The organism is Pseudomonas frigoris (assembly GCF_047758635.1).
Taxonomy (GTDB): domain Bacteria; phylum Pseudomonadota; class Gammaproteobacteria; order Pseudomonadales; family Pseudomonadaceae; genus Aquipseudomonas; species Aquipseudomonas frigoris.
This window is the reverse complement of record NZ_CP180479.1, coordinates 571225-801910: the sequence shown is the minus strand read 5'-3', so window position 1 is coordinate 801910 and position 230686 is coordinate 571225. Positions and strand designations below refer to the sequence as shown.

Annotated in this window: 182 protein-coding genes, 6 pseudogenes and 1 riboswitch (2 of these 189 running past the window's edge); of the genes and pseudogenes, 77 read left to right on the top strand and 111 right to left on the bottom strand. The window is 59.9% G+C overall.

The annotated features are described in order from the left end of the window. The 7 genes from hflX to ACMXYH_RS03615 all read right to left on the bottom strand — a co-directional run. Positions 1 to 1175, bottom strand: partial view of a ribosome rescue GTPase HflX gene (gene hflX, locus ACMXYH_RS03645; protein WP_033055543.1) — the 5' portion only. The gene continues 127 nt to the left of window position 1, outside the view; the window shows 1175 of its 1302 coding nt (coding positions 1-1175); its start codon is at positions 1173 to 1175; the stop codon falls past the left edge of the window. 12 nt (positions 1176 to 1187) lie between these two features. Further along, complete coding sequence (hfq, locus tag ACMXYH_RS03640) at positions 1188 to 1448, bottom strand: RNA chaperone Hfq (protein ID WP_007902656.1); 261 nt, start codon at positions 1446 to 1448, stop codon at positions 1188 to 1190. A 94-nt stretch (positions 1449 to 1542) separates the two neighbouring features. Then, positions 1543 to 2514, bottom strand: coding sequence for a tRNA (adenosine(37)-N6)-dimethylallyltransferase MiaA (gene miaA, locus ACMXYH_RS03635; protein WP_415766330.1), 972 nt, complete (start codon positions 2512 to 2514; stop codon positions 1543 to 1545). Further along, on the bottom strand, positions 2514 to 4424 hold the full coding sequence (mutL, locus tag ACMXYH_RS03630; protein WP_149630038.1) for a DNA mismatch repair endonuclease MutL: 1911 nt from the start codon (positions 4422 to 4424) through the stop codon (positions 2514 to 2516). Before mutL ends, miaA begins: the two co-directional genes overlap by 1 nt. After that, complete coding sequence (locus ACMXYH_RS03625; protein WP_129438979.1) at positions 4421 to 5848, bottom strand: N-acetylmuramoyl-L-alanine amidase; 1428 nt, start codon at positions 5846 to 5848, stop codon at positions 4421 to 4423. The genes mutL and ACMXYH_RS03625 overlap by 4 nt, the downstream gene beginning before the upstream one ends. Further along, positions 5849 to 6319: a tRNA (adenosine(37)-N6)-threonylcarbamoyltransferase complex ATPase subunit type 1 TsaE gene (tsaE, locus tag ACMXYH_RS03620; RefSeq protein WP_129438981.1), complete on the bottom strand. Its 471-nt coding sequence runs from the start codon at positions 6317 to 6319 to the stop codon at positions 5849 to 5851. It lies immediately after the preceding gene. After that, a complete protein-coding gene (locus ACMXYH_RS03615) occupies positions 6307 to 7806 on the bottom strand; it encodes an NAD(P)H-hydrate dehydratase (protein WP_415766329.1) in 1500 nt (499 codons plus the stop codon). Before ACMXYH_RS03615 ends, tsaE begins: the two co-directional genes overlap by 13 nt. 63 nt (positions 7807 to 7869) lie before the next feature. On the opposite strand from ACMXYH_RS03615, the gene queG reads away from it, so the two are divergent. Beyond that, entirely contained in the window at positions 7870 to 8934 is a 1065-nt protein-coding gene (gene queG, locus ACMXYH_RS03610; RefSeq protein ID WP_415766328.1) for a tRNA epoxyqueuosine(34) reductase QueG, read from the top strand. A gap of 112 nt (positions 8935 to 9046) precedes the next feature. Here queG and ACMXYH_RS03605 read toward each other — a convergent pair whose 3' ends face one another. Together ACMXYH_RS03605 and orn are read right to left on the bottom strand one after the other, a co-directional pair. After that, a complete protein-coding gene (locus tag ACMXYH_RS03605; protein WP_129438987.1) occupies positions 9047 to 9658 on the bottom strand; it encodes a trimeric intracellular cation channel family protein in 612 nt (203 codons plus the stop codon). 195 nt (positions 9659 to 9853) lie between these two features. Beyond that, a complete protein-coding gene (gene orn, locus ACMXYH_RS03600; protein WP_008035288.1) occupies positions 9854 to 10396 on the bottom strand; it encodes an oligoribonuclease in 543 nt (180 codons plus the stop codon). 107 nt (positions 10397 to 10503) lie between these two features. Between orn and rsgA the strand changes: the two genes are divergently transcribed. Beyond that, on the top strand, positions 10504 to 11535 hold the full coding sequence (gene rsgA, locus ACMXYH_RS03595; protein ID WP_415766327.1) for a small ribosomal subunit biogenesis GTPase RsgA: 1032 nt from the start codon (positions 10504 to 10506) through the stop codon (positions 11533 to 11535). 479 nt (positions 11536 to 12014) lie between these two features. On the opposite strand, the gene motB is transcribed toward rsgA, so the two are convergent. Both motB and motA read right to left on the bottom strand, forming a co-directional pair. After that, complete coding sequence (gene motB, locus ACMXYH_RS03590; RefSeq protein WP_415766326.1) at positions 12015 to 13043, bottom strand: flagellar motor protein MotB; 1029 nt, start codon at positions 13041 to 13043, stop codon at positions 12015 to 12017. Between the two features lie 3 nt (positions 13044 to 13046). Continuing rightward, on the bottom strand, positions 13047 to 13898 hold the full coding sequence (gene motA / locus ACMXYH_RS03585; RefSeq protein ID WP_415766325.1) for a flagellar motor stator protein MotA: 852 nt from the start codon (positions 13896 to 13898) through the stop codon (positions 13047 to 13049). A gap of 166 nt (positions 13899 to 14064) precedes the next feature. Here motA and ACMXYH_RS03580 point away from each other — a divergent pair, with 166 nt between their 5' ends. The 3 genes from ACMXYH_RS03580 to asd are packed head-to-tail and all read left to right on the top strand — an operon-like array spanning position 14065 to position 17340. Next, on the top strand, positions 14065 to 15603 hold the full coding sequence (locus tag ACMXYH_RS03580; RefSeq protein WP_415766324.1) for an HDOD domain-containing protein: 1539 nt from the start codon (positions 14065 to 14067) through the stop codon (positions 15601 to 15603). A gap of 42 nt (positions 15604 to 15645) precedes the next feature. Further along, positions 15646 to 16461: a rhodanese-like domain-containing protein gene (locus ACMXYH_RS03575; protein ID WP_415766323.1), complete on the top strand. Its 816-nt coding sequence runs from the start codon at positions 15646 to 15648 to the stop codon at positions 16459 to 16461. An 18-nt stretch (positions 16462 to 16479) separates the two neighbouring features. Beyond that, positions 16480 to 17340 (top strand): archaetidylserine decarboxylase, encoded by an 861-nt coding sequence (gene asd / locus ACMXYH_RS03570; protein WP_415766322.1) that lies wholly within the window; start codon positions 16480 to 16482, stop codon positions 17338 to 17340. A gap of 145 nt (positions 17341 to 17485) precedes the next feature. Here asd and ACMXYH_RS03565 read toward each other — a convergent pair whose 3' ends face one another. Then, on the bottom strand, positions 17486 to 17887 hold the full coding sequence (locus ACMXYH_RS03565) for a lectin OAA family protein (RefSeq protein ID WP_042932429.1): 402 nt from the start codon (positions 17885 to 17887) through the stop codon (positions 17486 to 17488). Between the two features lie 199 nt (positions 17888 to 18086). Between ACMXYH_RS03565 and ACMXYH_RS03560 the strand changes: the two genes are divergently transcribed. Beyond that, positions 18087 to 19865 (top strand): molecular chaperone, encoded by a 1779-nt coding sequence (locus ACMXYH_RS03560; protein ID WP_415766321.1) that lies wholly within the window; start codon positions 18087 to 18089, stop codon positions 19863 to 19865. Positions 19866 to 19964: 99 nt separating this feature from the next. Here the strand turns inward: ACMXYH_RS03560 and serB are convergent, their stop codons facing one another. After that, positions 19965 to 21179, bottom strand: a complete 1215-nt coding sequence (gene serB / locus ACMXYH_RS03555; RefSeq protein ID WP_129439012.1) for a phosphoserine phosphatase SerB — start codon at positions 21177 to 21179, stop codon at positions 19965 to 19967. A 135-nt stretch (positions 21180 to 21314) separates the two neighbouring features. Between serB and ACMXYH_RS03550 the strand changes: the two genes are divergently transcribed. After that, positions 21315 to 22847, top strand: a complete 1533-nt coding sequence (locus ACMXYH_RS03550) for an AhpA/YtjB family protein (RefSeq protein WP_129439014.1) — start codon at positions 21315 to 21317, stop codon at positions 22845 to 22847. A 946-nt stretch (positions 22848 to 23793) separates the two neighbouring features. Here the strand turns inward: ACMXYH_RS03550 and ACMXYH_RS03545 are convergent. From ACMXYH_RS03545 to ACMXYH_RS03505, 9 genes are all read right to left on the bottom strand, one after another. Continuing rightward, positions 23794 to 24507, bottom strand: coding sequence for a PqiC family protein (locus ACMXYH_RS03545; protein WP_134419795.1), 714 nt, complete (start codon positions 24505 to 24507; stop codon positions 23794 to 23796). Positions 24508 to 24683: 176 nt separating this feature from the next. Beyond that, a complete protein-coding gene (gene parC / locus ACMXYH_RS03540) occupies positions 24684 to 26951 on the bottom strand; it encodes a DNA topoisomerase IV subunit A (RefSeq protein WP_129439022.1) in 2268 nt (755 codons plus the stop codon). A 7-nt stretch (positions 26952 to 26958) separates the two neighbouring features. Further along, the gene (locus tag ACMXYH_RS03535) at positions 26959 to 27483 is read right to left on the bottom strand and encodes a retropepsin-like aspartic protease family protein (RefSeq protein WP_129439024.1); all 525 of its coding nucleotides are present in this window, start codon (positions 27481 to 27483) and stop codon (positions 26959 to 26961) included. Beyond that, the gene (locus tag ACMXYH_RS03530) at positions 27480 to 28469 is read right to left on the bottom strand and encodes an esterase-like activity of phytase family protein (RefSeq protein ID WP_415766320.1); all 990 of its coding nucleotides are present in this window, start codon (positions 28467 to 28469) and stop codon (positions 27480 to 27482) included. Before ACMXYH_RS03530 ends, ACMXYH_RS03535 begins: the two co-directional genes overlap by 4 nt. Continuing rightward, the gene (gene parE, locus ACMXYH_RS03525; RefSeq protein ID WP_046045699.1) at positions 28469 to 30373 is read right to left on the bottom strand and encodes a DNA topoisomerase IV subunit B; all 1905 of its coding nucleotides are present in this window, start codon (positions 30371 to 30373) and stop codon (positions 28469 to 28471) included. The genes ACMXYH_RS03530 and parE overlap by 1 nt, the downstream gene beginning before the upstream one ends. 55 nt (positions 30374 to 30428) lie before the next feature. Continuing rightward, the gene (locus ACMXYH_RS03520; RefSeq protein ID WP_415766319.1) at positions 30429 to 31037 is read right to left on the bottom strand and encodes a YqiA/YcfP family alpha/beta fold hydrolase; all 609 of its coding nucleotides are present in this window, start codon (positions 31035 to 31037) and stop codon (positions 30429 to 30431) included. 214 nt (positions 31038 to 31251) lie between these two features. Next, positions 31252 to 32067 (bottom strand): 3',5'-cyclic-AMP phosphodiesterase, encoded by an 816-nt coding sequence (gene cpdA, locus ACMXYH_RS03515; RefSeq protein ID WP_415766318.1) that lies wholly within the window; start codon positions 32065 to 32067, stop codon positions 31252 to 31254. 258 nt (positions 32068 to 32325) lie between these two features. Next, complete coding sequence (locus tag ACMXYH_RS03510) at positions 32326 to 32778, bottom strand: DUF1249 domain-containing protein (RefSeq protein WP_008153350.1); 453 nt, start codon at positions 32776 to 32778, stop codon at positions 32326 to 32328. Then, the gene (locus ACMXYH_RS03505; RefSeq protein WP_415766317.1) at positions 32769 to 33386 is read right to left on the bottom strand and encodes an NUDIX domain-containing protein; all 618 of its coding nucleotides are present in this window, start codon (positions 33384 to 33386) and stop codon (positions 32769 to 32771) included. Before ACMXYH_RS03505 ends, ACMXYH_RS03510 begins: the two co-directional genes overlap by 10 nt. A 228-nt stretch (positions 33387 to 33614) precedes the next feature. Between ACMXYH_RS03505 and ACMXYH_RS03500 the strand changes: the two genes are divergently transcribed. Further along, positions 33615 to 34361: an RsiV family protein gene (locus tag ACMXYH_RS03500; protein ID WP_415766316.1), complete on the top strand. Its 747-nt coding sequence runs from the start codon at positions 33615 to 33617 to the stop codon at positions 34359 to 34361. On the opposite strand, the gene cytX is transcribed toward ACMXYH_RS03500, so the two are convergent. Together cytX and thiC are read right to left on the bottom strand one after the other, a co-directional pair. Next, positions 34330 to 35622: a putative hydroxymethylpyrimidine transporter CytX gene (gene cytX / locus ACMXYH_RS03495; RefSeq protein WP_129439036.1), complete on the bottom strand. Its 1293-nt coding sequence runs from the start codon at positions 35620 to 35622 to the stop codon at positions 34330 to 34332. The genes ACMXYH_RS03500 and cytX overlap by 32 nt on opposite strands. Before the next feature lie 160 nt (positions 35623 to 35782). Beyond that, positions 35783 to 37672 carry a phosphomethylpyrimidine synthase ThiC gene (gene thiC / locus ACMXYH_RS03490; RefSeq protein WP_415766315.1) on the bottom strand — a complete coding sequence of 630 codons (1890 nt, stop codon included), beginning with the start codon at positions 37670 to 37672 and terminating at the stop codon, positions 35783 to 35785. Positions 37673 to 37835: 163 nt separating this feature from the next. Continuing rightward, a riboswitch (TPP riboswitch) is annotated at positions 37836 to 37941 on the bottom strand. A gap of 192 nt (positions 37942 to 38133) precedes the next feature. Here thiC and ACMXYH_RS03485 point away from each other — a divergent pair. Continuing rightward, a complete protein-coding gene (locus tag ACMXYH_RS03485; RefSeq protein ID WP_129439038.1) occupies positions 38134 to 39567 on the top strand; it encodes a TolC family outer membrane protein in 1434 nt (477 codons plus the stop codon). 118 nt (positions 39568 to 39685) lie between these two features. Here the strand turns inward: ACMXYH_RS03485 and waaA are convergent, their stop codons facing one another. Beyond that, complete coding sequence (waaA, locus tag ACMXYH_RS03480; protein ID WP_415766314.1) at positions 39686 to 40963, bottom strand: lipid IV(A) 3-deoxy-D-manno-octulosonic acid transferase; 1278 nt, start codon at positions 40961 to 40963, stop codon at positions 39686 to 39688. 11 nt (positions 40964 to 40974) lie between these two features. Then, positions 40975 to 41877, bottom strand: a complete 903-nt coding sequence (locus ACMXYH_RS03475; RefSeq protein WP_134419779.1) for a LysR family transcriptional regulator — start codon at positions 41875 to 41877, stop codon at positions 40975 to 40977. Between the two features lie 103 nt (positions 41878 to 41980). Between ACMXYH_RS03475 and ACMXYH_RS03470 the strand changes: the two genes are divergently transcribed. The 4 genes from ACMXYH_RS03470 (at position 41981) to ACMXYH_RS03455 (ending at position 45501) form a co-directional block, all read left to right on the top strand. After that, on the top strand, positions 41981 to 42313 hold the full coding sequence (locus ACMXYH_RS03470; protein ID WP_008027887.1) for a DMT family transporter: 333 nt from the start codon (positions 41981 to 41983) through the stop codon (positions 42311 to 42313). 202 nt (positions 42314 to 42515) lie between these two features. Next, positions 42516 to 43691, top strand: a complete 1176-nt coding sequence (locus tag ACMXYH_RS03465; protein ID WP_415766313.1) for an NAD(P)/FAD-dependent oxidoreductase — start codon at positions 42516 to 42518, stop codon at positions 43689 to 43691. Then, on the top strand, positions 43688 to 44500 hold the full coding sequence (locus tag ACMXYH_RS03460; protein ID WP_129439046.1) for an aldo/keto reductase: 813 nt from the start codon (positions 43688 to 43690) through the stop codon (positions 44498 to 44500). The genes ACMXYH_RS03465 and ACMXYH_RS03460 overlap by 4 nt, the downstream gene beginning before the upstream one ends. Positions 44501 to 44532: 32 nt before the next feature. Further along, on the top strand, positions 44533 to 45501 hold the full coding sequence (locus ACMXYH_RS03455; RefSeq protein WP_415766312.1) for a metal ABC transporter ATPase: 969 nt from the start codon (positions 44533 to 44535) through the stop codon (positions 45499 to 45501). Between the two features lie 118 nt (positions 45502 to 45619). On the opposite strand, the gene hldE is transcribed toward ACMXYH_RS03455, so the two are convergent. Together hldE and msbA are read right to left on the bottom strand one after the other, a co-directional pair. Next, positions 45620 to 47041, bottom strand: coding sequence for a bifunctional D-glycero-beta-D-manno-heptose-7-phosphate kinase/D-glycero-beta-D-manno-heptose 1-phosphate adenylyltransferase HldE (gene hldE / locus ACMXYH_RS03450; RefSeq protein ID WP_134419769.1), 1422 nt, complete (start codon positions 47039 to 47041; stop codon positions 45620 to 45622). A gap of 246 nt (positions 47042 to 47287) precedes the next feature. Further along, positions 47288 to 49087, bottom strand: a complete 1800-nt coding sequence (gene msbA / locus ACMXYH_RS03445; protein ID WP_415766310.1) for a lipid A export permease/ATP-binding protein MsbA — start codon at positions 49085 to 49087, stop codon at positions 47288 to 47290. A 115-nt stretch (positions 49088 to 49202) separates the two neighbouring features. Between msbA and ACMXYH_RS03440 the strand changes: the two genes are divergently transcribed. After that, entirely contained in the window at positions 49203 to 49844 is a 642-nt protein-coding gene (locus ACMXYH_RS03440; protein WP_415766309.1) for a toluene tolerance protein, read from the top strand. A 42-nt stretch (positions 49845 to 49886) separates the two neighbouring features. Here ACMXYH_RS03440 and ACMXYH_RS03435 read toward each other — a convergent pair whose 3' ends face one another. From ACMXYH_RS03435 to glnE, 16 genes are all read right to left on the bottom strand, one after another. Next, complete coding sequence (locus ACMXYH_RS03435) at positions 49887 to 51035, bottom strand: O-antigen ligase domain-containing protein (RefSeq protein WP_415766308.1); 1149 nt, start codon at positions 51033 to 51035, stop codon at positions 49887 to 49889. Positions 51036 to 51039: 4 nt separating this feature from the next. Next, positions 51040 to 51807 carry a glycosyltransferase family A protein gene (locus tag ACMXYH_RS03430; RefSeq protein ID WP_415766307.1) on the bottom strand — a complete coding sequence of 256 codons (768 nt, stop codon included), beginning with the start codon at positions 51805 to 51807 and terminating at the stop codon, positions 51040 to 51042. Between the two features lie 39 nt (positions 51808 to 51846). Then, positions 51847 to 52803 (bottom strand): glycosyltransferase family protein, encoded by a 957-nt coding sequence (locus tag ACMXYH_RS03425; RefSeq protein WP_415766306.1) that lies wholly within the window; start codon positions 52801 to 52803, stop codon positions 51847 to 51849. Further along, on the bottom strand, positions 52800 to 54230 hold the full coding sequence (locus ACMXYH_RS03420; RefSeq protein WP_415766305.1) for a PIG-L deacetylase family protein: 1431 nt from the start codon (positions 54228 to 54230) through the stop codon (positions 52800 to 52802). Before ACMXYH_RS03420 ends, ACMXYH_RS03425 begins: the two co-directional genes overlap by 4 nt. A gap of 8 nt (positions 54231 to 54238) precedes the next feature. Then, positions 54239 to 55135 (bottom strand): antimicrobial resistance protein Mig-14, encoded by an 897-nt coding sequence (locus tag ACMXYH_RS03415; protein ID WP_046045681.1) that lies wholly within the window; start codon positions 55133 to 55135, stop codon positions 54239 to 54241. Continuing rightward, positions 55135 to 56265, bottom strand: coding sequence for a glycosyltransferase (locus ACMXYH_RS03410; protein ID WP_415766303.1), 1131 nt, complete (start codon positions 56263 to 56265; stop codon positions 55135 to 55137). The genes ACMXYH_RS03415 and ACMXYH_RS03410 overlap by 1 nt, the downstream gene beginning before the upstream one ends. Beyond that, a complete protein-coding gene (locus tag ACMXYH_RS03405; RefSeq protein WP_008146248.1) occupies positions 56249 to 58006 on the bottom strand; it encodes a carbamoyltransferase family protein in 1758 nt (585 codons plus the stop codon). Before ACMXYH_RS03405 ends, ACMXYH_RS03410 begins: the two co-directional genes overlap by 17 nt. Positions 58007 to 58179: 173 nt before the next feature. Continuing rightward, positions 58180 to 58515, bottom strand: coding sequence for a YceK/YidQ family lipoprotein (locus ACMXYH_RS03400; RefSeq protein WP_415767653.1), 336 nt, complete (start codon positions 58513 to 58515; stop codon positions 58180 to 58182). Between the two features lie 241 nt (positions 58516 to 58756). Continuing rightward, complete coding sequence (locus ACMXYH_RS03395; protein WP_415766302.1) at positions 58757 to 60208, bottom strand: lipopolysaccharide kinase InaA family protein; 1452 nt, start codon at positions 60206 to 60208, stop codon at positions 58757 to 58759. Next, complete coding sequence (locus ACMXYH_RS03390; RefSeq protein WP_415766301.1) at positions 60208 to 60960, bottom strand: lipopolysaccharide kinase InaA family protein; 753 nt, start codon at positions 60958 to 60960, stop codon at positions 60208 to 60210. The genes ACMXYH_RS03395 and ACMXYH_RS03390 overlap by 1 nt, the downstream gene beginning before the upstream one ends. Next, positions 60957 to 61691, bottom strand: a complete 735-nt coding sequence (locus ACMXYH_RS03385; protein ID WP_415766300.1) for a lipopolysaccharide kinase InaA family protein — start codon at positions 61689 to 61691, stop codon at positions 60957 to 60959. Before ACMXYH_RS03385 ends, ACMXYH_RS03390 begins: the two co-directional genes overlap by 4 nt. Further along, positions 61691 to 62497 carry a lipopolysaccharide core heptose(I) kinase RfaP gene (gene rfaP, locus ACMXYH_RS03380; RefSeq protein ID WP_415766299.1) on the bottom strand — a complete coding sequence of 269 codons (807 nt, stop codon included), beginning with the start codon at positions 62495 to 62497 and terminating at the stop codon, positions 61691 to 61693. The genes ACMXYH_RS03385 and rfaP overlap by 1 nt, the downstream gene beginning before the upstream one ends. Then, a complete protein-coding gene (locus tag ACMXYH_RS03375) occupies positions 62497 to 63618 on the bottom strand; it encodes a glycosyltransferase family 4 protein (RefSeq protein ID WP_129439083.1) in 1122 nt (373 codons plus the stop codon). The genes rfaP and ACMXYH_RS03375 overlap by 1 nt, the downstream gene beginning before the upstream one ends. After that, a complete protein-coding gene (rfaC, locus tag ACMXYH_RS03370; protein WP_415766298.1) occupies positions 63618 to 64679 on the bottom strand; it encodes a lipopolysaccharide heptosyltransferase RfaC in 1062 nt (353 codons plus the stop codon). Before rfaC ends, ACMXYH_RS03375 begins: the two co-directional genes overlap by 1 nt. Position 64680: 1 nt before the next feature. Next, positions 64681 to 65715: a lipopolysaccharide heptosyltransferase II gene (gene waaF, locus ACMXYH_RS03365; RefSeq protein ID WP_129439087.1), complete on the bottom strand. Its 1035-nt coding sequence runs from the start codon at positions 65713 to 65715 to the stop codon at positions 64681 to 64683. A gap of 292 nt (positions 65716 to 66007) precedes the next feature. Further along, positions 66008 to 68947, bottom strand: coding sequence for a bifunctional [glutamate--ammonia ligase]-adenylyl-L-tyrosine phosphorylase/[glutamate--ammonia-ligase] adenylyltransferase (glnE, locus tag ACMXYH_RS03360; protein ID WP_415766296.1), 2940 nt, complete (start codon positions 68945 to 68947; stop codon positions 66008 to 66010). A 383-nt stretch (positions 68948 to 69330) separates the two neighbouring features. On the opposite strand from glnE, the gene aceE reads away from it, so the two are divergent. The 3 genes and pseudogenes from aceE to ACMXYH_RS03345 form a co-directional block, all read left to right on the top strand. Beyond that, positions 69331 to 71976, top strand: a complete 2646-nt coding sequence (gene aceE / locus ACMXYH_RS03355; RefSeq protein WP_415766295.1) for a pyruvate dehydrogenase (acetyl-transferring), homodimeric type — start codon at positions 69331 to 69333, stop codon at positions 71974 to 71976. Between the two features lie 11 nt (positions 71977 to 71987). Continuing rightward, positions 71988 to 73973, top strand: a complete 1986-nt coding sequence (gene aceF / locus ACMXYH_RS03350) for a dihydrolipoyllysine-residue acetyltransferase (RefSeq protein ID WP_415766294.1) — start codon at positions 71988 to 71990, stop codon at positions 73971 to 73973. 281 nt (positions 73974 to 74254) lie between these two features. Then, positions 74255 to 75532 (top strand): annotated as a pseudogene (locus ACMXYH_RS03345) (alkaline phosphatase D family protein); the annotation flags it as partial. A gap of 95 nt (positions 75533 to 75627) precedes the next feature. On the opposite strand, the gene ACMXYH_RS03340 reads toward ACMXYH_RS03345, so the two are convergent. Genes ACMXYH_RS03340 through tnpB form a run of 3 tightly spaced genes read right to left on the bottom strand, consistent with a single transcriptional unit; the run spans position 75628 to position 77864 of the window. Further along, on the bottom strand, positions 75628 to 75942 hold the full coding sequence (locus ACMXYH_RS03340) for a hypothetical protein (RefSeq protein ID WP_129444071.1): 315 nt from the start codon (positions 75940 to 75942) through the stop codon (positions 75628 to 75630). Further along, a complete protein-coding gene (gene tnpC / locus ACMXYH_RS03335) occupies positions 75939 to 77441 on the bottom strand; it encodes an IS66 family transposase (RefSeq protein WP_415764205.1) in 1503 nt (500 codons plus the stop codon). The genes ACMXYH_RS03340 and tnpC overlap by 4 nt, the downstream gene beginning before the upstream one ends. Before the next feature lie 18 nt (positions 77442 to 77459). Beyond that, a complete protein-coding gene (tnpB, locus tag ACMXYH_RS03330) occupies positions 77460 to 77864 on the bottom strand; it encodes an IS66 family insertion sequence element accessory protein TnpB (protein ID WP_415764206.1) in 405 nt (134 codons plus the stop codon). Positions 77865 to 77891: 27 nt separating this feature from the next. On the opposite strand from tnpB, the gene ACMXYH_RS03325 reads away from it, so the two are divergent. The 3 genes from ACMXYH_RS03325 (at position 77892) to msrA (ending at position 81873) form a co-directional block, all read left to right on the top strand. Then, complete coding sequence (locus ACMXYH_RS03325; RefSeq protein WP_415767778.1) at positions 77892 to 78029, top strand: hypothetical protein; 138 nt, start codon at positions 77892 to 77894, stop codon at positions 78027 to 78029. Between the two features lie 283 nt (positions 78030 to 78312). Beyond that, positions 78313 to 81006, top strand: a complete 2694-nt coding sequence (locus ACMXYH_RS03320; RefSeq protein WP_415766292.1) for a putative bifunctional diguanylate cyclase/phosphodiesterase — start codon at positions 78313 to 78315, stop codon at positions 81004 to 81006. 219 nt (positions 81007 to 81225) lie between these two features. After that, complete coding sequence (msrA, locus tag ACMXYH_RS03315; RefSeq protein WP_150656684.1) at positions 81226 to 81873, top strand: peptide-methionine (S)-S-oxide reductase MsrA; 648 nt, start codon at positions 81226 to 81228, stop codon at positions 81871 to 81873. Positions 81874 to 82023: 150 nt separating this feature from the next. On the opposite strand, the gene ACMXYH_RS03310 is transcribed toward msrA, so the two are convergent. From ACMXYH_RS03310 to putP, 7 genes and pseudogenes are all read right to left on the bottom strand, one after another. Continuing rightward, entirely contained in the window at positions 82024 to 82863 is an 840-nt protein-coding gene (locus ACMXYH_RS03310) for a 23S rRNA (adenine(2030)-N(6))-methyltransferase RlmJ (RefSeq protein ID WP_095127455.1), read from the bottom strand. 279 nt (positions 82864 to 83142) lie between these two features. Continuing rightward, a complete protein-coding gene (locus tag ACMXYH_RS03305) occupies positions 83143 to 83466 on the bottom strand; it encodes a hypothetical protein (protein WP_415766291.1) in 324 nt (107 codons plus the stop codon). Between the two features lie 1176 nt (positions 83467 to 84642). After that, a complete protein-coding gene (locus ACMXYH_RS03300; protein WP_415766290.1) occupies positions 84643 to 85062 on the bottom strand; it encodes a hypothetical protein in 420 nt (139 codons plus the stop codon). Further along, positions 85059 to 89853, bottom strand: a pseudogene (locus ACMXYH_RS03295) (RHS repeat-associated core domain-containing protein). The gene ACMXYH_RS03300 and the pseudogene ACMXYH_RS03295 overlap by 4 nt, the downstream one beginning before the upstream one ends. Further along, on the bottom strand, positions 89853 to 90590 hold the full coding sequence (locus ACMXYH_RS03290; RefSeq protein WP_415766289.1) for a DUF4123 domain-containing protein: 738 nt from the start codon (positions 90588 to 90590) through the stop codon (positions 89853 to 89855). The pseudogene ACMXYH_RS03295 and the gene ACMXYH_RS03290 overlap by 1 nt, the downstream one beginning before the upstream one ends. Further along, positions 90580 to 92598, bottom strand: coding sequence for a type VI secretion system tip protein VgrG (locus ACMXYH_RS03285; protein ID WP_415766288.1), 2019 nt, complete (start codon positions 92596 to 92598; stop codon positions 90580 to 90582). The genes ACMXYH_RS03290 and ACMXYH_RS03285 overlap by 11 nt, the downstream gene beginning before the upstream one ends. A gap of 378 nt (positions 92599 to 92976) precedes the next feature. After that, positions 92977 to 94461, bottom strand: a complete 1485-nt coding sequence (gene putP, locus ACMXYH_RS03280; protein WP_134419725.1) for a sodium/proline symporter PutP — start codon at positions 94459 to 94461, stop codon at positions 92977 to 92979. Positions 94462 to 94925: 464 nt separating this feature from the next. Between putP and putA the strand changes: the two genes are divergently transcribed. Together putA and ACMXYH_RS03270 are read left to right on the top strand one after the other, a co-directional pair. Continuing rightward, entirely contained in the window at positions 94926 to 98879 is a 3954-nt protein-coding gene (gene putA, locus ACMXYH_RS03275; protein WP_415766287.1) for a trifunctional transcriptional regulator/proline dehydrogenase/L-glutamate gamma-semialdehyde dehydrogenase, read from the top strand. Between the two features lie 246 nt (positions 98880 to 99125). Next, positions 99126 to 100928 (top strand): acyl-CoA dehydrogenase, encoded by a 1803-nt coding sequence (locus tag ACMXYH_RS03270; protein ID WP_415766286.1) that lies wholly within the window; start codon positions 99126 to 99128, stop codon positions 100926 to 100928. Positions 100929 to 101060: 132 nt separating this feature from the next. Here the strand turns inward: ACMXYH_RS03270 and ACMXYH_RS03265 are convergent, their stop codons facing one another. The 4 genes and pseudogenes from ACMXYH_RS03265 to ACMXYH_RS03250 all read right to left on the bottom strand — a co-directional run bounded on the left by ACMXYH_RS03265 (position 101061) and on the right by ACMXYH_RS03250 (position 103628). Further along, positions 101061 to 101792: a methyl-accepting chemotaxis protein gene (locus ACMXYH_RS03265; protein WP_415767652.1), complete on the bottom strand. Its 732-nt coding sequence runs from the start codon at positions 101790 to 101792 to the stop codon at positions 101061 to 101063. A gap of 135 nt (positions 101793 to 101927) precedes the next feature. Then, a pseudogene (locus tag ACMXYH_RS03260) lies at positions 101928 to 102953 on the bottom strand (HAMP domain-containing protein); the annotation flags it as partial. 145 nt (positions 102954 to 103098) lie between these two features. Beyond that, positions 103099 to 103401, bottom strand: a complete 303-nt coding sequence (locus tag ACMXYH_RS03255; protein WP_415766285.1) for a cell division protein ZapA — start codon at positions 103399 to 103401, stop codon at positions 103099 to 103101. Beyond that, positions 103398 to 103628, bottom strand: a complete 231-nt coding sequence (locus ACMXYH_RS03250; RefSeq protein WP_415766283.1) for a hypothetical protein — start codon at positions 103626 to 103628, stop codon at positions 103398 to 103400. Before ACMXYH_RS03250 ends, ACMXYH_RS03255 begins: the two co-directional genes overlap by 4 nt. Positions 103629 to 103837: 209 nt before the next feature. Here ACMXYH_RS03250 and ACMXYH_RS03245 point away from each other — a divergent pair. From ACMXYH_RS03245 to selO, 5 genes and pseudogenes are all read left to right on the top strand, one after another. Then, positions 103838 to 104674: pseudogene (locus ACMXYH_RS03245) on the top strand (MCP four helix bundle domain-containing protein); the annotation flags it as partial. Then, positions 104657 to 105529, top strand: a complete 873-nt coding sequence (locus ACMXYH_RS03240; RefSeq protein ID WP_371925560.1) for a methyl-accepting chemotaxis protein — start codon at positions 104657 to 104659, stop codon at positions 105527 to 105529. The pseudogene ACMXYH_RS03245 and the gene ACMXYH_RS03240, both read left to right, overlap by 18 nt. 223 nt (positions 105530 to 105752) lie before the next feature. Next, entirely contained in the window at positions 105753 to 107495 is a 1743-nt protein-coding gene (locus ACMXYH_RS03235; protein ID WP_415766281.1) for a potassium/proton antiporter, read from the top strand. A gap of 34 nt (positions 107496 to 107529) precedes the next feature. Further along, positions 107530 to 110880 carry a mechanosensitive channel MscK gene (mscK, locus tag ACMXYH_RS03230; protein WP_415766280.1) on the top strand — a complete coding sequence of 1117 codons (3351 nt, stop codon included), beginning with the start codon at positions 107530 to 107532 and terminating at the stop codon, positions 110878 to 110880. 48 nt (positions 110881 to 110928) lie between these two features. Further along, positions 110929 to 112392 (top strand): protein adenylyltransferase SelO, encoded by a 1464-nt coding sequence (selO, locus tag ACMXYH_RS03225; RefSeq protein ID WP_415766279.1) that lies wholly within the window; start codon positions 110929 to 110931, stop codon positions 112390 to 112392. Between the two features lie 6 nt (positions 112393 to 112398). Here the strand turns inward: selO and ACMXYH_RS03220 are convergent, their stop codons facing one another. Continuing rightward, positions 112399 to 112800 carry a helix-turn-helix domain-containing protein gene (locus ACMXYH_RS03220; RefSeq protein WP_283182653.1) on the bottom strand — a complete coding sequence of 134 codons (402 nt, stop codon included), beginning with the start codon at positions 112798 to 112800 and terminating at the stop codon, positions 112399 to 112401. Next, positions 112797 to 113093, bottom strand: coding sequence for a type II toxin-antitoxin system HigB family toxin (locus tag ACMXYH_RS03215; protein WP_415766278.1), 297 nt, complete (start codon positions 113091 to 113093; stop codon positions 112797 to 112799). The genes ACMXYH_RS03220 and ACMXYH_RS03215 overlap by 4 nt, the downstream gene beginning before the upstream one ends. Positions 113094 to 113288: 195 nt before the next feature. Here ACMXYH_RS03215 and trxC point away from each other — a divergent pair, with 195 nt between their 5' ends. Next, positions 113289 to 113723: a thioredoxin TrxC gene (gene trxC, locus ACMXYH_RS03210; protein WP_415766277.1), complete on the top strand. Its 435-nt coding sequence runs from the start codon at positions 113289 to 113291 to the stop codon at positions 113721 to 113723. A 143-nt stretch (positions 113724 to 113866) separates the two neighbouring features. Here the strand turns inward: trxC and ACMXYH_RS03205 are convergent, their stop codons facing one another. After that, positions 113867 to 114637, bottom strand: a complete 771-nt coding sequence (locus tag ACMXYH_RS03205; protein WP_134419707.1) for a ParA family protein — start codon at positions 114635 to 114637, stop codon at positions 113867 to 113869. A 354-nt stretch (positions 114638 to 114991) separates the two neighbouring features. Between ACMXYH_RS03205 and ACMXYH_RS03200 the strand changes: the two genes are divergently transcribed. The 20 genes from ACMXYH_RS03200 (at position 114992) to ACMXYH_RS03105 (ending at position 133405) form a co-directional block, all read left to right on the top strand. Then, complete coding sequence (locus ACMXYH_RS03200; RefSeq protein WP_415766276.1) at positions 114992 to 115717, top strand: beta-ketoacyl synthase chain length factor; 726 nt, start codon at positions 114992 to 114994, stop codon at positions 115715 to 115717. Further along, on the top strand, positions 115693 to 116505 hold the full coding sequence (locus ACMXYH_RS03195) for a lysophospholipid acyltransferase family protein (protein ID WP_149631055.1): 813 nt from the start codon (positions 115693 to 115695) through the stop codon (positions 116503 to 116505). Before ACMXYH_RS03200 ends, ACMXYH_RS03195 begins: the two co-directional genes overlap by 25 nt. Further along, the gene (locus ACMXYH_RS03190) at positions 116483 to 116758 is read left to right on the top strand and encodes a phosphopantetheine-binding protein (RefSeq protein ID WP_129439118.1); all 276 of its coding nucleotides are present in this window, start codon (positions 116483 to 116485) and stop codon (positions 116756 to 116758) included. Before ACMXYH_RS03195 ends, ACMXYH_RS03190 begins: the two co-directional genes overlap by 23 nt. A gap of 9 nt (positions 116759 to 116767) precedes the next feature. Beyond that, on the top strand, positions 116768 to 117022 hold the full coding sequence (locus tag ACMXYH_RS03185) for an acyl carrier protein (protein WP_007992314.1): 255 nt from the start codon (positions 116768 to 116770) through the stop codon (positions 117020 to 117022). After that, a complete protein-coding gene (locus tag ACMXYH_RS03180; RefSeq protein ID WP_415766275.1) occupies positions 117019 to 117564 on the top strand; it encodes a hypothetical protein in 546 nt (181 codons plus the stop codon). The genes ACMXYH_RS03185 and ACMXYH_RS03180 overlap by 4 nt, the downstream gene beginning before the upstream one ends. Continuing rightward, the gene (locus tag ACMXYH_RS03175) at positions 117561 to 119240 is read left to right on the top strand and encodes an AMP-binding protein (protein WP_415766274.1); all 1680 of its coding nucleotides are present in this window, start codon (positions 117561 to 117563) and stop codon (positions 119238 to 119240) included. Before ACMXYH_RS03180 ends, ACMXYH_RS03175 begins: the two co-directional genes overlap by 4 nt. Before the next feature lie 163 nt (positions 119241 to 119403). After that, complete coding sequence (locus ACMXYH_RS03170) at positions 119404 to 120138, top strand: glycosyltransferase family 2 protein (protein ID WP_415766273.1); 735 nt, start codon at positions 119404 to 119406, stop codon at positions 120136 to 120138. Then, a complete protein-coding gene (locus tag ACMXYH_RS03165) occupies positions 120135 to 121082 on the top strand; it encodes a glycosyl transferase (protein ID WP_415766271.1) in 948 nt (315 codons plus the stop codon). Before ACMXYH_RS03170 ends, ACMXYH_RS03165 begins: the two co-directional genes overlap by 4 nt. Then, complete coding sequence (locus ACMXYH_RS03160) at positions 121063 to 122607, top strand: HAL/PAL/TAL family ammonia-lyase (RefSeq protein WP_415766270.1); 1545 nt, start codon at positions 121063 to 121065, stop codon at positions 122605 to 122607. Before ACMXYH_RS03165 ends, ACMXYH_RS03160 begins: the two co-directional genes overlap by 20 nt. Further along, positions 122600 to 123025 carry an acyl-CoA thioesterase gene (locus ACMXYH_RS03155; RefSeq protein WP_033055401.1) on the top strand — a complete coding sequence of 142 codons (426 nt, stop codon included), beginning with the start codon at positions 122600 to 122602 and terminating at the stop codon, positions 123023 to 123025. The genes ACMXYH_RS03160 and ACMXYH_RS03155 overlap by 8 nt, the downstream gene beginning before the upstream one ends. After that, entirely contained in the window at positions 123022 to 123762 is a 741-nt protein-coding gene (locus tag ACMXYH_RS03150; protein ID WP_415766268.1) for an outer membrane lipoprotein carrier protein LolA, read from the top strand. Before ACMXYH_RS03155 ends, ACMXYH_RS03150 begins: the two co-directional genes overlap by 4 nt. Continuing rightward, positions 123746 to 126085, top strand: coding sequence for an MMPL family transporter (locus ACMXYH_RS03145; protein ID WP_415766266.1), 2340 nt, complete (start codon positions 123746 to 123748; stop codon positions 126083 to 126085). Before ACMXYH_RS03150 ends, ACMXYH_RS03145 begins: the two co-directional genes overlap by 17 nt. Further along, positions 126085 to 127242, top strand: coding sequence for a sodium:proton antiporter (locus ACMXYH_RS03140; protein WP_415767651.1), 1158 nt, complete (start codon positions 126085 to 126087; stop codon positions 127240 to 127242). Before ACMXYH_RS03145 ends, ACMXYH_RS03140 begins: the two co-directional genes overlap by 1 nt. After that, a complete protein-coding gene (locus ACMXYH_RS03135; RefSeq protein WP_415766265.1) occupies positions 127229 to 128476 on the top strand; it encodes an NAD(P)/FAD-dependent oxidoreductase in 1248 nt (415 codons plus the stop codon). Before ACMXYH_RS03140 ends, ACMXYH_RS03135 begins: the two co-directional genes overlap by 14 nt. Continuing rightward, positions 128473 to 129198, top strand: coding sequence for a class I SAM-dependent methyltransferase (locus ACMXYH_RS03130; protein ID WP_415766264.1), 726 nt, complete (start codon positions 128473 to 128475; stop codon positions 129196 to 129198). Before ACMXYH_RS03135 ends, ACMXYH_RS03130 begins: the two co-directional genes overlap by 4 nt. Then, the gene (locus tag ACMXYH_RS03125) at positions 129198 to 129803 is read left to right on the top strand and encodes a hypothetical protein (RefSeq protein ID WP_415766263.1); all 606 of its coding nucleotides are present in this window, start codon (positions 129198 to 129200) and stop codon (positions 129801 to 129803) included. Before ACMXYH_RS03130 ends, ACMXYH_RS03125 begins: the two co-directional genes overlap by 1 nt. Further along, entirely contained in the window at positions 129800 to 130996 is a 1197-nt protein-coding gene (locus ACMXYH_RS03120; protein WP_415766262.1) for a beta-ketoacyl-[acyl-carrier-protein] synthase family protein, read from the top strand. Before ACMXYH_RS03125 ends, ACMXYH_RS03120 begins: the two co-directional genes overlap by 4 nt. Further along, complete coding sequence (locus tag ACMXYH_RS03115) at positions 130993 to 131454, top strand: hotdog family protein (RefSeq protein ID WP_008149597.1); 462 nt, start codon at positions 130993 to 130995, stop codon at positions 131452 to 131454. The genes ACMXYH_RS03120 and ACMXYH_RS03115 overlap by 4 nt, the downstream gene beginning before the upstream one ends. After that, positions 131451 to 132179 (top strand): 3-oxoacyl-ACP reductase FabG, encoded by a 729-nt coding sequence (gene fabG / locus ACMXYH_RS03110; RefSeq protein WP_415766261.1) that lies wholly within the window; start codon positions 131451 to 131453, stop codon positions 132177 to 132179. Before ACMXYH_RS03115 ends, fabG begins: the two co-directional genes overlap by 4 nt. Further along, positions 132179 to 133405: a beta-ketoacyl-ACP synthase gene (locus tag ACMXYH_RS03105; RefSeq protein WP_134419683.1), complete on the top strand. Its 1227-nt coding sequence runs from the start codon at positions 132179 to 132181 to the stop codon at positions 133403 to 133405. Before fabG ends, ACMXYH_RS03105 begins: the two co-directional genes overlap by 1 nt. 101 nt (positions 133406 to 133506) lie before the next feature. Here ACMXYH_RS03105 and ACMXYH_RS03100 read toward each other — a convergent pair whose 3' ends face one another. Together ACMXYH_RS03100 and ACMXYH_RS03095 are read right to left on the bottom strand one after the other, a co-directional pair. Continuing rightward, positions 133507 to 133773: a DUF6124 family protein gene (locus ACMXYH_RS03100; RefSeq protein ID WP_415766260.1), complete on the bottom strand. Its 267-nt coding sequence runs from the start codon at positions 133771 to 133773 to the stop codon at positions 133507 to 133509. Positions 133774 to 134280: 507 nt separating this feature from the next. Next, a complete protein-coding gene (locus ACMXYH_RS03095) occupies positions 134281 to 135183 on the bottom strand; it encodes a LysR family transcriptional regulator (RefSeq protein ID WP_415766259.1) in 903 nt (300 codons plus the stop codon). Between the two features lie 166 nt (positions 135184 to 135349). Between ACMXYH_RS03095 and ACMXYH_RS03090 the strand changes: the two genes are divergently transcribed. Next, on the top strand, positions 135350 to 136576 hold the full coding sequence (locus tag ACMXYH_RS03090; protein WP_415767650.1) for an MFS transporter: 1227 nt from the start codon (positions 135350 to 135352) through the stop codon (positions 136574 to 136576). Positions 136577 to 136616: 40 nt separating this feature from the next. On the opposite strand, the pseudogene ACMXYH_RS03085 reads toward ACMXYH_RS03090, so the two are convergent. Together ACMXYH_RS03085 and hemE are read right to left on the bottom strand one after the other, a co-directional pair. Continuing rightward, positions 136617 to 137578 (bottom strand): annotated as a pseudogene (locus tag ACMXYH_RS03085) (IS110 family transposase). Positions 137579 to 137894: 316 nt separating this feature from the next. Continuing rightward, on the bottom strand, positions 137895 to 138962 hold the full coding sequence (hemE, locus tag ACMXYH_RS03080; RefSeq protein WP_129439148.1) for a uroporphyrinogen decarboxylase: 1068 nt from the start codon (positions 138960 to 138962) through the stop codon (positions 137895 to 137897). A 258-nt stretch (positions 138963 to 139220) separates the two neighbouring features. Between hemE and ACMXYH_RS03075 the strand changes: the two genes are divergently transcribed. Together ACMXYH_RS03075 and ACMXYH_RS03070 are read left to right on the top strand one after the other, a co-directional pair. Continuing rightward, positions 139221 to 140375 (top strand): efflux RND transporter periplasmic adaptor subunit, encoded by a 1155-nt coding sequence (locus ACMXYH_RS03075; RefSeq protein WP_415766258.1) that lies wholly within the window; start codon positions 139221 to 139223, stop codon positions 140373 to 140375. 15 nt (positions 140376 to 140390) lie between these two features. Next, on the top strand, positions 140391 to 143480 hold the full coding sequence (locus tag ACMXYH_RS03070) for a multidrug efflux RND transporter permease subunit (RefSeq protein ID WP_415766257.1): 3090 nt from the start codon (positions 140391 to 140393) through the stop codon (positions 143478 to 143480). An 82-nt stretch (positions 143481 to 143562) separates the two neighbouring features. On the opposite strand, the gene ACMXYH_RS03065 is transcribed toward ACMXYH_RS03070, so the two are convergent. From ACMXYH_RS03065 to ACMXYH_RS03020, 10 genes are all read right to left on the bottom strand, one after another. After that, the gene (locus ACMXYH_RS03065; protein WP_008149580.1) at positions 143563 to 144981 is read right to left on the bottom strand and encodes an FAD-dependent oxidoreductase; all 1419 of its coding nucleotides are present in this window, start codon (positions 144979 to 144981) and stop codon (positions 143563 to 143565) included. Between the two features lie 33 nt (positions 144982 to 145014). Further along, positions 145015 to 149460: a glutamate synthase large subunit gene (gene gltB / locus ACMXYH_RS03060; protein WP_129439150.1), complete on the bottom strand. Its 4446-nt coding sequence runs from the start codon at positions 149458 to 149460 to the stop codon at positions 145015 to 145017. Between the two features lie 352 nt (positions 149461 to 149812). Continuing rightward, positions 149813 to 151405, bottom strand: a complete 1593-nt coding sequence (locus ACMXYH_RS03055; protein ID WP_415766256.1) for an SPOR domain-containing protein — start codon at positions 151403 to 151405, stop codon at positions 149813 to 149815. Between the two features lie 10 nt (positions 151406 to 151415). Then, complete coding sequence (gene aroB, locus ACMXYH_RS03050) at positions 151416 to 152516, bottom strand: 3-dehydroquinate synthase (RefSeq protein ID WP_123366938.1); 1101 nt, start codon at positions 152514 to 152516, stop codon at positions 151416 to 151418. 151 nt (positions 152517 to 152667) lie between these two features. After that, positions 152668 to 153186, bottom strand: a complete 519-nt coding sequence (aroK, locus tag ACMXYH_RS03045) for a shikimate kinase AroK (protein ID WP_010464421.1) — start codon at positions 153184 to 153186, stop codon at positions 152668 to 152670. Positions 153187 to 153190: 4 nt separating this feature from the next. Then, positions 153191 to 155281 (bottom strand): type IV pilus secretin PilQ, encoded by a 2091-nt coding sequence (gene pilQ, locus ACMXYH_RS03040; RefSeq protein ID WP_415766255.1) that lies wholly within the window; start codon positions 155279 to 155281, stop codon positions 153191 to 153193. Positions 155282 to 155294: 13 nt separating this feature from the next. Continuing rightward, positions 155295 to 155822, bottom strand: a complete 528-nt coding sequence (locus ACMXYH_RS03035) for a pilus assembly protein PilP (protein ID WP_415766254.1) — start codon at positions 155820 to 155822, stop codon at positions 155295 to 155297. After that, positions 155819 to 156442: a type 4a pilus biogenesis protein PilO gene (pilO, locus tag ACMXYH_RS03030; protein WP_415766252.1), complete on the bottom strand. Its 624-nt coding sequence runs from the start codon at positions 156440 to 156442 to the stop codon at positions 155819 to 155821. Before pilO ends, ACMXYH_RS03035 begins: the two co-directional genes overlap by 4 nt. Next, on the bottom strand, positions 156439 to 157005 hold the full coding sequence (locus ACMXYH_RS03025; protein ID WP_134419670.1) for a PilN domain-containing protein: 567 nt from the start codon (positions 157003 to 157005) through the stop codon (positions 156439 to 156441). Before ACMXYH_RS03025 ends, pilO begins: the two co-directional genes overlap by 4 nt. Further along, positions 157005 to 158069 carry a pilus assembly protein PilM gene (locus ACMXYH_RS03020; RefSeq protein ID WP_129439160.1) on the bottom strand — a complete coding sequence of 355 codons (1065 nt, stop codon included), beginning with the start codon at positions 158067 to 158069 and terminating at the stop codon, positions 157005 to 157007. Before ACMXYH_RS03020 ends, ACMXYH_RS03025 begins: the two co-directional genes overlap by 1 nt. Positions 158070 to 158287: 218 nt before the next feature. Between ACMXYH_RS03020 and ACMXYH_RS03015 the strand changes: the two genes are divergently transcribed. Next, positions 158288 to 160729 (top strand): penicillin-binding protein 1A, encoded by a 2442-nt coding sequence (locus tag ACMXYH_RS03015; protein ID WP_415767649.1) that lies wholly within the window; start codon positions 158288 to 158290, stop codon positions 160727 to 160729. Between the two features lie 241 nt (positions 160730 to 160970). Here the strand turns inward: ACMXYH_RS03015 and ACMXYH_RS03010 are convergent, their stop codons facing one another. From ACMXYH_RS03010 to rpmE, 3 genes are all read right to left on the bottom strand, one after another. Beyond that, entirely contained in the window at positions 160971 to 162239 is a 1269-nt protein-coding gene (locus tag ACMXYH_RS03010) for a malic enzyme-like NAD(P)-binding protein (protein WP_033055361.1), read from the bottom strand. A 183-nt stretch (positions 162240 to 162422) separates the two neighbouring features. Continuing rightward, on the bottom strand, positions 162423 to 163223 hold the full coding sequence (locus ACMXYH_RS03005) for a thermonuclease family protein (RefSeq protein WP_415766251.1): 801 nt from the start codon (positions 163221 to 163223) through the stop codon (positions 162423 to 162425). Between the two features lie 14 nt (positions 163224 to 163237). Beyond that, positions 163238 to 163471 carry a 50S ribosomal protein L31 gene (gene rpmE, locus ACMXYH_RS03000; protein ID WP_028621753.1) on the bottom strand — a complete coding sequence of 78 codons (234 nt, stop codon included), beginning with the start codon at positions 163469 to 163471 and terminating at the stop codon, positions 163238 to 163240. A gap of 290 nt (positions 163472 to 163761) precedes the next feature. On the opposite strand from rpmE, the gene ACMXYH_RS02995 reads away from it, so the two are divergent. The 10 genes from ACMXYH_RS02995 to ACMXYH_RS02950 all read left to right on the top strand — a co-directional run bounded on the left by ACMXYH_RS02995 (position 163762) and on the right by ACMXYH_RS02950 (position 176812). After that, positions 163762 to 165981 (top strand): primosomal protein N', encoded by a 2220-nt coding sequence (locus ACMXYH_RS02995; protein WP_134419666.1) that lies wholly within the window; start codon positions 163762 to 163764, stop codon positions 165979 to 165981. A 221-nt stretch (positions 165982 to 166202) separates the two neighbouring features. Next, positions 166203 to 167939: an arginine--tRNA ligase gene (gene argS, locus ACMXYH_RS02990; RefSeq protein ID WP_415766250.1), complete on the top strand. Its 1737-nt coding sequence runs from the start codon at positions 166203 to 166205 to the stop codon at positions 167937 to 167939. Position 167940: 1 nt separating this feature from the next. Beyond that, a complete protein-coding gene (locus ACMXYH_RS02985) occupies positions 167941 to 168648 on the top strand; it encodes an SPOR domain-containing protein (protein ID WP_415766249.1) in 708 nt (235 codons plus the stop codon). 299 nt (positions 168649 to 168947) lie between these two features. Beyond that, positions 168948 to 169478, top strand: coding sequence for an ATP-dependent protease subunit HslV (gene hslV / locus ACMXYH_RS02980; protein ID WP_007899242.1), 531 nt, complete (start codon positions 168948 to 168950; stop codon positions 169476 to 169478). Between the two features lie 55 nt (positions 169479 to 169533). Next, positions 169534 to 170874: an ATP-dependent protease ATPase subunit HslU gene (gene hslU, locus ACMXYH_RS02975; RefSeq protein WP_056741167.1), complete on the top strand. Its 1341-nt coding sequence runs from the start codon at positions 169534 to 169536 to the stop codon at positions 170872 to 170874. 154 nt (positions 170875 to 171028) lie between these two features. Further along, positions 171029 to 171406: a gamma-butyrobetaine hydroxylase-like domain-containing protein gene (locus tag ACMXYH_RS02970; RefSeq protein WP_008149540.1), complete on the top strand. Its 378-nt coding sequence runs from the start codon at positions 171029 to 171031 to the stop codon at positions 171404 to 171406. 257 nt (positions 171407 to 171663) lie between these two features. Then, a complete protein-coding gene (phaC, locus tag ACMXYH_RS02965) occupies positions 171664 to 173343 on the top strand; it encodes a class II poly(R)-hydroxyalkanoic acid synthase (RefSeq protein WP_415766247.1) in 1680 nt (559 codons plus the stop codon). 155 nt (positions 173344 to 173498) lie between these two features. Next, positions 173499 to 174353, top strand: a complete 855-nt coding sequence (gene phaZ / locus ACMXYH_RS02960; protein ID WP_129439177.1) for a poly(3-hydroxyalkanoate) depolymerase — start codon at positions 173499 to 173501, stop codon at positions 174351 to 174353. 128 nt (positions 174354 to 174481) lie between these two features. Beyond that, entirely contained in the window at positions 174482 to 176164 is a 1683-nt protein-coding gene (phaC, locus tag ACMXYH_RS02955; protein WP_129439179.1) for a class II poly(R)-hydroxyalkanoic acid synthase, read from the top strand. 27 nt (positions 176165 to 176191) lie between these two features. After that, positions 176192 to 176812, top strand: coding sequence for a TetR/AcrR family transcriptional regulator (locus ACMXYH_RS02950; protein ID WP_033055348.1), 621 nt, complete (start codon positions 176192 to 176194; stop codon positions 176810 to 176812). Positions 176813 to 176987: 175 nt separating this feature from the next. Here the strand turns inward: ACMXYH_RS02950 and ACMXYH_RS02945 are convergent, their stop codons facing one another. The 3 genes from ACMXYH_RS02945 to ACMXYH_RS02935 form a co-directional block, all read right to left on the bottom strand. Next, complete coding sequence (locus tag ACMXYH_RS02945) at positions 176988 to 177806, bottom strand: phasin family protein (RefSeq protein ID WP_415766246.1); 819 nt, start codon at positions 177804 to 177806, stop codon at positions 176988 to 176990. A 10-nt stretch (positions 177807 to 177816) separates the two neighbouring features. Beyond that, a complete protein-coding gene (locus tag ACMXYH_RS02940) occupies positions 177817 to 178239 on the bottom strand; it encodes a phasin family protein (protein ID WP_415766245.1) in 423 nt (140 codons plus the stop codon). 215 nt (positions 178240 to 178454) lie between these two features. After that, the gene (locus ACMXYH_RS02935; RefSeq protein ID WP_415766244.1) at positions 178455 to 178730 is read right to left on the bottom strand and encodes a polyhydroxyalkanoic acid system family protein; all 276 of its coding nucleotides are present in this window, start codon (positions 178728 to 178730) and stop codon (positions 178455 to 178457) included. 155 nt (positions 178731 to 178885) lie between these two features. On the opposite strand from ACMXYH_RS02935, the gene ubiE reads away from it, so the two are divergent. The 11 genes and pseudogenes from ubiE to ACMXYH_RS02880 all read left to right on the top strand — a co-directional run bounded on the left by ubiE (position 178886) and on the right by ACMXYH_RS02880 (position 187039). After that, the gene (ubiE, locus tag ACMXYH_RS02930; RefSeq protein WP_007948968.1) at positions 178886 to 179656 is read left to right on the top strand and encodes a bifunctional demethylmenaquinone methyltransferase/2-methoxy-6-polyprenyl-1,4-benzoquinol methylase UbiE; all 771 of its coding nucleotides are present in this window, start codon (positions 178886 to 178888) and stop codon (positions 179654 to 179656) included. Further along, the gene (locus tag ACMXYH_RS02925; RefSeq protein WP_129439187.1) at positions 179656 to 180279 is read left to right on the top strand and encodes a ubiquinone biosynthesis accessory factor UbiJ; all 624 of its coding nucleotides are present in this window, start codon (positions 179656 to 179658) and stop codon (positions 180277 to 180279) included. Before ubiE ends, ACMXYH_RS02925 begins: the two co-directional genes overlap by 1 nt. Further along, positions 180276 to 181880: a ubiquinone biosynthesis regulatory protein kinase UbiB gene (ubiB, locus tag ACMXYH_RS02920; RefSeq protein WP_415766243.1), complete on the top strand. Its 1605-nt coding sequence runs from the start codon at positions 180276 to 180278 to the stop codon at positions 181878 to 181880. Before ACMXYH_RS02925 ends, ubiB begins: the two co-directional genes overlap by 4 nt. A gap of 80 nt (positions 181881 to 181960) precedes the next feature. Next, positions 181961 to 182362 (top strand): phosphoribosyl-AMP cyclohydrolase, encoded by a 402-nt coding sequence (gene hisI, locus ACMXYH_RS02915; RefSeq protein WP_134419654.1) that lies wholly within the window; start codon positions 181961 to 181963, stop codon positions 182360 to 182362. After that, the gene (locus tag ACMXYH_RS02910; protein WP_007899279.1) at positions 182355 to 182687 is read left to right on the top strand and encodes a phosphoribosyl-ATP diphosphatase; all 333 of its coding nucleotides are present in this window, start codon (positions 182355 to 182357) and stop codon (positions 182685 to 182687) included. Before hisI ends, ACMXYH_RS02910 begins: the two co-directional genes overlap by 8 nt. 25 nt (positions 182688 to 182712) lie before the next feature. Continuing rightward, positions 182713 to 182991 (top strand): twin-arginine translocase TatA/TatE family subunit, encoded by a 279-nt coding sequence (locus ACMXYH_RS02905; RefSeq protein ID WP_129439192.1) that lies wholly within the window; start codon positions 182713 to 182715, stop codon positions 182989 to 182991. A 10-nt stretch (positions 182992 to 183001) separates the two neighbouring features. Continuing rightward, positions 183002 to 183451, top strand: a complete 450-nt coding sequence (gene tatB / locus ACMXYH_RS02900; protein ID WP_129439194.1) for a Sec-independent protein translocase protein TatB — start codon at positions 183002 to 183004, stop codon at positions 183449 to 183451. Continuing rightward, the gene (tatC, locus tag ACMXYH_RS02895; protein ID WP_129439196.1) at positions 183448 to 184242 is read left to right on the top strand and encodes a twin-arginine translocase subunit TatC; all 795 of its coding nucleotides are present in this window, start codon (positions 183448 to 183450) and stop codon (positions 184240 to 184242) included. The genes tatB and tatC overlap by 4 nt, the downstream gene beginning before the upstream one ends. Beyond that, positions 184239 to 184946 carry a 16S rRNA (uracil(1498)-N(3))-methyltransferase gene (locus ACMXYH_RS02890; RefSeq protein WP_134419652.1) on the top strand — a complete coding sequence of 236 codons (708 nt, stop codon included), beginning with the start codon at positions 184239 to 184241 and terminating at the stop codon, positions 184944 to 184946. The genes tatC and ACMXYH_RS02890 overlap by 4 nt, the downstream gene beginning before the upstream one ends. Before the next feature lie 176 nt (positions 184947 to 185122). After that, positions 185123 to 186181: pseudogene (locus ACMXYH_RS02885) on the top strand (methyl-accepting chemotaxis protein); the annotation flags it as partial. Next, positions 186167 to 187039 carry a methyl-accepting chemotaxis protein gene (locus ACMXYH_RS02880; RefSeq protein WP_415767648.1) on the top strand — a complete coding sequence of 291 codons (873 nt, stop codon included), beginning with the start codon at positions 186167 to 186169 and terminating at the stop codon, positions 187037 to 187039. The pseudogene ACMXYH_RS02885 and the gene ACMXYH_RS02880, both read left to right, overlap by 15 nt. Positions 187040 to 187179: 140 nt before the next feature. Here the strand turns inward: ACMXYH_RS02880 and ACMXYH_RS02875 are convergent, their stop codons facing one another. From ACMXYH_RS02875 to hutC, 21 genes are all read right to left on the bottom strand, one after another. Continuing rightward, positions 187180 to 187914, bottom strand: a complete 735-nt coding sequence (locus tag ACMXYH_RS02875; RefSeq protein ID WP_046045596.1) for an amino acid ABC transporter ATP-binding protein — start codon at positions 187912 to 187914, stop codon at positions 187180 to 187182. Beyond that, the gene (locus ACMXYH_RS02870; RefSeq protein ID WP_415766242.1) at positions 187907 to 188866 is read right to left on the bottom strand and encodes an amino acid ABC transporter permease; all 960 of its coding nucleotides are present in this window, start codon (positions 188864 to 188866) and stop codon (positions 187907 to 187909) included. The genes ACMXYH_RS02875 and ACMXYH_RS02870 overlap by 8 nt, the downstream gene beginning before the upstream one ends. Before the next feature lie 153 nt (positions 188867 to 189019). Next, positions 189020 to 189817 (bottom strand): transporter substrate-binding domain-containing protein, encoded by a 798-nt coding sequence (locus ACMXYH_RS02865; RefSeq protein ID WP_415767647.1) that lies wholly within the window; start codon positions 189815 to 189817, stop codon positions 189020 to 189022. Between the two features lie 287 nt (positions 189818 to 190104). Next, entirely contained in the window at positions 190105 to 192675 is a 2571-nt protein-coding gene (gene mdoH / locus ACMXYH_RS02860) for a glucans biosynthesis glucosyltransferase MdoH (protein WP_415766241.1), read from the bottom strand. After that, on the bottom strand, positions 192668 to 194497 hold the full coding sequence (locus ACMXYH_RS02855) for a glucan biosynthesis protein (protein WP_415766240.1): 1830 nt from the start codon (positions 194495 to 194497) through the stop codon (positions 192668 to 192670). Before ACMXYH_RS02855 ends, mdoH begins: the two co-directional genes overlap by 8 nt. Before the next feature lie 321 nt (positions 194498 to 194818). Continuing rightward, a complete protein-coding gene (dtd, locus tag ACMXYH_RS02850; RefSeq protein WP_008149496.1) occupies positions 194819 to 195256 on the bottom strand; it encodes a D-aminoacyl-tRNA deacylase in 438 nt (145 codons plus the stop codon). Further along, positions 195253 to 196224, bottom strand: a complete 972-nt coding sequence (pip, locus tag ACMXYH_RS02845; protein WP_056741134.1) for a prolyl aminopeptidase — start codon at positions 196222 to 196224, stop codon at positions 195253 to 195255. Before pip ends, dtd begins: the two co-directional genes overlap by 4 nt. A 113-nt stretch (positions 196225 to 196337) precedes the next feature. Then, positions 196338 to 197258, bottom strand: coding sequence for an alpha/beta hydrolase (locus ACMXYH_RS02840; RefSeq protein WP_415766239.1), 921 nt, complete (start codon positions 197256 to 197258; stop codon positions 196338 to 196340). Beyond that, the gene (locus ACMXYH_RS02835; RefSeq protein WP_134419644.1) at positions 197258 to 198205 is read right to left on the bottom strand and encodes a choline ABC transporter substrate-binding protein; all 948 of its coding nucleotides are present in this window, start codon (positions 198203 to 198205) and stop codon (positions 197258 to 197260) included. Before ACMXYH_RS02835 ends, ACMXYH_RS02840 begins: the two co-directional genes overlap by 1 nt. 291 nt (positions 198206 to 198496) lie before the next feature. Further along, positions 198497 to 199300, bottom strand: a complete 804-nt coding sequence (gene hutG / locus ACMXYH_RS02830; RefSeq protein WP_415766238.1) for an N-formylglutamate deformylase — start codon at positions 199298 to 199300, stop codon at positions 198497 to 198499. 10 nt (positions 199301 to 199310) lie between these two features. Further along, the gene (gene hutI, locus ACMXYH_RS02825) at positions 199311 to 200516 is read right to left on the bottom strand and encodes an imidazolonepropionase (RefSeq protein ID WP_415766237.1); all 1206 of its coding nucleotides are present in this window, start codon (positions 200514 to 200516) and stop codon (positions 199311 to 199313) included. Positions 200517 to 200533: 17 nt separating this feature from the next. Next, on the bottom strand, positions 200534 to 201943 hold the full coding sequence (locus tag ACMXYH_RS02820) for an amino acid permease (protein WP_415766236.1): 1410 nt from the start codon (positions 201941 to 201943) through the stop codon (positions 200534 to 200536). 111 nt (positions 201944 to 202054) lie between these two features. Then, the gene (hutH, locus tag ACMXYH_RS02815) at positions 202055 to 203587 is read right to left on the bottom strand and encodes a histidine ammonia-lyase (RefSeq protein ID WP_415766235.1); all 1533 of its coding nucleotides are present in this window, start codon (positions 203585 to 203587) and stop codon (positions 202055 to 202057) included. A gap of 115 nt (positions 203588 to 203702) precedes the next feature. Beyond that, a complete protein-coding gene (gene hutH / locus ACMXYH_RS02810) occupies positions 203703 to 205226 on the bottom strand; it encodes a histidine ammonia-lyase (RefSeq protein WP_415766234.1) in 1524 nt (507 codons plus the stop codon). Between the two features lie 151 nt (positions 205227 to 205377). Next, positions 205378 to 206208 (bottom strand): quaternary amine ABC transporter ATP-binding protein, encoded by an 831-nt coding sequence (locus ACMXYH_RS02805; protein ID WP_008149478.1) that lies wholly within the window; start codon positions 206206 to 206208, stop codon positions 205378 to 205380. Continuing rightward, entirely contained in the window at positions 206205 to 207056 is an 852-nt protein-coding gene (locus ACMXYH_RS02800; RefSeq protein ID WP_129439221.1) for an ABC transporter permease, read from the bottom strand. The genes ACMXYH_RS02805 and ACMXYH_RS02800 overlap by 4 nt, the downstream gene beginning before the upstream one ends. A 70-nt stretch (positions 207057 to 207126) precedes the next feature. Next, on the bottom strand, positions 207127 to 208095 hold the full coding sequence (locus tag ACMXYH_RS02795) for an ABC transporter substrate-binding protein (protein WP_134419630.1): 969 nt from the start codon (positions 208093 to 208095) through the stop codon (positions 207127 to 207129). A 68-nt stretch (positions 208096 to 208163) separates the two neighbouring features. Then, positions 208164 to 209636 carry a purine-cytosine permease family protein gene (locus tag ACMXYH_RS02790; protein WP_415766231.1) on the bottom strand — a complete coding sequence of 491 codons (1473 nt, stop codon included), beginning with the start codon at positions 209634 to 209636 and terminating at the stop codon, positions 208164 to 208166. Between the two features lie 176 nt (positions 209637 to 209812). Further along, the gene (hutU, locus tag ACMXYH_RS02785; RefSeq protein WP_134419626.1) at positions 209813 to 211501 is read right to left on the bottom strand and encodes a urocanate hydratase; all 1689 of its coding nucleotides are present in this window, start codon (positions 211499 to 211501) and stop codon (positions 209813 to 209815) included. A gap of 460 nt (positions 211502 to 211961) precedes the next feature. Continuing rightward, the gene (locus ACMXYH_RS02780; protein WP_415766230.1) at positions 211962 to 212531 is read right to left on the bottom strand and encodes a HutD/Ves family protein; all 570 of its coding nucleotides are present in this window, start codon (positions 212529 to 212531) and stop codon (positions 211962 to 211964) included. Positions 212532 to 212540: 9 nt separating this feature from the next. Further along, complete coding sequence (gene hutC / locus ACMXYH_RS02775) at positions 212541 to 213251, bottom strand: histidine utilization repressor (RefSeq protein WP_177326944.1); 711 nt, start codon at positions 213249 to 213251, stop codon at positions 212541 to 212543. A 146-nt stretch (positions 213252 to 213397) separates the two neighbouring features. On the opposite strand from hutC, the gene ACMXYH_RS02770 reads away from it, so the two are divergent. Further along, positions 213398 to 214762 carry a formimidoylglutamate deiminase gene (locus ACMXYH_RS02770; RefSeq protein WP_415766229.1) on the top strand — a complete coding sequence of 455 codons (1365 nt, stop codon included), beginning with the start codon at positions 213398 to 213400 and terminating at the stop codon, positions 214760 to 214762. 118 nt (positions 214763 to 214880) lie between these two features. On the opposite strand, the gene ACMXYH_RS02765 is transcribed toward ACMXYH_RS02770, so the two are convergent. Further along, positions 214881 to 215450 carry a lipocalin family protein gene (locus ACMXYH_RS02765; RefSeq protein ID WP_415766228.1) on the bottom strand — a complete coding sequence of 190 codons (570 nt, stop codon included), beginning with the start codon at positions 215448 to 215450 and terminating at the stop codon, positions 214881 to 214883. 31 nt (positions 215451 to 215481) lie between these two features. Beyond that, positions 215482 to 215736, bottom strand: coding sequence for a lipoprotein (locus ACMXYH_RS02760; protein ID WP_033055306.1), 255 nt, complete (start codon positions 215734 to 215736; stop codon positions 215482 to 215484). Between the two features lie 30 nt (positions 215737 to 215766). On the opposite strand from ACMXYH_RS02760, the gene ACMXYH_RS02755 reads away from it, so the two are divergent. Then, the gene (locus tag ACMXYH_RS02755) at positions 215767 to 215943 is read left to right on the top strand and encodes a hypothetical protein (RefSeq protein ID WP_165353246.1); all 177 of its coding nucleotides are present in this window, start codon (positions 215767 to 215769) and stop codon (positions 215941 to 215943) included. Between the two features lie 74 nt (positions 215944 to 216017). Further along, positions 216018 to 217910 (top strand): methyl-accepting chemotaxis protein, encoded by a 1893-nt coding sequence (locus ACMXYH_RS02750; RefSeq protein WP_415766227.1) that lies wholly within the window; start codon positions 216018 to 216020, stop codon positions 217908 to 217910. A 117-nt stretch (positions 217911 to 218027) separates the two neighbouring features. Here ACMXYH_RS02750 and ACMXYH_RS02745 read toward each other — a convergent pair whose 3' ends face one another. The 5 genes from ACMXYH_RS02745 to ACMXYH_RS02725 form a co-directional block, all read right to left on the bottom strand. Further along, positions 218028 to 218630, bottom strand: a complete 603-nt coding sequence (locus tag ACMXYH_RS02745) for a DUF924 family protein (protein ID WP_415766226.1) — start codon at positions 218628 to 218630, stop codon at positions 218028 to 218030. 3 nt (positions 218631 to 218633) lie between these two features. Further along, positions 218634 to 219644 (bottom strand): class 1 fructose-bisphosphatase, encoded by a 1011-nt coding sequence (locus ACMXYH_RS02740; RefSeq protein WP_403103363.1) that lies wholly within the window; start codon positions 219642 to 219644, stop codon positions 218634 to 218636. 240 nt (positions 219645 to 219884) lie between these two features. Further along, complete coding sequence (locus ACMXYH_RS02735; RefSeq protein ID WP_415766225.1) at positions 219885 to 221255, bottom strand: DUF3999 domain-containing protein; 1371 nt, start codon at positions 221253 to 221255, stop codon at positions 219885 to 219887. Further along, positions 221252 to 224836, bottom strand: coding sequence for a DUF2339 domain-containing protein (locus tag ACMXYH_RS02730; protein ID WP_415766224.1), 3585 nt, complete (start codon positions 224834 to 224836; stop codon positions 221252 to 221254). Before ACMXYH_RS02730 ends, ACMXYH_RS02735 begins: the two co-directional genes overlap by 4 nt. A 185-nt stretch (positions 224837 to 225021) precedes the next feature. Beyond that, positions 225022 to 227472 carry a glycogen/starch/alpha-glucan phosphorylase gene (locus ACMXYH_RS02725; protein ID WP_415766223.1) on the bottom strand — a complete coding sequence of 817 codons (2451 nt, stop codon included), beginning with the start codon at positions 227470 to 227472 and terminating at the stop codon, positions 225022 to 225024. Between the two features lie 255 nt (positions 227473 to 227727). Between ACMXYH_RS02725 and ACMXYH_RS02720 the strand changes: the two genes are divergently transcribed. After that, on the top strand, positions 227728 to 228171 hold the full coding sequence (locus tag ACMXYH_RS02720) for a YkgJ family cysteine cluster protein (RefSeq protein ID WP_129439247.1): 444 nt from the start codon (positions 227728 to 227730) through the stop codon (positions 228169 to 228171). Positions 228172 to 228377: 206 nt separating this feature from the next. Here the strand turns inward: ACMXYH_RS02720 and typA are convergent, their stop codons facing one another. Continuing rightward, positions 228378 to 230198 (bottom strand): translational GTPase TypA, encoded by a 1821-nt coding sequence (typA, locus tag ACMXYH_RS02715; RefSeq protein ID WP_129439249.1) that lies wholly within the window; start codon positions 230196 to 230198, stop codon positions 228378 to 228380. Positions 230199 to 230337: 139 nt separating this feature from the next. Continuing rightward, on the bottom strand, positions 230338 to 230686 hold the end of the coding sequence (thiI, locus tag ACMXYH_RS02710) for a tRNA uracil 4-sulfurtransferase ThiI (RefSeq protein WP_129439251.1). Its footprint extends 1106 nt past the window's final position; only the last 349 of its 1455 coding nucleotides appear in the window; its start codon lies off the right edge, out of view; its stop codon occupies positions 230338 to 230340.

Genomic DNA, 230686 nt, shown 5'->3' with positions numbered 1-230686 from the left:
TTTTGCACCGCACCGAGCTCGAAAAACTGCGCACGCAGTCGAGCGAATCGTTGCGGCAAGCGCAAGGTACCGATAAACAACTCACTGCCCAGCAACTCGGCAATGGCTTGCTCAAGCAATTCCAGACCACTGCCATCACGCGCCGACAGCCAGACCCGTTGAGGCTTGCCGTTTTCGTCGCGCTGGATTTGTGGCTCAACGCCTTCAAGCAAATCGAGTTTGTTATAGACCTCGAGGATCGGCAAGTCCTGGGCACCGATCTCGCCCAACACCACCATCACCTGCTCGATCTGCAACATGCGATCCGGTTCGGCCGCATCGATCACGTGCAACAACAGGTCGGAGTTGCTCGACTCTTCGAGGGTAGACCGAAATGCTTCGACCAGCTTGTGGGGCAAGTGGCGAATGAAACCCACAGTGTCAGCCAGGACAATCGGCCCCAGGTCGTCCAGTTCCAGACGGCGCAAGGTCGGGTCCAGCGTGGCAAACAACTGGTCAGCCGCGTACACGTCGGATTTCGTCACGTTATTGAAGAGCGTGGATTTACCGGCGTTGGTATACCCCACCAAAGACACGGTAGGGATATCCGCACGCATACGGCCACGTCGCGACTGTTCGCGCTGGCTGCGTACTTTTTCCAACCGGCCTTTGATCTGCCGCAGGCGAACTCGCAGCAAACGGCGGTCGGTTTCCAGTTGGGTTTCACCCGGGCCACGCATGCCGATACCGCCACCTTGACGCTCAAGGTGAGTCCAGCCACGAACCAGCCGGGTGCTCATGTGGTCAAGCTGGGCCAGTTCTACCTGGAGCTTGCCTTCATGGGTACGGGCGCGTTGGGCGAAAATATCGAGAATCAGACCGGTGCGGTCGATCACGCGACACTCGAAAACACGTTCGAGGTTACGTTCCTGACTGGGCGTGAGGATGTGATTGAAGATCACCAGATCTGCCTTTTCGGCATGGACCAGGTCGCGTAGTTCCTCGACCTTGCCGCTACCGATCAGGAATTTGGCGGTTGGCCGATGACGCGGCACGTTAAAAAACGCAACGGTCTCGGCGCCGGCCGAATTAGCCAATTCCTGAAACTCCTGCGGATCTTCGCGCGCCTCAGGGTCCTGTCCATCCAAGTGAACGAGGATCACTCGCTCACCACCACCGTGGCGCTCAAAGAACAAAGGAGACTCCTATCAGGCGTTACCTGGCTCAGCGTCACCTGCTTCGGATTCGGTTGCGCTAGGCAGACGAATTGGACGAACCGGCACCACTGTAGAGATAGCGTGTTTGTAAACCATCTGGCTGACGGTGTTTTTCAGCAGGATAACGAACTGGTCGAAAGACTCGATCGTGCCTTGCAGTTTGATCCCGTTGACCAGGTAGATGGAAACCCCCACTTTCTCTTTACGTAAAGTATTCAAGTAAGGGTCTTGTAGCGAATGCCCTTTTGACATGTGCCGCACTCCTTTAAGGATTCAATATAAAAAATAGGTAAACAAATAGCTTGGGGCCGTCACACCCCCAAGGATAGACGGCAATTGCAAGGACTCAGCTCAATATGGAGATGGTCCCAAGGTATTTCAAGGCGCGCGGCAGATTGTCGCAATCGAGGCTGTCCAACCAGTGTAAATCAGCCCAACTGCGCAGCCAGGTGAACTGGCGCTTTGCCAATTGGCGCGTGGCAATGATTCCACGCTCCTGCATCTCGGCTTGCGTCAGCTTGCCATCCAGGTAGTCCCAGACTTGTCGGTAGCCTACTGCACGTATAGACGGCAACCCGGCATGCAGGTCACTTCGCTTACGCAGGGCTACGACCTCGTCAATGAATCCCTGTTCCAACATATTCGTGAATCTTTGTTTAATTCGCTCGTGCAATACCTGGCGATTTGCCGGGGCAATGGCCAAGTTCGCGACAGTATAGGGCAATTGTTGCAGTCCCGAGGCGGCTGCTTCAGTACTTTGCGCAGATTGTCGCAACCTTAGTGCAGTCATGCTCTGACCGCTGACGCGATAAACTTCCAGTGCTCGACTGAGTCGCTGTGGATCGTTCGGATGAATACGCGCGGCGGATTTCGGATCAATGACCGCCAGTTGATCGTGCAGGGCTTGCCAGCCAAGGCGTGCAGCTTCTTCTTCGATCTGTGCGCGGACGTCCGGATCTGCCGCTGGCATGTCTGCCAGACCTTCAACCAAAGCCTTGTAATAGAGCATTGTGCCGCCCACCAGCAGCGGAATTTTGCCCCGCGCGGTGATCTCGGCCATGGCTTCGAGGGCATCACGACGGAAATCTGCGGCCGAATAGCTCTCTGCCGGGTCGAGAATATCGATCAACCGGTGTGGAAACTCAGTCAGAAGCTCTTTTGAAGGCTTGGCGGTGCCGATATCCATACCACGGTAGACCAGCGCCGAATCGACGCTGATCAGCTCGCAAGGCAAGACTTTGGTGAGTTCGATGGCCAGGTCGGTCTTGCCGGCGGCGGTCGGCCCCATCAGGAAAATCGCAGGAGGGAGCTGGTTCATCAACGACCGCGCAAGAACAGTTTGTCCAGATCGTCCAGGCCCAGTTGGGTCCAGGTCGGTCGGCCATGGTTGCATTGACCGCTGCGTTCGGTGTTTTCCATATCCCGCAGCAGACCGTTCATTTCCGGCAGGGCCAGACGCCGATTCGCACGAATCGCGCCGTGGCAGGCCATGGTGCCGAGCAATTCGTTCAGGTGCGCCTGAATCCGGTCGCTGGTGCCGTATTCCATCAAGTCCGCCAGAACGTCACTGACCAATCGATTGGCTTCAGCTTGCTTGAGCAAGGCCGGGATCTGCCGGATGGCCAGGGATTCCGGGCCCAGACGTTGCAATTCAAAGCCCAGACGCTGGAACCACGCGACGTGTTCTTCGGCGCAATCGGCTTCACGCTGACTGACCGCCAGGGACTCCGGCACCAGCAGCGGCTGACCGCTCAGGCCTTCGCTGGCCATGGCGATTTTCAGGCGTTCGTACATGATCCGCTCGTGAGCGGCATGCATGTCCACCAGCACCAGACCCTGGGCGTTTTCCGAAAGAATGTAGATGCCTTTGAGCTGCGCCAGTGCATAACCCAGCGGCGGAACATCGTCCTGCCCGGCCGGAAGTGCGACAGCATTCGCTTCTGGCAACGGCGCAAAGAACTCCCGGTAGGCAGCCTGAGCTTCAGCCACAGGCACACCCGATTGAGGCCGCGGAGAGTACTGATATTGATAACCGGCACCAGCGCCCGAGCCGGCCGGCGTATTGAACGACGGCTGGGCCTGAGGCTGCTCCAGCAAGGCATTGGCCGCCAGACGCATTTCGCCCTGAGGACCGAACTCGCCAGCATCAATGCCGGTGGGTCGAACGATGGCCGTCGCGACAGGCGCGGCCAGATGGTCTTCCGGCCGCACATCGCCCAAGGCGCGGTGCAGGGTGCCATAGAGGAAATCGTGAACCATGCGCCCGTCACGGAAGCGCACTTCGTGCTTGGTCGGGTGCACGTTGACGTCAACGCCGGCCGGATCGACTTCGAAAAACAGCACGAACGTCGGGTGCCGACCATTGAACAGCACGTCGCGATAGGCCTGGCGCACCGCGTGGGCCACCAGTTTGTCGCGTACCGCTCGGCCATTCACAAAGAAATACTGCAAGTCTGCCTGGCTGCGGTTGAACGTCGGCAAGCCGACCCAGCCCCACAAATGCAAGCCATTGCGCTCGATCTCGATCGGTAGCGCCTGCTCGAGGAAACCCGAACCGCAAATCGCCGCCACACGCCGGGCACGGGCCGCGTCATCATGGGCTTCATGCAGGCTGAGGATGGTTTTGCCGTTGTGGCGCAAATGGAACGCCACGTCGAAGCGCGCCAACGCCAGACGCTTGATCACTTCTTGCAGGTGATCGAATTCGGTTTTTTCGGTTTTGAGAAACTTGCGTCGCGCCGGGGTGTTGAAGAACAGGTCGCGCACTTCCACCGAAGTGCCCACCGGATGGGCCGCCGGCTGCACGCGAGGCGCCATGTCCCGGCCTTCGGTTTCAACCTGCCAGGCCTGATCGGCCTCTTTAGTGCGAGAGGTGAGGGTCAGACGCGCCACGGAGCTGATGGATGCCAGGGCCTCACCGCGAAACCCGAGGCTCATGACCTGCTCGAGGTCTTCCAGATTGCGGATCTTGCTGGTGGCGTGACGCGCCAAAGCCAGCGGCAGGTCATCGGCAGAAATGCCGCTGCCATCGTCGCGCACCCGCAGCAGCTTGACGCCGCCCTGCTCCACATCGACATCGATGCGCTTGGCACCGGAGTCGAGGCTGTTTTCCAGCAGCTCCTTGATCACCGAAGCCGGGCGCTCAACCACCTCACCGGCGGCAATCTGGTTCGCCAGTCGCGGGCTGAGCAGCTCGATGCGAGCCGTGTTGGTCAACACCTGGTTCATTCTTTGGCCGCCAGTTCAGTGCCGGGAATGGTCAGGGTCTGACCGATTTTCAGCTCGTCACTCTGCAAGTTGTTGGCGCTGCGCAGGGTGGCCGGGGACACCTGATAACGCACGGCAATCATCGCCAGCGTTTCGCCCGGGCTTACCCGGTGGTCACGCGGGCCTTGGGCAATCTTGCCGGAATCACGCAGCCAGGCAATGTAAGTGCCCGGTGGCGGGTTCTGTTGGAAGAACTGGCGCACACCGGCGCTGATGGAACGCGCAAGGGCCTGCTGGTGGCTCGCCCCGGACAACTTGGACGCTTCATTGGCATTGGAGATAAAGCCTGTTTCCACCAGGATCGATGGAATGTCCGGCGATTTCAGCACCATGAACCCGGCCTGCTCCACCCGCTGTTTGTGCAACGGCGTGACCCGGCTGATGTTGCTCAAGACCTTTTGGCCAACATCCAGACTCGAAGTCAGGGAAGCGGTCATCGACAGGTCGAGCAACACGCCGGCCAGCATGCGGTCTTTGTCGTCGAGGCTGACGCTGCCAGCACCACCGATCAAGTCGGAACGGTTTTCGCTGTCGGCCAGCCACCGGGCGGTTTCCGAGGTGGCGCCGCGATCGGACAAAGCGAACACCGACGCACCGAAGGCTGCCGCAGACGGCGCGGCGTCGGCATGGATCGAGACGAACAGGTCGGCGCCTTTCTTGCGGGCGATTTCAGTACGGCCACGCAGCGGAATAAAGTAGTCGCCGGTGCGGGTCAGTTCGGCGCGGAAGCCTTTCATGCCGTTGACCTGACGCTGCAGTTCGCGTGCGATGGCCAGTACCACGTCTTTTTCACGCTGACCGCGAGAGCCGGAGGCACCCGGGTCTTCGCCGCCGTGGCCGGCATCGATGACCACAACGATGTCGCGCTTGCCGGCCGGGGCTGGCGGCAGCTTCACCGCGGGCTCCACCGGCGTGACCGGTACCGGGGCTACTGTCGCGACGTTGGTCGGCGCCGGAATTGGCGCGGCGTCGGCGGCGCTATCGAACAAGTCGACCACCAGACGATTGCCGTACTGGGCGTTTGGCGCCAGTGTAAAACTTTTCGGCGTCACGGCTTTTTTCAGGTCGATGACTACCCGCAGATCGGTCGGCGTACGTTGAGCCGAGCGCATGGCGGTGATCGGAGTGTTCGAGCTGTTGACGTTCAGCGGCGCCCCCAGTGACGCGCCATTGATGTCGATGACCAGCCGATCCGGGGCGGTCAGGGTAAAGACACTGTGCTGGACAGGACCGCTCAGGTCGAACACCAGTCGTGTGTTGTCCGGAGCCCGCCACAGGCGAACGCTGTTGACCTTTGTCTCGGCCACAGCGTCGACGGTCACCGCCAAAAACAACAATCCTACGGCAGCTACCATCGCGCGAAAGCGCATACCTAACCCCATCATTTAATTGGTTTCCAATGCCAAAGCGGCACACCACAACTCGCCACGCGAGCCCTGGGACAAAATTTTCAGCGAACGCCCGCCATCTTGCGGGCTAATGGTAATGGTCAGGTCGGGCTTTGGCAAAAAGCCTGCACCCTTTTCGGGCCACTCGATCAGGCACAACGCGTCGTCTTCGAAGTAGTCGCGGATGCCGAGGTACTCCAGCTCCTCAGGGTCGACCAGGCGATAGAGGTCGAAATGGAAGGCCCGGATGTCACCAATCTCGTAGGGTTCGACCAAGGTAAACGTAGGGCTTTTTACCGACCCTTTATGCCCCAGCCCTCTGATGATGCCCCGGGACAGCGTGGTTTTCCCCGCGCCCAGATCTCCCTCGAGAAAAATCAGACCGTGCCCTTCGGTGGTTTGTGCGATGCGTGCGCCAAATGCGGTCATCGCCTCTTCATCAGCCAGGTACAGGGTTACTTCAGACACGGTGCTTGCTCCTCCAACAACTGACGAATGGCTGGAATCAGATCACTGGCCGCCAGCCCACGGCCCGATTTACCTTCTTGCGCGCCGGCATTGGCGTGCAGCCAGACGGCCAGGCAGGCGGCGTCGAACGCCTCCATGCCTTGAGCCAGCAACGCGCCGACCAAACCGGCCAGCACATCACCCAAACCGGCGGTGGCCATGGCCGGATGGCCCTGATGACACAACGCCAGGCGCCCATCGGGGCTGGCGATCAGGCTGCCGGCGCCTTTCAGCACCACGACAGCTGTATATTTTTTGCTCAATTCGTGAGCCGCCGCAGGACGATCGGCCTGCACTTGGGCAGTGCTCATCCCCAACAAGCGCGCCGCTTCGCCCGGATGCGGAGTGATCACACAATCCTTGGGCAAGCTCATGTGCTCTGTGGCCAGCAGATTCAATGCGTCGGCGTCCCAGACTTGCGGCAGCGGCGCGTTGGCAGCCGCCGACAAAAGGCTGCGGCCCCAGGAAGCCTGACCTAAGCCTGGGCCGACCACCAGCACGGAAACCTTTTGCAGCAGTTCCATCAGTTGATTGGCCGACGAAGTGCCCAACACCATGGCTTCGGGGATTCTCGCCAGGGCGGCCGGAACATGCTCACTGCGCGTCGCCACGGACACCATGCCCGCACCGCTACGCAGGGCACTTTGCGCGCTCAGCAGGATGGCGCCGCCAAAGCCGCGATCACCGCCAATCAGCAGGACGTGGCCGAATTTGCCTTTATGGGAAGTTGGAGCCCGGCCCGCCAGACGCGGCAAGGAACTGGCCGTCAGGCGACGTGCGCTGATGGCGACTCCGTCAAACGACTCGGGGGAGGCTTGCAGATCGTTGAACACCAACTCGCCGACCACGTCTGCAGCATCGCCGGTGAACAGACCCAGTTTCAGGCCGATGAATGTCACCGTCAGGTCAGCCCGCACCGCAGCGCCGAGTATTCGGCCGGTATCAGCGCACAACCCCGAAGGGATATCCACCGCCGCAACCGGCAGCCCGCTGCCGTTGATCGCTGCAATGACGCCCGCGTAGGGCTCTCGCACCTCTCCCGTCAGACCGGTGCCGAGCAAGCCATCCAGCACAATACCGCGCAACTCGGACTGTGCACTAAAGGCTTGAACCGCGACGCCCTCAGACACCGCCTCAGCATGGGCCAATGCCGCGTCACCCTGTAAACGCTTGGGATCACCGGCCGCCAGCACCCGCACATGCCAGCCCGCACGTCGGGCCAGCACGGCCACCAGATAACCGTCGCCGGCGTTATTGCCGTGGCCGGCCACGACACTCAATTCATTCGCCGACGGCCAATGACGGACCAGCGCACGCCAGGTCGCCCGCGCCGCGCGCTGCATCAATTCGAAGCCCGGCGTGCCGGCCGCAATCAGGCTCGCATCGAGGGCTCGCACTTGCGCGGCGCTATACAGCGCGTCGGGTAAATCATCTTTAGTGTGCGGCATGCGTCTTCGGGCTCCGATGTCTGGCAGAATTATACGCACCTCAGCTCCGGTTTCTCTCGTCTCATGCCCGCAATTACCACAGACCTGCCCGCCCTCGCCCAATCCATCAAGGACTGGGGCCGCGAGCTGGGCTTTCAGCAAGTTGGCATCAGCGGCCTCGACCTGGCCGAGCATGAGCAGCACCTGGAGCGCTGGCTCGCGGCCGGCTACCACGGCGAAATGGACTACATGGGCGCCCACGGCAGCAAACGCTCACACCCGGAAGAGCTGGTGCCCGGCACGCTTCGGGTCGTTTCCCTACGCATGGACTACCTGCCGGGCGACACCGAAATGGCCAAACGTCTGGCACAACCGGAAAAAGCCTACGTCTCGCGCTATGCCTTGGGCCGCGATTACCACAAATTGATCCGTAAACGCGTGCAACAACTGGCCGATAAAATTCAGGCCGAGATCGGCCCGTTTGGTTTCCGCGCCTTCGTCGACAGCGCGCCGGTACTGGAAAAAGCCATCGCGGAACAGGCCGGTCTTGGCTGGATCGGCAAAAACACCCTGGTCTTGAATCGCAAGGCCGGCAGTTATTTCTTTCTCAGCGAACTGTTCGTCGACCTGCCGCTGCCGGTTGATCCGCCACACAGCACCGAACATTGCGGCCGCTGCACGGCGTGCCTCGACATCTGCCCAACCAACGCCTTCGTTGGCCCTTATGTACTCGACGCCCGACGCTGCATCTCCTACCTGACAATCGAATTGAAAAGTGCGATCCCGGAGGATTTGCGGCCATTGATCGGCAATCGAGTGTTCGGTTGCGATGACTGCCAGATTGTCTGCCCATGGAACCGCTTCGCCCGTCCGTCCGGGGAAAGCGACTTCAAGCCACGGCACAATCTGGACAACGCGGAGTTGGCCGAGCTGTTCATGTGGGACGAGGACAAGTTTCTCAGCAGCACCGGAGGTTCGCCGTTACGCCGAGCGGGTTACGAGCGCTGGCTGCGAAACCTTGCCGTAGGCCTGGGGAACGCGCCATCAAGCATTCCGGTGCTGGAAGCGCTGAAGGCGCGTCGGGACTATCCGTCAGAGCTGGTGCGTGAGCATGTCGAGTGGGCGTTGAAGCAACACGGACTTGTGTAGGAGCTGTCGAGTGAAACGAGGCTGCGATCTTTTGATTTTTGCTTCTTAAAAACCAATTCAAAAGATCGCAGCCTCGTTTCACTCGACAGCTCCTACAAGAGATCCGGTGGTTTCAGGCTTCGTCGTTATAAACGAACTTCGGCATTTCCCAATGAAACCGGATCGCCAGTAACCGCAGCAGGAAGCCACCAAACAAGGTGATCAGAATCGCCTGTTCGCCGGGCAGTTGCAGATAGATGCAGAGCATGTAGCACCACGCCGCAGCGAACGAGACGCTGGCGTAGAGTTCGCGGCGGAAGATCAGCGGGATGTCGTTGCAGAAGATGTCGCGCAGGATGCCGCCGAAAACCCCGGTGATTACACCGCTGACGGATGCTACGAGCATGCCGTGGCCCATTTCCAGCGCGGTCATGCAGCCGATCAGGGTGAATGCCACCAGGCCCACGGCGTCAAGCACCAGAAACAGCGAGCGCAGGTGGCGCATCCAGCGCGCAGCGAACACTGTGAACATCGCTGCCACCGAGGTCAGCACCAGGTATTCCGGGTGTTTGACCCACGTCAGCGGGTAGTGACCGAGTAGCACGTCACGCACCGAACCCCCACCCAAAGCCGTGATGCAGGCAATCAGCACCACGCCAAACCAATCCATCCCGCGACGACCGGCAGACAGGGCACCGGTCATGGCTTCGGCGGTAATGGCGATCAGGTAAAGCATCAGCAACATGGTGGCGGTCCTTGCAAGAAGGCGCGCAGTCTACTCACTTCACTGAGGCCCCAAAAGAGGGCAGCCGTTACGCGCCCCCTGTAGGAGCTGTCGAGTGAAACGAGGCGGCGATCTTTTGATCTTGTTTTAAAAGCAAAATCAAAAGATCGCCGCCTCGTTTCACTCGACAGTTCCTACAGGGACCGGGTTGCCGGATCAGAACTTGATGAAATGCTTGCGGTAGTGCTGCAGCTCGGCGATCGATTCGCGAATGTCGTCCAGGGCCAGGTGAGTGCTGCCCTTTTTGAAGCTGTCGCGCACGTCCGGCGCCCAGCGTGCGGCCAACTCTTTCAGCGTCGAGACGTCGAGGTTGCGGTAGTGGAAGAAGCTTTCCAGGGATTTCATGTGGGTATAAAGGAAGCGACGGTCCTGGCAGATGCTGTTGCCACAGATCGGCGACTTGCCCTTCGGCACCCATTTTTCCAGGAAGGCGATGGTTTCGGCTTCGGCTTCGGCCATGCTGATGCGGCTGTCGCGAACGCGCTGGGTCAGCCCGGAGCCGCCGTGTTGACGGGTGTTCCACTCGTCCATGCCGGCGAGAATTTCGTCGCTGTGGTGGATAGCGATCACCGGACCTTCGGCCAAGGTGTTCAGGTCACTGTCCGTGACGATGGTGGCCATCTCGATGATGACGTCGGTATCAGGGTTCAGACCGGTCATTTCCAGGTCGATCCAGATCAGATTCTGCGGGTTTTGCATGTGTCGGCTCCTAGGCAATGCTGCGCAGTTTAGCCTAGGCCGGTGGCCGGGCGTGCTAAACTCGCGGCCGTTTTACCTAATCGCTGCATTCTTGATACGGAACACCCATGGCCAAACGCCAACTCAATCGTCGTCAAAACTGGCGCATCGAAAAGATTCAAGGCGAACGCGCTGCCCGCGCCGCCAAACGCGAGTCCTCGGCTGTCGAGGCACTTGAGGGTGGCGATCTGGGTCCGGAACAGACGGGCCTGGTGATCGCGCACTTCGGTGTGCAGGTCGAAGTCGAAGCCCTCGATGGCGAGCTGGCTGGCCAGGTATTCCGCTGTCACTTGCGCGCCAACCTACCGGCGCTGGTGACCGGCGATCAGGTGGTCTGGCGTGCCGGCAACCAGGGTATCGGCGTGATCGTGGCGCAACTGCCGCGTAAAACCGAACTCTGCCGTCCGGACAGCCGTGGTCAGCTCAAGCCTGTCGCGGCTAACGTCGACATGATCGTCATCGTCTTCGCGCCGCTGCCCGAGCCTCACGCCAACTTGATCGACCGTTATCTGGTCGCTGCTGAGCACGCGGGGATTCGTCCGCTGCTGTTGCTCAACAAGTTCGACCTGATCGACGAGCAGAACGCCCCGGCGTTGAATGCCTTGCTCGCGGTTTACCGCACGCTGGGTTACCCGGTGCTGGAAGTCTCGGCGCACCACGGCAACGGCATGGAGCAACTGCAAGAACAGCTGGACGGGCGCATCAGCGTGTTCGTCGGCCAGTCCGGCGTCGGCAAATCCTCGTTGGTCAACAGCCTGTTGCCTGAAGTCGAAGCCCGTGTCGGCCCGCTGTCCGAGTTGTCCGGCCAGGGCACTCACACCACCACGACCGCGCGGTTGTTCCACTTCCCCGGTGGCGGTGAGTTGATCGACTCCCCGGGCATCCGCGAATTCGGCCTGGGCCACGTCAGCCGTGCCGATGTCGAGGCCGGTTTCATCGAGTTCAACGACTTGATCGGCACTTGCCGCTTCCGCGACTGCAAGCACGACCGCGAGCCGGGTTGTGCCCTGCTCAAGGCGTTGGAAGATGGGCGTGTGCAGCAGCAACGGATGAATAGCTATCGCTCGATCATTGCGAGTTTGCCGGAGACTAGCTATTAGGTAGTCCTGATCATTTTCGTGGCGCCGCGAAAATGATCGGCAGACAGCAGAGACAAAAAGCCGCGATTATCTCGCGGCTTTTTTTGGCACGCCCCTCGAGAGGCCGAGTGGAGGTTCTGCGCAGTGGGCAACCCGGCATGGATGCCGGGTTAGCCGCCCCCGGCCATGGATGGCCGATGGCGGCGGGCCCACGGAGCAGGACCGGAGCGAGGGCATGCCGAGCCTAGGCGAGGCACCGAACGAAAGGGGTAAAAGCCCTTGGTTACTTGGGGCTCTTCCAAGTGACCCGCTGTAAAAGCGGAACCGCCAGCGGCCGTTACCGCAGAAATGGATATGTACACACCCAAAACTCACGCCAGCCACAAGGCCGCCATCGCAGGCAAGCCAGCTCCCACAGGACCGTGCCCACGCTGAAAATGAAGTGGCGTCCAAACCAGTGCCGCAAAAAAAAGCCGACATCACTGTCGGCTTTTTTGTGGTCACTGCTTGGGTGGCTCACCCGGTTTCGGTGCCGGGTTATCAAAGAGATTCAAACGCTCACGAAGCTCATGTGCCGGCAACGGTTCTTTATCCGCCGGCAACGCATTCGGATCGACTGGCGTGGCGGGCACTTCGCCCGGGCCGCCCTGCCCTTGCGTCGGCTCGGGAGCCGGTTCCGCACCTTGCGAACCTTCGATGGCACGCTGGGCTTTCTTGGTCAGCACAATAATGTCGATACGGCGATTGACCGGATTGAACGGGTGCTCGCGATCGAACAACGCCGACGAGGCATAACCGACGACGCGCGCCACCTGTGCATCCGGATAGCTACCCGCGACCAGCGCACGACGGGCAGCGTTGGCACGGTTGGCCGAAAGCTCCCAGTTACCAAAGTCACCGGTGCCCGTGTACGGCTTGGCATCGGTGTGGCCGCTGATACTGATCTTGTTCGGCACCGCTTTAATGGTGTCGGCCATGGCCAGCAGGATGTCTTCGAAGTACGGCTTCAGACGGGCACTGCCGGAGTCGAACATCGGCCGGTTTTCGGCGTCCACGATCTGGATGCGCAAACCGTCAGGCGTGATTTCGAAACTGATCTGGTCTTTGAATTTCTTCAGCTGCGGGTTCTCTTCGACCTTGGTCTGCAGTTCTTGCAGCAACAGCTCGAGACGTTCCTTCTCGACCTGCTCGGCCATGCCTTCAACCTGCTCGGCGTCGATGGTCACCTTGTCCGGCTGCGGCTGAGATTTCACCTCGGGGTTGAGGGTGTTCTCCGGCGCCAGGGTCGGCGTGCCGCCCAGGTCGATGATGTACGGCGTGCCGCTTTCGGAAAAGCCGACCGGGTCCTTGAAGTAACCGGCGATGGCGATCTTCTGTTCAGGCGTTGCGGTGGACAGCAGCCACAGCACCAGGAAGAACGCCATCATCGCCGTCGCGAAGTCCGCGAAGGCGATTTTCCAGGCGCCCCCGTGATGCCCGCCGGCGATGCGCTTGACGCGCTTGATGATTATCGGCTGGTTATTTTCCATGACTTAGCGACCGCGAACCGCTTGTTCCAGCTCAGCGAAGCTAGGACGGTGCGCCGGGTACAGAACTTTACGACCGAACTCTACCGCCAGCGACGGCGGCATACCGGAAGCCGAAGCGACCAGCGAGGCCTTGATGGCTTCGTAGACGTTCAGTTCTTCCTTGGCATCGTGGGCCAGGGAATGGGCCAGCGGACCGAAGAAACCGTACGCCGCGAGAATACCGAAGAAGGTACCGACCAGGGCCGCACCCACGTGCAGGCCGATGGATTTCTGGTCGCCTTCACCCAAGGAAGCCATGGTCACCACGATACCGAGTACCGCCGCGACGATACCGAAACCGGGCATGGCGTCGGCAATACCGTTCACCGCGAGGGATGGATGCTCGAGGTCTTCCTTGAGGCTGTAGAGTTCCATGTCGAACAGGCCCTCAAGCTCATGGGGAGCCATGTTGCCGGAGGACATAATCCGCAGGTAATCGCAGATGAACGCGGTCATGCGTTCGTCTTTTAATACCGCAGGGTATTTGGCGAAGATCGGGCTCGCGGAGGCATCTTCGATGTCGCCTTCGATGGCCATCATGCCTTCGCGGCGGCTCTTGTTGAGGATCTCGTAGATCAGACCCAGCACTTCCAGATAGAACGTGTGGTTGAAACGCGAACTGAACATGCCCAAGGATTTCTTGAGCACGTGCATGGTCATGTAACCGGGGTTGGCCTGCAGGAATGCACCAAGGGCCGCACCACCAATAATCATCACCTCGAAGGGCTGAATCAGGGCGGCAATTTTGCCGTGGGAGAGCACGTATCCGCCGAGCACGCTCGCGAATACGACGATGATGCCGATTAATTTAGCCATAGGTAGGAGAGCACTTACTGAGTCGGGTTCAAGGTCATATTCGGAAGTTAAAAAATCTCTTCTTCTACTTATCGGCAAAACTGCGCCAGACTATAGCCAGTTCAGGCGAAAAGCCAATTTGGCCCGCTCCGGGCATAGGTAATGCAGACGATGATCGCGTCCAACCATGGCTAACGAAACGAACGTTCCAACTCCAAAACCAACCACTCTCGAAGGCTGGGTCAAGCTTCTCGATGGCGTGCGCCTACCGGTTCCGCAAGCCAGTCATGACCGTGTCTGCAAGGCCATCGCCAACAGTCGCAGCTCCCTGCGCGATATCGCCGAACTGATACAGGACAGCCCCGCGCTGGCGCTGAGCGTGATTCGCGAAGCCAATCGCCACACCCACGGCAGCATGACCGAGCCTGCGGAAAACCTTGAGGTGGCGATCAATCGCCTCGGTTTGAAGCGCACCGAAGAACTGCTCGCCCGCCTGCCCGCCGAACCGCAGTTAGAAATCCCGGTGGCCCTGCGTCAGCTGCAGCTGATCAGCCAGCACGCGACCCAACAGGCCAACGGTTTTTTCGCCAGTCGCCTGGCGCGGCTGTGGCAGGACATCCACTGGGGCAGCCTGCTGTTTCTCTCGCCGCTCTGGCCGATGGCATTGACTCATCCGCAGTTGCTCGAAGAGTGGGAGCTGCGGGTCATCCATAAAGGCGAGTCGGCGCGCACAGTCGAAAAGCAATTGTTCGGCGCTCGCCTGCTGGATATCTGCCTGGCGCTCGTGGACATCTGGCGCCTGCCGATCTGGGTGCAGCAGGGTTATCGGCTGCTGCTCAACGAGCAGCGTGAGCTGGTGAAAGTGCTGCGCATCGCGCGCGACAGCGATCATCCATTACGCCAGCAGAACCGCCTCGATGACGATCCGACCCTGCGCCGCTGGCTCAATCAACCGGCCAATACGGTGCTGCTGGCCAACGGTCTGGCGCTGTCGGCGCAACAGGCCTGGGACAGTCCACACAGTGAGCGCTGGCAGTACCTGACCAGCCTTTACCTGCAAATGCCGATGGACGAAGTGCAGCAGCAGTTGCACCAACAGGCCGCCAACAGCGCCCGCCATCACGCCATGCCAGACCTTTGGCACCCGGCCGTTTCACTGATCTGGCCGTGGGGTATGAACCGCGTTCACGCCGGATTGCTGCCAGCCCCGGCACCGACTGCCGAAGACCTGGCGAAATGGCGCAGACAGTGTGCCGAGTTGCTGGTCGAGCCGAGTCGCTTTACCAATGCCATGCACTTGACCACGTCTGCCCGGGACGCGTTGGTCGCGTGCGGCATGCGTCGGGTGATGATCCTGATGGCCGACCGCACTCACGCCAATCTGCGAGTGCACCAGACGGCCGGGCTGCCAAAAGAAGTGGCCGGTCTGAACTTCGCCGTCAGCCAGAGCACCGTGCTGCAACGCCTGCTCTCGCAGCAGGCCCAGGTACGCCTGACGCCGGCCAACAACGCACAATTTTCCGCCCTGTTACCGGCCAGCCTGCGCTCACAGTTCGGCGGCGAACACCTGCTGTTGCGCTCATTGGTCAATAATGGTCGGGTGATCATGCTTGTGGTGGCGGATCAGGGCGGCGGGCCGTTCTCTGAAATCACCGTGCAAGCCTTCGGAAAAACCGCGCAGTGCATCGAAAAGGCACTGCACAGCTTTAGTCACCGCGGCCAATGACGCTGCTATACAATCCTCCCCTTTGTGTTCTGGAGACCTCACATGTCTGACTTCTCTGGCTTGCCGATGGTCATCGAGCCGAGCGACTTGCTCCCCCGTCTCGACGCCCGCGATCTGATTCTGGTGGACCTGACCAGCAGCGCCCGCTATGCCGAAGGGCATATCCCCGGTGCGCGTTTTGTCGATCCGAAACGCACGCAACTCGGTCACGCGCCTGCGCCGGGACTGATGCCGCCGCAAGCGGCGCTCGAAGCGTTGTTCGGTGAGCTGGGACACAACCCTGATGCGGTCTACGTGGTCTATGACGACGAAGGCGGCGGTTGGGCCGGGCGCTTTATCTGGCTGCTGGATGTCATCGGCCACAGCAAGTACCACTATGTCGACGGCGGCCTGAAGGCCTGGCTGGCAGAAGGCTTGCCCATGTCGATCCAGATCCCGGCAGCGGTCGGCGGCCCGGTTGCGTTGACCTTGCACGACGAACCCACCGCCACCCGCGAGTACCTGCAAAGCCGTCTCGGTGCCGCCGACCTGGCGATCTGGGACGCACGCGGGCCGCTGGAGTACTCCGGCGAGAAAGTCCTGGCGGCCAAGGCCGGGCACATTCCCGGCGCAGTCAATTTCGAATGGACCGCGGGCATGGATCAGGCGCGTAACCTGCGCATCCGCACCGACATGCCGCAGATCCTGGAAAAGCTCGGGATCAGCAAAGACAAAGAAGTGATTACCCACTGCCAGACTCACCATCGTTCTGGCTTCACCTATCTGGTGGCCAAATCCCTCGGTTATCCGCGGGTCAAAGGCTACGCCGGTTCCTGGGGCGAATGGGGCAACCATCCCGACACCCCCGTAGAGATTTAAGGTTTTTAAGGACAGTTAATGAATAAGCGTTTGTTTATCCTCAGCCAATACCTGCTGCCCCATCACCTGCTGTCGCGACTGGCCGGCTGCATTGCCGAATGCCGCGTGCGCTGGTTCAAGAACGCCTTCACCGCCTGGTTCGCCAAGCGTTATCAGGTGGACATGTCGCAGGCACTGGTCGAAGACCTGACGGCCTACGAGCACTTCAATGCGTTCTTCACTCGCGCCTTGAAGGACGGCGCTCGCCCGCTGGACGAGACGCCAGGCGCGATTCTCAGCCCGGCCGACGGCGCGGTCAGCCAACTCGGCCCGATCGAACACGGTCGTGTGTTCCAGGCCAAGGGTCACAGCTTCAGCGTGCTGGAATTGCTGGGCGGCGACGCTGCCAACGCGGCGCCGTTCATGGGCGGTGATTTCGCGACTATTTATCTGTCGCCGAAGGACTACCACCGCGTGCACATGCCGCTGGCCGGCACCCTGCGCGAGATGGTCTACATCCCGGGCCGGATCTTCTCGGTCAACCAGACCACCGCCGAAAACGTTCCGGAGCTGTTTGCCCGCAACGAGCGTGTGGCGTGCATTTTCGACACCGAGCGCGGGCCGATGGCCGTGGTGTTGGTGGGGGCAATGATCGTTGCGTCGATCGAAACCGTTTGGGCTGGATTGGTCACGCCGCCGAAACGCGAGCTGAAAACCTTCCGCTACGACGAAGCTACCCGCGCGCCGATCCATTTGGAGAAAGGTGCAGAACTGGGTCGGTTCAAACTGGGCTCGACCGCTGTCGTGCTGTTCGGACCTGATCAAGTGAAGTGGGCTGAAGAACTGGCGGCCGGTTCGCCGGTACAGATGGGCCAGGGCATGGGCCTGGCAAAAGCCTGATCACTTCAGCTAAGGCACAGAACCTGTGGGAGCGAGCTTGCTCCCACATTGGGTTGTGGTATTCAAATTCTTAATTGACTGGCATTAACCACTGATCCGCCCTTTCGAACGTCTTCGAAGGGGCGGATGCCACTCGGTGGTGCCGTTACTCTATCTGTCCACGGAAGCCGATCGGCCCTTCGTTGGCGTAGGTATTGGTGCCACTGAGGTTTTTCCCTCCATCACTGGAGGTCACGCTCAACGCCACAACGTTCTGATTATCCCGACCTCCGATGACCCATTTGCCACCCGGATGCCAAGGGGCATCGTTGCCGCCCCACTGATTTTCAACGTTGTACTGGTTCTGGCCCGTGCGCTGAGCCTTGAAGCCAATGGGACCTTCACCCGCATACGTCATGGTGCCGGTAAAACTCTTCCCGCCATCGCCCGATTTGATCTCGATCGCGACAACGTTCTGGTTGTCCCGCGCGCCTAGCGTCCAGTCTCCGCCCGGATGCCAGGGTGCCGAACTACCGCCCCATTGATTTGCCACTACATATCTAGACATAAACTTCATCTCCTTGAAGTTACAAAGAGACCTGCCCTGCGTAGGCAGCAGGCCGTACGACTGTGCGTATCCAGTCGCACGACTGTCAGATTAGTAGTACGCCCGGAGGGCACTCGACTGACAGACAAACGGTATAAATCCATAGCTGCTACAGTTAGGTCATTCACTGCCCATTTCCCGGTTGGAGTTTTTCCACGGCATGAATGAGACCAGCCTCCACCTCCTGCTACGCGCCCCGATCCCGACACAGTTGCGCCTGTCGTTCTGTGAAGCCACCCCGCGTGATCTCAAGCGCTGGATCGCCAATCTGCCCAAAGCCAACATCGGCGAAACCGCTCGCCAGCTGTATCAAGGCTTGAGCGAACTCAACCAGCTGCTCACGCCCAGCGACAATCGCCTGCAATTGCTCGAACTGCTGCGGCCCGAGGTGTATTACGTCTGCAAACACCTTGAGCAGCATTTCCTGCATCAGTCGATTGTCCTCGACGAGCGTTCCCGCAAGATCGCCAACCTCTGTCAGGCGCTGCAAAGTCATTTGGCCATTGGTTATAAACAGATCGTCGTGCGCATCACACCGAAGTTCAGCAAGGACCGTGCGCCGCTGCTGAACCAGGCGCTGCAACGGGCGATCCATTGCCTGAACGGGCCGCTGATTCGCGCGACCAAACTCTATTGCCCGGTGCCGGAAGGCCTTTGGCTGGAACTGCATCAGCTCTATCGGATCGCCTGCGCGCACCGTCTCCAGCACACGAGCCTGCGCGATGAGCTGGCCAGCCAGACGCAAAACCTGAGCATCGAACAGACTTACGTGGTTGCCCTGCTGTTGGGCGCCTCACGCTGCAACCAACTGCGCCAGAACCAGATTGCCCGGGTGGCCGAGGTGCTGGAGCCCTGGAGCCAATGGATCAAGCTGCAACCCGACAAACCGGCCACCGGACTGTTCGCCGTCGTGCCAGACCTCGACACCGGACCGCGTTACCGCACCAAGTTCCGGGCCGAGCAGCAAGAGAGCTTATTGGGGATTGATCCACAGCCGTTGGTCGCGGCGATTGAAGCTCATTTGCAAAAAAACGACAGTTCATCGCCACTGCCCGTGCCGGCAGGGTTAAGCCTGGATACGTTGCAACACCTTCATGCCGCCTGGGGCCAGACTGCCGAGCGCAGTTTCCAGCGCACCGTCGGCCAAGGCACATTGACCCTGTGCATAGGCATGAGCGCGCTGCACTTTTATCTGGGCGGGCAACGCTCATTCAGCGACATCCTGAAAAACCACGGAGCCCGGCCTGCACAATTTTCAGTAACGTCAGTGACCGGCCGGGAAAAGGACCAATGGCACCAGGCCTTCGACGCCGCTCCGCAAGGCAATCCAGACGCTCTATTGCCCTACGAAGAGATCGAATACCCGCAGCTTCAGAATGACGACAGCCACGAAGCATCCGACCGCAATCAGCACTTCCCGACCCATGTCCTGTCAGTGGTCAATCACAGCCCCGGCGGTTACTGCCTGGCCTGGCCCGGCGCAGTGCCCGCCGAGTTACAGGCAGGTGAGATGGTCGGTATCGAGGATTCTGCCGGTCAGGGTTGGAGCATCGCGGTGGTGCGCTGGATCCGCCAGGTGCGCGGCGGTGGCACGCAGATGGGCGTCGAGCAGGTAGCGCCCTGCGCCGAGCCTTGCGGCCTGCAATTGGTGCGCACCCGTGATGACCACAGCCAATACCTTCGCGGTCTGTTGCTGCCGCAAATCAGCGCCATCGACGCGCCGGCCACTCTACTCGCACCGCGCCTGCCCTTTCAGGAGGGCAACAAGGTCATGATCAATACCCACGGCGAGGAACGCCGGGTCGGGCTGGAACGGCGGGTGGCGAGCACCAACAGCTTTAATCAGTTCGCCTACCGTCCACTGGAGGTAGCCAAAAACGACAACGCCGCGGTGAGCGGCGCTGAGGAGGATTTTGATTCGTTGTGGAAAACGCTTTAATCGGGGGGCCACAAAGCAAAAGATCGCAGCCTGCGGCAGCTCCTACAGGGAAACGCATATTCCTTTGAGCTGCCGAAGGCTGCGATCTTTTGATCTTTCTTAGAGCTGCCCGTCACGATCCCGGAAGCCCAGCAAATACAGCACACCATCCAGCCCAAGGGTGGAAATCGCCTGTTTCGCCGACTGTTTCACCAGCGGCTTGGCACGGAACGCCACGCCCAACCCGGCAATGGCCAGCATTGGCAAATCGTTGGCGCCGTCGCCGACCGCAATGGTCTGCTCCAGACGCAAACCTTCCTTGTGCGCCAGTTCCTTCAGCAGATCCGCCTTGCGTTGCGCATCGACAATCGGCTCGACCGCAACACCGGTGACCTTGCCGTCGACCACTTCCAGTTCGTTGGCGAACACATAGTCGATACCCAACTTGGTCTGCAATTGCTTGGCGAAGTAGGTAAAGCCGCCCGACAGAATTGCGGTCTTGTAGCCCAGACGCTTGAGTTCGGCGAACAGGGTTTCGGCACCTTCGGTCAGACGCAGGGAGGCGCCGATGGAATCCAGTACGCTGACATCCAGCCCTTTCAACAAGGCCAGGCGTTCCTTGAAACTGGCGCGGAAGTCCAATTCGCCGGCCATCGCCCGCTCGGTGATCGCAGACACCTGATCGCCCACGCCGGCAGCCTTGGCCAGTTCGTCGATGACTTCGGCTTCGATCAGCGTCGAGTCCATGTCGAACACCGCCAGACGGCGGTTACGACGGAACAGCGAATCTTCCTGGAAGGCGATGTCGACGTTCAGCTCTTGCGCGACGCTGAGGAATTCGGCCCGCAGCGCTTGTGGATCAGCCGCTTCGCCACGAACGGAAAACTCGATGCAGCCCTTGCCCTGATCGGCCGGGGTGTCCAGCGGCATGCGCCCGGACAGACGATCGATGTGGTCGATGTTCAAGCCATATTTGGCGGTGATCGAACTCACGGCCTGCAATTGCCCGGCGGTCACTTTGCGAGTCAGCAGGGTCACGATGTGGCGTTTCTTGCCCTGATTGCCGACCCACTGCTGGTAATCCTCTTCGGACACCGGCGTGAAACGCACCTGCTGATCGAGCTTGTAAGCCGTGAACAGGATGTCCTTGAGCACCGACTTGCCTTGCTCGGTGTCAGGAATTTCAACCAGGATGCCGAACGACAACGTGTCGTGGATCACCGCCTGACCAATGTCGAGAATGTTCACACCACCCTGGGCCAGAACGCCGGTAATGGCCGCAGTCAGACCCGGACGGTCGACTCCCGTGATGTTTATCAGGACGATTTCGCGCAAGGCGCACCCCCGCAGGTGGAAAAAAACCGCATTCTACCCACTTTCAGTGACCATCGGGCACCGTGAGCGCTTTGACGGTCTAGGGCCTGTCGCTATACTGCGCGTCAACTTCACGGACAAAAGAGCCGAGCTCAAGTGAACCGGCCCACGCCAGTAAAAACCGATAACTTCTTTCTGCTGATCTTCCGTGCACTGCGCCACCGCCGTGTACCGATTGCATTACGCATCGCCAGCCATAACGTGATCCTGGTCGCTCTGGCCCTGGTGATCTATGCCTGTGTGATGGGTTTGCAGTTCAAGCAGGCCATGCACGAGCAGGCGGATGCCCTGGGCGAAAGCCTGACCACCCAGACTGCCACGTCCGCCACGGAGCTGTTGGTGTCCAACGACATCCTCAGCCTCAACGTGCTGCTCAACAACCTGACCAAAAACAAGCTGGTGGCTCATGCTGCCATCTACAGCGTGGATAACCGCATCCTCGCCGAAGCCGGTCAGCGCCCCAAGCATAGCCTGCTGGGCGAAGCCGAAGGCATGTACCAGAGCAAGATCACTTTCCAGGATGTGACTGCCGGGCAACTGCGCATCAGCCTGGACATGGATCAGTTCCAGCAGCCGATGACCATCAGCCTGCAAAGCATGGGCATTTTGAGCGCGATTCTGCTGGCGCTGTCCCTGGCCTTGAGCCTGCGACTGGGTCGGCACATCTCCACGCCGCTGCTGCAATTGCGTGTGTGGCTGCGCCATATCGACGAATACACCCCGGCCACCGAGCGTCAGGATGAGATCGGCGATCTGGCTCGCCAGCTGCACGCCGACTTCGCGCCAGAGCCGGCTGAACCGGAACCCGCTCCCGAGCCTGAATACGACGAAAGCGACTACGAAGACGCCGACGACAACGAGCCGAGCTTCGAAGTGCGCAACCTGCGGGATCCGAGCTTCGATGAAAGCAAACCTGTGGCCGGCCTCAAGCCTGCGCCGCGGCGCAGTGTCAGCACCGTTGAAGACGACGATGACGATGATGCGTTTGCCGACTTGCGCGATGAATCGGCCGACGTTGCGCCTAAACCGGTAGCAAAACCGGTGATCTCGAATGTGCCACAGCACAGCGCCGTCCTGGCCGTGCAACTGGGCGCCCAGGATCAGCTGCGTCGTCTGCCTCGCACCCGCCTGGAAGAATTGCTGAAACGCTATCGCGATTGCCTTGATCAGGCGGCTTCGCTCTACCAGAGCGAACTGCATACCCTGAACGATGGCAGCACGCTGATGCTGTTCCACACCGAAGACAGCGGCGACGACTACCTGACCAACGCCATCTGCTGCGGTGAGTTGTTGCGGGCTCTGGGCCATCAGTTGCAGATCGAAGTTGCGGACAGCGGCATCACCCTGCAGTTGCAGTTGGGCCTGACGCTGGGTGATGAGCTGTTCGGTCTAAGCCAGATTGACCTGCTGCTGACCGAAACGGCTCAGGATGCGCTGGCGCTGTCGCAACACAGCCGTAACCTGCTGCTGGTGGAGCGCAAGATCGGTGACGACGCGCTGATCCGCCAGCGCGCACGAATCCGACCGATCGCAAGCCCGGAAGGCGCTTGTTGCGTAGAGCGACTGATGGAGCCTTATCCGTCGATGCTTGAGCGGCAACTGGCGCGGATGCATGAGCGTCGGGCGTAAATAGCCCCGCTATGAAAAAGCCCGCAGACGAGTAATCGTCTGCGGGCTTTTTGTTGCCTGTCCCGACGCCTTCGCGAGCAAGCCCGCTCCCACATTTAATCGCATTCCCTCTGAAGGAACTCAATCGAATGTGGGAGCGGGCTTGCTCGCGAAGGGGTCAGGACAGGCAACGGAGATTTCCAACCTGCAGAAACAACAAAGCCCGCACATGGCGCAATGCTGTTCACTTAAGAAAAGTTTGGGATGGGATGGGGTACATATCCATTTCTGCGGTAGCGGCTGCTGGCGGTTTCGCTTTTACAGCGAGTCACTTGGAAATACGGAATGCCGCCCAACCCCAAGTAACCAAGGGCTCTTGCCCCGCCATTCGGTGCCATCGGCCATCCATGGCCGGGGGCGGCTACCTCGGCATCCATGCCGAGGTAGCCCCCTGCGCAACGCCTGCGTTCGGCCTCTGGAAAAGGGGCGGCAGATCTGAAGCCAAAGCAAAGCAACAGCAACGGCAACAGCAAGATCAAAAGATCGCAGCCTCGCTTCGCTCGACAGCTCCTACAGGGAAATGCGTTCACTTGGAGTCAGGCCGGCCGGTAGACCGCCTCGCTTTGGCGTTTGCGGTGCACGCCCCCTCGAGAGGCCGAGTGGAGGTTCTGCGCAGTGGGCAACCCGGCATGGATGCCGGGTTAGCCGCCCCCGGCCATGGATGGCCGATGGCGGCGGGCCCACGGAGCAGGACCGGAGCGCGGGCATGCCGAGCCTAAGCGAGGCACCGAACGAAAGGGGCAAGAGCCCTTGGTTACTTGGGGTTGGGCGGCATTCCGTATTTCCAAGTGACCCGCCGTAAGGGCGGAACCCTAGGCCGCCGTGACCGCAGAAACGGATATGTACCCCAACCTTAAGTGAGCAGCATTACGCACATGGCGGGCTTTGTTCTTGGATCAATCCAGGCTTAGAACCGGAACACTTCCATATCGGTCCGGATCGGCGACGCCATCGGGATCTTCGGCTGTTTCTCTTGCTCGGCTGCCGGTGCCACAGGCTTGGTAGCCGGTTTTTTTGGCGCTTCGGCAATCGGCGGCTGATTAGCCAGCGGCTTGAGGGCCACCGAAAGCTGCTCGGCCAGACGCTGCAGCAATACACCCTGAGCCTGAACCTGAGCCGCCGTGCCACCGGCATGCTGTTCCTGCAGGTGAATGATGCGGTTATCACGAACCTGGCCACGACGGTCGATCAGACGCCATTGCGCATCAAGGATCGCCGGTTGCGCCTCACCCGAGTCCAGGCGAGTAATCGTCAGAAGAACCTGCACATCCGGCGTGAAGCCCACTGTCGCTGGCGCCAGCACCACGCGCTGGCTGTTCAGATGACCGGCGACCTGACGCAGCAGCAACTGATCGATATCCGACGACAGGCTACCCGCCCAACGACCATCAACCGACGCTTGCAGGCTGCCATCCGGCTGTCGCTGCAACAACGTTTCGCGCTGCAGGTAATCAGCGACTGTTACCGGGCCCAGTAATACAGCCATGCCCGCGCTTTGCGCAGGCTGAGCCGGACTTCCGCTGTCCAGCTGATACAGCGACACCGGTTGGTGAACGCTGCAACCCGCCAGGCCAAGAACGCCAGCGAGCATCAAAATAAAAGGAAGGCGCAGAGCAGTCATCGTCCCATCCAGGTGGTTGCCACAAGGCTAACCACAGTGAAAATACTCAATAAATATGAAGAACGCTCGGCCACGCCGGCGCTTGAAAGGCCATATCATCCGTGAATATGCGTTCCGACTCCAGCGGCAAAGCGTCGATCTACGCGTTAAATCGTAGATCGAGCGCTCTAGGACGCTTAATTGAGGTTTTCGACGAGCAGCGCATCTACCCTCTGAAAGCCACGTGGCAATTTGTTACCACGACGTCCACGCTCACCTTTGTAGTGTTCGAGGTCGTCTGCTTTCAGTGACAAGGTACGTTTTCCGGCCTGAAGCACCAACGTGGCACCATCCGGCAATACGGCGATGTCCGTGACATATTCTTCGCGACTGGCGACACGCTCACCGGAGATCCCGATGATCTTGTTGCCTTTGCCCTTACCTAATTGTGGCAGATCGCTGATCTTGAAGATCAGCAGGCGACCTTCGGTGGTCACCGAGGCCAGCCAGTTTTGCTCACGATCAGCCACTGGGCGCGGCAGAATCACCTTGGCGTTGTTCGGCAGGCTCAACAGCGCCTTGCCCGCCTTGTTCTTGGCCTGCAGGTCTTCACCCTTGACCACGAAACCGTAACCGGCGTCGGACGCGATCACGTACAGCGAATCGTCTTCCGGCATCAGCACACATTCAAAGCTCGCCCCTGGTGGCGGCGTCAGACGGCCGGTCAGCGGTTCGCCCTGGCCACGGGCCGACGGCAGCGTGTGCGCGGCCACCGAATAGCTGCGACCGGTGGAATCGATGAACACCGCAAACTGGTTGGAGCGGCCAGGCGCCAAGGCCTTGAAACCATCCCCGGCCTTGTAGGAAAGCCCGGTGGCGTCGATTTCGTGCCCCTTGGCAGAACGAACCCAGCCTTTTTCCGACAGGACGACGGTCACTTTCTCATTCGGCAGCAGATCGTGCTCGGTCAAGGCCTTGGCTTCGGAGCGCTCGACGATTGGCGAGCGGCGGTCGTCGCCGTAGGTTTCGGCATCCTTGATCAGCTCGGTGCGGACCAGTTTTTTCAGCTTGGTTTCGCTGCCCAGCAGGGCTTGCAGCTTGGCCTGTTCCTTGAGCAGTTCATCCTGCTCGGCACGCAGCTTCATTTCTTCCAGTCGCGCCAACTGACGCAAACGGGTGTCGAGGATGTAGTCGGCCTGGATTTCGCTCAGGGCGAAACGCTCGATCAGCGCGGCTTTCGGGTGTTCCTCGGTGCGGATGATGTGAATCACTTCATCCAGGTTGAGGTAGGCAATCAACAAACCGTCCAACAGGTGCAGGCGACGCTCGACCTTGTCGAGGCGGAATTGCAGTCGACGACGCACGGTGTTGACGCGGAACTCAAGCCATTCCACCAGTAGCGCACGCAGATTTTTCAGCTGCGGCTTGCCGTCGAGGCCGATGATGTTGATGTTGACCCGGTAGCTCGACTCCAGCTCGGTGCTGGCGAACAGGTGTGTCATTAACGCATCGTGGTCAAAGTTTTTGCGTGCGCCCGGAATGATCACGATCCGGCACGGGTTTTCGTGGTCGGATTCGTCTCGCAGGTCAGCGATCTGCGGGGCTTTGGACGGTTTGGCCTGCATCATGGCCGCGATCTGCTCCAGCACCTTGGCGCCGGAGACCTGATGCGGCAGCGCGGTGACAATGATGTCGCCGTCTTCGATGTGGTAGACGGCGCGCATGCGCACCGAGCCCTTGCCGGTTTCGTAGATTTTCAGCAGGTCGGCGCGCGGTGTGATGATTTCCGCTTCGGTCGGGTAATCCGGGCCCTGGATGTGTTCGCAGAGCTGTTCGACCGTGGCTTTCGGTTCATCGAGCAAACGCACGCACGCTGTCGCGACTTCGCGCAGGTTGTGCGGCGGCACGTCGGTGGCCATGCCCACGGCGATGCCGGTGGTGCCGTTGAGCAGGATGTTCGGCAAACGCGCCGGCAACACCAGCGGCTCGTCGAGCGTACCGTCGAAGTTCGGCCCCCAGTCCGCGGTGCCCTGGCCCAGTTCGCTGAGCAGCACTTCGGAATAACGCGACAGCCGCGCTTCGGTGTAACGCATCGCGGCGAAAGACTTGGGATCATCCGGCGCACCCCAGTTACCCTGGCCGTCGACCAGCGTGTAGCGGTAGCTGAACGGCTGGGCCATCAGGACCATGGCTTCGTAGCAGGCCGAGTCGCCGTGCGGGTGGAATTTACCGAGCACGTCACCGACGGTACGCGCCGATTTCTTGTGCTTGGAATCGGCGTCCAGCCCCAACTCGCTCATCGCATAGATAATGCGCCGCTGTACCGGTTTCAGGCCGTCGCCGATATGCGGCAAGGCACGGTCCATGATCACGTACATGGAGTAGTTGAGGTAGGCATTTTCGGTGAAGTCAGCCAGTGACCGGCGTTCTACACCGTCCAGGCTGAGATCAAGGGAGTCGCTCATGCGGGCCTCATCGGTTCGTTGTCTGGCGCAGCAGCATGGTGCCACCGCGCTGGGTAAATTCAAGTTTGTTCAGCGCGCTCATTCCGAGCAGCACTTGATGGCCATCCAGGCCTGGCACGACGAGGGCGCGCACATCACGCAGCACAATGTCACCCAGTTGCAGCCGGTCGATGCGGGTTCGGTAACCCTGGGTGCGACCGTTGGCCGTGCTCAGGGTCACCCCGAAGCCTTTTTCCAGCTTTAGCCGTTCGGCCATTTCCGCCGGGATCGACACGTCGGTCGCCCCGGTATCGAGCATGAAATCCACTGGCTGGCCGTTGATCTGGCCGCTGGCGACGAAGTGACCCTGTGTGTTGCTGGCCAGTTTCACTTCGATAAAACCTTCGCCCTGCTCAGAGCTGACGACAGTGTTGGGGTTCTGCTGACGCGCCTCCCACTGACCGAAAAACCGCGTCGCCAGAAACAGCGCCGCGCACCAGGCCAGCACCATAAATACCCGACCGGCGCGTTTTCCCGGCGTTTGCTGGCTCACGGCTTGGCGCTCCAGCCGCCTTCAGGCGCGGCAAAGCGCCAGACGATCGGACGTTCCTCGCCATCGGCGCGGGCATCGTTGTTGTTGTCGGTGCCAATCCACGCGCCTTCGGCGTCAACAATCAATGCTTCGGTCAGGCCGTAAGGATTTGAATAGCGGCGATGCGCCTGCAAGGCTTCATTGGCAAACGACCAGCAGCGCTCGACCTTGGCCGTCACCGAATCACGGCGGCAGATCTGGTAAGCGTTGCGCTCAAGGGTAAACAGCTTGCCGTTGAACAGCGACAGGTCGGCAAAGTCTCGGGACACTGCTTTGGCTCGGGGAAACTGCGCCGGCTGCATTTCTTTCCCGGCTTCGCTCAGCAACACACAGCCACCATCGCAATCCCATACCGTTTGTTTGCGTTTGATCAGCAACAATCCACGACTTTGACGCTCGGCGGCGAGCCACAATTGATCACCCGCCGGATTGATCGCCAAGCCCTCGAACAACGCATTGAAGTGCAGCAGCATGCCGCTGGCCCGGGCTTCGCGAATCAGAATCGGCGAGATCTTCAGCCATGACGATGGCCCAACGGGTGGCACTTGCAGAATCGCAGCATGGGATTCGCTGACGATGTAGCGATTACCGGCGCTGTCGCAGGTGATGCCTTCAAAATCCAGATCCCCGCCACGAACAAACGACGCCACCCAGGTTCGCGAACGCAAGCCCCAGGGCAAACCGCTGTCTGGCACCGGTGGTACGCCGATGCCCACGGTTTCGGCTTGCCATACCTTGTCGCGGGTATCGAGCCGGTAAATCTGATCGTCGTCGCGATCCGACACCGTCCACATATCCTTGCCACACTGGGCCAGCCCGGACAGGTTGCCGCCGCGCATACCGTCAACGGGATGCTCGGACAACAGGCGCAGTTCCGGCACCGGTTCGGCAAACACCGAAACCGAGGTCAGAAGTAACGCACACGCCAGGGCGAAGCCAACCCGCATCAGCCAAGAACCTCGGCCAGGTTGCCTTTGGATTCCAGCCAGGATTTGCGGTCACCGGCGCGTTTCTTCGCCAGCAGCATGTCCATCATTTCCGAGGTCGCTTCGAAATCGTCCAGCGTCAGTTGCACCAGACGCCGAGTGTTCGGGTCCATGGTGGTTTCGCGCAGCTGCGGCGGGTTCATTTCACCCAGACCTTTGAATCGTGTGACCTGCGGCTTGCCGCGTTTCTTCTCGGCCACCAGACGATCGAGGATGCCATCGCGTTCGGCTTCGTCCAGGGCGTAGTAAATCTCTTTACCCAGGTCGATACGGTACAACGGCGGCATCGCGACGTAGACGTGACCGGCATCCACCAACGGGCGGAAATGCTGGACGAACAACGCGCACAGCAACGTGGCGATGTGCAGACCGTCGGAGTCGGCGTCGGCGAGGATGCAGATCTTGCCGTAACGCAACTGAGCGATGTCCGCCGAGCCCGGATCGACACCGATGGCCACGGCGATGTTGTGCACTTCCTGGCTGGCCAGCACTTCGCTGCCGTCGACTTCCCAAGTGTTCAGAATCTTGCCGCGCAACGGCAGGATCGCTTGAAATTCTTTATCCCGCGCCTGCTTGGCCGAACCACCGGCGGAATCACCTTCCACCAGGAACAGCTCGGAACGCATCGGGTCCTGCCCGGCGCAGTCGGCGAGTTTGCCCGGCAGTGCCGGCCCGGCGGTGATGCGTTTGCGCTCGACCTTTTTGCTGGCCTTGAGGCGACGGCCGGCGTTGTTGATCGCCAGTTCCGCCAGCAGCATGCCGGTTTCGGGGTTGGCGTTGAGCCACAGGCTGAACGCGTCCTTGACTACACCGGAAACGAACGCGGCCGCTTCACGGGATGACAGACGCTCTTTGGTCTGGCCGGAGAATTGCGGCTCTTGCATCTTCATCGACAGCACGAAAGCGATGCGTTCCCAGACGTCTTCCGGTGCCAGCTTCACGCCGCGTGGCAGCAGGCTGCGGAATTCGCAGAATTCGCGCATGGCATCGAGCAAGCCCTGACGCAGACCGTTGACGTGGGTACCGCCCTGCGCCGTCGGGATCAGGTTGACGTAGCTTTCCTGCACGCTGTCGCCACCTTCCGGCAACCACAGCAGGGCCCAATCGACCGCTTCTTTGTTACCGGCCAGGCTGCCGCAGAACGGCTCGTCCGGCAGGCGTTCGAATCCGTTGACCGCGTCCACCAGGTAGGAGCGCAGGCCGTCTTCGTAATGCCATTCGACTTTCTCGCCGGTGGCCTTGTCTTCAAAACTGACCAGCAGCCCCGGGCACAGAACGGCCTTGGCCTTGAGCACGTGCTTGAGTCGGCTGATGGAGAATTTCGGCGAATCGAAGTATTTCGGGTCCGGCGCGAAGAATACGCTGGTACCCGTGTTGCGCTTGCCGACGGTACCAATGATTTCCAGCTCGGTTTTCTTGTAACCGTCGGCGAAGGTCATCTGGTATTCGTTGCCGTCACGCTTGACGCGCACCCGGACTTCGTTCGACAAGGCGTTGACCACGGAAATACCCACCCCGTGCAGACCGCCGGAGAACTGGTAGTTCTTGTTGGAAAACTTGCCGCCCGCGTGGAGCTTGGTGAGGATCAGCTCGACGCCCGACACGCCTTCTTCGGCGTGGATATCCACCGGCATGCCGCGGCCGTCATCGCTGACTTCCAGGGAGTGATCGGCGTGCAGGATGACCTGCACCGAGGTCGCGTGCCCAGCCAAGGCTTCGTCGACGCTGTTGTCGATGACTTCCTGGGCGAGGTGGTTCGGCCGACTGGTGTCGGTGTACATGCCGGGGCGTTTGCGCACCGGGTCGAGGCCCGAGAGGACTTCGATGGCGTCTGCGTTATAAGAGCTAGCGCTGGGAGTGGCCATGGGGTCTCGTCGTCCGCCTGTAAAAAGAGTATTCATTGAAAATAGGGGCGAGGACTCACAGTGCAGTGAAATCAATCGCCTGATACAAATCTGCGCCGATGCCGGCAAAACTCAGCATTGCCGGCAATTGCTCGGCAAAACCCTGGAAACTATGGTCGCCGCCGGCCTGGATGCGCAAGGCACAGGCCCGGTAGTACTGCTGGGCGAGGCGATAGTCCAGCGTTTCGTCGCCGGTCTGCAACCACACCTGATACAGCTGCGGGTCCTGGGGCGCCGGCACTTCCAGCTCGGCCAGGGCCGTCACGTGGTCGTGGGTCAACTCCCAGGCCTCATCGGTATACAGGTTTTTCTGCGTCCCCAGATACCCGTCGAACATCCGGTGCGGGCTGACGGCAGGGTTGATCAACAGGGCCTTGAGGCCATGGCGCTCGGCCAAGTGAGTCGCATAGTAGCCGCCGAGTGAGCTGCCGACCAGCAGTGGCCGCCCAAGCTCCTCAATCGCCTTGTTTAGCTGACCGATGGCCTCACGCGGATGGTGATGCAAGGCCGGGACGCGCAACTGATCGCTCAAGCCCAGCCGCTCCATCACATTGATCAACTGACAGGCCTTTTTGGAGGCAGGCGCGCTGTTGAAACCGTGGATATATAGGATCGAACCGGACATTTGAGCTCCCTGTGCGTCGGGTAAAGAGGCGCAGTTTACAGGGAGTCGAGTGGATCGGGGATATCCTCGGAATTCAAGGCGCCTGCACTGACGCCTTCGCGAGCAAGCCCGCTCCCACATTGGATCTCGGGTGCTCACAAATCTTATGTACGCTGCAGATCTCCTGTGGGAGCGGGCTTGCTCGCGAAGGCCGCACTTCGGTCTTTCTGAGTGATCAGTAGCCGTTGGAGCCGTAATCGACCTCAAAGTCGAATCCCGTGACGCGTTCCACGCCGGTTTCCAGCCGGCCATCCGGCAAAAGCCGCAACCAGCGGTACCCAGGGGCTTCGTCACTCACCTTGAAATCATCACTGCCCGGCTCGAACTGAATACACGTCGAAGGCGAGGCAATCAGCCGCACACCCTTGCGAACCTGGTCGATCTCTTGATGCACATGCCCCCACAAAACAGCGCGCACCTGCGGAAACCGATCCAGCACGGCAAACAAAGCGTCTGGATTGCGCAATCCAATGGGCTCCATCCACGCACACCCGATAGACACTGGATGATGATGAAAGCACACCAGATGATGGCGCTCCGGCGCCTCACTCAACGAACGGGCCAGCAACTGTAGCTGCTCATCTTGCAAATACCCCGGCACCGAACCCGGGACGGCCGAATCGAGCAATGTGACGCGCCAGTTACCGACATCCACCACCGGCTCCAGCAACGCGCTCTGCACGGCAGCCTCCGCCATGATCCGCGGCTCATCATGATTACCGGGAATCCAGCGCGCCGGCGCATCGAGCTGTCGCGTCAGGTCGCGAAACTGCTGATAGGACTCCAGCGTCCCGTCCTGAGAAAGATCGCCACTGGCAATAATCAGGTCGATCTGCGGCTGCTGAAGCCGCACCAGCTCGATGACTTTTTGCAGGCTGTCCCGGGTATTCATGCCCAACAACGTCCCGTCCGTCTCGGCAAACAGATGACTGTCGGAAAGTTGCACCAGCAACGCCGAGTCGGCGGTGGTCAAAATGGATACGCTTGGCAAGGCGTTCTCCCAGGGCTGAATCACGGGATGGATGAGTGCCGCAATTATGCTGGGGGACGATCAAAAGGGGAAACCTGTGAACCTGACGCAGTTCACACCTAGCGCCCTATCTCCCAAATATGCTCTTTTTTTGGCGAGTGGTCATTGTCGTCAGGCAAGGCGCCGCGACGACTCATAGCTAGCTATGGGGAGGAGCGGCAACGCAGCATGGCGACAATGAACACCGCCAAAAATGAGCATATTTGGGAGATAGGGCGCTCAACGCACAACGGCGTACTCGTGCCCGCAGGCCAGGCAATGGCTCAGCCATTCGCCCAGAAACATATTCAGCTGGGCCTTTTCGTCCGGCTGATGCATTGAGGCGTTCGGGTAAGGATAGATGCCGCGAAAGCGTCGCGCATGTTCGGCGCTGACGACTTCGGCCATGCACGCGTCGTGATAGACCTGAACTTCCAGTTGCGGCACCGGCAGCCACGGCAGGCTATGTTCCTGGCGCACTTGCAGGGTTGTGGTGTACGGACAGACCTGCAGCACTTCGAGGGCCAGCACGCCGAGCATCTGGTCGCCGTGGGTCACGGCAATGCGCCGAGCCTCAGGCTCGTTGCGCATATCCGGTAGCAGTCGCATCAGGCGCGCGTAGTTGGCCTCGCAGGAGGCTTGCAGCCCCACAAGGTCGACCCGATAGCGATCGCGCAGTTTGTTTACGACCATAACCCCCTCACTTCAGCGCGGTTCAAAGCTAGCCATTGCAAGGCAATGATGCTGGCCGCGTTGGCAATTCGTCCGTCGCGTACGGCCTGCAGGGCATCTTCGAACGCCCAGACCGTGACGCGGATATCTTCTGCTTCTTCCTCCAGCCCATGCAGGCCGCCGACGCCGGCGCTGTCGCAACGCCCCAGGTACAAATGCACGAATTCATTGCTGCCGCCCGGCGATGGAAAGTATTTGGTCATCGGCCAGAGCGCCCCGAACACAAGCCCAGCTTCCTCCTGCCCTTCGCGGTGAGCAACTTCTTCCGGCACTTCTTCCTTGTCGATCAGACCGGCGACCAGTTCGATCAGCCATGGATTGTCAGTCTTGCCCATGGCGCCGACACGGAACTGCTCGATCAACACCACTTCATCGCGCAGCGGATCGTAAGGCAGTACGCACACCGCATCGTGGCGAACAAACACTTCACGATTGATCTCGCGACTCATGCCACCGGCAAACAATTCGTGACGCAAGTGCACACGATCGAGCTTGTAGAAACCCTCGTAGCACTTTTCGCGCCGGACGATATCAACGGCTGTCGGAATGGCGTTGGCAAAATCAGTCATGACAATCCTCTTTACTGCAAATCCGTTACGAGGCTCCTTTTTGTTACTTGCAACCTCGACTTCGCGCCATCCTAACGCGCCCGTGACCTTTGATGCAGCCCCTTTCCAGTCAGCGGGATAGACGGTGAGGGCGAAACCAACTCTAATTAGCTTAGTGGCGAACTGACTGCTTCGTTGAGAGTCGAAGCGGATAACTTTTTGCCTTTCCCTGTTTTATGAAGGACGCCCATGTCGCTTTTTAAAATCGCCTCCGTGGCCGCAATCGCCCTGACCCTGGGCGCCTGCCAGAGTTTGTTCCAACCCAACTACCGGACGCCGCTGGAAACCACCCGCGATGCTTCCGAACAGCTGAAACCGGGTTGCACAACACCTGACTGCCCGCTGGTGAACATCGATACGCTGCGCTTCCCGGCCGAACCGCAGTTGGACGGCATCGTCGAAAAACGCCTGCTGCAAATGACCCGCACTTCGCCCGACGCCCCGGTGGCGCCGACGCTGGCAGCGTATCGCGAGCAATTTTTGAGCAGTGCCGGCCCGCGTAACAGCAGTTACCTGCAAGCCAAGGTACGTGAGCAGCATGACGGCTTGGTGATCGTTGAATTTTCCAGCTACCTGGACACCGGCGGCGCCCATGGCACACCGGGCCGCAGCTTCATCAACTATTCGCGCCAGCAACACAAAGTGCTGACGCTGTCGGACATGTTGGTGCCGGGGCAGGAAGAGGCGTTCTGGAAAGCCGCGCAGGTGGCGCACAACAGTTGGCTGATCAGCACCAAGCTCGACCAGGAGCCAGAGTTCGTGAAGAGCTGGCCCTTCGTCAAAACCCAGAACGTGGCGCTGACGTACGGCGGGGTGATCCTCAAGTACGAAGTGAGCACCATCGCGCCTTACGCGCTGGGTCACGTCGAACTGAAGATCCCTTACCCTCGCCTGAACGGCATTATCAAACCCGAGCTGTTTCCTGGCCGTAACTGAAGGCCCGACCCAGCACGAGTTGCAGCAGCCCTGCCAGAATCAGTGACGGCAGGGTTGCGCCGATGTCCGGATACAGATTAGCCAGCAAATGATAGGTGCTCACCCCGCCCAACCAGGCGAGCAGCGCCGGCCAGCGCAATGCGGCTGACGCCACGCGAGCACCGCGTTTGCGCAGGATGAAGTGATCCACCAGCACCACGCCGAACAGCGGCGCAAACACCGAACCGATCAACAGCAGGAAGTTTTGGTACTGGGCCAATGGCGCCAGACACGCGATCAGTGTGCAGATCACGCCGATGGCCAAGGCCAGATGCTCGACTTTCAAGCGCAACAGAATTCCGCTGGACACCGCCGCCGAGTGAATATCGGCAAAGGCGTTTTCCGACTCATCCAGCAGGATCAGCAGCAGCGGAATCCCCAAACCGGCACCGGCCAATGCCAACAGCAAGGCATTCACTTCACCGCTCGGCGCGAACGCCAGGGTGTAGGCCACGCCGAGGCTCATCAGCCAGAAGTTACCGATAAAGAAGCCCAGCGCCGTACCGCCAAACACGTTTTTCGCACGCTTGCCGAAACGCGAGTAGTCGGCAATCAGTGGCAGCCAGGACAGCGGCATGGCGATGGCAATGTCGAAGCCCACGGCGAACGACATCGAACCGTCACCGGCCTGCGCCCACAACGCCGCCAGATCAGCCTTGGCGAACAGGTTCCAGGTCAGCCAGATGCACGCGGCCAGCAACAGCCAGATGCCCCATTTGCGCAGGATCTGCCGCACAAATGTCAGCGGACCACTGACGGCCAGCAAAGTCGCCAAACCACCAAAGAACACGGTCCACAGCAGCGGATTCGACAGCAGACTGCCTTCGCTGAAGGCACGCGCGCCGAGCAGGCTGGCAGCGTCGCGCATGACGATGATTTCAAACGAGCCCCAACCGATCAGTTGCAGCAGGTTCAGCACCGCCGGCAGGCTCGCACCTTTTGCACCGAGGCTGAGTTTGAGCGCGGTCATCGATGACAGGCCGGTGTCGCTGCCGATCACGCCGACCGCGGCCAGCAGCAGAACGCCGACCAGCGTGCCGAGAAAGATCGCCAGCAACGAACCGGACAGGCCCAGACCTGGTGCGAGCAAAGCGCCGGTCTGCAGGACCATCAGGCCGATGCCGAGGGAGAACCACAGGGAAAACAGATCGCGGCCGCCGAAGACACGTTTGTCTTTGGGCACCGCGATATCAGGGGAATACGTGCTGGGTTGAATGCTCAAGGGTGTTATCTCAGAGGGATAAGTGTGTCATTGAGATACTCGGTGCCTGGTCTGCCGTCTTCGCGAGCAAGCCCGCTCCCACAGGAGGAATGCATTCCAAATGTGGGAGCGGGCTTGCTCGCGAAGACGGCAGCACAGACGCCGTCAATCACAGGTCAGATCAAACCTTCTTGTACAGCTGACTGCCTTCCTGTTTGAACCGCTCGGCCTGGTCCGCCAATCCCTGGGCGACTTCGGCGTCGACGGTTTCGATGCGCTGGTTGGCCGCGTATTCGCGAACTTCCTGAGTGATCTTCATCGAACAGAATTTCGGCCCGCACATGGAGCAGAAGTGCGCGACCTTGGCCGAATCCTTCGGCAGGGTCTCATCGTGATACGAACGAGCCGTATCCGGATCAAGGCCCAGGTTGAACTGGTCTTCCCAACGGAATTCGAAACGCGCCTTGCTCAAGGCATTGTCGCGGATCTGTGCGCCCGGGTGCCCTTTTGCCAGATCGGCGGCATGCGCGGCGATCTTGTAGGTGATGATCCCGGTCTTCACGTCATCCTTGTTCGGCAGGCCCAAGTGTTCCTTCGGCGTCACGTAGCAGAGCATGGCGCAACCGAACCAGCCGATCATCGCCGCACCGATACCCGAGGTGATGTGGTCGTAGCCTGGCGCGATGTCAGTGGTCAGCGGGCCGAGGGTGTAGAACGGCGCCTCGTCGCAGCATTCCAGCTGCTTGTCCATGTTCTCTTTGATCAACTGCATCGGCACGTGGCCCGGACCTTCGATCATGCATTGCACGTCGTGCTTCCAGGCGATCTTGGTCAGCTCGCCGAGGGTTTCCAGCTCACCGAATTGTGCAGCGTCGTTGGCGTCGGCAATCGAGCCCGGACGCAGGCCATCGCCCAGCGAGAAGCTGACGTCGTAGGCCTTCATGATTTCGCAGATGTCTTCGAAATGGGTGTAGAGGAAGTTCTCTTTGTGGTGCGCCAGGCACCACTTGGCCATGATCGAACCGCCACGGGAAACGATACCCGTCACGCGTTTGGCGGTCAGCGGCACGTAGCGCAACAGCACGCCGGCGTGGATGGTGAAGTAATCGACACCCTGCTCGGCCTGTTCGATCAGCGTGTCGCGGAACAGCTCCCAGGTCAGGTCTTCCGCAGCACCGCCGACTTTTTCCAGGGCCTGATAAATCGGCACCGTACCGATCGGCACCGGCGAGTTACGGATGATCCACTCGCGGGTTTCGTGAATGTGTTTGCCGGTGGACAGGTCCATGACCGTGTCCGAACCCCAGCGAATGCCCCAGGTCAGTTTCGCCACTTCTTCTTCGATGGACGAACCCAAGGCGCTGTTGCCGATGTTGCCGTTGATCTTCACCAGGAAGTTACGGCCGATGATCATCGGTTCCAGTTCGGTGTGGTTGATGTTGGCCGGAATGATCGCGCGACCTCGGGCGATCTCTTCACGGACGAATTCGGGGGTGATGATTTTCGGCACGCTGGCGCCGAAGCTGTGACCGGCGTGTTGCTGGTCCAGCAGGCCGGCGGCGCGAGCCACTTCAAGCTTCATGTTTTCGCGGATGGCGACGTATTCCATCTCGGCGGTAATTATGCCTTTGCGGGCGTAGTGCATCTGGCTGACGTTGGCACCGGCCTTGGCCCGGCGCGGGTTGTTCACGTGAGCGAAACGCAGCTTGGTCAGCTCCGCATCGGCGAGGCGTTCCTGGCCGAAGTTGGAACTCAGACCCGGCAGGCGCTCGGTATCGCCACGGGATTCGATCCACGGCGATCGCACATCGGCCAGGCCTTTGCGCACGTCGATGATGACGTTGGGGTTGGTGTACGGGCCCGAGGTGTCATACACAACGACAGGCGCGTTGATCTCACCGCCGAAATCGGTCGGGGTCACATCAAGGCTGATTTCGCGCATCGGCACGAGGATGTCCGGGCGAGAGCCCTGAACATAGATTTTTTGCGAGCGGGTAAACGGCTGAACCGATTGCTGATCGACTTGGGCCGAATCACTCAGGTTCGTAGTGTTTTTTAGTTTTATGGTCATCACGGGCTCTCCAAACACATCCAGGCAGTGGATTTTTGTCGGAGCGAACCTGTAATCGAATGGACGCACGGGCGCTGGGAAAACCAGCAGTGCTGTGCTCAGTGCTCGAGGGGTGTTCGATTGTCGAACAACATCCCGGACGAAGCACAAGAGGACTCGCCGGGTGACGAGAAATCTTGTTCCCTACGCAGGCGCTAACCTGATCAGGTTCAACGGGATCCGAAATTATTCGATCTCAGCCTCACAGCAAGGCACCCCGACAAGAACCCGGCCAGTCTAGACACAACTGGCAAAGAACGCCAACACCGCGGTAAACACCATGATGAATGGCGTAATTACAGGATTGTTGCCGCACGTAGGCGCAACTACACTCGCTACGCCATACCGCACCTTGACGCTGTATGAGCCGCGCCGTAGCCTTGGCGCTCAAATTATCAGCGTAATTTTTTAGGGATGGCCTCATGCTGCGCAAACTCTCACTGGCCCTTGCCGTGTCTTGTGCGTCTAACGGAATGGCCTGGGCAGCAGAAGCGCCCTTATCGACCAAGAACGATCTGGTCAGCGTCTACCAGGAAGCGGTGGACAATAACGCCGACCTTGCTGCCGCCATCGCTCAATATGGCGCCCAGAAAGAAGTCGTGCCCCAGGCCCGCGCCGGGCTGCTGCCCAATCTCTCGGGCGGCGCTGAACTAGCCGCCGTGCGCACCGCGATCGATCAGCCATCGGCGACTGCCAACCGTAACGCTCATTCCTATCAAGCGACCCTGGCTCAACCGCTGTTCCGTGCTGATCGCTGGTTCCAGTTCCAGGCCGCCAAAGACGTTAACGAACAGGCTGCGTTGCAGCTCTCGGCAACCCAGCAAAACCTGATCCTGCAAACTGCCGTCAGCTACTTCGATGTCTTGCGAACCCAGGACAACCTGGCGTCAACCAAGGCCGAAGAAGCCGCGTTCAAACGCCAGCTCGATCAGTCCAACGAACGCTTCGACGTCGGACTCTCGGACAAAACTGATGTGCTGCAATCGCAAGCCAGCTACGACACTGCACGAGCCAACCGAATCGTCGCGCAGCGCCAGGTAGATGATGCGTTCGAAGCCCTGATCACCCTGACCAACCGTCAGTACAACTCGATCTGGGGCATTTCCCATACCTTGCCGATCCTGCCGCCAGCACCGAATGACGCCAAGGCCTGGGTCGATACGGCAGCCAAACAGAACCTCAATCTGCTCGCGAGCAACTACGCCGTCAGCGCCGCCGAAGAAACCCTCAAGCAGCGCAAGGCCGGCCACGCGCCCACCGTGGATGCCGTGGCGAAATACGAGAAGGGTGACAACGATGCCTTGGGCTTCAGCAACCCGAACGCCTTCGGCCAGCCATACAGTGGCAACGTCGAGCAAACGACCGTGGGCCTGCAGCTGAACATCCCGATCTATAGCGGCGGGCTGATCAACTCCCAGGTGCGCCAATCGTATGCACAGCTGGATCAGTCCGAACAGCAACGTGAATCCTTGCGCCGGCAAGTGGTGGAAAGCACCCGCAATCTGCATCGCGCGGTGAACACCGACGTCGAGCAGGTGCAGGCGCGCAAGCAGTCGATCATCTCCAACCAAAGCGCCGTGGAAGCGACCGAAATCGGTTATCAGGTGGGCACACGAAACATCGTCGACGTACTGGATGCGCAGCGTCAGCTGTACACCTCGGTGCGCAACTACAACAACACTCGCTACGACTACATCCTCGACAACCTGCGTTTGAAACAGGCCGCGGGTACCTTGAACCCGGGGGATTTGCAGGACCTGGCGCGTTACCTCAAGGCCGACTACAACCCGGATAAAGACTTCCTGCCGCCGGATCTGGCCAAGGCTGCGGCGGAACAGCTCAAAGCCAGACCGTAAAAAGCGAAAGATCGCAGCCTCGTTTCACTCGACAGCTCCTACAGGATGAATACGAATCCCGTGTAGGAGCTGTCGAGTGAAACGAGGCTGCGATCTTTTTACTCTCAAGCGATGCGGTCTAGCGGTCGATCAACCGCCCCAACCCATCCAGCAACCGCTGCAACGCGCCCTGATTGGTGCGCATCACCTTCAACCCCGCCTCCGCCATCCGCTGCGCATCCCGTGGCAACTCGAACAGCCGCTGCACCGCCAGCGCCAGACCTTCGGCATCCTCCACTTCCTGCAACGTCCCGGCACTGCGCAGTTGCGCGGCGATTTCGAGGAAGTTAAACAGGTGCGGTCCGCTCAACACCGGTTTGGCCAGCGCCGCCGGCTCCAGCAGATTGTGCCCGCCGTTCGGCACCAGACTGCCGCCAACAAAAGCGCTGTCGGCCAAGGCATACAGAAACAGCAACTCACCCATGGTGTCCCCCAGCAGCACCGACGTACCGGCGGTGACGGGTTCGCCAGTGGAACGACGGACCGTGGCGAAACCCTGCTGCCGACACAACTCGAACACCGGGTTGAAACGCTCTGGATGGCGCGGCACCAGAATCAGCAACGCATCGGGATGATTGGCCAGCAATTGACGATGAGCCGCCAGCACCACCTCGTCTTCGCCTTCATGCGTACTGGCCGCGATCCACACCGGGCGCTCCTGCGCCTGCCATTGCGCACGCAACTCGGCGGCACGCTGAAGCAGTGCCGGGTCGATGGTCAGATCAAACTTGATTGAGCCGGTCACTTCCACGGTTTGCGAACGCGCACCCAAATCGCGGAAGCGCTGCGCCTCGGCTTCGGTCTGCACCGCGAACAGGCTCATCTCGGCGAGCATCGGCTGGGTCAGTTTGCCGAAGCGGCCATAGCCCTTGGCAGAACGTTCGGACAGTCGAGCGTTCGCCAGGGCCACGGGAATCCCGCGCTTGGCGCACTGATGGATATGGTTCGGCCAGAGTTCGGTCTCCATGATCACCGCCAGTTTCGGCTGGACCCGATCAAGGAATCGCTTCGCTGCGCAAGGCAAGTCGTAAGGCAAATAGCAGTGCTGGATGCGCGGCTCATTGGCGAACAGCGCCTGAATGCGCTCCGAACCGGTCGGGGTCATGCAGGTCACGGTAATGGGCAACTGTGGATAACGTTGCAGCAAGGCGCGAATCATCGGCGCCGCGGCAATGCTTTCGCCCACCGACACCGCGTGCACCCAGATGCCGCCCGTTTTCATCGCCGGTAACCCGACGGAGAAACGTTCGCCAACGCGTTTGGCGTACGCTGGCGCCTTGCGCGCCCGCAGCCAAAGCCGAATCGCTACCAATGGCAGCCCCAGGTAAAACAGCGCGGTGTAGAGAGTTCTATTCATGGCGGCGGAGTTTATCGGCTTTTTTCACCGATCGTCTGCAAGTGCACGGCAAAACGTTCGGCCAACCAACGAGCTGCCGGACCCAGAGGTTCATCGCGGCGCCAGACCAGCTCCACCACCAGCGCTGGCGGGGTCCATTCGCTGACCAGTTCGACCATCAGATCCTGATACGCCGGGTACTGCACCACGTGGCGCGGCAGCCAGGCCCAACCGAGTCCGCGCACCAGCCATTCAGCCATCACGTAAAAACTGTCGGCCCGCCAGACTTGCGGGCTGGCGGGCTCGCTTCCGGGATAGACGCTGGACTGTGTGGACATCAGCAACTGACGATGCTGCGCCAGTTGCTGACAATCGACCTGAGCCTGTTGCGCCAGTGGGTGGCCGACGCCGCACACCGTGACCATTTCGACGCTGCCCAACACCCGCCGCTCGAGCGCTTCGGGAATCTGGTCGTGATAAAACAACAACCCCAGATCGGCCCGACGCTCCACCAGTTTGCGCGCGACATCCCCTTGGGCGGCGCTGGTCAGCTGCACTTCAAGACTGGGAAATTGTTGAGCCAGGGCCTCGAAGCTTTCGATGATCGGCTGATAGGGCATCGCCTCATCCTGGGCGACACGCAAACGGGCCTCCTGGCCGCGCATCATGGCCAGCGCCCGACCGTTAAGGCGTTCGCATTGGCGCAGCACTTCCCGCGCCTCATCCAGCAATGCGTTACCGGCCTCGGTGAGTTTCGGCTGGCGGCCGCTGCTACGGTCGAACAGGCTGACGCCCAAGTCCTCTTCCAGCAGCGCAATCGAACTGCTGACCGCCGACTGCGCCTTGCGCTGATCCCGCGCTACCGCAGAAAACGAACGCTGCTCCGCTACGCTGACAAACAGCCGTAGCTGCTCCAGATTCCATTGCGTGTTCATGGTTCAACCCATCTCCTGAACAGATAGGTAATGACTTTACCGCATCTGGAGAATCTCTAAAATGCCGACCTCAGAAAGCAACACTTCACACGAGGATGCACCTATGACCGCTTACTACTACCTGGCCATTGCCATCTGCGCCGAAGTGATCGCCACCGTTTCGATGAAAGCGGTCAAAGGTTTCAGCACGCCACTGCCGCTGATTCTGGTGATTGTCGGCTACGGCATTGCCTTCTGGATGCTCACGCTGGTGGTGCGCAGCGTTCCGGTGGGCGTGGCTTACGCGGTGTGGGCCGGTATGGGAATCGTGATGGTCAGCGTCGCGGCGCTGTTTATCTACGGGCAGAAACTGGATGTGCCGGCAATGCTGGGGATGGCGTTGATTGTGCTCGGCGTTGTCGTCATTCAGCTGTTCTCCAAAACCGCCGGCCACTAACACCCGAAACACAATCCCACTGTGGGAGCGGGCTTGCTCGCGAAAGCGGTGTGTCAGGCAACGCTGATGCCGACTGATACGGCCTCTTCGCGAGCAAGCCCGCTCCCACAGTTTTTTTGCATCCAGCCGATTGTTCACCAACAAATCCCCTCTCCGTCGAGTCTGTATACTGCGCCCTCGTCTTGAACACTGAGGTCGCTGCATGCCATCCGTTATTTCCACCGACGTTCTGATTGTCGGCGCTGGTGTCGCCGGCCTCTGGCTGAATGCGCGCCTGCGCCGCCAGGGTTTTTCGACCGTGCTGGTGGAAAGCGCCAGCCTCGGTGGCGGGCAAAGCGTGAAGTCCCAAGGCATCATCCATGGCGGCGCCAAGTACGCATTGCATGGCGCCCTGACCGGTGCCTCGGAAGCCATCGCCGACATGCCTCGCCGCTGGCGCGAAGCCCTGGCCGGTGACGGAGAACTGGACCTGACCGGCGTGCGCCTGCTGTCCGAAGCCCATTACCTCTGGTCCCCCGGCACGCTCGCTGGCAACCTCACCAGTTTCTTCGCTAGCAAAGCGGTGCGCGGCCGTGTCGATCAGGTCAAGGGCGAGCAACTGCCGCCCGCCCTGCAAGACAAGCGCTTCAAGGGCAAGGTCTATCGCCTGGCGGAACTGGTGATCGACGTGCCGAGCCTGATCCAGCGCCTGGCCGATCTGTCGGGTGATGGTTTGCTCGCCGGCCAAAAAATCGAACCGTTGCTGGAAGGTGGCGCTTTGGTCGGCCTCAAAGTCGACAAGCGCGAAATCCGCGCCCAGCGCATAGTCTTGAGCGCCGGTGCCGGTACGACAGCGCTGCTCGAAGCGCTGGGGCTGAGTCAGCCCGCCATGCAACGCCGGCCACTGCACATGATCATCGCCAAAGGTCCGGGTCTCAAACCGCTGTACGCCCACTGCCTGGGCGGCGGCACCAAGCCGCGCATTACCGTGACGACCCATCCGGCCGCCGATGGTCAATGGGTCTGGTATCTGGGCGGTGATATCGCCGAAGCCGAAGGTGTTGCCCGCAACCCCTCCGAGCAAATCGCCACGGCGCAGAAAGAACTCGGCCAGCTGCTGCCATGGATCGACCTGAGCACAGCGCAATGGGCCACTCTTCGAGTGGATCGCGCCGAGCCATTGCAATCGGGACTGACCCGTCCTGACAATGCATTCCTTGCCGAAGAAGGCCGGCTGCTGGTCGGTTGGCCAACCAAACTGGCGCTGGCTCCGGACTTTGCTGATCGCGTCATCGCGTCCTTGCAGCGCGACGGCATCCAGCCAAGCAATTCTGCCCCGCTGCCCGACCTGCCAAAACCGCCGATGGGCATCCCTGCCTGGGAGCAACTGCTGCCATGAGCCAACCCACTTTGCACGATCTGCATCGCCCGCTGGGCAGCACCGGCCTGCTGGTTTCGCCACTGGGCCTGGGCACGGTAAAACTCGGCCGCGACCAAGGCGTGAAATATCCCAACGGTTTTCAGATTCCCGATGACGACGAAGCGCGCATGCTGCTCAAACTCGCGCGCGACATGGGCATCAACCTGATCGACACTGCCCCGGCCTACGGCCGCAGCGAAGAACGCCTCGGTCCATTGCTGCGGGGTCAGCGTCAGGATTGGGTGATCGTCAGCAAGGTCGGCGAAGAGTTTGCCGACGGCCAGTCCCGTCACGACTTCAGCGCCGCTCATACCCGGCTGTCGGTGGAACGTAGTCTGCAACGGCTGGAAACGGACTTCATCGATCTGGTGCTGGTGCACTCCGACGGCAACGACCTGGCGATCCTCAACGACAGCGAAGTCTATGCGACCCTCGCGGCGTTGAAGACTGAAGGCAAGATTCGCGGCTTCGGTTTTTCCGGCAAAACCGTCGAAGGTGGTTTGAAGGCTCTGGAACAAGGTGATTGCGCGATGGTCACCTACAATCTGAACGAGCAGAACGAGAAGCCGGTCATTGACTATGCTGCTGCTCACGGTAAAGCCATTCTGGTCAAAAAAGCCCTCGCCAGCGGTCATGTTTGCCTAAGTCCGGGTGTGGACCCTGTTCGCGCCAGCTTCGAGTTGTTGTTTGAACATCCGGGTGTTGCCAGTGCTATTGTCGGGACCATTAATCCGCTGCACCTCGCCCACAACGTCGCGACCGTTGCCCAGGTCCTACGTAGAAACTGATGCCGCCCATGCGGCCTTAAGCAGGAGCCGACATGCCGCGTACGCTCATAAGAAAGAACCCGAGCAACTTCAAGACCCTGCCGTTATTCGTCGAAGCGACTCCCGAAGGCCTGAGTTATCAAAGCGTCGGGATGCCGCTCAATTTCTCCCAGACGCTGCAACGTCGCCGCCCGGTGACGGTACCCGACACACAGCGGTTTTCGCTTGAGCTGGCCAACCTCGGGGTCTCGGTGCGCCTGACCCTGCATTGGCAGAATCGCGATTACTGGGTGTTGGTGCGTCAACGTCGGCAAGACCGCGGCGACGTGGTGCTCAAACTGATCTCCGGTTACGTGCCCGCCCATGAGCTGAACCTGCCGCTGCACACCGCGATTCAGGAAATTGCCGAAGAGTGCCTGCTGGAAACCCCGGAAGGCTGGCTCGGCGGACGTTTCAACGACACCTGGCTGCCGGCGCCCTACTCATCCGCGCTGCATTATCGCGAAGCCCTGCCGTTTCGCCTGACGCCGCTGTCCGGCTCGGCGCGGCCGGTGCGTTGCGCCAAGATGCAGCTGATCGAACGCCCGCGGGCTTACGTGCATTTGCCGACGGCCTCGCTGCAATTGATCTATGACCTGCGCCTGGACGTGCCCAAGGAGGCCAAATCCCTGAGCCTGTTCCATGTCGACGAACGACTGGAAGGCGATCAACTGGTGGCCCGGCTCGATCGGAAACGTCCTGATTTGTATTTGATGCCGCTGCAGGACGGCCAACCGATGGCCGAGCTCTATACCTTGAAAAAGGATCAGCTGTACCCGGCGAGTACTCGCGGGTTGTACCTGGCAGAGAGTTTTGCCCAGCAGGAAGGCTGGCTGGTGAGGGATGAGCGGATTCGCTGGAAGGATTGGGTGCGGCAGCAGGGCTTGAGCCCGCCGGGGAAGGATTCAGGTTTGGCGCGGTTGCGTGGAAAGGCGAAGCAATTGCTGAAGAGAATCGTACCGCGCAAGAAAGTCAGCTCTTAAAGCAAAAGATCGCAGCCTCCGGCAGCTCCCAGCGGGCGCGTAGGAGCTGCCGAAGGCTGCGATCTTTTGACGTTTCGATAGCAGAGAATCAAAAAAAGATCGCAGGCTTCGCCAGCTCCTACGACTTGCGGATCTTCTCGACAATCGCGGTAGTCGAGCTGTTTTCCACCAGCCCCAGCACTTTCACCGTTCCGCCGTAAGCGGTCACGATGTCCGCGCCGACGACCTGCTCGATTCCGTAGTCCCCGCCCTTGACCAGCACATCGGGCTTGACCTCGCGCAGCAGGTTTTCCGGGGTGCCTTCAGCGAAGCTGATCACCCAATCCACGGCGCCCAGACCTGCCAGTACGGCCATGCGACGGTCGACGCTGTTGATCGGACGGCCCGGCCCTTTCAGGCGGCTGACCGACGCATCGTCGTTGACCGCGACGATCAAGCGATCGCCCTGGGCCCGCGCCTGTTCGAGGTAGGTCACGTGGCCGGCGTGCAAAATGTCGAAGCAGCCGTTGGTGAAGACAATCTTCTCTTTATGCGCACGCGCATCATCGACCGCCAGCAACAGCTGCTCAAGGCCGAGTACACCGCGCTCCGAACCTTCTTCACGCTGAATGGCGCGACGCAGTTCCGGTGCGCTGATGGCTGCCGTACCCAGTTTGCCGACCACGATGCCCGCCGCCAGGTTGGCCAACGCCACCGCGTGAGGCAGTTCTTCGCCAGCGGCAATGGCGGCCGCCAGGGTGGAAATCACCGTGTCGCCAGCACCGGTCACATCGAACACTTCACGAGCACGGGCTGGCAGGTGCAGCGCCGGATGATCCGGACGCAGCAAGGTCATGCCGTGTTCGCCGCGGGTCACCAGCAGCGCGCCGAGGTCGAGATCATGCATCAGCTGCGCGCCCTTGCTCACCAGTTCGTGCTCATCGGCGCAACCGCCGACGATGGTTTCGAACTCGCTGAGGTTCGGGGTGATCAGGCTCGCACCCCGGTAGATCGAGAAATCCTTGCCCTTGGGATCGGCCAGCACCGGAATGCCACGGGCACGTGCCGCCTGGATCAGCACCTGATGGTTTTTCAGCGCGCCTTTGCCGTAATCGGACAGCACCAGCACTTTGATGCCTTCGAGCAACTCGTCGACTTGCTCGCCCAACGCCAACGCGTCGGTGGCGAAAGGTTCTTCGAAGTCGATACGCAGCAGTTGCTGGTGACGGCTCATGACCCGCAGCTTGACGATGGTCGGCTGGTGCGCGATGCGCTGGAACAACGCCCGAACGCCAGCGCCCTTGAGGCTATTGGCCAGGCTGTCGGCAGCTTCATCGTCGCCAGTCACGCCGACCAGCGAGGCCGGTGCGCCGAGGGCGGCAATGTTCAACGCAACGTTGGCGGCACCGCCCGGGCGGTCCTCGATTTGCTCGACCTTGACTACCGGTACCGGCGCCTCAGGGGAAATCCGTGAGGTACCACCATGCCAGTAACGGTCGAGCATGACATCGCCGACCACCAAGACAGGGGCTTGATCGAATCGCGGCATGGACAACTTCATGGAGCAACCCACATACAAAATGAACAGGGGCGCGATATTAACACAGGGTTAGCGTGGGCTTGTGTGACGGCTGCAATGGGATGATTCCGCAGGGCTTTCTGCTCATTTATTGATCAGAAAATCCGACCGCGGTGCGCAGATTTATTCAGGCTTGGTCAAGAAGGGTAAAGGTCTGGATACCAATCACCGGGCGCATTGCACGCCAGGTGTGCAAAAGGGGTGAGCCAGGCTCACCCCTTTTGTGGGTCAGGCGATGTCGCCAACCGGGGCGTCGAGGCCCATCGCATGCAGGCGCGAGTAGTAGCCGTTTTGCGCCAGCAGTTGAGCGTGGGTGCCGCGCTCGACGATTTCGCCATGGTCCATGACCAGGATCAGGTCGGCTTTCTCGATGGTCGACAACCGGTGAGCAATCACCAGCGTGGTGCGACCTTTCATGACCTGATCCAGTGCCGCCTGAATGTGTCGCTCGGACTCGGTGTCGAGCGCCGACGTTGCCTCGTCGAGAATCAGCAACGGTGCGTTCTTCAACAAGGCCCGGGCAATCGCCAGGCGCTGACGCTGGCCACCGGACAGCAACACGCCGTTTTCGCCGACCTGAGTGTCCAGGCCTTGCGGCATCTCCGAGATGAAGTCCATCGCGTAAGCATCCGTCGCGGCCTTTTCGATGTCGGCACGTGGTGCGCCGGCCAGGTCACCGTAAGCAATGTTGTTGGCGATGGTGTCGTTGAACAGGGTCACATGCTGCGTCACCTGCGCCACGTGTCGACGCAGATTGCGCAGACGATAGTCTTCGATTTCCACGTCATCGAGCATGATTTCGCCGGTTTCATGGTGATAGAAACGCGGAATCAGGCTGGCCAGGGTCGACTTGCCGCTACCCGAACGACCGACCAGGGCGATCATTTGCCCCGGTGCCGCCGTGAAGCTGATGTTCTTCAGCACTTCACGCTCGGTCCCTGGATAGGTGAAGCTCAGGTTGCGCACGTCCAGGTGGCCGCTGACACGATCGCGCTCGACGGTACCCTGGTCAATCTCTGGCTCTACGTCCAGTTGCTCGAAAATGCTCTCGGCACCGGCAACGCCTTTCTGGATTGTCGAGCTGACTTCCGACAGCTGCCGAATCGGCTTGGGCAACAGGCCCGCCGCGGTGATGTAGGCCACCAGGTCACCGGCGGTGGCATCGCCGCGCAGGAACAGCACCAGGAACATCAACACCGCCATGGCGGTGTAGATCACCAATTGCAGCATGGGCGTGTAGACCGCACCGGTCTTGGTCATGCGCAGTTGCTTGTCGGTGTTGCCCTGGCTGGCTTCGGCGAAACGACGCTCTTCATAGCTTTCGCCACCGAAGCTGCGCACCACGCGATAGCCCTGGATGGTCTCGGAGGCTACGTGAGTCACGTCGCCCATCGCCACCTGGATTTTCTTGCTCTGCTTGCGGAATTTTTTGCTGGTGCTGCTCACCATGATCGCGATGATGGGCAGGATCGCCAACATCACCAGGGTCAGTTTCCAGTTCATCCACAACAGGTAAGCAAACAGGAACACCACGGTCAGGCCTTCACGAATGACCACTTTGATGGCGTCCGTGGCAGCACCGGTGACCATGGTCACGTTGAAGGTGATGCGCGAAATCAGGTGCCCGGAGTTATGGGTGTCGAAATAACGGTTGGGCAATACCAGCAACTTGTTGAACAGCTCGACACGCAAGTCGTGGACCAGCCCCAACGATACTTTGGCCAGGTAATAGTTGCCGAGGAAAGACCCCAGGCCTTGCCAGGCGGCGATCAGGATGATCAGCAGCGGCACGGCCATCAGCAACTGCAAGTCTTGCAGATAGGGAACAGTCGGGAAGAGCACCGCTTCGGGGTTGCTCAGGCCATCGACGAAATATTTGAGAATCCCTGCGAGCATGGGCTGCGTCGAGGCAAAAATCACAAAGCCGACGATACTGATGGCAAACATGTCCCAGTACGGGCGCACATACGACAGCAGGCGCAGGTAAATCTTCAAGCTCGACGGCGCAGGCGAATCAGGGCTGGTCATGAGAACCCGTTGTATGAGAAAAGAGCCCGCGAGTGTAACACAGGCCATTTTAGTCGCTGAGCTGCGGTAACATGGCCGGCTATCCATGCCTCACGGCGCCCAACCCGGAGTATTGATGCAAGCGCTTGATCACACCCGATATCTCGCCCTGCGCGAGGGAGCACAAGTCCTTGAAGCGGATGGTTCGGGGGACAAGGTTCTGCGGTTGACGGACGGTTCAATACTCAAACTGTTTCGCCGCAAACGCCTGCTGACGTCGGCCGCATGGTACCCGTACGCCAAACGCTTTGCCGACAATTGCGATGCGTTGCGTGAACGGCACATCCCCTGCCCGTCGATTCGTCAGGTTTACCGTATTGCGAGTATCGAACGCGATGCCGTGCACTACGATCCACTGCCGGGCCAGACCCTGCGTCAGCTGCTGGACTTCCAGGGCGATGCCGATCCGTTGCGCGGTCAATTGGGGGTCTTCATGGCCACTTTGCATGAGCGGGGGATTTATTTTCGCTCGGCGCACCTGGGCAACATCGTGCTCACACCCGAACATCAGTTGGGCCTGATCGACATCGCCGACATGCGGGTGTATCGCCGTCCGTTGCGCAAGACTCTGCGGCTGCGCAACTTCAAGCATATGGTGCGTTACCCGCAAGATCGGCAATGGCTGCTCGACGGTCACGGCGAAGTCTTCATGCGCCATTATGGCCAGACCCAGAGCATCTGCTCCCCGGAGGAGCTGAGCGTCGCCCTGCAAAAATGATCTGACTGCCTTCGCCTCCGGGGAGGAGGCGAAGGCCAGGCATTACGCCAGTGCGGGTTGCCGCGCCTTCAGCACGCGAGAGAGGATCATCGCTGCGGGCAGCAGCACCAGTGGCCACAACTCGTCAGGGTTACCAATCAGCAAACTGCCATCGAAGTTCAGCATCACCAGCGCACACGCCAGGTACATACCCCACACATCTCGCAGACGCCAGGCCTGCCAAAGGGATGCAGCCATCAGCGCAACGAACAACACCAGCGCGACCCCGCCGCTGTACAGCCCCAGCGCGACGAAAATGTTGTGCGGATGCTGAATCGGCATCCAGCCATCGAGTACTTGGGCAGTGTGAAAGTTGATGCCGCAGCCCAGTGCCCAGCCGCAGTTGCGCCACTCGCCGACCATGATATGAAAAATCTCGATGCGGTACGAATCACCTCGGTTCCAGAGGGACTGGTACCAGGCTTCGTTGTGCACCACCAGGAACAGCAGGCCTAAAACAATTGCGCAAATTGCCACCGCACCGCCTACCAGCCGCGGCCTGTGGTAAATGCCGTAAAGCACCCACACACCAAACAGGAACACAGCCCCCACAAACGCAGTACGCGTCTGCAGGACAAAGGCCACCGCGAACACCGACAAAACGATGGCCAGGCCTGCTTCGATGTAATTTCGCGCCCTGAGCCAGATTGGCAGCGCCAGCGCCAACGCACAGAACAGCCAAATGCTGGCGTAGATGACGTTATCCAGGCGTGCCGGAAGCAGCCCTACCCGGCCACCGACGGCGTATTCACCGGTTGCCCAACCGTAGAGCGCGCCGCTGAAAATGTACAACGTCAGGATCCAGAACTGAGCGCGAACGAACGCCGCACTGCGGAAGAACTGCGGATCGGTGAAGGCGCCGACCACCATGACGAACATCAGTACATAGAAGACGTGTTTGTAGAACTGCATCTGCCCTGCAATCGTCGCAGGCACCAGAAACCATAGAATGAACGCCAGCCAACCCCACGCCAGCGGCTCCTTGAGCAAGCCCGCACCGCGTTCCTTGATCAGGAAGATCAGGCCCGGCAATACCATCAGGGCGTAGAACAGGTTGTTGGTCCACTTCGACGACCAGCCCACCACAAAGCTCAAAAGAAACAGACAGAGCACCGTTCCGAAATACACCATGGTGTTCTTTCCTGGCTTCATGCCGCTAAATTCCATGTAACACCCAACCTATTGCAAGACCCGAGATAAGAGCGGCAATCAGCTTCAGCCGTTCAAGACGTTTACGCCGTAGTTTGTTCTCCCGCTCCTTGGGAACCACCACATGCTCACCGAAACCGGTGTGCAATACCGCGTCGTTTTCCAGAATCAACGCATAGCGGTTTTCGCCAGCATACCGACGCGACAAGTCTTTTTCCCCGGAAAATGCGGAATACGGTGCATGCGTCAGGTAATCCGCACGACGGCGCAGTCCTGGATTAAAGGAAAAACCTTGCCACTCGGCTTTTTGCGAGCCCAGTACGTAGAAAGGAATGCCATGGCTGACTTTGCGCTCGTTCAGGAACACATAAGGACTGTGAACCATCAGGTCATGATTGAAGCTGCGCAGCCACACCTGCAACGCCTGCGGATCTTCCTCCAGCAGGCATTGGGACTCTTCGATGAACCCTTCGCGGTAGAAGTCCCAGTCGTCTTCACAGTGGAAAATCCACGATGTCTGCACCTGAGCGTAAGCGGCGTCGATGGACCGCAACTGCCCCAGGCGTGGCTTGTTGATGAAGAACTGGGTATGCGCCCTCCAGTGCTCCGGAACACAGGCCTCTACGGCGCTGTCGCCGGAGTCCTCTGTAATGAACACTTTACGGATGGGAGCCGTGTTGTACCGGTCAAATGTCTCGAGGGTACGCTTCAACAGATCGAAGCGACCGCAACTAGTGATTACTACCGAAATGTCGCTAGTTTCGCTGAACAGCATTTATTTGCACCGCACCATTGGTTGTTTAATCGCCCGGCTTCACAGCCCCAGCGACAAGCGTAATTTTTCTTTCCAGCCCAGCGGGACGTGCTCGCGCAGCGGCGCACGCAGGGCCTCGATAATCGCATGCCCGACAGCCCGGAACGTGTAACGCTGCTCTACCAACGCCTGACCGGCCAATGAAATGGTCTCGGTCAGCTGTGGGGACTCGCGCAACACCGCCAGTTTTTCCCTGAGTTCGTCGCGGGTTCGATAGAGCACGATGTTGTGCATATCGACAAACCCCAGCGCGCGATTCTCTGCTTCCCCTTGATCGTAAGCAAACAGCACACAACCACAGGCCATGGCCTCGAAATTCTTGATCATGTATTCGCCCATGCCGACGTCGGCACTCACGAAGTAACGGATCCGGCTCAACGTCTCGCAGTATTCCTCACCCGACTTGGTGCGGGTGATCAGCAGGTTCTCCACTTCGGCCACGGACTCGAGCATGGCCTTGCGTCCGGCATACGCCACGCTGTTGAGACTGCCGACAAAACCCAGCTCGATATCCCGTTCACGCTGGCGGTTTTGCAACAGCGCCTGATCGTAGCCCTTGGGCACGAAATGCGCGTCAAACCCTTCATCACGCAAACGCTGGCTGACCATGAAACCCGAGCTGATCACTCGCGCCCAAGGTAGCTTGCGGTAATGGGCACTGAACTTGCCGGTGTACTTGCACGGGATGTAATTCTGATACGCATCGTGTTCCAGAATAACCAGATTGGGCAGGGTTTGCATGAACCTCACCTGTCTGATTTCTTTTTTGAAGCGCAGAAAAAAAACAATCCGGTCGTAGCGGGTCACATCGACATGCTTGCGAAAGTATCCACGCAAGTCGTCCTGCTCCGCGCTGGTCAGCTCGCGCTTGTCGCAGTCACAGTGCTCGGCAATACCGTCATACAGTCGATCAAGGATCGCTCGCTGCTCTTTCTGCACCAGAAACAGAACTTTCAATTGGTCTCTCTCTTTCCAGACAGCTCTTGGACCCAGAATAATTCGTGGCGTCGCACCGCTTTACGGAAGAACTCGTTTTCGCCGAAAGCCGGCCAGTGTCGGGCCGCCAGACAACGTTGTATCGCTCGGCGAAGTAGACGCTTGAGGGGAAGTCGGTGCTGAAGGTCGTGCATCATGCCCAACGACATAGCCTTGTGCCACTGCTTTTCGGTCGACAGGCAAAGTGCCCAGGGCCGCAACGGCTCATGATTATTGATCTGTGGCGGCAGTGTCACACCGGTCCCCGCATCACCCATTGGCCAGCGATCGTTGTCGTGTAGATGATTGGCGTAATGCAACAAGGTTTCGGGCTGCCAGGCTGTACCGTTCAGTGCCTGCATCACCGCTTGCTGTGAGCATAGATGGTCTGGGTGCGGGTCGAAACGCGGATGTGGCAAAACGATGATCTGAGGCTGGATACGCTCGATCAACTCACTCAGGTCGGCCAGCAGATTGTTCCAGGACGGTATACCATCGACGTCACTGCCCAGGGCCAACGGATTGAACCGTCGAAAATATCGGGTATCGCCAAGCTGTGCCTCACGGGACACCACGGCCTCGGTCGGCGCGCTTTGCATGGCGGACAATTGCAGGCAGAAATACCCCAACTGAATACAGCGCTCCTGAGGTACGCCGCCCCACAGCGGCACGCTGATGCTATCCCAGGCGCGAAGCGAGCCTTTCAACCGGGACGCTTCGACGCCATTGAGCCCCATTTGCTGATAGTGCCCAGCCTCGATTTCACCGGCGGTCAAGGTCACGATCCAGCTTTGACTGGCGCGGCTGTACAAACCGAATGCGGCCAACTCGGCATCGTCGGCGTGGGGCGCGATCACCATCACCCGTTGACGGCTGTAATCCGGATGCTCGAACACCCTGAGCACCGGCTCACCCAACAGTCTGCAGAAACGCCCACGCAGGCGTAACTCACCTTGCGACAGAACCTGCGCCTGACCACTGAGGTTGAGGTAACGCAGGCCGTTCACACCACGCTCGAAGGTTTGTCGGTCCGGGTTATCCCCCCCCGACAACTCGACCACGGGATCGATGAAGCGTCCCAGCCAGGTGCTTTTAATCCGCAGCGCCAACACCAGGGTGGCGTCGTCAACCAGCATGACGCCGTCGTCCAGGCGCAAACGTTCACCGTCAAGGTGAACCTTGGGCTGCTGGGTATACGGTGGAAAGCTGTATTGATAATCGTCTTTGGGCGAATAAAACAGGTGGTCGGCGAACCAGGCCTCGTGGGCAATCCAGCCCAGAACCGCGAGCACCAACGGCAGCCACCAGGTCACCAGCACACCCATGGCAATCAATAGCACCAGCGCGATGAGCAGACCGATGCGTTTGTTGCGCCGATGGCGCTTGAGCAATTGCTGTTTGCGGTTCATGGGCTGACTCATACGGTGAACACCGGCACAGGATTGCACCAGCGATCCTTGTATTCACGATCGGCGCGACCGAAAGAAAAGCGCAACGGTTTGTCCAACGCCCGGGCATGCTCCCAGGCGCTTTGTGTATTGAGAAAGCTCAGCACGCTGCCCGGACTGAATTCGCGGGTTTCGGGATCGACGCCGCCATTGATGTACTCGACGCTGATCCACTGCGGTGTCTCGACACGGTAGACCAGTTGAATCGCTATCGGTGCATCGTTGAGAAAAATCACCGAGCCGATCAGCAAATCACGCAGCAACTCGATGACCTCAGCCATGCGCTCGGCCCCCGTCGCCGGGAAGCCCCAGCGACGCTGGAACAGGTCGCAATAGATCGCCGCCAGTTCACTGCTGGAAAACTCCGCGACCGGCCGGACCACTCCGCCCGCTTCTTCCAGCAATCGCAATTCACGACGCTGGTTGTAGCGAAACTTCTTCGACAGTTCTTCGGGAGTGCGGGCCATCGCCAACTGCTCAGCCTGCAACTTGATACCGGTAAAGCGGCCCTCATTCAGCGCCGACAGGTAGCGTCCACGATGACGCAGCGGCGCTTGTGCATCGGCAGCGGCCGGCAGGATGAACTCGGCATTACCGAGGTCGAACAAGCCTTTTTTACCGCAGCGCTTGAGCACGTCCTTGGACAACGCGAGATCGCGGCCCCAGGTCGGGATCGCGGCTTTGACTTCACCGTTTTGCTCCCAGGCCAGGTAGCGCACAGGAATGTCGGCCAACTGCGCCAGTCGCTCGACCACCATGGGATGAGTGGCGACGCTGCCGCCATAACGTTGCCAGGCATCGGCATATGTCGAGGCGTCGACTACCGCCCAGCCACGTTCGCGCCAGCCTTGAAATCGGTTGAGCATCAGCCCCTCGGCGCCAGTTCGGTAACGTGCGGCAAACGCCAGAAAGCATCGCGCACCGCGCGGTCGGAGAAGCGCTCACGCAAGCGATCGAGCATCAGCTCGGCACACTGGTGACGTTGCTGCTCGTCCATCGCGGCCAGATGTTGCAGCCCTTGAGCCAAGTGTTCGGCATCGCCCAGCGGGAACAAAATACCGACGCCCTCGACCACTTCCTTCGCCCCGCCACACGCCGTGGCGAGCAAGGGCACGCCGGCAGCCATGGCCTCCAGCAGCACCATACCGAACGGTTCGTGATCGGAACTCAGGGCAAACACATCGAAGGCACGGAAATAACGCCGAGCCTCAGGCACCTGACCGAGGAACAGCACGCGGTCGCCGATACCCAACTCACGGGCCAGGGCCTTGAGGTCCTGTTCCAGTCGACCGGCACCGAGAATCACCAATTGACTGCTGGCCGGCAAACCCGGCAACGCCGCAGCAAAACCGTGCAGCAGCGTGGTCTGATCCTTGTCCGGATGCAGCCGTCCGACATTGCCGACAACCCAGGCATCCGGCGCCAGGCCGAGGGTTTCCCTGGCCTCGCGAACTGATACCTGGCTGTCCTGCAAGGTCTGCACATCGATACGGTTATAGAGCGTCTGAATCCGCGCCGCCGGCCACTTCGGCAGGCAATGACGCATGTCGTCACGCACGGCATCGGAAACCCCGAGCAGGCTCAGGCGCTTGCGGAAAATATTCGCGAAGAGTTTGCGCGTACCGCGCTTGTAATCGTCAAACGCGTGATGCACGCCAATCACCGGCAACGAGGTGCCGAGCAAGGCGATATAAATAGGTTTGAAACGGTGAGCGATGCAAAAACTGAAATTGCGCGAGGCGGCGATCTTGCGCAGATCGCTGATGGCGCCCAGCTTCAGGCCACGAATGGCCTTGGAGCTGTATTCCATGAACAGCACTTCATCGGAAGCGCAGCCCGCGGCGACTTCGGCATCGGCAGCCCCGGTCAAAAACACCGTGGTCACTCGATAACCGGTCCTCGCGAACAGGCTGGCGTACTGCCGGGCGCAGTCCAGAAACGGCCCGTCATAGCCGTGACAGAACTGCAGCACATGGCGTTCAGCCGAGCGTGTCATATGCGTCCGCGCCCTCTTTGACCACCAGGATGTCTTCCATGATCAGATACTGTAGATCGGAACCGAAGAACATGTTCAGGGCATCCGTCGGCGAGCAGATCATGGGTTCGCCACGACGGTTGAGCGAGGTGTTCAGCGACACGCCGTTACCGGTCAGCACTTCCAGCGCCTTCATCATGTCGTAGTAGCGCGGGTTGTATTCGCGCTTGAGCACCTGGGCCCGGGACGTGCCGTCTTCATGGACGACTTCCGGCACGCGGGTCTTCCACTCTTCCGCCACTTCAAAGGTGAAGGTCATGAACGGCGCCGGGTGATCGATCTTGATCATCTGCGGTGCAACGGTGTCGAGCATCGACGGGCAGAAAGGCCTCCAGCGCTCGCGGAACTTGATCTGGTGGTTGATGCGGTCAGCCACGCCAGTCGCACTCGGGCAACCAATGATCGAACGACCGCCCAAGGCGCGCGGACCGAATTCCATGCGGCCCTGGAACCAGGCCACCGGGTTGCCATCGACCATGATTTTGGCGATGTTTTCCGGCATGTTCTCAAGCTTGCGCCATACCGGCTTGCTCGGGTGACGGGCGCATGCAGCGAGGACGTCTTCGTTGGTGTACGACGGGCCGAGGTAAACGTGTTCCATCTTCTCGACCGGCACACCACGGGCGTGGGACACATAGGCCGCCGCGCCGACCGCGGTGCCGGCATCGCCGGACGCAGGCTGCACGAACAGTTCTTTAACGTCATCGCGGGCGATGATTTTCTGGTTCAGCTTGACGTTCAACGCACAGCCACCGGCGAAGGCCAGCTTGCCGGTTTCCTTGAGCACGTCACCCAGGTAATGGTCGATCATCTGCAGCGAGATCTTTTCGAACAGCGCTTGCATGCTCGCGGCGTAGTGGATGTACGGCTCGTCGGCGATGTCGCCTTCGCGCTTCGGACCCAGCCACTCGATCAGCTTCGGCGAGAAGTAGAAACCCTTGCCCTTCTCTTTATAACGACGCAGGCCGATGACGTTGGCGTAGTCGGTGTTGATCACCAGCTCGCCGTTCTCGAACGAAGCCAGGCGCGAGAAATCGTATTTGCTGGCATCGCCGTACGGCGCCATGCCCATGACCTTGAACTCACCGTCGAGCATCTCGAAACCGAGGAACTCGGTGATCGCGCCGTACAGGCCGCCGAGGGAGTCCGGATCGAAGAACTCCTTGATCTTGTGGATCTTGCCGTTTTCGCCGTAACCGAAAAAGGTCGTGGCGTACTCACCCTTGCCGTCGATCCCCAGGATCGCGGTTTTCTCTTTGAAACCGGAGCAGTGGTAAGCGCTGGAGGCGTGGGCCAGGTGATGCTCGACCGGTTCGATCTTGATTTTCTTCGGATCGAAACCCAATTGCTCGAGGCACCAGACAATCTTGTTGCGGTAGCGCTTGTAGCGACGGTTACCCATCAGGATCGCGTCGAGCGCGCGGTCCGGGGCGTACCAGTAACGCTTGGCGTAATGCCAGCGAGCCTTGCCGAACAGGCTGATCGGCGCGAATGGAATCGCTACCACATCAACGTCGGATGGCTTGATGCCGGCCTGCTCGAGACAGAACTTCGCCGACTCGTAAGGCATGCGGTTCTTTGCATGTTTATCGCGCACAAAGCGCTCTTCCTCAGCCGCCGCGACCAGCTTGCCGTCGATGTACAAAGCTGCGGAAGGATCATGGCTAAGGGCGCCGGACAGGCCAAGAATCGTCAATGCCACAGGGGTCTAGCCTCTTTAGTCTGCATGCAGGCGCAAGGCGCCTCAAAGATTAATGTGCCCTCGCAAAGGGCGAGTGGCAGCTAAAGGGCGGGATTATAGCGTAAACATGGCGGGAATGACCCAGCGCATATTGCCCCCGTAAAGATGATCCTGGCGAAAGCAGCCGGCATTGCTCATCCGCGGCCTGACCTCCAGTAAATACTGATATTGCCGTCGGCAGCTTGGCGGTAAACCGTATAGGGCAGGAGGACGGTGTCGAAAACACCCGAGAGGGTGAAATCCACCAATACGAACGGCAAAAGAATACCCGTGGGATCAGGCGATGCGTTTAATACGCAAAAGTCGTACGCCAAGCCGCTGTAGATACGAGGGATGGACTGACAGTAGGTCTTTTGCTTTCTAAGGCTACGCGCCGCGTCTTTGTCATCCTGCAGCACCGTGACAGCGGTCCCGCAGCCTGATAAAACCAGTGCAAAAGTGCTCAGTAACACCGTCATTTTTATCGTCAACGTCTGCCCTCCGTGAACGTCAGGCAAACTAGCATCGCGGCCATTCAGGGTACAGTTCATGGGGTCTGTGGATCGTGTAGGACGATTCACAAGAATGTGTCCCCTTAATCTCGGGTGACTCGTCTGGCTCCTTCGCGAGCAAGCCCGCTCCCACATTGTTTTGGTGTCGCACACTTAATTTGTGTGCGACCGAGAACTATTGTGGGAGCGGGCTTGCTCGCGATAGGACCGAAGGTCCGATTCAGGCAGCGCTAGAGATATCTTTGGGAAGACGCTGATCAATGACCTGATATAGCGCACTGCTCTCAGGCCAGTTACGCATGAACCTTGCCCGATCCCGCGCGTAGGCCGGGGCGAAGCTGCTGAGCGAGGCGTGCTGACACATCGAATCCAGATCAATCAGCGCCCAGCGATCGTGCTGCCAGAACAGGTTATGTCCCTTGAAATCGCCGTGACTGATCCGCTCGCCAATCAGCTCGGCAAACAAATGATCCAGCGCCAGCAATTCGGCTTCCGGTGCCTCACCACTTTCAACGTAAGGCGCAAACCGCTCGATGATGTCCGGTCCCGGCAAATACTCGGTCACCAGATAAGCCCGACTGCGCAACCAGAGAAAACGCTTCTCCAGCAATGCCAACGGTTTGGGTGTGGCAATGCCGAGAAACGCCAGGCGATTGCCTTCACGCCAGGAGTGCCAGGCACGGCTCGGGCGCCAGAAGCGTTTGAGCCAGTGGGCAAAACCTTTGATGTTGTAGCGCTTGATCACCAGCGTACGACCAGCCACCTCGACCTTGCCGACGCTCGCCGCGCCGCCGGTCTTGTACAGATGGCCCTGATCGAGCATCGCATCGGCCTGCGCCAGCACCGGCAGCATCGCCGCTTCTTCCTCGCGGCGAATCGCCCGCAAGCCGAACGCTCCGCGCTGGACACTGAACAGCGTGCACTCGCGGCCGACCTTGATCAGGAAGTCCTTCAGGCGCCAGCTGCGCACCTTGCTGATCTGCTTCTGCAACGCTTCCATCGGTAAGGCATGCTCGCCGTTGCTCAGCAGGTAATACACCAGCAACTCTTCGGTGTAGGGCTCCAGCGACTTGGGCAACTGGGCGAAAAACACCCCGAGGTTCTCCAGGATTTTCTGCCGCGAGAGCGGCTGGCCCGGCGTCTCCGTGCGGATTCCGGCGCCGTCGATCAAATACAGCCGACCGCCCTGACGCAGCAGGTTGTCCAGATGCAGGTCTTCCTGCCACAGGCCCTTGCGGTGCAATTGACCGATCGCACCCAGCGCATCGGCCAATACCGTCGATTGCTCATCCGCCAGCATCGGCAAGTGCTCGACCCGTTTCCAGGCATCCCCAAGGCTTTCAGCGCCTTCAAGGAAATCAAACAGCAGCCAACCGCCCTCGCCGTCCTTCAGGCCATCAGCCAGCAACAACGGCGTGGTCAACCCCTGAGCCGCCAGCAACCGCACGCCGTCCAGCTCACGCTGGAAATGCCGCGCCGCTTTGCTGCCGACCAACAACTTGGCCAGCACCGGCCGCCCGCGCCAGACACCGGCACCGACATAACGCTGCCCCGGCAACACCCGCAACAGACTCAGCAACTGCAACTCGGCAGGACCGGCGGCATCGGCCAGTGGAATGTTCAGCGGCAGGCTCGGGCTGCGGCCAGCGTTTTTCAGTTCGGACAAACGCATCAGCGCACCTCCTTATGACTACGCCGCGCGGTCAGACGCGCAAGCCAGCTGTCGATCAGCGAACTGTCTTGCGATTGATCCAGATAGGCGGCCAGCAGCTCGCGCAACTGCGCTTCGCTCCACTCAGGCGCCCGACGCAGCAACGGCTCCAGATCTTTGGCCCGATCACGCAGACCAAACAGCAACGGCCGGGTCTTTTCCAGGTCGATCAGCTGGGCCAGGTAACCGTCGCCGGTGGCCTGGAGAAAAATGTGCTTGGGGTAGAAGCAACCGTGAATCTGACGCGCGCCGTGCAGGCACCGAGCCAGTTGTCCACAGGCCTGCAGAATGGCCGAATGCTGCGCCGAACTCAGGTCCGACCAGCGCTGCAACAGCGAATCCAGGTCATCCCAACCGTCCAGGGCACGGGTCAGCAGAATCGCTCGGACTTCGCCGTCGACTTTGCGCTCACCGAAAAACGCCGCTTTCAACGCCGGAATACCGAACTTTTCATAGCGACTGATATTACGAAATTCACGGGCAAAGCTCGGCTCGCCAAAGGGCGCATGCAAGGTGCGCGTCTGGTAGTTGCTCTGGCGTTTCAGGTAGTAGCCATGGCCTTCCAGATCCAGCCGAAACACGCTGCTCCAGCCACCGCGAGCGGTATTGGGCTCGTCCACAGCGTCGAGCTGCTTGACCCAGAGTGCGTCAAAGGTGCCGAGGCCGTGACGCTCAAGCAGCGCACGGTCTTCAGCCGCCAGAAAATCAGTCATTCGCGCCCCTCGAAAAATCTCACCACGTGCCGGATCCGTTTTTTGTCGGCGGCATTCAGCCGATCACGCTGGCGGTATTGCAGGTAAAAGCGCAGGCGCTGGGTAGCCGACAAGTGATACTTGGCGACCTTGTCCAGACAGGCCAGGTCCTTGGTGATCCGGTATTTGAGCCAAAAGCCGCGCCAGAAATCGCCATTGGGGCAGTCGATCAAAAACAGCCGAGCCTCATCGTCGATCAGCAGGTTGCGCCACTTCAAATCGTTATGGGTGAAACGATGGTCGTGCATGGTTCGGGTATAACCCGCCAACTGCCGGCTGACGTTGTCGACCCAAGCGCGGTCCGCCAGTTTAGGATCATGCCGCTCGGCCAAAGCCGACAAGTCTTCGGTATGCGGCAGCTCACGGGTGATCATTGCCCCGCGATCGTACGCCGCACCGCGACGTTCCAGGCCCCAAGCCACCACTTCGGCGGTAGGAATGCCCCACTTGGCAAAGCGCTTGAGATTTTGCCACTCGGCTTTCACCCGAGGCTTGCCCAGGTAACGGCGCAGACCTTTGCCGGCACCCACGTAGCGTTTGACGTAATAGTTGACGCCATTGCGCTGGACGCGAATGACCTCGGACAACAGGTCGCGCGTCAGGCGTTCGCCCTCAAGCGCAAACACAGCCTCAAGACTGCCGAAATCTTCTGCCAGATCGCTGTACTCAGGCTCCAGTTTCCAACCCGCCATCAGAGCGCATCCCCGTATCGCTGTTTACGGTCGTAGAGTTTGTTGGCCTTGCCTTCGAGCCAGGCGAGCAACCCGGCTTCCTCGCCCAGAATCTGGCGCAGGGGCTGCTGGAAATACCCCTTGAGGAAACGCAATTTGTCGCGACGGGTCAGGCCGATGTCCAGGGCCGAAAAGTACAGCGCCGCCAGATCCTTGTTGCGCCAGCGTTGGGTAATCGTCGGACGGGTCTGGGCGCGGTGCAGGTCGATCACCGAGAGCCTGAAATCGTCGGCCGTCACCGGTTTGTCGGTGTGCAGCAGAAAGTGACAGATGTAGCAGTCGCGATGGTTGACCCCGGCACGGTGCATCATGCCGGTCATGCGCGCGACCTCGGCGATCAGTGCACGCTTGAGTTTTGGCTCGGGCGGGTGCTTGACCCAGTCGATGCTGAAGTCTTCAAGGCTGACAGTGGGCGCCAGCTCTTCGGTGACGATGAACGAATGCTGGTCCGCCGGGTTGCTGCCCTTCTCGCCGTAAGCCACGGCGGTCATGGTCGGCACGCCGACCTCTTGCAGGCGCTGGATGGCCTTCCACTCCTGGCCGGCACCGAGCACCGGCAATTTGGCGGTGAGCAGGTTCTTGAAGATCTCGCCCCAGCCAATGCCACGGTGGATCTTCACGAAAAAGCCATTGCCATCGACTTCGGTACGCAGGGTCCGGCGCGCTTCAAGTTCGCGGTATACCTCGCCCTGGAGGCCCTCGACTTCAGCGAACGGGTCACGTCCGGCCCAGAGGCTCTTGAACGGTTCAGCCAGCATCAACTTCATTAAGCGTGCTCCGCCAGAATCACATCGGCCGCGTGCTGCGGCATGCTGTAGAGGTCGGCCGTCTCGGCAAAGGCCAGACCATTGCGGCTCCAGGCCGCCCGTGCTTGAGCGTCGTTCAACATACCGGTCAGGTACTGAGTCAGTTGCGCCTGATCGAAAGGCTCTTCCAGCACCAGACCGGCGTCGGCCTCGGCGATGTAATGGGCGTAACCGCAGACCGCACTCACCAGCACCGGCAACCCGGCCACCAGGGCTTCGAGCAACACGGTTCCGGTGTTTTCGTTGTACGCCGGGTGAATCAACAGATCGGCGCCGAGCAGAAAACGCGGGATGTCGCTGCGGCCTTTAAGGAACGTCACGTTATCGCCGAGCCCCAATGTGGCGCTCTGCATCTGGAATAATTTGGGGTCGTCCTGGCCAATTACAAACAGCCGGGTGCGTTTCTTCAGATCGGCGGGCAATGCGGCCAGCGCCTTGAGGCTGCGATCCACACCTTTGGTCTTGAACCCGGAGCCGATTTGCACCAGCAGCAGATCATCGTCTTTCAGGTTGAATTCGCGACGGAACTCGGCACGGATCTCGGCGGCATTCGCCGGCGCGCGACGGTCCTGAGAGATACCCGGCGGCAGCAAATGGAAGCGCTCAAGCGGCGTGTCGTAATGCTTGATGAACAGTGGCTGCTGAACTTCGGAAATCATCAGGACTTCGGTCTTGGCATCCTTGGCGAACACCGCGCGTTCGTACTCGGCGAAGTGCCGGTAGCGGCCCCAACGGCGGTACAGCGAGTTACGCAGGTTTTGCGCCTTGTCTTCGAAGCAGCCGTCGGCGGCGTAGTAGACGTCCAGACCCGGCATCTTGTTGAAGCCGATCAAACGGTCCACCGGACGCTTGGCCAGATCCGCTTCCATCCATTCGCTGAGTTTCTCGTTGCGTCGATGATTGAAGAACGCCTTGACCGGCGCCACCAACACTTCGAAGCCCGGCGGAATGTCGCCTTCCCAGATCAGCGTGTAGACCCGAATCTGATGGCCGCGTTGCTGACATTCCAGAGCGATGCGCATGAAATCGCGTTGCAAGCCCCCGAATGGAAAGTACTTGTACAAGACGAATGCCAATTGCATCAGCGCAGCTCCTCAGCCAGTAACAACGTGCTCAGTCGGGTCGCGACACGCTCGGGATTCAGACGCGTGAAGCACAGGGGCCACTCGCGTTTAAGGTCAAACTGACGGGCATCTTCGGCCGTCGGTTGATACGTACATTTCTTTTGCATACACGGCGCGCAGGGGAAATCGCTGGCGATGTGAATCTGCGCTTTACCGTAGGCACCGGTCAGGCCCGGGTTGGTCGGGCCGAACAACGATATCGTCGGCACGTCTAGCGCAGCGGCGAGGTGACCGAGGCCGGTGTCCACCGCCACGCAGGCTTGCGCGCCGGCCAGCACTTTGCCGACACCCGCAAGATTCAGCTTGGGCAGCACTTCGACGTGCCTCATGTCTTTGGCGATGCGTTCAGCCCGGGCTTTCTCGATCGGATTACCCCACGGCAGCTTCACCGCGACACCGAGATAGCCGACGCGCTCGGCCAACTCGCGCCAGTAGGCTTCAGGCCAGTGTTTGGTGTCCCACGTGGTGCCGTGCAGGAACACCACATAAGGATTCTTGCGCGGCAATTCCACCAGTCGCTCGACGTTCAGGCCGTAATCGCCCAAGCCTTTGGGCAAGTCGTAACCCAGGGCCACGGCAAACAGCTGACGCACCCGCTCCACCGCGTGTTGCCCACGGGCCACGGCCAGACGCCGGGAATAAAAGCGTGCGGCAATCGGCTCACGGGCCGAGTTTTTATCCAGCCCGGCCACCGGGGCTTTGGCATATCGGGTCAGCAACGCACTTTTCAGCAGGCCCTGGGCATCGATCACCAAGTCATATTTGTTGGCGCGAACGCTTTGCTTGAAGCGCTTCCACTCGCCACTCTTGATGGTCTGCCAGATGTTTTTGCGCCAGCGACGGATCGCGACGGGAATCACCTTGTCCACGGCCGGGTGCCAGGTCGGGATTTCGGCGAAGCCTTCTTCCACCACCCAATCGAACTGGATGCCGGGGATCGCCCGTGCCGCGTCGGTCAGCGCCGGCAACGCGTGAATCACGTCGCCCAGCGAAGAAGTCTTGATCAGCAGTACCCGCAAACTATTTGACCTCGACCACAGTGCCCTGCAAACGCTGCAAGGCTTCGTTCACCGCTTGCGGCATGAGCTGGCGCAGGCAGTTGTAATGACCGAAACGGCACGTGCGATCGAAGCAGGGGCTGCATTCGATGCCCAGGCGCACGATCTCGACGTGCTCGGCCAGTGGCGGCGTGAACCCCGGCGACGTCGAGCCGTAGACTGCCACCAACGGGCGATTCAGCGCAGCGGCGACGTGCATCAGGCCGGAGTCGTTGGACACCACCGCATCGGCGCAGGACATCAGGTCGATGGCTTCGGCCAGGGAGGTGCCGCCGCTGAGGTTCACCGACTCTTCACGCAAACCGGGAATCAGCCGCGAACGGATGTCTTCGCCGACGGCGTGATCGTTTTTCGAACCGAACAGCCAGACTTGCCAGCCTTCGCGGATCTTCGCTTCGGCAACCTTGGCATAGTGCTCGGACGGCCAGCGCTTGGACTCGCCGAACTCGGCACCGGGGCACAGCGCCAACACCGGGCGGTCGAGGGCCAGGCCGAACTTGGCCATTGCCGCCTCGCGCGTGACCGGGTCAATCTGCAGGCTCGGCCGTGGATAAGGTGTCGGCAGCTCGGCACCGGGCTCGTAAGCCAGGGCCATGAAGCGTTCGATCATCAGCGGGTAACGTTCTTTATCCAGCGTGCGCACGTCATTGAGCAGGCCGTAGCGGAACTCGCCACGCCAGCCGGTACGCTTCGGGATGCCGGCAAAGAACGGCACCAATGCCGACTTCAGGGAATTGGGCAGCAGGATCGCCTGGTCGTACTGGCCGGCCAGGGATTTGCCGATGCGCCGACGCGTCGCCAGCTCCAAAGCACCGTGACCGAGCGGAAAGCTCAAGGCCTGGCGTACTTCGGGCATGCGCTCAAGAATCGGCCGGCTCCACTCGGGGGCCAGCACGTCGATTTCGCATTGCGGGTGGCGCTGCTTGAGACACTGAAACAGTGTCTGCGCCATCACCATGTCACCGACCCAACTGGGCCCAACGATCAGAATTTTCATGTGGTTTCCATAAACGAGCCGGGGAGGCATACGCCTCCCCGCCTCGAGAATCACTGAGGGAGCAAGGCTGCTTGCGATGGGTCATCACCTTCAACATTATTGTCGACTGTCATTCCGCTATCGCGAGCAAGCTCGCTCCCACATTGGGATTTGGTGTACATCGATCTGCGAAACAATGCAGATCTACTGTGGGAGCGGGCTTGCTCGCGAAGGCGCAGTGTCAGTCACTATAGAGGCTGAATGTGACGGCCTCTTCGCGAGCAAGCCCGCTCCCACATTTGAATTGTGTCGCTTAACTCAATCCCAGCTCGCGCCAGATCCGCACGACCTGCCGCCGTTCGTCCACGAACTGGTCGCCCGGTATCACCCCGGCGTCCTTCTGCAAGGCCTGCCGGTGAGCGGCTGAACGGTAGGCTTTATAGGCCTCGCGCAACAGGCTGGCGTCTTCGGCGGGCATCAGCCCTTCCTCCTCCAGCCCTTCCAGAATGCGGATATTGTCAGTCCAGCGCAGCAATGGCGGGTGCGATTCGGACCACGCCAGGGCCGCGTATTGCACCATAAATTCAATATCGACGATACCTCCGGCGTCCTGCTTGAGATCGAACGGCGCCGTGGCCTCGAAGGCATTTGCCCCGGTGCCCGCCGCGGTGCTCTTGCTGCCAAGGTTATCGCGCATTTTGGCGCGCATCTCACTGACCTCCTGGCGCAAGGTTGCAAGGTCCCGCGACTTGCCCAATACCGCCGCGCGGACTTTCTCGAACGCCTGGCCGACGTCCGGGCTGCCCACCAGCACCCGCGCCCGCACCAGCGCCTGATGTTCCCAGGTCCAGGCTTCATTTTCCTGATACCGGGCAAACGCACCGAGCGAACTCACCAGCAACCCCGACGCACCGGAAGGTCGCAGGCGCATATCGACTTCATACAGCTGACCGGAGTTGGTCTGGGCCGTGAGTAAGTGAATGATCCGCTGCCCCAGCCGAGTGAAAAATTGCGCACCGTCGATAGGTTTCGGTCCGTCGGTTTCCGCCTGCGGATCGCCATCGTGAATGAACACCAGGTCCAGGTCCGAACCATGCCCCAGTTCCAGACCGCCGACTTTCCCATAACCGACAATGATGAAGCCGGGATCGCACAAGGTGCCGTCGGTACGCAGCGGCGTGCCGTATTTGGCCACGGTCTGGCGCCAGGCCAGGGCCAGCACTTGCTCCAGGATCGCTTCGGCGAGCCAGGTCAGGTAATCACTGACCTTCATCAACGGCAGGCTGCCGGCGATTTCCGAAGCGGCGACCCGTAAACGGTGCGCCAGTTTGAAATGCCGCAGGGCTTCCATTTGCTGTTCGAGGTCGTCTTCGGGAATCCGCGTCAAACGCTCGCGTAACTCGGCAGCCAGTTCCGGCGCCAGCGGCGGCTTGAACAGCCGACCTTCGTTGAGCAATTCGTCGAGCAGCAGCGGGAAGCGGGTGATCTGTTCGGCGATCCACGGGCTCGCGGCGCACAAGGTCAACAAACGTCGCAGCGCGCCGGGATTCTCGGTCAGCAACACCAAATACGCGGAACGACGGGCCACGGCTTCCACCAGCGGCAATACCCGCTCCAGCACCAGATCCGGATTGGCGTGCTCCACGGCCTGAGCCAGCAACCGCGGAATAAAGGCATCAAGGCGCTCACGCCCCAAGCGCTGCATCGCCCGCAGCTGCGGGCTGCTGCGCAAACCGGCCAACGCTTTCAGGGCTTTGGTGGCATCAGCGAAACCGCCCTCTTCCAACTGACGGCAAGCGGCCTCTTCATCCTGAGCCTCTTCCCACAACGGCAGCCATTCGCCACCGACCACCACTTCGCTTTCGGTGCCTTCCTCTTCGTCGGGATCGGCGATCACCTGACCAAAGTGCCAAGCCACGCGGCCACGCCAATACATCAGCCGCTCATGGAAAGCCGCCCAATCGTCAAAACCCAACATAAAGGCAATGCGCGCCTGATCCTGAGCACCGTCCGGCAGCATCTGGGTCTGGCGGTCGGCAATCGCCTGGATCGCGTGCTCGGTGTATCGCAGGAATTCGTAGCCTTCGCGCAGCTCACTGATCACCGCCGGCGGCAGGTAACCCTGACCTTCCAGCGTGCTCAGTACTTTTAATAGAGGTCGTTGCTGCAAGCTCAGGTCGCGGCCACCGTGGATCAGCTGGAACGCCTGGGCGATAAATTCGACTTCACGAATGCCACCGGAGCCGAGTTTGATGTTGTCGGCCATGCCCTTGCGCCGGACTTCTTGCTGAATCAGCTGCTTCATGGTGCGCAGCGCTTCGATCGCCGAGAAGTCGAGGTAACGCCGGTAAACGAACGGCCGCAGCATGTCTTGCAATTGCGCGCCGGCCACTTGATCGCCGGCCACCACCCGCGACTTGATCATCGCATAGCGTTCCCAGTCGCGACCCTGATCCTGGTAATACTGCTCCAGCGCGTTGAAGCTCAGCACCAATGCGCCGGCCGAACCGTAAGGCCGCAGGCGCATGTCGACGCGGAATACGAAACCATCGACGGTCATCGGGTCCAACGCCTTGATCAAGCGCTGGCCGAGACGGATGAAAAATTCCTGGTTATCCAGCGAGCGCTTTACACCAACGGTTTCGCCGCCCTCGGGATAGGCGAAGATCAGGTCGATGTCCGACGACAGGTTGAGTTCCACCGCGCCGAGCTTGCCCATGCCGAGAATGACCATCTGCTGCGGCTCGCCGCTGCGCCGGCCAGTCGGCACGCCGAACTGCTGACAATGCCGCGAGTACAACCACTGATAAGCCTGATCGATGCTGGCATCGGCCATGTCCGAGAGGTCGCGACAGGTCTGGGTCAGATCGCACTGACGCGTCAGGTCGCGCCAGATGATCCGCACTTGATGGCGGGTACGTTGACGACGCAGGGCGCGACCGAGCCCATCGTCGGTTTCCGCTGCATTCACCGCTGCCGCAATCTGTGCGCACAGCTCGCCGGGCGCAAAACGTCGGTCCAGCTCACCGGACTGCACCAGCTCCAGCAACATCAGTGGGTCGCGCACACTCTGTTCAATCACGAAGTCGCTGGCAGCGGTGACGCGGGCAAATTGCGCCCAGCGTTCAGGCGTCCAGTTGGACAGACCATGGTCATTGTCCAGCCCGGCGACGGCCGTACGGAACGACTGCTCGGCACGGGTGACAAACGGCAGGAGAATGCCAGGCAGTTCGGCAAGCGAAGGGAGGCTCATGGTCTATCCTTGATCGGCGTGTAGAGGGCTGCATGTAGTGATTCGCCAGAATGCACTACGTGATCGACTGTCGAACAAAGGTTAGAAATAGCTGAAATTTCTTTATTTTTGGCAGACAGCATCAAGCTTTCACCTTTTCTGGTTGGCAAAAGACCAACCTTAACGATTATTCTCACAACGCAGCTGGAGGCCACAAGCCGCTCATCTGTAGTTTTACTACTCGTATATACATTCGAAAGGCTGAAATGCCCGAAGATTTGTAGTAAAACTACACGCCGCCGGAACAACCTCTCGGCAATCCAAGAATTTATATCGTCTGCCCACAAGGCCAGTCGCAAACTCAGGCAACCGATTCTGGAAGCCTTTCCGCCCTGGAGCAAGCCATGCAAGACCTCGATCCCGTCGAAACCCAGGAATGGCTGGACGCCCTGGAATCGGTTCTCGACAAAGAAGGCGAAGACCGCGCTCACTATCTGATGACCCGTATGGGTGAACTCGCAACCCGTAGCGGTTCGCAATTGCCTTACGCCATCACCACGCCATACCGCAACACGATCCCTGTCACCCACGAAGCACGCATGCCTGGCGACCTGTTCATGGAACGCCGCATTCGCTCGTTGGTACGCTGGAACGCGATGGCCATGGTGATGCGTACGAACCTGAAAGATTCTGATCTGGGCGGTCACATCTCCAGCTTCGCCTCCAGCGCAACCCTGTATGACATCGGCTTCAACTATTTCTTCCAGGCCCCGACCGACGAACACGGCGGCGACCTGATCTACTTCCAGGGTCACACCTCGCCAGGCGTTTACGCCCGTGCGTTCATGGAAGGCCGCATCACCGAAGACCAGATGAACAACTTCCGTCAGGAAGTCGACGGTCAGGGCCTGTCGTCCTATCCGCACCCGTGGCTGATGCCTGATTTCTGGCAGTTCCCGACCGTATCCATGGGTCTGGGCCCGATCCAGGCGATCTACCAGGCACGCTTCATGAAGTACCTGGAAGCCCGTGGTTTTATCCCTGAAGGCAAGCAAAAAGTCTGGTGCTTCCTGGGCGACGGCGAGTGCGACGAGCCGGAATCCCTGGGCGCGATCTCGCTGGCTGGCCGCGAGAAGCTCGACAACCTGATCTTCGTTATTAACTGCAACCTGCAGCGCCTTGATGGCCCGGTTCGCGGCAACGGCAAGATCATCCAGGAACTCGAAGGCGTGTTCCGCGGTGCTCAGTGGAACGTGACCAAAGTCATCTGGGGCCGTTTCTGGGACCCACTGTTGGCCAAAGACGTCGACGGTATCCTGCAACGCCGCATGGACGAAGTCATCGACGGCGAGTACCAGAACTACAAAGCCAAAGACGGCGCGTTCGTACGTGAACACTTCTTCAACTCGCCAGAACTCAAGGCGATGGTTGCTGATCTGTCCGACGACGAGATCTGGAAACTCAACCGTGGCGGTCACGACCCGTACAAGGTCTACGCGGCGTACCACGAAGCGGTGAACCACAAAGAACAACCGACCGTCATCCTGGCCAAGACCATCAAAGGTTATGGCACCGGTGCCGGCGAAGCGAAGAACACTGCGCACAACACCAAGAAAGTTGATGTTGAAAGCCTGAAGCTGTTCCGCGATCGTTTCGACATTCCGGTCAAAGACGAAGAACTGGAAAACCTGCCGTTCTTCAAACCGGAACCAAACAGCGCTGAAGCCCGTTACCTGAGCGAGCGCCGCACTGCACTGGGCGGTTTCGTGCCACAGCGCCGTGCCAAAAGCTTCGACATCCCGACGCCACCGCTGGATACCCTCAAGGCAATCCTGGACGGCTCGGGCGACCGTGAAATTTCCACCACCATGGCCTTCGTGCGGATCCTCGCGCAGCTGGTCAAGGACAAGGAAATCGGCTCGCGCATCGTTCCGATCATCCCGGACGAAGCCCGTACCTTCGGTATGGAAGGCATGTTCCGTCAGTTGGGCATCTACTCCTCCGTCGGCCAGCTCTACGAGCCAGTCGATAAAGACCAGGTGATGTTCTACAAAGAAGACAAGAAGGGCCAGATCCTCGAAGAAGGCATCAACGAAGCGGGCGCCATGAGCTCCTTCATCGCTGCCGGTACTTCGTACTCCAGCCACAACCAGCCAATGCTGCCGTTCTACATCTTCTACTCGATGTTCGGCTTCCAGCGTATCGGCGACCTCGCCTGGGCCGCTGGCGACAGCCGTACCCGTGGCTTCCTGATCGGCGGCACCGCCGGCCGGACCACGCTGAACGGCGAAGGCCTGCAACACGAAGACGGTCACAGCCACATCCTGGCTGCCACCATCCCGAACTGCCGCACCTTTGATCCAACCTACGGCTACGAGCTGGCGGTGATCATCCAGGACGGCATGAAGAAGATGACCGAACAGCAGCAGGACGTTTTCTACTACATCACCGTGATGAACGAGTCCTACCAGCAGCCAGCCATGCCGGCCGGTGTCGAGGAAGGCATCATCAAGGGCATGTACCTGCTCGAGGAAGACACCCGCGAAGCGGCGCACCACGTTCAGCTGATGGGCTCCGGCACCATCCTGCGCGAAGTTCGCGAAGCGGCGAAAATCCTGCGTGAACAGTTCAACGTCGGCGCTGACGTGTGGAGCGTTACCAGCTTCAACGAACTGCGTCGCGATGGCCTGGCCGTAGAGCGCAGCAACCGTCTGCACCCGGGCCAGAAGCCAAAACTGAGCTATGTCGAAGAGTGCCTGAACGGCCGTCAAGGTCCGGTCATCGCGTCTACCGACTACATGAAGCTGTTCGCTGAGCAAATTCGTCAGTGGGTCCCGTCCAAGGAATTCAAAGTCCTGGGCACCGACGGTTTCGGCCGCAGTGACAGCCGCAAGAAGCTGCGTCACTTCTTCGAAGTCGACCGTCATTTCGTGGTGTTGGCAGCCCTGGAAGCCTTGGCTGACCGTGGTGATATCGAACCTAAAGTGGTGGCTGAAGCCATCGCCAAGTTCGGGATCAACCCGGAAAAACGCAACCCACTGGACTGCTGAGGAGACACTCTGTGAGCGAACTCATTCGCGTACCTGACATCGGCAGCGGTGAAGGTGAAGTAATCGAACTATTTGTGAAGGTCGGCGACCGTGTGGAAGCCGACCAAAGCATCCTGACGCTTGAGTCGGACAAGGCGAGCATGGAAATCCCTGCGCCCAAGGCTGGCATCGTCAAGAGCATCAAAGTGAAGCTGGGCGATCGGCTGAAAGAAGGCGACGAACTGCTGGAGCTGGAAGTCGAAGGTGCCGCTGCTGCGGCCCCTGCGGCTGCGGCTGCCGCTGCGCCGGCGGCCAAAGCTGAAGCGAAACCGGCTGCTGCTCCTGCTCCGGCAGCAGCTGCACCGGCCGCTGCTCCCGCTGCTCCCGCTGCTGCAACTACCCAGCAAGTGCACGTGCCGGACATCGGCTCGTCGGGCAAGGCCCAGATCATCGAGATCCAGGTCAAGGTCGGCGACACCGTCGAGGCTGATCAGTCGCTGATCACCCTGGAATCCGACAAGGCCAGCATGGAAATCCCATCGCCTGCCGCTGGCGTGGTCAAGAGCATCAGCGTCAAGCTCAACGACGAAGTCGGCACTGGCGACCTGATTCTGGATCTGGAAGTGGCGGGTGCTGCGGCCCCTGCTGCTGCCGCGCCAGCCAAGGCTGCTGCGCCTGCTGCCGCTGCTCCAGCGCCAGCCGCTGCGGCTCCGGCTGCACCGGTTGCTGACAGCGTTCAGGACATTCACGTCCCGGACATCGGTTCGGCAGGCAAGGCCAAGATCATCGAAGTCCTGGTCAAGGCCGGCGACACCGTTGAAGCCGACCAGTCGCTGATCACCCTGGAATCCGACAAGGCGAGCATGGAAATTCCATCGCCTGCCGCTGGCGTGGTGGAAAGCGTTTCCATCAAGCTGGATGACGAAGTCGGTACCGGCGACCTGATCCTGAAGCTGAAAGTCAAAGGCGTTGCGCCTGCTGCTGCCCCGGCTCCGGCCACTGCTGCACCAGCACCTGCGGCTGCCAAGGCTGAAGCTGCTCCTGCAGCCGCCGCTCCGGCACCGGCCGCACCGGCTGCTGCACCGGCTAAACCTGGCGCCAAGGTTCACGCTGGCCCGGCTGTACGCCAACTGGCTCGCGAGTTCGGCGTCGAGCTGAACGCGGTCAGCCCAAGCGGTCCGCACGGTCGCGTGCTCAAGGAAGACGTGCAGGTTTACGTCAAAGCCATGATGCAGAAGGCCAAGGAAGCACCGGCCGCTGCTGCTGGCGCAACCGGTGGCGCAGGCATCCCGCCGATTCCGGTCGTGGACTTCAGCCGCTTCGGTGAAACCGAAGAAGTGCCGATGACACGCCTGATGCAAATCGGCGCGTCGAGCCTGCATCGCAGCTGGCTGAACATTCCGCACGTGACTCAGTTCGATTCGGCTGATATCACCGACCTGGAAGCGTTCCGTATCGCTCAGAAAGCCGTTGCAGAGAAGGCTGGCGTCAAGCTGACCATCCTGCCACTGCTGCTCAAATCCTGCGCACACCTGCTCAAGGAACTGCCGGACTTCAACAGTTCGCTGGCACCAAGCGGCAAAGCGATCATCCGCAAGAAGTACGTGAACATCGGCTTCGCAGTCGACACCCCTGAAGGCCTGTTGGTACCGGTCATCAAGAACGTCGATCAGAAGAGCCTGTTGCAACTGGCAGCCGAAGCCGCCGTGCTGGCCGCCAAGGCCCGCGACAAAAAGCTCACCGCTGACGACATGCAAGGCGCCTGCTTCACCATTTCCAGCCTCGGCCACATTGGCGGCACCGGCTTCACGCCGATCGTCAACGCGCCGGAAGTGGCGATCCTCGGTGTTTCCAAGGCAACCATCCAGCCAGTCTGGGACGGCAAAGCCTTCCAGCCGAAACTGATGCTGCCGCTGTCGCTGTCCTACGATCACCGTGTGATCAACGGCGCCGCTGCTGCACGCTTCACCAAGCGTCTGAGCGACCTGCTGGCGGACATCCGCACCATCCTGCTGTAACACCGATCGGCCCTCCTTCACCGGAGGGCCCGTCGCGTTCCACGTTTTCCGAGCGCCACGCTCGTACCTCAACCCCGCCAGTTTGGCGGGGCTTTTTTTGCCTGGAAGAAAGTCACCCAACACCCCTTTCCTACATTCGCGGCTTACGTCGCCCACAACTCCAGTCCACTTCTGCTCGATATTTTTTGCGAACCCATAACTAAGCTTATTTCAACTAATTGTCGCTAGAACCCTTATCAACTTATTTTGCTTAGTTAACATTACTTCGAATGGATTCGAACATGTTTAAACCGACTGTTGGCCCTATTATTGGCCACACCACAACTAACCACACACGTATCTTCTTGCGCGGAGAACTTCAAAGCAACGCACCGGTATTTGCAGGCATTCGTTATCGCCGGCCTGGCGAAGAGCGCTGGTCCCAAGGTGTATTTGCAAAGCTGACGATCTTGCGTGATATGTCCGATGTCATAGCGCTCAACGACCTTGTCACCGATACCGAGTACGAATACCAGGCGGGCTGGTTCAGCCCCATGAGCCCGGTGCACACCGTGGAGACGATTCAGGAACTGCCGCTGCAATGGCCGCGCGATATCTACCGGTTTCGCACGCAGTCCAGCAAAGCCACGATTCCACGGGCCTATATCGTCGGTTCATGTCGTTACCTGCGCATGACCGCTGGCGTCCCGTCTGCACCGCATCTGGGGGACAGGATTTTCGCCTCGATAACGAATCTGGCGCAGCAGGCCGAACCGCCCATCAGCGCCATGTTGATGACCGGCGATCAAATCTATGTCGATGACCTGAACGTCATTGCTCCCGACCGGGAATACAAGGAAATACTCAGTAAGTACCGCGCAGCTTTTTCCCAACCCAATATTGCCAAGTTAATGTCCGGCGTGCCGACTTACATGATCCTCGATGATCATGAAATTGAAGACAACTGGCCCACCAACAAAAATAAGGCCGACGCCTATTTATACAAAAACGCCATCGCGGCGTATGAGTTGTATCAAGCCAGTCATAGCCCGGCGCATGCACTTCTTGCCAGCGGGCAAATAAATAGAAAACTGGAACAGTATTGGTATCAGTTCGCCGAAGGTGATATCGAATGGTTTGTCACTGACAGTCGAACCCGACGCAACCTGTCGGCCAATGATCGACGCATCCTCGATGAAGAGCAGGAACAGGTCTTGTGCAAATGGTTGATTCACAGCCCGGCCAGGGTGAAGTTCGTGGTCACCAGCGTGATGTTCTACCCCGACCGCAAAGCCCATGGTGATGACGCGTGGAAGGCCTTTCCCGAACAGCGTCTGCGGCTGCTGGAGACCATTCGTACACACCGCATCAAGAACGTCTTCTTCGTTTCCGGTGATGTCCATGGCTCCCTGACCAGTCGCCTGACCCACAGCGAAGACCCGGACTTCGAGGTGCACACCATCGTCTCCTCACCCTTGTGCAACAGCAAACTGCTGCCGTACGCCAAGGCATCCACCTTCATCCTCGATCAACCGTTGGCGCGAACAGCCGCTGGCGACTATCAGCATGAACTGACCAGCGTAACTGATCCATAAACCCCACCTATCCAAACAGGCGGCGTCTGAGGTGGGGGAGGAATCAAATCATGCTGGCGCGGAGGCCATTCGCGGCGCAGCTACTTCATTTTTTGTGGCTTGATATCCACCACCGTGCCCGCTTGTACGTTTTTGATCGGTGAAAGCAAGTGCGGCGAAATATTCCAGCGTTGGCTGGTGTCGGTTACCACTGTGACGGTCTTGCGGTTGAACTTCATGACGGTACCGGACAGGCGCTCACCACTGGGTGAGTCGAAGCTTACCCGTGCTCCTGGATGGAACTGCATCATCGATTTATGAGCTTCCAACGACTCCAGCATCTTCAGCCGTTCGATAATGTGATGATTCAATGTCACTAACTCATCGACACTCAGATGATCAATATTGATACTCATGATGCCCTCCAATTCCAGGGTAGTAGCGCTTCAACGTCTTCACCCGACTCAGCCTGCGGTAATCGCTCCAGTACATGGCGCAGCCACGTATAGGGCTCCTGGCCGTTTGCCTTGGCGGTCTCGACCAGACTGTAGATCTGCGCACTGGCTGCGGCGCCCTTGGGCGTATCGCTGAATAGCCATGCTTTGCGACCGATCACAAACGGTTTGATTGCTCTTTCGGCGGCATTGTTGTCGATTGGTAAAAAGCCAGCCTCTATATAACGCTCCAGCCGGCTCCAGTTACTGGCCAAATAACCCACGGCCTTGCCCAAGGCACTTTGTGATGTGACCTGGGGATGAGTTTTCTCCAGCCAGTTTTTTAACTGGCTGAGCACCGGCAAGCTCTGTTCCTGGCGACCGGCAAAACGCTGTTCATCGGTCATCTCTTTCAACCCACGCTCGATGCCGTACAACTTGTTGATCATCGTCAGCGCAACATCGGCTCGACCGGCTTTGCCCTTGGGCTGCACTTTTTGCGCATCGACAAACTTGCGCCGTACATGGGCCATGCAGGCCAAACGCTCGATACCCGGCTGCGCGCCCAAAGCGTTATAGCCGGCGTAATCATCGGTCATCAGATAGCCGCGATAGTCGGCGAGCAGCCGCAACGGCACCTCCTGCGCTCGGCTGGTGGTGTAGTCAAACAGGATGACTGGGCGCTCCGGTGGGCCACTGGCTTGTACCCACATCCAGGATTGGCTGGTCGGGTCTCGGTCTGGCTCTTTCAGCACCTGCACTCGCGTTTCATCGCAGTGAACAATCGGACTCTCCAGTAACCGATCACGCATCAGATTCAGCAGTGGCTGGAAGTGTTCGCAGCACTGGATCACCCAGCGCGCCAAGGTTTGACGCGGAATATCGACACCGTGACGAGCGAGGACTTTTTCGAAACGGTGCAGCGGCAGGCCATCGACGTACTTGGTGGTCAGCAGCATCGCCAATACGCTGGGGCTGGCCATGCTTTTTTCGATCAGTTGCGCGGGTTTGTCGGCGGTGACCGGTGCTGTTTCGCAGCCTCGGCAGCCGTAGACCTTGCGGATATGTTTGATCACCCGGATCTGCATCGGCACGATCTCCAGCTGTTCGCTGGTTTCTTCACCGATGGCGTGTTTGCGGCAACCGCAAGCGCAGGTCAGTTCGTGCTCGGAGAGTTCGTGGATGACCTCGATGCGTGGCAAGTCAGCCGACAGTGGCTTGCGTTTGCCACGGCGCTTGGTCGGGGCGACAACTTCTCCGTCAGCTTCAACGGGCGCTGGCGTGTCGATACTTTCGGCTTCATTAAACAGCAGCAGTTGTGGCGTCGCCGGATCAGCGGTTTGCTCTGACTTGCGCCCGAACAGGCGCTGACGAAGTAGCGCATTCTCTTCTTCAAGAAGAACGACCTTCGACTGCATCTGAGCAAGTAATTGCTTGAGCGCAGCCAGGTCATCGGGAAGGTTGTCGGGCATGGAAATCATGGCCCGGATTATACCCAATCAAGCAACGAATCGCGGCGTCAAAACCTGATGCGGACGGTTGCGCCAGAGATCAAAACCGTCGAGCAGCCAGTTCAGTTCCTGAACCGTCAGCACGATGGCTTCGTCGGTGCCATCGGGCGAGGTTTTGAAACGCTCAGACTCCAGGCGCTTGAGCCAAAGGCAGAAGCCGTTGCGCTCCCAATAGAGGATTTTCACCCGATTACGGGGGCGATTCAGAAAGACGAAAAGCACGGGGTCGAATACCGCTACCTTGATATCTAGCTCGATCAGGGCCGCGAGGCCGTCGATGGATTTTCGGAAGTCCACGGGCTTGGGGTATAGGTACACTTTTTCGACTTTGGCGTCGGGACGCATCATGACGGACTGGCTCCAGAAAGAAATCGGGAGCACAGCATCGGACATCAGGTTTCGGCTTGGAATGTGGGCTTCATGGAGCGCTTACTGACCAGCCAGGTGGTCAGTCAGGACAACTTTGCCCATTTGATCGTCGATGCCGAACAGGTTCGTGTCAGTTATCACGACCGGGACGGCAAGCCTTTGCAGTCGACCAGCATCCCGCTCCGGTAAAAAGCAAAAGATCGCAGCCTGCGGCAGCTCCTACAAGGAAATGGCGTACACCCTGTAGGAGCTGCCGAAGGCTCGGGCCGCGTTCGGACGATCTTTTCGGTCAAAAACATTACTTTCGGCCCTGCGCTGGAGAATTCTTCGCGCCGGCCGACATATTCTTATAGCACTTGGCCTTCATGTCTCTTGTCAGTCAGTGTCGCAATGATGCAACCTTGCCGCAGGTAACAGTAAAGAGGGCGAGAGCCCGGCGCGATCAGCCTATTCGAAGCGAGTTTCCCTCCATATGAAGAGCCAACCCGATGCCGCCAGCCGTATGGTGGCCGAGGTAGTGACGCAGTTGCCTGTGCCCTCGCGGCTCGGCATGCTTCGTTTCGAACGGCTGAATGAAGCGAGTTGGGCGCTGCTGTTTCTCGATCCTAATTGCGAACGACAGTTCGGCCTGCCGGCTGTGGAGCTCTGCGCTCTGGTCGGCTCGCCCTACGCCAGCCTGATGGAGCCCGAAGCGCGCTATCAGCTGCATGACGCGGTTCAGCAGCAACTCACCGAAAGCCCGCATTACCTGATCCGCTACACCCTGCACACCGCCGCCGGCTCCTTGAACCTGCTGGAACTGGGCGAAGCCTACAAACAACATAATCGACACCTGCTGCGCGGCTACCTGCTGGTGGTCGACGGCCTTTTCGATGGCGAGCAACTGCTGCCGGCCCTGGACCTCGAAACCCAGAACTCTCGCCTGCAAATCGCCCTGGAACTCAATCAGCGCGCCCAGCAGGAACAGCTTCTGCACCTGGACCGGGTGCGCGCCCAGCAAGACTTGATCCTGCTACTGACCCGCCAGCGCTATAGCAGCAACAAATCCCTGCAAGAAGCCGCCGAACTGATCACTCGTAGCGCCTGTGACATCTACGAAATCGACTGCGCCAGCCTGTGGAACCTCGAAGGTTCACTGCTCGTGCCGATTTCGGCCTATCACCGCGCCAGCCAGGAATACCTGCTGCCGGAGCCGATTGACGTCAGCCTCTTCCCTGATTACCTGGACGCATTGCACACCGGCCGCGCCATCGACGCCCACAACGCCATGCGCGACCCGCGCACCCGGGAAATGGCCGAAAGCCTGCGCCAGCGCGATGTGAATGCGATGCTCGACGCCAGTATCCGCGTCGACGGCCAAGTGGTCGGCGTACTCTGCCTGGAGCAGACCGGTACGACCCGCGCCTGGCAATCGGACGAAATTGCTTTCGCCGGTGAGTTGGCGGATCAGTTTGCCCAAGTCATCAACAACCACAACCGCCGCACCGCCACCAGCGCCCTGCACCTGTTCCAGCGTGCGGTAGAGCAAAGCGCCAACGCCTTTTTGCTGGTTAATTGCGATGGCGTGGTGGAATACGTCAACCCGAGTTTCACGGCGATCACCCAGTACACCACCGAAGAAGTCCACGGCCAGCGGCTGTCGGAACTGCCGGCACTGGAAAACCTCAGCGAGCTGTTGTTCGACGCGCCCTCGGCGCTGGCCAAGAGCAACAGTTGGCAAGGCGAATTCAAAAGCCGCCGCAAAAATCTCGAACCCTACTGGGGCCAGTTGTCGATTTCCAAGGTTTACGGCGACAACCGCGAGCTGACGCATTACATCGGCATCTACGAAGACATCACCCAGACCAAGCTCGCTCAGCAGCGCATTGAGCGTCTGGCTTATACCGATAACCTGACCAACCTCGGCAACCGCCCGGCCTTCATCCGCAACCTCGATGAACGTTTCGCCCGAGACAGCGATACCCCGATCAGCTTGTTGCTGGTGGACATCGACAATTTCAAGCGGATCAACGACAGCCTCGGCCACCAGACCGGCGACAAACTGCTGATCAGCCTGGCCCGACGCCTGCGCAACAGCCTGAGCCCGAGTGGCAGCCTGGCGCGGTTCGCCAGTAACGAATTCGCCGTATTGCTGGACGACACCGACCTGCGTGCGGGCCAGCAGATCGCCAATCAATTGCTGGCGACCCTCGACAAGCCGATGTTCGTCGACAACCAGCTGATCAGCGTCACCGGCTCCGTGGGCCTGGCCTGCGCACCGTTGCACGGTCGCGATCCGCAAAACCTGATGCGCAACGCCGGCCTCGCGCTGCACAAGGCCAAGGCCAACGGTAAACATCAGGTCCAAGTGTTCACCGAAGCGCTGAACGCAGAAGCCAGCTACAAACTGTTCGTCGAAAACAACCTGCGTCGCGCCCTGACCCAGAATGAGCTGGACGTGTTCTACCAGCCCAAGCTTTGCCTGCGCAGCGGTCGCCTGTTGGGGATGGAAGCGCTGCTGCGCTGGAACCATCCGGAAAAAGGCATGATCCGCCCGGACCAGTTCATCAGCGTCGCCGAAGAAACCGGCCTGATCATTCCGATTGGCAAATGGATCGCCCGCCAGGCCTGCCGCATGAGCAAAGACCTGACCGCCGCTGGCCTGGGCAATCTTCAGGTGGCAATCAACCTGTCGCCCAAGCAGTTCTCCGATCCGGACCTGGTGTCGTCCATCGCCAACATCCTCAAAGAAGAAGCGCTGCCGGCAAACCTGCTGGAGCTCGAACTCACCGAAGGCCTGCTGCTGGAAGCCACCGAAGACACCCACTTGCAGCTCGATCAGCTCAAGCGCCTGGGCCTGACCCTGGCCATGGATGACTTCGGCACCGGTTACTCGTCGCTCAGTTACTTGAAAAAATTCCCGATCGACATCATTAAGATTGATCGAAGCTTCATCCACGAAATCCCGGACAACCAGGACGACATGGAAATCACCTCCGCGGTGATCGCCATGGCCCACAACCTGAAACTCAAGGTCGTGGCTGAAGGCATCGAAACCGCCGAGCAGTTGGCTTTCCTGCGCCGTCACCGCTGCGACGTTGGCCAGGGTTACCTGTTCGACCGACCGATCCCGGGCACCGAGCTGATCGAAAAGCTCAAGCGCTATCCGCGTGGCCCGATCGCCTGAATAAGGCTGAAGGCTCTTTCTGCCAAGACACAAAACCCTGTGGGAGCGAGCTTGCTCGCGATGAGGCCGTGTCAGTCAGCATTGATGTCGACTGATACTGCTATCGTCGGAACGCCGCCCGGAGCAAGCTCGCTCCCACAGGAGTAGTGATTAACTTGGCATCATTGGGCACACTGGTGGTCTGTTTATTTACATCCAACCTGACTGAGAGGACTGATCATGGTCTTGCGCTCGGAAATCCTGGTGAACAAAAACGTGCTCCCGACTAAAGAACAAGCTCTGCCTGGCCGCGAAACCCCAATGACCGTGCCGGAAAAACACTTCGTCCACGACGCCCCGCTGCTGGGCCCATTCGCGATGGACGTGGATTTCGCGATCTTCGGCCTCGGCTGCTTCTGGGGTGCAGAGCGCAAGTTCTGGCAGCGCGAAGGCGTGGTCAGTACGGCGGTGGGTTACGCCGGCGGCTTTACGCCGAACCCGACGTATGAAGAAGTCTGCTCGGGCCTGACCGGCCATAGTGAAGTGGTACTGGTGGTCTACGAGCCAGCAAAAGTCAGCTACGAAGCGCTGCTGAAGATGTTCTGGGAACTGCACAACCCGACTCAGGGCATGCGTCAGGGCAACGACATCGGCACCCAATACCGCTCGGTGATCTACGCCACCAACCCGACTCAGTTGGCAGCCGCCAAGCACAGCGAGCAAGTGTTCCAGGCTGAGCTGACCAAGGCTGGCAAAGGCACGATCACCACTGAAATCGACGAAGCGCCGACGGTCTACTTCGCCGAGGCTTACCACCAGCAATACCTGGCGAAAAACCCTGAAGGGTATTGCGGCATTGGCGGTACAGGCGTGACTTGCCCGATCTGATCTCAGGGCCCAAAAAACTTCGCGAGCAAGCCCGCTCCCACATTGGATCTACGCCTGACCACACTCTTGTGATCGACATAAATCTACTGTGGGAGCGGGCTTGCTCGCGAAGGCGTCTTGTCAAACACCATCAAAACATCTGATCAGCAATCAACTCTCAGCAATCAACCAATCCATCTGCCAACCACCCTGGGTCTGCCCAAGCTTCTTGGACAACCACGGCAGCAACTCACGCAATTCCTCTTCCAGACCCCACGGCGGATTCGCAATCGCCAGCCCCGAACCATTCAGACTGTTCGGCGTATCCAGCGGATGCACCAGCAATTCCACCCGCAACAACTTCGGCGCGCCCGTGCCCGCCAGATCCTGATAAAAACGACGCAACATGCGCTGGTCCTTCACCGGGTACCAGATCGCCGCCACGGTTTGCCGCATCCGGCCAATCGCCTCTTTCAGCGACGCCGCACAGCGCTGCATCTCATCCAGCTGCTCGAATGGCGGATCAATCAACATCACCGCACGCTTCTCCTGCACCGGCAACATCGCACGCGGCACATGCCAGCCTTCACCCAGATGCACCTTCACCCGACGGTCGCCGGCCATATTATCTTTGAGCAACACACCGTCTTCCGGGTGTTTCTCGTTGAGCATCACCCGATCCTGCGGCCGCGTCAGACGCCGCGCCAACTCCGGCGAACCCGGGTAATAGCGCAACTGGCCATCCGGGTTCATGTCGTGCAGCACCTTCATGTAATCCGCGGTCAACGCCGGCAGATCCGGCTGATCCCACAAACGCGCAATACCTTCCAGGTACTCACCGGTACGGCTCGCCTGATCACCCTGCAGGTCATACAGACCAATGCCGGCGTGAGTGTCGAGATAGGCAAACGGCTGCTCCTTGCGCGACATCAAGGCGATGATGCGGGTCAAAGTCAGGTGTTTGAACACATCGGCGTGATTGCCGGCATGGAAGGCGTGACGATAATTCATGGCTGCTCCTGCGAAGGGCGGGAAGTTTACCTTGTACCGAGGCGAACGTCAGGGCCTCACGGCTGAGCGGCCAAGCTGCCACACAACTTGTAGCAGCTGGCGAAGCCTGCGTCCGGCTGCGCAGCAGTCGTAAACCCTGCTTGCACGGTGTGTCTGAAAAATCGCGAGTGCTGATTTGACGACTGCTGCGCAGCCGGACGCAGGCTTCGCCAGCTGCTACAACTCGTGCGACTCAGCCAAAGTTGTTTGACTGAATCGCATCAGGGAAAGCGTCCGGCGCTACTCCGAAGGCCGAGCCTTCAATCGTCGCCCTAACACATCCAGCACATCACACCCATCCCGCAACGGAATGGCACAGAGCAAAGCAAAATCACTAAGAATGAAGGACTGACACTCGATCGAACCGCGCATGGACAAGTTCTCCATCACTTGGGTGACGGCGCGAATTCGGTAGCTGGCAGCGTCATACAAAACATCCAGCGGCGCCTGGGTGTCGACGAACAGGGTTGGCATGTCGTCGCAATTGCTGGTGAGCGCCATGAAGCGGTTTTGGGGGTGGGGGGTTGGTTTTACGTAGGGTGGATCGGGGGTAAGGGTTTTCATTTTTCAAGTTCCAAAGGCAACAAATAGGAACTGCCATCAGCCTTCCTACAGGCTAGGGTGGCAGCTATGCGCGGGGTAGGAATATCGAGGCCTTTGGAAAACTCGACCACGCCGAAGCGTGCCCGCGCATAACCGCCGCAACTGATCTTACGGACGCACGTTAACGGCCGCAAACCAAGCTTCGACGCTAGTACATTTCCAACGACTTTGAAGGGTTCCTACACCCCGCCACTGAATTTTCAGTGACCACCAGAGACTATCGATGGAAAACATTTCACACCAGTTCATGGAAACCGATACGAGTTGAAGGAAACTTCCGAAGACCTTACCCAGAAATTTCGCTCAAAAAAGCAAACGTGGCGAAAGGCTTCACTGAAGCTTGGCTTGATTTCGCCACCTGTTGAATCCACAACCTATAGCTGCCGCTCAGCAACGACAGAATTCGGCCCAGAGTGTGTAAAGGCGCCTACCACTTTCTTGCCGCCGACTTCAGACGGAGCAGAATGCCAAGCTATCAAGATCTATCTCGGCGTAGCTCCCCAAATCGCCTTTGTAGAGATAGATCTTGGACACTCCTAGCTCGGATTGTAAGAACTCAACAAGCTTTCTAAGGCTACCGTTTTTAGACATTGTAGTTGGACGTACTACCGTTGCTGTCCGGGTTCGTCATCGTAAATTCTGATCAGAAACACATCCTCTTCGTTCTGTATGCCGTAGTTATAACCACGGTACTCATATCCAAAATCGTGATCGACATCATCAAAGTGAGTAGATTTCACTATCTTCAAAGCAGCAGCCCGTTAAACATCGCTGATAAACGTGGGTGGATATACTTATTTTGTCAGTATACTTGCAGGCTAGCCTTTTCGCCGTATAACCACTTGCCACTATCATCAAAACAACATGACTGTCGCGAGCACAGGCAAAGCAGTAGCTAGTTCCTACTTTCGAAACATCGATCAAAGCCAATTCATTTGACAAGGACGTACCGTCCTCCACAAGCATCTCTGACACCTCAGTGCCTACTGCCCCTAAAGACTTACAATCTAATACGTCATTAAAGGTAATTAGCCAAAGCTCCTCCCGCTAACCCAAGCATAAAGGGGACGGATTTATTTATTACTCTTGAGAATGCCGACGCGCGGGAGTCCAGACTGACAGGCACCACCTTATCCATCACCAACTGGCCCGATCTTCAAGATTCGCTAAAAGAAGATCTTCCTTCCAGGTCTCCTGAGCCAACAAATAGACATCTTGAAGAAATCCACGGGGATCTTCCAATGCATACCACTCACCACGCGGCCAACTCCCTGCATCTTCTTCCTCTATATCAAACAAACTCTGAAAATCAAAAGACGCATCGCTTAGCTTTTCCGCTAGAAAATCCAGCAGCACGAGTTTATGTCGATAGGACAGATAACCTAGATTCAAGCTGTATCTTTTGATCAGCTCCGCTCTGTCAAAACGATCATTAGGATTAAATACTTCCAGTTCCGCACCCCGAGTTTCCTCGCGATCATAAACATCAAAGACGCCGATAAACCACATCAAATCGGGTTGAAATTCTTCATTTGAAAATGGATCTCGCAACATCATTTTCTCTCCGAAGGAAAAGCAGTAAAAGGCCGCAGCACATTATCCTTATCGAACTTAACTTCAAACCAATTCAGATTTTCATTTAGTGTTGGGTTACGAGCGTCTTTCTTGTTCGGTTTATAACCACGCCCGGCCCCAGGAAGCTCCATCCTTACGATCGGATTTTTATTGTGGTCCTTCCCTGTATGCGGGCTCAAACCTAACGCCTCCCTTGTCATAGCTTTATTCAATGCCCCCAAATGCATACGCCAGTTTCTGAATTGAGAGCTCAAGTTCCCTCTAGCGCCTTTCGGAACCTCACCGGTATGAGGATCGGCCCCATTATCTGCTCGTTGTTTGAGCGCTTGGTCAGATATTTCTGAGCTGTGTTTTTTGACTGTGTGCATATCATATTTTGCTTCCATTTCTTCAACACGCCGCTTCGCATTCGCCTCAGCCAACTCATCAATCCGCGCCCTCCGCTGATCACCTGTCAGCTTCGGCAGCGCTGGCTCACCCTCATCAACCCTAACGCCAGTCGTATCATCCGGCGCCCCACATCCAGGCTTATTCGGCGGCGGGCAGTTCCCGCTCAACCCCAACGGATCAACCCAACCCGTCGGATTCGGCGTGTACTGGTACTGGTTCAGCCCACCCGCCAACTTGATCGGATCCGGCGTCAGGTACCGACCAACCTCCGGATCATAGTACCGATGCCGGTTGTAATGCAGGCCGCTCTCGGTGTCGAAGTACTGCCCCTGAAACCGCAACGGTTGCTCGAGCTGCTCGCCCCCACCGAGCACCTGTCGCGTGACTTTGCCGTAGGCGTTGTACTTCGCCGACCAAACAATCTCGCCGCCAAAATCGGTCAGTTCCTGCGGCGTACCCAGGTGATCGAGCTGGTAGTAAAACGGGCAAGCCTTGCGCGGGCCTTTGCCGTCGAGCATGGCCAGTGGGCGGAAGCTGCCGGGTTCGTAGACGTAGCTGCGGTAATGCTCGCGGCTGCTTTCGGCGACGAGGTTGTCGCCCTGCCAGAAGAACTCGGTGGTTTTACCGTCGACGGTTTTGGCGATGCGGCGGCCGAAGGCGTCGTAGCGGTAGCTGGCGCTGCGGCCGTCCGGGGTCGTGACGCCGACCAAGCGGTGCTGGCAGTCGTAGCGGTATTCGGTAACCAGTTTTTGCGCGGTGCCGCGCCGTTCGCGGATCAGGTTGCCGAAGGCGTCGTAGTCGTAATGGCGGTCGCCCTGCATGAGCAGACGGTTGCCTTTGACGGTCGCGGCACCGGGGCGGTCCTGCATCAGCAGGTTGCCGGCCGGGTCGTGGGCGAAACTTTCCGGTGGGTCGTCGCGGGTGTGGCGGACGCGGGTCAGGCGGTTGAGCGGGTCGTATTGGTAATTGCGTTGGCCGTGACGGGTGTCGGCGATGCTGTCGAGATTGCCGTTGGTGCCGTAGGCATAGTCGCGGCGATACAGCGTTTGGTGCTGTTGGCTGACAGCGTGGGCCTTCAATCGGCCCTGATCGTCGTAGGCATATTCGCTGAGCACCTGCCCCTGCTGGCGTTGCTGTTCGCGACCGAAGGCGAATTGGTGAGTGGTGAGTCGCGCGCCGTTGAGGTCGATGGCCGTCAGCGCACCGCCCTTGGCGTGGTGGTAGTCGAGTTTGCTGCCGTCCGGCAGGCGCAGGCGCTTGAGTTGGCCGCAGGCGTCGTAGCCATATCGCAGCGTGCCCCAGCCTTGGTGTTCGGTGATCAGACGATTCTGCTGGTCGTATTCGAACTCCAGCGGATGGTCGTTGCCGTCATCGACGCCGATCAGTCGACCGAGACTGTCGTAGCGATATTCAACCTTAATGCCGTTGGGTAGGGTTTTGACCAGCAGACGTCCGGCCGAATCCCGCTGATAACCCGTCACCAGTTGCGAGCCATCGTCGCCGAATTCGGTTTTCTCCAGCAGCTGGCCGTTGAGGTCGTAGGCATACGCCGTGCGTTGGCCGTCGAATCCGGTTTCCTGTCGGATCAAGCCATTGGGCGTGTAGTCCAGGAGATATTTTTCGCCGGATTCGTTTTCGATCTCGGTGAGCAACAGCTGGGCGTTGTCGTAGCGGTACTTCAGCTGGGTGCCGTCGGCATTGAGGCGGCGGCTGACCAGATGCAGGTCGTCGTCGTATTCGTAACGGGTGACGCGGCCCAGTTCATCGCGTTCGGCGGTGATTTTGCCGTAGGCGTTGTAGCTGAACGCGCGGCTGGCGCCTGTGGGAAGCGTCGTCTGGATCAGTCGGCCGACGGCATCCCATTGGTACTGGGTGACGGCACCGTGTTCGTCCTGACGGGTAATCTGCCGCCCCAGCGCGTCGTAGGAAAACCGCCGCACACCACCATCCGGCAGCGTTTCCTCAACCAACTGCCCCAAGCCATTCCAGGCAAAGACATGCCGACTGGTGTCCGGGTAACGGATCGACAGCAGCAGCCCTTTATCGTCGTAGTGATAGTGGCTGACATGGCCGTCGGGGTCGGTCGCTTCGGTGATGTCACCGTGCGTATTGCGCTGATATTTCCACACGGCTTTGCCGCGGTACCACGCATGCAGGAAACCGTTTCGATACTCGTAGGCAGTCGGTTCGTCTTCCGGTGGAATCAGCGCGATCAGCCGTCCGACCTCGTCGTAACGGTATTCGGTGACGGCGCCGAGCGGGTCTTGCTCGGCAATCAGCCGACCGTTGTCGTCGTAGGCCTTGAGCTGTTCACCACCGTCCAGCTCGACCTTGCGCACCAACCGCGCCCGCTCATCGTGGACGTAAACCTCTTCACTGCCATCGATGTTCTGGACGATGACACTTCCCTCGTCATCCCAGACATAACGCGTGTCCATCTGCGAAAACGACGCCCAATGCCGCACACATCGTGCCGCCTTGCCGGACCTTTCCCACTCCCAGAAGAAACTCGCCCCACCGGTCAGTTGCCGCTGCAGGATGACGTGCTGATCGTCGTAGTCGTAGCGCTCGCTTTCGCCGGCGGCATTGGTTGCTTCGATCAGTTGATCGCGTTCGTCGTAGCCGTAACTGACCAGTGTCTGCTCGGTGTGCCTCGTCGAGGGTCTGGGCCGGGACAAAAACCTGATAGTCGACGGCGACCAAATGGCTGCGGTCATAGCGCAATCGCAAGGCACGGCCGGCGCCATTGTCGAGGCGCTTGATGCGGTCTTGCCGGTCGCGGGTGATGCGCAGGCGGTTGTCGTAGGCGTCGCTGATCGTTGTCAGTCGGCCGTTTTGAAAGTGATAGAAGCGCGTGTCGTCACCGGCCTGGGCGAGGATCAGTTCTTCTGGTTGATCTCCGAGATAAATCGCCGCCCGCGACAGGCTGTTGTGTATCGCCGGGCGCTCGGTACTCGGTAGCGGAAAGGTCGTACGGCGGTTTTCGTGGTCGATCCAAAGGACGTTTTCGCCATCGATTTCCAGTCGATTAGACAGCGAATGGCTCCAGCCGAAGCCGAGGCCGTCATCGATTTCAGCGGCACTGGTGCGATATAGCCGGGTGAACTCGAACGGCAGGATGCCGTCCAGCGAGCCGTCGGTGAGGGTCAGCAGTTCTTCGCCGGTGACCATCGACACCGGACATTTGTTGGTGGCGGTTTTATCAACGGAATCGGCGCTGTCGCCGTTGGGGTTTTTCGCCTGATCAGGGACGTTGTCGTGGTGTTCGTTTTGCTTGAGCGTGGTATTGCGCTTGGCATCCCAGCGCAGTTGCATCCGGCCTTTTTTCATACCGGCCGCGATGCCCCTCGCGGCGACTTTTTTGTAGCGGTCGACGTAGCTGATGAAGCTGTTGATGATCGTGAAAATCGCTTTGACGAGGCGCAGGACAGCGCTGAGTAATTGCGCAGCTCGATTAGCCAGCCGCATCGTCAAATAGGCGATACCGGCCCCTGCTGCAGCGAACGTCAGAACGATGCCAATCAAGATGTCGATCAACAGCTGCACCACCACCGTCGACACGGCTTCGGCGGTTTTGCCGGCGATCTCGCCGGGCGGCAGCATGTCCAACCAGAGGCTGGCGGTGCGTAACAGCATGCACAGCGCCGCTTCGTCACTGGCCAGCAGTTGGGCTTTTTCCATGACATCGGGGGCGGTTTCCGCGAGGTTCTTCAGCTCTGCGGCGCTCTCGCCCAACCGCTCACCAAACTTCCCGGGATCCTTGAGGATGTCCGAAAGCAGTCCGATGCCGTCCCACACACCCTCGATTGCCGCCCAACTTCCCGCAAGCATTCCATTGCCTACAGCAACCGAAGAAGATTCCGACCACTTCGGCTTAAACGACTTCCATTCATCACGCAGCCACTTCTCAAGTTCCTTCGTCAGGCCGTTGTAGGAAGAGAAAAGATCTTCAACGTGCTGCGGTGTGACTTCGTTGTGGACATGAATGCGGTAGAACTTGCCCTCGTCCCCCTTGAACGTCCCTTTGCCATTTTCATCAAGCGTGACAAGCGTCGTCTCTCCGCTCTCAAGCGCAATCACATCTACCTGAATATTCCCCACGGGGATGTCATAAACCGATTCAAACTTGCTCTCTATCTCTAGCTTTCCACCCTTTGGGCATTGCACCACGGAGGAGAGAAAATCGTCGTCGCCACTGCTCACCGCTGTGCTGGTGCTGCCGAATCGAATGATCCGTTCCATGCCCATCAACGAAGGCAAATCAGCCGCGTGACTGGCCTTGTCCGCCGCCCGACTGAACCAGTGCTTCAACTGTTCGCGATAAAGAGAAAGGGTGCTTGGGAAACTGTCGAGCTCCTGCTCGATACGCACAATCTGATCCATCAGTTCAGCTCCGCCATCAGGTAGTCCACCAAGGCTGTTTTGGGTGCTTGAGGCAGGTCCGGTGTTTCAAGAAAGATCACAACCTTGTGGCGCAAGACGCTTTCGGAAAACGCCTCAAAAAGATCAGGGCGCTCCTCGCCAAGCCACTTCACCAAGTTGTTGATGCGGGTTGTTGCGAACTCTTCGGCGAGGTATTTGAGCAGCGATTCAGAAACCTCCCACCACGGAAACAAGCGGAAGGTTTTCAGCGCATTACCACCGATTTCGACCGATTGGCCGTTGATCAAACAGCGCCCGATCACAGGCATTAACTGCGTAGCGTTAACCTCGGCCGACCGAAGAATCGGCAGCAAATAACGCCCATCCCAAAAGCGAAAAAACACCGCATTACCGTTGGGCAGGAGGACTTGGGTAAGGCTGCGCAAATGCTCGACCAGCACTTCTTGAGAGGCCGAAGAAACCGCCAGCCAACCCCAATCGCGAGACTCGGTGTTGGCAACCCACTGCAGAAACTCACTGCCGGCAGCGACTATTCCGACATAGGGCATCACCGGTTCCCACTCGGCGTAAGCGGTGTCGGCCCAGATCGGACTGGGTGCTTGAGCGGAGATCGAACGCTGCCACGCTTTGAACGGTTCAGCGCCGCTCGCATTGCTGAAAACCGCGAACAACTGCTCGGAAGGTTTGAGCGGTTGGCGATCCAGCCAGTCGTGGGGTGACAAGACATCAGGCTGCACAGACACCCTCCTTGCAGCGCTCACATTCCTCACAGAACGGCGCGTCGCTTTTCAGGCTCAGAATCTGTGCGGCACTTAGCAGCGCCGCCGGGGCGGCGACGAGTTTCAATGGGGTATCCGGCAAGGCTGGCGAAGCCGCCATGGCCGGCATTAACGCACCGCCAACCTGAATCGGCACACTGCTGAAGATGCCGCCGGGACCGATGTTGATCCACTGGCCGCCCGCCTGAATCGTCGCGCTGGCCCCGCCGTCGATCACCACTTGCTGACCGGCGCTGACATGGAATTGCTGACTGGCATTCAGCGCCTGGCTGGTCACGCGAATGTGTCGGTCACCGACCACCACCAGGTGATCATCCAGTTTCACTTCGGTCTGGCGCTGGCCGTGGGTGATGCGTTGCTCGTCGGCCTTCAGCTCATGGCGAGCGGTGCCGGTGACGACAATGCTGCGGGCGTTATCGACCTGCACCTGTTGATCATTCAGGACATGCTGGGTCCAGTTTCGCTGGGCGCGCAGGTAGATTTCCTCGGCGCCTTTGCGATCCTCGATGCGCAATTCGTTGTAACCGCCGCCACCGGGACTGCTCTGGCTGCGGAAGATGCTGCGGGTTTTGTCGGCGGGCAGATCGAGCGGCACCGGGGTTGCGGCGTTTGGCAGGCAACCCATCACCAGCGGTTTGTCGGCATCGGCGTCGACGAATCCCACCAGCACTTCCATGCCGACTCGCGGGATCATCACGCTGCCATAACGGTCGTGCGCCCAGCCGGTGGCGACGCGCAGCCAGCAACTGGCGTGTTCATCGAGCTGACCGTCACGGTCCCAAGCCAGCTGAACCTTGACCCGACCGAACTCGTCGCAATGGATTTCGCTGTCGGTCGGACCGGTGACCACGGCAGGTTGATAGCCGAGCATGCGTGGTTTTTCCGGCCCGAGTGGAGGGCGAAACGAAACGTCCCACGGTGTTGCCAGAAAGGTATTGCGATAGCCCTGGAAATCATCCGGATTGTCGCTGGTGACTGACTCTTCCAGCACTTGCGGCTGGCGGCCACGGTGCTCGATTTCGGTGATCAACCACAGGTCATTCCATGCCTGACGCGGATGCTCGGCCAGGTGTAGGAAGTGGCCACTGACCAACGCCGATTCGTCGCCACGACCTTCGGCCTGACGGAAGTCGGCGTTGTGGCGTTCGAGTGCTCGTTGGGCCAGATGCCTGCCGTGTTCGCGATCGGTGAATTGACCAGGAAAGTGGTAATCCTCGAGCACCGGTCGCAGCTCACTGTCGAGGCGGCTTTCAAGTTGCAGGCGAGGTTTCTGGAAGTCGTAGTCGCGACGGGTTACGGCTGTCGTCCGGGTTTCCAGTCGCACGTTGAAACGCTTGATGGCCGGCGCATCCGCCGCCATTCCGCTGCCCGGCAGGTATAGCGTCGGCTCGGGCAGACGAGGGAAAACCGTCTGGTCATCACCAAACACCAACAGGTGTCCGTCGAGGCTGTGCTGAAAGTGGTAGTGAATGCCGATCTCGGCACACAGCCGCTGGATGAACGCCAGATCGCTTTCGGCGTATTGCACGCAGTACTCGCGCGCTAGGTAATCGCTGCCGAGCCGAAACTCGAAAGCATCGCGCTGGATGCCGTGGTCCTTGAGGATTTGCGCGACGATCGTCGGCACGCTTTTGTGCTGGAAAATCCGCTGATTGATGCGCTGGCCGAGGTAGGCCAGACGCGGCACGAGACTGATTTGGTAACCCGTCAGGCGTTGTCCGGAATCGCTTTGGCCGACGCGAAATATCTGACCATGAATGCCGGAACCCTGCGCATCAAAACTCAGAAACGCCTGACGATGCAGGAGGCTTTCGAGTTCGATGTCCGGCCGTTCGCTGACCAGTTCCAGGTCAAAACGGTAGGGCTGGCTGATGGCTTCCTTGCCCATGAACTCAAGCACCTTGAGCTCATTCTGGACGCCGTCGATCGTCAACGTGAAACGCGGTTGATTGGCAGGAGCGAACATCCGATGTGTCTCTGCAGAATGAAGGCGGGCGATTCTGCATGAGCAACAAGGGGTGTTGAGGTAGGGACAGGGAAATCAGATTTGCCCTACTTTTTTAGAGATTTATCCTTCAACAATTAGTGTGTTTGGCTACAGACAATTCCTTCAAAAGCACCACTAACCACTGTGGGAGCGAGCTTGCTCGCGATGGCGTCGGGTCAGTCGACCTCATTATTGAATGATCTGCCGCTATCGTCGGAACGCCGCCCGGAGCAAGCTCGCTCCCACAGGGGATAGATAGGGATTCGAGATTTGCGTAAGCAAAAAAAACGACCCGCCTCCAAAGGAAGCGGGCCGTTTTCATGTTCGGCGAAAGGTCAGAGCATCAGCTCTTCCCCATCACTTATTCAGGCGGAAATCTGCCTCGGCAGCGGCGAAGCGCTGAAGCATGCCGTGAGTCGGCGTGCCCAGTTTGCTGACGATGTAGATGGCCAGGCTGGCGAAGATGAAGCCCGGGATGATTTCGTACAGGCCCAGCAGTTCGAAGTGTTTCCACACGATCACGGTGATCGCGCCGACCAGGATGCCGGCCAGTGCGCCGTTACGGGTCATGTCTTTCCAGATCACGGAGATCAAGACCACCGGACCAAACGCTGCACCGAAACCGGCCCAGGCGTAGCTGACCAGACCCAAAACGCGGTTTTCCGGGTTAGCGGCAAGACCGATAGCGATCAGGGCAACCAGCAGCACCATGGCGCGGCCGACCCAGACCAGCTCAACCTGGGAAGCGGTTTTACGCAGGAAGGTTTTGTAGAAGTCTTCGGTCAGGGCGCTCGAGCACACCAGCAACTGGCAGCTCAAGGTGCTCATCACGGCAGCCAGAATGGCCGACAGCAGTACACCGGCAACCCAAGGATTGAAGAGGATTTTCGCCAGTTCAATAAACACGCGTTCGTGGTTTTCAGTCACCGGCGCGGCCAATTCAGGGTGCGCCGAGAAGTAAGCAATACCGAAGAAACCTACAGCGACGGTGCCGCCCAGGCACAGGATCATCCAGGTCATGGAGATGCGACGCGCTTTAGCGATCGACTTGACCGAATCCGCCGCCATGAAACGCGCCAGAATGTGCGGCTGGCCGAAGTAGCCCAGGCCCCAGCCCATCAGCGAAATCACGCCGATGAAGGTGGTGTTTTTCAGCATGTCGAAGTTGCTTGCGTCTTGCGCTTCGATGGCCAGGAACGTGGTGTCGACGCCGCCGGTGGCCAGCAGCACGATGATCGGCGTCAGCAACAGGGCGAAGATCATCAGGGTGGCTTGTACGGTGTCAGTCCAGCTCACTGCCAGGAAACCGCCAACGAAGGTGTAGGCAATCGTCGCCGCAGCACCGGCCCACAGCGCCGTCTCGTAGGACATGCCGAAGGTGCTTTCAAACAGACGGGCGCCAGCCACGATGCCGGAAGCGCAGTAGATGGTGAAGAACACCAGGATCACGACCGCGGAGATGATCCGCAGCAGACCGCTTTTGTCTTCGAAACGGCTGGAGAAGTAATCCGGCAGGGTCAGCGCATCGCCGTTGTGCTCGGTCTGCACGCGCAGACGGCCGGCGACGAACAGCCAGTTCAGGTAAGCACCGATGATCAGGCCGATGGCGATCCAGCTTTCGGACAGACCGGACATGTAGATAGCGCCCGGCAAGCCCATCAACAACCAGCCGCTCATGTCGGAGGCGCCGGCGGACAATGCAGTCACGACGCTGCCCAGGCTGCGACCGCCCAGAATGTAGTCAGAAAGATTGTTGGTGGAGCGATAGGCCATGAAGCCGATCAGCACCATTGCTGCGATGTAGATCACGAACGTGATCAGTGTTGGATTGCTTACGCTCATTAAGTGATGCCCTGGCTTTGTTTTTATGTAGCGGCAGAGTGTGAAACCGCCGACAAACGACAACGTTTGTTCAGACGATTTCGGGGCCCGCGCATTTATGACTGATGTTTCCCCAGGAAAGCCATCAGCCGGTGCACCTGTCTTTTTTGACCGGTTGCACCTTGGGCGCGAATGCTATTCAACAAAGCAAATAAGGTGCAACCAGTTTCGCGAGAATAAGTTGCACCTAGTCGGATTTTCCTGAAAAAGCCCTGTTTTTGCTCCCTTTTAGCGCAGTCCTGGCGGTTTACTAGAAGTAAAAGCACCAAGCAGGAGCGGTACGTTCGTACCGGAATTTATTTCCTGACGAGCTGCGTATTATTCCGACAAAAAAAGGGTTGCACCCGGTTGCACCTCGGCGGTTGCACGGCTAATCTTGCCGCCAGCTGATGCCACGCGGTCGTGGCAAACATGAGGATAAAAATATGGCTACCACCACCCTTGGGGTCAAACTTGACGACCCGACCCGCGAGCGCCTCAAGGCTGCCGCGACCTCGATTGATCGCACGCCGCACTGGCTGATCAAGCAGGCAATTTTCAATTACCTGGAAAAACTCGAGGGTGGTGCAACCCTGACCGAGCTGAGCGGTTTGATCAGCAAAGACGCTGACGACGCCGGCGAAGTCCAAGCTGACCACGCGCACCAGTGCTTCCTGGAATTCGCTGAAAGCATCCTGCCGCAATCGGTGCTGCGCGCCTCGATCACCGCCGCATACCGTCGTCCTGAGCCGGAAGTGGTGCCGATGCTGATCGAGCAGGCTCGCCTGCCGATCGCCATGGCCGAAGCCACCAACAAGCTCGCCGCCTCGATTGCCGAAAAACTGCGCAATCAGAAGAGCGCCGGCGGCCGTGCCGGGATTGTTCAAGGCCTGTTGCAGGAGTTTTCTCTGTCGTCCCAGGAAGGCGTGGCGCTGATGTGCCTGGCCGAAGCGCTGCTGCGGATTCCGGACAAAGGCACCCGTGACGCGCTGATCCGCGACAAGATCAGCACCGGCAACTGGCACCCGCACTTGGGCAACAGCCCGTCGCTGTTCGTCAACGCCGCCACTTGGGGCTTGCTGCTGACCGGCAAACTGGTCGCCACCCACAACGAAGCCGGCCTGACTTCGTCCTTGAGCCGCATCATCGGCAAGAGTGGCGAGCCGATGATCCGCAAGGGCGTCGACATGGCCATGCGCCTGATGGGCGAGCAGTTCGTGACCGGCGAAACCATCGCCGAAGCCCTGGCCAACGCCAGCAAGTTCGAAGCCAAAGGCTTCCGCTATTCCTACGACATGCTGGGTGAAGCCGCGCTCACCGAGCACGACGCCCAGAAGTACCTGGCCTCGTACGAACAAGCCATCCACTCGATCGGCAAAGCGTCCCACGGTCGTGGGATTTATGAAGGCCCGGGCATCTCGATCAAGCTGTCGGCACTGCACCCGCGTTACAGCCGTGCGCAGTACGAGCGCGTGATGGACGAGTTGTACCCGCGCCTGCTGTCACTGACCTTGTTGGCCAAGCAATACGACATCGGCCTGAACATCGACGCCGAAGAAGCTGACCGCCTCGAGCTGTCGCTGGATCTGCTGGAGCGCCTGTGCTTCGAGCCGCAACTGACCGGCTGGAACGGCATCGGTTTCGTGATCCAGGCTTATCAAAAGCGTTGCCCGTATGTGATCGACTACGTGATCGACCTGGCTCGCCGCAGTCGTCATCGCCTGATGATCCGCCTGGTGAAAGGCGCGTACTGGGACAGCGAAATCAAGCGCGCCCAGGTCGAAGGCCTGGAAGGCTATCCGGTCTACACCCGCAAGGTGTACACCGACGTTTCCTACATCGCTTGCGCCCGCAAACTGCTGTCGGTACCGGAAGTCATCTACCCGCAGTTCGCCACGCACAACGCCCACACCTTGTCGGCCATTTATCACATTGCCGGTCAGAACTATTACACCGGCCAGTACGAGTTCCAGTGCCTGCACGGCATGGGCGAACCGCTGTACGAACAGGTTGTAGGTAAAGTTTCCGAAGGCAAGCTGAACCGTCCGTGCCGCGTGTACGCACCGGTCGGTACTCACGAAACACTGCTGGCGTACCTGGTACGTCGTCTGCTGGAAAACGGTGCAAACACCTCGTTCGTCAACCGCATCGCCGACCAATCTATTTCGATCCAGGAGCTGGTGGCCGATCCAGTGGCCAGCATCGAGCAGATGGCGACGCTGGAAGGCGGCTTCGGCCTGCCGCACCCGCGTATCCCACTGCCGCGTGATCTTTATGGTGCCGAGCGCGCCAACTCCAGCGGCATCGACATGGCCAACGAACATCGTCTGGCTTCCCTGTCCTGCGCCTTGCTGGCAACCGCTCATAACCACTGGAAAGCCGCGCCGATGCTCGGTTGCACCTCCAGCACTGAAACCCCTGCACCAGTCCTGAACCCGTCCGATCTGCGTGACGTGGTCGGCCATGTACAGGAAGCCACCGTCGAAGACGTCGACAACGCGATCCAGTGCGCCCTGAACGCTGCGCCGATCTGGCAGGCCACTCCGCCCGCCGAACGCGCCTCGATTCTGGAACGTGCCGCCGATTTGATGGAAGGCGAGATCCAGCCGCTGATGGGCCTGCTGGCTCGCGAAGCCGGCAAGACCTTCGCCAACGCCATCGCCGAAGTACGTGAAGCTGTGGACTTCCTGCGTTATTACGCAGTGCAGGCTCGCAACGATTTCACCAACGACGCCCACCGTCCATTGGGTCCGGTGGTGTGCATCAGCCCGTGGAACTTCCCGCTGGCAATTTTCAGTGGTCAAGTCGCTGCTGCATTGGCCGCCGGTAACCCGGTACTGGCCAAGCCTGCGGAACAAACCCCGCTGGTGGCGGCTCAAGCCGTGCGCTTGCTGCTCGAAGCCGGGATTCCGGAAGGCGTGCTGCAACTGTTGCCGGGCCGTGGCGAAACCGTTGGCGCGCGTCTGGTCGGTGACGATCGGGTCAAAGGTGTGATGTTCACTGGCTCCACCGAAGTCGCTCGCTTGCTGCAACGAAACGTCGCCGGTCGCCTGGATGCTCAAGGTCGCCCGATTCCGCTGATCGCTGAAACTGGCGGCCAGAACGCGATGATTGTCGACTCCTCGGCATTGACCGAACAGGTGGTGATCGACGTGGTGTCGTCGGCCTTCGACAGCGCCGGCCAACGCTGCTCGGCACTGCGCGTGCTGTGCCTGCAGGAAGATTCCGCTGACCGTGTCATCGAAATGCTTAAAGGTGCCATGGCGGAATGCCGTCTCGGCAACCCTGAGCGGCTGTCCGTGGACATCGGCCCGGTGATCGACGCCGAAGCCAAGGCCGGTATCGAGAAGCACATCCAGGGCATGCGTGACAAAGGTCGCAGCGTGTACCAGGTGGCAATCGCCAACACCGAAGAAGTCAAACGCGGCACCTTCGTGATGCCGACCCTGATCGAACTGGAAAGCTTCGACGAGCTGCAACGGGAGATCTTCGGTCCGGTGCTGCACGTGGTTCGCTACAAGCGCAAAGACATTGATCAATTGATCGGTCAGATCAACGCGTCCGGCTACGGCCTGACGTTGGGCGTGCACACTCGCATCGACGAGACGATCGCCAAGGTGATCGATAACGTCAACGCCGGTAACGTCTATGTGAACCGCAACATTGTGGGTGCTGTGGTTGGCGTGCAGCCGTTCGGTGGTGAAGGTCTGTCGGGTACCGGCCCGAAAGCCGGTGGTCCGTTGTACCTGTACCGCCTGCTGTCGACGCGTCCTACCGATGCAATCGAACAATCCTTCGCTCGCGGTGATGCCATCGCTGCCCCGGATGTTCGTCTGCGTGATGCCATGAGCAAACCGCTGAAGGCTCTGCAAGCCTGGGCTGACAGCAACAAGTTTGCCGACCTGAGCACCCTGTGCGTGCAGTTCGCGGCGCAATCGCAAAGCGGGATCACCCGTGTTCTGGCGGGCCCGACTGGCGAGCGCAACAGCTACGCCATCCTGCCGCGCGAACATGTGCTGTGCCTGGCGGAAGTCGAAGGTGATCTGCTGACGCAACTGGGGGCGGTATTGGCAGTCGGCGGTTCGGCGGTATGGCCGGAAGCTGAATTGACCAAGGCATTGTTCGCACGTCTGCCGAAGGAAGTTCAGGCGAAGATCAAGCTGGTTTCCGACTGGAGCAAGGACGAAGTACTGTTTGATGCGGTTCTGCATCACGGCCATTCCGATCAGTTGCGTGCGGTGTGCCAGCAAGTGGCCAAGCGTGCCGGTGCGATCGTTGGGGTTCATGGGTTGTCCCAGGGCGAGACCAACATTGCGCTGGAGCGTCTGGTGATCGAGCGGGCGTTGAGCGTTAACACTGCTGCGGCGGGTGGTAATGCGAGCTTGATGACTATCGGCTAAACCGCAACAAGACCGGGCGCCCGCTATGGACGCCTGGAATGCAAAACCCCTTGTGGGAGCGGGCTTGCTCGCGAAGGCGGTCGATCATTCAACATTGATGTTGAATGTAATGGCCTCTTCGCGAGCAAGCCCGCTCCCACATTTGATTAGCGGTGCCCGGACTCCACCATCACGCTCATCAATCATCCTGTTCAGCCTCTATTCCCACGCCTAGACTCGGCCCATTCCAAAAGAAGGTAGGCCGCCATGTCCGAGACGTTGCTCAGTTCCCGCAATCTGGCTTTCGAGCTGTATGAAGTCCTCGATGCAGAGGGCCTGACCCAGCGTGAGCGTTTCGCCGAGCACAACCGCGAGACCTTCGATGCTGCCATCGGCACTGCCCGCACCATCGCCGAGAAGTTCTTCGCCCCGCACAATCGCAAGGGCGACGAGAACGAGCCGCGCTATGAGGACGGTCAGGCGATTCTGATTCCCGAAGTGAAACCGGCGGTGGATGCCTTCCTTGAAGCCGGTTTCCTCAACGCGGCACGCAGTTTCGATGCAGGCGGCATGCAACTTCCTACGCTGTTGTCCCAGGCCTGTTTTGCGCATTTCCAATCAGCCAACGCGGCGTCGACCTCTTATCCGTTCCTGACCATGGGCGCGGCGAACCTGATCGAGAGTTTCGGCACCGAAGAGCAGAAACAGCGCTTCCTGCAACCGATGATCGACGGACGCTTCTTCGGCACCATGGCGCTGACCGAACCGCATGCCGGCTCGTCGCTATCGGATATTCGTACCCGTGCAGAGCCGGCGTCTGACGGCACGTACCGACTCAAGGGCAACAAGATCTTTATCTCTGGCGGTGATCACCCGCTGTCGGAAAACATCGTGCACATGGTGCTGGCCAAGCTGCCGGATGCACCAGCTGGTGTGAAAGGGATTTCGCTGTTCATCGTGCCCAAGTTTCTGGTCAACGATGACGGCAGTCTGGGCAAACGTAACGACGTACTGCTGGCCGGGTTGTTCCACAAGATGGGCTGGCGCGGTACTACGTCCACCGCGCTGAATTTCGGCGATAACGGCGAGTGTGTCGGCTATCTGGTGGGCAAGTCGCACCACGGCCTGAGCTACATGTTCCAGATGATGAACGAGGCGCGGATCGGCGTCGGCATGGGCGCGGTGATGCTCGGTTACGCCGGGTATCTGTACTCCCTGGAATATGCCCGCGAACGTCCACAAGGCCGGGTGCCGGACAGCAAGGATCCGAACACCGCACCGGTGGCGATCATTCAGCATGCAGACGTCAAACGCATGTTGCTGACCCAGAAAGCCTACGTCGAAGGCTCGTTCGACTTAGGGTTGTACGCAGCACGACTGTTTGACGACACCACGACGCTTGAGACTGAAGCCGAGCGCAAACAGGCCCATGAACTGCTGGATTTGCTGACACCGATCGTCAAATCCTGGCCATCTGAGTTTTGCCTGAAGGCTAACGAACTGGCGATCCAGATACTCGGCGGCCACGGCTACACCCGCGAATACCCGGTGGAACAGTATTACCGTGACAACCGCCTGAACCCGATCCACGAAGGGACTCACGGCATTCAATCACTGGACTTGCTGGGACGCAAACTGGCACAGAACGGTGGTGCGGGGCTCAAGCAATTGATCCGTCTGATTGCCGATACCGCCGAGCGCGCTCAAGCGTATGAATCTTTAACCGCGCTGCGTGAGCCGCTGGAGAAATTGGTGGCGCGCCTGCAAACGGTGACCATTGGCCTGCTGACGGATTTGGGGCAAGGCAAGGTTAATAGCAGCCTGGCGAACTCGGCGCTGTACCTGAAAGTGTTTGGGCACACGGTGATTGGCTGGCGCTGGCTGGAACAGGCGATTCGCGCTGAGGAAGGGCTGGCCAAAGGGAATGTGGCGGATGTGAGCTTCTATAAAGGCAAGCTGCAGGCGGCGCGGTATTTTCTGACGTGGGAAGTGCCGGGTTGCCATCATGAATTGGCGATTCTTGAGGCTCGGGATGATGTGTGCCTTGGGATGCAGGATGAGTGGTTCTAACCAGAGCCTTTTTGTGCTGCTGAAATCCCTTCGCGAGCAAGCCCGCTCCCACAGTTGACCGCGTTGCCTGATGCATCGCGGATCAAATGTGGGAGCGGGCTTGCTCGCGAAGGGGCCCGCACTGACTACACATCAACTCAGCTTGAAACTGCCCATCTGCCGCGCCAAATCATCCGCCAACCGCTGTAACGTTTGACAATCCTCACGGCAAGCCCTGACCTCCCCGGCGGTGGCACGAGCCAAATCAGAAATCCCCTGCACGTTCCGGTTAATCTCTTCCGTCACCGCCGACTGCTCTTCCGTCGCCGCCGCCACCTGATGGTTCATGTCGCTGATGCGCTCCACCTGGCCGGTAATCGCCGTCAACGACACCCCGGTGCGCTGGCTCGACTCAACCCCCGTGCCCGTCGCCGCTTGCCCGGAATGCATCGACGACACCGCGTTCTCCGCGCCTTGCTTGAGGCTGCCAATCATCTGCTGAATCTCATCAGTCGACGACTGCGTCCGCCGCGCCAACGTCCGCACTTCATCCGCGACTACCGCAAACCCACGCCCCATGTCCCCGGCCCGCGCCGCTTCGATGGCCGCGTTGAGCGCCAACAAGTTGGTCTGCTCGGAAATCCCGCGAATCACTGCCAGCACCTGATCGATGGATGCCACCTGATGGGCCAACTCGCCCACCGCACTGGCAGCGAGGCCAATCTCATCGGACATGCTTTCAATATGCCGGATCGACCCGCCCACCACTTCCCGCGCCTGCATCGCCTCATCCCGGGCGGTTTGCGAAGCCACGGCTGCATTACCGGCGTTCTGGGCGATTTCCTGTACGGTCAGTCCCATCTCATGGACGGCGGTGGCGACCATGTCGGTCATTTCCTGCTGCCGGCCGGAACGCTCTGCGGTGTTGTCCACCACCCGCGCCACTTGGCCGACTGCCGTGCGTAAACGCTCGCTGGTGGTCAGCACTTCGCCGATCATGTCGCGCTGACTTTCAAGGAATCGATTGAAGCCACGCGCCAGGTCGCCCAGTTCATCGGCGCGACTGGAATCTAACCTGTGGGTCAAATCTCCCCCACCGCTACCGATGGCTACCAGCGCTGCTGTTACCTGACGGATCGGCCGCACCAATCCCCGGGCCAGCAACACCACCAGCAACAGGCACACCAGCGCCACCGCCAGGCCGATGCCGCTGCTCATCCACATGGCGCGACGGGCTTCAGCGTAGATTTGCGACTGTGGCACTTCGGCCACCAGCGTCCAGCCCAGATCACGCAACGGCAGGCTCAACGCCAGATAATCTTCGCCGTCGCGGACAAAGCTACTGTTGGTGGCAACTTTTTGACCCATCACCGCTTGTGCGGCAGTTGCACCAATTTGTTCGGCCAACGTGCGTTTGCCGCTGAACTGCGCTTCGGGGTGAACCTGGATCAAACCGTCGGAACGCACGAGATAGACCTTGCCGCGCTCACCGAAGTTGAAGTTGTGGATCAGCTCCGACAGCTCTTTCATGCTCAGGCCAAGCCCGGCAACACCCACGACTTTACCGGCCTGCTCGACCTTGAGGTCGATGAACAGCGCCAATTCTCCGGTCGCAGTGTCAGTGTCGATATTGAGGGTTCGCGGCTGATTGCCGTCGAGGAACGAATAGAACCAGGCGTCTTTGGGGTTGGAGCGGCTGAGGGTCCGGTCCAGGCCTTTTTCGGTGAAGTAGTGGTTTGAACCAGTGCCTACGATCAGAGCGGTAAAGGCTTTGTGCTCGGCACGGATGCCTTCCAGATAGGTAACGAAGGTGTTGGTCTGGGCACTGTTTTCACCCCCGGCCAACCAGTCGCGCACCATGCTATTGCTGGCGATGTCCTTGGCGGCGGTGAGGGGTTGAACGAGGATTCGCTCGATGTCGTTGCGCATCGCTTCGATGCTCGACGGCAGCGCTTGTTCGACCAGATAGCGCTCGGCGAGGCGGTTGACCACGAGGGTATAAATGCCAACCACGATCAGAATACTGACCAGCAGGGCGGTGCCCATGCTCAGGATCAACTGCCATTGAATACTGCGTCGCCAGAACTGCATGGAGCACCCCCAAAGAATAAGAGGCTGAAACACTGCAACAGCCGTGCCGATTGTATACAACGCAAACGACAATTTATTCTTTGGTTGTGCGCAAAGCCGATCAGGCCTGATTGATCGTCTTGGAGATCACTTCAACCGTGGCGCTGACTTGCTCTTGGTAACGGTCGAGTTCCTGCTTGTGCTGTTTCTGCATTTCGATCTGCTGGGAGCACAGATTCATTGCCGCCAGCACCAACAAGCGGTCACCGATCAGTGCCGGGTACTTCTTTTTGGTGTCAGCCAGGGCAGCCTTCAGCATTAACGCGGCGTCCAGCAGGGTTTGTTCTTCCCCGGCCGGCGCCTTGATCGAATAGTCCTCCCCCAGGATCGAGACGACTTTTACCCCTGCGGCGCCGTGATTCATGCGCTGACTGGGCCGGCGCTGACGCGCTCAACCAGGGCCTGGATGCGTGCAACGGTGGCACCTTGTTTCTCTTCCTGTTCCATCAGGCTCAGCTGCAGGCTTTCGTTTTCATCCTTGGCCTGGGCCAGTTCTGCGCTCAGGGTTTGGTTAGTGCCGAGCAGGGTCTGGTTCTGTTGCACCAGGTCGCTGAACAGCTGTTCCAATTGGCTTAGGGATGCTTCCAACATTTTGATTTTCCAAGCATTTTCAAAGGGCGCGTACGATAAAGAAAAGTCACCACGGATGCCAGGGTTATTGGGGCGCAAGGCCTTGATTTTCCTGGCGGGTGACCTTCCTCGCGAACTTTAAAGACTGTGATTGGCGGATCTGGTTCCTGCACTTCGTCGCCGGAGCCTTTGTGCGACAAAAACGCGCAGGGCCTCAAGACTTTAGTCGTATGACCGATAAGTCACCCATACGTCAGTCTCAGCGCCGCACGGATGCGCTCTTTTCGGTAAACACCATGTCCCTTCGTAATATGAATATCGCGCCACGGGCGTTCCTCGGCTTTGCCCTGATTGGCGCCATGCTGCTGATCCTGGGGGTGTTCGCCCTGAACCAGATGAGCAAGATTCGCGGCGCCGCCGAGGAGATTACCTCGAACAGCGTGCCGAGCATCAAAAGCCTCGACGAGTTCACGCAACTCACCCTGCGCCTGCGCGTCTTGTCTTATCGCCTGTTGGTGAACCGCGAGCCGGAAGTCCAGCAGAAAACCCTGGACCTGCTGGAAACCCGTAATCAGCAAATCCGAACGGCTCAGACGGTCTACGAAAAACTGATCGCCAGCCCGCAGGAGCGTGCGGCCTATGATCAGTACGTGCAGCTGTTGGGGCAATACCGTCAGATCGAAGACCGCATGAAGACCCTGTCGCGCAACAATCAGGTGGATGAGTTGCGCACCCTGCTCAACACCGATCTGCTGACCAACTCCGAAGCAGTCAATGCCGTGTTGAACCGCCTTCTGGAGATCAACACTCAGCAGACCCTCGACACCAATCAGCAAGCTGCCGACCAGTACGCCTCGGCCTTCAACCTGGTGGTGACCCTATTGGTGATCGCGACCGGCCTGACCCTGCTTTTCGCCTGGTTGCTGACCAACAGCATCACCAAGCCAATCGCCAATGCCCTGAGCGCTGCCGAAGAAATTGCCGAAGGCAACCTGACTCGCCCGATCACAGTAGACGGTGAGGACGAAGCCGGCCGCTTGCTGCTGGCCATGTCGAAGATGCAGGACAAGCTGCGCGACACCCTGCAACGGATTTCCGGTTCCGCCACGCAACTGGCGTCGGCCGCTGAAGAGCTCAACAGTGTCACTGACGAAAGCGCTCGTGGCCTGACCCAGCAGAACAACGAAATCGAACAGGCCGCCACCGCGGTCAACGAAATGACCAGCGCCGTGGAAGAAGTCGCGCGCAATGCCGTCAGCACGTCCGAAGCCTCGAAAAATGCCACCACTTCCGCCGGTGATGGTCGTGACCTGGTGCAGGAAACCGTCAGCGCCATCGAACGCATGAGCGCCGACGTGCAGAGCACCGCGACCCTGATTGGCGACCTGGCCAACGAGTCCCGTGACATCGGCAAAGTGCTGGACGTGATTCGCGGCCTGGCTGACCAGACCAACCTGCTGGCATTGAACGCAGCCATCGAAGCAGCCCGTGCCGGTGAGGCCGGTCGTGGTTTTGCCGTAGTAGCAGATGAGGTCCGTGCCCTGGCGCATCGCACCCAGCAGTCGACCAGCGAAATCGAACGCATGATCGGCAGCATCCAGAGCGGGACCGAGCACGCGGTGGATTCGATGCGCAACAGCACCGAGCGTGCTGAATCGACCTTGAACATCGCCCGTGGTGCGGGCATGTCGCTGGACACTATTAATAGCGCGATCGTCGAAATCAACGAACGCAACCTGGTAATCGCCAGCGCCGCCGAAGAGCAGGCACAGGTGGCCCGCGAAGTGGATCGCAATCTGGTGAATATTCGTGATCTGTCGGTGCAGTCGGCGACCGGGGCTAACCAGACCAGTGCCGCGAGCAATGAGCTGTCGCGATTGGCGCTGGACCTGAACAACATGGTTGGGCGGTTTAGCCTCTAAACGAAGATCGCGTCACTGCCAAAAAGATCGCAGCCTCGTTTCACTCGACAGCTCCTACAGGTTTACGCGGATCCTTTGTAGGAGCTGTCGAGTGAAGCGAGGCTGCGATCTTTTGATCTGCAAAACCTTTTTGACAGCATCACATTTCAACAGGTTAGAATCGCTGGCACGCAGACTGCATGGTCAGTTTGCGCCCGCCTTTCAGCTTTCTGGAGTACTGCCTTTGAATGCGACGACCATCAACAGCCTGTTCTTGATCGGCGCGTTGCTGGTAGGTGCAAGCATTCTGGTGAGCTCACTTTCGTCGCGCCTCGGCATCCCGATTCTGGTGATCATCCTCGCGGTGGGCATGTCGGCTGGCGTCGACGGCGCCGGCATTATTTTCGATAACTACCCAACGGCCTATCTGGTCGGCAACCTCGCCCTGGCCGTCATCCTGCTCGACGGCGGCTTGCGCACCCGGGTTTCCAGCTTCCGCGTGGCGTTATGGCCGGCGCTGTCGCTGGCGACGGTCGGGGTGTTGATCACCACCGGGCTGACCGGCATGGCCGCCGCGTGGCTGTTCAACCTGAACCTGATTCAGGGCCTGCTGATCGGCGCTATCGTCGGCTCCACCGACGCCGCGGCGGTGTTCTCGCTGCTCGGCGGCAAAGGCCTGAACGAACGGGTGACCGCCAGCCTCGAGATCGAGTCGGGCAGCAACGACCCGATGGCGGTGTTCCTCACCGTGACCCTGATCGACATGCTCGCCAGCGGCCAGACCGGTCTGCATTGGAGCCTGCTCGGGCACTTGATGCGTGAGTTCGGTATCGGTGCCGTCATCGGCCTGGGCGGCGGCTGGGTCATGCTGCAGCTGGTCAACCGTATCCACTTGGCCACCGGCCTTTATCCGATTCTGGTCATTGCTGGCGGACTGGTCGTGTTTGCCCTGACCAACGCCTTGCACGGCAGCGGCTTTTTGGCGGTTTACCTGTGCGGCCTGGTCATCGGCAACCGCCCGGTGCGCAGCCGCCACGGCATTTTGCACATGCTCGATGGCATGGCCTGGCTGGCGCAAATCGGCATGTTCCTGGTACTGGGGCTGCTGGTAACGCCCCACGACTTGTTGCCGATTGCCCTGCCCGCTCTGGGCCTGGCGCTGTGGATGATTCTGTTTGCGCGGCCGTTGTCGGTGATCGTCGGCCTGCTGCCCTTCAAGGCGTTCCATGGGCGCGAGAAGGCGTTCATTTCCTGGGTCGGGTTACGCGGCGCGGTCCCGATCATTCTGGCGGTGTTCCCGCTGATGGCCGGCCTGCCCAACGCCCAGCTCTATTTCAACCTCGCGTTCTTTATCGTCTTGGTGTCGCTGCTGGTGCAGGGCACGAGCCTGCCGTGGGTGGCGAAGCTTTTGAAAGTGACCGTTCCGCCGGAGCCGGCGCCGATTTCCCGCGCAGCTCTGGAAGTGCACGTCACCAGTGAGTGGGAGCTGTTCGTTTATCGCCTCGGTGCCGAGAAATGGTGCATCGGCTCGCCCCTTCGCGAGCTGAAAATGCCCGAAGGCACCCGGATTGCGGCACTGTTTCGTGGCCAGCAACTGCTCCATCCGTCGGGTAGTACGGTGCTCGAAGTCGACGATTTACTGTGCGTAATCGGCCATGAACACAACCTTCCGGCCCTCGGAAAACTCTTCAGTCAGGCACCGCAACGGGGCCTCGATTTGCGCTTCTTCGGCGACTTCGTACTCGAAGGAGACGCCCAGTTGGCCGCGGTTGCGGCGCTGTACGGGTTGAAAGTGGATGGCATCGATCCGGACATGTCGCTCGGCCACTTCATTGCCCATAAAGTGGGCGGTGCACCCGTAGTCGGCGACCAGGTGGAGTGGAACAACACCATTTGGACCGTCGCGGTCATGGAAGGGAACAAGATCGGTAAAGTGGGCGTCAGATTCCCCGAAGGAAGTCGCCCCGGTCCGGGCTTGTTCCTCTAAACTCCATTCTTCGTCTCGTTTTCGATCGGTCTCTATGTCAACCCTGCGCACCTTTTTCATCATGGCCCTGCTGGGCTTGAGTCTTTCTGTCGGTACGTTGCAAGCGGCCGAACCGCCGTCCAGCGAAGCCGTGCAGGCGAACCTGGACAAGATCGCCGACCGCAAACTGCCGGAAGCCGATCAGAAAGCCCTGCAGAGCATCCTGCAAAGCACGCTGACACAGCTCAACAACCAGCGTGATTACGAGCAGAAACTGGCCGATCTCAAGCAGCAACTGGCCAACGCCCCAAAGCAGAACATCGAAAACCAGCGAGAACTGACCAAGCTCAAAGCCTCCAAAGTGCTGCCAGTACCGCAGCGCTATGCCAAAGAGCCTATTCAGCAACTGGAGCAAATGCTCACCGAGCGCTCCACCCAGCAAAGCGATCTGCAGAAAGCCTTGGCTGACGCCAACAGTCTGGTGATTACTGCCCAGACCCGCCCCGAGCGCGCACAGGCCGAAATTTCCACCAGCCAGACACGCATCCAGCAGATCAACAACATCCTCAAGGCCGGCAAGGACGCCGGCAAGACCTTGACCCCTGAGCAACGCGACCTGCTCAACGCCGAACTCGCGGCACTGAACGCCCTGATCCCGTTGCGTCGCCAGGAACTGGCCGGCAACAATCAACTGCAGGACTTGGGCAACAGCCAGCATGACTTGCTCTCGGAAAAATCCGATCGTCTGGATCAGGAAATCCAGGAGCTGCAAAACCTGATCAACCAGAAGCGCCTGGCCCAGTCCCAGGAGACGGTGACGCAGCAGTCCATTGAAGCGCAGAAGTCCGGCGGCAGCAGCCTGCTGGCTACCGAAAGCGCGGCCAACCTTAAGCTTTCGGATTACCTGCTCAAAAGTACTGACCGCCTTAACGAAGTCACCCAGCAGAACCTGCAGACCAAGCAGCAACTGGATAACGTGACCCAGAGCGACTCGGCGCTGGACGAGCAAATCAACGTGCTCAAGGGCAGCCTGCTGCTCTCCAAGATTCTCTACAAACAGAAACAGGCCCTGCCACTCCTCAAGCTCGACCGCGACCTGGCCGACCAGATCGCCGACATTCGCCTCTATCAATTCGAAGTCAGCCAGCAACGGGAACTGCTCAGCAACCCGGCGACCTACGTCGACAATCTGCTGTCGACCCAGCCTCCCGAGCAAGTCACCCCGCAGTTGCGCAAGAGCCTGCTGGAACTGGCCACGACCCGCGCCGACCTGCTGGAGCGGCTGAACCGCGAACTCAGCGCGGTGCTGAACGAATCCATAACGTTGCAACTCAATCAGAAGCAACTGCTGAGCACCGCGCAAAGCCTGCGGGCGACCCTCGATGAGCAGATGTTCTGGATTCCCAGCAACAAGCCGCTGGACCTGGAATGGATGCGCGCCGTACCGGAGCGCCTGGAACGTCAGGTCACCACGCTGCCATGGGCTTCCAGCCTGAGCGAATTAAGTGACGGCCTGACCCAACGGCCTCTGCTGTTCCTGCCCTTGGCACTGTTGATCGGTGCCCTGCTGTGGCGGCGCAAAAGCCTGTATGCCCGACTGAGCAAGGTTCACCAGGACATCGGCCACTTCAAGCGCGACAGCCAGTGGCACACGCCGCAGGCAATCCTGATCAACATTCTGCTGGCGATGCCGGTCTCTCTGGGCCTGGCCTTGTGTGGCCTGGCCTTGCAAATCGACGCCCGCGGACAGAACGCGAACATGGGCGCGGCACTGTTGCAAATGGCCCAGGCCTGGCTAGTGTTCTACACCGCTTACCGGGTCCTCGCGCCGGGCGGCGTGGCCGAACTGCATTTCCGCTGGGAAAAACCTCAGGTCGAATTCCTGCAGGGCTGGGTCCGTCGACTCGGACTGGTGGTCATGGCGTTGGTCGCGGTGGTGGCAGTCGCCGAGCTGCAACCCGCGACCCTGGCCGATGACGTACTCGGCATGCCGGTGGTGCTGACCTGCTACGCGTTGATGGCCTGGCTGCTCAGCCGCCTGCTGATCAGCAGCCCGACTCACCAGAACGCTTCGCTGTTCCGCAAGGCCGTGGGGATCATGTTCACCGTCCTGCCTGTCGCGCTGTTCGTGGCGGTGTGCTTTGGCTACTACTACACCGCGCTGAAGCTCAGCGACCGGTTGATCAACACCCTTTACCTGCTGATGTTCTGGCTGGTGATCGAGGCCACGTTCGTGCGCGGCCTCAGCGTTGCGGCACGCCGTCTGGCCTACCAGCGCGCCTTGGCCAAACGCCAGGCCGCGAAAGAGGCCGGCGACGGCGAAGCGGTGATCGAAGAGCCAACGCTGGATATCGAGAAGGTCAACGAACAGTCCCTGCGCCTGATCCGCCTGGCACTGCTTGGTGGTTTCATCGCGGCGTTGTACTGGGTCTGGTCGGACCTGATCTCTGTGTTCTCGTACCTGGATAACGTCACCCTCTACGAATACACCAGCGGCACCGGCGCCAACATGAGCATGGTGCCGATCAGCATTGGCGACATGCTCGGCGCGCTGATCATCATCGGCATCACCTTCGCCCTCGCGCGCAACTTGCCGGGGTTGCTGGAAGTGTTGGTGCTGTCGAAGCTGAACCTGGCTCAGGGCAGTGCCTATGCCACCACCACCTTGCTGTCTTACGTGATCGCTGGCGTCGGTTTCGTCTCGACCCTGTCGACACTCGGCGTGAGTTGGGACAAGTTGCAATGGCTGGTGGCGGCGCTGTCGGTGGGGCTCGGCTTCGGGATGCAGGAAATCTTCGCGAACTTCATCTCCGGGATCATGATCCTGTTCGAACGTCCGGTGCGGATTGGCGACACCATCACCATCGGCAACCTGTCCGGCACCGTGAGCAAGATCCGCATCCGCGCCACGACCATCACCGACTTCGACCGCAAGGACATCATCGTCCCGAACAAGACGTTCATCACCGGGCAACTGATCAACTGGTCCCTGACCGACACCATCACCCGAGTGACCCTCAAGCTCGGTGTCGATTACGGCTCGGACCTGGACCTGGTCAAGGAGTTGCTGCTCAAGGCTGCCCGTGAAAACCCACGTGTGCTGAAGGATCCCGAGCCTCATGTGTACTTCCTGAACTTCGGCGAAAGCACCCTCGACCATGAGTTGCGCATGCATGTGCGCGACCTCGGCGACCGTAACCCGGTGCTTGATGAGGTCAACCGCTTCATCAACCGCGAGTTCAAGAAACATCACATCAACATCTCGTTCCGGCAGATGGAGGTTTACCTCAAGAACATCCAGGGTCAGGAATACAGGATGGTGCCCGTCGAGCCGGAAACCAAAACCATCGTACCGCTGGTTGATGGCAAATCGCCGCAAGAGCCACCACCGGCCAAGCTCGACTAAGCGGCTTATCCCTAGCAGAATGCTCGGACATTCTGCTGGAGATGGCCCTTGAAAGCCCTCGACGAACTGACCTTCGATAATCGTTTCGCCCGCCTGGGCGATACGTTTTCTGCCCACGTGCTGCCCGAGCCGATCGACAACCCGCGCCTCGTGGTGGCCAGCCCCGCCGCCATGGCGCTGCTCGATCTCGACCCTACCGAGGCCGAAACCCCGGAGTTCGCCGAACTGTTCAGCGGCCATAAGCTCTGGGCTGACGCGATACCGAGGGCGATGGTCTACTCAGGTCATCAGTTCGGTTCCTACAACCCACAACTGGGCGATGGTCGCGGTCTGTTGCTGGGCGAGGTCTACAACGAGGCCGGCGAGCATTGGGACCTGCACCTCAAGGGTGCCGGCCAGACGCCCTTTTCGCGCATGGGTGATGGGCGGGCGGTGCTGCGGTCCTCGATCCGCGAATTTCTTGCCTCCGAAGCGCTGTATGCCCTGAACATCCCGACCACCCGCGCCCTATGCGTGATCGGCTCCGACACGCCGGTGTGGCGCGAGAAGCAGGAACGCGCGGCCATGGTCCTGCGCATGGCGCCGAGCCATGTGCGTTTCGGGCATTTCGAATATTTCTACTACACCAAACGTCCCGAGAAACAGAAAGAACTCGGCGACCACGTGCTGGCCATGCATTTCCCGGAATGCCTGGAACAGCCGGAACCGTACCTGGCGATGTTTCGCGAAATCGTCGAGCGCAATGCCGAGCTGATCGCCAAATGGCAGGCCTATGGTTTCTGCCACGGCGTGATGAACACCGACAACATGTCGATCCTCGGCATTACCTTCGATTACGGCCCGTTCGCCTTCCTCGACGACTTCGACGCCCACTTCATCTGCAACCACTCCGATGATCAGGGCCGTTACTCCTTCAGCAACCAGGTGCCGATCGGCCAGTGGAACCTCAGCGCCCTCGCTCAGGCCCTGACGCCGTTCATCAGCGTCGAAGCCCTGCGTGAAACGCTCGGCCTGTACTTCCCGCTGTACCAGGCCCACTACCTGGACCTGATGCGCCGCCGCCTCGGGTTCACCACGGCCGAAGACGATGACCAGAAACTGCAGGAGCACCTGCTGCAACTGATGCAGAACAGTGGCGTCGACTACAGCCTGTTCTTCCGCCGTTTGGGGGAAGAATCACCGGAACTGGCCGTCGCCCGCTTGCGCGATGACTTCGTCGACATCAAAGGCTTCGATGCCTGGGGCGAGCTCTACATCGCCCGGGTGACGCGTGAAGGCGAGGTGGATCAAGAACAACGCCGCAAACGGATGCACGCCGTCAATCCGCTGTACATCTTGCGTAACTACCTGGCACAGAAAGCCATCAATGCCGCGGAGAGCGGCGACTATTCAGAGGTTCGTCGGCTGCACGCGGTGCTGAGTAATCCGTTCGAGGAGCAGCCGGGGATGGAGAGTTATGCCGAGCGGCCGCCGGAGTGGGGCAAGCATCTGGAGATCAGTTGCTCTTCCTGAATCCGATCAGATAAAGGTCTCCACCGACACTCCGAAGCGCTCGGCCAACCAGCGGATCTGCCGCAGGTTGAGCTGACGCTTGCCGCTCAAGATCTCGGATACCACCGATTGGGTGCCGACGCCGGGCAGATCGCTTTGGCTCAATCCGTGTTCGCGCATCATGTAGCCGAGAACCTCTGCACCAGAGGCTTCGCGCATGGGGTGATGCTCACGATCCCACTCTGCAATCCAGTCACCGATGATGTCCACCAAGCTCATCAACGGGTGCGACTCATCATCCCCGGTCATCTCAAGCAATTCATCAAGTGCCTGCGCCAAAATGTCATAGTCGTCTTCGTTTTTCGGTTTTCGAAGCAATGGCGAGACGAACTCCCAATGCTCGGCAGCTTTTTTGATTAGAACACTCATGCCCTTCCCTCCTTCCATTTACCGCGGTCATATTCGCGGTGATCCAGCACATGCTTTATATAAAGCTTTTGAGACCGATACCTGACAAAAGCGATCAGCCGCAACTTGTTGCCACCGATGTCGAACACATGAAACTCGCCGATTTTGTCAGTCGCGGGGAAAATCGACTTCATCGCCGCGAAATCTCCCGGGTTACTCCCTTTGGCAAGTCGATACCATTGCTCCAGTGCATTGGCTGCCCGCGGCCACTTTTCCTTGGCCTCATGAATTGGTTTTTCGGTGAACACATGCATGCAACATCCTTATCGCATTCTGCTATGGGAGTTAATCACAGATCAAAAATATCGCAAGACGCGATAACTCTGAGCAGACCAACGGTGTCGCTCAGTACGACTCAGCCTAGTTTCATCGCCGGTCGCTGCACGATTGAAAATATGAGTAAACGTCTCCAAATAGAAGTGATCGGCTTCTTTAACAGGATCATCCGCATGACCGACCCACTCCTCATCCCCTGCCCCCACTGCAACGGCCTCAACCGCATCCCCGCCGAACGCCTCAACGACCATCCAAAATGCGGTCGCTGCAAAGCCGAAGTTCTGCTGAATAAACCCTTTGAGTTAAAGCAAAGCGATTACCCCAGCCAGATCAAAGGTGATCTGCCGTTGCTGGTGGACGTTTGGGCGGACTGGTGTGGACCGTGCAAGTCGTTTGCGCCAGTGTTCGAGCAGGCGGCGGTGCAATTGGCGGGTAAGTGTCGACTGGCCAAACTGGACAGCGAGGCAAACCAGCAGTTGTCGGCGCAGTTGGGGATTCGCTCGATTCCGAGTCTGATTTTGTTCAAGAACGGCCGGGAAGTGGCGCGTCAGAGCGGCGCCTTCCCGTTACCGCAGTTGATGAGCTGGTTACGTAGCCAAGGGGTCTAACCCCGATACTAAAATTATCCCTGAACCCAATGTGGGAGCGAGCTTGCTCGCGATGAGGGATTCACATTCAGCGTCTCTGTTGATTGATCCACCGCTATCGCGAGCAAGCTCGCTCCCACAATGTTTAGGTGTCGTTGGCAGAATCAGGTGTTTTCGAGGAGGTTGTGCAGATCGACGAATTGCTGCGTCAGTTTATGCCGAGGATCGAGGTGAATCAGCGGCGTGTTGGCCTGGTGGGATTCGCGCATGCGCACCGAGCTGCCCAAATACACCGGTAATACCGGCAGGCCTTCGGCGATCAATTCATCGAGGATTTGCTGAGGCAGACTGGCGCGAGCCTGGAACTGGTTGACGACAATCCCTTCGACTTCCAGCCCTTCGTTGTGGTCGTCCTTCAATTCTTCGATTTCCGCCAACAGGCCGTACAGCGCCTGACGCGAAAAGCTGTCGCAGTCGAAGGGAATCAGCACACGATCAGCGGCAATCAACGCAGATACCGCATAGAAATTCAGCGCTGGCGGGGTATCGAGGTAGATCCGATCGTAATCGCCGTCCAGTTCCTCGAGCAATTTGCGCAGCTTGTTGATCTTGTGTTTGGCCTCAAGCTTGGGCTGCAAGTCAGCCAGCTCGGCAGTGGCAGTGATAACGTGGAGGTTGTCGAACGGGGTTTCGTAGATATCGACCTGGTTTTTCTTGGAGAACGGTCCGGATGACAGGGTCTGTTTGAAAAAATCGGCGATCCCCATCGGAATGTCACCACCGGTGAGGCCCGTCAGGTACTGAGTGGAGTTGGCCTGGGCATCGAGATCCACCAACAGCGTGCGATAACCCTCGCTGGCACTGACCGCAGCCAGATTGCAGGCAATGCTGGATTTGCCTACGCCACCTTTCTGATTGAATACCACGCGCCGCATGTCAAAACCTCCGTGTATCAAAGAATGATCGAGTGTAGTAGTCCACCGCGCTGCTTAGCTACCTCGCCGGCATAGGGACTACACAGTCATCGGCAATCTCTCAATAAAAAAGCCGCTAACTCTGCCGTTGACCACTGACAGAGCCGACAGACATGCCCACCACGATGTGGATAATGGCCAAACGACAGCCATGCACGAACCAACCGGTACATTTCATTGAGCAAAATGTAACCATCATTTGCTACGCGCCCGCCGCAACGGGATAATGCGCGCCACTCGGCGCTAAGCGCTACGTCAGGTAATTCGCGTTTTTTGCGACTCTCCGCGTCAAGGAAGCCCGCAAGGGCGGGATGAATGTCTGTGATCAATTTCAACATCGCCCAATGGCGCGCGTGGGCCCCTGGGCTCGAAAGCGTGGACGATTGGCAGGCCTGGAGCCGACAACCGGTCGTGCTTGCGAGCAGCGATGCCGCACCCGACGTCTCGTTTCTGCCGGCCATGCAGCGCCGGCGACTCAGTCGTCTGGCGCGGATGGCGTTCAGTGTCGGCTGGCCCTTGGCCGATGGCCGCCAGGACCTACCGTTGGTCTTTATTTCTCGCCACGGCGAAACCCCGCGCACCTTCGATATCCTCAGCGATCTGGCTGCCGATCAGCCGCTGTCGCCGACTCAATTCAGCCTGTCCGTGCACAACGCGATCATCGGCCTGTGGTCGATCATGCGCGGCGAAACCAGCGAAATGACGGCCCTCGCTGCAGCCGGCGACGGCCTTGAACACGGCATGCTAGAGGCCGCGGCTTTGCTTTCCGAGGGCGCTCCCGCGGTACTGCTGATCGTCACCGAAGAGCAACCGCCAGAAGCCTACTCGACCTGGATCGACGACGTGCCGTTCCCTTACGCGGTCGGCCTGCTGATCACCCCCGGAAACGACTGGCAGTTGGCCCTGAACAGCGCCTCGGATGCGTTGTCCAAAGCCCACTGGCCCCATGCCCTGAACCTATTGAGTACCCTGCTCGGCCAGCAGACAACCTGCCAACATGCCTGGAAAAATCGTGTATGGACCTGGCAACGCAACCTGTAACCGAAAAAAACCGCGACGCCTATTACTGGCGCCTGCTGGCTACCGCCGCAAGCTTCACCCTGTTCGGGTTGGGCGGGCTGTGCCTGCGGCTTGTGGTTTTCCCGCTACTGAACTGCCTGCCCGGCGATGCCCGGACACACCGGCGGCGAGCGCGGCACACCGTCGCCCGCCTGTTCTGGTTTTTTGTGCGATTCATGGCTCGCACCGGCGTGCTGACTTACGACATCCAGGGCGCCGAAAAACTCGGTCGACCGGGGCAAATGATCATTGCCAATCACCCGTCGCTGATCGATGTGGTGTTCCTGATCGGCCTGGTGCGCCACGCCAACTGCGTGGTCAAGAAAAGCCTTTGGGAGAACCCTTTTACCCGCGGCCCGCTGCGCTGCATCGAATACATCAGCAACGACGGCAGCATGGACATGCTCGATGCCGCTGCCGACGCGCTGAAAAGCGGCCAGACCCTGATTATCTTTCCTGAAGGCACCCGCACTCAGCCCGGTCAGGCGCCAGCCTTCCATCGGGGTGCTGCGGCAATCGCTCTGCGGGGTGCGAAAATCCTCACCCCGGTGATCATCAAGGTCAGCCCGACCACGTTGACCAAGGCCGAGCCCTGGTATCGGATCCCCAAACGCCGTGTGCACTTCAGTTTCCGTGTCGGGGCCGATATAGACCCACAAGCCTTCGCCTCGCTGGGCCCTGCTCCTCAGGCCTCGCGCAAGCTCAATGACTATTTGCATCATTACTACATTAAGGAGCTCGCCGAAGATGAGCGATCTGCACACTCTTAGTCTCAAGCAGGAAATCAAAGAACTGATCATCGACGCCCTGGGCCTTGAAGACATCAGCGCACAAGACATCGGCGACGACCAGACGCTGTTCGGCGAAGGCTTGGGCCTGGATTCGGTAGACGCTCTGGAACTCGGCCTGGCAATCCAGAAAAAGTACGGCATCAAAATCGACGCCGACGCCAAAGACACCCGCAATCACTTCAGCAACGTGGCGAGCCTTGCGGCGTTCGTCACTGCAAAACAGGCAGCTTGAGACCGGACCATGCAAACTCGTGACGACATTTTCAACACCCTGCGCGATGCTCTGGTCGAACTCTTCGAGCTGGACCCCGAGCGCGTGAGCCTCGAATCCAACCTGTATCAGGACCTGGAAATCGACAGCATTGACGCGGTCGACCTGATCGATCACATCAAACGCCAGACTGGCAAGAAAATCGCTGCCGAAGAGTTCAAATCGGTGCGTACCGTCAGCGACGTGGTCGAGGCGGTCTACCGTCTGGTTCAGCCGGCCGCATGAGCCGACTGATCGGCCTCGGCCTGCTGCTGGCGGGCCTGCTGTACCCCTTTGCGGTGTATTTCGGCATGGAGCACTTTGCCCCGTGGCAGTTCGGTCTGCTGCTGGGCAGCCTGTGGCTGGCCCGGGCACTGCTCGGTACGCGCAAGCCCGGCAGTCTGTGGATGGCGATCACCGCGATCACTTTTTGCCTGTTGCTGGCGTTGTTCGACAGCCCGCTGCTGCTGCGCTGGTACCCGGTGCTGATCAGCGCGTTCATGCTCGGGCTGTTTGGCCTGAGCTTGATCGTCGGCCCGCCGATCATCGAACACCTGGCGCGCTTGCGTGAACCGCAACTGCCGGCCAAGGCGATTGTTTATACCCGCCAGGTGACGATCGTCTGGTGCGTGTTTTTTCTCTTTAACGGTTTGCTCGCCGCCGCCCTGACCCTCTGGGCGCCGCTGAGTTGGTGGATGTTGTACACCGGCCTGATTTCCTACGGATTGATGGGCCTGCTATTTGCCATTGAATGGCTTATACGACAACGGGTACGAGGCCACCCATGAATTGGATAAAACTTGAGCAATTGTTGCTCAAGGCACAACCGGAACGTGCCGTGACGGCCGAACCGGCACTGAATCACGCACAGCTTTGCGAACAGGCTTTAAGCCTCGCCGCGGGCCTGCAAGCCCAGGGTGCACGGCGTATTGCCGTGCACCTTGAGGACGCCGCTGACCTGGCGATTACCCTGCTGGGTGCCTGGCGTGCCGGGGTCAGCGTGCTGCTGCCCGCAGACCTGCAAGCCCAGACTCGCCAGCGCTGGTCGACCGAAGTCGATCTGTGGCTGACCGATCAGGCCGATGACGCACACCTGAGCGATTACCGGCATCCGCCGTTGATGGCGGCCGCACTGGATCTGGATCGCTGTTCGCTGAGCCTGTGCACGTCCGGCTCCAGTGGCGAACCCAAGCGCATCGACAAAACCCTGCGCCAACTGGCCAATGAAGTCGAAGCGCTGGAACTGCTCTGGGGCGCCGATCTTGGTACGGCTTGCATCATCGGCAGCGTCGCCACTCAGCATATTTACGGATTGTTGTTTCGAGTGCTGTGGCCGCTGTGCGCCGGGCGCTCGTTTGTGCGCAAGCAGCTGGCATTCCCTGAAGATCTGCAGCGCGCCAGCCGCGAACACCCGGTATTCGCCTGGGTCGCCAGCCCGGCGCTGCTCAAGCGCATGGGCGACAACCTCGACTGGCCCGCGTTAAGTGCGGTTCGCCGGGTATTTTCCTCCGGCGGCGCCTTGCCGGCCGAGGCCGCACAAAGCCTGCATCAACGCCTGCAGCAGTGGCCTACGGAAATCCTCGGCAGCTCGGAAACCGGCGGCATCGCCTGGCGTCAGGGCCACGCGCTCTGGCAGCCCTTTGCTGACATCGAGTTGAGCCAGGACAGCGACGGCGCCCTGCTCATTGCTTCGCCGTACTTGCCTCCCGGGCATATCGAACACACCGCGGATGCCGCGCGAATCGCTGCCGACGGCCGATTCGAACTGCTCGGACGGCTGGACCGGATCGTCAAACTGGAAGAAAAACGTATCTCTCTACCGATGTTGGAACAGGCATTAACGGCCCACGACTGGGTCGCCGAAGCGCGTCTTGGCGTGGTTCAGGAAAACCGCGCTTCATTGGGTGCGCTGCTGGTGCTGACCGAGTCAGGCCTGCATGCGTTGCGCAATCAGGGTCGACGCACCCTCACGCAAGAATTGCGTCAGCATTTGAGCCAGCATTGCGAAGCCCTGGCGTTGCCACGACGCTGGCGCCTGTTGCGGCAAATGCCGCTGAATGCTCAGGGCAAACTGCCCCAGGCCACCGTTGAAGCCCTGCTGCTGGCGCCGCGCCCAAAGGCGCCGGAAGTGCTGGAGCAGGTCGAAGTCGATGGCGAGTGGAGCCTGCAACTGGCGGTACCACCCGACCTCGCCTACTTCAGCGGCCACTTCCCCCAAACGCCGGTATTGCCCGGCGTGGTGCAAGTGGAGTGGGCGTTAATGCTGGGCCAGCAATTGATGGACCTGCCGGAAAAATTCGCTGGCATGGAAGTGCTGAAATTCCAGCAACTGGTGCGCCCCGGCGATGAAGTCCAGCTGCACCTGCGCTTCGATCCGACGCGCAGCAAGTTGTATTTCGCCTATCGCAACGAGACCGCGACCTGCTCCAGTGGGCGGATCTTGCTGGAGGCGGATTGTGGATAAGCCGAGATCCCCTGTAGCAGCTGCCGAAGGCTGCGTTCGAGCGCGAAGCGCTCGCGTCTGGACCACCACGATTAATCAGAAAGACTTCGCATACCGGTTGACGACTGCTTCGCAGCCGGACGCAAGCTTCGCCAGCTGCTACATGGGCGAGGTGTGAGCCAACATGCATAACCCCTGCGCAATCATCCCGGTCTACAACCACGAAACCGCCATCACCACGGTGGTTGATGCGGTACTCGCCAGCAGCCTGCCATGCATTCTCGTGGACGACGCCAGTAGCCCGGCCTGTGCAAAGGTCCTCGATCAACTGGCCCAGCGCGACAAGGTGTTCCTGATCCGGCTCGGCGCCAACCAGGGCAAGGGTGGCGCGGTCATGACCGGTTTTCGCGAAGCCTCGCGCCTGGGCTTCAGCCATGCCTTGCAGGTGGACGCCGACGGTCAGCATGATCTGCAAGACGTCCGGACCTTCATCGAACTGTCACGCGCCCATCCCGAGGCGGTGATCTGCGGCTATCCGCGATACGACGCCAGCGTGCCGAAAGGTCGCTTGTACGCCCGTTACCTGACTCACGTCATGGTCTGGATCAACACCCTGTCATTGCAGATTCGCGATTCCATGTGCGGCTTCCGTGTCTATCCGTTGCCACCGACCCTGGCGCTGATCGATTCGGCGAAGATCGGCAAGCGCATGGACTTCGACTCGGACATTCTCGTACGACTGGCCTGGTGCAATCTCCCCATGCAATGGCTGCAAACCAAAGTCCACTATCCGCTGGATGGCGTCTCGCATTTCCGCCTGTTCTACGACAACGTACTGATTACGAGCATGCACACCCGGTTGTTCTTCGGCATGTTGCTGCGGGCGCCAGTGATTCTCTGGCGACGGTGGCGGGCATGAGCACTGAGACGGACAAAAAACACTGGGCCGACCGCGAAGAGCGCGGCAGCTTCTGGCTGATGAAATTCACCGCACTCTGCGCCAAAGTGCTGGGCCGGCGGCTGCTGAGCCCGCTGCTGTACGGCATCGTTCTGTACTTTTTCCTGTTCGGGCGCAGCGCCCGTCACAGCGCCTGGCAATACCAGCAACGGCTCGCCGACTGGAGTGGTCGCAACGAATTGCGCCCGACCCATTGGCGAGTGTTCGGCCAGTTCATGGCCTTCGCCGACTCCATGCTCGACAAGCTCGACGTATGGAACGGCAAGTTGAGCATCGAGCAGATTGAAATCATCGACCCGGCCTTACTGCGCAATCAACTGCGCGGCACCCGCGGGCAGATGCTGGTGGGCGCCCATTTGGGCAATCTTGAGGTCTGCCGTGCTTTGGCGGAGATCGGCGAAAAAGTCACGATGAACGTGCTGGTGCACACCAAGCACGCCGAACACTTCAACCGCTTGCTCGGCGAAGCCGGCGCGACCAATCTGCGGCTGATTCAGGTCAGCGAGCTGGACCCGCTGATCATGCTGCAACTCCATGAACGCCTGGAGCGCGGCGAGTGGCTGGCGATTGCCGGCGACCGCGTGCCGCTGCACGGTGGACGCAGCGTGACCGTGGATTTCCTCGGCCATCAAGCCGCGTTCCCTCAGGGACCATGGTTGCTGGCCGGTCTGCTGAAATGCCCGATCAACCTGATGCTGTGCCTGAAGAAGCCGACGGGCGACTATCGACTGACCCTCGAACCGTTCGCCGAGGCCGTGGTGTGGAAGCGCAGCGACCGCGAGCAGGTCATTCATCAGTGGGCCTCCCGCTATGCCGAACGCTTGGGTCACTATTGCCTTGAAGCGCCCCAACAATGGTTCAACTTTTACCCTTTCTGGAAGACCGATGACGACGCCAACGCTTGAGCCGGTAACCTTCGGCGAACTCCCTTTGCGCATCGAAGACGTGCTGGCCCTGGCCAACCGTCAGGTGCCGACGCAGTTGCAAGGCGACCCTGCGTACCGCGAGCGTATCGCCAAGGGTGCGCGATTCCTGGACTCCCTGCTGGACAAGGAAGGCGTGATCTACGGCGTGACCACCGGTTACGGCGATTCTTGCGTGGTCGCGGTGCCGCTGCATCACGTCGAGGCGTTGCCCCGTCATTTGTATACGTTCCACGGCTGCGGTCTGGGCAAACTGCTCGATGCACAAGCCACTCGTGCGGTACTGGCGGCGCGTTTGCAGTCGCTGTGCCACGGCGTGTCCGGGGTGCGTGTGGAACTGCTGGAACGCCTGCAAGCCTTCCTCGAACACGACATTCTGCCGCTGATCCCGGAAGAAGGTTCGGTGGGTGCCAGCGGTGATCTGACGCCACTGTCCTATGTCGCCGCGACGTTGTCCGGCGAGCGCGAAGTGATGTTCCGTGGTGAACGCTGGCAAGCTGCCGACGTACACCGCGAACTGTGTTGGGAACCGCTGGTACTGCGCCCGAAAGAAGCGCTGGCGCTGATGAACGGCACCGCCGTCATGACTGGCCTCGCCTGCCTGGCCTACGCCCGCGCCGATTACCTGCTGCAACTGGCCACGCGCATCACCGCGTTGAACGTGGTCGCCCTGCAAGGCAACCCCGAGCACTTCGACGAGCGCCTGTTCGCCACCAAACCGCATCCGGGGCAGATGCAAGTCGCCGCGTGGTTGCGCAAGGATCTGGCGATCGACGCGCCGACCGCGCCGCTGCATCGCCTGCAAGACCGTTATTCCCTGCGTTGTGCACCCCACGTCCTCGGCGTATTGGCCGACAGCCTGAACTGGCTGCGCTCGTTCATCGAGATCGAGCTCAACAGTGCCAACGACAACCCGATTATCGACGCCGAAGCCAAGCGCGTGCTGCACGGCGGGCACTTCTACGGCGGCCACATTGCGTTCGCCATGGACAGCCTGAAAAACCTGGTGGCCAACGTCGCCGATCTGCTCGATCGTCAACTCGCCTTGCTGGTGGACGAGCGTTACAACCATGGCCTGCCAAGCAACCTGTCCGGCGCCACCGCTGACCGGGCGATGCTCAATCACGGCTTCAAAGCCGTGCAGATCGGCACCAGTGCCTGGACCGCCGAAGCGCTGAAAAACACCATGCCGGCCAGCGTCTTCTCGCGCTCCACCGAGTGCCACAACCAGGACAAAGTGAGCATGGGCACCATCGCCGCCCGCGATGCGATCCGTGTGCTGGAGCTGACCGAACAGGTTGCCGCTGCCACCCTGCTGGCCGCCAACCAAGGCGTCTGGCTGCGCAGCAAGGCCGAGGATGCACGTCCATTGCCGCCCGCCCTGGCCGCCATGCATGAGGAGTTGGCCAAGGACTTCCCGCCGGTCATCGAAGACCGCGCGCTGGAAGGTGAATTGCGCCTGTGCCTGCACCGCATCGCCGAGCAACACTGGAGGCTGCATGCGTAGCAAGGGAGTGCTTCACACCGATACGGAAATCCTCGTGCCGTTCTTTGATGTCGACACCATGAACGTCGTCTGGCACGGCCATTACATCAAATACCTGGAAGTCGCCCGCTGCGCGCTGCTGGACAAGATCGGCCACAACTACACGGCGATGGTCGAGTCGGGTTACGCGTGGCCGGTGATCGACCTGCAATTGCGTTATGTGCGCGGCGCCGTGTTCGGCCAAAAGCTGAACGTGCGCGCCAATCTGGTGGAATGGGAGAACCGTCTGAAGATCAGTTACCTGATCAGCGATCTGGAAACCGGCGAACGCTTGACCCGCGCCAGTTCCGTGCAGGTCGCCGTCGACATGAGCAGCCGCGAAATGCAGTTGGCCTCACCCAAGGTCTTCACCGATGCTGTTGAAAGGATGCTCGCATGAACCTGCTGAAAACCGTCTGTAGCAGCTGCCGAGCCGGCGAGGCTGCGTTCGGCGGCGAAGCCGTCGCAAAACCTGCACATGCGGTACATCAGAAGAAACCCAGGGCGACTGCTGCGCAGCCGAACGCAGGCTTCGCCAGCTGCTACAGGATCGTGGCGGCGCTGGTATTAGCGCTGGGGTTTTCTTCGCTGGCGCAGGCTTTTGACTTGCAGCAGTTGAGCGATCAACTGGCCAAGCCTGACGTCATCCACGGCAATTTCATCCAGGAAAAACACCTGCGCGCCCTGCCTCAGCCGCTGACCAGCAAGGGCACTTTCGTCCTCGCTAAAAACCACGGTTTGCTCTGGCTGTTGAAAACCCCGCTGCAACAGGACTACCGCATCAGCGCCAAAGGCATTGCCCGGCGTGACGCCAACGGTTGGCAAATGCTGCCGAGCAAGAGTGCCGGCGCCGAGCAGAACCGTTTGTTCCTCGCCGTACTGCAAGGCGACAGCAGTGGGCTGCAACGGGATTTCGAGCTTTCACTGAGCGGCGATGCACAGAACTGGAAGCTGACGCTGACCCCGCGGTCCATGCTGCTCAAGCAGGTGTTCACTCAGATCAACATTGACGGCGGCGAACTGGTGCACAGCATCGAGTTGCTCGAAACCCAGGGTGACAGCACCCTCTTGCGCATGCAGGACAGCACCCGCTTCCAACCGTTGAGCGATGCGGAGCAACATGACTTTGCCGAGTGAACGGAGTCTTCCGCGGCTGTTTCTGATCCTGCTGCTGGCGGTGTTCGCGCTCGCCGGTTGGCAATGGCGTGACGGCGCCCCGCTGTCGGCCAACCTGATGGAACTGGTGCCAGGCACGGCGCCGGACGCGCTGGAACTGCGCGCCGAACAACGCATGCAAGAACCGCTGAACCGCGAAATGCTGGTGCTGGTCGGCCACACCGATCGCCAGCAAGCCGTCGCGATGGCGCAGAAACTGGGTGAACAGTGGCAGGCCAGCGGTTTGTTCGAAAAGGTCCAATGGAACCTCCAAGCTGACCTCCCGGCGCTGCGCACTCAATTGCTCAATGGCCGACTGGCAATGCTCTCAGCGGCCGACCGACAGCAACTGATTGAGCATCCCGACGCCTTTATCCAGCAGCGAGTACAAGCGCTGTTCGACCCCTTCACCGGTTTCAGTCTGGTGCCGAGCCAGGATGACTGGCTGGGCCTGACCGGGCGCATCCAGAACAGCCAGCCGCAGCACGGTTCGGTGCAACTGGACATCGGCAGCGGTGCGCTGGTCGCCGATGCCGACGGCAAGAGTTGGGTGCTGCTGCGCACACGAACCACGGGCAACGCCTTCGACATGAACCTGCCGCTGCAAGTGGCCGACCTGCTCCAGCACAGCCGTGAAGAAGCCGCTCAGGCAGACGTTCAACTGCTTGCCGCCAGCGGCTTGCTCTATGCGGCCAGTGGGCAAAAGCAAGCCACCCGGGAAATGACCTGGGTCGGTGGCGGTGCCACTGCGGGCATTCTATTGCTGTTGCTGCTGTCCTTCCGGCGCTGGCGGGTGTTGCTGGCCTTCGTCCCGGTGCTGGTCGGCATGCTCTTCGGTGCGGTGGCCTGCGTGGCACTGTTCGGCCATATGCACGTGATGACGTTGGTGCTCGGTTCGAGCCTGATCGGCGTGGCGGTCGATTACCCGCTGCACTACCTGTCCAAGAGCTGGAGCCTGAAACCCTGGCACAGTTGGCCGGCCCTGCGCCTGACGTTGCCGGGCCTGACGCTGAGCCTGATCACCAGTTGCATCGGTTACCTGGCCCTGGCCTGGACACCGTTCCCGGCGCTGACCCAAATTGCCGTGTTCTCTGCCGCCGGTCTGCTCGGCGCTTATTTGTCCGCCGTGTGCCTGCTGCCGGCACTGCTCAAGGGCACAGATTTGCGGCCAGCGCAGTGGCCGCTGCGGGTGTCCGAGTTTCTGCTGGGGCGCCGTGAAGCGTTGCTCAAACTCGCGAGTACGCCAGTGCTGCTGGCGCTGTTGATTGCCTTTTGTGTAGGCGGTCTGTTGCAGCTCGACACCAAAAACGACATTCGCCAGTGGGTCGGTGCACCGCAGCAACTGACTGACGAAGCACAAACCATTGCACGCATCACCGGCTATCAACCCACCAGCCAGTTCTTCCTGGTGCGCGCGGCCAATCAGCAGCAACTGCTGGAACGCCAAACCGCGCTGAGCGAGCGGCTGGATCAGATGGTCAACCTGGAAAAACTCCAGGGCTATCTGTCGCTCAATCAATTGGTCAGCCAACCCACCGAACAGCGGCAAGTGCGCGAAGCGTTGAACAAGTTGCCGCAGTTCTGGCAGCCGCTACTCGATGTCGGCGTGCCGGCCGAGGCGCTGCAAGCAGAGCTCACGAAGTTGCAGGCACTGCCCACCGAAGACATCGACGCAGCGCTGGTCGGCCCATTAGCGGAACCCTATCGCGCGCTGTGGCTGGGACCGACCGATGACGGCGTAGCGGCGATGGTCAGTCTGCAAGGCCTGAACAACCCCTCTCTGCTACGCGTCCAGGCACTGGATTTGCCGGGCGTGGAACTGGTGGATCGCCTCGGGGAGTTGAACAAGGTGTTCGCCGACACCCAGATCAGTGCCGCAGAATTGAAACTCGCGTCCTGCGTGCTGATCGTGCTGGTACTGATCCTGCCGTTCGGTTTCGGCGGCGCGCTGCGAATCGTCGCGCTGCCGCTGCTGGCCGCGCTGTGCAGCCTGGCCAGTCTCGGCTGGATGGGGCAACCGCTGACGCTGTTCAGCCTGTTCGGCCTGCTGCTGGTGACGGCCATCAGCGTCGATTACGCGATCCTCATGCGTGAACAGGTCGGCGGCGCTGCCGTGAGCCTGCTGGGCACCTTGCTGGCGGCGCTGACCACGTGGCTGTCGTTCGGTTTGCTGGCGGTGTCCAGCACGCCGGCGGTGAGCAATTTCGGACTGTCGGTGAGCCTGGGGCTGGCCTTCAGCTTCATTCTTGCGCCGTGGGCCGGACGCCAAATTCACACCGCCCCGGTCACGGAGTCAGCCACATGATGATCGCCGTGTTCTGGGTCATGGCCCTGGCGCTGTTCGCCGTGGCCACCCGTGTCGGTCGTCACTTCGGCGTAATCCCGATCGTCAGCCAGTTGCTGCTGGCCACCTTCGGCCTGCCGCTGCTGATGTACTTCTGGATCGAACCCCAGTGGCAATTGAGCGGCGCCGCACTGGTCGCGCCGGCCTGGCTGAAAAACCTCTACAGCCTGAGCTTTGCGTTGTTGCTGGGGCACATTCTCAGTGACGTGATTGACCTGCGACTCGACCGTCAGAGCCTGAAAATCGCCCTGCCGAGTTTCTCCCTTCCGTTTGCCTGCGGCCTCGCGACAGCGGTCTGGCTGTTACCGCCGCAACCGTGGATCAGTTCACTGGCGGTCGGTCTGGTGTTCGCCATCACCGCGATCCCGGTGTTGTATCTGTACCTGCGGCACATCAAGTACCCGCCTGCCGCTACCCGGCGACTGGTGCAGACCGCGATCCTCATCGACCTCACTTGCTGGACCCTGTTCGCCATCGCCCAGGGCAGCCTGCACCTGAGCAGCCTCCTGCTGCCGCTGGCCGGCGCCTGCCTGCCGTTGCTGCTGCGTCTGCTCCGCTTGCGCCAGCCGTTGCTGCACAGCGGTTGCTTCTTCGCACTGCTGGTCGTGGCGGAACACTTCAAGCTCAATGCGCTGATTTTCGGCATCGGTTACCTGTTGTGGATGGCCGCACTCAAAGTGCCGCTGGTGCTGCCGTTGCCGGTGATCTGGATGAGTCACTTGCAGACGTATATCGCGATCCCGCTGATCCTCACGTTCGGCATTGTGCAAATCAACGTCCACGCGGCCATGACCAGCCTCGGCTGGGTGCAACTGGCCGCACTGCTGCTGTTCCCGATTGCCAGTAAACTGCTGGGCAACTGGCTGGGCCTCGGCTGGGCCGGCGCCTCGTTTGAAGGCGCCAGTCGCTGGCGGGAAAGTGTCTTGCTGAATATTCGTGGCTTGAGCGAGATCGTCTTTCTCAACCTGCTGCTGCAACAACAACTCATCAGCCCGGCGCTGTACTTCGCGCTGATGGTGATGGGCCTGATCGCGACACTGCTGCCGGCACTCGCCGGCATGCACCGAACCCCTTTGAACATCGCCGTCCCGGCAAGGAGCCCCCGTGCCAACAGTTGAAATGGAACATCGCCAGGTCGTGGTGATCGGTGCAGGTCCATCGGGCGCCATCGCCGCCGCGCTGCTCAAGCGCAAAGGTCACGATGTATTGATGATCGAACGCCAGCATTTTCCAAGGTTTTCCATCGGTGAAAGCCTGTTGTCCCACTGCCTGGATTTCGTCGAAGAAGCCGGCATGCTCGAGGCGGTGAACGCCGCCGGATTCCAGTTGAAAAACGGTGCAGCATTCGCCTGGGGCGAGCAGTACAGCGCCTTTGATTTCGGCGAGACTTTCAGCAACGGCAAGCCGACCACCTTCCAGGTCCTGCGCGCCGATTTCGACAAGCTGCTGGCCGATCAGGCCGCGCTGCAAGGCGTCGACGTTCGTTACGGCGAAGCCATCGTCAGCGTCGATTTCACCCTGCCGAAACCGCAGCTCGACGTGCTTCGCGAAGACGGCAGCCAGTACCGCGTCGAAGCCGATTTCGTGCTGGATGCCAGCGGCTACGGGCGTGTGCTGCCGCGCTTGCTCGACCTTGAAGCACCGTCGGATTTCCCGGTGCGCCAGGCCGTGTTCACCCACGTCGAAGACCACATCGACAACCCGGCCTTCGAGCGGGAAAAAATCCTCATCACCACCCATCCGATCCACCGCGATATCTGGTTCTGGACCATCCCGTTCAGCAAAGGCCGTTGCTCGGTGGGCGTGGTCGCGGCAGCCGAACACTTCGAAGGCCGCATAGAGAACCTGGACGAGTGCCTGCGAGGGTTTATCGCTGAAACCCCAAGCCTCGCCGGTGTGCTGAACAACGCCGTGTGGGATACGCCTGCTCGAACCATCGGCGGCTACTCGGCCAACGTCAAAACCCTTCACGGGCCAGGCTTTGCCCTGCTCGGCAACGCGGCGGAATTCCTCGACCCGGTATTCTCCTCTGGCGTGACCATCGCCATGCGCTCGGCGAGCATGGCCGCTGGGGTTCTGCATCGCCAACTGAAAGGCGAAAGTGTCGATTGGCAGACTGAATTCGCCACCCCGCTCAAGCGCGGCGTCGACACGTTCCGTTGCTACGTCGAGGGCTGGTACGCCGGGACGTTCCAGGATGTGATTTACCATGAGGGCGGCTCGCCCGATATTCGCCGCATGATCAGCTCGATCCTCGCCGGTTATGCCTGGGACGAGCGTAATCCGTTCGTCGCCGAACCCAAGCGCCGGCTGCGGATGCTCTCGGAGCTCTGTGCAAGGGACGTCACATGAGCTACTTGAGCGACACCTACGTCGAAGAAACCCGCTTTGGTTTCTGGTTCCTGCGCAGCCACACCTGGCAGCACCATGTACTGCGAGTGGCAATCACCGATTTGCGTAGCCTGTTCAGCGAAACACCGCCGAGCAACCCGGTGCTGCTGGATGCCGGTTGCGGTCAGGGCAAATCGTTCCAGTACCTGCGCCAGACCTTTGCCCCCCAGCGCCTGATCGGTCTGGACGCCGATCCTCACAGCCTGAACCTGGCCGGCGAAGAAGCCGTCCGTCAGGGCATGGAGGTGGAGTTGACCGGCAGCGACTGCGCGAGCATCAACGTCCCGGACGCCAGCGTCGACCTGCTGTTCTGTCACCAGACCTTCCACCATCTGGTGCAGCAGGAACAGGCTCTGGCCGAGTTCTACCGCGTGCTCAAGCCCGGTGGCTATCTGCTGTTCGCCGAATCCACCGAGGCTTACATTGATACCTGGGTGATCCGCTGGTTGTTCCGCCATCCGATGCACGTGCAGAAGAGCGCCGCCGGGTATCTGGACATGATTCGTCAGCAGGGTTTCGAACTCGGCCCGAAAAACGTGTCTTATCCATACTTGTGGTGGAGCCGCGCCAAGGATTTCGGCCTGCTTGAACGCTTGGGTCTGCGCCGGCCAAAGCCCTTCGGCCAACGGGAAGAAACCTTGGTCAATGTGGTCGCGCGCAAACCTCTTGAAGGTGCTGTGTGATGTTTAGTGCAACTCAAACCTGTGGGAGCGAGCTTGCTCGCGAATGCGATGGGCCAGCCACCTCCAATGCTGGATGTGCCAACGCCATCGCGAGCAAGCTCGCTCCCACAGGGTGTGCGGTGGTGCTGCGCTTCCTGCTTTTGGGTTGCGTCCTGTTGCTGAGCGCCTGTGCAAGTCGGGCGCCGCTGCCCGAGCAAACCCCGAACCTGTCGTTGCCGCTGCAATTGCACATCCAGCGTCTGGTGGCCGATCAACGGCAGGACTGGGTGCTGGTGATACAGCGTGAAGGCCTAGGCATTCGCTGGTCGATGATGGACTTGCTGGGCATTCCACAGGCACGTCAGAAACTGGTCGACGGCGAGTGGCAGGCTGACGGTCTGCTGCCGCCCAATCCGGAAGCGCGAGAGCTGTTCGCCGCGCTGCTGTTTGCGCTGACCCCTAAAGATGAACTGTCGGGCAACTATCCCGCCGCGTGGCAGCATGGCTCGCAACGATCCTTGCCAGCGCACTGGGAAGTCCGTTACTCACAACCCATGAGCTTTGAATTGAACCTGCCCAAAGGCCCGAAATATCAAGTCACGCCGCTCAGCGGGGACGCGCCATGACCGCCTACCTGAATGCCCTCGGGGTGATCTGCGCCCTGGGCCGTGACAAGTCCGAAGTCGCTCGCAACCTGTTTGCCGGTGACTGTTCGGGCATGCGCAATGAGGCCGGCTGGGTGGCGGAACGGTCGTTGCCCGTGGCCGCGGTTCGCGGCGAACTGGCGCCGATCCCGGCTGAGCTTGCGCCGCAAGACACTCGTAATAATCAATTGCTGCTGGAAGCCGCGCTGCAAATTCGCGAAGACATCGACCAGGCGATCCAGACCTACGGCCGCGACCGCATCGGTATCGTTCTGGGCACCAGCACCTCGGGCATCGACGAAGCCAGTCGCGACCTGGCCCATTACATCCGCGAACATCAGTTCCCGGCCGATTACGACTATCAGCAACAGGAGCTTGGCGCTCCGGCGAACTTCCTTGCCGACTGGCTGCAACTGAGCGGCCCGGCCTATGTGATCTCCACGGCCTGCACCTCCAGCGCTCGGGCGCTGATGAGTGCTCAGCGACTGTTGGACCTGGGCATTTGCGATGCGGTGCTGTGCGGCGGTGTCGACAGCCTGTGCAAGCTGACCCTCAATGGGTTCTCGGCGCTGGAAGCGGTGTCCGGGCAACGCTGCAACCCGTTTTCTGTGAACCGTAACGGCATCAACATTGGCGAAGCGGCGGTGCTGTTTTTGATGAGCAAAAATGTCGGCGACAGCCAGCCGATTGCCCTGCTCGGCAGTGGCGCCAGCTCCGATGCACACCACATTTCCGCACCGGAACCGACTGGCCGTGGCGCCCTGCAAGCGATGCGCAAAGCCTTGAGCCGAGCACAACTGCAGCCGCAACAGATCGATTACCTGAACCTGCACGGCACCGCCACCCAACACAATGACGCCATGGAAAGCCTGGCGGTGGCGACGTTGTTCCCGACGGGTGTGCCGTGTTCGTCGACCAAACCCATGACCGGCCACACCCTAGGGGCGGCCGGCGCTCTGGAAGCGGCGTTCTGCTGGTTGAGCCTGAGTGCAGGCAATCGCGAGCACGCCCTGCCGCCTCACATCTGGGACGGCCAACCGGATCCCCAATTGCCAGCCCTGAATTGGGTGACCCCGGCCGATCGCCTGACGTCCATTGCACCTCGCTATCTGATGAGCAATTCCTTTGCCTTCGGTGGTAACAACGTCAGCCTGATTATCGGAGACGCCCCATGATTGACTGGCCGATCGCCGAACTGCTGCCGCACGCTGGCGACATGATCTTTATCGAGCAGATCCTGTCGTTCGATGACGAGCAGATTTACACCCGCCTCACGGTCAAACCCGATGGCCTGTTCAACCGCCCGGACGGCAGCCTGCCGGCCTGGGTCGGCATCGAACTGATGGCCCAGAGCGTCGCCGCCTACGCCGGTTGCCATGCGCGCCAGCGTGGCGATGCGGTGGAGCTGGGGTTTCTGCTCGGCACCCGCAAATTCGAATGCAACGTTGAGCACTTCCCTGCTGGCACCGAGCTGACCATCCACGGCATCCGCTCGCTGGAAGACGACAACGGCATGGGCGTGTTCGAATGCCACATCACCGCGCCCGGCATTCACGCCACCGCTCGTCTGAACGTGTTCCGTCCGCCTCAGGCCGCTCAATACCTTCATGAAACCCAAGGAACCCAGCCATGACTGAATCCGTACTGATCACCGGTTCCAGCCGTGGCATCGGCCGCGCCATCGCTTTGCGTCTGGCCCAGGCCGGGCATGACATCGTGCTGCATTGCCGCAGCGGCCTGGCGGACGCTGAAGCCGTGAAGGCCGAAATCGAAGCCTTGGGGCGCAACGTGCGCATTCTGCAATTCGACGTGTCCGATCGCGCCAACTGCAAAGCCATTCTCGAAGCCGACGTGGAAACCCACGGCGCCTATTACGGCGTGGTGCTGAACGCCGGCCTGACGCGCGACGGTGCTTTTCCGGCCTTGAGCGAGGATGATTGGGATGTGGTGATGCGCACCAACCTCGACGGTTTCTACAACGTGCTGCACCCGGTGATGATGCCGATGATTCGTCGTCGCGCGGCCGGGCGGATTGTTTGCATCACCTCGGTTTCCGGGTTGATCGGCAACCGTGGCCAAGTCAACTACAGCGCTTCCAAGGCCGGTTTGATCGGCGCGGCGAAGGCGTTGGCGATCGAGTTGGGCAAGCGCAAAATTACCGTTAACTGTGTCGCACCCGGCTTGATCGAGACCGCGATGCTCGATGAAAACGTGCCGGTGGAAGAAATGATGAAAATGATCCCCGCACAACGCATGGGCACCCCGGAAGAGGTGGCCAGCGCGGTGAATTTCCTGATGTCGGCGGAAGCGTCGTACATCACCCGGCAGGTTCTGGCCGTCAACGGAGGCCTGTGCTGATGAAGCGCGTCGTCGTCACCGGCATGGCCGGCATCACCTCACTGGGCAGCGATTGGGACACCATCGCCGCTAATTTCGCGGCCAACCGCAGCGGCATACGCCGCATGGACGAGTGGGATCGTTTCACCGAACTCAACACACGCTTGGCCGGGCCAATCGATGACTTCAAAGTGCCGAGCCACTGGACCCGTAAGCAATTGCGCAGCATGGGCCGGGTCTCGCGCCTGGCGGTCGGCGCGGCAGAACAGGCATTGGCCGATGCCGGTCTGTTGGGTGACCCGTCGATCAAGGACGGGCGCATGGGCGTTTCCTGCGGCTCATCCACCGGCAGCACCGACGAGATCAAGGCGTTCGGCAACATGCTGCTCAACTCGGTGGCCGAGGGCCTGAACGCCAACTCCTATGTGCGCATGATGCCGCACACCACGGCGGCGAATATCAGCATCTTCTTCGGCCTCACCGGCCGATTGATCCCGACCTCCAGCGCTTGCACCAGCGGCAGTCAGGGCATCGGTTATGCCTACGAGTCGGTCAAGTTTGGTCGCCTGCCATTGATGCTCGCCGGCGGTGCCGAAGAACTGTGCCCCACCGAAGCCATGGTCTTCGACGCGCTCTACGCCACCAGCCTGAAAAACGATGCGCCGCAGACTTCCCCACGCCCCTACGACAGCGGCCGCGATGGCCTGGTGATCGGTGAAGGCAGCGGCATGCTGGTGCTCGAAGAACTCGAACACGCATTGGCTCGCGGTGCGCACATCCACGCCGAACTCGTCGGTTTCGGCAGCAACGCCGACGGCCAGCACGCCACCCGTCCAGAACAGGTCACCATGCGTCGAGCCATGGAACTTGCGCTGGAAGACGCCGGGTTACAGCCTTCTGACATCGGCTACGTGAATGGTCACGGCACGGCCACTGAACAGGGCGACATTGCCGAAACACTGGCAACGAGCGCGTTGTTCGGCGAGCACATGCCGATCAGCTCGCAGAAGAGTTTCCTTGGCCACACCCTCGGAGCCTGCGGTGCGCTGGAATCCTGGTTCAGCATCGAAATGATGAACCGCGACCTGTACGTCCACACCCTCAACCTCGACGACGTCGACCCGCACTGCGGCAAACTCGATTACCTGCGCGGCGAGTTCCGGCAGATGAGCAACCAGTACGTGATGAACAATAATTTTGCGTTTGGTGGGGTTAATACTTCGCTGATTTTTAAGCGCTGGTCGTAAGCAAAATCAAAAGATCGCAGCCTTCGGCAGCTCCTACAGGAGAGCGTGTACATCTGTAGGAGCTGCCGAAGGCTGCGATCTTTTGATGTTCAAGGTATCCACTAGGGTGAATCGAGGTTATCCAACACACGGTTTACTGCCAGTTCCCCCAACATGATCGACTGCTGAATCCCCAGCAGTGTGTTGCTTTGCGATCCTTCCAGATACCTCGCGAAATCGCTCGCCATGACGTTGGCTGATGCCAGGGATTCACAGGCGTATTCCAGCAGGGTGTGGTTGTCGATATCGGGGGCGATGAGGAAGATTTTGCTTGGTTGGCGTGGAGCATCCGGATCGGTGTCCGGTAGGTTTGTTGTTGTATTCGTCATGTTTCGGCTACCTACAAAGTGGAGCCACCGAGTCGCTACTAATCAAAAGGGTGGCAGCCGTACGCAGGTTAGTAGACCGGGAAACACGAACCGGCGCGCCCGAGAGCGCCCTACGCACAGCTACCATCAAAGTGCAGGCATGAAATTACCTGACTATCCGGCATGCAAATGCGCATCGTGTAAACACGGGCTACTAAACCCGATCACTGGAAATCAGTGACGCGAATCAAGTTACCGATGGCCCCCAAAGCGCACAAGCCGGCGGATTCTGGAGTAGTTGTAGGCAATGCCGCAAGGCGCTGTGGCCTGTTCAAGGTAGTTCGGAAATGTCTTACACCCTTCAGCGAAGCGTCCGCTATGGCATCGGTAACTGCTCCTTTTTTGGTGAACTTGCGGACGCTTTCGCGAGCAAGCTCGCTCCCACAGGGATTTGCGGTGTGAACCGATTTTTGTTCCACCCCCTATCCACTGTGGGAGCGGGCCTGCCCGCGATTGACTGCGAAGCAGTCACGCCTTCAGCGGCTCAACCTTACGCGTCAACAACTCCACAAACGCCTTCGCCATTGGCGACTTCTGATCCTTACGCTGCACCAGCCACACTGCCGACACCGCCTCTGGATCGAGCAGAGGCCGATAGACCACCCCTTCGATGCGCATCCGCTGATAGGACGCCGGCAGCACGGATACACCCAACCCCGCCGCCACCAGACCAATGATCGTCATCGCCTCGCCCGCCTCCTGTGCAAAGTGCGGACTAAACCCCGCATCCCGCGCCAGGCTGAGCAATTGCGCGTACAGACCACTGCCATAACTGCGTGGGAAAAATACGAAGGGTTCGAGCCCCAGAGCTGACAGAAACAAGCCTTCTTCGCTACCGGTCACCAACGGATGCTTCGAGCTGAGCACCGCCACCAGCGGCTCACGCATCAACTCCACCACGCTGAGCGAGTCCGGCAACCCAAGCGGCCGCATGATCCCGACTTCAATCGACTCATCCACCAACGCATCGGCGACCTGGGTGCTGCTCATCTCCCGCAGGTTCAGGTGCACCGCCGGAAATCGCTGGCGAAACGAAAAAATCGCCTGTGGAATGGTCGAGTTGAACGGCGCCGACGAGGTGAAGCCGATCTTCAGTTCGCCCAATTCACCCAACTGCGCACGCCGTGCAACATCCGCCGCCTTGTCGACCTGCGCCAACACCAGCCGCGCCTCTTCCAGAAACAGCCGACCGGCTTCACTGAGTTCGACCCGACGATTGGTCCGCTCGAACAACCGCGCGCCCACCTCCTGCTCCAGCGCCTGAATTTGCTGGCTCAAGGGCGGTTGCGAGATGCCCAGCACCTGAGCGGCGCGGCCGAAGTGCAGCTCTTCGGCGACAGCGATGAAGTAGCGCAGGTGACGCAATTCCATGAAAACTCCATTAGGTCGTTAAACCTATCAAACAGGTCGAACAATATATTGGATTGAATCATTAGGCAGCTATATGCTTTTTTCATTGCCTGACCGGCTGCGTCCTCCGAGGTCCGAAGTGAAAACTGCTGTCGCTCCACTTGCCCATGAAGTTCCGCCCGCAGCGGTGGACGATGTTGTCGCCGAACTACAGGAGATCTACATCGAAAAAGGCACACCGATGTTCATGCGCACGGTGCTGGCGCTGTTCTCCGGCGGCTTCGCGACCTTCGCTCTGCTCTATTGCGTGCAACCGATGATGCCGCTGCTGTCCCATGAGTACTCCATCAATGCGGCCCAGAGCAGCCTGATCCTGTCGGTCGCCACCGGCATGCTCGCCATTGGTCTGCTGATCACTGGCCCGATCTCCGACCGTGTCGGACGTAAACCGGTGATGGTCGCCGCGTTGTTCGCCGCCGCACTCTGCACAATCGCCAGTTCAATGATGCCGAGCTGGCACGGCGTGTTGGTGATGCGCGCGCTGATAGGGTTGTCGTTGAGCGGTCTGGCAGCGGTCGCCATGACTTACTTGAGCGAAGAGATCCACCCGCAGCACATCGGCCTGGCCATGGGCTTGTACATCGGCGGCAACGCGATTGGTGGAATGTGCGGACGCTTGATCACTGGCGTGTTGATCGACTTCGTCAGCTGGCACACGGCGATGCTGGTGATCGGTGGTCTGGCCCTGATCGCGGCGGCGGTGTTCTGGAAAATCCTCCCCGAGTCACGCAACTTCCGCGCCCGCTCATTGCACCCGCGCAGCTTGATTGACGGCTTCACCATGCACTTTCGCGATGCCGGCCTGCCGTTGTTGTTCCTTGAAGCTTTCGTGCTGATGGGCGCGTTTGTCACGCTGTTCAATTACATCGGCTATCGCCTGCTGGCCGCGCCTTACAACATGGACCAGGCGTTTGTCGGGTTGCTGTCGGTGGTGTACCTGTCGGGGATTTACAGCTCGGCGAAGATTGGCTCGCTGGCCGACAAACTAGGCCGGCGCAAAGTGCTTTGGGCGACGATCGTCCTGATGCTCGCAGGCCTTGCACTGACCATGTTGACGCCGCTGCCAGTGGTGATCATCGGGATGCTGATCTTCACCTTCGGCTTTTTCGGCGCCCATTCGGTGGCGAGTAGCTGGATTGGCCGCCGCGCCATTAAAGCCAAGGGGCAGGCGTCGTCGCTGTATCTGTTCAGCTATTACGCCGGGTCGAGCATCGCGGGTACGGCGGGCGGGGTGTTCTGGCACATGGGCGGGTGGAACGGGATCGGGTTGTTCATTGGCGGGTTGCTGGTGATTGCGCTGCTGGTGGCGTTGAAACTGGCGAAGTTGCCACCGCTCGGCGGTGTAAAGGCCTAAACACAAATATCCAGTCAACCATAAACAACTGTGGGAGATTCTATGTTGCAGGGCAACCCCGCAACTTCAGGCCGGCTGGTATTTGCTCTGATTTTTCATCAGGGCAAATGCCACCCGGCAGAGTTTCCGGGCAAGGGCCACCAATGCCTGGGTTTTCGAGAAGCCTCTTGCCAAATATGACTCGTAAAACGGTTTCCATTTAGCTGAGCGACAGGCTGCCATTGCGGCGTTGTAAGCCAACCGGCGTACTTCCGGATCCCCTTTTTTGGTCAAGTGCCGGGGGCCGTTCTTCTTCCCGGAGTCATCGACCGTAAGGTCCATCCCTAGAAACGCGATGAACGCATCACTATTGGCAAAATCACCGCGCATAAAGGTCGTCGCCAACCCGGTTGCAGTCAGTTCGCCAACCCCTTCGATGGCTTTGCAGCGGTCGATATTCTCTTCAATACCCGCCTCTTTGCAGACCTTGCGCAGCAGTTTCTGAATGGCCTGATCCGCTTGCTTGAAGGCCTTTTGCTGGGCGGTCTGCACTTTCTTCAACAAGGGTTCATTGGCCCAGCTCAGCATCAGACCGGCATGGTTCTGGATTAGCGTTGCACGCCTGTGGAGCAGGCTTTTCAGCGAGGTGTAGGCCTTGGGTGGCGGGCTCCAGATCCGCAGTCCGTCTTGTTCGTTCGTCAAATAACGCGCCAGCAGACGGGCATCGCAGGGATCGTTCTTGGCTCGCTGGCCGATGCCGCGGCGATAGTTGCTCACCCGATAAGCATCCACGACATAGACCTGGTGACCCATCGCATGGGCCAACTCGACAGTGTCCAGGTGGTAGATGTTGGTGGCTTCAACGGCGATAGCGCTTTGGGCGGGCAATGTTTTAAGCCAGCGTTTAAGGGCTGTTCGATCGTTCTTGATGGCGTCAGTGGTTTGCAGGTCGGAGCGATAGATAACTATTTCAGCCTTGGCGATATCGATGCCAACAACCGTCTGCGAAGTAAGGATTGTCATGACGAATCCTCGGAGCTAGGGTTTAAGAGCTTGTCGGGGTCTACCGTTGCGCTGGCTTGCCTCTATCGTCGGTTTTACCGATGAATTCCTTATCGGCGCTTTGGGTAGAAAGGGCGGGACGAGAAGTCTCCCACGGTCTGTACTGGTCAGAGTCAGAATCGAGCTTTTAGTCCCGCCCACCCCTTCAAGTCTAAACATACAAGCGAGCTTGCTCGCGATGGCGGTATAACAGACAACTTAGATGTTGAATGTTATGGCCTCATCGCGAGCAAGCTCGCTCCCACAGAAAAGCAGGGTGTTTGTTAACCCGTCACGATCACTCGTGATACTGCGCCGACAGTTCGTGCACCGCGCGCAGGAAGGCGCCGGCGTGTTCCGGGTCGACTTCAGGCGTAATGCCATGGCCGAGGTTGAACACGTGACCGCTGCCTTTGCCATAGCTGGCGAGGATGCGGCCGACTTCGGTACGAATCGCTTCCGGCTTGGCGTACAGCACGGTTGGGTCCATGTTGCCTTGCAGCGCGACTTTGCTGCCGACGCGATCACGGGCGTTGCCGATGTCGCAGGTCCAGTCCAGGCCGAGGGCATCAGCGCCAGCGTCGGCGATGCTTTCCAGCCACAGGCCGCCGTTCTTGGTGAACAGGATGACCGGCACTTTGCGGCCTTCGTGTTCGCGGATCAGGCCGCTGACGATTTTGCGCATGTAGGCCAGGGAGAACTCCTGGTACGCCGCCGCCGAAAGGCTGCCGCCCCAGCTGTCGAAGATCTGCACCGCTTGCGCGCCGGCCATGATCTGGCCGTTGAGGTAGCTGGTGACCGTCTGCGCGAGCTTGTCCAGCAGCAGGTGCAAGGCTTGCGGGTTGTCGTAGAGCATGGTTTTGGTCTTGCGGTAGTCTTTCGACGAGCCGCCTTCGACCATGTAGGTGGCCAGGGTCCATGGGCTGCCGGCGAAGCCGATCAGCGGCACGCGGCCGTTCAGTTCGCGGCGGATGGTGCTGACCGCGTCCATGACGTAGCCGAGGTCTTTGTGCGGATCAGGAATCGGCAGCGCTTCGATGTCAGCCATCGTGCTGATGACTTTCTTGAAGCGCGGACCTTCACCGGTTTCAAAGTACAGGCCCTGGCCCATGGCATCGGGGATGGTCAGGATGTCGGAGAACAGGATCGCCGCGTCCAGTTGTGGGTAGCGGTCGAGTGGCTGCATCGTGACTTCGCAAGCGAACTCCGGGTTCATGCACAGGCTCATGAAGTCGCCGGCCTTGGCACGGCTGGCGCGGTATTCCGGCAGGTAGCGACCGGCCTGACGCATCATCCAGACAGGCGTGACGTCTACGGGTTGCTTGAGCAGGGCGCGAAGGAAACGGTCGTTCTTCAGGGCAGTCATGTCGGCATCCGGAAAAAAAGTGCGGGCATTTTCTCAGAGCGCGACGCAAAAGGCACGGCAAGAGCCGCGCCTTTTGTCTATCGGGTCAATTTGTCGCGCCAGTCAAACGCGACGCCACGCCTCCTGAACCCTTGCCGGAGGTGCAAACAGACGTGTTGTTGAGGGCTCGTCACATCTGCTCGCACTCTTCCAAGACCCGCTTAACAGCGAATTAACCGTCCCTTCCTAGCATCCGCGCCTCTTTAAGGAGGGGTGTCGATGTATAGAAAACTGCATTTCGCGTCAGGTTCACTGGTACTGGCCATTATTGTCAGCGGTTGTACTCAGGCATCCGACACGCCGGAATCCGCCTCTGTAAAGGTCAGCATCGAAACCCTGGAAGCCAGGCCCCTTTCCGTCAGCAACGAATTGAGTGGACGGGTTGCGGCACCGCGAATCGCCGAAGTACGCGCCCGCGTGGCTGGGGTAGTGCTCAAAAGTGTGTTCGAGCAAGGCAGTGAAGTGAAGCAGGGTGACGTTCTGTTTTACATCGACCCTGCGCCCCTTCAGGCTGATCTGGACAGCGCCCTGGCCGGGCTGAAAGGAGCTCAAGCCGATGCCTCACGCGCGCGCCTGCAAGAACAACGCTATCGCCGATTGATCTCGGGCAATGCGATCAGCGCCCAGGAATATGACAACACGCGCGCGGCCGCTCAGCAGGCCGAGGCTGACGTCACGGCCAACCAGGCGATGGTGCAACGCGCGCGCCTGAACTTGAGTTATTCCACCGTGACCGCCCCCATCTCCGGGCGCATCGGTCGCGCATTGGTGACGGAGGGCGCCTTGGTCGGGCAGAACGAATCGACACCGCTGGCGCTGATTCAGCAACTGGACCCGATCCACGTCGACCTGACTCAATCAACCCGTGAGCTCAACGAACTACGCCGTTCGTTCCGCTCCGGCCAACTGCAACAACTTGGCCAGGACCAAGCCAAAGCCACGCTGATTCAGGACGATGGCAGCCTCTATTCGTTGCCCGGCAAGCTGCTTTTCAGCGACATCAGCGTCGACCCCGGCACTGGCCAGATCATCCAGCGCAGCGAGTTTCCCAACCCCGATCTCGACTTGCTGCCCGGCAGCTTCGTGCGGGTGCGGCTGGAGCAGGCTATCGATCAACGCGGCATCAGCGTCCCGCAGCGCGCCATCGTACGCAACAGCGCGGGATTACCCCAAGTAATGCTGGTCGATGACGAACTGCGCGTGAGCCTGAAAACGGTGCAACTGGGCGCGGTGAATCATCACCGATGGATCGTCACTGATGGCCTCAAATCAGGCGATCGCATCATCGTCGAAGGTCTGCAACATGCTCGTCCCGGCGAAAAAGTCGAGATCGACAACTCCCCTCTTCCACTTGCCCAGACGACTGGTCAGTAAGCAGGACGCTTTTTTATGCCGCAGTTCTTTATCGACCGTCCGGTGTTCGCCTGGGTGATTGCGCTGTTCATCCTGCTCGCCGGCGCATTGGCTATACCGCAGTTGCCAGTGGCGCAATACCCCAACATTGCCCCGCCGAAAATCGAAGTTGTCGCCACCTATCCTGGGGCTTCGGCGCAGGCGATGGATCAAAGCGTCGTCAGCCTGATCGAGGAAGAGCTCAGCGGCGCTGATCATCTTCTGTATTTTGAGTCGCGCAGCAGCCAGGGCTCCGCCACGATCACCTCGACCTTCAAACCGGGCACCAATCCCGAACTTGCGCAGGTCGACGTGCTCAATCGCCTCAAAGTCATCGAGTCGCGCCTTCCCCAAGCGGTGATAGAACAGGGCTTGCGCGTGGAGAAAGTCTCCACAGGTTTCCTGTTGTTCATCTCGCTGATCGGCACCAGCGATGATGTCGACAACGTTGCGCTTAGCGACTACCTGGCGCGCAATGTGGTCAACGAAATCAAGCGCCTGGACGGCGTCGGCAAGGTCCAGATGTTCGGCTCCGAGCGAGCCATGCGCATTTGGGTCGATCCGCAGAAACTCATCGCTTTCAACCTGACACCGGCAGACGTCAACGCTGCGATCGCCGCTCAGAACGCGTTGATAGCGGCCGGCAGCCTCGGGGAATTACCGGTGAGCAGCAGTCAGGAAATCACCGCGACGGTCCTTGTTGAAGGCCAATTGTCGAGCCCCGAAGCGTTCGCCGACATTGTGCTGCGCGCCGACATCAGTGGGGCCATCGTTCGCCTGGGCGACGTCGCCCGGGTCGAAATCGGCAGCCAGGAATATCAGTTCGGCACGCGTCTCAATGGCCAACCTTCCAGCGAATTGGGGGTGCAACTGACGCCCGGTGGCAACGCATTGAGCACTGCGACACTGGTGCGCGCGAAGATGGATGAGTTGACGCGCTATTTCCCGGCTGACGTGAAATACCAGATCGCGTATGACACCTCGCCTTTCGTCAAGGTCTCGATCACCAAAGTGGTTTACACACTGCTCGAAGCGATGGTGCTGGTGTTCGCGGTGATGTACCTGTTCCTGCAAAACATCCGCTACACATTGATTCCGACGCTGGTAGTGCCGGTGGCCTTGATGGGCACCTTCGCAATCATGCAGGTGCTGGGGTTCTCCATCAATGTGCTGACCATGTTTGGCATGGTGCTGTCGATCGGCATCCTGGTGGATGACGCTATCGTGGTGGTGGAGAACGTTGAACGAATCATGCTCCAGGAGCGGCTCTCGCCCAAGGAAGCAACGCGCAAGGCAATGAAGCAAATCAGCGGCGCCATCGTCGGCATTACCGTGGTGCTGGTTGCCGTGTTTATCCCGATGGCGTTCATGCAAGGCTCGGTTGGGGTCATTTACCAGCAGTTCTCCCTGACCATGGCCACGTCGATACTGTTTTCGGCATTCCTTGCCCTGACCTTGACCCCGGCGCTGTGCGCCACGCTGCTGAAGCCCTTTGAACCGGGCGACCACGCTGCCCGCGGGTTCTTCGGATGGTTCAACCGCCGATTCGAACAACTGACCGACCGCTATCAGGACGGGGTCGCTTATGCGCTGAAACGCAGTGGGCGTTATCTGTTCATCTATGGCGGGCTCCTGATTGTGCTGGTGGTGAGTTTCACTCGCCTGCCCTCCTCGTTTCTTCCGGTCGAAGACATGGGCTATACAATCACCGACATTCAATTGCCCCCCGGTGCGAGCCAAAATCGTACGGTCGAGGTCATCAAGCAGATCGAAGCGCATAACGCCACCGAGCCGGGTGTGGACAACAGCACGTTCGTTCTCGGTTTCAGTTTTTCCGGCAGCGGACAGAACGCCGGATTGGGTTACACCGTGCTCAGGGATTGGTCGCAGCGGGGTAGCAATGACACGGCGGCCGCCATCGCCGAACGCGCGAACGCGGTCGTGAGCCAGATCAAAGGGGCGGAAGTGTTCGTTGTTTTGCCGCCCCCGATTGATGGGCTTGGCACTTCCAGCGGTTTCGAATTCCGTTTGCAGGACCGTGGCGGACTTGGCTATGCAGCGCTGATGAAGGCGCGCAGCGATTTGCTGGAAGCAGCGCAAGCCAGCCCGATCCTGATCAACGTCCGCGAAAGCGCCCTGGCCGAAGCGCCGCAGGTAAAACTGGACGTCGACCGCCGACACGCCAATGCGCTGGGTGTCTCCTTCGCCGATATTGGCAACGTAGTGTCCACAGGCATCGGTTCGGCCTATATCAATGACTTCCCCAATCAGGGGCGGATGCAACGGGTGGTGGTCCAGGCTGAGGGCGACCAGCGCAATCAGGTCGACGATCTGCTGAAGATGCACGTGCGCAACAACGAGGGAAAAATGGTGCCTCTATCAGCCTTCGTCCAGGCCAAATGGATTCAAGGACCTGCGCAATTGAACCGTTACAACGGCTACCCGTCGATCAGCATTTCCGGCGAACCGGCCCCCGGCTACAGCACCGGCGAAGCCATGGCGGAAATCGAACGCCTGGTGGCGCAAGGCCCGGCGGGCTTGGGGCAGGAATGGACTGGGCTATCGTTGCAAGAACGCTTGTCCGGCAACCAGGCGCCGATTCTGCTCGGCTTGTCGCTGCTGGTGGTGTTCCTGTGTCTGGCGGCGTTGTACGAGAGTTGGTCGATTCCGACGTCGGTGCTGTTGGTCGTGCCTCTTGGCGTGCTCGGCGCGGTCCTGGCGGTCACCCTGCGCGAGATGCCCAACGATGTATTCTTCAAGGTCGGTTTGATCACCATCATTGGCCTGTCGGCGAAGAATGCGATTCTGATCATCGAATTTGCCAAGAGTCTCTATGACGAAGGTCACGATTTGATCGACGCCACGCTGCAAGCCGCGCGGTTGCGGTTGCGGCCGATTGTGATGACGTCGCTGGCGTTCATTCTTGGTGTGGTGCCGCTGGCGATTGCCACGGGCGCCAGTTCGGCGAGCCAACAGGCCATCGGCACGGGCGTGATCGGCGGAATGATCACCGCGACGCTGGCGGTGGTGTTTGTACCGGTGTTTTTTGTGGTGGTGATGCAACGGGTGAGAACCCGCCGTCGCTGATGATCAATTGCAGGAGCGGGCTTATTCGTACAGAACAAGCCCGCTGCCACATGTTGACCGTACCGCAGATCAGGACCGAACGTTAAACGCCCAGGTAATCCAGGATCCCCTCGGCGGCATTGCGGCCTTCGAAGATCGCCGTTACCACCAGGTCGGAACCGCGAACCATGTCGCCACCGGCGAAGATTTTCGGGTTGCTGGTCTGGTGCTTGTACTGACCTTGCTCCGGGGCTACAACGCGGCCCTGGCTGTCGGTCTGGATGCTGTGCTGTTCGAACCACGACGCCGGGCTCGGACGGAAACCGAACGCGATGACCACGGCATCAGCCGGGATGATCTCTTCGGAACCCGGAATCGGCTCGGGGCTGCGACGGCCACGGGCGTCCGGTTCGCCGAGACGGGTCTCGACCACCTTCACGCCTTCGACGCGGTCTTCACCGACGATCGCGATTGGCTGGCGGTTATAGAGGAATTTCACGCCTTCTTCCTTGGCGTTCTTCACCTCTTTGCGCGAGCCCGGCATGTTCGCTTCGTCACGACGATAAGCGCAGGTCACCGACTTGGCGCCCTGGCGAATCGACGTACGGTTGCAGTCCATCGCCGTGTCGCCGCCACCCAATACCACGACCTTCTTGCCTTTCATGTCGACGAAATCTTCCGGCGACTTTTCAAAGCCCAGGTTGCGATTGACGTTGGCGATCAGGAAGTCGAGCGCGTCATGCACGCCCGGCAGGTCCTCACCGGCAAAGCCGCCCTTCATGTAGGTGTAGGTGCCCATGCCCATGAACACGGCATCGTACTCTTCGAGCAGTTGCTCGACGGTCACGTCCTTGCCCACTTCGGTGTTCAGACGGAACTCGATGCCCATGCCGGTGAAAACTTCGCGACGATTGCTCAGCACGGTCTTTTCCAGCTTGAACTCGGGGATGCCGAAGGTCAGCAGACCGCCGATTTCCGGGTTCTTGTCGAACACCACCGGGGTCACGCCGCCGCGTACCAGCACGTCGGCACAGCCCAGGCCTGCCGGGCCTGCGCCGATCACCGCAACACGCTTGCCGGTCGGTATGACCTTGGACATGTCCGGACGCCAGCCCATGGCGAACGCGGTGTCGGTGATGTACTTCTCGACCGAACCGATGGTCACCGCGCCAAAACCGTCGTTGAGGGTGCAGGCACCCTCGCACAGACGATCCTGCGGGCACACCCGGCCGCAGACTTCCGGCAGGGTGTTGGTCTGGTGCGACAGCTCGGCAGCCTGGAGGATATTGCCCTCGGCCACCAGCTTCAGCCAGTTCGGAATGAAGTTGTGCACCGGGCACTTCCATTCGCAATACGGGTTACCGCAACCCAGGCAGCGGTGGGCCTGATCGGCCGAATGCTGGGGTTTGAAGGGTTCGTAGATCTCCACGAACTCTTTCTTGCGTTGACGCAACAGTTTCTTCTTCGGATCCTTGCGCCCGACATCGATGAACTGGAAGTCGTTATTCAGACGTTCAGCCATTGTTAAAACCTCATCAAACTCTTCAGGCGCATATCACTGCGGGTTGGCACGGGTGCTGGAAAGCAACGATTTCAGGTTGGCAGCCTTGGGCTTGACCAGCCAGAAACGACGCAGATAGTCATCGAGGTTTTCAGCGAGGTTACGACCCCACTCGCTGTCGGTTTCCTCGACATATTCGTTCAGCACGCGTTGCAGGTGGCTGCGATAGGCTTCCATCGCCTCACCGCTGATCCGCTGGATTTCCACCAGTTCGTGGTTGACCCGGTCAACGAAGGTGTTGTCCTGGTCGAGCACGTAGGCGAAACCGCCGGTCATGCCTGAGCCGAAGTTGTAACCGGTCTTGCCCAGTACGCAGACGAATCCACCGGTCATGTACTCGCAGCAGTGATCGCCCGTGCCTTCCACCACGGTGTGAGCACCGGAGTTACGCACCGCAAAACGCTCACCCGCGGTGCCGGCGGCGAACAACTTGCCGCCAGTGGCGCCGTACAGGCAGGTGTTGCCGATGATGGCACTGTCCTGAGTCTTGTAGACGCTGCCCTTCGGCGGAACGATGACCAGTTTGCCGCCGGTCATGCCTTTGCCGACGTAGTCGTTGGCGTCGCCTTCCAGGTACATGTTCAGGCCGCCAGCGTTCCACACACCGAAGCTCTGACCGGCCGTCCCTTTGAAGCGGAAGGTGATCGGCGCATTCGCCATGCCCTGGTTGCCGTGTTTGCGAGCGATTTCACCGGAGATCCGCGCGCCGATCGAACGGTCGCAGTTGCAGATATCCAGGGCGAAATCGGCGCCGCTCATGTCGTTGATGGCCGAGGTGGCCATGTCGACCATTTTCTCGGCCAACAGGCCTTTGTCGAACGGCGGGTTGCGGTCGACCTGGCAGAACTGAGGCTTGTCCGCCGGGATGTGATCGCTGCCCAGCAATGGCGTCAGGTCCAGGTGTTGCTGCTTGGCGGTCTGGCCTTCGAGGATGTCCAGCAGATCGGTACGACCGATCAGCTCTTCGAGGGAGCGCACGCCCAGCTTGGCCAGCCACTCACGGGTTTCTTCGGCGACGTAGGTGAAGAAATTCACCACCATGTCGACGGTCCCGATGTAGTGATCCTTGCGCAGCTTCTCGTTCTGAGTCGCGACGCCGGTGGCGCAGTTGTTCAGGTGGCAAATACGCAGGTATTTGCAGCCCAGCGCGATCATCGGCGCGGTGCCGAAGCCGAAGCTTTCAGCGCCGAGGATGGCAGCCTTGATCACGTCGAGGCCGGTTTTCAGGCCGCCGTCGGTTTGTACCCGCACTTTGCCGCGCAGGTCGTTGCCGCGCAGGGTCTGGTGGGTTTCGGCCAGGCCGAGTTCCCACGGAGCGCCCGCGTATTTGATCGAGGTCAGCGGCGATGCACCGGTGCCGCCGTCGTAGCCGGAGATGGTGATCAAGTCCGCGTAGGCCTTGGCCACACCGGCGGCGATGGTGCCGACGCCCGCTTCTGCAACCAGTTTCACCGAAACCAGCGCCTTCGGGTTGACTTGTTTCAGGTCGAAAATCAGCTGCGACAAATCTTCGATCGAATAGATGTCGTGGTGCGGTGGAGGTGAGATCAGGGTCACGCCCGGCACTGCGTAACGCAGTTTGGCGATCAGACCGTTGACCTTGCCGCCTGGCAGTTGACCACCTTCGCCGGGCTTGGCGCCCTGAGCGACTTTGATCTGCAACACTTCAGCGTTGACCAGGTATTCCGGGGTCACACCGAAACGGCCAGTCGCAACCTGTTTGATTTTCGAGCTCTTGATGGTGCCGTAACGCGCCGGGTCTTCGCCGCCTTCGCCGGAGTTGGAACGCGCACCGAGGCGGTTCATGGCTTCGGCCAGGGCTTCGTGAGCTTCCGGCGACAAGGCGCCGAGGGAGATGCCCGCGGAGTCAAAGCGCTTGAGCACCGACTCCAGCGGTTCGATCTCGCTGATGTCCAGCGGCGTGTCCAGGGTTTTGACCTTGAACATGTCACGGATCATCGACACCGGACGGTTGTCCACCAGCGCCGTGTATTCCTTGAACTTGCTGTAGTCGCCCTGCTGCACAGCGGCTTGCAGGGTGCTGACCACGTCCGGGTTGTAGGCGTGATATTCGCCGCCGTGGACGAATTTCAGCAAACCACCTTGCTGGATCGGCTTGCGCGGGCTCCAGGCTTCGGCGGCCAGGGCTTTCTGCTCGGCTTCGATGTCGACGAAACGCGCGCCCTTGATGCGGCTTGGCACGCCACGGAAGCTCAGGTCGCAGACTTCTTCAGACAGGCCGATGGCTTCAAACAACTGCGCACCACGGTAAGACGTGATGGTCGAGATACCCATCTTCGACAGGATCTTCAGCAGACCTTTGGTGATGCCTTTGCGGTAGTTCTTGAACACTTCGTAGAGGTCGCCCAGGACTTCACCGGTGCGGATCAGATCGCCCAGCACTTCGTACGCCAGGAACGGATAGACCGCCGAGGCGCCGAAACCGATCAACACTGCAAAGTGGTGTGGGTCGCGAGCGGTGGCGGTTTCCACGAGGATGTTGGAGTCGCAACGCAGGCCTTTTTCGGTCAAGCGGTGGTGCACCGCGCCGGTGGCCAGGGAAGCGTGGATCGGCAACTTGCCCGGGGCAATGTGACGGTCACTCAGCACGACCTGGGTACGACCGGAGCGCACGGCTTCTTCAGCCTGATCGGCGACGTTGCGGATCGCCGCTTCGAGGCCGACGCTTTCGTCGTAGTTGAGGTCGATGATCGCGCGCTCGAAGCCCGGACGATCGAGGTTCATCAGCGAGCGCCACTTGGCCGGGGAAATGACCGGCGAGCTGAGGATCACGCGCGAAGCGTGTTCCGGCGACTCCTGGAAAATGTTGCGCTCGGCACCGAGGCAGATCTCCAGCGACATGACGATGGCTTCACGCAGCGGGTCGATCGGCGGGTTGGTGACCTGCGCGAACTGCTGACGGAAATAGTCGTACGGCGTGCGCACGCGCTGGGACAGCACGGCCATCGGCGTGTCATCGCCCATCGAGCCAACGGCTTCGTAGCCTTGCTCGCCGAGCGGACGCAGCACTTGATCACGTTCTTCGAAAGTGACCTGGTACATCTTCATGTACTGCTTGAGCTGATCGACGTCGTAGAACGCCGAACCGTGGTCGTTGTCTTCCATGGTCGCCTGAATGCGCAGGGCATTCTTGCGCAGCCATTGCTTGTACGGATGACGGGACTTCAAGCGGTTGTCGATGGCGTCGGTATCGAGGATCTGGCCGGTTTCGGTGTCCACGGCGAAGATCTGACCCGGGCCAACGCGGCCCTTGGCAATCACGTCTTCAGGCTGGTAGTTCCAGACACCGATTTCCGAGGCCAGGGTAATAAAGCCGTTTTTGGTGGTGACCCAACGCGCCGGACGCAGACCGTTACGGTCGAGCAGGCACACCGCGTAGCGACCGTCGGTCATTACCACGCCGGCCGGGCCGTCCCACGGTTCCATGTGCATCGAGTTGTATTCGTAGAACGCACGCAGGTCCGGGTCCATGGTTTCGACGTTCTGCCACGCAGGCGGAATGATCATCCGCACGCCACGGAACAGGTCGATACCACCGGTGACCATCAACTCGAGCATGTTGTCCATGCTGGAGGAGTCAGAACCGACACGGTTGACCAGCGGGCCGAGTTCTTCCAGATCCATCAGATCGTTGGTGAACTTGGTGCGACGGGCCACGGCCCAGTTGCGGTTACCGGTGATGGTGTTGATCTCGCCGTTGTGGGCGAGGAAGCGGAACGGCTGAGCCAGCGGCCATTTCGGCAGGGTGTTGGTCGAGAAGCGCTGGTGGAACACGCAAATCGAGGTTTGCAGGCGCTGGTCGCTGAGGTCTGGATAAAAGGCGGTCAAATCCGCCGGCATCATCAGGCCTTTATAAATGATGGTCTTGTGCGAAAAGCTGCAGACGTAGTGATCGGCGTCGGCGGCGTTGGCCACGGACGAGCGACGACGGGAGGTGAACAGCTTGACGGCCATGTCCTGATCGCTCAGGCCATCACCGGCGATGAACACTTGCTCGATCTGCGGCAGGCGCTCAAGGGCCAGGCGACCGAGGACGCTGGTGTCGATCGGCACTTTGCGCCAGCCGACGAGGGTCAGGCCAGCAGCGAGGATCTCGCGGTTCATGTTCTCGCGAGCGGCTTCGGCTTTGACCGGGTCCTGGTTGAAGAAGACCATGCCCACCGCATATTGCTTGGGCAGTTCGACGCCGAAGGTTTCCTGGGCGATGGCTCGCAGGAACACATCCGGCTTTTGAATCAGCAGACCGCAACCGTCACCGGTCTTGCCGTCGGCGTTGATCCCACCGCGGTGGGTCATGCAGGTCAGGGCCTCGATGGCCGTTTGCAAAAGGGTATGACTGGGCTCGCCCTGCATATGGGCTATCAGGCCGAAACCGCAGTTATCCTTGAATTCATCTGGTTGGTACAGACCTGCTTTCATAGACACTTTCTCACCAGGCTGCCTCTTGTCGAGGCAAATTTCTTTTCAATTCAACCACTTACCATCCGCGCCGAACGTACGCCAGCTTTGCGGGGGCAAAAGGGAGGTCATTGTACACACCAACACAGAGGCTCACAAATTTGACGACGAAATGCCGCAAATCTATGTCGCATTTGTGAAAGGTTTAAAGCGATATGCTGTGCTAGTCAAAACTTTTTTAATTTTGACCGCAACGACTCAAAGACTACTGTGACGCAGACACCACAAGGCACGCGGTCTGTAGAGACAGCATGCTACTTGCGGAAAATTTTGAGGTGCCGGGAGAGGCGGCCTGGGTAAGGCCGCCGAATCATCAGCGAGCTGTAGCCAGTTCCTGTTGGACGCTGGCGACGGAGCGAGGCCAAGGTTTACCAGCCTGAACCTTCGCTGGCAAGGCCTTGATGGCGGTAACGGCTGCATCGCGGTTGGCGAAGCTACCGTAAGTGATGACGTAAAGCGGCTTGCCGTTGAGGACTTTCTTGAAATAACGGTACTCGCCGCCCTGCTCCTTGACGAAGGATTGCGCGGCCGCTTCGGAACTGGTGCCGAGGATCTGCACCACGTAGTTACCCGGTGCTTGCCCTGCGTACCAGGTGCCGCCAGCGGCTTTGGCCACAGCGGCTGGTTTCTCGGCAGGCTTGGCAGCAGCGGCGGCGGGCTTGGCTGGCGCTGGAGCTGGCTTCACGGCAGGCGCAACCGGGGCTGGCTTGGCAGTCGCGACCTGAGTCGGCGCAGGCACAGGTTTGGTGGCTGGCGTCGGCGCAGGACCGGCCGACAGACCTGCTGGAGGCGCGGTGGTGGTCACGGTCGGCGGCGTAGCGCTCGAACCTTCGACCGGCACGCCGTCGTCGCCTTCGGTGATGCCACCGGCGGCTTCGGCCAACGGACCACGCATGACCGGCTGCGAGTTGCCGACCAGCGGCAATGGCATCGGTTGCGAGTTACCGGCGAATTCGACGGCAGGCGCGCCGCCGCTGTTAGGTTGCGGCGTGCCCTGGCCGAGCGGCAGTTGCGCCTGTTCGTTGACAGGTGCGCCAGTGGTCGGTGCTTTGCTGCGACCCGGCATCAACCAGGCGGCGGCTACCGCGACCACGACAACGGCGGAAATCGCCAATACGTGTTTCTTCGGCATGTTGAACCCCATACTTGGACGCTTCACCGCTGAGCGGCTGGCAATCATGGCTTCGATCATTGCATCGCGGGCAACCTGGTTGATGGTGCCAGGCCAACCGTCGGAGCTTTCGTGAATATCAGAGATCTGATCTGCGGTGAAAAGTTCGATACCCCGGCCGGCGCCTTCGAGCCGCTGGTCCAGATATTCGCGGGTTTCTTCTTCGGTGTAAGGCTGCAATTCGATGACGTGGAAACGCTCTTCCTCGAGGCTCAGCGCCTCCAGTTGAGCAATCAGCGACGACTCGCCGAACAGGAACACATGCGGGCGACCTTCCGGTGCACCAGCGGCCAGGGCCAGCAAGGCTTCCAGCGCGGATTCGTCGAGTTGCTCGGCGTCATCCACCAGCAAATAGACTTCCTGCCCCGTCAACGCAAGTTGCACCACTTGAGCCAGAATCGCGCCGATCTCGGCCTGGGCAACGTTCAGCGCCTGAGCCACCTGACGCAGCACGCCGGCCGCATCACCGGCACCACGGGCGGAAACCACCACGCTCTGCACCGACTGCTTGTTGGTGCTGGCCACCAGGGCCTGACGCAACAGCGTCTTGCCACTGCCTTGCGGGCCGGTGACGACCAGCAGCAACTGACTGTAGCGTGCCAGGTGATGCAGTTGCCCCAGCACCGGTTTGCGCTGGGCCGGGAAGAATTTGAAGCCAGGCACCCGTGGAGAAAAAGGGTCATGACTCAACTGGTAATGGCCGAGGAAAGCCTCGTCGGCGTGCAAACTAGTCATCGGGATCTTATTAACCTTTAAGCTGAGCCAGAGCGCGGTAATCCGCTCCCAGCGTGGCCTGTAAAACCTCTTTCGGATAATCGTCGGTCACCACCGCTTCGCCCATGTGGCGCAACAGCACCAGGCGCAAACGACCGTCGATCACTTTCTTGTCAATTGCCATGTGTTCGAGAAAATCGGCTTCAGTCATCTCTTCAGGCGGGATGACCGGCAGGCCGGCACGCTGGAACAGACGAATGCCGCGATCGCGCTCTTGCTCGCTGATCCAGCCCAGGCGCGCGGACATTTCCAAGGCCATTACGGTGCCAGCAGCGACCGCCTCACCATGTAGCCAGACACCATAGCCCATGTGGGTTTCGATGGCGTGACCGAAGGTGTGACCCAGGTTGAGCGTGGCGCGAACACCGGTCTCCCGTTCGTCGGCACCCACCACCGCAGCCTTGGCCGCGCAAGAGCGCTCGATGGCATAAGTCAGGGCGACCTGGTCCAGGGCGCGCAGACGATCGACGTTGTCTTCAAGCCAGGTCAGGAACGGCTCGTCGCAGATCAGCCCGTACTTGATGACTTCAGCAAGCCCGGCGGACAGTTCGCGGGCCGGCAGGGTATTGAGGGTAGCGGTATCAATCAGCACCACGTTCGGCTGATAGAAAGCGCCAACCATGTTCTTGCCCAGCGGATGGTTGATCCCGGTCTTGCCGCCCACCGAAGAGTCGACTTGCGACAGCAGCGTGGTCGGGATCTGGATGAAATCGACACCACGCTGGTAGCAGGCGGCAGCAAAACCGGCCATGTCACCAATCACACCGCCACCGAGGGCGATGACCGTGGTACGGCGGTCGTGCCGCGCGGTCAGCAGACCGTCGAAAATCAGTTGCAGGGTTTCCCAGGTCTTGAACGCTTCGCCGTCCGGCAGCACCACGGAAACCACCGAGAACTGTGCGAGGCTGCGGGTCAGACGCTCGAGATAGAGCGGCGCAACGGTCTCGTTGGAGATGATCGCCACTTGCCGTCCGCGAATATGCGGGGCCAGCAGCTCAGGCTGATCCAACAAACCTTCGCCAATATGAATCGGGTAGCTGCGCTCGCCTAGATCGACCTTGAGTGTCTGCATGTGTCCCCACAGTGAAGATGGAATCAGGCGTCCTGCCTTGAGTTAACGAATGTCCACGGCGTCTGCTGGTGTGACGCCGTTCGGTAGCCATCCGCCACAACCTTGAGCGGCCATGACAGGACGCCGAGGATAGCGCATTTCGCGCTGCGCTTTAACGGGGAGGTAGCTGCTGCAAGCGTTCGAGAATATCGAGTACGACCATTCGCGGCGGCCGCTCATCGGTTTCCACCACCAGATCGGCGATTTCCCGATAAAGCGGATCGCGGATCGCCAGCAGATCCCGAAGGGTCTTGGCCGGATCGGCAGTACGCAACAGGGGTCGATTGCGATCACGGGAAGTGCGACCCACCTGCTGCTCGACAGACGCATGCAGATAGACCACCCGCCCCCCGGCGTGCAGCGCCCGACGATTGGCCTCGCGCATCACCGCGCCGCCACCGGTCGCCAGCACCACGCCGTCGCAGCCGCACAGCTCGGCAATCATCGCCTGCTCGCGGTCACGAAAGCCCGGCTCGCCTTCCTTATCGAAAATCCACGGGATATTGGCGCCCGTGCGCAATTCAATTTCCTTATCGGAATCTTTGAACGGCAGGCGCAGCTCTTTGGCCAGCAACCGGCCGATGGTGCTTTTTCCAGCCCCCATCGGTCCAACAAGAATCAAATTTCGCACAGAATCAATGACTCACAGCAATCGCCTGGTTATTCATGATACGCGGAGTGAGAAATACCAGCAGCTCGGATTTTTTCTCCGAAACCACGTCACGCCGGAAAAGGCGGCCAAGATACGGCACATCACCGAGAAATGGCACCTTATCTACAACCTTGCTCTGAGTATTTGAGAAAACCCCGCCAATCACGATGGTCTCACCGTCGTTGACCAGGACCTTGGCATTGACCTCGTTTTTCTTGATCGGCGGTACATCCTGCACCTTGTTCAGGTAGTCCGGTTCGTCCTTGGTGACCTTGACCTCCATGATGATCCGGTTGTCCGGGGTGATCTGCGGCGTCACCTCCAGAGACAGCGAAGCCTCCTTGAACGACACCGAGGTAGCGCCGCTGGAGCTGGCTTCCTGATAGGGAATCTCCGTGCCCTTGAGGATTTTCGCGGTTTCCTTGTCGGAGGTGACCACCTTGGGCTGCGAGACGATTTCGCCGTTGCCGGTCTTCTCCATCGCCGTCAGCTCAAGATCCAGCAGCACATTGTCGGTGATGAACGCGATGCCGAGCCCCGAGGTGTTGGCGGCGGTACCCAGGTCGACGAACGGCGAGTTGGTGCTGGTGCTGCCAGGCGTACCGATGGTCGACGAAGCATTAGCCCCATTATTGCTGACGCCCGAGGTGTTCCAGTTGCCCTTGTTCTGCAACGAACCACCCCAACGCACGCCGAGGCTTTTGTCATAGTCGACGTTGGCTTCGACGATTCGCGCCTCGATCATCACCTGACGCACCGGGATATCCAGTTGCGCGACGATACGGCGCAGTTCATCGAGGCGATCCTGGGTCTGGTAGGCAATGATGTTGTTGGTCCGCTCATCCACCGTGATCGAGCCCCGCTCGTCGGCTTTTGCCTCGGCACTGGTCACCGACTGGAACAGCTTGGCGATATCGGCAGCTTTGGCGTAGTTGACCTGCAACAGTTCGCGACGCAGGGGCGCCAGGTCAGCAATCTGCTTCTGCGACTCAAGCTCCTGGCGCTCGCGGGCAGCGATTTCATCGGCCGGCGCCACCAGCAAAACGTTGCCGATCTTTCGCTTGTCCAGGCCCTTGGTTTTCAACACCAGATCCAGCGCCTGATCCCACGGTACGTTCTGCAAACGCAGCGTGATGCCGCCCTGCACTGTGTCGCTGGCCACCAGATTGAGGTTGGTGAAATCGGCAATCAGTTGCAGCACCGAACGCACGTCGATGTCCTGGAAATTCAGCGAGAGCTTTTCGCCCGTGTAGGCGAAACGCTCGGTGTTGCGTTTCTGCAAGTCATCGACGGTCATCGGCCGGATGCTGACGGTCAGCTTGTTGTCGGTCTGGTAAGTCGAATAATCGAAGGCGCCGCTGGGCTCAATGCTGATCGTGGCCCGATCGCCCGTGGCGCTGGCGTTGACGAACTGCACCGGCGTGGCGAAATCCTTGACGTCCAGACGTACACGCAACGGCTCAGGCAATTGAGTCCTGGCGAAACCGAGGATGATCTTGCCGTCGCGCTCCTGAATGTCCGGGGCGATGGAGGGATCCGACAGATCGATGACCACATTGCCTTCGCCCTGAGTGCCGCGCTGGAAATCCACACCCCGGATGGCCTTGCCCCCTGGCGTATAGGCTTTCGCCGGGGCTGGCGTTGCCGTCGCGGCGCGCGGTGTTTTGGGCGCCGGGCTGGAGGCCGTTTGGTTGGCACCTTGGCCGACCACCACGAACAGCGTGTTGCCTTCGACCCGTGCGTTATACGGCGTCAACTGGGTCAGATTGATGATCAGTCGCGTACGGTCCTTGGCTTCCACCACCGTGGCGCTACGGGCATTTCCGCCGCCCAGGTCACGATTTTTGCTTTTTAGCTGACTGACGACGCCAGGCAGATCCAGCGCGATCCGTGCAGGCGATTCCGTGGTGTAACCGTGGGGCGGCGGTGGCGGCCCATCGAACGACAACTTCAACTCGACGCGGTCCCCCGGCAGCGCGGCGACATCCAGCGCTTTGAGGTTGGCCGCTAGTACCATCGGCGACAGCAACGCTATCCATAGCGAAATACCGAAGGTTGAGAAAATCCTGTTCATTATTCGAGTTCCACTATGAGTGCTCTTTCAAAGGGATGGTCCGCGGCCGCTCCAGCCAGGCGCCTTCGCCGTCGGGAACGATTTCGACCACATCGACCTGCGAGCCACTGATGGCGACGATCCGCCCATCGTTACGCCCCAGGTAATCGCCGACTTTCAACCGATGCACCCCGCCCGCCCCGCGCAACAGCGCGAAGGAGCCGGTCGCATTGGCGATCGTTCCGACCATTTCAAACTGCTCGATGTTGAAACCTTCGAGGTACTGCTTGACCCGATTCGGATCAGGTTTGACGTTGCGCGAGCCGTGTTTCTGGCCGGCCAGATCGACTCTGATCTGTCGGGAAAACGGGCTTCGCAGGTTGGCGGCACTGTAGGTGAATGTTGGGTAAGACCGAAATATCGGCGTTGGTTCAATCTTGCCGGGCGCACGTAAACGCATTTCGTTCATGTACGCGTCCAGGTCGCTGAAGTCATTGTCGCTGCCGCAACCAGCCAGGCCGGCGACCAACACAACCATCGAAAAACAACGAATCGGGCTCATTTTTGCAGCCCCTTGTCGTTGTAGCGGTAGGTCTTGGCGAGGATGCTCATACGCAACTTCGGACCACCCTCCGGGTTGGCCGGCGCAAGGTCGAAGTCATGCAGGGTGACAATCCTTGGCAGCCCGGCGACGCCGCTGACGAAGGTGGCAAGGTCGTGATAGGCACCGGTGACGGTGATCTGGATCGGCAACTCGATGTAGAACTGCTGCGTGTTCTCCGACAGCAGTTTGATCTCTTCGAACTCCAGGCCACTGCCCAGGCCGGTGCGAGTGATGTCCTCCAGCAGACCGGGCACTTCGGTGTCACTGGGCAATTGCCGCAGCAGTACGCCAAAGGAGTTCTCCATTTCCTTCATCTGCTGCGTATACAGCTCCAGATTCGCCGCCATATGGGCTTTGTTGGCGAATTGCTCCTTGAGGGTCGACTCTTCCTCGCGCTTGAGTTCGAGGTAGCTTTGAAGGTCGCTGATGGAAAAACTGTAGCCCAGCGAAAGCACCAGGATCATGAGCAGGACTCCCGCCAGTGCCTTGATGGCTGGCGGCCAGGAACCCATGTTATTGGTGTCCAGGTCGTTGATGTCGATCTTGCGCAGGCCTTCGAACCAGTCAGACAGCCTCATTTGCCGCCCTCCGCAGCGGCGGGCTGAGTCTGACGAACGGTCAGCTGAAAGACGTTGGCCTGATCCAGCTGACCGGCGGTCGTCGCTTTGACTTCCGTGAGGGTGGGCGCATCAAACCAATCGGACGCATCCAGATTGCGCATCAGGTCTGACACACGATTGTTGGACTCCGCCGCTCCGGTGATGGACAAGGACTTGCCGGCCATTTTCACCTCGGTGAAATACACGCCGTCAGGCAGCGTACGTGCCAGTTGATCAAATATACGCCCGCTGATCGGCCGGTTGCCTTGCAGGTCCTGGATGATGCGCATGCGCTCGACCAGTTGCTGGCGACGGGCCTTCAAATCGCTGATCTGTTTAATCCGCTCATCGACCATGGCAATCTGTTTGCCGATGTAATCGTTACGAGCCACTTGCCGATCGATAGCGCCACTGATGGCCTGGTTCGCGATCAGCACCGCCCCCACTGACCCCACCAGCACACCGACCAACACCAGCAAAAAGCGTTTGCGGCGGACTTCACGCTGCTCTTCGCGCCAGGGTAAAAGATTGATCCGCGCCATCAGTCGAAACTCCTGAGGGCCAGCCCGCAGGCGATCATCAGTGCCGGCGCATCGCTGGCCAGGGCACCGGCGTTGACCTTGCTGCCCAAGGTCATGTCGGAGAATGGGTTGGCCACTTGCGTTGGTGTACCCAATCGTTGCTCGATCAACCGATCAAGCCCCGGGACCGACGCGGTACCGCCGGCCAGCAGAATGTGATCAACCGAGTTGTACTGACCGGAGGCGAAGAAAAACTGCAATGAACGCGACACCTGCTGCACCAGCGCATCGCGAAACGGCTGCAACACCTCGCTGACGTAATCGTCCGGCAAACCACCCTGTTTCTTCGCCAGCCCCGCCTGTTCAAGGGTCAGGCCATAACGTCGCTGGATTTCCTCCGTCAGCTGACGACCGCCGAACAATTGTTCGCGGGTGTAGATGATCCGCCCCTGGTGCAGCACGCTCAGGGTGGTCATGGTGGCGCCGATATCGACCACCGCTACCGTCAGACGCTCCTGAGAAGCAGCCAGTTGGCTCGCCAGCAATCCGTAGCAACGCTCCAGCGCATAGGCCTCGACGTCGACCACGCGGGCTGTCAGGCCGGCCAGGGCCAGGACCGCTTCCCGCACCTCGACGTTTTCCTTGCGACAGGCCGCCAGCAGCACATTGACTCGCTCGGGGTTGCGCGCAGAAACGCCCTGGACCTCAAAGTCGATGGCCACTTCGTCCAATGGATAAGGGATGTATTGATCGGCCTCGATCTTCAGCTGGTTTTCCATTTCGTCGTCGGAAAGACCGGCGTCCATCTCGATGGTCTTGGTGATCACCGCCGAACCGGCCACGGCCACGGCGACGTTCTTGAGGTTGGTTCTGGCCTTGAGCAGCACGCGCGCGAGTGCCTGCCCTACGCCTTCGAGCTCGGCGATATTTTTCTCGACCACCGCGTTGGTGGGCAAAGGTTCCACCGCATAGGCCTCGACCCGATAGCGGTCGCCTTGGCGGCTTAGCTCCAGAAGCTTGACCGACGTGGAGCTGATGTCGATCCCCAGAAGCGTGTTGGCCTTTTTATTGAAGAGTCCTAGCACTACCAATTCCCTATGACTATCCGTGTCTTACGGACTCTGTAATATCCGTTGCGTTCAAACCACCCGTCTTGACAGCAGCGCAAATGACGCCCTCGACGGAAAAATGCTTATAATGCCCAGCGTTTTTTTCCGGTTTTTACTTCAAGCGCGGGTCGTTCCCTGTTTATCTGAACCCTGATGCCTAATTCATTCTTTGCCCTGGATGTCCAAAAGCCTTGATTCGTCTGCTGAAATTTTTCGGTTGGTCCATCGTCGCCGTTTTCTGCGGACTGCTCCTCGGTCTTAGCGGCGCCTTTCTCTACCTTAGTCCGGGATTGCCTTCCGTGGAGGCGCTGAGAAGCATCCAGTTGCAGATTCCTTTGCGGGTCTACAGCAGCGACAACAAGCTGATCGCAGAATTTGGCGAAATGCGCCGCACACCGATCCGGTTCGCCGACATTCCCCCCAATTTCATTAATGCGTTACTAAGTGCTGAAGACGACAACTTCGCCAATCACTACGGTGTCGACCCCAGCAGTCTGATGCGCGCGGCCACACAGTTGGTAAAAAGCGGACACATTCAGTCCGGCGGCAGCACCATCACCATGCAGGTGGCGAAGAACTTCTTCCTGACCAGCGAACGCAGCTTCTCGCGCAAAACCACCGAAATCCTCCTGGCCCTGCAGATTGAACGGCAGCTGACCAAGGACGAGATTCTTGAGCTGTACGTCAACAAGATCTATTTGGGTAACCGCGCCTACGGCATCGAAGCCGCCGCACAGGTTTACTACGGCAAGTCGATTCGTGACGTCAGCCTCGCGCAGATGGCGATGATTGCCGGCCTGCCAAAAGCCCCGTCGCGCTTTAACCCGCTGGCCAACCCGGCGCGCAGCAAGGAACGTCGCGACTGGATCCTTGGCCGGATGTACAAACTCGGCAAAATCACCGAAGCCGACTACACCACCGCGATCAACGAGCCGCTGAACGCCAGTTATCACGTGCCGACCCCGGAAGTGAATGCGCCGTACATCGCTGAAATGGCCCGCGCCGAAATGGTCGGCCGTTATGGCAGCGATGCCTATACCGAGGGTTTCCGCGTCACCACCACGGTGCCGAGCAACCTGCAGGAAATGGCCAACACCGCAGTCCACGAAGGCTTGATGACCTACGACCAGCGCCATGGTTATCGCGGCCCGGAGTCGCGCCTGCCGGGCAAGACTCGCGAGGCCTGGACAACCGAGCTGACCAAGCAGCGCACCATCAGCAGCCTTGAACCTGCCATCGTCACCCAGGTCGACAAGACCGGCCTGCAAGTGATGACCCGTACCGGTGACGAACATGTCGGCTGGGACAGCATGAAATGGGCGCGTCCGTTCCTGAATACCAACAGCATGGGCGCCAATCCGAAGCAGCCTTCGGACGTCGCCCAGGTCGGCGACCTGATTCGTGTGCAACGCCAGCCGGACAACTCGCTGAAGTTCAGCCAGATCCCGCAGGCTCAGGGCGCACTAGTTTCCCTCGATCCGCAGAACGGTGCCATTCGCTCCCTGGTCGGCGGCTTCGCCTTTGAACAGAGCAACTACAACCGCGCCATGCAGGCCAAGCGTCAGCCGGGTTCGAGCTTCAAACCGTTCGTCTACAGTGCCGCACTGGATAACGGCTACACCGCCGCCAGCCTGGTGAACGACGCACCGATCGTGTTCGTCGACGAGTACCTGGACAAGGTCTGGCGTCCAAAGAACGACACCAACACCTTCCTCGGCCCGATCCGTATGCGTGAGGCGCTCTACAAGTCGCGCAACCTGGTGTCGATCCGCTTGCTGCAGGCGCTGGGCGTTGACCGCACCATCGACTACATCAGCAAGTTCGGCTTCAACAAGCAGGACCTGCCGCGCAACCTGTCCCTGGCCCTGGGCACCGCGACGCTGACGCCAATGGAAATCGCCACCGGCTGGAGCACCTTCGCCAACGGCGGCTACAAGATCAGCCCCTACATCATCGACAAGATCGAAAGCCGCAATGGCGACACGCTGTTCGTCGCCAACCCGCCGAGCGTCCCGAAAGGCAACGTCGCCACCGACGGCATCGCCGCCCCTGTCGCGGCTAACGCTTTCACCGTCAACGCAACCCCGGGCGAAGCCTTGACCGCTCAGCCAGCGCCACAAACGCCGGCCGTGGCCGAACGCATCGTCGATGGCCGTACCACTTACATCCTCAACAGCATGCTCGAGGACGTGATCAAACTCGGCACCGGCCGCCGCGCCCTAGCCTTGGGCCGCAGCGACATTGCGGGCAAGACCGGTACCACCAACGAGTCCAAGGACGCCTGGTTCTCTGGGTACAACGCCGATTATGTGACCACTGTCTGGACCGGTTTCGACCAGCCTGAAAGCCTGGGCCGCAAGGAATTCGGCGGCACCGTCGCCCTGCCGATCTGGATGAGTTACATGGGCGCCGCACTCAAAGGCCTGCCGCCCCATACGCAGGCAGAGCCGGAAGGCATCCTCAGCCTGCGAGTCGACCCGGTCAGCGGCCGTGCAGCCACCCCAGGCACGCCAGGCGCCTACTTCGAGCTGTTCAAGGCCGAAGACACGCCACCGTCAGCGAACGAGCTGGGCAACGGCACTGCGCCGGGCAGCCCACTGCCTGCGGATGAAGCGGCGCCGATCGATTTGTTCTGATCGCCTGAAGCTGCAAAAAGCCCCGCCTTCGAAAGAAGAGCGGGGCTTTTTATTGTGGCGCCTGTCAGACCGCCATCGTCGGATCGCCGCCCGGAACAAGCTCGCTCCCACATTGGAATGCGTACCCCTGTGGGAGCGGGCTTGCTCGCGAAGAGGCCAGCACAACCGCTGCAAAACCCACAGGCAAAAAAAAGCCCCGACTCGCAAGAGCCGGGGCTTTGTGTTGAAGCGCTACAACGACTTAGCCGTTGAACACGTCATCCACGCTTTTCAGCGGGTAGTTCTTCGGATATGGCAGGGTCGCTACGCCGGTCTCGATCGCAGCCTTGGCCACGGCATCGGAGATCACGGTGATCAGACGGGCATCCATTGGTTTCGGAATGATGTACTCACGACCGAATTCCAGTTTGATGCCGCCGTAGGCGTCGCACACTTCCTGTGGAACCGGCAGCTTGGCCAGTTCACGCAGGGCGTTGGCCGCAGCCACTTTCATTTCTTCGTTGATGCGCTTGGCGCGAACGTCCAGGGCACCACGGAAGATGAACGGGAAGCCCAGCACGTTGTTGACCTGGTTCGGGTAGTCCGAACGGCCGGTCGCCATGATCACGTCATCACGAGTGGCGTGAGCCAGTTCCGGGGAGATTTCCGGGTCCGGGTTGGAGCACGCGAACACGATCGGGCTGGCCGCCATGGACTTCAGGCCTTCAGCGCTCAGCAGGTTCGGGCCGGACAGACCAACGAACACGTCCGCGCCTTTCAGGGCGTCGGCCAGTGTGCGTTTTTCAGTCGCGTGAGCGAAAACAGCCTTGTACTGGTTCAGGTCGTCACGGCCGGAGTGGATCACGCCGGTACGGTCAACCATGAAGATGTTTTCGATGTTGGCACCCATGCTCACCAGCAATTTCATGCAGGAGATGGCGGCAGCACCGGCGCCCAGGCAGACGATTTTGGCGTCAGCGAGGGTTTTGCCAGCGATTTCCAGGGCGTTGATCATGCCGGCCGCAGTAACGATCGCGGTGCCGTGCTGGTCATCGTGGAATACCGGAATGTCGCACTGCTCGATCAGAGCGCGTTCGATCTCAAAGCACTCAGGCGCCTTGATGTCTTCCAGGTTGATGCCACCGAAGGTGATGGAGATGCGCTTGACGGTGTCGATGAAGGCTTGCGGGCTTTCGGAGTCGACTTCGATGTCGAAAACGTCGATGCCGGCGAAGCGCTTGAACAGCACGCCTTTACCTTCCATCACTGGTTTGGAAGCCAATGGGCCGAGGTTACCCAGGCCGAGAATTGCGGTGCCATCGGAAATGACTGCAACCAGATTGCCCTTGCCGGTGTACTTGTAGGCGAGTTCAGGGTCGCGGGCGATTTCGCGGACTGGTTCGGCTACACCGGGGCTGTAGGCCAGCGACAGGTCGCGGGCGGTAGCGGTGGCTTTGGTGAGCTCGACGCTCAGCTTCCCTGGACGAGGATGGGCATGATATTCGAGAGCGGCAGTTTTCAAATCAGACATATGGGCATTCCGCTTTTTACTGTGGGACAGACGGACCGCCGAGGATACTCGTGTCGCAAAGTCCCTACAAGACTGACCGGTCACCCCTGTCAAGCACCCGGCCCTACGACTTTGGACCAAGAGCCGCGGAACACAAGGGATTGACTGTTCACAATCTACATTAAAAATGTCTACAATTTTTTATCACTGCGCCATCTGAAGCATCGCCGGGTCGGTCAATGGCAGAAGCCAGCGCGCCTGCCCTTCTTTCAGTCCGCCACGCCGCGAACGGTCCAGCACCCAGCCGCGCGCCTCTATCTGCTTGCCCTTCAACTGCTCAAGATCCGCTATATCGAACTGGCCCAACACATTGGGTGCAACGCGCAGTACAACCGAATCCTGCAACTCGATCCAAACCCCGCCGCGATTGCGCTGAACCTTGCTCACACGACCGCTGAGCACAGCGAAACCGGAAGCGCTGATCTGCTCCGCTTTCAGTACAGGGGATTGACGCCATAACCCGAGTCCGGCCTGACGGGCGCTGTGTTCCGCCGCTTGCTGGCAGTCGACCAGATCGACATTCGGCGCGACTGCCACCTGGAAACCGAGCCCTTCAGCGAGCATCTGCGCTTCGAGGTTGGCGCCATCGGCGCTGTAGACATGGGCCAAGGTGCGACCGTAATGATCCTTGCTCTCTTTGCCGGGCAGTAAACCGACCCGACCGTCGCTGGCGGCCACCAGAGCTTCCAGGCGTTGGCGCGCCGTCACCGCGAACGGCTCGTCGGAGCGACCTTTCTTGCCCAGCTCCGGCGTATTCAATCCGATCATGCGCACGCTGCGGCCATCGCTCAGGCGCAGCGTGTCACCATCTACCACCCGCTGCACCGCGACGGATGTCAGCCCGCTCGGCGCCGGGCAGAAGGCCTGGGCAGCGGAAAGCCAAATCGCGGACACAAAAAAGGCGCCCGCAAGGGACGCCTTTTTCATCAGCAAGGTAAAGCCCATGGGGCTTTGCAACCTTACTCTGCAGCAGCAGGAGCTTTGGCTTTGCCAAAAGCACCGAAACGGTCTGCGAAGCGCTGTACACGGCCGCCAGTATCCAGAGTCTTCTGCTTACCGGTGTAGAACGGGTGGCACTCGTTGCATACGTCAGTACCCAGTGGCTTGCACAGGTTCGAACGAGTTTCGAACTTGTTGCCGCAGCTGCAAGTTACTTCGATGGTTTCGTACGCTGGATGGATATCGGCTTTCATGGTGTATTCCTCAGGCTAGTGTGCCGCCACTCAACACTATTGTTGAATACCGCACATAATTAGGCCGCGGATTCTACCAGACAATGCCAATCACGCAAGCTGTCACTGAGACCGACCGTCTGCTAGGCTCCCGGCCTAATACGCGCCCTTTGTGGGAGCGGGCTTGCTCGCGAATACGGTGTGTCAGGCAACGATGATGTGTCTGATCCACCGCATTCGCGAGCAAGCCCGCTCCCACAATTAATAGGCGTCCGACTTCTTTTACTGCCCGCTTATCGAGATCCCCCCGCGTGCCCAACGCCATTCTGCGCCTCGCCCTGCCCTCGCCCCTGCGCCGCCTGTTCGATTACCGTGCCCCGGCCGGTGTCCTGCGCGCCCAGTTGCACCCCGGCATGCGCTTGCGGGTGCCGTTCGGCCGGCGGGAGATGATCGGGATTTTGGTGGAGGTCACCGACACCAGTGAAGTCCCGGCAGAGAAGCTCAAGCCGGCCCTGGCACTGCTCGATGCCACGCCGCCCCTGCCGCCAGCGCTGTTCAAACTGTGCCTGTGGACGTCTCAGTACTACCAGCACAGCCTCGGCGACACCTTGAGCTGGGCGCTGCCGGTGTTGCTGCGTCAGGGTGAACTGGCCGAAGCACGGCAGGAGCGCTTCTGGTCCGCCGCGCCCGGCGCCAGCCTTGATGACCCGCGCATCGCTCGCGCCCCGCGTCAACGGGAGGCACTGGCGACTCTGGCCCAGCATCCCCACGGCGTCGCCCATCAGTTGTTGAGCAAACTGATGCTGAGCAAGGACAGCCTGGATTTGCTGCTGGCCAAGGATCTGGTGCAAGTCGAAATCCGCAAACACGCCCCCGACGCCCGCCACGAACACTGGCTGGCGCAACCGGAATTGCCGCTCAACCCCGAGCAGCGTGCGGCCTATGAGGCGATTCGCGCAGGGTTCGACAGTTATCACGCGTTCCTGCTGGCCGGCGTCACCGGCAGCGGCAAGACCGAAGTCTATTTGCAACTGATCCGCGAAACCCTTGAGGCCGGCAAGCAGGCGCTGGTACTGATCCCGGAGATCAACCTCGGCCCGCAGACCCTGGCGCGTTTCGAGCAGCGCTTCAATGCACGCATCGCGCTGATCCACTCGGCGGTCAACGACCGCGAACGCCTCGAAGCCTGGCTCGCCGCCCGGGACGGTGACGCCGACATTATTATCGGCACCCGTTCGGCGCTGTTCACGCCGATGAAGAACCCCGGCCTGATCATCATCGATGAAGAGCACGACGGTTCCTATAAACAGCAGGAAGGCCTGCGCTATCACGCCCGCGACCTGGCATTGGTCCGCGCACGCCAGGAAAACATCCCGATTGTCCTCGGCTCCGCCACGCCTTCGCTGGAAAGCCTGCACAACGCCTACACCGGTCGATACGGACTCTTACGCTTGAACGAGCGTGCCGGTGGCGCCAAACAGCCGCGGTTCCTGCGCCTGGACGTGAAAAGTCGTCCGCTGGACAGCGGCATTTCCGGGCCGATGCAGCAGGCCATCGGTCAGACGCTGGCCGCTGGCCAACAAGTGTTGGTGTTCCTCAACCGTCGCGGTTTTGCGCCCACGCTGCTGTGCCATGACTGTGGCTGGATGTCAGAGTGTCAGCGCTGCGATGCGCGAATGACCGTGCACCAGCGCTCAGGCGAACTGCGTTGTCACCATTGTGGCTACGTCGAACGCGTCCCTCGGCATTGCCCGAAGTGCGGCAAGGTCGATTTGCGGCCTGTCGGCGCCGGCACCGAGCGCGCCGAAGAACGATTGGGGATTTTGTTTCCGGACGTCCCGGTGCTGCGGGTCGACCGCGATAGCACTTCGCGCAAAGACGCCATGAATCAACTGTTCGCGACCATACAGAAGGGCCAGCCCTGCATTCTGGTGGGCACGCAAATGCTTGCCAAAGGGCATCACTTCCCGCGGGTGACGCTGGTGTCGATTCTCGATGCCGACGGCGGGCTGTTTTCCGGCGACTTCCGCGCCAGTGAGCGCATGGCGCAGTTGATCGTCCAGGTTGCCGGACGCGCGGGCCGGGCTGAAGAGCCGGGCAAAGTGATCATCCAGACCCACTTGGCCGACCATCCGCTGCTGGTGCAATTGACTGAACAGGGTTATTTCGCCTTTGCCGAACAGGCGTTGAGCGAACGTCGCTCGGCGGGGTTACCACCGTTTGCGCACTTGGCGCTGCTGCGGGCCGAAGCGCACAAACCGGGGCAAGCTGAAGGTTTTCTTGATGAGGCGTGCAGCGAGGCCGAGCGTTTGCTGGCCGAACAGAACCTGACCGGGATTGAACTGCTGGGGCCGGTGCCGGCGCCGATGGAACGCCGGGCCGGGCGTTATCGTGCGCAGTTGTTGCTGCAAGCGACGGCTCGGGCGCCGCTGCATCGACTATTAAGCAGCTGGCTGCTGGTGTTGGAGCAGATGCCGAGCGGGCGGGCGGTGCGTTGGTCCCTTGATGTCGATCCCGTGGATTTGTATTGATTGGTCGATCGCTATCGCGAGCAAGCTCGCTCCCACAGGGGATCTGCGGCGCTCACCCGATCAATGTGGGAGCGAGCTTGCTCGCGATGAGGCCCGAATAGTCACCACATATCCATAACCTGCCCGCTATAGTTGGCAAGCCCGTCTTCGCAACGGATAATGCCCAGTTTTTCCACTAGCGCATCCAGGCGCCGCCGCGCTTGCGGTCGAAAGAGAACACCATGAAAGACACCATTCGCCAGCTGATCCAACAAGCCATCACCCAACTCGTCAACGAAGGTGTGTTGCCTGAAGGCCTGTCGCCGGCGATCCAGGTGGAAAACTCCCGTGACAAGACTCACGGCGATTTCGCCAGCAACATCGCGATGATGCTGGCCAAACCGGCCGGCATGAAGCCGCGCGACCTGGCAGAGAAAATCATCGCCGCGCTGCCGGCTGATGAAAACGTCACCAAGACCGAAATCGCCGGTCCCGGCTTCCTGAACTTCTTCCAGAACACCCAAGCCCTGGCCACTCGCCTGGACGCCGCCCTGGCCGACGCCCACATCGGCGTGCGCAAGGCCGGCCCGGCGCAGCGCACTGTCGTCGACCTGTCGGCACCGAACCTGGCCAAAGAGATGCACGTCGGCCACTTGCGCTCGACCATCATCGGCGACGGCGTTGCCCGGGTGCTGGAGTTCCTCGGCGACGAAGTCATCCGGCAGAACCACGTCGGCGACTGGGGCACCCAGTTCGGCATGCTGATGGCTTACCTTCAGGAAAACCCGATCACCAGCGACGAGCTGTCGGACCTGGAAAACTTCTACCGCGCGGCCAAACAACGCTTCGACGAATCCGAAGAGTTCGCAGATCGCGCCCGTGGCCTGGTGGTCAAGCTGCAAGCCGGCGACCCGGGCTGCCTGGCGCTGTGGACCAAGTTCAAAGACATCTCGCTGTCGCACTGCCAGAAAATCTACGAACTGCTGAACGTCAAACTGACCATGGCCGACGTGATGGGCGAAAGCGCCTACAACGACGACCTGATCAACGTGGTCAACGACCTCAAGGCCGCTGGCCTGCTGGTCGAGAGCAACGGCGCCCAGTGCGTGTTCCTCGATGAGTTCAAGAACGCCGACGGCGACCCGCTGCCGGTGATCATCGTCAAGGCTGACGGCGGTTACCTCTACGCCACCACCGACCTGGCGGCCGTGCGTTACCGCAGTGGCAAGTTGAAGGCTGATCGCGCGCTGTACTTCGTCGACCAGCGTCAGGCCTTGCACTTCCAGCAAGTATTCCAGGTCGCGCGCCTGGCCGGTTTTGTGACGCATCCGATGGACATGGAACACATGGGCTTCGGCACCATGAACGGCGCCGACGGCCGTCCATTCAAGACCCGTGATGGCGGCACCGTGAAGCTGATCGACCTGCTGACCGAAGCCCAGGAACGTGCCTACAACCTGGTGAAAGAAAAGAACCCTACACTTGCCGAAGACGAACTGCGCAACATCGCCAAGGTCGTGGGCATTGGCGCGGTGAAATACGCCGACCTGTCCAAGCACCGCACCAGCGACTACAGCTTCAACTTCGACCTGATGCTGAACTTCGAAGGCAACACCGCGCCGTACCTGCTGTACGCCTACACCCGCGTGGCCGGCGTGTTCCGCAAACTCGGCAAGGACTTCAGTGAAGTCGAAGGCCAGATCGTCCTCGAAGCACCGCACGAACACGAGCTGGCGGCGAAGCTCGCGCAGTTCGGCGAAGTGCTGAACAACGTTTCCGACAAAGGCACGCCGCACATCCTGTGCACCTACCTGTACGATGTCGCCGGCCTGTTCTCCAGTTTCTATGAGAACTGCCCGATCCTCAGCGCCGACACCCCGGCGCAAATGCAGAGTCGTCTGCGCCTCGCCGCGCTGACCGGTCGCACACTCAAGCAAGGCCTGGAACTCTTGGGTCTGGAAACTCTGGAGCGTATGTAAGTTGGCTGCCAAGAAAAAACCTGCACCCAAGCGTGGCGCCAGCCGTTACCAAGCTCCTGCAAAGCAACCGATCCCGGGCTGGCTGTGGATGGCCATCGGCCTGACGGTCGGCGCGTTTATTGTGTTCCTGATGAAACTGGAACCGGGCAAGGGCAGCGAGAGCGTCAAGCGCGAGAAGATCGAGCAGCAGAAAGCCACCAAGATCGCCGAGGCCAACAAGACCCCGCCGAGCCCGACGCAACCGGTGAAGCCGAAGTACGACTTCTACACGTTGCTGCCGGAATCGGAAGTCATCGTGCCGCCGGATGCCGTGCCGGAGAAAACCCTGCCGACGCCACAAGTGCCGGCCATTCCGACGACGCCGGTTACGCCAGAGCAAGCGGCGAAGATCGATACCGCGCGCGCTCAGGCAGCACTGGCCGGGATTACTCCGCCACCTGCGCCACCGGTGTCCAAAGCGGCGCCAGTGACCAAGTTCTTCCTGCAGGCCGGTTCGTTCCGCAAGGAAGCTGACGCGGACAAGGTTCGGGCGCAGATCATCTTGCTCGGTCAGGCTGTGGCGGTTGAATCCGGCACCGTGAAAGACGAAACCTGGTATCGGGTATTGGTCGGACCGTTCAGCAACCGCGAGCAACTGACCACCGCCCAGAAACAACTGGCCGGCGCAGGGTTCAGCAACCTGTTGTTACAACAACGCCAAAGCCGATAAAGAACATGGCCTCACCGATTGTGTTGGGGCAGATGCCGCGGGCGGCCTGAAACATCGGGCTGCCCCATTCGCGAGCAAGCCCGCTCCCACACTGGATCTGTGTTGTTTGTAGGTTTGATGGCAAACGCAGAATCAATGTGGGAGCGGGCTTGCTCGCGAATGACGGCAGCACCCGCAACCCACCTCTTGCTGTCACCCCACCATTCGTCCCCTCTCCCTTCCTACAGTTGAAATACGCTCCACCACCCCCATATGAGTTGGCATAAGGCATTTTCGCCCCGCTGCGTGGAGACTCTCCCTTGACCACCATCGTTTCAGTTCGCCGCCACGGCAAAGTCGTCATGGGCGGCGACGGCCAGGTTTCTCTCGGCAATACCGTGATGAAAGGCAACGCGAAGAAAGTTCGCCGCCTGTACCACGGCCAGGTGATCGCCGGCTTTGCCGGGGCCACCGCTGACGCCTTCACCCTCTTCGAGCGTTTCGAAGGCCAGCTTGAGAAACATCAGGGCCACCTGGTTCGCGCCGCTGTCGAACTCGCCAAAGAATGGCGCACTGACCGCTCCCTCAGCCGCCTCGAGGCCATGCTCGCGGTCGCGAACAAAGACGCCTCTCTGATCATCACCGGCAACGGCGACGTGGTCGAACCTGAAGAAGGTCTGATCGCCATGGGTTCCGGCGGCGGCTACGCCCAGGCCGCCGCCAGCGCGCTGCTGAAGAAAACCGATCTGTCGGCCCGGGAAATCGTCGAAACCGCCCTCGGCATCGCCGGCGACATCTGTGTATTCACCAACCACACCTTCACCATTGAGGAGCAGGACCTCGCTGAGTAAGTCTGTTTTGGCCACCACGCCACGGCTCACTTTTACCTGAGGACCGCCAATTACTATGTCCATGACTCCCCGTGAAATCGTCCACGAACTCAATCGCCATATCATCGGCCAGGACGATGCCAAGCGCGCCGTCGCCATCGCGCTGCGTAACCGCTGGCGCCGGATGCAGCTGCCTGAAGAGCTGCGCGTTGAAGTCACGCCAAAAAACATCCTGATGATCGGCCCGACCGGTGTCGGTAAAACCGAGATCGCTCGTCGCCTGGCCAAACTGGCCAACGCACCGTTCATCAAGGTCGAAGCGACCAAGTTCACCGAAGTCGGCTATGTCGGCCGCGACGTTGAATCGATCATTCGTGACCTGGCCGACGCAGCGATCAAGCTGCTGCGCGAACAGGAAATGACCAAGGTTCGCCACCGCGCCGAAGACGCCGCCGAAGAACGCATCCTCGACGCCCTGCTGCCCCCGGCACGCATGGGCTTCAGCAACGACGACGCCGCACCGTCGGCCGACTCCAACACCCGTCAGCTGTTCCGCAAGCGCCTGCGCGAAGGTCAGCTGGATGACAAAGAGATCGAAATCGAAGTCGCCGAAGTGACCGGTGTCGATATCTCCGCGCCACCGGGCATGGAAGAGATGACCAACCAGCTGCAGAGCCTGTTCGCCAACATGGGCAAGGGCAAACGCAAGAGCCGCAAAATCAAGGTCAAGGAAGCACTGAAACTGGTGCGTGACGAAGAAGCCGGCCGCCTGGTCAACGAAGAAGAGTTGAAGGCCAAGGCGCTGGAAGCGGTCGAGCAGCACGGCATCGTGTTCATCGACGAAATCGACAAGGTCGCCAAGCGCGGCAACACCGGTGGTGTCGACGTGTCCCGTGAGGGCGTACAGCGCGACTTGCTGCCGCTGATCGAAGGCTGCACCGTCAACACCAAATTGGGCATGGTCAAGACCGACCACATCCTGTTCATCGCGTCCGGTGCGTTCCACCTGAGCAAGCCGAGCGATCTGGTGCCTGAGCTGCAAGGTCGCCTACCGATTCGTGTCGAACTCAAGGCGCTGACGCCTGAAGATTTCGAACGCATTCTCAGCGAGCCGCACGCGTCGCTCACCGAGCAGTATTGTGCCTTGCTGAAAACCGAAGGCCTGGTGATCGAGTTCCAGCCGGACGGCATCAAGCGCATTGCCGAGATCGCCTGGCAGGTCAACGAGAAAACCGAGAACATCGGTGCCCGTCGCCTGCACACACTGCTTGAGCGTCTGCTTGAAGAGGTGTCGTTCAGCGCCGGTGATCTGGCCAGCGCCCACGACGACAAGGCGATCCTGATCGACGCCGATTACGTCAATAGCCACCTCGGCGAATTGGCGCAGAACGAAGACCTGTCCCGTTATATCCTGTAAGCCATACTTACAAGTGAGCGCGGACCTGTGGGAGCGGGCTTGCTCGCGAAAGCGGTCTGACATTCAACATTGATGTTGAATGTTATGACCCCTTCGCGAGCAAGCCCGCTCCCACATTTGAACCGAGCTCGCCCACACAAATGGATTGCCGGTCATGACCCAACTCCCCACCGATATCAAACTGCACAAAGCCTCGAAAACCCTGTCGCTGAAATACGCGTCCGGCGAGGAACATCACCTGCCCGCCGAGTTCCTGCGCGTGCACTCTCCTTCCGCCGAGGTCCAGGGCCACGGCAAACCTATCCTGCAATTTGGCAAGATCGGCGTAGGCCTGACCAAGGTAGAACCGGCCGGTCAGTACGCACTGAAATTGACCTTCGACGACGGCCACGACAGCGGCCTGTTCACCTGGGAATATCTGTACCAGCTGGGCGTGCGCCAAGAGGATCTGTGGAACGATTATCTTGCCGAACTCAAAGCCGCCGGAAAGACCCGCGATCCGAACGAATCCATCGTCAAGCTGATGCTCTAAATCAGGCCTTTCGCTCATTAGAGGGCATTTTCTAATTCCATCTGTTTGAATGCTCCGCTTCCGGGCCGACGATTGGCCTGCTTGCGAAAAAAATTAAACTCGGGTAACCAATGGAGCTGGCAAGGTACCTGCAGTGCTCTCTGAACTAAAAAGCAGCGATGCAGAATTAACGGTCACCCGAGCAGTAGTACCTGGCATTGGCTGTGGACTGCACAGCTGGACCCAGGTACTCGTCTCAGGACAATGGAGCGTCGTAGATGAGTAACAAGAATAACGATGACTTGAAGTATCAGGCCTCGGAAAACACCTTGGGGCTGAATCCTGTCGTTGGGCTGCGTGGAAAGGATCTACTGGCTTCTGCTCGAATGGTGCTAAGGCAGGCCATCCGACAACCGATTCACAGCGCCAGGCATGTCGCCCATTTCGGTCTTGAACTGAAGAACGTGTTGTTCGGCAAGTCCGAGCTTCTACCGACAAGCGATGACCGTCGCTTCGCCGATCCGGCCTGGAGCCAGAACCCGCTCTACAAACGTTACTTGCAGACTTACCTGGCGTGGCGCAAGGAACTCCACGACTGGATCGGCGACAGCAACCTCTCGCCCAAGGACGTCGCTCGCGGGCATTTCGTGATCAACCTCATGACCGAAGCCATGGCCCCGACCAACAGTGCGGCCAACCCGGCGGCGGTCAAACGCTTCTTCGAAACCGGCGGCAAAAGCCTGCTCGACGGCCTGTCCCATCTGGCCAAGGACCTGGTGCACAACGGCGGTATGCCGAGCCAGGTCAACATGGGCGCGTTCGAGGTCGGCAAGAGCCTTGGCGTCACCGAAGGCGCGGTGGTGTTTCGCAATGACGTGCTGGAATTGATCCACTATCGGCCGACTACCGAGCAGGTGCATGAGCGCCCACTGTTGGTGGTGCCACCGCAGATCAACAAGTTCTATGTTTTCGACCTGAGCCCGGACAAGAGCCTGGCGCGCTTCTGCCTGCGCAACAATCTGCAGACCTTCATCGTCAGCTGGCGCAACCCGACCAAGGAGCAGCGCGAGTGGGGTCTGTCGACCTATATCGAAGCGCTCAAGGAAGCGGTCGACGTGGTCACCGCGATCACCGGCAGCAAAGACATCAACATGCTCGGCGCCTGCTCTGGCGGCATCACCTGCACTGCCCTGCTGGGCCACTACGCCGCGATCGGCGAGAACAAGGTCAACGCCCTGACGCTGCTGGTCAGTGTGCTGGACACCACCCTGGACAGCGACGTGGCACTGTTCGTCGACGAGCAAACCCTCGAATCCGCCAAGCGCCACTCTTATCAGGCCGGCGTCCTGGAAGGCCGTGACATGGCGAAAGTTTTCGCCTGGATGCGCCCCAACGACCTGATCTGGAACTACTGGGTCAACAACTACCTGCTGGGCAACGAGCCGCCGGTGTTCGACATCCTGTTCTGGAACAACGACACCACACGGTTGCCCGCAGCGTTCCACGGCGACCTGATCGAGTTGTTCAAAACCAACCCTTTAATCCGTCCTGATGCACTGGAAGTGTGCGGCACACCGATCAATCTGAAGCAGGTCACTGCCGACATCTTCTCCCTGGCCGGCACCAACGACCACATCACCCCGTGGAAGTCCTGCTACAAGTCGGCGCAACTGTTCGGTGGCAAGGTTGAATTCGTGCTGTCCAGCAGCGGGCATATCCAGAGCATTCTGAACCCGCCGGGCAATCCGAAATCGCGCTACATGACCAGCACAGAGATGCCGGTCAAGGCTGAGGAGTGGCAAGAGAACTCCACCAAGCACACCGATTCCTGGTGGCTGCACTGGCAGGCATGGCAAGCCGAGCGTTCGGGCAAGCTGAAGAAGTCTCCGGGCAGTTTGGGCAACAAGGCTTATCCGGCGGGCGAAGCTGCACCGGGCACCTATGTGCATGAGCGATAACTGACACACCTCGCCCTCCTGTGGGAGCGGGCTTGCTCGCGAAAGCGATTGATCATTCAACAGTGATGTCTACTGACATGACGCATTCGCGAGCAAGCCCGCTCCCACAGGGGATCGGGGGTGAAATTGAGACAGTGACCCACAGGGCCTGAAGCATGCCGCAACCGTTCATATTTCGTACCGTCGACCTGGATGGCCAGACCCTCCGCACGGCGGTACGCCCCGGCAAGCCTCACTTGACGCCCTTGCTGATTTTCAACGGCATCGGCGCCAACCTGGAGCTGGTGTTTCCGTTCGTCGCGGCGCTGGATCCCGACCTGGAAGTCATCGCCTTCGACGTCCCTGGTGTCGGCGGTTCGTCGACGCCAAGGCGACCCTATCGCTTTCCAGGCCTGGCGAAACTCACGGCGCGGATGCTCGACTATCTCGACTACGGGCAAGTCAATGTGATTGGCGTGTCGTGGGGTGGTGCCCTGGCCCAGCAGTTCGCTTACGACTATCCCGAGCGCTGCAAGAAACTCGTTCTGGCGGCCACGGCGGCTGGCACGGTGATGGTGCCGGGCAAGCCGAGAGTCCTGTGGATGATGGCCAGTCCACGACGCTACATCCAGCCGTCTCACGTGATTCGCATCGCGCCGATGATCTATGGCGGTGCGTTCCGTCGCGATCCAACCCTCGCCGCCAGCCATGCCGCCAAGGTCCGCTCGGCAGGCAAACTCGGTTACTACTGGCAGCTGTTCGCCGGCCTCGGCTGGACCAGCATTCACTGGCTGCACAAGATCCACCAGCCAACCTTGGTACTGGCCGGTGACGACGATCCACTGATTCCGTTGGTCAACATGCGGTTACTGGCCTGGCGGATTCCCAACGCCCAGTTGCACATCATCGATGACGGGCATCTGTTTTTGATTACCCGGGCCGAAGCAGTAGCACCGATCATCATGAAGTTTCTCGAGGAAGAACGTCAGCGTGCCGTGATGCATCCGCATCCGGCGCCATTGGGCGGCTAATCGGCCCTGGCTTTTGTTACAAAAAGGGGTCGGGAAGACGCAGCGCCGCGCAACATTCCGCAACAGCGTCTATGGTGTTCTGGTTCGGTGTATCTGTATTTGGCCTGAAGACGAAGGAGTGTTGATTCATGCGCGAAAAACCAGCGAGGGAATTTTTGCCCACTCCCGCCGCGTTCATCAACGCACAGAGTGCGATTACCGGCCTGCGTGGTCGGGATCTGTTTTCCACCCTGCGCAGCGTTGCCGCACATGGTTTGCGCAACCCGGTGCACACCGCCCGACACGCCTTGAAGCTGGGCGGTCAACTGGGCCGCGTACTGCTGGGCGAAACCCTGCACCCGACCAATCCGCAGGACAACCGCTTTGCCGACCCGGCGTGGAGCCTCAACCCTTTTTATCGCCGCAGTTTGCAGGCCTACCTGAGCTGGCAGAAGCAGGTCAAACACTGGATCGACGACAGCAACATGACCCCGGACGATCGCGCCCGGGCCCACTTTGCGTTCGCCTTGCTCAACGACGCCATGGCACCGTCCAACAGCCTGCTTAATCCGCTGGCGATCAAGGAGATCTTCAACTCCGGCGGCAACAGCCTGGTGCGAGGCATCAGCCACCTGGTCGACGACTTCCTGCACAACGACGGTCTGCCCAGACAAGTCACCAAGCAAGCTTTCGAGGTCGGCAAAACGGTCGCCACCACTACGGGCTCCGTGGTGTTTCGCAATGAGCTGCTGGAGTTGATCCAGTACAAGCCCATGAGCGAAAAGCAGTATTCCAAACCGCTGCTGGTGGTGCCGCCACAGATCAACAAGTACTACATTTTCGACCTGAGCCCGCACAACAGCTTCGTCCAGTTCGCCCTGAAGAACGGTTTGCAGACCTTCATGATCAGTTGGCGCAATCCGGATGTACGTCATCGCGAATGGGGGCTGTCGACGTACGTTGAAGCCGTGGAAGAAGCGATGAATGTGTGCCGGGCGATCACCGGCGCTCGCGAAGTCAATCTGATGGGCGCCTGCGCTGGCGGGCTGACCATCGCCGCCCTGCAAGGTCACTTACAGGCCAAGCGACAACTTCGGCGGGTTTCCAGCGCGACCTATCTCGTGAGCCTGCTCGACAGTCAGATGGACTCGCCTGCGACCCTCTTCGCCGACGAACAGACGCTTGAAGCAGCCAAGCGTCGCTCCTATCAGAAAGGCGTGCTGGATGGTCGCGACATGGCCAAGATCTTCGCCTGGATGCGCCCCAACGATTTGATCTGGAACTATTTCGTTAACAACTACCTGTTGGGCAAGGAGCCGCCGGCGTTCGACATCCTTTACTGGAACAACGACAACACACGTTTGCCGGCAGCCCTCCATGGCGACTTGCTGGACTTCTTCAAACACAACCCGCTGAGTCATCCGGGAGGTCTGGAGGTGTGCGGCACGCCGATCGACTTGCAGAAAGTCAACGTCGACAGCTTCAGCGTCGCGGGCATCAATGACCACATCACCCCGTGGGATGCGGTGTATCGCTCGACCCTGCTGCTGGGTGGCGAGCGACGCTTCGTGTTGTCCAACAGCGGCCATGTACAGAGCATTCTCAACCCACCATCAAACCCGAAAGCCAACTTCGTCGAGAGCACGAAGCTGAGCGGTGACCCACGGGCCTGGTATTACGACGCCAAGCAAGTCGACGGCAGTTGGTGGACTCAGTGGCTGGGCTGGATTCAAGAACGTTCAGGCGCGCTAAAAGAAACCCACATGGCGCTCGGCAACCAGAACTATCCACCGATGGAGGCAGCACCCGGTACTTACGTGCGTGTGCGCTGACGTTCAACGAACCATTAAGAAGACTGGATGAAAACCCGCGACCGGATTCTCGAATGTGCTTTGCAGTTGTTCAATCAGAAGGGCGAGCCGAACGTCTCCACCATGGAAGTTGCCAACGAAATGGGCATCAGCCCGGGCAACCTCTACTACCACTTCCATGGCAAGGAACCGTTGATTCTCGGACTGTTCGAGCGCTTCCAGGCCGAACTGGCGCCCCTGCTCGATCCGCCGGCCGATGTGGAACTTGCACCAGAAGATTACTGGCTGTTCCTGCACCTGATCGTTGAGCGCCTGGCCCATTACCGGTTTCTGTTCCAGGACCTGTCGAACCTCGCCGGGCGCTTGCCGAAACTGGCCAAGGGCATACGCAACCTGCTCAACGCGTTGAAGCGCACGCTGGCTTCGTTGCTCGCACGATTGAAGGCTCAGGGGCAATTGGTCAGCGATACCCAGGCGTTGGGGCAGCTGGTGGAACAGATCACCATGACGCTGCTGTTCTCGCTGGACTATCAGCGGATCCTTGATCGCGAGGGTGAGGTGAGATTGGTGGTGTACCAGATCATGATGCTGGTGGCGCCGCATTTGTTGCCGCCGATCAAGGTGGCGACGGAGCAACTGGCCCTTCAATACCTCGAAGAACACGAATAACCCCTGTGGGAGCGGGCTTGCTCGCGAAAGCGGTTTATTATTCAAAAATGATGTCGACTGACCCACCGCTTTCGCGAGCAAGCCCGCTCCCACAGTGGATCTGCGGTGTTCATTAATCTATGCATAAAAAAACGCCCGACCTTTGCAGGCCGGGCGTTTTCTTGAGCCCTGAAAATCAGGACTGACTGGTTGGCGTCGAAGGAGCTGGCGCGACAGTCGGGGTTACAGCAGGGGTCGGCGCAGTAGCGGAGTTCGATGCGCTGACCGGGGCCGGGGTTGCCGGTTTGGCGGCAGCCACTGCTGGTTTTGGTGCAGCCGCTTTCGGAGCTGCCGGCTTTTTCACCGCTGGTTTCTTCGCTGCGGCAGGTTTGGCCGCTGGCTTGGTAGCGGGTTTGGCCGCTGCAGTTTTGGCAGCCGGTTTAGCGGCTGGTTTTGCTGCTGCTTTGGCCGCTGGCTTGGCTGCTGCAGGTTTCGCTGCGGCAGTTTTGGCAGCCGGTTTAGCGGCAGATTTAGCCAGCGGTTTGGCAGCCGACTTCGCCGCAGGTTTGGCCGCTGCGGTTTTCGCCGCAACAGGCGCCACCTTGGCACCGGTGAGTCTTTCGATTTGCTTGGTCAGGGTATCGACCTTGCTGTGCAGCGCTTTGACTTCATTGCGGCTCGGTACACCCAGGCGCGAAATGGCGCTATTCAGACGCTTGTCGAAAGCCCCTTCCAGCTCATCCCACTTGCCCAGTGCGCGATCTTTCACGCCGCTGATGCGCGACTTGGCCGACGAAGCAGAGTCCTTGGCAGCATCGACTTTCTTGCCGACAGCGCTCTTGGTGAGCTTCTCGGCTTTCTCGCCGTCTTTAACCAATGTATCGAAGAGTTTGCTGCCGTCAGTGTCGATCTTCGAGTACACGCCTAGACCAGCCAGCCAGATTTTGCGGGAGTAGTCTTCGACTTTCCCGATCCACGAGCTGCCTTCTTTTTCAGTATTCTTTTTGCCAGCCATCCCGTTCTCCTTAAGATTTACGCGCGACGCGTTCGAGCAATGCCGTCAGCTCATCGAGCTTGGCAGAGAGTGTCTCAACGTCATGTTTAGACGGAATGCCGATACGATTCAAGGTACTTGCGACACGCGAGTCAAAAGCCTTCTCGACCTTGTCGAGTTGAAGTTCGACTTTACCTTTGAAAGTAGTGACTTCACTCTTGGCTTCATCGATCTCGGCATTGGCCGCTTCAAGTTTCTCGGCAACTACTTTTTTGCCTTGCTTTTCAACAACTTGACCAGCCTTGATCAACTCTTGAAAGTACTCGCTGCCCTCTTGGCCGACCTTAGTGTAGGCACCCAGGCCTGCCAGCCAGATCTTGCGGGCATAAGATTTAACGTCGCTCAGAGCAGTCGTCGAAGCGTCGATTTTTTTCTTCAAAATAACTTTGGCCATGGTGCACCTCACGCGCAGAAGGTTTGAGGAACTGCCCGCGAAAGAGTCGGGCTCAGGCACAAAGTAGTGAGAATAATTAGAAACGGCACCCTAACAACTGACATGAATCGGTGGTGCCTTTTGGAAAAGATCGCAGCCTCGTTTCACTCGACAGTTCCTACACCGTCGCCCCTGTAGGAGCTGTCGAGTGAAACGAGGCTGCGATCTTTTCGGCATCACGCCAACGCTTTATCGAGGGCCTTTTCGATTTCCGATTTGATGGTGCCGCTCATGGCCGACATCAACAGGCCAAGTTCGACATCGACCTTGATCGAATCCTCGCCCACATACACCGCGCCTTTCACACCGGAACGCTTGAGGTTCAGGGTGTCGCCGGACCATTGCGGCTCCAGGCCATATTGCTCGGACAGTTTCTGCGCCAACTTGTCGGCCTTCTCGCGGGCCGCTTCCTTACCCAGGCCGTGGGAACGCTCAACACTAATACGGGCCATCGAATGACTCCTGCTTTATGAATACTTTCCTGAAGCATCTTGACCGCTACTGCGGCAAAACGTCCCGGTGGTTACCTATCTTACCTGCAGCCTTGCCAAGACAAAGCAGGCCACCGGGATTAGAATGTCCCGCATTCTCTTTTGGTGACAGCGATATGACTGATCAGCGCAAAGGCAGCGATGCCGAACCCACCACTCACTTCGGCTTCAAAAACGTTCCGGAAAGCCAGAAAGCGGAAAAAGTCGCTGAGGTTTTCCACTCGGTAGCCGCCAAGTACGACTTGATGAACGACCTCCTGTCGGGCGGCATGCACCGTCTATGGAAGCGTTTCGCGATCGAGCTGTCGGGCGTTCGCACCGGTAACCGCGTGCTGGACATCGCCGGCGGTACCGGCGACCTGACCAAAAAGTTCTCGCACCTCGTTGGCCCGACCGGCCAGGTCGTGTTGGCCGACATCAACGAATCCATGCTCAAGGTCGGTCGTGACCGCCTGCTGGATCTGGGTGTGGCCGGCAACGTCGAATTCGTTCAGGCCGATGCTGAAAAGCTGCCGTTCCCGGACAACCATTTCGACTGCGTGACCATCGCTTTCGGCCTGCGCAACGTTACGCATAAAGAAGACGCCCTGCGTTCGATGCTGCGCGTGCTGAAACCGGGCGGCCGTTTGCTGGTGCTGGAGTTCTCCAAGCCAACCAACGCGCTGATGTCCAAAGCCTACGACGCCTACTCGTTCGCCTTCATGCCGCTAATGGGCAAGCTGATCACCAACGACTCGGAAAGCTATCGTTACCTGGCCGAATCGATCCGCATGCACCCGAATCAGGAAACCCTGAAGTCGATGATGGTCGAGGCCGGTTTCGACCGCGTGACCTACCACAACATGACCGCAGGCATCGTCGCCCTGCACCGTGGCATCAAACCCTGATGTTGCTGGCCGGCCTGCTCGCCAGCGTTGAACTCGGTCTGAACCGGGTGCTGCGTCTCGACAGCACGGCGCTGCCGCGGCTGGCGCATTTGAGTGGCAAGGTGATTGCGGTCGATTGCCGCAGCCCGGCGCTGCAAGTGTTCATCCTGCCCAGCGACGAAGGCTTGATGCTGGCCTCCCACTGGGAAACCGGCGCCGACTGCACCTTGCGTGCACCGGCCTCCAGCCTGCTGAAACTGGCAATGAGCAAGGACAAGACTTCGGTCCTGCATGCTCCTGAAGTCGAACTCGACGGCGACAGCGGCGTGCTGCTGGAGCTGGCAGCGATCCTTCAGGACCTTGAACTGGACTGGGAGTACGAACTCTCGCGCTGGCTGGGACCTGTCGCCACGCAACTGCTCGGCGGTCACCTGCGTAGCCGCGCACGCTTTTATCAGCAAGGGTTCGCCAGCCTGAATCAGAACCTTGGCGAGTACCTGGCCGAAGAATCGCGCACCCTCGTCGGTCAGCGCGAAGCCGAAGCCCGTTTCAGTGAACTGGACCAGATCAAACTCGACCTGGAACGTCTCGAGGCGCGTTTTGAGCGCCTTTCCCGATCCCTCGACCCAAGCGATAACGCATGAAGCTGCTTGCCGTCCGCCGTTTGTTGCGCATCCAGCGCGTTGTGATTCGCTACCGCCTCGATGACCTGTTGTTCACCCTGCCACTGCCGTGGTTTCTGCTGGCGCTGCGCTACGCCTTGCCGTGGCGCTGGTTCCCGCGCAAGACGCTGGACCTGAGCCGTGGCGCGCGATTGCGCTTGGCGTTGCAGGACTTGGGACCGATTTTCATCAAGTTCGGGCAAATCCTGTCCACCCGCCGCGACTTGCTGCCGGAAGACATCGCCGATGAGCTGATGAAGCTGCAGGACCGCGTGCCGCCGTTCGACTCGCAAGTGTCGGTGAAGTTGATCGAAGAACAACTCGGCAAGAAAATCAGTGAAGTCTTCAGCCGTTTCGACGTCGAGCCGCTGGCTTCCGCCTCGGTGGCGCAGGTGCATGCCGCGCAGTTGAAAACCGGCGAAGAAGTGGTGGTCAAGGTCATCCGCCCGGGCCTCAAACCAATCATCGCGCAGGATCTGGCGTGGCTGTTCATCCTCGCCCGCGCCGCCGAAAAGCTTTCGGCCGACGCGCGCCTGCTGCACCCGGTGGACGTGGTCCTGGACTACGAAAAAACCATCTACGACGAACTCGACCTGCTGCGGGAGGCGGCCAACGCCAGCCAGTTGAAGCGCAACTTCGAAGGCTCGCCGCTGCTGTACGTGCCGCAAGTCTATTGGGACTGGTGCCGGCCGAAAGTGCTGGTGATGGAGCGCATCTACGGCATTCAGGTCACCGACCTGACAACCTTGGCCGACCAGCGCACCGACATGAAAATGCTCGCCGAACGTGGCGTCGAGATCTTCTTCACCCAGGTGTTCCGCGACAGCTTCTTCCACGCCGACATGCACCCCGGCAACATCTTCGTCAGCACCGTGAACCCGTGGAGCCCGCAGTACATTGCGATCGACTGCGGCATCGTCGGCAGCCTGACCCCGGAAGACCAGGACTACCTGGCGCGCAACCTGTTCGCGTTCTTCAAGCGTGACTACCGTCGTGTGGCGCAATTGCACATCGATTCGGGCTGGGTGCCGGCGGAAACCAAACTCAACGAATTCGAGGCGGCGATCCGCACCGTGTGCGAGCCGATCTTCGAAAAACCGTTAAAAGATATTTCTTTCGGCCAGGTGCTGATGCGCCTGTTCCAGACCGCCCGGCGCTTCAACATGGAAGTGCAGCCGCAGCTCGTATTGCTGCAAAAAACCCTGCTGAACATCGAAGGCCTGGGTCGTCAGCTGTACCCGGACCTCGATTTGTGGAACACCGCCCAGCCGTTCCTCGAACGCTGGATGCGTGAGCGCGTCAGCCCCAAAGCCTTGCTCGGCAACGTGCAGAGCCAGTTCGAGCAGTTGCCGCACCTGGCCAACATGGCCCGCGACCTGCTCGAGCGCATATCCCAGCCTCACGCCTACGACCCGCCACCACCGTGGCACCGCCGCAAGGACGATTGGCTGCTGCGACTGCTCGGCTGTGCGCACCTGGCCGGCGGCACAATACTCGCTGCCGGTGGGCCGCTGAACGAACTGGGTCATTGGCCGGCCGGCATCATGGTGGCGGTTGGTTTGTATCTGGTCGTTCGCCGATAGCCAGCGCCCCCGCACGCTGGCACACTGTTTCAACGCTTGGTTCTACTAATGAAGTGTGGAACCCGCTGTCGGAGTCGAAGATGAAAAACTGGCTGGACGAGATCAAGTGGGACGCCGATGGCCTTGTGCCGGCGATTGCCCAGGATCACAAGACTGGGCGCGTCCTGATGATGGCCTGGATGAACCGTGAAGCGCTGGAACTGACCGTTGCCGAGAACCGCGCCATTTACTGGTCACGTTCCCGCGGCAAGCTGTGGCGCAAGGGCGAAGAGTCCGGCCATGTGCAAACCCTGCATGAGATGCGTCTGGACTGTGACGCCGACGTCATCATCCTGATGGTCGAGCAGATCGGCGACATCGCTTGCCATACCGGCCGTCAGAGCTGCTTCTACCGCGTCTTCGAGAACGGCGACTGGAAAACCGTCGACCCGGTCCTGAAAGATCCGCACGCCATCTATAGCGCAGGACACACCCATGAGTGACACTCTGACCCGTCTGGCCCAAGTGCTGGAAGAGCGCAAAGGCGCCGCCGCCGACAGCTCGTATGTCGCCAGCCTGTACCACAAGGGCCTGAACAAGATTCTGGAAAAAGTCGGCGAAGAGTCGGTCGAAACCATCATTGCCGCCAAGGATGCCGCCATCAGCGGTGACTGCAGCGATGTGATCTACGAAACCGCCGATTTGTGGTTCCACAGCATGGTCATGCTCGCCCAACTGGGGCAGCATCCACAGGCTGTACTCGATGAACTGGACCGTCGTTTCGGTCTGTCCGGACACGCCGAGAAAGCCTCGCGCCCGTCCGCCTGAACAACTATTAGAGAGGAGCAGCAACATGGGCATTTTTGACTGGAAACACTGGATCGTCATCCTGGTTGTTGTCGTGCTGGTGTTCGGCACCAAGAAACTGAAAAACCTGGGCACTGACGTGGGTGAGTCGATCAAGGGCTTCAAAAAAGCCATGAACGATGAAGACAAGCCAGCTGACCCGACGGTAACCCCGGCCCAACCGGTTCCACCCGTTCAGCCACAGACCACACAGTCTGTGAACCAGCCGCACACCATCGATGTGCAGGCGCAAAAAGTCGAAGAGCCGATCCGCAAAGACGTGTGAGCACTGACTAATGTTTGGTATCAGCTTCTCTGAACTGCTGCTCGTCGGCCTCGTGGCCCTGCTGGTGCTGGGCCCTGAGCGTCTGCCGGGTGCTGCGCGCACCGCCGGCCTGTGGGTCGGCCGTCTGAAGCGCAGCTTCAACGCGATCAAACAGGAAGTTGAACGTGAAATCGGTGCCGACGAGATTCGTCGGCAGCTGCACAACGAGCACATTCTGTCGCTGGAACAGGAGGCGCGGAAGATTTTCACGCCGACTCAGCAGGAGGCTACACCGGTTCAGCCGGTTGAACCGGTGGCGGAGCAGACGATTCATGCTCCAGTCGCCGAGCCAGCACCTGTGGTAGCGGCTGTCGAATCCGCGCCCGTTGTTGCAGTGCCCCCGGTTGAACCCGTTACGCCTGCGGCTGCGCCTGTTGCGCCGACCCCACATGACCCAACATTGCCGCCGCGAGCCCCATGAGCGATCTCCCTGAAAACGACCAGCACATGCCGCTGGTTTCGCACCTCACCGAGTTGCGTACCCGTCTGCTGCGTTGTGTAGCGGCGATCTTCATCATCTTCGCCGGGTTGTTTGCCTTTACCCAGCAGATCTACACCTTCGTCTCCACGCCGCTGCGCGCGTACCTGCCGGCCGGCGCGACGATGATCGCCACCGACGTGTCGTCGCCGTTCCTGACGCCGCTGAAGCTGACCATGATGGTCTCGCTGTTCCTGGCGATCCCGGTGATCCTGCATCAGATCTGGGGCTTCATCGCACCGGGCCTGTACAAGCATGAGAAGCGCATCGCGGTGCCATTGTTGATGTCCAGCATCGTGCTGTTCTACACCGGCATGGCGTTCGCCTATTACCTGGTGTTCCCGTTGATCTTCAAGTTCTTCGCCGCCGCCACCCCGGCCGGCGTGGAAATGATGACTGACATCACCAGCTACCTCGACTTCGTCATGACGCTGTTCTTCGCCTTCGGCGTGGCGTTCGAAATCCCGGTGGCCGTGGTGCTGCTGGTGTGGATCGGCGTGGTCGACGTCAAATACCTGAAGAAAATCCGCCCGTACGTGGTCATCGGCTGCTTCGTGGTCGGCATGATCCTGACGCCACCGGACATCTTCTCGCAGACACTGTTGGCGGTACCGATGTGGCTGCTGTTTGAAATCGGCATCCTGTTCGGGAGCCTGATCAGCAAGCGCGGCGAGCACCCTGACGACCAACCGGCCGACGATCACAACGACCAGCCACCAGCGACTCAACCGTGAACCTGCTGCTGCTCGAAGAGGCCGACTTCATTGCGGCCGACCGGGCGATCCTGCGTGATCGCCGGTTGACGCACATGCAAGAAGTCCACCGCTCGGTTGTCGGCGACAGCCTGCGGGTCGGGCGTATCGGCGGGCTGATGGGCTCGGCCGAACTGCTGCGCCTGGACGCCGATGAAGCCGAATTGCGCGTCACCCTCGACCAGCCAGCACCCGCCAAGCTGCCACTGACCCTGATACTGGCCCTGCCACGCCCGAAAATGCTGCGTAGGGTGTTTCAGACCGTGGCGGCCATGGGTGTGCCACGAATCATTCTGGTGAACAGCTATCGCGTCGAGAAGAGCTTCTGGCAAACCCCGTTCCTGGAGCCCGAGGCGATTCGCGAGCAGTTGATCCTCGGCCTCGAACAGGCCCGGGACAGTGTGTTGCCGGAAATCGTCATTGAGAAACGCTTCAAGCCGTTCGTCGAAGACCGTCTGCCGGCAATCACCGAGGGCACCCTCGGCCTGGTCGGCCACCCCGGCCATTACCCGCCCTGCCCTCGTGGCCTGGCCGAACCGGTGACCCTGGCCATCGGCCCCGAAGGGGGCTGGATTCCTTACGAAATCGACCTGCTCGGCAAGGCCGGCCTGCAACCGGTACAGCTCGGCGACCGAATCCTGCGGGTCGAAACCGCCGTCACTGCGCTGCTCGCCCGCCTCTTCTGACACCGCACCACCCTGTGTAGGAGCTGCCGAAGGCTGCGATCTTTTGATCTTGATCTGTGCCGATCTCGCGGCTGCCAGGATCAAAAGATCGCAGCCTTCGGCAGCTCCTACAGATTCTCGTCATCCGGCCGATACAGTTCCCATAAAACCAATGAGTGGTCCTGGGGAGTAGCAGCATGTACCGATGGCTAGCCGAGAAACTGGGGAACGTCAGCGTCAATCGCAAACTGGGTGTCGGCTTCGGTCTGGTGCTGCTTCTTACCTTGTTGATCACCTTCACCGGCTGGACCGGCCTGAGCGGCGTGATGAGTCGCGGCGATAAGCTGGGGTTTATTGCCAGCCTCAATGACTTGACCAAAGACCTGCGCGTGGCCCGCCTGGAATACGAAATGCGTCGGGGCGAACAAGGCCCCGGTGCGGTCAACGACCTGCTTGGCCAACTCGATACCGGCCTGAAAACCGCGCGCACGTTGATCGAACAACCGGCCGACGTGGCCATGATCGACCAGCAACTGGCCGCTGTCAGTGAGTACAAACAAGCCTTCACCGCCATGACCCAGGCCGGTGCCACCCGCGAAGACGCCCGCGGCAAACTCGGCGCCACCGCCGACAACGCCGTGGCCCGTGTCGCCGAAGTCGAAAAATCCATGCTGCAAGGTGACAGCGTCGCCGATTTCAACAGCGTGATCGACCTGAGCAAACTGATCCAGCAAGCGCGCTTCCAGGTGCGCGGTTACACCTACAGCGGCAAAACCGAGGCCGAGCAACCGGCGCTGGACGCCATCGACAACGCGCTGAAAAACCTCGAAAGCCTGCCCTCCAAACTGCCGGAACAGCACATCGCCAACCTGCAGCAGGCCACTGACTCGCTCAAGGCCTATCGCGCCGCCGTCAGCCAGTTCCGTGACTCTCAGGTTGCCAGCGCTGCCGCGCTCAAACGCATGGCCGTACAAGGCGACATCCTGTTCGACGCCAGCAAAAAACTCACCGTGTCGCAAACCATCGTCCGTGACACCGATGCCGCGCACGCCAAAAACCTGTTGCTGCTGGCCACCGTCCTGGCGCTGGCCTTCGGCATGCTTGCCGCTTGGGCCATCACTCGCCAGATCGTGATTCCCCTGAGCCAGACCCTCAAAGTGGCGGAGCGCGTTGCTGCCGGCGACCTGACCCAAAACCTTATCTCTGAACGTCAGGACGAACTCGGCCAGCTACAGCGCGCCATGCAAAGCATGACCCTGGGCCTGCGCGAGTTGATTGGCGGCATCAGTGACGGCGTCACGCAAATCGCCAGTGCCGCCGAAGAGCTGTCGGCAGTCACCGAGCAGACCAGCGCCGGGGTCAACAGCCAGAAGGTCGAGACCGACCAGGTGGCCACCGCCATGAACGAAATGACCGCCACCGTTCAGGAAGTCGCGCGTAACGCCGAAGAAGCGTCCGAAGCCGCCGTCGCCGCCGACCAGCAGGCCCGCGAAGGTGACAAAGTGGTCGGCGAAGCCATCGCCCAGATCGAGCGTCTGGCCAAGGAAGTCGGCAACTCCACCGAAGCCATGGGTCATCTCAAACGCGAAAGCGACAAGATCGGCAGCGTGCTCGACGTGATCAAATCCGTGGCCCAGCAAACCAACCTGCTGGCGCTCAACGCCGCCATCGAGGCCGCCCGTGCCGGTGAAGCCGGACGTGGTTTTGCGGTGGTCGCCGACGAAGTCCGCAGCCTGGCCCAGCGCACCCAGAAGTCCACCGAAGAAATTGAAGAGCTGATCATCGGCCTGCAAACCGGCACCCAGCAAGTGGCGACCATCATGGACAACAGCCGCAGCCTGACCGACAGCAGCGTCGAACTGACCCGCCGCGCCGGTGGCTCGCTGGAAAGCATCACCCGCACCGTGTCGGCGATTCAGTCGATGAACCAGCAGATCGCCGCTGCTGCCGAACAGCAAAGCGCGGTGGCCGAAGAGATCAACCGTAGTGTGCTGAACGTGCGCGACGTGTCCGAGCAGACCTCGGCCGCCAGTGAAGAGACCGCGGCGTCCAGCGTTGAGCTGGCACGGTTGGGGACGCATCTGCAGATGCTGGTGGGACGGTTCAAGGTTTAAGGTGATACGAATGCCTCGGTTCGCTTGGGACCGAGGTGATGCCATCGCGAGCAAGCTCGCTCCCACAGGGGATATGTGTCGATCATAAAACCAATGTGGGAGCGGGCTTGCTCGCGAATGCGGTTCCGCAGGCGCTGAGGTTAGAGAACCTGGCGCAAGAAGGCCTGAGCCCGCGGATCCTTCGGCGCATCGAAGAATTCGGCCGGTGAAGCGTCTTCCAGCAATTTACCGTGATCGAAAAACAGCACCCGATCCGCCACTTCCCGGGCAAAGCCCATTTCGTGGGTGACGCAGACCATGGTCATGCCTTCCACGGCCAACGTTTTCATCACGTCCAGCACTTCGCCGACCATTTCCGGGTCGAGCGCCGAGGTCGGCTCATCGAACAGCATGACCTTCGGCTCCATCGCCAGTGCCCGGGCGATGGCCACGCGCTGCTGCTGACCACCGGAAAGACGCGACGGAAACTCGTTGGCTTTCTGCGCAATGCCGACTTTCTCCAGCAACGCCAAGGCCTTGGCCTCGCGCTCCTTCTTGCCGCGCTTGCGCACGACTTTCTGGGCCAGACAGAGGTTTTCCAGCACGGTCATGTGCGGGAACAGGTTGAAATGTTGGAACACCATGCCGACTTCGCGGCGGTAAGCATTCACATCGGTTTTCGGGTCGGCCAGTTGCAAGCCATCGATGCTCACCGAGCCCGAATCAAACTCTTCCAGGCCGTTGAGGCAGCGCAGGAAGGTCGACTTGCCGGAACCGGACGGGCCAATCACCACCAGCACTTCGCCCTTGGCCACGTGCGTCGAGACGTTATCCACTGCGCGAACCACGTGGCCGCGGGTGTCGAAAACTTTTACCAGATCGCGGACTTCAATCACTTTGCGCGAGCCTCCGCTCAAGCCGGCTGGCGATTTTCGACAGCGGCAGGTTGATCAACAGGTACAGACCGGCCACGCAGAACAGGATTTCGAACGGCGAGAACGAGGTGGTGATGACTTCGCGGCCGCTTTTGAGCAGCTCGGTAATGGCGATCACCGACACCAGCGAGGTGTCCTTGACCAGACTGATGAACTGGCCGGCCAGCGGTGGCAGCACTCGTTTGAACGCTTGCGGCAGCACCACGTGGCGCATCGACTGACCAGCGCTCAGACCCAGGGAGCGCGCGGCTTCGTTCTGGCCACGGGCGATGGATTGAACGCCGGAACGGATGATTTCCGCCACATAAGCGCCGGTGAACAGCGACAGCGCGGCGATCCCGGCGAACTCCCGGGAGAGGTTCATCACGGTGCCGATGAAGAAGTAGAAAATGAAGATCTGCACCAACAGCGGCGTACCGCGGACCAGTTCGACGTAGATCGTCGAGAGATCGCGCAGAGTCGGGTTGTTCGACAGTCGGCACAGGCCCGTGGCGAGGCCGATCAGCAGACCGAGCACACCTGAAACCACGGACAACCACAAGGTAGTCCAGAGCCCCCACATCAGCGGTCCGGCGGCCCAGTGGCGGGTCACGCCAATCACGTCGCCTTCGGCCACGTCATCACCTTGGGCGACTTGCAGGCTGTTGTCGTCGACGGTCAGGTGCTGCTCTGTACCGGCATCATTGCGCAGGGTGACTTCAGCCTTGTCGCCCTTGCGCACCAGTTCGCTGACGGTGGAGATATCGGCGGCACGCTGGGATTCTTCGGCGTGATAGGCGAAGTATTGCGGCACACGGTTCCAGCGCCATTCGTAGGACATCAGCGAGGTGGCGTAATACAACGCGCCGGCCAGGCCGATCAGCAGCAGCACGGTTAAAACGTGCCACGGCCATTGGGCTTTTTTCTGTTTCATCTGTAAGCAGATTCCGAAATTTGTGTCGCCAAGGAGGACGCCATCGCGAGCAAGCTCGCTCCCACAGTTGACCGAGTTGCTGGATAAGTACGCGGTTAAATGTGGGAGCGGGCTTGCTCGCGAATGGAGCGACGCGGTCTAACTGACCGAGCCTTATTCCATGTCCTTGAGCCAAGCGGTGTCTTTGAACCACTTGTCATGGATGCGATCGTAGGTGCCGTCTTCGTGGATCTGGCGCAGGAAGTTGTTGATGAAGTTGATGCTGTCGTAGTCACCCTTCTTCAGACCGAAGGCCAAAGGCTCGTAGGTGAACGGCTTGTCGAGGAACACCAGTTTGCCGGCACCGACCTTGCTCACCGCCACGACGTTGTAAGGCGCGTCGTAGATAAAGGCGTCGGCCTTGCCGTTGACCACGTCGAGCACGGCTTCCTGCTCGTTGTCGTAGCCGTGGTAGTTGGCCTTGGATATAAGCTTCTTGGCGACCATCTCGCCGGTGGTGCCAAGCTTGGAAGTGATGCGGTAGTCGGCGGTGTTCAGGTCTTTATAGGACTTGATAGTGCCTTCCAGTTCCTTGCGGATCAGCAGGGTCTGGCCCACCACGATGAACGGTTCGCTGAAGTTCAGGCGCAGGTTGCGTTCCTGGGTCAGGGTCATGCCGCTGCCGATCATGTCGAACTTGTCGGTGAGCAAGGCCGGAATAATGCCGTCGTAGCCGGTGGAAACCATCTCCAGCTTGACGCCCATGGCCTTGGTCATGGCTTTGAGGATGTCGACTTCGAAGCCGATGATCTCGCCACGCTTGTTGGTCATTTCGAACGGCATGTAGGTCGGGTCCATGCCGACTTTCAGCGTGCCGCGCTTGACCGCGTCATCGATGGCACCGGCGTGCGCCGCGTTGACTGCAACCAATGCCGTGACGCCGACCAGCAGCATCGAGAGATACTTCTTCATCATCAAGTCCCCAAAACCATCGCGTTGTGAGGCGCGCAAACCGCAGGTTTTCCTTGGAAAACCGGCAGATACGAACAGAAAGTTGTCCGGGCGCACCAATTCGGGGACGGATGCTAACGCACTCGTTCGTTTGCACAAGGGTTTGGGTGGGATTTGTTGTTTCGGAGGACGGAAAGCAAAAGATCGCAGCCTTCGGCAGCTCCTACAGATGTACACCATGTAGGAGCTGCCGAAGGCTGCGATCTTTTTGAAGCGCCCCCGATCTCAAAGGATGCGGGGGGATTTCATCAGGCCAACTGAGGCTGCACACTCAGCGGCTTGAGCGGCAACAGCGGCGCATGGGGATCGGCCTTCACCGATTTACGCCACGCCTCCAGCCACTCGGGGTGAGCTTCGTTCCAGATCTGCTCATGCAGACGACCCAGTGCTACCGGGTCACTGAGCAGTTCCACGCGCTCATTGTTGTTCAGACCCTCAGGCCCGGCTTTCAGCGCATGACGCACCCGTTCGATCCGCAGCCACTCGATCGGCTCGGCCTGACGGTGACGGGACGTCGCCAGCGAGCACGCCAAGGCGTTCTGCTGTGGATCGACCACTGCCCGGACAAAGCCGTCGTTCAGCGCATGCCAACGGTTTTCGTGGGTGTACTGGTCGGTCGCCAGCAACGCCTGTGGCGGATTGTATTCCTCAGGGATCAGGAACAGGCTTTCGTCACGGGACTTGAGGCCCAAGCCGACTCGACTGGAGATCACCGACACCGGAATCGACAGCATCAACGAACCGACGATCGGCACCAGCCACCAGAGGAAGCTCGGGTTCAGCCAGATCACCAACAGGGCCCAGAAGAAGCCCAGCAAGGTTTGCGGACCGTGGCGTTTGACCGCTTCGCTCCATGGCGTGGAGTCGTCGTCACGTTGCGGCGAGTTCCAGGTCGCGGCCCAGCCGAGGAACGCGGCGAGCACGAAGCGGGTGTGGAAAATCATCCGCACCGGCGCCAGCAGCATGGAGAACAGCATCTCCAGCAGCATCGACAACGTCACCTTGAACTTGCCACCGAACTCTTTCGCGCCCTTGGCCCAGATCAGGATGATGCTCAACAACTTCGGCAAGAACAGCAGCACGACGGTGGTCGAGAACAGCGCGATCGCCTTGTCCGGGTGCCATTGTGGCCACAACGGATAGAGCTGGCGCGGCTCAAGGAAGTACTGCGGCTCCATCAGCGTGTTGACCGCCAGCAGCGCCGTCGACAGCACGAGGAAGAAGAACCACAACGGCGCCGACAAGTAAGACATCACGCCCGTCAGGAACACCGCACGGTGCACCGGGTGCATGCCTTTTACCAGGAACAACCGGAAGTTCATCAGGTTGCCGTGGCACCAGCGACGGTCACGCTTGAGTTCGTCCAGCAGGTTCGGCGGCAATTCTTCGTAGCTGCCCGGCAAGTCGTAGGCAATCCACACGCCCCAGCCGGCACGGCGCATCAGCGCCGCTTCAACGAAGTCGTGGGACAGAATTGCACCGGCAAACGCGCCTTTACCGGGCAACGGCGCCAGGGCGCAGTGCTCGATGAACGGCTTCATGCGGATGATCGCGTTGTGGCCCCAGTAGTGGGATTCGCCCAACTGCCAGAAGTGCAGACCGGCGGTAAACAGCGGACCGTACACGCGGGTGGCGAACTGCTGCATGCGTGCATACAGCGTGTCCATGCCAGACGCGCGCGGCGCGGTCTGGATGATCCCGGCGTCCGGGGTGGCTTCCATCAAGCGCACCAGACTGGTCAGGCAATCGCCGCTCATCACGGAGTCCGCGTCGAGCACGACCATGTACTTGTAATCACCGCCCCAACGACGGCAGAAGTCGTCGAGGTTGCCGCTTTTACGCTTAACGCGACGGCGACGGCGACGATAGAAGATCTTGCCGAAGCCCTTGGCTTCACGGCAGACGTCCAGCCAGGCTTGTTGCTCGGCGACGCAGATATCGGCGTCGTTACTGTCGCTGAGGACGAAGAAGTCGAAGCGATCCAGGTCACCCGTGGCCGCGACCGACTCGAAGGTCGCCCGCAGACCGGCAAACACCCGTGGCACGTCTTCGTTGCAGATCGGCATCACCAGAGCGGTGCGCGCGTCCTTGGGGATCGGCTCGTTACCGGCGCTTTTACCAGAAATGCGGTATTTGTCATGGCCTGTGAGCAACTCGAGGAAGCCCATCAGTGCCGTCCAGAAACCGGCCGACACCCAGCAGAACAGAATCCCGAACAGAATCAGGATGCTGGTTTGCAGCGCATACGGCAGTACTTGCGTAGCCGTTTGCGACAGCGGTTGATGCAGCACTTCGTTCAGGTCGACGAACGACCAGCCTTGGTACGGCATGATGCCTTTCATGTACCAGCCAGCAACGATGGTCTGGCCGAGCATCAGTATCAGCAGAATGTAGCGACGGATCGAACCGACGGTGCGCCAGCGAGCCGCCGGCAGCACATTTTCATCCTTCGGCGGGGCCGGCGGATTGGTGCGACCGGTCAGACGACGCCAGCCACGCACCAGAATGTTGGTGCGCCACGGCTCCGGCACGACTTTGGTCCGACGAATCGGCGGGGTTGCCCGCAGACAGACCCGGCCGCTGGCGTCGAGCACCAGCATTTCAGCGTCTGCCAGTTCTTCGGCGGTGTTCAGGGTCAGCCGACGACCCACCGAAGCTTGAGCAGCCTCGGTCGGCGCGTCGAACGTCGAGGACGAAAGGCGTTCATGCAATTCGCTGAAAGACTGGCAGCCCGCGAGTTCCGCGCGCTGCTCGTCGGTCATTGGTAGATGCGCCAGATACTCGGCAAGAGTCTCTGGCTGTACTTGAGAATTACTCATCGGCAGGCAACTGGTAGCTCCAGGTCTCGGTCAGGACTTCTTCAGTCGGTGCCGATTCCGGTGTGGCTGGGGCCGCGTCGGCAGCGACTGGCTGCTTGGCGTCTTTGTTGTCCTTGTCCTTGGAATCTGCGGCTGGCACGGCTCCAACCTGCTTGGTCTCAGCTTGCTTGGTTTCCTTGGCTTCCTTGGCTTCCCTGTCCAGCTTCTCCTGCTGCCGGGCGGCAATCTTGTCGGCCTTGGCGACGGACGAATTGGACGCGGGTACCGATGTTTTGGCCAGGTCGGCAGGCACGATGTTCTCGACCAGTGCAGCACGCATCTCGGTAGGCTTGCCCGGATCCTTGATCTTCATCCGTAACGTCAGGCGCCAGCCCTTGGTTTCAGGGTTGTAACGTACGCTGTTCTCGACCAACTCGGCATTCTCGCCAACGCTGACCTGACTGCGAACGTCCGCAGTTTCCGGCAATGCCGCAAGGGACGGGCCTTCGAAGTCCACCAGATAAGCAACGCTACCGTCCGGCTGACGAATCAGGTTGGACTGTTTAACGTCGCCCGTAGAACGCAGGGTCTGTTGAACCCAGGCGCTGTCCGGTGCGTGAAGTGCAGCTTCGTCGATGGTCCAGTGCATGCGGTAAGCAACATCCAGGGACTGGCCAGGCTCAGGCAGTTTTTCCGGACTCCAGAACGCAACGATATTGTCGTTGGTTTCGTCCGCAGTCGGAATCTCTACCAGATCGACGGAGCCCTTGCCCCAATCGCCTTCTGGTTCGATCCAGGCACTTGGGCGCTTGTCGTAGCGGTCGTCGAGGTCTTCGTAGTGGCTGAAGTCGCGGCCACGTTGCAGCAGGCCGAAACCGCGCGGGTTCTCGATCGAGAAGTTGCTCACCGCCAGGTGTTTCGGGTTGTTCAGTGGGCGCCAGATCCATTCGCCATTGCCGGCATGGATCGACAGGCCGCTGGAGTCGTGCAATTCGCGACGGTAGTTCAGCACTTTCGACGGTTGATTGGCACCGAACAGGAACATGCTGGTCAGCGGCGCAACGCCAAGCTTGGTGACCTTGTCACGCAGGAACATCTTGGCCTTGACGTCGACAACGGTGTCGCTGCCCGGACGCAGGGTCAGGCGATAGGCACCGGTAGCGCGTGGCGAATCCAGCAGGGCGAAGATCACCAGGTGCTTGTCACCCGGCTTCGGCTGTTGAATCCAGAACTCGGTGAAACGCGGGAATTCTTCGCCGGACGGCAAAGCGGTATCGATGGCCATGCCGCGAGCGGACAAGCCATAGGTGTGACCCTTGCCGACAACGCGGAAGTAACTCGCGCCGAGCATGGTCATGATTTCGTCTTGCTTGTCAGCCTTGTTGATCGGGTACAGCACACGGAAACCGGCATAACCCAGTTGTTCGGTGGCTTTAGGATCGAACTTCACGTCGCCGAAATCGAAACGACTTGGGTCGTATTTGATCTCTTCGACGGTGTTAGCTGTGATTTCGTTGATTTTCACCGGCGTATCGAAATGCATACCCTGGTGATAGAACGACAGCTTGAACGGGGTTTTCTGATCGGCCCACTCGGCTTTTTCGGTCAGGAAGCGAATTTTTTGATAGTCCGCGAATTTCATCTCGCGGAACTCGTTCGGCAGGTTACTGCGCGCAGCTTCGTATTTCTGCCCGGCCAGCTCTTTTGCCTTGACCGATACATCATCCAGATTGAATGCCCAAAGCTGACCGGCGCTGAGCAGGCAGAGCAGTGCAGAGCCCGCTACCAGAGCGCTTCGTAACCGTTTGGCAGACAATTTTGCATTACAGGGACTAACAATCACGAGCAACCCTCGCCGAAAACAGATCAAAAAACCAACGGCCAGTTAAAGTGCCTGTGGGGTGCGCGGCATGGAAAAACCGACCCTACAGACCACTCTTGCCAAGTTGGCGAGCATTGTTCCGACTCCTATGGGGCTAAATGATTCCCCAAGAGGTCCAGGACAAGTCTCTACCTAAGTCAAAATGGACCAACGAACGCTGATCCCCGTAGCGCGCGATTATCTAGTAGGCCGCGTTACAACGCATCAGGGGTAACAAAGTATTTATCGCGAAAAACGCCTGTTTTCAGTCGAAAAGCTCTTAAAAACATGTTTCAAGCGCTTTCAGGTCTGTAACAGGAAGGTTACCGGGCCGTCGTTGACCAGGTGCACCTGCATATCCGCGCCGAATCTACCTGATGCCACAGTGCCATGCACCTGTTTCGCCTTACCTAATAGATAGTCGAAAAGCTCCTCGCCCAGGGCCGGAGGGGCAGCGGTCGAAAAACTCGGACGCAACCCGCTCTTGGTATCAGCGGCCAGGGTGAACTGTGAGACCAGCAGCAACCCACCGCCTACATCCGCCAAGGACAGATTCATCTTGCCCTCGGCGTCACTGAACACACGATAGTTAAGCAGTTTCTGCAGAAGTTTGTCGGCGCTGGCCCGAGTATCCTCGGGCTCGACCGCCACCAGCACCAGCAAACCCTGATCGACGGCGCCAACCACCTCCCCCGCTACCTCGACTCGCGCGCCACGCACGCGTTGCAGCAGGCCCTTCATGCTTCTTCAGGGGCCAGGTCGAGCAGACGATGGGCCATCTGATCGGCGGCGCGAACCAGTGCGTCAGTAATGCCAGGTTCGGAGGCGGCATGGCCGGCGTCACGGATCACCTGCAATTCACTGTTCGGCCAGTTCTGATGCAGCTCCCAGGCGTTATCCAGCGGGCAGATCACGTCGTAGCGACCGTGGACGATCACGCCAGGCAAATGGGCGATCTTGCCCATGTCGCGGATCAGCTGGTTGGGCTCAAGGAACGCATTGTTGGTGAAGTAGTGACATTCGATGCGGGCAATCGACAGTGCGCGCTGTGGCTCGGAGAAACGATCGACCACCATCGGGTTCGGGCGCAGGGTGGCGGTCCGGCCTTCCCAGGTGGACCAGGCCTTGGCCGCGTGCATCTGGGCAATCTGATCGTTGCCGATCAGGCGTTTGTGGAAAGCCGAGAGCAAGTCTTCGCGCTCGTCCAGCGGGATCGGCGCGATGTAGTCCTGCCAGTAATCGGGGAACAGACGACTGGCGCCACACTGGTAGAACCACTCGATTTCCTGCGGGCGGCAGAGAAAAATCCCGCGCAGAATCAGACCGTGCACACGCTCCGGGTGGGTTTGCGCGTAGGCAAGCGCCAGGGTCGAGCCCCACGAACCGCCGAACAACACCCATTTATCGATGCCAAGGTGCTGGCGAATTCGCTCAAGGTCGGCGACCAGATCCCAGGTGGTGTTGTTTTCCAGGCTGGCGTGGGGCGTTGAACGACCGCAACCGCGCTGGTCGAAGGTCACAATGCGATACAGGTTTGGATCGAAAAAACGACGACTCTGGGCATCACACCCGGCGCCGGGGCCGCCGTGGATGAATACAACCGGCAAACCTTCCGGCGAACCGCTTTCGTCGACATACAGCGTGTGGGTTTCATCGACGGCCAGATCGTGCCGGGCGTGGGGTTTGATCTGCGGGTACAAAGTCTGCATTGCGCGCTCCGTAAGGGGTCGAGGTCATCCCTGGGGGGACTTCTATGATTCTGCCGTCCGGCATCATAAACCCGAATTACGCCAATGAGCATGCCTTGCAGAGTCAGAGTTTCTCAGCCTGTTTTTTCAGACAAATAGCCGAGCAGCGTTTCATAGAGTGCGTCGACCTCGGCGACCTGCCCCCGAGCCCGCAAACAGCCGTGAACCAACCCCTCCCCGTAATAGAGCGTGGCTGCCACGCCTGCTGCGTTCAGTCGCTCGGCGTAGAGCATGCCGTCATCGCGCAACGGATCGAATTGCGCCACGGCGATCAAGGCCGGCGGCAAACCCCTGAAATCCTCGGCGAGCAACGGCATCGCATAGGCACTTGGCTGCCCAGTACCGCGCAAGTACAGGGCGTGATAACAATCCAGGTCGCTGCTGCTGAGCAAGGGAGCATCGACGCATTCGCTGCGCGACGGCAATCGGTGATCACCGCCCAGCCCCGGATAAATCAGCACCTGCGCAGCCGGCAATGGCTCGCCCGCATCGCGCAACGCCAGACACAACGCCGCCGCAAGGTTGCCACCGGCGCTGTCCCCGGCCACCAGCGTTCGCTCGGGATCGAGCCGGAATGGCCCGGTCCGTAGTGCGCGCCAGACACCCAGACAATCCTCGAACGCCGCCGGAAACGGATATTCCGGCGCCAACCGATAATCGACGGCGATCACCAGCACACCGAGCGTCGACGCCAGTTCGGCGCAGATGAAGTCGTGGGAATCCAGCCCCCCCACCACCCACCCACCGCCGTGCAGATACACGATGCACGGACAACCGCTGGTCGGTGGCGAAACCGGCGGCTGATAAGACCGCACCGGCACGCCGGCCAATTCAAAATCGACCACATACAGCCCGGCGGGACGTGACGGAGTGAACGCCCGGCACATGTCGCTATAAGCCTGGCGCAAACCACCGAGACTGCTGTCGGTGCTGTTGAAGCTGACGGTTTTCTCGACGAAAGCCGCCATTTGCTCGGATAACGGATAGGAACTCATCAAAGTTTCAAACTGGTCTGAACGGTCGCCACGCCATCCTTGCCATCGAAACTGCTGACACCTGCCAGCCAGCGTTGAAGATCTTCCGGATGGTCGCGCAACCACTGCTTGGCAACATCCTGAGGCGTCTTGCGCTCCATGATCGGCACCATCAACTGGCTTTCCTGGGCGGCGGTGAAGGTCAGGTTTTCCAGCAGACGGTTTACGTTCGGACAGCGCTGGGCGTAGTCCGGGGCGGTCACGGTGGAAACGGTGGCGGCGCCTTCGTTCGGGCCGTAAACATCTTCGCTGCCGGTCAGGTAGGCGATCTTCATGTTGATGTTCATCGGGTGCGGGGTCCAGCCGACGAACACCACGAATTCCTTGCGATTCACCGCCCGCTGAACGGCGGCAAGCATGCCGGCCTCACCCGACTCGATCAGCTTGAAATCCTTCAAGCCAAATTGATTGGTCTCGATCATGGTTTTGATGGTGGTGTTGGCGCCACTGCCGGGCTCGATGCCGTAGATCTTGCCGCCGAGTTGATCCTTGAATTTGGCGATATCGGCGAAGGTTTTCAGGCCCGCTTCGGCGACATATTCAGGTACGGCGAGGGTTGCCTGAGCGTCGGCCAGGCTCGGTTTGTCCATGACCTTCACCTGATTGGCAGCCAGGAACGGCGCGATGTTTTTGTCCATCGCCGGTTTCCAGTAACCGAGGTAGATGTCCAGACGCTTGTCGCGGATGCCGGCGAAGATGATTTGCTGCACGGCGCTGGTTTGCTTGCTTTCGTAACCGAGGCCGTTGAGCAGTACGTCAGCCATGCCGCTGGTGGCGATCACGTCGGTCCAGTTGACCACGCCCATGCGCACTGCCTTGCAGGAAGCGTCGTCACTGGCCAGGACGCTGGTGCTCAGCAGAGCAGTGCCGCAGAGGATTGAGAGACAGCGGGTGAACAGTCTTTTCATCGGGATTATCTCGTACGGCAGCGGATTATTGTGGGCCGGTGTCTTTGTGCACCGTGCCCGGAACATTACGCAGCGTCGAGAGGGTAAAAGCGAACTGTGGCGACCGTGTTTTGCACAGTGGCGACAGCACCAAAAAGATCGCAGCCTTCGGCAGCTCCTACAGGATCGAGTTTTCACACGACCAATGTAGGAGCTGCCGAAGGCTGCGATCTTTTGATCTTTTGATCTTTTGATCTTTTGATCTTTTGATCTTTTGATCTTTTGATCTTTTGATCTTTTGATCTTTTGATCTTATGCGCTGTAGTGCTTTTGGGCCCAGGCCAGCAGCCCTTGCAGCAATTCCTTGAGCACCACCTGCGTCGGCGCCGCCAGGTCCGGGCGATAACGGAACGGCTCGAACTCTTCCATGTAGGTGCACTGGCCCAACTCCAGTTGCACCGCATGGATGTTCTCGGCCGGATTGCCGTAATGCCGGGTGATGTGGCCACCCTTGAAGCGACCGTTCAGCACATGGCTATAATCGCCGTGGAGCGCGCAGATGGCTTCCAGCTGAGTGGCCAACTGTGGATCGCAACTGGCGCCGTTAAAGGTGCCAAGGTTGAAGTCCGGCAGTTTGCCGTCGAACAGATGCGGGATGATCGAGCGGATCGAGTGCGCATCGAACAGCAGCGCGTAGCCAAACTCAGCCTTCAGTCGCGCCAGCTCGCTCTGCAAAGTGCGGTGGTACGGCGTCCAGATCTGCTCCAGGTAAGTCGCTCGTTCCGCCGCCGACGGCTCCATACCCTCACGGAACAACGGAATACCGTCGAACAGCGTCGCCGGGTACAGGCCGGTGGTCGCGCCGGCATACAAAGGCTTGTCGTCGGACGGTCGATTCAGGTCGATGACAAAACGCGAGTACTCGGCGGCCAAGGTGCTGGCGCCCAGCTCGGCAGCAAATTCGTATAGCTGCGGGATATGCCAGTCAGTGTCGGGCAGGCTTTTCGCGTCGGGGATCAACCCGGCTTCGACCGTCGGGGTCAGGCGCAGGCCGGCGTGGGGCATGCTGATCAGCAGCGGCACGCGACCTTGTTTGAAGTTCAGAACCTTATCCACAACCGTTCTCCTAAATGCTCACTTCAACGCCGTGACGCACGACGCGTTTTTCCAGGTCACCGCCCAGCCAGTACGAGAGGTCGGCCGGACGATCGATTTGCCAGGCGACGAAATCTGCACACTTGCCGACTTCCAGCGAACCGTGGGTTTCAGCCATGCCCAGTGCCGTGGCGGCATGAATCGTTGCACCAGCCAAGGCTTCTTCCGGGGTCATGCGGAAACAGGTGCACGCCATGTTCAGCATCAAACGCAACGACAGCGCCGGTGAGGTGCCTGGGTTGAGGTCGGTGGCGATGGCAATTTTCACGCCGTGTTTGCGCAGAGCCTCCATCGGCGGCAATTGGGTTTCCCGCAGAAAGTAGAAGGCGCCGGGCAGCAACACCGCGACGGTGCCGGACTTGGCCATGGCGATCGCGTCGTCTTCGGTCATGAATTCCAGATGATCGGCCGACAGTGCGTGGTAACGCGCCGCCAGACTCGAGCCATGCAACGACGACAACTGTTCGGCGTGCAGCTTCACCGGCAGACCAAGTTGTTGTGCGGCGATGAACACCCGCTCGACCTGCGCCGGCGAAAACGCCAGGTATTCGCAGAACGCGTCCACCGCATCCACCAGCCCTTCGGCGGCCAAGGCCGGAAGCATCTCGGCGCAGATGTGATCGATGTAGTCGTCGGCACGGTCCGCGTATTCCGGCGGCAAGGCGTGAGCGGCCAGGCAGGTGCTGCGCACGCTGACCGGGAGCTCGGCGCCGAGACGGCGGATGACCCGCAAGATCTTGCGTTCGCTGGCCAGGTCCAGGCCGTAGCCGGATTTCATCTCGACGGTGGTCACGCCGTCGCGCATCAGGCTCTTCAGACGCTTGGCGGCGCTGGCGAACAGCTCGTCTTCAGTGGCCGCGCGAGTGGCGCGCACGGTACTGGCGATGCCACCACCGGCCGCTGCGATTTCTGCATAGCTGACGCCTTGCAGACGCTGTTCGAATTCACCGCTGCGGTTACCGCCGAACACCGTGTGGGTGTGGCAGTCGATCAGGCCCGGCGTCACCCAGGCCCCTTTAAGATCATTGACTGCCGGGTACTCGCCCGACGGCAGTTCAGCGCGTGGGCCGATCCACTCAATGTGCGCTCCTGACGTCACGATGGCCGCATCCTCGATGATCGAGTAGGCGCCTTGCGCCATGGTTGCGACGTGGCAGTGTTGCCAGAGAGTTTTCATCCGTGACCTCCGTTAGGTTATCGATGAGAAAAAGAAGGTTCCCGCTCCACCGGTACTGCCTTCCCTGCCGCCGGTTTCACCCACGTCAGGTAGGCCAGCACCAGCAATACAATCCAGACCACGCCGACGATCAGAGCCGCCTGGGTGTCCGGGAAATAGCCCAACACGCCAAAGATGAACAGCATGAAGGCAATCGCCGCCATCGGCGCATAAGGCCAGAACGGTACCGGGAATTTCAGTTGGGCGACCTGCTCGGCACTCATGGAGCGACGCATGGCCACTTGGGTGAATAGAATCATCAACCAGACCCACACCGTCGCAAAGGTGGCGATAGAGGCGATCAACAGGAACACGTTTTCCGGAATCAGGTAGTTCAGCAGCACGCCCAGCAGCAGCGCGACGCTCATCACCACCACGGTCATCCATGGCACACCGTTGCGCGACAAGCGGGCGAAGCCTTTGGGCGCATGCCCTTGCTGGGCCAGACCGTACATCATGCGGCCAGCGCCGAAGATGTCACTGTTGATCGCCGAAACCGCTGCCGAGATCACCACGATATTGAGAATGGTCGCCGCCGAGCTGATCCCCAGGTTGTCGAAAATCTGCACGAATGGACTGCCTTGGCTGCCAATCTGCTGCCATGGAAAGATCGACATCAGCACGAACATCGTCAGCACGTAGAACAGCAGGATACGCAACGGTACGGCATTGATCGCCCGGGGCAGCACGTGTTGCGGGTCTTTGGCTTCACCGGCGGTCACGCCGATGATTTCAATGCCGCCAAACGCAAACATCACCACCGCGAACGAAGCGATCAAGCCACCCACGCCATTGGGCATGAAGCCGCCATGGCTCCAGAGATTGCTGATGTCGGTCGCCTGGGCGCCGGGCGCCGTGCTGATGCCGAACAGCATGATGCCGAAGCCACCGAGGATCATCGCGACGATGGCCGCGACCTTGAGCAGCGACAGCCAGAACTCCATTTCACCGAAGACTTTGACGTTGCACAGGTTCAAGCCGCCGACTACCGAAACGATGCCCAGTACCCAGATCCAGCGGGCGACTTCCGGAAACCAGAAGCCCATGTAAATACCGAATGCGGTGACGTCGGCCATGCCGACGATGACCATTTCAAACGCGTAGGTCCAACCGAGGATGAAGCCCGCCATCGGCCCAAGATAAGTGCTGGCGTAGTGGCCGAAAGAGCCCGCCACCGGGTTGTGCACCGCCATCTCACCGAGGGCGCGCATGACCATGAACACCGCCGCACCACCGATCAGGTAAGCGAGCAGGACCGCAGGCCCGGCCATTTGAATGGCCGAGGCAGAACCGTAAAACAGCCCGGTGCCGATCGCCGACCCCAGTGCCATGAAGCGAATATGTCGGGCAGAAAGCCCGCGTTTCAAACTCTTTTCTGGCTGTTGCATTGCTCGTCCTTAATTATTTTTATTGGAGGAAATGATCGAATCGCGAGCAGGCTCGCTCCCACATTGGATTGCGTAAACCCTGTGGGAGCGGGCTTGCTCGCGAAGAGGCTATTACAGGCTAGGCAACAACTTCGCCGAAACCAGCTCGTTCAGGCAACGAGTCGCCAGAAGCTCGCTAGCAGCATTGATGTCCGGTGCAAAGAACCGGTCCTTCTCATAGAACGGCACTTCAGCACGCAGGATGGCGCGAGCCTTTTCCAGCTTGGTCGAAGTCTTCAGACCGTCACGCAGGTCCAGACCCTGACAAGCCGCCAACCATTCCACCGCGAGAACGCCGCGCGTGTTTTCGGCCATTTCCCACAGACGCTTGCCGGCAGCCGGCGCCATGGAAACGTGGTCTTCCTGGTTCGCCGACGTCGGCAGGCTGTCCACCGAGTGCGGATGGGACAACGCCTTGTTCTCGCTGGCCAATGCCGCAGCAGTCACCTGGGCGATCATGAAGCCGGAGTTCACGCCGCCATTGGCCACCAGGAACGGCGGCAGTTGCGACATGTGCTTGTCCATCATCAGCGAGATACGACGTTCGCTCAGGGAACCGATTTCAGCGATGGCCAAGGCCATGTTGTCGGCAGCCATGGCGACCGGTTCGGCGTGGAAGTTACCGCCGGAGATCACGTCGCCTTCAGCGGCGAATACTAGCGGGTTGTCGGAAACCGCGTTGGCTTCGATAGCCAGCACTTCGGCAGCCTGGCGGAACTGGGTCAGGCAGGCGCCCATGACTTGCGGCTGGCAGCGCAGGGAGTACGGGTCCTGGACCTTTTCGCAGTTCTGGTGCGAGTCGGACACTTCGCTGCGCTCGCCCAGCAGGTCGCGGTAAGCGGCAGCGGCGTCGATCTGGCCTTTCTGGCCACGAGCGGCGTGGATGCGCGCGTCGAACGGCGAGCGCGAGCCCAGCACGGCTTCAACAGTCATACCACCAATGGCCAGGGCGCCAGCAAACAGGTCTTCGCCTTCGAACAAACCGCGCAATGCATAAGCGGTAGAAACCTGAGTGCCGTTGAGCAGCGCCAGACCTTCTTTGGCAGCCAGGGTCAGCGGAGTCAGACCGGCCACTTTCAGCGCTTCGGTGGCTTCCATCCACTCGCCTTTGTAGCGCGCCTTGCCTTCGCCCAGCAGCACCAGCGACATATGGGCCAAAGGCGCCAGGTCACCGGAGGCACCGACCGAACCTTTCAATGGAATGTGCGGGTAAACCTCGGCGTTGATCAGGGCGATCAGCGCGTCGATCACTACGCGACGAATGCCGGAAAAACCGCGGCTCAGGCTGTTGACCTTGAGCACCATGACCAAGCGAACCAGCGCATCGCTGATCGGCTCGCCGACACCGGCGGCGTGGGACAGCACCAGCGAGCGCTGCAGGTTTTCCAGGTCTTCGCTGGCGATACGGGTCGAAGCCAGCAGGCCGAAACCGGTGTTGATGCCATAAGCGGTGCGGTTCTCGGCGAGGATCTGCTCCACGCAGGCAACGCTGGCTTCAATCTGGTTCGAGGCGCTGTCATCGAGGGTGATTTTGACCGGCTGCTGATAGACATCACGCAGTTGGGCAAGGCTCAGTTGGCCGGGGATAAGGTTTAACGCAGTCATTTCTATGCTCCTTTTGAGAGTTTCTATTAACTCACCAGACGCTCCGGAGATGTCCGTTGTCCGTCGCGCCTCGCCTTCTGGGGAGCCGCGCCTTGGCACGCTGGTGTGGTGGAAATCAGTTCAGGTTCGGTAACACTTTATGCAGCAAAATCGGGTCTTTCAAAACGGCGGCGGCACTGGCGATGTCCGGTGCCAGCCAGCGGTCCTGGTCGTAGGCCGGGACCCGCTCGCGCAACAGACGCCAGGCCGTATCGGTGCCGGCGCCGAAGCGTTGTTCTTTGAGGAATTCAAACGCCTGAGCCGCCAGCAGGTACTCGATGGCGAGGATCTGCGTGCAGTTTTCCAGGGCGCGATGCAGCTTCAACGCGGCGTTGGTGCCCAGGCTCAGGTGGTCTTCCTGCAGGCCCGAGGTGACGTAGTTGTCGAGTACGGCCGGTTGCGCCAGCTGACGATTTTCCGCACACAGCGAAGCGGCGACGTACTGGACGATCATCATCCCGGAATTCACCCCCGGGTTGGCCACCAGGAATGCCGGCAAACCGCTGACATGCGGGTTGATCAAACGGTCCAGACGACGTTCGGCGATGGAGCCGATTTCCGCCATGGCGATCGCCAGCAAATCCGCCGCCAAGGCCACGGATTGGCCGTGCGGGTTGGCTTGGGACATGACGCGGAAGTCGTCCGGCGTGCCCAGCAGCATCGGGTTGTCGGTGACCGAGTTGAGTTCGGTTTCGATCTGCTTTTTCGCGTGTTCAAGCTGATCGCGAGCGGCGCCGTGAACTTGCGGAATCGAGCGGATGCTCAGCGCATCCTGAGTACGAATGCCTTTGCTGCTGGCAATCACTTCACTGCCATCGAGCAACGCCCGCAGGTTGATGCCGACTTGCTGCATGCCCGGATGCGGCTTGAGCGCGATGATCTCGGCATCGAACGCGGCAATTTGACCGCGCTGGGCTTCGAAGCTCATGGCGCCGATCACGTCGGCCCATTGCACCAGACGCGTGGCGTCGGCCAGTGCCAGGCAACTGAGGCCGGACATGCACGGCGTGCCGTTCACCAGGCACAGGCCATCTTTGGCACCCAGCTGAACCGGTTGCAGACCTTCTTCGGCCAGGGCTTGCTGCGCGGAAACGATCTGCCCGCGATAGCTGACATTGCCGACACCCAGCAGCGCGATGCTGATGTGGGCCATATGGGTCAGGTAACCGACCGAACCCTGGGACGGCACTTGCGGCGTAATGCCGCGATTGAGCAGCGCCAACAGCGCTTCGACCACCCGGCGGTGGATGCCGGATTTGCCGTGGCTGTAATTGACGATGGCGGCGCAGATGATTGCGCGGGTCTGTTCGTCGGCCAATGGCGCGCCGACGCCACAGGCGTGACTGAGCAAGGTGTTGCGCGACAGTTGGCTGAGTTGTTCGTCTTTGAGCGAGACATTGCACAACGCGCCGAGGCCGGTGTTGACGCCATAGGCGCGCTCGCCGCTGACGACGATGCGCTGGACGATCGCCTGGGCATTTTCGATCCGTGCCCAGGTCTGTGGCGACAGCTCAAGCTGCGCGCCATGGCGGGCTACGGCGACCACATCCTGCCAACGCAACGGGGCGTCGGCGATAACGATTTTTTCAGCCTGGGACATCTTCAACCTCGTGCGTACAACTTGAATATTGATGCAGCTTCACCGGCCTCATCGCGAGCAAGCTCGCTCCCACAGTGGATCTCCAGCGTTCACAAAATCCCTGTGGGAGCGAGCTTGCTCGCGAAGAGGCCAGCACAAACACCGCAAACCTTTAAACCACCGCAGCCCGACGCTGTACGAACCGATCGACATACTCATCCGCCGGCGAATGCAGGATCTCTCTTGGCGTACCCACCTGAATCAGGCGGCCATCCTTGAGAATCGCAATGCGGTTGCCGATACGCACGGCCTCGTCGAGGTCGTGGGTGATGAAGACGATGGTCTTGTGCAGGGTCTTTTGCAGTTCCAGCAACTGGTCCTGCATTTCGGCGCGAATCAGCGGGTCGAGGGCACTGAAGGCTTCGTCCATCAGGATGATGTCGGTGTCTGCCGCCAAGGCGCGAGCCAGGCCCACACGCTGACGCATGCCGCCCGAGAGCTGATGCGGGTATTTGTTTTCGTAGCCCTTGAGGCCCACGGTGTTGATCCAGTGCAGCGCGCGCTCGGAGCACATTTGCTTGGTCTCGCCACGCACTTTCAGGCCGTAGGCGACGTTATCCACCACGGTCTTGTGCGGCAGCAGGCCGAAGCTCTGGAACACCATGCTGATCTTGTGCCGGCGAAATTCGCGCAGGGCTTCCATGTCGTATTGCAGGATGTCCACGCCGTCCACCAGGATCGCGCCGCTGGTCGGGTCGATCAGGCGATTGAAGTGGCGCACCAGCGTCGACTTGCCGGAACCCGACAGCCCCATGATCACGAAGATCTCGCCGGTGCCGATGCTCAGGGACAAGTCGTTCACGCCGACCACACAGCCGGTTTCGGACAGCACCTGATCTTTGGTTTTGCCCTGGCCGATCATGGCCAGCGCATCCTTGGAACGGTTGCCGAAAATCTTGAAGACGTTTTTGACTTCGATTTTGCTGATGGCTTCGTTGTTCATTTGCTCACCTCATGCCGTGCCCGACCATACGCCTGAGTAATACGGTCGATAACCACTGCCAGAATCACGATCGCCAGACCCGCCTCAAGACCACGTCCGACGTTGAGGGTCTGAATCCCCACCAACACGTCTTCACCCAGGCCACGGGCACCGATCATCGAGGCAATCACTACCATCGACAGGGCCATCATGGTGGTCTGGTTGATCCCGGCCATGATGCTCGGCAGGGCCAGCGGAAGTTGCACGCCAAACAGTTGTTGCCAGCGGTTGGCACCGAAGGCGTTGATCGCTTCCATCACTTCGCCGTCGACCTGGCGAATACCCAGATCAGTCAGGCGGATCAGCGGTGGTGCGGCGTAGATCACGGTGGCGAAAATCGCCGGGACCTTGCCCAGGCCGAACAGCATCAGCACCGGGATCAGGTACACGAAACTCGGCATGGTCTGCATGATGTCCAGCAGCGGCATCAATATCGAACGCAGGCGATTGCTGCGCGCCGAAAGAATGCCCAGCGGAATGCCGATCATCACCGAAATGATGGTCGCCACCATCATCAGCGCCAGGGTCTGCATCAGCTTGTCCCAGAGGCCGACCGCACCCACCAGGAACAACAAGCCAACGATCACGGCGGTGGTCACGACTTTGCGGGTCGCGTGCCAGGCAACGCCCGCCACGATCGCCAGCATCAGCCACCAGGGTGCCGCACGCAGCAGCCCTTCAAGATTGACGATGGCCCACAACAGGGTGTCGGAGATTTGCCGGAACACGTCGCCGTAGTTGGTGACCAGCGAATCGACCCAACTGTTGACCCAGTCGGCGATGGAAAAGGTAAAGCTTTCGGGAAACATAAGAGGCTCTCAATCAAGGGGTTGCGATCAAGCATCCGACTGCCGCTCAGGGCAGTCGGAGAGGCTCAACCTACAAGGCCGCGTCGATCTTTTTGGCTGCGTCTTCGCTCACCCATGCGTGCCAGACTTCAGGATGTTCCTTGAGGAAGATTTTCGCCAGTTTTGGTGACTCGATCCGCTCTTTGGCCATGCGCCCGAGGTTCTGGTTGAGCAGGTCGATTGGCAGGTTGACCTTCTCCAGCACCGCCACCAGTTCCGGGGCTTGCTCGTGGAAGGTTTTGGACAGGCCGACCTTGATGGTCACGCGCTTGTCCACGCCTGGTTTCTCTTCGAGTTTCACCAGATCAACCTGGCCCATCAGCGGGGTTGGCGACCAGTAGTAGAACAGGATCGGCTCGCCACGTTTGTAGCTCGACAGCACCGCGGCATCCAGCGCCGGGCCGGTGCCCGGACGGAAGTTGGTGTAGGTGCTTTCCAGGCCGTAGCTTTTCAGCATTTCGCTGTTGTCCAGCTCACAGGTCCAGCCGGCCGGGCAGTTGTAGAAACGGCCCTTGGATGGCTCTTCCTGATCCTTGAACACTGCAGCGTATTTACCCAGATCGGCGATGGCTTTCAGGTCCGGGGCTTTAGGCTCCAGCTTGCGCTTGGCGTCGCCTTCGATCACGTAACGCGGCACGTACCAGCCTTCGATTGCGCCAACGACTGGAGCGCCGACACCGACAACCTTGCCGGCCTTCTCGGCCTTGTTCCAGACTTCGCTACGGCCGACCCACTCTTCGGCGAAGATTTGAATATCGTTGCTGCTCAGGGCGTTTTCCATGGTGATGGAGTTGCCCGGCAGGCTGTCGGTCTTGCAGTCGTAGCCTTTCTCCAACACGACTTGCAGCACGTCGGTCAGCAGCATGGCGCTTTCCCAGTTCAGGCCGGCGAACTTCACCGGTTTACCCGACTCGCACCAACCCGCCGCCTGAGTGGCGCCGGCGCTGGCCAGCAGGCCCATGGAAAGCAATGTGGTCAGCAGGGTCTTGTTCGATTTCATTGTGTGACGCTCCTAATCATGAGTTGGCTTACGGCAGTCAAGAGGCATCCAGCCCTGTCCACGTCCAATCAGGCCTGCGCCGCAGCGCGACCGGCCCCGCTTGTTTTAGGTTGTGCAACGCTGTCCTGCTCGACCGGCAGGATCAGTTGATCGGGTACTGCGCTGTGCCATTTTTTCGCACACACGTAATACAGGGCTGCGGGAAGCACCAAACCAATGATCCAGGAAATATCTACATCACCCAGAGCGGCCACCAGCGGACCGGTATAAAACTTGGAGGAGATAAACGGCAGTTGCACCAGCACACCGAAGACATAGACGCTGATACCGAGCGGGTTCCAGCGACCGTAGCGACCGTTCGGATCGGCCAGCGCCGGCACGTCATAGCGCTCGCGAGTGATGCAGTAGTAGTCCACCAGGTTGATCGCGCTCCAAGGCGTAAAGAACGCCAGCAAGAACAGGATGAAAGACTTGAACGCGCCGAGGAACGAGTGCTGACCGAGCAACGCCATCAGGGTCGCAGTACCGACGATGACCAGCACGAAGACCAGACGCTGCAAGCGCGTTACTTTCAGGTCACCACGGAAACCGCTGATGACGGTCGCAATGCACATGAAGCTGCCATAGGAGTTCAGCGTGGAGATGGTGACCTTGCCGAACGCGATGCTGAAGTACAGCAGCGCAGCGGTGGCACCGGTACCGCCCAGACCTACGATGTAGGCCACTTCGTGGCCGGCGAACTGCCCGTTGGCCGAGGCGGCGGCAAGCACGCCGAGGATCATCGCCACCTGTGCGCCAATCACCGAACCCGCACCCGCGGCGAAAAAGGTTTTCACCGATGACGTCTTGCTTGGCAAGTAGCGAGAATAGTCCGCCACGTACGGGCCGAAGGCGATCTGCCAGGACGCCGCGAGCGACACCGCCAGCAGGAAGCTGCTCCAACTGAAGTGGCGGATTTGCAGAAGCGCGCCAACGTCGGTCTGGCTCATCAGACGGCTGAACAGGTAAACGAAGGCGATCACACCAATAACACTGGCAACACGGCCAATCCAATGGATCACTCGATAACCGAGCACCGTGACCAGCACGATGACACTGGCGAAAATCAGGATGCCGACGCTGTCGCTGACGCCAAACAACTGGCCCAGCGCCTGGCCGGAAAGCACGGTTCCCGTTGCGGTGAAGCCGAGGTACATCAGACAGACCAGCACGATCGGGATGGCCGCGCCATACACGCCGAACTGTACCCGGCTGGAGATCATCTGCGGCAGGCCAAGCTTGGGCCCTTGCGCGGCATGCAGCGCCATTACGCCACCGCCGAGCAGTTGACCGATCAACAGACCGATCAACGACCAGAACACATCACCGCCCAGCACCACGGCCAGAGCCCCGGTGACAATCGCGGTGATTTGCAGGTTGGCACCCATCCACAGGGTGAACTGGCTCAACAGACGACCGTGTCTCTCCGCTTCCGGGATGTAGTCGATCGAACGCTTCTCGATCAACGGTTTACTGCCTGCACGATCGCTGTTAACAGCCATGATTCAACCTCTGTGGATTGTTATTGGAATTCGCTATGAGTCTGTGTGGAGCCGCTTTTCTGTGGGAGCGAGCTTGCTCGCGATGAGGTCAGCACATTCAACACCTGTGCTGACTGACAGATCGCAATCGCGAGCAAGCTCGCTCCCACAGGTAAAGCAGTTCCACAGGTACTGCATTATTTGCCGGTAATCATCGGCAGGTTCAGCCCCTGCTCCTTGGCGCAGTCGATCGCGATCTGGTAACCCGCATCGGCGTGACGCATGACACCGGTAGCCGGGTCGTTGTGCAGGACGCGAGCGATACGCTCGGCCGCTTCGTCAGTACCGTCGCAGACAATCACCATGCCCGAGTGCTGGGAGAAGCCCATGCCGACGCCACCGCCGTGGTGCAGGGAAACCCAGGTCGCGCCGCTCGCGGTATTGAGCAGAGCGTTGAGCAGTGGCCAGTCGGACACGGCATCGGAACCGTCCTGCATCGATTCGGTTTCGCGGTTCGGGCTGGCGACCGAACCGGAGTCCAGGTGGTCGCGACCGATCACGATTGGCGCGGACAATTCACCGCTGCGAACCATTTCGTTGAACGCCAGACCAAGCTTGGCGCGCAGGCCCAGGCCAACCCAGCAGATACGTGCCGGCAGACCCTGGAAGCTGATGCGCTCGCGGGCCATGTCCAGCCAGTTGTGCAGGTGGGCGTCGTCCGGGATCAGTTCTTTTACCTTGGCGTCGGTTTTGTAGATGTCTTGCGGATCGCCCGACAGTGCAGCCCAACGGAACGGACCGATACCGCGGCAGAACAGCGGACGGATGTAAGCCGGTACGAAACCCGGGAAGTCGAATGCGTTCTCGACGCCTTCTTCCTGGGCCATCTGACGGATGTTGTTGCCGTAGTCGAAGGTCGGAATGCCCATCTTCTGGAATTCGAGCATCGCTTTAACGTGCACGGCCATGGATTGCTTGGCGGCTTTGACGACAGCGGCTGGCTCGGTCTTGGCGCGAGCGCGGTACTCTTCCCAGGTCCAGCCGGCTGGCAGGTAACCGTTGAGCGGGTCGTGGGCACTGGTCTGGTCGGTGACCATGTCCGGGCGCACACCGCGCTTGACCAGTTCTGGCAGGATTTCGGCCGCGTTACCCAACAGGGCGATGGAAATCGCTTTGCCTTCCTTGGTGTATTTGGCGATGCGGGCCAGAGCGTCGTCGAGGTCGGTGGCTTGCTCATCGACATAACGGCTGTTCAAACGGAAATCGATGCTGACCTGCTGGCATTCGATGTTCAGCGAGCAAGCGCCGGCCAGGGTCGCGGCCAGAGGCTGAGCGCCGCCCATGCCGCCCAGGCCTGCGGTCAGAACCCAACGACCTTTCAGGTCATCGTTGTAGTGTTGGCGACCGGCTTCGACGAAGGTTTCGTAGGTGCCTTGAACGATGCCCTGGCTACCGATGTAGATCCAGCTGCCGGCGGTCATCTGGCCGTACATGGCCAGGCCTTTGGCGTCGAGTTCGTTGAAGTGTTCCCAGCTCGCCCAGTGTGGCACCAGGTTGGAGTTGGCGATCAGTACGCGCGGGGCGTTGCTGTGAGTCTTGAACACGCCGACCGGCTTGCCGGATTGCACCAGCAGGGTCTCGTCGTCGTTCAGGTTGGTCAGGCTTTCGACGATCTTGTCGTAGCATTCCCAGTTACGTGCTGCACGGCCGATACCACCGTAAACCACCAGTTCTTTAGGGTTCTCGGCGACTTCCGGGTCGAGGTTATTCATCAGCATGCGCAGCGGCGCTTCAGTCAGCCAGCTTTTGGCGGTCAGCTTGTTACCGCGAGCGGCACGAATTTCAACGTCACGATACTTCGTAGGTTTCTGGGTATTGTCAGTCACGAAAAAGACTCCTCAGCGATCAATCCAAACCAACCCTGGCGGTGGGTAAGCCAGCCTGTGCGCGTCAAAGCGACACAAGCGAATCAGTGGACGTTGCGAGGAGTCTCGATCGACTCATACGCATACGTCTTTACTTGTACATACAAGCATATGCAATCAAGCGGCCAACTTGCTGGATGAGTGTTCAAGAAAAATTTTTAAAGGGCTGGAAAGCGCCTGGATCAAGGGTTCTGGCAAAGATGAAATTTTTCGGGGGGATTTTGCGAGGAGGGTTACAGCTGTTACTTGAGCGGGGTTTTGCGCCACGCTGGGGCGTTCGGTAACAAGTTGGTGCGCATTCGGGAACGTTGAAAAGCAAAAGATCGCAGCCTCGTTTCACTCGACAGCTCCTACAGGGATGGTGTTCATCTTGTAGGAGCTGTCGAGTGAAACGAGGCTGCGATCTTTTAGGTATTTTGAATCAGCGTGCAGTCAGCTCGATCACGCAGCATGGGCCATTGCTGGAGACTTCCAGCAGGCCGGCGTTACCGTCGAGTTGCAGGCAATCATGGCGACCGAGTTGTGAGGCACTGTTACCAACCTTCACTTCAAGCTCGTCGGTGACACTGAACACGAGCACCGTGCCTGCCGAGCTGAAAAACCGTTGCTCGCCGTCCAGCCACTGCAATCGCGCGCTATAACGCTGCGGCGCATAAATCAGGTTGAAGTCGCGGATCGGCCCACCGAGCAATGTGCAGGAAACCTGGCTCTCGCCGCTGAAGGCAAACGGGTCCAGCGGTAACAATGGCCGCGTGTCCTGACCATCAACCCGCAAGGTCATGCCGTCGCCTTGCAGCACAGTGATCACTCGCTCATAGCCCGCGAATGTCGAGAAACCGCCCGACTCGCCGATATCGGCAATCGACAGGCGCCAGCCGAAACCCTCAAGGCCGGCACCTCCATCACGGGTGATTTCTTCAGTGCTGCCGCCGCCGTTTTTCCATGGCATGCGTGGGTAATCTATTGCACGTAGAACCTTGAACTGACTCATTTATGCTCTCTATTTATGAAACCGACCTTCCAGACGATGACGGGAACCGGGGTGGATCAAACGGGCGGCAGTCACCGGCTGACGGCCGGACCAAGTGCGGCGACGAATCAGCAGGCACGGCTCGCCCTTTTCAATCTGCAGCAACTTGCACTCGCTGGCCTCGGCCAGAATCGCCTCTACCACGTGCTCGCCTTCAGTCAGCGGCGCGACCTGGTTCAGATAGGCGTATGGCGTTTGCAGGGTGAAGTCCTGCTTGAGGTAGTCCGGCGCCACCAGTGCGTTGACGAAACGGTCTTCGATTTGCACCGGAATATCGTTTTCGAAATGCACGATCAGCGAGTGAAAGACTTTCTGGCCTTCACGCATGTCCAGGGCCAGGGCCCGCTCGGAACCAGCCGCCTCTTCCTCCAGGGTGATGACCTTGCAGGTGTGGCGATGGCCACGGGAGGCTATTTCGTCGGCGATGTTGTGGACTTCAAACAGCGCGGACTGACTTTTCGGCTCGGCGACGAACGTGCCGACACCCTGCATGCGCACCAGCAGACCGTCGGCGGTCATCTCGCGCAGGGCGCGGTTGATGGTCATGCGGCTGAAACCCAGCTGGTTGACCAACTCGCTTTCCGACGGAACGCGGTAGTGCGGCGGCCAGTTTCCACTGTCGATTTGCTGGGTGATCATCTGTTTGACGCGGGCGTACAAGGGCGCCGGACTGTCGCCCATGTTCGCGGCCAACGGTGACACTTGGGGCGGAGTCGGCACGGTTAATCCTTGTTCGTTGAAGAGAGGTTGCTAGCTTGCCGGAGTTTACCGAGCAGGCAAACGTCTGTATATGTATATACAAATAACACACGATGGGGTGCTGAACCATGTCCGCCTTCTTTGCCGAACGCGCGCTGCTGCCTAGTGGATGGGCCAACAATGTACGTCTTGAGGTCAGCGCCGACGGCGTGTTGACCCATATCCAGGCCGATTCCAACGCAGATGGCGCCGAACGGCTAAGCGGTCCGCTGCTGCCGGGTATGCCGAATTTACACTCCCACGCCTTCCAGCGGGCCATGGCCGGGCTGGCGGAAGTGGCGGGTAATCCGAATGACAGTTTCTGGACCTGGCGCGATTTGATGTATCGCCTCGTCGGAAAAATCAGCCCGGATCAACTCGGCGTCATCGCCCGTCAGCTGTACATCGAAATGCTCAAGGCCGGTTACACTTCGGTCGCGGAATTTCACTACGTACACCACGACACCAACGGCCAGCCTTACGCGGACCCGGCCGAACTGGCGCTGCGCATCAGCCAGGCCGCCAGTTCCGCCGGGATCGGCCTGACCCTGCTACCGGTGCTCTACAGCCATTCCGGTTTCGGCGGCCAGGCCCCGAACGAAGGCCAGCGCCGCTTTATCAACAGCACCGAAAACTACCTCAAGCTTCAGTCACGCTTGCAGCCGATCCTGGCGCAGCAACCGGCGCAGTCGCTGGGTTTGTGTTTCCACTCGTTGCGCGCGGTAACACCGCAGCAGATCAGCGAAGTGCTGGCCGCCAGCGACCAGCAGTGCCCGGTGCACATTCACATCGCCGAACAGCAGAAGGAAGTCGATGACTGCCTGAGCTGGAGCGGCCGCCGTCCGCTGCAATGGCTGTACGAAAACACCGAAGTCGATCAGCGCTGGTGCCTGGTTCACGCGACCCACGCCAACCCGGAAGAAGTCACGCTGATGGCCAAGAGTCGCGCCATCGCCGGCTTGTGCCTGACCACCGAAGCCAACCTCGGCGACGGGATTTTCCCGGCGGTGGACTTCCTCGCTCAGGGCGGGCGCATGGGGATCGGCTCCGACAGCCATGTGTCATTGAGTGTGGTGGAAGAATTGCGTTGGCTGGAATACGGCCAGCGTCTGCGCGACCAACGACGTAATCGTTTGTATGGCGCGGATCAGCCGATGGTTGGCCGCACGCTGTACGACGCGGCGCTGGAGGGCGGGGCTCAGGCGCTGGGTCAACCGATCGGTGCGCTGGAAGTTGGCAAACGTGCGGATTGGCTGGTGCTGGATGGCAACGATCCGTACCTGGCGACGGCCAGTGGCGACGGGATTCTCAATCGTTGGTTGTTTGCCGGCGGTGATCGCCAGGTGCGGGATGTGCTGGTCAATGGCCAGTGGGTTGTGCGCGACGGGCGTCATGCGGGCGAAGAAGAGAGCAATCGGGCTTTCACCCAAGTCCTGCGCGACCTCCTGGGCTGACGCAAAAAAATGTGGGAGCGGACTTGCTCGCGAAGGCGGACTGTCAGTCAACATCTCTGTTGAGTTTGATGGCCCCTTCGCGAGCAAGCCCGCTCCCACATTGGGATTCTGGTAACCGTTAGTTAGAGGTCTTGGCCATCTGCGTATCGGTCGCGCGCCAGATCAGCCGCGTAGTGTCGTAACCCTGCTGACGTGCCTTGCTCAGCAGTTCTTCACGCACTACACCATTGACCGTCGGGGTCCGTGACAGCAGCCACAGATACTTGCGGCTCGGATCGCCAACAATGGCGGTTTTGTAGTCATCGCTGACGTACAACACCCAGTACTCTCCCTTCGCCGCACCCGGTATCAGCCGCGAAAACCAGGTATCGAACTCGACCCACAGCTTGTTGGGTTTGCCCGGCTCCTGTGGCCAGGCCACGCCTTTGGCCTCTTCCCATTGCCAGTCTGCCGTCAGGCAGCGATTCAGCACCAACACTTTGCCGTCAGGCTTGAGCGTGTAATGGGCTTCGGATTGCGCGCAGTTGCGCTGGAAATACATCGGCAGACGGGCCAATTCGTACCAGGTCCCTTGGTACTTCTTGAGATTGACACTGTTGACAGTTTTCGGTGCCAACGGATCTACGCCGGAAGTGGCGCAGCCGGCCAATACCAGGCCGGCTAAAAGGACTATCAGTAACCGTTTCATTGTTTTTCTCCCGTGGGCGCATAGCCCCGGATTACTTCAGGCCTTGGCCGGAAAACATCAGCACTTTGTCACCGGCGTACTGCACGCTGATAAAGCTGTTCTTGTCGCCCCAGGTACAGCTGGACATGCCGAGCGCGCCCGAGCAATCGGCGGGTTTACCCAGCAAGGTTTCTACCTCGGCTTTGGGCATGCCTGACGACAACTTCGAGTAGTTTTCCTGATTGATCTTGCTGCAAGCGGCCAACAACACGCAGAACGAAAGCAGGGCGATAGAACGCAGCGACATGGTGTAGCTCCTGGGGCGAAGGGGAATGGCATGGCTGCCAAGCTGAAGCTTAGAAGAGAAAACCCCTGTCTGGTTCCGTGGCCGGCCGGCTATTTTTGGGCCGGTCGTCCGCCTTTCGTGAAATATAAGGAACTTTTGTTTGCTGTTGACCATTTCGTCGGTATTCGCAAAAGCCGCCTAATCTTTGGCGCCGCTCAGTCGACATAAAAGCAGCGCAAAGCCCACGACTGTGGCAAATTGACGCCCCTTTGTTGACCAGCCTCTTCGCGGTAGCTCATTTAATGACCAGAAACATGAAGTTCAGCCACAAGATCTTGTTGGCTGCCGCCCTCGTGGTGGCCGTTGCATTCGCTTGTTTCATCCTCTTCAACGACTACCGCCAGCGGCAAACCCTGCGCAGCAGTACCGAATCCTCGATGCAGGAACTCGGCAGCCTGACCACCAGCAACATCCAGACCTGGCTGGAAAGCCGCATGCAGTTGCTGCAATCGCTGTCCCAGCAGATCGCAGTGGACGGCAGCGCCCAGGCCAACCTCAAGCGCGCCATCGACCTGCCCGCCTACACCAGTAATTTTCAGCTGAGCTACTTCGGTGGCACCGATGGCCTGATGTTCTCGGTCCCGGCCGGCAATCGTGCGGCGGATTACGACCCCCGCGCCCGCGGCTGGTACAAGGCGGCCAACAGCGCGCAACAGACCATCGTCACCGAACCTTATTTCGCCGCGTCGTCGGGCAAATTGGTAATCACCGTTGCCACTCCGGTGAAACATCAGAATCAAATGATCGGCGTCGCCGGGGCAGACATCGACCTGTCCAGCGTCAGCGCGATCATCAACTCGCTGAACTTCGGCGGCCACGGCCATGCGTTCATCGTCAGTGCCGACGGCAAGATCCTGATTCACCCGGACAGCAAACTCGTACTCAAAAGCCTGACCGACGCCTACCCGAACGGCGCGCCGAAAGTCAGCCCGGGCATGAAAGAAGTCGCGATCGACGGCAAGACCCAATTCATCTCCTTTACCCACGTCAACGGTGTGCCTTCGGCAGACTGGTACGTAGCGCTGGTGCTGGATCAGGACACCGCGTTCTCGATGCTCAGCGAGTTCCGCACCTCGGCGATCATCGCCATGGTCATTGCCGTGGTGATCATCATCGCGTTGCTGGGCATGCTGATCAGCTTCTTGATGCAGCCGCTGCTGACCATGGGCCGCGCCATGCATGACATCGCCGAAGGCGAAGGTGACCTGACCAAACGCCTGACCATCCACGGCCAGGACGAATTCGGTGCCCTGGGCACCTCGTTCAACCGTTTTGTGGAGCGTATTCATACGTCGATTCGCGAAGTGTCCTCGGCCACCGGCCAGGTCAACGAAGTCGCCTTGCGTGTGGTTGCCGCGTCGAACTCGTCGATGTTCAACTCCGACCAACAAGCCTCGCGCACCAGTAGCGTGGCCGCCGCCATCAACGAGCTGGGTGCCGCCGCCCAGGAAATCGCCCAGAACGCCGCCGTCGCCTCTCAGCATTCGAGCGATGCTCGCGCATTGGCCGAGGACGGCCAGCAAGTCGTGGATAAAACCATCGCGGCGATGCAGCAGCTCTCGGCGAAGATCAGCGATTCGTGTGGCAATATCGAAACGCTCAACAGCAACACCGTGAACATCGGGCAGATTCTGGAAGTGATCACCAGCATCTCCCAGCAGACCAACTTGCTGGCACTCAACGCCGCCATCGAAGCGGCCCGTGCCGGTGAAGCCGGTCGCGGTTTTGCCGTGGTAGCGGACGAGGTGCGTAACCTCGCTCACCGTACTCAGGATTCGGCGCAGCAAGTGCAGAAGATGATCGAGGAACTGCAAGTCGGCGCCCGGGAAGCCGTGATCACCATGACCGACAGCCAGCGCCAGAGCGAAAGCAGCGTCGGCATCGCCAACCTGGCGGGCGAACGTCTGGGCAGCGTGACCCAGCGTATCGGTGAGATCGACGGGATGAACCAGTCGGTGGCCACTGCGACGGAAGAGCAGACGGCGGTGGTGGAGTCGATCAACGTCGACATTACCGAGATCAACACGCTGAACCAGGAAGGCGTGGAGAACTTGCAGTCGACCTTGCGCGCGTGTTCAGACCTTGAGCAGCAGGCGGCGCGGCTTAAACAGTTGGTGGGTAGTTTCAGGATTTAAGCCATTCTTGCGGGCCCCTTCGCGAGCAAGCCCGCTCCCACATTGGATTTGCGTCGATCACAAATCCCCTGTGGGAGCGGACTTGCTCGCGAAGACGGCATCTGCAACAACGAAGATTTAGAAACGAGACCCGGGCTTCGAAAGAAACGCCAACTCCTCAGCCGTAGATTCCCTTCCCAACACCGCATTGCGATGCGGAAACCGCCCAAACCGCGCAATGATCTTCTGATGCCGCTCGGCGTAATCCAGGTTATCGGCAAACACCGCCCGATCACCCTCAGGTTGCTGCGCCACCAGATCGATAAACCGCGAAACCGCTTCGTTCTGCACCACCAGATTCTCGCAGTGCTCAAACACCAGGTAGATAAATACCCGCTGGATCGGCCGCAACTGCCGATCAAAATCCGCAGCAATGCCTTGCGCCACCAGTGCCTGAGCCCTGAGATCGCCTGTAAAGGATTTGGGAGTGTCGCGAAAGATCATTCGCGGCAGTTGATCGAGCAGCAGCACCAGGGCCAGCCAACCCTCGGGGCGTTGCGCCCACTCGGTCAATCCGCCGGCCAGTGCCTGCTCGACCCAGTCCCCGAAACGCGTGCGCGCTTCGAGGTCCTGGCTGTCGCGCTTGCCGAACCATAACTTGCCCTTGTCAGCCGCTATTTCGTTGGGGGATTCGAGGGTTCCGAACCACCATTCGAGCAACGGCTGCCAAGGCGCGGTCATGGTTTATTCCTTGTGGTAAGCCGTGACGCGTTCGACTTCTTCTTTCGAACCGAGGAACACCGCTACGCGCTGGTGCAGGCCATCTGGCTTGATGTCGAGGATGCGCTGATGGCCATCTGTGGACGCGCCGCCGGCCTGTTCGACCAGGAACGACATCGGGTTGGCTTCGTACATCAGACGCAGTTTGCCCGGCTTGGATGGCTCGCGACTGTCGCGTGGGTACATGAACAGACCACCACGGGTCAGGATGCGGTGCACGTCCGCGACCATCGCGGCGACCCAGCGCATGTTGTAGTTCTTTTTCAGCGGGCCTTCATCGCCCGCCAGCAATTCGCCGACGTAGCGTTGTACCGGGGCTTCCCAGTGACGCTGGTTGGACGCGTTGATCGCGAATTCCTGAGTGGACTCCGGGATCGTGATGTCTTCGTGAGTCAGCACGAAGCTGCCCATTTCACGGTCCAGAGTGAAACCTTTTACGCCGTCGCCCAAGGTCAGTACCAGCATGGTCTGCGGGCCGTAGATGGCATAACCGGCAGCTACCTGCTCGGTGCCTGGCTGCAGGAAGGCCTTTTCGTTCAAGGCTTCGTTCTGGCTCAGGTATTCGCTCGGGCAACGCAGCACCGAGAAGATAGTACCGACTGGCGCGTTGATATCGATGTTCGACGAGCCGTCCAGTGGGTCGAATACCAGCAAGTACGCGCCTTTCGGGTATTTGCCCGGGATCTGGTAGGCATTGTCCATTTCTTCGGACGCCATGCCGGCCAGGTGACCGCCCCATTCGTTGGCTTCGAGCAGGATCTCGTTGGAGATCACGTCGAGTTTCTTCTGCACTTCGCCTTGGACGTTTTCGGTGCCCATGCTGCCCAGAACACCACCGAGGGCGCCTTTGGACACGGCGTGGCTGATTTCCTTGCAGGCGCGCGCCACCACTTCGATCAGGAAACGCAGATCGGCAGGGGTGTTGTTGCTACGGGTCTGCTCAATCAAATAGCGACTCAGGGTAACGCGGGACATGGAAGGCTCCGGTGGAATGGGGGGGGCTAAAAACCCGCGCAGTTTAACGCGAGTCGGGGCGCATTTCCTCCTATCAGACGTGTTACACCCAATAGAGTTCATGCGCCCGGTTGAGCGTAGTTCGAAACCGACATTTTTACCGACCTGGAAACCGCTATCGCGAGCAAGATCGCTCCCACAGAGGAATGCGGATCCTGTGGGAGCGAGCTTGCTCGCGATTGGGGTGCGCAGCACCCGCCGTCAGGGCTTGAGCGGTGGCTTGCGCAACAGACTGAACGCCATCGCGGCCAGAACCAAAACGCTGAGCAGCAACACCGCCCACAACCCGAACTTCTTCCAGTTTGTGTCCATCGTCGCAGCCGTTGTCACGGTCGACGCTGGCGTAGCCACCGCCCCGCCTTCGACCGTAGCCTTGCCCAACGTCGCCAACTTTGCAGCGCTGTAATCCGGAATCAACGTCGACAGTGGCAGGTTCGCCGCCTTCACCGTGGCACTTCCCAGCGCGAGCGTATAAGGCCCCGCCCCGCGCGCCAGGAACACCAATTGAATGGAGCGCACGGCGAATCGCACAGTCGGTGCCTCGGCACCCAGACCACCGCCGCGCTCGTCCACCGTCAGCTTCAACTGCTGTACGGTTTGCCCCGACAGCTGCAATTCGTTTTGCACCACGTCCTGGCCACTCTGGGTCAGGCGATAAAGCAAACCGCTGCTCAGCGGCTGCCACGGCAGGCTACTTTCCCGACGACCGGACAAGGTTACGGGTGCCAAACTGTTGGGCTGACTCAACTCGACCTGCAAGCGTTCGACATTCAGCCCCATGGGTAATTGCCAGGTGTATTCACCGGGCTTCACGCTGCTGCCGGCCAGCGGTTGCGACCAGACAAGTGGTAGCAGGCTGCGAGTCTTGGCGCTTTGCAGTTGCGCCGAGGTCAACGTCGGTGCCGATTGCGGCGTGCTCCATAGCAATCGCAGATAACGGGTCGTCTGACCCGGCAGAGCGACTTGATGTTGCTCGACCCGCTCGTCGGCGAACGTCAGGCGTGCCACCTGCCCCTCGCCCCACGACTGCCAATGCTGCAGGTCGTCGCTGGCCTCGATGGTGAAACGCTGGAAACCGTCGCGCTCGCTGGTCCAGTCGAGGATCAACTGCTGCAAGGGTGCTTTGATGCTGCTGGCGTCGAGCAACCAGCCCCGCAGCATTTCTTCGCCCGCCTCCAGCTGACTGGACGGCTGCACTTCGACCAGCGTGCCGTTGGCGCTCGATTGCACCCGCACGCTCGGTGCGTGCTCGGTGGAGTCCGCCGAGTTGTACAGCGGGAACCATTTCACGTCGGTCAGGGTGCGGTTTTCGCTGGTCTGCGCCGGCGCGCGCGCCAAGGCATACGCCTGAGCCTCACCGGCGGCATTGAACACGCGCACATCGCTGAGATCGGTTTGCCGCGCATTCAATTGCACGCTCAACGGCAATTCGAGGCGATACCACGGACCTTCGCCGCTGACCGACAACGGCACCTGCGTGGCAAAGTCCGCCAGTTTTTCCTGAGCACTGGCCGACAGCGCCACGCCCAGCGCAACAACGCCCAACCAGACAAGGTTCAGCTTCTGACTCAAAACGACACTCCTTCGGTTTGCGGGGCCGGTTTTTCAGCCTCCGGCACAGCCTCGACGCGCTTGGGCGGCAACGGGGCGAAATAGCCCACCACCAACAGCAACACGCCAACGCCGATAAACGAGACGATCCGCGCCAGCCCGCCGCGGTTACTCAACTCGATAAAGAACAGTTTGGCCACCACCACACCGATCAGCGCCGCACCGATCAGCCAGACTTCGCGGCGATGCCGCAGATGGCCGCCGATCATCAGACTCAGGGCCATCAAGGTCCAGACGATGGACAGACCGGCCTGCACCCGCATGGATTCGAGCAACGCATCCAGTTCGAACGGCACACCGCCCCAATGATGGGCCGTGCGCATCACCAGCGCAGTAAAGAACACAAACAGCGAGGCGCCAGCGATCAGTTGCGTGGCGTGATCCAGGTAGTCCTTGCGAATCGCCAGTTGCGTCACGGCGCTGCGGAACCAGACATAAACCCCGAACAGGGCAAACAGCAGACCTAACTCCAGCGGGTTGATCAGCGGCACGTAAGGCAACGGCTCGGCGGTGCCGTCGCTGACGACGTTCGCCAGCCAGAACCAGCCGAGCATCAGCAACGCCAGCGGTGCCGCCGCGTACATGCGGTATTCGCGCGAATAAGCCGACACCGGCCATGGCCAGGCACGGGGTGCCGCCATCAGCACCGGATACAGGCTCGGCAGAATCGCCCAACCCAACCAGCGCCAGGCGTTGTACTGCTCGGACAACAGCAGCAAGCCGTAACGCAGTTCCAGGGCCAACACGCCGATCAACAGCCAGCAGCCGAGCACGTGCGCGGCACTGAGGGCGCGCGCCGGCAACATCGGCGCCAATCGCCGCAGGGAGATGAAATGCACAACAAACACGGCCGCCCATGCCAGCCAACCGACGTTGGCCGCCGGGTGATAACGCGAGTGCCACGCAGCCAGCAACACCAAACCAGCCGCAGGCATCAGCAAGGTGCAGAGCAAGCCCAGCGACGACCATTTCAGGCGTAGCGCCAAGACTGTCCACAGCGCAACGCTCAGCGCAGCAACGGCCAGCAACAACGTCGCTTGCAGATTCAACGGTGCGAAGCGCAGTACTTCACTGAACGCCAGCGCCCACCAACCCGCACCCCACACCAGCAGCACTTCGGACAAACGCTGCAAACTCAGCCCATCGAAGGCCGAAGCATGATTGCCGAGCTGCAAGCGCCAGGCGCCAACCATCGCAGCCACACCCAACACCAGCGGCGCCCAGAAACCGCTATGAGCCAGAGGCTTCAATCCTTCGCTCGCAAGCGGTCCGAGCAAATCAGGCCCGGCCATCAGGAACGCCGCGCCGCCGATGACCTGCAACAGCAAACCGAAGACAAAACTCACGCGCTGCTTGAGGTACAGACTCAGCCAGATGATGAGCAGACCGCTGGCCGCCCATACCGCACTCGCCGTTTGCCAAGGCAGGACGAACAGCACCGCCAGATTGATCAACACCAGACCGGCCAGCAGCACCACCGACAAGCCGCGCAGCAAACGCACATCGCTTCGGACCATCTCATCGCGCGCCGCCAGCAACATGCCAGCGATCAGCGCCAGGCCGATCAACGATGCGCTCAGCAGGCCGCTCCAACCCTCGTTGAACACAGCGGCGGACTCACCGCTCGAACCCTGTAGCCGCATCAGGAACAACGCACCGCCGAGCAACTGCACGGCGAACGCAGTGAACAGGAACGTGCGCGATTGCAGACGCAAGCCAACAAACAACGTCGCCAACCCCGCCAGCGCCCAACTGATCGCCGTGCCGTGAGTGAAGAAGAACAACGGCGCCAGCAGATAGAGGAAGGTCAGACCGAGGCAGGCCAATACCGGCAGCCCTTTGCGCTCCCATTCCGACGTCTGCTCGGGCAAGGCTTTACGCAACTGGTAGAAGCTGAACAACAACGCCACGCCGAGCATCAACGCACCGAGCGGCGCACCGTCGAGCAGGCTGCTTTCACCGATCCGCAGCTCACTGATAAACGCCAGCGCCGAGCCCAGTTGCAGCAGCAAGGCAAAGGCTCGGGCCAGGGGTCGTTGCTGACGCAGGCCGAGCCAGAAGATGCCGGCGCCTTCGACAGCCCAGGCAGCAGCAGTCCAGCGTGCATCGAGCCCCAACGGAATCGCCAGGCTGGCGAAGATCACCCCCAGCGCCAGACAGGTTTCCGCCAGCAGCAACGCTCGTCCACCCATCAACAACCGCGCCAGGCCCATGTAAATCATGCCCAACGCCAACGCGCTGAAGGCTGCGGCAAACTCGAGATGCTGAACCAGCGCGAACTGCAAGCCGAAGCCCACCAACGGAGGACCGAACAGCATCGTGCCGTCGACATAATCGCCCTTGCGCGCCGACCAGTGCAGCAGCGCTTCACGACTGCCGTCCTCGGGTGCGTCGCTCATTTCCAGCAACTTGCGCCGGGCGAACAGCAGACCGATGGCCAGGTACATCAGGAAAAACACAATCAGGAACGGCTCGGTGCTCCACAACAACTCCGGCATATAGGAACGCAGGCCCCAGGCGAAACCGATGCCGAAGGTGCCGACGAAGCCGATCAGGTTGAGCAGCCGCCAGGCCTTGAACCAGGCGATGGCGAGGATGCCGGCGTTGAGCAAGGCGAAATAGCTGAACAGCGCGACATGGTTGCCGGCGCCAGTGGAGGTCAGGATCGGCGCGGCAAAACCGCCCAACGCCGCAGCGGCCGCCAGGCCCAAGGCATCCTGAGTGATGGCAAGAATCGCCGAGAACACCGTCACCGCGACCAGCAGACCTAACGCCGCCGTAGGATCGAGCAGCGGATGCAGGCGCATTGCGGCAAACACGGTCAGGTACAACACCGCGATCCCGGTGCCCTGCAACATCAACGCGTAATGGCTGTTGCGTGTTCTAAGCCACCAACCCAGCCCCAGAAGCCCCAATGCCGCCGCCGCAACTCCGGCGTAACGCAACTCGATCGGCACCACCATGCCTTCGGTGGCGTAACGCAGCAGGAAGGCCAGACCGAGAAACAACAGCACCACACCGACCCGCAGCACAGTGTTACCGCCGAACAGCCAGTTGCGGGCGCCGCCGATGGCGCGGTCGATGAAGTTCGGGGTGCGAGGCACAGCCGGTTGTTGTGGTTCGCGGGCGACCGGTTCGGGTTTCCAGGCATCGACGGGCACTGGACGGCTGCTTTCGGCGGCTGCCGCGGTGATCGGCTCCAGTTCGGGAGGGAGTTCCCAGATCAGCTCCGGGGTCTCGACAGGGATTTCGTCGAGAATGAATTCAGGAGGTGCAGCGGCTTCGTTGACAACTGGCTCGCTGGTTTGCGGCGCCTTGACGCCTGACACCTCCAGCAATGCCAGACGTTGCTCGACCGCCTTCAGCGCCACCTGCGCCTGTTCAAGCAGCCGGCGCTGCTCGACAGCCTGTGAACCCAAGCGACCGATGCGAATGGCCTGGCCAATACCCAACCCGAGCAGCGCGCCCAACAGCGCATCACTGAACGACTCGTCGAGTACCCAACCCAGCACCAAGCCAATCAGCATGAACATCCATTGCATGGTCGATATCCCTAAGCGCAGTGGCCAATCCAAGAAGATTAGCGCAGCCCGTACAGCAAAGATCGCAGCCTTCGCCAGCTCCTACACCGCCCACGTTTACCCAATGTTAGGTGAACGCTGACTGTAGGAGCTGCCGAAGGCTGCGATCTTTCCCGGGGCGCCAGTATATCGATCCGAGCGAAGGCTTACTCCAACGCTTTCCAGATATCCGTGGCGTACTCGCGAATGGTCCGGTCAGAGGAGAACCAGCCCATCCTGGAGGTGCTCAACACCGCCGAACGCCACCATTCCTTCGAATCGTGCCAATGGGCTTCTACCCGCATCTGCGCGTCCCAGTAAGAGTCGAAATCGGCGCAGACCAGGAAGCGATCGTAGTCGATCAGCGAATCGATCAATCCCGTGTAACGGGACGGATCATCCGGCGAGAACACCCCGCCGCGTATCGCTTGAAGCACGTCATTAAGCCGATGGGATGCCGCAATATCAGGCGTCGCGTTGAACTCATGGTTCTGCTTGCGCGCTTCAACCTGCTGAGCGCTGAGGCCGAAGATGAACATGTGCTCGACGCCGATGCGCTCGCACATTTCCACGTTCGCCCCGTCCAGGGTGCCGATGGTCAGCGCGCCGTTGAGGCCGAACTTCATGTTGCTGGTGCCCGAGGCTTCGAAGCCTGCGGTGGAAATCTGCTCCGACAAATCCGCTGCCGGAATGATGCTCTCCGCCAGACTGACGTTGTAATTGGGCAAGAACACCACTTTAAGTAAACCGCGCACCGTCGGGTCGTTGTTCACCACCCGGGCGATGTCGTTGGTCAGTTTGATGATCAGCTTGGCCTGGTGATAACTGGCCGCCGCCTTGCCGGCGAAGATCTTCACCCGCGGCACCCAATCAATTTCCGGCTCGGCGCGAATCGCCTGATACAGCGCAACGGTGTGCAACAGGTTGAGCAACTGACGTTTGTATTCGTGGATCCGTTTGACCTGCACGTCGAACATCGCGGCCGGGTTGACCGCAACGCCAAGCCGCTCATGAATGATGTACGCCAGGGCTTTCTTGCTGTGCAGCCGCTGCTCGGCGAACGCCTTGCGGAACGCGGCTTTCTCGGCGAACGGTTCCAGGCCGAGCAAACGTTCTTCGGGGTTGTCCAGCAGATCGGGGCCAAGCGCGTCGACCATCATCGAGGTCAGCTCCGGGTTGGCCTGGTAGAGCCAGCGGCGGAAGGTGATGCCGTTGGTCTTGTTGTTGATCCGGTCCGGGTAGAGGTTGTGCAGTTCGGAAAACACCGTTTTGCGCATCAGTTGCGTATGCAGGCCGGACACGCCGTTGACGCTGTGGGAGCCAAGGAACGCGAGGTTGCCCATGCGCACGCGGCGACCGTTGTCTTCCTCTATCAGCGACACCGCGCGCAGGACCTCGAAGTCATGGATACCCTTGGCCCGCAGCGAATCGATGTGCTGGGCGTTGATCAAGTAAATGATTTGCATGTGCCGCGGCAACATCCGCTCCATCAAACCGACCGGCCAGGTTTCCAGCGCTTCCGGCAGCAGCGTGTGGTTGGTGTAGGACAGCGTGTCGACCGTGACTTGCCATGCCGCATCCCACGCGACGTCATAGACATCGACCAGTTGCCGCATCAGTTCGGCCACGGCTATCGAAGGGTGGGTGTCGTTGAGCTGGATCGCTGCATGATCGCCCAGGGTCAGGACCGAGGTGTGCATGTTGCGATGACGGCGCAGCAAGTCCTGCAAGGACGCGGCGACGAAGAAATACTCCTGACGCAGGCGCAATTCCTGGCCCGCTTCGGTGCTGTCCGCCGGGTAGAGCACCCGGGAAATACTTTCGGCCCGGGCGACTTCTGCCACGGCGCCCAAGTGGTCGCCGGCGTTGAAGCGTTCCAGGTGCAAATCTTCCATGGCCCGGGCGCGCCACAGGCGCAGCGTGTTGACGCTCGCCCCGCGCCAGCCGACGACCGGCGTGTCATACGCAATCGCGCGAACGGTTTCTGCTGGCGTCCAGACTTGCTTGGACTTGCCCGCTTCGTCGGTGACGGTTTCGACACTGCCACCGAAACCGATCGGGTAAACGACCTCTGGCCGTTCAAACTCCCAAGGGTTACCGAAATCCAGCCAGTGTTCGGTCTGTTCCTGCTGCCAGCCGTCGACGATGGCCTGGCGGAACAAGCCATGTTCATAACGAATGCCGTAACCGTGGCCGGCAATGCCGAGGGTCGACATGCTTTCCATGAAGCACGCGGCCAGACGACCGAGGCCGCCGTTGCCCAGCGCTGCGTCGGGTTCCAGCAGGCGGATGCGTTCAAGGTCGACGCCGAGCTCAGTCAGGGCCTCGCGGGCAACATCCAGCAGGCCAAGGTTGCTCAGGCTGTCGTAGAGCAGACGGCCGATCAGAAATTCAAGGGAGAGGTAATAAACCCGCTTTTGACCTTTGCGGTATATCTGCCGGGTGTGGTCCATCCAGTGCTCGACCATGTGATCGCGCGCCGCCAAGGCAATGGCTTCGAACCAGTCGTGGTCGAAGGCGTGATCCGGGTCTTTGCCCACCGCGTAGGTGAGTTTGGTCAAGACGGCGTCGCGGAATGCGGCCACCTCTGCTTCGCGAACAAGTGGTTCTTGAGTCATCGATAGGACCTCGAGCGAGCGTGGAGTTGTTGAGCCTAGACGGTCTGACAGGCCGTTGGAACTCTGGTTCGGCAGTTTTTCCCGTTAGTGTGAGATAGATCGACATTACCTTGTCGCGCACCGGAAAGAATGCAGGTGCCGTGCCGGGTTACAGGTGTTATTGGGCGGAATACGAAAAAAATCTGGCGAAAGGTTGTTCAAAAATCCACCAGTCCCGGTATGATCGCGCGCCCTGATGCACGCTGGTAACAACCGATGATGAAGTCCAACCTGATCGCCGCCGCGGAGATCGATCGCCTCGATACCTGGGCCAAGTACTCCGCCCCGATGTGTGGTTCGTGCGTTTCCAGCTGCTGCACCCTGCCGGTCGAGGTCAAGATCAAGGATCTGATCCGTATCGGCATCGTCGATGAGTTCGAGCGCGGCGAGCCGCCGAAGAACATCGCCAAGCGTTTGCAGAAGGAAGGGATCGTCGAGCGTTACAACCAGAAGTCCGAGATCTTCACCCTTCAGCGCATGAGCAACAACGATTGCCTGTACCTGGATCGTAAGAGCCGTCTGTGCACTATTTATGAAAAGCGCCCGGATACTTGCCGCAACCACCCGAAAATCGGGCCGCGGCCGGGGTATTGCGCGTATAAGCCGAAAGAAATGGCGCGTGAGACCAGCGAGAGCCGTCGGACCCTCGAGAAGTTCTGATCGTCGCTGAGTTCTTCGGCGGCTGACCGTCCGCCTTCGCGAGCAAGCCCGCTCCCACATTGGTTCTGTGAACGACGCAGATCCAATGTGGGAGCGGGCTTGCTCGCGAAGGGGCCGGAACAAACACCGCACAACCCCCAGACAAACAAAAACGCCCCCGACCTTGCGGTCGGGGGCGTTTTTTTAGCAGCTAACTAAGTCGAAACTCAGTTACCGGCTTTCTTGGCAGCGCGGGTACGCTCGCTTTCGCCCAGGATCTTCTTACGAAGACGGATGGACTTAGGAGTGACTTCGCACAGTTCGTCTTCTTGCACGAACTCAAGAGCTTGTTCCAGGGTGAAACGGATAGGCGGAACCAGAGCGATGGTTTCGTCTTTACCCGAGGCACGCATGTTGTCGAGCTTCTTGCCTTTGGTTGGGTTGACGCCCAGGTCGTTGTCGCGGCTGTTGATGCCGACGATTTGACCTTCGTACACGTCTTCACCGTGACCCAGGAACAGTTTGCCGCGAGCTTGCAGGGTTTCCAGCGAGTAAGTCAGAGCCTTACCGGTAGCAACCGAAACCAGCACGCCGTTCTGACGGCCGGACATGTCGCCGGACTTCATCACGTCGTAACGGTCGAAGATCGAGGTCAGGATGCCTGCACCGGAGGTCAGGGTCAGGAACTCGTTACGGAAACCGATCAAGCCACGAGCCGGGATGTTGTACTCAAGGCGCACACGGCCCTTGCCATCCGGAACCATGTTGGTCAGGTCGCCTTTACGGATACCGATCTGTTCCATGATCGAACCTTGCGATTCTTCTGGCAGGTCGATGGTCACGTTTTCGTACGGTTCGTGCTTGACGCCGTCAACCATGCGGATGATCACTTCCGGACGACCAACACCCATTTCGAAGCCTTCGCGACGCATGGTTTCGATCAGTACCGAGAGGTGCAACTCACCACGGCCGGAGACTTTGAACTTGTCGGCGGTGTCGCCTTCTTCAACGCGCAGGGCAACGTTGTAGAGCAGTTCTTTGTCCAGACGCTCTTTGATGTTACGGCTGGTGACGAACTTGCCTTCACGACCGCAGAACGGCGAGTCGTTAACCTGGAAGGTCATGGAAACGGTTGGTTCGTCAACGGTCAGCGGCTTCATCGCTTCGACGTTCAGTGGGTCGCACAGAGTGTCGGAGATGAACAGCTGGTCGAAGCCGCTGACGCAGACGATGTCGCCGGCAGCTGCTTCGTCAACGTCGATACGGTGCAGACCGTGGTGACCCATCAGCTTCAGGATACGACCGTTACGGCGCTTGCCGTCGGCGTCGATAGCCACAACTTGAGTGTTCGGCTTGACGCGACCACGGGCGATACGGCCAACGCCGATAACACCCAGGAAGCTGTTGTAGTCCAGTGCCGAGATTTGCATCTGGAACGGACCGTCACGGTCAACTTGTGGAGCCGGTACGTGGTCAATGATCGCCTGGTACAGCGGGGTCATGTCTTCAGCCATGTCGGTGTGTTCCAGACCGGCAATGCCGTTCAGGGCCGAGGCGTAGACGACTTTGAAGTCCAGCTGTTCTTCGGTAGCACCGAGGTTGTCGAACAGGTCGAAGATCTGGTCCAGAACCCAGTCCGGACGCGCGCCTGGACGGTCAACCTTGTTGATGACCACGATTGGACGCAGGCCGGCTTCGAAAGCCTTCTTGGTCACGAAACGGGTTTGCGGCATAGGGCCGTCTTGAGCGTCAACCAGCAGCAGAACGGAGTCAACCATCGACATTACGCGTTCAACTTCGCCGCCGAAGTCGGCGTGGCCCGGGGTGTCCACGATGTTGATGTGGTGGCCGTTCCAGTTGATGGCGGTGTTTTTCGCCAGAATGGTAATACCGCGTTCTTTCTCCTGGTCGTTGGAGTCCATCACGCGCTCGTCGTTGAGCTCGTTGCGCTCCAGGGTGCCGGATTGACGCAAGAGTTTGTCTACCAGGGTGGTCTTACCATGGTCAACGTGAGCAATGATGGCGATGTTGCGTAGATTTTCGATCACTTGTGTATCTCGATCAGAGGATTCGGTGTGCTGACAAGTCTTGGCAGCGATTAACAGTAGAGTCCGGCAAAGCCGTTACAGCTTGACGGCGGCGTCGGGGGGCCGGTGACGCAGGCCACAGGCAAACAGCCCCGGGCACTTAGCTCGGTCGATAAACGCGCACATTGGCATGCCCCTCACTGAGCAAATGGTGGGCATGCAGGCGACTCATCACGCCTTTGTCGCAATACAGCAGGTACTGGCGAGTAGGGTCCAGTTCCTTGAAACGAGCGTTCAATGCATAAAACGGCATCGTTTGTACCTCAATGCCAACGAGGCCCAGCGGGTCGTCTTCAGCAGCATCCGGATGACGGATGTCAATGACGATCTGACCAGCCAGCGCTTCGCTGACTTCTTCGATCTGCAAATCCTGGCCCAATTCGTCGATCACGCGATCGATCGGCACCAGTTTGGCGTTCTCGAGCGCACGCTCAAGTACTGCCATGTCG

Bases quoted from the DNA above. Each gene is read 5' to 3' on its own strand.
- ACMXYH_RS03510 (WP_008153350.1), bottom strand. From the start codon at position 32,778: ATGGTCGTAAACAAACTGCGCGATCGCTATCGGGTCGACCTTGTGGGG.
- ACMXYH_RS02800 (WP_129439221.1), bottom strand. From the start codon at position 207,056: ATGTTTCCCGAAAGCTTTACCTTTTCCATCGCCGACTGGGTCAACAGT.
- hutC (WP_177326944.1), bottom strand. From the start codon at position 213,251: ATGGGCGACAGTCCGGCGCCCTTGTACGCCCGCGTCAAACAGATGATC.
- ACMXYH_RS02770 (WP_415766229.1), top strand. From the start codon at position 213,398: ATGTCCGCCTTCTTTGCCGAACGCGCGCTGCTGCCTAGTGGATGGGCC.
- rsgA (WP_415766327.1), top strand. From the start codon at position 10,504: ATGGCCAAACGCCAACTCAATCGTCGTCAAAACTGGCGCATCGAAAAG.
- ACMXYH_RS03430 (WP_415766307.1), bottom strand. From the start codon at position 51,807: ATGCTGTTCAGCGAAACTAGCGACATTTCGGTAGTAATCACTAGTTGC.
- ACMXYH_RS03125 (WP_415766263.1), top strand. From the start codon at position 129,198: ATGTTTAGTGCAACTCAAACCTGTGGGAGCGAGCTTGCTCGCGAATGC.
- ACMXYH_RS02780 (WP_415766230.1), bottom strand. From the start codon at position 212,531: ATGAGTCAGTTCAAGGTTCTACGTGCAATAGATTACCCACGCATGCCA.
- tatB (WP_129439194.1), top strand. From the start codon at position 183,002: ATGTTTGGTATCAGCTTCTCTGAACTGCTGCTCGTCGGCCTCGTGGCC.
- phaC (WP_415766247.1), top strand. From the start codon at position 171,664: ATGAGTAACAAGAATAACGATGACTTGAAGTATCAGGCCTCGGAAAAC.
- phaZ (WP_129439177.1), top strand. From the start codon at position 173,499: ATGCCGCAACCGTTCATATTTCGTACCGTCGACCTGGATGGCCAGACC.
- ACMXYH_RS03605 (WP_129438987.1), bottom strand. From the start codon at position 9,658: ATGTTGCTGATGCTTTACCTGATCGCCATTACCGCCGAAGCCATGACC.
- ACMXYH_RS02795 (WP_134419630.1), bottom strand. From the start codon at position 208,095: ATGAAATCGAACAAGACCCTGCTGACCACATTGCTTTCCATGGGCCTG.
- ACMXYH_RS02840 (WP_415766239.1), bottom strand. From the start codon at position 197,258: ATGAGTTCCTATCCGTTATCCGAGCAAATGGCGGCTTTCGTCGAGAAA.
- pilO (WP_415766252.1), bottom strand. From the start codon at position 156,442: ATGAGGCTGTCTGACTGGTTCGAAGGCCTGCGCAAGATCGACATCAAC.
- ACMXYH_RS03055 (WP_415766256.1), bottom strand. From the start codon at position 151,405: ATGACTAGTTTGCACGCCGACGAGGCTTTCCTCGGCCATTACCAGTTG.
- ACMXYH_RS03200 (WP_415766276.1), top strand. From the start codon at position 114,992: ATGTCTGTGATCAATTTCAACATCGCCCAATGGCGCGCGTGGGCCCCT.
- ACMXYH_RS03215 (WP_415766278.1), bottom strand. From the start codon at position 113,093: ATGCATGTGTTCACCGAAAAACCAATTCATGAGGCCAAGGAAAAGTGG.
- ACMXYH_RS03150 (WP_415766268.1), top strand. From the start codon at position 123,022: ATGAACCTGCTGAAAACCGTCTGTAGCAGCTGCCGAGCCGGCGAGGCT.
- parC (WP_129439022.1), bottom strand. From the start codon at position 26,951: ATGAGCGACTCCCTTGATCTCAGCCTGGACGGTGTAGAACGCCGGTCA.
- ACMXYH_RS03205 (WP_134419707.1), bottom strand. From the start codon at position 114,637: ATGCGGCGCGTGGTATTCAATCAGAAAGGTGGCGTAGGCAAATCCAGC.
- ACMXYH_RS03565 (WP_042932429.1), bottom strand. From the start codon at position 17,887: ATGTCTAGATATGTAGTGGCAAATCAATGGGGCGGTAGTTCGGCACCC.
- ACMXYH_RS02820 (WP_415766236.1), bottom strand. From the start codon at position 201,943: ATGCAACAGCCAGAAAAGAGTTTGAAACGCGGGCTTTCTGCCCGACAT.
- waaF (WP_129439087.1), bottom strand. From the start codon at position 65,715: ATGAAAATTCTGATCGTTGGGCCCAGTTGGGTCGGTGACATGGTGATG.
- ACMXYH_RS03095 (WP_415766259.1), bottom strand. From the start codon at position 135,183: ATGGAATTGCGTCACCTGCGCTACTTCATCGCTGTCGCCGAAGAGCTG.
- ACMXYH_RS02730 (WP_415766224.1), bottom strand. From the start codon at position 224,836: ATGCAATGGATGTTCATGCTGATTGGCTTGGTGCTGGGTTGGGTACTC.
- ACMXYH_RS02910 (WP_007899279.1), top strand. From the start codon at position 182,355: ATGAGTGACACTCTGACCCGTCTGGCCCAAGTGCTGGAAGAGCGCAAA.
- ACMXYH_RS03310 (WP_095127455.1), bottom strand. From the start codon at position 82,863: ATGAATTATCGTCACGCCTTCCATGCCGGCAATCACGCCGATGTGTTC.
- hldE (WP_134419769.1), bottom strand. From the start codon at position 47,041: ATGAAGTTGTCCATGCCGCGATTCGATCAAGCCCCTGTCTTGGTGGTC.
- putA (WP_415766287.1), top strand. From the start codon at position 94,926: ATGGCTACCACCACCCTTGGGGTCAAACTTGACGACCCGACCCGCGAG.
- hslU (WP_056741167.1), top strand. From the start codon at position 169,534: ATGTCCATGACTCCCCGTGAAATCGTCCACGAACTCAATCGCCATATC.
- ACMXYH_RS03175 (WP_415766274.1), top strand. From the start codon at position 117,561: ATGAATTGGATAAAACTTGAGCAATTGTTGCTCAAGGCACAACCGGAA.
- ACMXYH_RS03180 (WP_415766275.1), top strand. From the start codon at position 117,019: ATGAGCCGACTGATCGGCCTCGGCCTGCTGCTGGCGGGCCTGCTGTAC.
- ACMXYH_RS02740 (WP_403103363.1), bottom strand. From the start codon at position 219,644: ATGTCCCGCGTTACCCTGAGTCGCTATTTGATTGAGCAGACCCGTAGC.
- msrA (WP_150656684.1), top strand. From the start codon at position 81,226: ATGGTCTTGCGCTCGGAAATCCTGGTGAACAAAAACGTGCTCCCGACT.
- ACMXYH_RS03120 (WP_415766262.1), top strand. From the start codon at position 129,800: ATGACCGCCTACCTGAATGCCCTCGGGGTGATCTGCGCCCTGGGCCGT.
- aroB (WP_123366938.1), bottom strand. From the start codon at position 152,516: ATGCAGACACTCAAGGTCGATCTAGGCGAGCGCAGCTACCCGATTCAT.
- ACMXYH_RS03545 (WP_134419795.1), bottom strand. From the start codon at position 24,507: ATGACTGCTCTGCGCCTTCCTTTTATTTTGATGCTCGCTGGCGTTCTT.
- ACMXYH_RS03435 (WP_415766308.1), bottom strand. From the start codon at position 51,035: ATGAAGCCAGGAAAGAACACCATGGTGTATTTCGGAACGGTGCTCTGT.
- mscK (WP_415766280.1), top strand. From the start codon at position 107,530: ATGTCAACCCTGCGCACCTTTTTCATCATGGCCCTGCTGGGCTTGAGT.
- ACMXYH_RS03130 (WP_415766264.1), top strand. From the start codon at position 128,473: ATGAGCTACTTGAGCGACACCTACGTCGAAGAAACCCGCTTTGGTTTC.
- ACMXYH_RS03255 (WP_415766285.1), bottom strand. From the start codon at position 103,401: ATGAATCACGGCGCCGCAGGGGTAAAAGTCGTCTCGATCCTGGGGGAG.
- ACMXYH_RS03035 (WP_415766254.1), bottom strand. From the start codon at position 155,822: ATGAGCCCGATTCGTTGTTTTTCGATGGTTGTGTTGGTCGCCGGCCTG.
- ACMXYH_RS02870 (WP_415766242.1), bottom strand. From the start codon at position 188,866: ATGAAACAGAAAAAAGCCCAATGGCCGTGGCACGTTTTAACCGTGCTG.
- ACMXYH_RS03395 (WP_415766302.1), bottom strand. From the start codon at position 60,208: ATGCGTTTGTCCGAACTGAAAAACGCTGGCCGCAGCCCGAGCCTGCCG.
- ACMXYH_RS03560 (WP_415766321.1), top strand. From the start codon at position 18,087: ATGAATGAGACCAGCCTCCACCTCCTGCTACGCGCCCCGATCCCGACA.
- ACMXYH_RS03520 (WP_415766319.1), bottom strand. From the start codon at position 31,037: ATGTCCGGTTCGATCCTATATATCCACGGTTTCAACAGCGCGCCTGCC.
- ACMXYH_RS03465 (WP_415766313.1), top strand. From the start codon at position 42,516: ATGCCATCCGTTATTTCCACCGACGTTCTGATTGTCGGCGCTGGTGTC.
- queG (WP_415766328.1), top strand. From the start codon at position 7,870: ATGCCCGCAATTACCACAGACCTGCCCGCCCTCGCCCAATCCATCAAG.
- hisI (WP_134419654.1), top strand. From the start codon at position 181,961: ATGAAAAACTGGCTGGACGAGATCAAGTGGGACGCCGATGGCCTTGTG.
- aceE (WP_415766295.1), top strand. From the start codon at position 69,331: ATGCAAGACCTCGATCCCGTCGAAACCCAGGAATGGCTGGACGCCCTG.
- ACMXYH_RS03075 (WP_415766258.1), top strand. From the start codon at position 139,221: ATGTATAGAAAACTGCATTTCGCGTCAGGTTCACTGGTACTGGCCATT.
- ACMXYH_RS02745 (WP_415766226.1), bottom strand. From the start codon at position 218,630: ATGACCGCGCCTTGGCAGCCGTTGCTCGAATGGTGGTTCGGAACCCTC.
- ACMXYH_RS03160 (WP_415766270.1), top strand. From the start codon at position 121,063: ATGACGACGCCAACGCTTGAGCCGGTAACCTTCGGCGAACTCCCTTTG.
- ACMXYH_RS02925 (WP_129439187.1), top strand. From the start codon at position 179,656: ATGTTGCTGGCCGGCCTGCTCGCCAGCGTTGAACTCGGTCTGAACCGG.
- ACMXYH_RS02940 (WP_415766245.1), bottom strand. From the start codon at position 178,239: ATGGCCAAAGTTATTTTGAAGAAAAAAATCGACGCTTCGACGACTGCT.
- msbA (WP_415766310.1), bottom strand. From the start codon at position 49,087: ATGACCAGCCCTGATTCGCCTGCGCCGTCGAGCTTGAAGATTTACCTG.
- pip (WP_056741134.1), bottom strand. From the start codon at position 196,224: ATGCAGACTTTGTACCCGCAGATCAAACCCCACGCCCGGCACGATCTG.
- ACMXYH_RS02750 (WP_415766227.1), top strand. From the start codon at position 216,018: ATGACCAGAAACATGAAGTTCAGCCACAAGATCTTGTTGGCTGCCGCC.
- ACMXYH_RS03220 (WP_283182653.1), bottom strand. From the start codon at position 112,800: ATGAGTGTTCTAATCAAAAAAGCTGCCGAGCATTGGGAGTTCGTCTCG.
- tnpC (WP_415764205.1), bottom strand. From the start codon at position 77,441: ATGATTTCCATGCCCGACAACCTTCCCGATGACCTGGCTGCGCTCAAG.
- ACMXYH_RS03420 (WP_415766305.1), bottom strand. From the start codon at position 54,230: ATGAACCGCAAACAGCAATTGCTCAAGCGCCATCGGCGCAACAAACGC.
- ACMXYH_RS03390 (WP_415766301.1), bottom strand. From the start codon at position 60,960: ATGACTGATTTTCTGGCGGCTGAAGACCGTGCGCTGCTTGAGCGTCAC.
- hutH (WP_415766235.1), bottom strand. From the start codon at position 203,587: ATGACTGCGTTAAACCTTATCCCCGGCCAACTGAGCCTTGCCCAACTG.
- motB (WP_415766326.1), bottom strand. From the start codon at position 13,043: ATGGAAAATAACCAGCCGATAATCATCAAGCGCGTCAAGCGCATCGCC.
- ACMXYH_RS03195 (WP_149631055.1), top strand. From the start codon at position 115,693: ATGGACCTGGCAACGCAACCTGTAACCGAAAAAAACCGCGACGCCTAT.
- ACMXYH_RS03265 (WP_415767652.1), bottom strand. From the start codon at position 101,792: ATGGTCGCCACCGCCGTCCATGAGATGGGACTGACCGTACAGGAAATC.
- putP (WP_134419725.1), bottom strand. From the start codon at position 94,461: ATGAGCGTAAGCAATCCAACACTGATCACGTTCGTGATCTACATCGCA.
- tatC (WP_129439196.1), top strand. From the start codon at position 183,448: ATGAGCGATCTCCCTGAAAACGACCAGCACATGCCGCTGGTTTCGCAC.
- asd (WP_415766322.1), top strand. From the start codon at position 16,480: ATGAATAAGCGTTTGTTTATCCTCAGCCAATACCTGCTGCCCCATCAC.
- miaA (WP_415766330.1), bottom strand. From the start codon at position 2,514: ATGAACCAGCTCCCTCCTGCGATTTTCCTGATGGGGCCGACCGCCGCC.
- ACMXYH_RS02950 (WP_033055348.1), top strand. From the start codon at position 176,192: ATGAAAACCCGCGACCGGATTCTCGAATGTGCTTTGCAGTTGTTCAAT.
- motA (WP_415766325.1), bottom strand. From the start codon at position 13,898: ATGGCTAAATTAATCGGCATCATCGTCGTATTCGCGAGCGTGCTCGGC.
- ACMXYH_RS03155 (WP_033055401.1), top strand. From the start codon at position 122,600: ATGCGTAGCAAGGGAGTGCTTCACACCGATACGGAAATCCTCGTGCCG.
- ACMXYH_RS03170 (WP_415766273.1), top strand. From the start codon at position 119,404: ATGCATAACCCCTGCGCAATCATCCCGGTCTACAACCACGAAACCGCC.
- orn (WP_008035288.1), bottom strand. From the start codon at position 10,396: ATGCAAAACCCGCAGAATCTGATCTGGATCGACCTGGAAATGACCGGT.
- ACMXYH_RS03065 (WP_008149580.1), bottom strand. From the start codon at position 144,981: ATGGCTGAACGTCTGAATAACGACTTCCAGTTCATCGATGTCGGGCGC.
- ACMXYH_RS03285 (WP_415766288.1), bottom strand. From the start codon at position 92,598: ATGTTCGCTCCTGCCAATCAACCGCGTTTCACGTTGACGATCGACGGC.
- glnE (WP_415766296.1), bottom strand. From the start codon at position 68,947: ATGAGCCTCCCTTCGCTTGCCGAACTGCCTGGCATTCTCCTGCCGTTT.
- ACMXYH_RS02835 (WP_134419644.1), bottom strand. From the start codon at position 198,205: ATGAAAAGACTGTTCACCCGCTGTCTCTCAATCCTCTGCGGCACTGCT.
- ACMXYH_RS02880 (WP_415767648.1), top strand. From the start codon at position 186,167: ATGCAAAGCATGACCCTGGGCCTGCGCGAGTTGATTGGCGGCATCAGT.
- pilQ (WP_415766255.1), bottom strand. From the start codon at position 155,281: ATGAACAGGATTTTCTCAACCTTCGGTATTTCGCTATGGATAGCGTTG.
- mutL (WP_149630038.1), bottom strand. From the start codon at position 4,424: ATGAACCAGGTGTTGACCAACACGGCTCGCATCGAGCTGCTCAGCCCG.
- fabG (WP_415766261.1), top strand. From the start codon at position 131,451: ATGACTGAATCCGTACTGATCACCGGTTCCAGCCGTGGCATCGGCCGC.
- tnpB (WP_415764206.1), bottom strand. From the start codon at position 77,864: ATGTCCGATGCTGTGCTCCCGATTTCTTTCTGGAGCCAGTCCGTCATG.
- ACMXYH_RS02760 (WP_033055306.1), bottom strand. From the start codon at position 215,736: ATGTCGCTGCGTTCTATCGCCCTGCTTTCGTTCTGCGTGTTGTTGGCC.
- ubiB (WP_415766243.1), top strand. From the start codon at position 180,276: ATGAAGCTGCTTGCCGTCCGCCGTTTGTTGCGCATCCAGCGCGTTGTG.
- ACMXYH_RS03575 (WP_415766323.1), top strand. From the start codon at position 15,646: ATGTCTGACTTCTCTGGCTTGCCGATGGTCATCGAGCCGAGCGACTTG.
- ACMXYH_RS03455 (WP_415766312.1), top strand. From the start codon at position 44,533: ATGCCGCGTACGCTCATAAGAAAGAACCCGAGCAACTTCAAGACCCTG.
- ACMXYH_RS03340 (WP_129444071.1), bottom strand. From the start codon at position 75,942: ATGAGTATCAATATTGATCATCTGAGTGTCGATGAGTTAGTGACATTG.
- ACMXYH_RS03410 (WP_415766303.1), bottom strand. From the start codon at position 56,265: ATGACACGCTCGGCTGAACGCCATGTGCTGCAGTTCTGTCACGGCTAT.
- ACMXYH_RS02970 (WP_008149540.1), top strand. From the start codon at position 171,029: ATGACCCAACTCCCCACCGATATCAAACTGCACAAAGCCTCGAAAACC.
- ACMXYH_RS03105 (WP_134419683.1), top strand. From the start codon at position 132,179: ATGAAGCGCGTCGTCGTCACCGGCATGGCCGGCATCACCTCACTGGGC.
- trxC (WP_415766277.1), top strand. From the start codon at position 113,289: ATGACCGACCCACTCCTCATCCCCTGCCCCCACTGCAACGGCCTCAAC.
- dtd (WP_008149496.1), bottom strand. From the start codon at position 195,256: ATGAAGGGCCTGCTGCAACGCGTGCGTGGCGCGCGAGTCGAGGTAGCG.
- ACMXYH_RS03185 (WP_007992314.1), top strand. From the start codon at position 116,768: ATGCAAACTCGTGACGACATTTTCAACACCCTGCGCGATGCTCTGGTC.
- hemE (WP_129439148.1), bottom strand. From the start codon at position 138,962: ATGACTGCCCTGAAGAACGACCGTTTCCTTCGCGCCCTGCTCAAGCAA.
- gltB (WP_129439150.1), bottom strand. From the start codon at position 149,460: ATGAAAGCAGGTCTGTACCAACCAGATGAATTCAAGGATAACTGCGGT.
- mdoH (WP_415766241.1), bottom strand. From the start codon at position 192,675: ATGAGTAATTCTCAAGTACAGCCAGAGACTCTTGCCGAGTATCTGGCG.
- ACMXYH_RS03145 (WP_415766266.1), top strand. From the start codon at position 123,746: ATGACTTTGCCGAGTGAACGGAGTCTTCCGCGGCTGTTTCTGATCCTG.
- thiC (WP_415766315.1), bottom strand. From the start codon at position 37,672: ATGACCATAAAACTAAAAAACACTACGAACCTGAGTGATTCGGCCCAA.
- argS (WP_415766250.1), top strand. From the start codon at position 166,203: ATGAAAGACACCATTCGCCAGCTGATCCAACAAGCCATCACCCAACTC.
- ACMXYH_RS02755 (WP_165353246.1), top strand. From the start codon at position 215,767: ATGGCTGCCAAGCTGAAGCTTAGAAGAGAAAACCCCTGTCTGGTTCCG.
- ACMXYH_RS02935 (WP_415766244.1), bottom strand. From the start codon at position 178,730: ATGGCCCGTATTAGTGTTGAGCGTTCCCACGGCCTGGGTAAGGAAGCG.
- hutH (WP_415766234.1), bottom strand. From the start codon at position 205,226: ATGTCCCAGGCTGAAAAAATCGTTATCGCCGACGCCCCGTTGCGTTGG.
- ACMXYH_RS02790 (WP_415766231.1), bottom strand. From the start codon at position 209,636: ATGGCTGTTAACAGCGATCGTGCAGGCAGTAAACCGTTGATCGAGAAG.
- hfq (WP_007902656.1), bottom strand. From the start codon at position 1,448: ATGTCAAAAGGGCATTCGCTACAAGACCCTTACTTGAATACTTTACGT.
- ACMXYH_RS02865 (WP_415767647.1), bottom strand. From the start codon at position 189,817: ATGAAGAAGTATCTCTCGATGCTGCTGGTCGGCGTCACGGCATTGGTT.
- ACMXYH_RS03375 (WP_129439083.1), bottom strand. From the start codon at position 63,618: ATGCAATTGGCATTCGTCTTGTACAAGTACTTTCCATTCGGGGGCTTG.
- ubiE (WP_007948968.1), top strand. From the start codon at position 178,886: ATGACTGATCAGCGCAAAGGCAGCGATGCCGAACCCACCACTCACTTC.
- ACMXYH_RS03190 (WP_129439118.1), top strand. From the start codon at position 116,483: ATGAGCGATCTGCACACTCTTAGTCTCAAGCAGGAAATCAAAGAACTG.
- waaA (WP_415766314.1), bottom strand. From the start codon at position 40,963: ATGAATAGAACTCTCTACACCGCGCTGTTTTACCTGGGGCTGCCATTG.
- ACMXYH_RS03165 (WP_415766271.1), top strand. From the start codon at position 120,135: ATGAGCACTGAGACGGACAAAAAACACTGGGCCGACCGCGAAGAGCGC.
- ACMXYH_RS02765 (WP_415766228.1), bottom strand. From the start codon at position 215,450: ATGAAACGGTTACTGATAGTCCTTTTAGCCGGCCTGGTATTGGCCGGC.
- ACMXYH_RS03460 (WP_129439046.1), top strand. From the start codon at position 43,688: ATGAGCCAACCCACTTTGCACGATCTGCATCGCCCGCTGGGCAGCACC.
- ACMXYH_RS03010 (WP_033055361.1), bottom strand. From the start codon at position 162,239: ATGTCTGATTTGAAAACTGCCGCTCTCGAATATCATGCCCATCCTCGT.
- rpmE (WP_028621753.1), bottom strand. From the start codon at position 163,471: ATGAAAGCCGATATCCATCCAGCGTACGAAACCATCGAAGTAACTTGC.
- ACMXYH_RS03240 (WP_371925560.1), top strand. From the start codon at position 104,657: ATGTCGAAGATGCAGGACAAGCTGCGCGACACCCTGCAACGGATTTCC.
- ACMXYH_RS03625 (WP_129438979.1), bottom strand. From the start codon at position 5,848: ATGATGGGGTTAGGTATGCGCTTTCGCGCGATGGTAGCTGCCGTAGGA.
- ACMXYH_RS03615 (WP_415766329.1), bottom strand. From the start codon at position 7,806: ATGCCGCACACTAAAGATGATTTACCCGACGCGCTGTATAGCGCCGCG.
- ACMXYH_RS03415 (WP_046045681.1), bottom strand. From the start codon at position 55,135: ATGCTCAACCGATTTCAAGGCTGGCGCGAACGTGGCTGGGCGGTAGTC.
- ACMXYH_RS03475 (WP_134419779.1), bottom strand. From the start codon at position 41,877: ATGAACACGCAATGGAATCTGGAGCAGCTACGGCTGTTTGTCAGCGTA.
- ACMXYH_RS02805 (WP_008149478.1), bottom strand. From the start codon at position 206,208: ATGAACAACGAAGCCATCAGCAAAATCGAAGTCAAAAACGTCTTCAAG.
- rfaP (WP_415766299.1), bottom strand. From the start codon at position 62,497: ATGAAGTTGATGCTGGCTGAACCGTTCAAGAGCCTCTGGGCCGGACGT.
- ACMXYH_RS03500 (WP_415766316.1), top strand. From the start codon at position 33,615: ATGTCGCTTTTTAAAATCGCCTCCGTGGCCGCAATCGCCCTGACCCTG.
- ACMXYH_RS03485 (WP_129439038.1), top strand. From the start codon at position 38,134: ATGCTGCGCAAACTCTCACTGGCCCTTGCCGTGTCTTGTGCGTCTAAC.
- ACMXYH_RS03530 (WP_415766320.1), bottom strand. From the start codon at position 28,469: ATGCGGGTTGGCTTCGCCCTGGCGTGTGCGTTACTTCTGACCTCGGTT.
- ACMXYH_RS03320 (WP_415766292.1), top strand. From the start codon at position 78,313: ATGAAGAGCCAACCCGATGCCGCCAGCCGTATGGTGGCCGAGGTAGTG.
- ACMXYH_RS03470 (WP_008027887.1), top strand. From the start codon at position 41,981: ATGACCGCTTACTACTACCTGGCCATTGCCATCTGCGCCGAAGTGATC.
- phaC (WP_129439179.1), top strand. From the start codon at position 174,482: ATGCGCGAAAAACCAGCGAGGGAATTTTTGCCCACTCCCGCCGCGTTC.
- ACMXYH_RS03100 (WP_415766260.1), bottom strand. From the start codon at position 133,773: ATGACGAATACAACAACAAACCTACCGGACACCGATCCGGATGCTCCA.
- ACMXYH_RS03385 (WP_415766300.1), bottom strand. From the start codon at position 61,691: ATGGCGGGTTGGAAACTGGAGCCTGAGTACAGCGATCTGGCAGAAGAT.
- ACMXYH_RS03005 (WP_415766251.1), bottom strand. From the start codon at position 163,223: ATGGGCTTTACCTTGCTGATGAAAAAGGCGTCCCTTGCGGGCGCCTTT.
- ACMXYH_RS03070 (WP_415766257.1), top strand. From the start codon at position 140,391: ATGCCGCAGTTCTTTATCGACCGTCCGGTGTTCGCCTGGGTGATTGCG.
- ACMXYH_RS03250 (WP_415766283.1), bottom strand. From the start codon at position 103,628: ATGTTGGAAGCATCCCTAAGCCAATTGGAACAGCTGTTCAGCGACCTG.
- ACMXYH_RS02720 (WP_129439247.1), top strand. From the start codon at position 227,728: ATGATGAAGTCCAACCTGATCGCCGCCGCGGAGATCGATCGCCTCGAT.
- ACMXYH_RS02905 (WP_129439192.1), top strand. From the start codon at position 182,713: ATGGGCATTTTTGACTGGAAACACTGGATCGTCATCCTGGTTGTTGTC.
- ACMXYH_RS03305 (WP_415766291.1), bottom strand. From the start codon at position 83,466: ATGAAAACCCTTACCCCCGATCCACCCTACGTAAAACCAACCCCCCAC.
- ACMXYH_RS03325 (WP_415767778.1), top strand. From the start codon at position 77,892: ATGGAGCGCTTACTGACCAGCCAGGTGGTCAGTCAGGACAACTTTGCC.
- ACMXYH_RS03025 (WP_134419670.1), bottom strand. From the start codon at position 157,005: ATGGCGCGGATCAATCTTTTACCCTGGCGCGAAGAGCAGCGTGAAGTC.
- parE (WP_046045699.1), bottom strand. From the start codon at position 30,373: ATGGCCACTCCCAGCGCTAGCTCTTATAACGCAGACGCCATCGAAGTC.
- ACMXYH_RS03505 (WP_415766317.1), bottom strand. From the start codon at position 33,386: ATGACTGATTTTGCCAACGCCATTCCGACAGCCGTTGATATCGTCCGG.
- ACMXYH_RS03440 (WP_415766309.1), top strand. From the start codon at position 49,203: ATGCAAGCGCTTGATCACACCCGATATCTCGCCCTGCGCGAGGGAGCA.
- ACMXYH_RS03115 (WP_008149597.1), top strand. From the start codon at position 130,993: ATGATTGACTGGCCGATCGCCGAACTGCTGCCGCACGCTGGCGACATG.
- hutI (WP_415766237.1), bottom strand. From the start codon at position 200,516: ATGAAAACTCTCTGGCAACACTGCCACGTCGCAACCATGGCGCAAGGC.
- ACMXYH_RS02725 (WP_415766223.1), bottom strand. From the start codon at position 227,472: ATGACTCAAGAACCACTTGTTCGCGAAGCAGAGGTGGCCGCATTCCGC.
- ACMXYH_RS03270 (WP_415766286.1), top strand. From the start codon at position 99,126: ATGTCCGAGACGTTGCTCAGTTCCCGCAATCTGGCTTTCGAGCTGTAT.
- ACMXYH_RS03580 (WP_415766324.1), top strand. From the start codon at position 14,065: ATGGCTAACGAAACGAACGTTCCAACTCCAAAACCAACCACTCTCGAA.
- ACMXYH_RS02945 (WP_415766246.1), bottom strand. From the start codon at position 177,806: ATGGCTGGCAAAAAGAATACTGAAAAAGAAGGCAGCTCGTGGATCGGG.
- ACMXYH_RS03300 (WP_415766290.1), bottom strand. From the start codon at position 85,062: ATGATGTTGCGAGATCCATTTTCAAATGAAGAATTTCAACCCGATTTG.
- ACMXYH_RS03140 (WP_415767651.1), top strand. From the start codon at position 126,085: ATGATCGCCGTGTTCTGGGTCATGGCCCTGGCGCTGTTCGCCGTGGCC.